213 protein-coding genes, 2 rRNA genes, 2 pseudogenes, 2 riboswitches and 1 other annotated feature (1 of these 220 cut by a window edge) are annotated in these 230,686 nt (G+C 47.1%); of the genes and pseudogenes, 54 read left to right on the top strand and 163 right to left on the bottom strand.

Going from position 1 to position 230,686, the window contains the following annotated elements:
• On the top strand, nt 1–1,170 hold the 3' portion of the coding sequence (locus BHE18_RS15995; RefSeq protein WP_071619516.1) for a hypothetical protein. It extends 96 nt beyond the left edge of the window; 1,170 of the gene's 1,266 nt are visible here — the last part of the coding sequence; its start codon lies off the left edge, out of view; it ends in the stop codon at nt 1,168–1,170.
• A gap of 12 nt (nt 1,171–1,182) precedes the next feature.
• Here the strand turns inward: BHE18_RS15995 and nhaC are convergent, their stop codons facing one another.
• From nhaC to BHE18_RS15980, 3 genes are all read right to left on the bottom strand, one after another.
• Nucleotides 1,183–2,604: a Na+/H+ antiporter NhaC gene (gene nhaC, locus BHE18_RS15990; protein WP_071619515.1), complete on the bottom strand. Its 1,422-nt coding sequence runs from the start codon at nt 2,602–2,604 to the stop codon at nt 1,183–1,185.
• 131 nt (nt 2,605–2,735) lie between these two features.
• On the bottom strand, nt 2,736–3,830 hold the full coding sequence (locus BHE18_RS15985; protein WP_071619514.1) for an amidohydrolase: 1,095 nt from the start codon (nt 3,828–3,830) through the stop codon (nt 2,736–2,738).
• A gap of 81 nt (nt 3,831–3,911) precedes the next feature.
• On the bottom strand, nt 3,912–4,661 hold the full coding sequence (locus BHE18_RS15980; protein WP_235860355.1) for a divergent polysaccharide deacetylase family protein: 750 nt from the start codon (nt 4,659–4,661) through the stop codon (nt 3,912–3,914).
• Nucleotides 4,662–4,854: 193 nt separating this feature from the next.
• On the opposite strand from BHE18_RS15980, the gene BHE18_RS15975 reads away from it, so the two are divergent.
• Complete coding sequence (locus BHE18_RS15975) at nt 4,855–5,097, top strand: hypothetical protein (protein WP_071619512.1); 243 nt, start codon at nt 4,855–4,857, stop codon at nt 5,095–5,097.
• A gap of 290 nt (nt 5,098–5,387) precedes the next feature.
• Here BHE18_RS15975 and BHE18_RS15970 read toward each other — a convergent pair whose 3' ends face one another.
• From BHE18_RS15970 to BHE18_RS15955, 5 genes are all read right to left on the bottom strand, one after another.
• The gene (locus BHE18_RS15970; protein WP_171910727.1) at nt 5,388–5,912 is read right to left on the bottom strand and encodes a GNAT family N-acetyltransferase; all 525 of its coding nucleotides are present in this window, start codon (nt 5,910–5,912) and stop codon (nt 5,388–5,390) included.
• Nucleotides 5,913–6,001: 89 nt separating this feature from the next.
• Nucleotides 6,002–6,835, bottom strand: a complete 834-nt coding sequence (locus tag BHE18_RS15965) for a VanW family protein (RefSeq protein ID WP_071619653.1) — start codon at nt 6,833–6,835, stop codon at nt 6,002–6,004.
• 296 nt (nt 6,836–7,131) lie between these two features.
• The gene (gene abc-f / locus BHE18_RS15960) at nt 7,132–9,018 is read right to left on the bottom strand and encodes a ribosomal protection-like ABC-F family protein (RefSeq protein WP_071619511.1); all 1,887 of its coding nucleotides are present in this window, start codon (nt 9,016–9,018) and stop codon (nt 7,132–7,134) included.
• Nucleotides 9,019–9,300: 282 nt separating this feature from the next.
• Complete coding sequence (locus tag BHE18_RS23865; RefSeq protein WP_328585894.1) at nt 9,301–9,414, bottom strand: RAxF-45 family protein; 114 nt, start codon at nt 9,412–9,414, stop codon at nt 9,301–9,303.
• A gap of 80 nt (nt 9,415–9,494) precedes the next feature.
• A complete protein-coding gene (locus tag BHE18_RS15955; protein WP_071619510.1) occupies nt 9,495–11,255 on the bottom strand; it encodes a DUF2339 domain-containing protein in 1,761 nt (586 codons plus the stop codon).
• 111 nt (nt 11,256–11,366) lie between these two features.
• Here BHE18_RS15955 and BHE18_RS15950 point away from each other — a divergent pair, with 111 nt between their 5' ends.
• Nucleotides 11,367–11,795: a hypothetical protein gene (locus tag BHE18_RS15950; protein ID WP_071619509.1), complete on the top strand. Its 429-nt coding sequence runs from the start codon at nt 11,367–11,369 to the stop codon at nt 11,793–11,795.
• 108 nt (nt 11,796–11,903) lie between these two features.
• On the opposite strand, the gene BHE18_RS15945 is transcribed toward BHE18_RS15950, so the two are convergent.
• The 3 genes from BHE18_RS15945 to queF all read right to left on the bottom strand — a co-directional run bounded on the left by BHE18_RS15945 (nt 11,904) and on the right by queF (nt 14,539).
• Nucleotides 11,904–12,752: a YitT family protein gene (locus BHE18_RS15945; protein ID WP_032085603.1), complete on the bottom strand. Its 849-nt coding sequence runs from the start codon at nt 12,750–12,752 to the stop codon at nt 11,904–11,906.
• Nucleotides 12,753–13,006: 254 nt separating this feature from the next.
• A complete protein-coding gene (locus tag BHE18_RS15940; protein ID WP_071619508.1) occupies nt 13,007–13,906 on the bottom strand; it encodes an EamA family transporter in 900 nt (299 codons plus the stop codon).
• Between the two features lie 135 nt (nt 13,907–14,041).
• Nucleotides 14,042–14,539 carry a preQ(1) synthase gene (gene queF / locus BHE18_RS15935; RefSeq protein WP_071619507.1) on the bottom strand — a complete coding sequence of 166 codons (498 nt, stop codon included), beginning with the start codon at nt 14,537–14,539 and terminating at the stop codon, nt 14,042–14,044.
• Between the two features lie 445 nt (nt 14,540–14,984).
• Between queF and BHE18_RS15930 the strand changes: the two genes are divergently transcribed.
• The 3 genes from BHE18_RS15930 (at nt 14,985) to BHE18_RS15920 (ending at nt 16,824) form a co-directional block, all read left to right on the top strand.
• Nucleotides 14,985–15,650, top strand: coding sequence for a cobalamin B12-binding domain-containing protein (locus BHE18_RS15930; RefSeq protein WP_071619506.1), 666 nt, complete (start codon nt 14,985–14,987; stop codon nt 15,648–15,650).
• A gap of 83 nt (nt 15,651–15,733) precedes the next feature.
• On the top strand, nt 15,734–16,231 hold the full coding sequence (locus BHE18_RS15925) for a hypothetical protein (protein ID WP_071619505.1): 498 nt from the start codon (nt 15,734–15,736) through the stop codon (nt 16,229–16,231).
• A 35-nt stretch (nt 16,232–16,266) separates the two neighbouring features.
• Nucleotides 16,267–16,824: a beta-class carbonic anhydrase gene (locus BHE18_RS15920; protein WP_071619504.1), complete on the top strand. Its 558-nt coding sequence runs from the start codon at nt 16,267–16,269 to the stop codon at nt 16,822–16,824.
• Nucleotides 16,825–17,099: 275 nt separating this feature from the next.
• Here BHE18_RS15920 and BHE18_RS15915 read toward each other — a convergent pair whose 3' ends face one another.
• Entirely contained in the window at nt 17,100–17,813 is a 714-nt protein-coding gene (locus tag BHE18_RS15915; protein ID WP_071619503.1) for a 5-formyltetrahydrofolate cyclo-ligase, read from the bottom strand.
• Between the two features lie 108 nt (nt 17,814–17,921).
• Here BHE18_RS15915 and BHE18_RS15910 point away from each other — a divergent pair, with 108 nt between their 5' ends.
• On the top strand, nt 17,922–18,374 hold the full coding sequence (locus BHE18_RS15910) for a DUF2269 family protein (RefSeq protein ID WP_071619502.1): 453 nt from the start codon (nt 17,922–17,924) through the stop codon (nt 18,372–18,374).
• A 445-nt stretch (nt 18,375–18,819) separates the two neighbouring features.
• Here the strand turns inward: BHE18_RS15910 and BHE18_RS15905 are convergent, their stop codons facing one another.
• Together BHE18_RS15905 and BHE18_RS15900 are read right to left on the bottom strand one after the other, a co-directional pair.
• Nucleotides 18,820–19,092, bottom strand: a complete 273-nt coding sequence (locus tag BHE18_RS15905; protein ID WP_071619501.1) for a DUF1450 domain-containing protein — start codon at nt 19,090–19,092, stop codon at nt 18,820–18,822.
• Between the two features lie 32 nt (nt 19,093–19,124).
• Entirely contained in the window at nt 19,125–19,424 is a 300-nt protein-coding gene (locus BHE18_RS15900; protein ID WP_071619500.1) for a DUF3817 domain-containing protein, read from the bottom strand.
• A 185-nt stretch (nt 19,425–19,609) separates the two neighbouring features.
• Between BHE18_RS15900 and BHE18_RS15895 the strand changes: the two genes are divergently transcribed.
• Complete coding sequence (locus tag BHE18_RS15895; RefSeq protein WP_071619499.1) at nt 19,610–20,050, top strand: GNAT family N-acetyltransferase; 441 nt, start codon at nt 19,610–19,612, stop codon at nt 20,048–20,050.
• A gap of 585 nt (nt 20,051–20,635) precedes the next feature.
• On the opposite strand, the gene BHE18_RS23650 is transcribed toward BHE18_RS15895, so the two are convergent.
• The gene (locus BHE18_RS23650) at nt 20,636–20,944 is read right to left on the bottom strand and encodes a hypothetical protein (RefSeq protein WP_071619498.1); all 309 of its coding nucleotides are present in this window, start codon (nt 20,942–20,944) and stop codon (nt 20,636–20,638) included.
• A gap of 140 nt (nt 20,945–21,084) precedes the next feature.
• Here BHE18_RS23650 and BHE18_RS15885 point away from each other — a divergent pair, with 140 nt between their 5' ends.
• The 3 genes from BHE18_RS15885 to aldA all read left to right on the top strand — a co-directional run bounded on the left by BHE18_RS15885 (nt 21,085) and on the right by aldA (nt 24,312).
• Nucleotides 21,085–21,588 (top strand): peroxiredoxin family protein, encoded by a 504-nt coding sequence (locus BHE18_RS15885; RefSeq protein WP_032085592.1) that lies wholly within the window; start codon nt 21,085–21,087, stop codon nt 21,586–21,588.
• A 134-nt stretch (nt 21,589–21,722) separates the two neighbouring features.
• Nucleotides 21,723–22,745, top strand: coding sequence for an NADP-dependent oxidoreductase (locus BHE18_RS15880; RefSeq protein ID WP_071619497.1), 1,023 nt, complete (start codon nt 21,723–21,725; stop codon nt 22,743–22,745).
• A 121-nt stretch (nt 22,746–22,866) separates the two neighbouring features.
• Nucleotides 22,867–24,312, top strand: a complete 1,446-nt coding sequence (gene aldA / locus BHE18_RS15875) for an aldehyde dehydrogenase (protein ID WP_071619496.1) — start codon at nt 22,867–22,869, stop codon at nt 24,310–24,312.
• A 118-nt stretch (nt 24,313–24,430) separates the two neighbouring features.
• Here the strand turns inward: aldA and BHE18_RS23790 are convergent, their stop codons facing one another.
• The gene (locus tag BHE18_RS23790; RefSeq protein ID WP_268876364.1) at nt 24,431–24,553 is read right to left on the bottom strand and encodes a hypothetical protein; all 123 of its coding nucleotides are present in this window, start codon (nt 24,551–24,553) and stop codon (nt 24,431–24,433) included.
• Nucleotides 24,547–24,774 (bottom strand): hypothetical protein, encoded by a 228-nt coding sequence (locus tag BHE18_RS15870; RefSeq protein ID WP_071619495.1) that lies wholly within the window; start codon nt 24,772–24,774, stop codon nt 24,547–24,549. The genes BHE18_RS23790 and BHE18_RS15870 overlap by 7 nt, the downstream gene beginning before the upstream one ends.
• Nucleotides 24,775–24,977: 203 nt before the next feature.
• Here BHE18_RS15870 and BHE18_RS15865 point away from each other — a divergent pair, with 203 nt between their 5' ends.
• Nucleotides 24,978–25,391 carry an RDD family protein gene (locus tag BHE18_RS15865; RefSeq protein ID WP_071619494.1) on the top strand — a complete coding sequence of 138 codons (414 nt, stop codon included), beginning with the start codon at nt 24,978–24,980 and terminating at the stop codon, nt 25,389–25,391.
• 47 nt (nt 25,392–25,438) lie between these two features.
• Here BHE18_RS15865 and BHE18_RS15860 read toward each other — a convergent pair whose 3' ends face one another.
• Nucleotides 25,439–25,855, bottom strand: coding sequence for a GNAT family N-acetyltransferase (locus BHE18_RS15860; RefSeq protein WP_071619493.1), 417 nt, complete (start codon nt 25,853–25,855; stop codon nt 25,439–25,441).
• A gap of 283 nt (nt 25,856–26,138) precedes the next feature.
• Here BHE18_RS15860 and BHE18_RS15855 point away from each other — a divergent pair, with 283 nt between their 5' ends.
• Both BHE18_RS15855 and BHE18_RS15850 read left to right on the top strand, forming a co-directional pair.
• Nucleotides 26,139–27,020, top strand: coding sequence for a DMT family transporter (locus BHE18_RS15855; RefSeq protein WP_071619492.1), 882 nt, complete (start codon nt 26,139–26,141; stop codon nt 27,018–27,020).
• A gap of 148 nt (nt 27,021–27,168) precedes the next feature.
• On the top strand, nt 27,169–27,456 hold the full coding sequence (locus BHE18_RS15850; RefSeq protein ID WP_032085585.1) for a hypothetical protein: 288 nt from the start codon (nt 27,169–27,171) through the stop codon (nt 27,454–27,456).
• Between the two features lie 52 nt (nt 27,457–27,508).
• On the opposite strand, the gene BHE18_RS15845 is transcribed toward BHE18_RS15850, so the two are convergent.
• The 9 genes from BHE18_RS15845 to BHE18_RS15805 all read right to left on the bottom strand — a co-directional run bounded on the left by BHE18_RS15845 (nt 27,509) and on the right by BHE18_RS15805 (nt 37,265).
• Nucleotides 27,509–28,405 carry a GNAT family N-acetyltransferase gene (locus tag BHE18_RS15845; protein WP_071619491.1) on the bottom strand — a complete coding sequence of 299 codons (897 nt, stop codon included), beginning with the start codon at nt 28,403–28,405 and terminating at the stop codon, nt 27,509–27,511.
• 26 nt (nt 28,406–28,431) lie between these two features.
• Complete coding sequence (locus tag BHE18_RS15840) at nt 28,432–28,662, bottom strand: hypothetical protein (RefSeq protein WP_071619490.1); 231 nt, start codon at nt 28,660–28,662, stop codon at nt 28,432–28,434.
• 137 nt (nt 28,663–28,799) lie between these two features.
• Complete coding sequence (locus BHE18_RS15835) at nt 28,800–30,767, bottom strand: phospholipase D-like domain-containing protein (protein ID WP_071619489.1); 1,968 nt, start codon at nt 30,765–30,767, stop codon at nt 28,800–28,802.
• Nucleotides 30,768–31,315: 548 nt separating this feature from the next.
• Nucleotides 31,316–31,948 (bottom strand): response regulator transcription factor, encoded by a 633-nt coding sequence (locus BHE18_RS15830; protein WP_071619488.1) that lies wholly within the window; start codon nt 31,946–31,948, stop codon nt 31,316–31,318.
• Entirely contained in the window at nt 31,941–32,990 is a 1,050-nt protein-coding gene (locus BHE18_RS15825) for a sensor histidine kinase (protein WP_071619487.1), read from the bottom strand. Before BHE18_RS15825 ends, BHE18_RS15830 begins: the two co-directional genes overlap by 8 nt.
• Nucleotides 32,987–33,718: a cell wall-active antibiotics response protein LiaF gene (gene liaF / locus BHE18_RS15820; RefSeq protein WP_071619486.1), complete on the bottom strand. Its 732-nt coding sequence runs from the start codon at nt 33,716–33,718 to the stop codon at nt 32,987–32,989. Before liaF ends, BHE18_RS15825 begins: the two co-directional genes overlap by 4 nt.
• A 115-nt stretch (nt 33,719–33,833) precedes the next feature.
• The gene (locus BHE18_RS15815; protein ID WP_071619485.1) at nt 33,834–34,487 is read right to left on the bottom strand and encodes a PspA/IM30 family protein; all 654 of its coding nucleotides are present in this window, start codon (nt 34,485–34,487) and stop codon (nt 33,834–33,836) included.
• A gap of 249 nt (nt 34,488–34,736) precedes the next feature.
• On the bottom strand, nt 34,737–35,081 hold the full coding sequence (locus BHE18_RS15810; RefSeq protein WP_071619484.1) for a lmo0954 family membrane protein: 345 nt from the start codon (nt 35,079–35,081) through the stop codon (nt 34,737–34,739).
• Nucleotides 35,082–35,483: 402 nt separating this feature from the next.
• Nucleotides 35,484–37,265, bottom strand: a complete 1,782-nt coding sequence (locus BHE18_RS15805) for a M3 family oligoendopeptidase (protein ID WP_141771901.1) — start codon at nt 37,263–37,265, stop codon at nt 35,484–35,486.
• A gap of 183 nt (nt 37,266–37,448) precedes the next feature.
• Between BHE18_RS15805 and BHE18_RS15800 the strand changes: the two genes are divergently transcribed.
• Nucleotides 37,449–38,198, top strand: coding sequence for a TspO/MBR family protein (locus BHE18_RS15800; protein WP_071619482.1), 750 nt, complete (start codon nt 37,449–37,451; stop codon nt 38,196–38,198).
• Nucleotides 38,199–38,250: 52 nt separating this feature from the next.
• Nucleotides 38,251–38,388, top strand: a complete 138-nt coding sequence (locus BHE18_RS23290; protein ID WP_171910725.1) for a hypothetical protein — start codon at nt 38,251–38,253, stop codon at nt 38,386–38,388.
• Nucleotides 38,389–38,425: 37 nt separating this feature from the next.
• On the opposite strand, the gene BHE18_RS15795 is transcribed toward BHE18_RS23290, so the two are convergent.
• The 3 genes from BHE18_RS15795 to BHE18_RS15785 form a co-directional block, all read right to left on the bottom strand.
• Nucleotides 38,426–40,288: a cation:proton antiporter gene (locus tag BHE18_RS15795; RefSeq protein ID WP_071619481.1), complete on the bottom strand. Its 1,863-nt coding sequence runs from the start codon at nt 40,286–40,288 to the stop codon at nt 38,426–38,428.
• Between the two features lie 123 nt (nt 40,289–40,411).
• Nucleotides 40,412–41,740, bottom strand: a complete 1,329-nt coding sequence (locus BHE18_RS15790; protein ID WP_071619480.1) for an oligosaccharide flippase family protein — start codon at nt 41,738–41,740, stop codon at nt 40,412–40,414.
• Nucleotides 41,741–42,289: 549 nt separating this feature from the next.
• Entirely contained in the window at nt 42,290–45,436 is a 3,147-nt protein-coding gene (locus tag BHE18_RS15785; RefSeq protein ID WP_071619479.1) for an efflux RND transporter permease subunit, read from the bottom strand.
• A gap of 159 nt (nt 45,437–45,595) precedes the next feature.
• On the opposite strand from BHE18_RS15785, the gene BHE18_RS15780 reads away from it, so the two are divergent.
• Entirely contained in the window at nt 45,596–46,447 is an 852-nt protein-coding gene (locus BHE18_RS15780; protein ID WP_071619478.1) for a TetR/AcrR family transcriptional regulator, read from the top strand.
• Between the two features lie 297 nt (nt 46,448–46,744).
• On the opposite strand, the gene BHE18_RS15775 is transcribed toward BHE18_RS15780, so the two are convergent.
• Nucleotides 46,745–47,170 carry a DUF1284 domain-containing protein gene (locus tag BHE18_RS15775; protein WP_071619477.1) on the bottom strand — a complete coding sequence of 142 codons (426 nt, stop codon included), beginning with the start codon at nt 47,168–47,170 and terminating at the stop codon, nt 46,745–46,747.
• Nucleotides 47,171–47,309: 139 nt separating this feature from the next.
• On the opposite strand from BHE18_RS15775, the gene BHE18_RS15770 reads away from it, so the two are divergent.
• The 3 genes from BHE18_RS15770 (at nt 47,310) to BHE18_RS15760 (ending at nt 48,845) form a co-directional block, all read left to right on the top strand.
• Entirely contained in the window at nt 47,310–47,636 is a 327-nt protein-coding gene (locus tag BHE18_RS15770; RefSeq protein WP_071619476.1) for a hypothetical protein, read from the top strand.
• Nucleotides 47,637–47,742: 106 nt separating this feature from the next.
• Complete coding sequence (locus tag BHE18_RS15765) at nt 47,743–47,934, top strand: hypothetical protein (RefSeq protein ID WP_071619475.1); 192 nt, start codon at nt 47,743–47,745, stop codon at nt 47,932–47,934.
• A gap of 74 nt (nt 47,935–48,008) precedes the next feature.
• A complete protein-coding gene (locus BHE18_RS15760; protein WP_071619474.1) occupies nt 48,009–48,845 on the top strand; it encodes an undecaprenyl-diphosphate phosphatase in 837 nt (278 codons plus the stop codon).
• 47 nt (nt 48,846–48,892) lie between these two features.
• Here BHE18_RS15760 and putP read toward each other — a convergent pair whose 3' ends face one another.
• The 8 genes from putP to BHE18_RS15725 form a co-directional block, all read right to left on the bottom strand.
• Complete coding sequence (gene putP, locus BHE18_RS15755; protein WP_071619473.1) at nt 48,893–50,362, bottom strand: sodium/proline symporter PutP; 1,470 nt, start codon at nt 50,360–50,362, stop codon at nt 48,893–48,895.
• Nucleotides 50,363–50,744: 382 nt separating this feature from the next.
• Nucleotides 50,745–51,308 (bottom strand): NAD(P)H oxidoreductase, encoded by a 564-nt coding sequence (locus BHE18_RS15750; protein ID WP_071619472.1) that lies wholly within the window; start codon nt 51,306–51,308, stop codon nt 50,745–50,747.
• A gap of 132 nt (nt 51,309–51,440) precedes the next feature.
• A complete protein-coding gene (locus BHE18_RS15745) occupies nt 51,441–51,641 on the bottom strand; it encodes a hypothetical protein (protein WP_141771900.1) in 201 nt (66 codons plus the stop codon).
• Between the two features lie 16 nt (nt 51,642–51,657).
• On the bottom strand, nt 51,658–51,798 hold the full coding sequence (locus BHE18_RS23285) for a hypothetical protein (protein ID WP_171910724.1): 141 nt from the start codon (nt 51,796–51,798) through the stop codon (nt 51,658–51,660).
• Nucleotides 51,799–51,810: 12 nt separating this feature from the next.
• The gene (locus BHE18_RS15740; RefSeq protein ID WP_071619470.1) at nt 51,811–52,023 is read right to left on the bottom strand and encodes a hypothetical protein; all 213 of its coding nucleotides are present in this window, start codon (nt 52,021–52,023) and stop codon (nt 51,811–51,813) included.
• A 118-nt stretch (nt 52,024–52,141) separates the two neighbouring features.
• The gene (locus BHE18_RS15735; RefSeq protein ID WP_071619469.1) at nt 52,142–52,861 is read right to left on the bottom strand and encodes a YebC/PmpR family DNA-binding transcriptional regulator; all 720 of its coding nucleotides are present in this window, start codon (nt 52,859–52,861) and stop codon (nt 52,142–52,144) included.
• Nucleotides 52,862–53,317: 456 nt separating this feature from the next.
• Nucleotides 53,318–54,835 carry a gluconokinase gene (gene gntK / locus BHE18_RS15730; protein ID WP_071619652.1) on the bottom strand — a complete coding sequence of 506 codons (1,518 nt, stop codon included), beginning with the start codon at nt 54,833–54,835 and terminating at the stop codon, nt 53,318–53,320.
• A gap of 147 nt (nt 54,836–54,982) precedes the next feature.
• Entirely contained in the window at nt 54,983–56,326 is a 1,344-nt protein-coding gene (locus tag BHE18_RS15725; RefSeq protein WP_071619468.1) for a GntP family permease, read from the bottom strand.
• A gap of 275 nt (nt 56,327–56,601) precedes the next feature.
• On the opposite strand from BHE18_RS15725, the gene BHE18_RS15720 reads away from it, so the two are divergent.
• The 4 genes from BHE18_RS15720 (at nt 56,602) to BHE18_RS23280 (ending at nt 60,140) form a co-directional block, all read left to right on the top strand.
• Nucleotides 56,602–57,456, top strand: a complete 855-nt coding sequence (locus tag BHE18_RS15720; protein WP_071619467.1) for a MurR/RpiR family transcriptional regulator — start codon at nt 56,602–56,604, stop codon at nt 57,454–57,456.
• Between the two features lie 132 nt (nt 57,457–57,588).
• Nucleotides 57,589–58,866 carry a kynureninase gene (gene kynU / locus BHE18_RS15715; protein WP_071619466.1) on the top strand — a complete coding sequence of 426 codons (1,278 nt, stop codon included), beginning with the start codon at nt 57,589–57,591 and terminating at the stop codon, nt 58,864–58,866.
• 10 nt (nt 58,867–58,876) lie between these two features.
• On the top strand, nt 58,877–59,506 hold the full coding sequence (gene kynB, locus BHE18_RS15710) for an arylformamidase (RefSeq protein WP_071619465.1): 630 nt from the start codon (nt 58,877–58,879) through the stop codon (nt 59,504–59,506).
• A gap of 490 nt (nt 59,507–59,996) precedes the next feature.
• Nucleotides 59,997–60,140 carry a hypothetical protein gene (locus tag BHE18_RS23280; protein ID WP_171910723.1) on the top strand — a complete coding sequence of 48 codons (144 nt, stop codon included), beginning with the start codon at nt 59,997–59,999 and terminating at the stop codon, nt 60,138–60,140.
• A 178-nt stretch (nt 60,141–60,318) separates the two neighbouring features.
• Here BHE18_RS23280 and BHE18_RS15705 read toward each other — a convergent pair whose 3' ends face one another.
• The gene (locus tag BHE18_RS15705) at nt 60,319–62,571 is read right to left on the bottom strand and encodes a UvrD-helicase domain-containing protein (protein ID WP_071619464.1); all 2,253 of its coding nucleotides are present in this window, start codon (nt 62,569–62,571) and stop codon (nt 60,319–60,321) included.
• A 499-nt stretch (nt 62,572–63,070) separates the two neighbouring features.
• On the opposite strand from BHE18_RS15705, the gene BHE18_RS15700 reads away from it, so the two are divergent.
• The gene (locus BHE18_RS15700; protein ID WP_071619463.1) at nt 63,071–63,304 is read left to right on the top strand and encodes a hypothetical protein; all 234 of its coding nucleotides are present in this window, start codon (nt 63,071–63,073) and stop codon (nt 63,302–63,304) included.
• Between the two features lie 551 nt (nt 63,305–63,855).
• On the opposite strand, the gene BHE18_RS15695 is transcribed toward BHE18_RS15700, so the two are convergent.
• Nucleotides 63,856–64,407: a GNAT family N-acetyltransferase gene (locus BHE18_RS15695; RefSeq protein ID WP_071619462.1), complete on the bottom strand. Its 552-nt coding sequence runs from the start codon at nt 64,405–64,407 to the stop codon at nt 63,856–63,858.
• Nucleotides 64,408–64,549: 142 nt separating this feature from the next.
• Here BHE18_RS15695 and BHE18_RS15690 point away from each other — a divergent pair, with 142 nt between their 5' ends.
• Entirely contained in the window at nt 64,550–66,157 is a 1,608-nt protein-coding gene (locus tag BHE18_RS15690) for an amidohydrolase (protein WP_235860345.1), read from the top strand.
• Between the two features lie 63 nt (nt 66,158–66,220).
• Here the strand turns inward: BHE18_RS15690 and BHE18_RS15685 are convergent, their stop codons facing one another.
• From BHE18_RS15685 to BHE18_RS15675, 3 genes are all read right to left on the bottom strand, one after another.
• Nucleotides 66,221–67,351, bottom strand: coding sequence for a DEAD/DEAH box helicase (locus BHE18_RS15685; RefSeq protein WP_071619461.1), 1,131 nt, complete (start codon nt 67,349–67,351; stop codon nt 66,221–66,223).
• Between the two features lie 2 nt (nt 67,352–67,353).
• Nucleotides 67,354–68,691: an ATP-binding protein gene (locus BHE18_RS15680; protein WP_071619460.1), complete on the bottom strand. Its 1,338-nt coding sequence runs from the start codon at nt 68,689–68,691 to the stop codon at nt 67,354–67,356.
• Between the two features lie 77 nt (nt 68,692–68,768).
• Nucleotides 68,769–69,965, bottom strand: a complete 1,197-nt coding sequence (locus BHE18_RS15675) for a cation:proton antiporter (RefSeq protein ID WP_235860344.1) — start codon at nt 69,963–69,965, stop codon at nt 68,769–68,771.
• A gap of 174 nt (nt 69,966–70,139) precedes the next feature.
• Here BHE18_RS15675 and BHE18_RS15670 point away from each other — a divergent pair, with 174 nt between their 5' ends.
• Nucleotides 70,140–70,439, top strand: a complete 300-nt coding sequence (locus BHE18_RS15670; RefSeq protein WP_083573830.1) for an AbrB/MazE/SpoVT family DNA-binding domain-containing protein — start codon at nt 70,140–70,142, stop codon at nt 70,437–70,439.
• Between the two features lie 254 nt (nt 70,440–70,693).
• Here the strand turns inward: BHE18_RS15670 and thrB are convergent, their stop codons facing one another.
• From thrB to paaX, 29 genes are all read right to left on the bottom strand, one after another.
• On the bottom strand, nt 70,694–71,635 hold the full coding sequence (gene thrB / locus BHE18_RS15665; RefSeq protein WP_071619458.1) for a homoserine kinase: 942 nt from the start codon (nt 71,633–71,635) through the stop codon (nt 70,694–70,696).
• Nucleotides 71,632–72,693 carry a threonine synthase gene (thrC, locus tag BHE18_RS15660; protein ID WP_071619457.1) on the bottom strand — a complete coding sequence of 354 codons (1,062 nt, stop codon included), beginning with the start codon at nt 72,691–72,693 and terminating at the stop codon, nt 71,632–71,634. The genes thrB and thrC overlap by 4 nt, the downstream gene beginning before the upstream one ends.
• Nucleotides 72,690–73,988 (bottom strand): homoserine dehydrogenase, encoded by a 1,299-nt coding sequence (locus tag BHE18_RS15655; protein WP_071619456.1) that lies wholly within the window; start codon nt 73,986–73,988, stop codon nt 72,690–72,692. Before BHE18_RS15655 ends, thrC begins: the two co-directional genes overlap by 4 nt.
• Nucleotides 73,989–74,235: 247 nt before the next feature.
• Entirely contained in the window at nt 74,236–75,219 is a 984-nt protein-coding gene (ilvA, locus tag BHE18_RS15650) for a threonine ammonia-lyase (protein ID WP_235860343.1), read from the bottom strand.
• Nucleotides 75,219–75,824, bottom strand: coding sequence for a 3-isopropylmalate dehydratase small subunit (leuD, locus tag BHE18_RS15645; RefSeq protein WP_071619455.1), 606 nt, complete (start codon nt 75,822–75,824; stop codon nt 75,219–75,221). The genes ilvA and leuD overlap by 1 nt, the downstream gene beginning before the upstream one ends.
• A 12-nt stretch (nt 75,825–75,836) precedes the next feature.
• Nucleotides 75,837–77,252, bottom strand: a complete 1,416-nt coding sequence (gene leuC / locus BHE18_RS15640) for a 3-isopropylmalate dehydratase large subunit (RefSeq protein ID WP_071619454.1) — start codon at nt 77,250–77,252, stop codon at nt 75,837–75,839.
• Nucleotides 77,253–77,451: 199 nt separating this feature from the next.
• A complete protein-coding gene (gene leuB, locus BHE18_RS15635) occupies nt 77,452–78,564 on the bottom strand; it encodes a 3-isopropylmalate dehydrogenase (RefSeq protein ID WP_071619453.1) in 1,113 nt (370 codons plus the stop codon).
• Nucleotides 78,565–78,632: 68 nt separating this feature from the next.
• Complete coding sequence (locus BHE18_RS15630; RefSeq protein ID WP_071619452.1) at nt 78,633–80,186, bottom strand: 2-isopropylmalate synthase; 1,554 nt, start codon at nt 80,184–80,186, stop codon at nt 78,633–78,635.
• Nucleotides 80,173–81,207, bottom strand: a complete 1,035-nt coding sequence (ilvC, locus tag BHE18_RS15625; protein ID WP_032085550.1) for a ketol-acid reductoisomerase — start codon at nt 81,205–81,207, stop codon at nt 80,173–80,175. The genes BHE18_RS15630 and ilvC overlap by 14 nt, the downstream gene beginning before the upstream one ends.
• A 56-nt stretch (nt 81,208–81,263) precedes the next feature.
• A complete protein-coding gene (gene ilvN, locus BHE18_RS15620) occupies nt 81,264–81,785 on the bottom strand; it encodes an acetolactate synthase small subunit (RefSeq protein ID WP_032085549.1) in 522 nt (173 codons plus the stop codon).
• Nucleotides 81,782–83,503, bottom strand: a complete 1,722-nt coding sequence (gene ilvB / locus BHE18_RS15615; protein ID WP_071619451.1) for an acetolactate synthase large subunit — start codon at nt 83,501–83,503, stop codon at nt 81,782–81,784. The genes ilvN and ilvB overlap by 4 nt, the downstream gene beginning before the upstream one ends.
• Nucleotides 83,504–83,868: 365 nt before the next feature.
• Nucleotides 83,869–85,536 (bottom strand): dihydroxy-acid dehydratase, encoded by a 1,668-nt coding sequence (gene ilvD / locus BHE18_RS15610; RefSeq protein ID WP_071619450.1) that lies wholly within the window; start codon nt 85,534–85,536, stop codon nt 83,869–83,871.
• A 15-nt stretch (nt 85,537–85,551) separates the two neighbouring features.
• Nucleotides 85,552–86,451, bottom strand: a complete 900-nt coding sequence (ilvE, locus tag BHE18_RS15605; protein ID WP_071619449.1) for a branched-chain-amino-acid transaminase — start codon at nt 86,449–86,451, stop codon at nt 85,552–85,554.
• 745 nt (nt 86,452–87,196) lie between these two features.
• Entirely contained in the window at nt 87,197–88,342 is a 1,146-nt protein-coding gene (locus BHE18_RS15600) for a homogentisate 1,2-dioxygenase (RefSeq protein WP_071619448.1), read from the bottom strand.
• Nucleotides 88,290–89,273: a fumarylacetoacetate hydrolase family protein gene (locus BHE18_RS15595; RefSeq protein ID WP_071619447.1), complete on the bottom strand. Its 984-nt coding sequence runs from the start codon at nt 89,271–89,273 to the stop codon at nt 88,290–88,292. The genes BHE18_RS15600 and BHE18_RS15595 overlap by 53 nt, the downstream gene beginning before the upstream one ends.
• Before the next feature lie 6 nt (nt 89,274–89,279).
• Nucleotides 89,280–89,891, bottom strand: a complete 612-nt coding sequence (locus BHE18_RS15590; protein ID WP_071619446.1) for a flavin reductase family protein — start codon at nt 89,889–89,891, stop codon at nt 89,280–89,282.
• Entirely contained in the window at nt 89,892–91,001 is a 1,110-nt protein-coding gene (gene hisC, locus BHE18_RS15585) for a histidinol-phosphate transaminase (RefSeq protein WP_071619445.1), read from the bottom strand.
• Nucleotides 91,002–91,190: 189 nt separating this feature from the next.
• Nucleotides 91,191–92,309 (bottom strand): 4-hydroxyphenylpyruvate dioxygenase, encoded by a 1,119-nt coding sequence (gene hppD, locus BHE18_RS15580; protein WP_071619444.1) that lies wholly within the window; start codon nt 92,307–92,309, stop codon nt 91,191–91,193.
• A gap of 109 nt (nt 92,310–92,418) precedes the next feature.
• Nucleotides 92,419–93,849, bottom strand: coding sequence for a dihydrolipoyl dehydrogenase family protein (locus BHE18_RS15575; protein WP_071619443.1), 1,431 nt, complete (start codon nt 93,847–93,849; stop codon nt 92,419–92,421).
• The gene (locus tag BHE18_RS15570) at nt 93,850–95,043 is read right to left on the bottom strand and encodes a dihydrolipoamide acetyltransferase family protein (RefSeq protein WP_071619442.1); all 1,194 of its coding nucleotides are present in this window, start codon (nt 95,041–95,043) and stop codon (nt 93,850–93,852) included.
• A 21-nt stretch (nt 95,044–95,064) separates the two neighbouring features.
• Nucleotides 95,065–96,060, bottom strand: a complete 996-nt coding sequence (locus BHE18_RS15565; protein ID WP_071619441.1) for an alpha-ketoacid dehydrogenase subunit beta — start codon at nt 96,058–96,060, stop codon at nt 95,065–95,067.
• Complete coding sequence (pdhA, locus tag BHE18_RS15560; protein WP_071619440.1) at nt 96,057–97,127, bottom strand: pyruvate dehydrogenase (acetyl-transferring) E1 component subunit alpha; 1,071 nt, start codon at nt 97,125–97,127, stop codon at nt 96,057–96,059. Before pdhA ends, BHE18_RS15565 begins: the two co-directional genes overlap by 4 nt.
• Nucleotides 97,128–97,899: 772 nt before the next feature.
• Nucleotides 97,900–99,006, bottom strand: coding sequence for a Leu/Phe/Val dehydrogenase (locus tag BHE18_RS15555; protein WP_071619439.1), 1,107 nt, complete (start codon nt 99,004–99,006; stop codon nt 97,900–97,902).
• A 51-nt stretch (nt 99,007–99,057) separates the two neighbouring features.
• Nucleotides 99,058–99,453, bottom strand: a complete 396-nt coding sequence (locus tag BHE18_RS15550; protein ID WP_071619438.1) for a thioesterase family protein — start codon at nt 99,451–99,453, stop codon at nt 99,058–99,060.
• 186 nt (nt 99,454–99,639) lie between these two features.
• Nucleotides 99,640–100,434 carry an ABC transporter ATP-binding protein gene (locus BHE18_RS15545; protein WP_071619648.1) on the bottom strand — a complete coding sequence of 265 codons (795 nt, stop codon included), beginning with the start codon at nt 100,432–100,434 and terminating at the stop codon, nt 99,640–99,642.
• Nucleotides 100,409–101,437 carry an ABC transporter permease gene (locus tag BHE18_RS15540; protein WP_071619437.1) on the bottom strand — a complete coding sequence of 343 codons (1,029 nt, stop codon included), beginning with the start codon at nt 101,435–101,437 and terminating at the stop codon, nt 100,409–100,411. Before BHE18_RS15540 ends, BHE18_RS15545 begins: the two co-directional genes overlap by 26 nt.
• 16 nt (nt 101,438–101,453) lie before the next feature.
• Complete coding sequence (locus BHE18_RS15535; RefSeq protein WP_071619436.1) at nt 101,454–102,458, bottom strand: ABC transporter substrate-binding protein; 1,005 nt, start codon at nt 102,456–102,458, stop codon at nt 101,454–101,456.
• Nucleotides 102,459–102,936: 478 nt separating this feature from the next.
• Nucleotides 102,937–103,890 (bottom strand): NAD(P)H-dependent flavin oxidoreductase, encoded by a 954-nt coding sequence (locus tag BHE18_RS15530; protein ID WP_071619435.1) that lies wholly within the window; start codon nt 103,888–103,890, stop codon nt 102,937–102,939.
• A gap of 432 nt (nt 103,891–104,322) precedes the next feature.
• A complete protein-coding gene (paaX, locus tag BHE18_RS15525) occupies nt 104,323–105,198 on the bottom strand; it encodes a phenylacetic acid degradation operon negative regulatory protein PaaX (RefSeq protein WP_071619434.1) in 876 nt (291 codons plus the stop codon).
• Between the two features lie 198 nt (nt 105,199–105,396).
• On the opposite strand from paaX, the gene BHE18_RS15520 reads away from it, so the two are divergent.
• Complete coding sequence (locus tag BHE18_RS15520) at nt 105,397–106,314, top strand: hypothetical protein (RefSeq protein WP_071619433.1); 918 nt, start codon at nt 105,397–105,399, stop codon at nt 106,312–106,314.
• 39 nt (nt 106,315–106,353) lie between these two features.
• Here the strand turns inward: BHE18_RS15520 and BHE18_RS15515 are convergent, their stop codons facing one another.
• The 14 genes from BHE18_RS15515 to BHE18_RS15450 form a co-directional block, all read right to left on the bottom strand.
• The gene (locus BHE18_RS15515; RefSeq protein ID WP_071619432.1) at nt 106,354–107,556 is read right to left on the bottom strand and encodes a thiolase family protein; all 1,203 of its coding nucleotides are present in this window, start codon (nt 107,554–107,556) and stop codon (nt 106,354–106,356) included.
• A complete protein-coding gene (locus BHE18_RS15510; RefSeq protein ID WP_071619431.1) occupies nt 107,553–108,428 on the bottom strand; it encodes a 3-hydroxyacyl-CoA dehydrogenase in 876 nt (291 codons plus the stop codon). Before BHE18_RS15510 ends, BHE18_RS15515 begins: the two co-directional genes overlap by 4 nt.
• A 69-nt stretch (nt 108,429–108,497) precedes the next feature.
• Nucleotides 108,498–110,015 (bottom strand): aldehyde dehydrogenase family protein, encoded by a 1,518-nt coding sequence (locus BHE18_RS15505; RefSeq protein WP_071619430.1) that lies wholly within the window; start codon nt 110,013–110,015, stop codon nt 108,498–108,500.
• Nucleotides 109,987–110,175, bottom strand: a complete 189-nt coding sequence (locus BHE18_RS23645; RefSeq protein ID WP_071619429.1) for a hypothetical protein — start codon at nt 110,173–110,175, stop codon at nt 109,987–109,989. The genes BHE18_RS15505 and BHE18_RS23645 overlap by 29 nt, the downstream gene beginning before the upstream one ends.
• Before the next feature lie 30 nt (nt 110,176–110,205).
• On the bottom strand, nt 110,206–110,979 hold the full coding sequence (locus tag BHE18_RS15495) for an enoyl-CoA hydratase-related protein (protein WP_071619428.1): 774 nt from the start codon (nt 110,977–110,979) through the stop codon (nt 110,206–110,208).
• Between the two features lie 12 nt (nt 110,980–110,991).
• A complete protein-coding gene (locus tag BHE18_RS15490) occupies nt 110,992–111,768 on the bottom strand; it encodes an enoyl-CoA hydratase/isomerase family protein (protein WP_071619427.1) in 777 nt (258 codons plus the stop codon).
• Nucleotides 111,761–112,069, bottom strand: coding sequence for an EthD family reductase (locus BHE18_RS15485; protein WP_032085525.1), 309 nt, complete (start codon nt 112,067–112,069; stop codon nt 111,761–111,763). The genes BHE18_RS15490 and BHE18_RS15485 overlap by 8 nt, the downstream gene beginning before the upstream one ends.
• 371 nt (nt 112,070–112,440) lie before the next feature.
• Nucleotides 112,441–112,920 carry a 1,2-phenylacetyl-CoA epoxidase subunit PaaD gene (paaD, locus tag BHE18_RS15480; RefSeq protein WP_071619426.1) on the bottom strand — a complete coding sequence of 160 codons (480 nt, stop codon included), beginning with the start codon at nt 112,918–112,920 and terminating at the stop codon, nt 112,441–112,443.
• Between the two features lie 13 nt (nt 112,921–112,933).
• Complete coding sequence (paaC, locus tag BHE18_RS15475; protein ID WP_071619425.1) at nt 112,934–113,752, bottom strand: 1,2-phenylacetyl-CoA epoxidase subunit PaaC; 819 nt, start codon at nt 113,750–113,752, stop codon at nt 112,934–112,936.
• Nucleotides 113,749–114,105, bottom strand: coding sequence for a 1,2-phenylacetyl-CoA epoxidase subunit PaaB (gene paaB / locus BHE18_RS15470; RefSeq protein ID WP_032085522.1), 357 nt, complete (start codon nt 114,103–114,105; stop codon nt 113,749–113,751). The genes paaC and paaB overlap by 4 nt, the downstream gene beginning before the upstream one ends.
• 15 nt (nt 114,106–114,120) lie before the next feature.
• Nucleotides 114,121–115,074 carry a 1,2-phenylacetyl-CoA epoxidase subunit PaaA gene (gene paaA / locus BHE18_RS15465; RefSeq protein WP_058299059.1) on the bottom strand — a complete coding sequence of 318 codons (954 nt, stop codon included), beginning with the start codon at nt 115,072–115,074 and terminating at the stop codon, nt 114,121–114,123.
• A 73-nt stretch (nt 115,075–115,147) separates the two neighbouring features.
• Nucleotides 115,148–116,473, bottom strand: coding sequence for a phenylacetate--CoA ligase family protein (locus tag BHE18_RS15460; protein WP_071619424.1), 1,326 nt, complete (start codon nt 116,471–116,473; stop codon nt 115,148–115,150).
• 362 nt (nt 116,474–116,835) lie between these two features.
• Nucleotides 116,836–118,392, bottom strand: a complete 1,557-nt coding sequence (locus BHE18_RS15455) for an ABC-F family ATP-binding cassette domain-containing protein (protein ID WP_064562519.1) — start codon at nt 118,390–118,392, stop codon at nt 116,836–116,838.
• Nucleotides 118,393–118,511: 119 nt separating this feature from the next.
• Nucleotides 118,512–119,627 (bottom strand): NAD(P)/FAD-dependent oxidoreductase, encoded by a 1,116-nt coding sequence (locus BHE18_RS15450; RefSeq protein ID WP_071619423.1) that lies wholly within the window; start codon nt 119,625–119,627, stop codon nt 118,512–118,514.
• 190 nt (nt 119,628–119,817) lie between these two features.
• Nucleotides 119,818–120,026, top strand: a binding site (T-box leader).
• Nucleotides 120,027–120,243: 217 nt separating this feature from the next.
• Here BHE18_RS15450 and BHE18_RS15445 point away from each other — a divergent pair.
• Nucleotides 120,244–121,587: a sodium-dependent transporter gene (locus BHE18_RS15445; RefSeq protein ID WP_071619422.1), complete on the top strand. Its 1,344-nt coding sequence runs from the start codon at nt 120,244–120,246 to the stop codon at nt 121,585–121,587.
• 7 nt (nt 121,588–121,594) lie between these two features.
• Here the strand turns inward: BHE18_RS15445 and BHE18_RS24000 are convergent.
• The 3 genes and pseudogenes from BHE18_RS24000 to BHE18_RS15435 all read right to left on the bottom strand — a co-directional run bounded on the left by BHE18_RS24000 (nt 121,595) and on the right by BHE18_RS15435 (nt 123,085).
• Nucleotides 121,595–121,820: pseudogene (locus BHE18_RS24000) on the bottom strand (hypothetical protein).
• 198 nt (nt 121,821–122,018) lie between these two features.
• A complete protein-coding gene (locus tag BHE18_RS15440) occupies nt 122,019–122,366 on the bottom strand; it encodes a DUF4260 domain-containing protein (RefSeq protein ID WP_071619421.1) in 348 nt (115 codons plus the stop codon).
• 194 nt (nt 122,367–122,560) lie between these two features.
• Nucleotides 122,561–123,085 (bottom strand): superoxide dismutase family protein, encoded by a 525-nt coding sequence (locus BHE18_RS15435; protein ID WP_071619420.1) that lies wholly within the window; start codon nt 123,083–123,085, stop codon nt 122,561–122,563.
• 300 nt (nt 123,086–123,385) lie between these two features.
• On the opposite strand from BHE18_RS15435, the gene BHE18_RS15430 reads away from it, so the two are divergent.
• Nucleotides 123,386–124,348: a S8 family peptidase gene (locus BHE18_RS15430; protein WP_071619419.1), complete on the top strand. Its 963-nt coding sequence runs from the start codon at nt 123,386–123,388 to the stop codon at nt 124,346–124,348.
• Nucleotides 124,349–124,404: 56 nt separating this feature from the next.
• Here BHE18_RS15430 and BHE18_RS15425 read toward each other — a convergent pair whose 3' ends face one another.
• The gene (locus tag BHE18_RS15425; protein ID WP_071619418.1) at nt 124,405–124,650 is read right to left on the bottom strand and encodes a YkuS family protein; all 246 of its coding nucleotides are present in this window, start codon (nt 124,648–124,650) and stop codon (nt 124,405–124,407) included.
• Nucleotides 124,651–124,716: 66 nt separating this feature from the next.
• Nucleotides 124,717–124,981, bottom strand: a pseudogene (locus BHE18_RS23995) (hypothetical protein).
• A 717-nt stretch (nt 124,982–125,698) separates the two neighbouring features.
• On the opposite strand from BHE18_RS23995, the gene BHE18_RS15420 reads away from it, so the two are divergent.
• Nucleotides 125,699–126,133 carry a ferritin-like domain-containing protein gene (locus BHE18_RS15420; RefSeq protein WP_071619417.1) on the top strand — a complete coding sequence of 145 codons (435 nt, stop codon included), beginning with the start codon at nt 125,699–125,701 and terminating at the stop codon, nt 126,131–126,133.
• 41 nt (nt 126,134–126,174) lie between these two features.
• Here BHE18_RS15420 and BHE18_RS15415 read toward each other — a convergent pair whose 3' ends face one another.
• On the bottom strand, nt 126,175–128,454 hold the full coding sequence (locus BHE18_RS15415; RefSeq protein WP_071619416.1) for an ATP-dependent DNA helicase: 2,280 nt from the start codon (nt 128,452–128,454) through the stop codon (nt 126,175–126,177).
• 101 nt (nt 128,455–128,555) lie between these two features.
• On the opposite strand from BHE18_RS15415, the gene BHE18_RS15410 reads away from it, so the two are divergent.
• Nucleotides 128,556–129,158, top strand: coding sequence for a YczE/YyaS/YitT family protein (locus BHE18_RS15410; protein ID WP_071619415.1), 603 nt, complete (start codon nt 128,556–128,558; stop codon nt 129,156–129,158).
• A 37-nt stretch (nt 129,159–129,195) separates the two neighbouring features.
• On the opposite strand, the gene BHE18_RS15405 is transcribed toward BHE18_RS15410, so the two are convergent.
• A complete protein-coding gene (locus BHE18_RS15405; protein ID WP_071619414.1) occupies nt 129,196–130,245 on the bottom strand; it encodes an ATP synthase beta subunit C-terminal domain-containing protein in 1,050 nt (349 codons plus the stop codon).
• A 281-nt stretch (nt 130,246–130,526) separates the two neighbouring features.
• Between BHE18_RS15405 and BHE18_RS15400 the strand changes: the two genes are divergently transcribed.
• The 3 genes from BHE18_RS15400 to BHE18_RS15390 all read left to right on the top strand — a co-directional run bounded on the left by BHE18_RS15400 (nt 130,527) and on the right by BHE18_RS15390 (nt 133,346).
• Nucleotides 130,527–131,462 carry a glycerophosphodiester phosphodiesterase gene (locus tag BHE18_RS15400; RefSeq protein WP_071619413.1) on the top strand — a complete coding sequence of 312 codons (936 nt, stop codon included), beginning with the start codon at nt 130,527–130,529 and terminating at the stop codon, nt 131,460–131,462.
• 189 nt (nt 131,463–131,651) lie between these two features.
• Nucleotides 131,652–131,978 (top strand): cyclic-phosphate processing receiver domain-containing protein, encoded by a 327-nt coding sequence (locus BHE18_RS15395; protein WP_071619412.1) that lies wholly within the window; start codon nt 131,652–131,654, stop codon nt 131,976–131,978.
• A gap of 294 nt (nt 131,979–132,272) precedes the next feature.
• Nucleotides 132,273–133,346, top strand: coding sequence for an aromatic acid exporter family protein (locus BHE18_RS15390; protein WP_071619411.1), 1,074 nt, complete (start codon nt 132,273–132,275; stop codon nt 133,344–133,346).
• Between the two features lie 47 nt (nt 133,347–133,393).
• Here BHE18_RS15390 and BHE18_RS15385 read toward each other — a convergent pair whose 3' ends face one another.
• The gene (locus tag BHE18_RS15385; protein ID WP_071619410.1) at nt 133,394–134,563 is read right to left on the bottom strand and encodes an acyl-CoA dehydrogenase family protein; all 1,170 of its coding nucleotides are present in this window, start codon (nt 134,561–134,563) and stop codon (nt 133,394–133,396) included.
• Nucleotides 134,564–134,745: 182 nt separating this feature from the next.
• A complete protein-coding gene (locus tag BHE18_RS15380) occupies nt 134,746–136,155 on the bottom strand; it encodes an alanine/glycine:cation symporter family protein (protein ID WP_440480396.1) in 1,410 nt (469 codons plus the stop codon).
• A gap of 230 nt (nt 136,156–136,385) precedes the next feature.
• Here BHE18_RS15380 and BHE18_RS15375 point away from each other — a divergent pair, with 230 nt between their 5' ends.
• Complete coding sequence (locus BHE18_RS15375; RefSeq protein WP_071619408.1) at nt 136,386–136,634, top strand: alpha/beta-type small acid-soluble spore protein; 249 nt, start codon at nt 136,386–136,388, stop codon at nt 136,632–136,634.
• Between the two features lie 36 nt (nt 136,635–136,670).
• Here BHE18_RS15375 and BHE18_RS15370 read toward each other — a convergent pair whose 3' ends face one another.
• Entirely contained in the window at nt 136,671–137,327 is a 657-nt protein-coding gene (locus BHE18_RS15370) for a uracil-DNA glycosylase (protein ID WP_071619647.1), read from the bottom strand.
• 166 nt (nt 137,328–137,493) lie between these two features.
• Between BHE18_RS15370 and BHE18_RS15365 the strand changes: the two genes are divergently transcribed.
• The gene (locus tag BHE18_RS15365) at nt 137,494–137,916 is read left to right on the top strand and encodes a pyridoxamine 5'-phosphate oxidase family protein (protein WP_071619407.1); all 423 of its coding nucleotides are present in this window, start codon (nt 137,494–137,496) and stop codon (nt 137,914–137,916) included.
• Between the two features lie 999 nt (nt 137,917–138,915).
• On the opposite strand, the gene BHE18_RS15360 is transcribed toward BHE18_RS15365, so the two are convergent.
• The 8 genes from BHE18_RS15360 to BHE18_RS15325 all read right to left on the bottom strand — a co-directional run bounded on the left by BHE18_RS15360 (nt 138,916) and on the right by BHE18_RS15325 (nt 148,451).
• Nucleotides 138,916–140,697: an ABC transporter ATP-binding protein gene (locus BHE18_RS15360; RefSeq protein ID WP_071619406.1), complete on the bottom strand. Its 1,782-nt coding sequence runs from the start codon at nt 140,695–140,697 to the stop codon at nt 138,916–138,918.
• Complete coding sequence (locus BHE18_RS15355) at nt 140,660–142,414, bottom strand: ABC transporter ATP-binding protein (RefSeq protein ID WP_071619646.1); 1,755 nt, start codon at nt 142,412–142,414, stop codon at nt 140,660–140,662. The genes BHE18_RS15360 and BHE18_RS15355 overlap by 38 nt, the downstream gene beginning before the upstream one ends.
• Nucleotides 142,415–143,053: 639 nt before the next feature.
• Nucleotides 143,054–145,222 (bottom strand): beta-propeller domain-containing protein, encoded by a 2,169-nt coding sequence (locus BHE18_RS15350; protein WP_071619405.1) that lies wholly within the window; start codon nt 145,220–145,222, stop codon nt 143,054–143,056.
• Between the two features lie 127 nt (nt 145,223–145,349).
• A complete protein-coding gene (locus tag BHE18_RS15345; RefSeq protein ID WP_032085500.1) occupies nt 145,350–145,805 on the bottom strand; it encodes a threonine/serine exporter family protein in 456 nt (151 codons plus the stop codon).
• 33 nt (nt 145,806–145,838) lie between these two features.
• The gene (locus BHE18_RS15340; RefSeq protein WP_071619404.1) at nt 145,839–146,600 is read right to left on the bottom strand and encodes a threonine/serine exporter family protein; all 762 of its coding nucleotides are present in this window, start codon (nt 146,598–146,600) and stop codon (nt 145,839–145,841) included.
• A gap of 120 nt (nt 146,601–146,720) precedes the next feature.
• Nucleotides 146,721–147,317 carry an energy-coupled thiamine transporter ThiT gene (thiT, locus tag BHE18_RS15335; RefSeq protein WP_071619403.1) on the bottom strand — a complete coding sequence of 199 codons (597 nt, stop codon included), beginning with the start codon at nt 147,315–147,317 and terminating at the stop codon, nt 146,721–146,723.
• A gap of 70 nt (nt 147,318–147,387) precedes the next feature.
• Nucleotides 147,388–147,492: riboswitch (TPP riboswitch) on the bottom strand.
• A gap of 85 nt (nt 147,493–147,577) precedes the next feature.
• Entirely contained in the window at nt 147,578–147,877 is a 300-nt protein-coding gene (locus BHE18_RS15330; protein WP_032085497.1) for a hypothetical protein, read from the bottom strand.
• A 247-nt stretch (nt 147,878–148,124) separates the two neighbouring features.
• Nucleotides 148,125–148,451: a thioredoxin family protein gene (locus BHE18_RS15325; RefSeq protein ID WP_071619402.1), complete on the bottom strand. Its 327-nt coding sequence runs from the start codon at nt 148,449–148,451 to the stop codon at nt 148,125–148,127.
• A 153-nt stretch (nt 148,452–148,604) separates the two neighbouring features.
• On the opposite strand from BHE18_RS15325, the gene BHE18_RS15320 reads away from it, so the two are divergent.
• Nucleotides 148,605–148,928: a general stress protein gene (locus BHE18_RS15320; protein ID WP_071619401.1), complete on the top strand. Its 324-nt coding sequence runs from the start codon at nt 148,605–148,607 to the stop codon at nt 148,926–148,928.
• A gap of 174 nt (nt 148,929–149,102) precedes the next feature.
• On the opposite strand, the gene BHE18_RS15315 is transcribed toward BHE18_RS15320, so the two are convergent.
• The gene (locus BHE18_RS15315; RefSeq protein ID WP_071619400.1) at nt 149,103–149,651 is read right to left on the bottom strand and encodes a histidine phosphatase family protein; all 549 of its coding nucleotides are present in this window, start codon (nt 149,649–149,651) and stop codon (nt 149,103–149,105) included.
• Nucleotides 149,652–150,005: 354 nt separating this feature from the next.
• On the opposite strand from BHE18_RS15315, the gene BHE18_RS15310 reads away from it, so the two are divergent.
• The gene (locus BHE18_RS15310) at nt 150,006–150,971 is read left to right on the top strand and encodes a nuclease-related domain-containing protein (protein ID WP_071619399.1); all 966 of its coding nucleotides are present in this window, start codon (nt 150,006–150,008) and stop codon (nt 150,969–150,971) included.
• Between the two features lie 170 nt (nt 150,972–151,141).
• On the opposite strand, the gene BHE18_RS15305 is transcribed toward BHE18_RS15310, so the two are convergent.
• The 3 genes from BHE18_RS15305 to BHE18_RS15295 all read right to left on the bottom strand — a co-directional run bounded on the left by BHE18_RS15305 (nt 151,142) and on the right by BHE18_RS15295 (nt 154,584).
• Nucleotides 151,142–151,954 carry a ZIP family metal transporter gene (locus BHE18_RS15305; RefSeq protein ID WP_071619398.1) on the bottom strand — a complete coding sequence of 271 codons (813 nt, stop codon included), beginning with the start codon at nt 151,952–151,954 and terminating at the stop codon, nt 151,142–151,144.
• A gap of 215 nt (nt 151,955–152,169) precedes the next feature.
• A complete protein-coding gene (locus BHE18_RS15300; RefSeq protein ID WP_071619397.1) occupies nt 152,170–153,792 on the bottom strand; it encodes a hypothetical protein in 1,623 nt (540 codons plus the stop codon).
• Nucleotides 153,793–153,795: 3 nt separating this feature from the next.
• Nucleotides 153,796–154,584 carry an ABC transporter ATP-binding protein gene (locus BHE18_RS15295; protein ID WP_071619396.1) on the bottom strand — a complete coding sequence of 263 codons (789 nt, stop codon included), beginning with the start codon at nt 154,582–154,584 and terminating at the stop codon, nt 153,796–153,798.
• A gap of 525 nt (nt 154,585–155,109) precedes the next feature.
• Here BHE18_RS15295 and BHE18_RS15290 point away from each other — a divergent pair.
• Genes BHE18_RS15290 through BHE18_RS15275 form a run of 4 tightly spaced genes read left to right on the top strand, consistent with a single transcriptional unit; the run spans nt 155,110 to nt 158,933 of the window.
• A complete protein-coding gene (locus tag BHE18_RS15290) occupies nt 155,110–155,499 on the top strand; it encodes a GntR family transcriptional regulator (protein WP_071619395.1) in 390 nt (129 codons plus the stop codon).
• Entirely contained in the window at nt 155,492–156,391 is a 900-nt protein-coding gene (locus BHE18_RS15285) for an ABC transporter ATP-binding protein (RefSeq protein WP_071619394.1), read from the top strand. The genes BHE18_RS15290 and BHE18_RS15285 overlap by 8 nt, the downstream gene beginning before the upstream one ends.
• Entirely contained in the window at nt 156,366–158,366 is a 2,001-nt protein-coding gene (locus tag BHE18_RS15280; RefSeq protein WP_071619393.1) for a DUF6449 domain-containing protein, read from the top strand. Before BHE18_RS15285 ends, BHE18_RS15280 begins: the two co-directional genes overlap by 26 nt.
• Before the next feature lie 30 nt (nt 158,367–158,396).
• Nucleotides 158,397–158,933 (top strand): RNA polymerase sigma factor, encoded by a 537-nt coding sequence (locus BHE18_RS15275; RefSeq protein ID WP_268876363.1) that lies wholly within the window; start codon nt 158,397–158,399, stop codon nt 158,931–158,933.
• A 735-nt stretch (nt 158,934–159,668) separates the two neighbouring features.
• On the opposite strand, the gene BHE18_RS15270 is transcribed toward BHE18_RS15275, so the two are convergent.
• Entirely contained in the window at nt 159,669–162,413 is a 2,745-nt protein-coding gene (locus tag BHE18_RS15270) for a hypothetical protein (RefSeq protein WP_071619391.1), read from the bottom strand.
• Nucleotides 162,414–162,917: 504 nt separating this feature from the next.
• Complete coding sequence (locus BHE18_RS15265) at nt 162,918–164,078, bottom strand: MFS transporter (protein ID WP_071619645.1); 1,161 nt, start codon at nt 164,076–164,078, stop codon at nt 162,918–162,920.
• A gap of 324 nt (nt 164,079–164,402) precedes the next feature.
• Between BHE18_RS15265 and pxpB the strand changes: the two genes are divergently transcribed.
• From pxpB to BHE18_RS15250, 3 genes are read left to right on the top strand one after another with little or no spacing between them, the layout of a single operon-like run.
• Entirely contained in the window at nt 164,403–165,110 is a 708-nt protein-coding gene (gene pxpB, locus BHE18_RS15260) for a 5-oxoprolinase subunit PxpB (protein ID WP_071619390.1), read from the top strand.
• Nucleotides 165,107–166,108, top strand: a complete 1,002-nt coding sequence (locus tag BHE18_RS15255; protein WP_071619389.1) for a biotin-dependent carboxyltransferase family protein — start codon at nt 165,107–165,109, stop codon at nt 166,106–166,108. Before pxpB ends, BHE18_RS15255 begins: the two co-directional genes overlap by 4 nt.
• 35 nt (nt 166,109–166,143) lie before the next feature.
• On the top strand, nt 166,144–167,328 hold the full coding sequence (locus BHE18_RS15250) for an NRAMP family divalent metal transporter (protein WP_071619388.1): 1,185 nt from the start codon (nt 166,144–166,146) through the stop codon (nt 167,326–167,328).
• A gap of 105 nt (nt 167,329–167,433) precedes the next feature.
• Here BHE18_RS15250 and BHE18_RS15245 read toward each other — a convergent pair whose 3' ends face one another.
• From BHE18_RS15245 to BHE18_RS15235, 3 genes are all read right to left on the bottom strand, one after another.
• Nucleotides 167,434–167,628: a YwbE family protein gene (locus BHE18_RS15245; RefSeq protein ID WP_071619387.1), complete on the bottom strand. Its 195-nt coding sequence runs from the start codon at nt 167,626–167,628 to the stop codon at nt 167,434–167,436.
• Nucleotides 167,629–167,871: 243 nt separating this feature from the next.
• Nucleotides 167,872–168,102, bottom strand: a complete 231-nt coding sequence (locus BHE18_RS15240; protein WP_071619386.1) for a helix-turn-helix domain-containing protein — start codon at nt 168,100–168,102, stop codon at nt 167,872–167,874.
• 72 nt (nt 168,103–168,174) lie between these two features.
• Entirely contained in the window at nt 168,175–169,095 is a 921-nt protein-coding gene (locus BHE18_RS15235) for a hypothetical protein (protein WP_071619385.1), read from the bottom strand.
• A 250-nt stretch (nt 169,096–169,345) separates the two neighbouring features.
• On the opposite strand from BHE18_RS15235, the gene BHE18_RS15230 reads away from it, so the two are divergent.
• Nucleotides 169,346–169,552 carry an S-adenosylmethionine decarboxylase gene (locus BHE18_RS15230; protein WP_071619384.1) on the top strand — a complete coding sequence of 69 codons (207 nt, stop codon included), beginning with the start codon at nt 169,346–169,348 and terminating at the stop codon, nt 169,550–169,552.
• Between the two features lie 93 nt (nt 169,553–169,645).
• Here the strand turns inward: BHE18_RS15230 and rlmD are convergent, their stop codons facing one another.
• The 3 genes from rlmD to BHE18_RS15215 form a co-directional block, all read right to left on the bottom strand.
• A complete protein-coding gene (rlmD, locus tag BHE18_RS15225; protein ID WP_071619383.1) occupies nt 169,646–171,019 on the bottom strand; it encodes a 23S rRNA (uracil(1939)-C(5))-methyltransferase RlmD in 1,374 nt (457 codons plus the stop codon).
• 553 nt (nt 171,020–171,572) lie between these two features.
• Nucleotides 171,573–171,953, bottom strand: a complete 381-nt coding sequence (locus BHE18_RS15220) for a hypothetical protein (RefSeq protein WP_071619382.1) — start codon at nt 171,951–171,953, stop codon at nt 171,573–171,575.
• A complete protein-coding gene (locus BHE18_RS15215; protein WP_071619381.1) occupies nt 171,953–172,258 on the bottom strand; it encodes an antibiotic biosynthesis monooxygenase family protein in 306 nt (101 codons plus the stop codon). The genes BHE18_RS15220 and BHE18_RS15215 overlap by 1 nt, the downstream gene beginning before the upstream one ends.
• Nucleotides 172,259–172,554: 296 nt before the next feature.
• Here BHE18_RS15215 and BHE18_RS15210 point away from each other — a divergent pair, with 296 nt between their 5' ends.
• Entirely contained in the window at nt 172,555–172,905 is a 351-nt protein-coding gene (locus BHE18_RS15210) for a hypothetical protein (protein ID WP_071619380.1), read from the top strand.
• 313 nt (nt 172,906–173,218) lie between these two features.
• Here the strand turns inward: BHE18_RS15210 and BHE18_RS15205 are convergent, their stop codons facing one another.
• The gene (locus BHE18_RS15205; RefSeq protein WP_071619379.1) at nt 173,219–174,133 is read right to left on the bottom strand and encodes a diacylglycerol kinase; all 915 of its coding nucleotides are present in this window, start codon (nt 174,131–174,133) and stop codon (nt 173,219–173,221) included.
• Nucleotides 174,134–174,467: 334 nt separating this feature from the next.
• Between BHE18_RS15205 and BHE18_RS15200 the strand changes: the two genes are divergently transcribed.
• Nucleotides 174,468–174,923 (top strand): DUF2269 family protein, encoded by a 456-nt coding sequence (locus BHE18_RS15200; protein WP_071619378.1) that lies wholly within the window; start codon nt 174,468–174,470, stop codon nt 174,921–174,923.
• Between the two features lie 68 nt (nt 174,924–174,991).
• Here BHE18_RS15200 and BHE18_RS15195 read toward each other — a convergent pair whose 3' ends face one another.
• The 5 genes from BHE18_RS15195 to BHE18_RS15175 all read right to left on the bottom strand — a co-directional run bounded on the left by BHE18_RS15195 (nt 174,992) and on the right by BHE18_RS15175 (nt 178,190).
• Complete coding sequence (locus tag BHE18_RS15195; RefSeq protein ID WP_071619377.1) at nt 174,992–175,789, bottom strand: arylamine N-acetyltransferase; 798 nt, start codon at nt 175,787–175,789, stop codon at nt 174,992–174,994.
• 270 nt (nt 175,790–176,059) lie between these two features.
• The gene (locus BHE18_RS15190) at nt 176,060–176,440 is read right to left on the bottom strand and encodes a helix-turn-helix domain-containing protein (RefSeq protein WP_032085473.1); all 381 of its coding nucleotides are present in this window, start codon (nt 176,438–176,440) and stop codon (nt 176,060–176,062) included.
• 233 nt (nt 176,441–176,673) lie between these two features.
• On the bottom strand, nt 176,674–177,240 hold the full coding sequence (locus tag BHE18_RS15185; RefSeq protein WP_071619376.1) for a thioredoxin family protein: 567 nt from the start codon (nt 177,238–177,240) through the stop codon (nt 176,674–176,676).
• Between the two features lie 370 nt (nt 177,241–177,610).
• Nucleotides 177,611–177,796 carry a hypothetical protein gene (locus tag BHE18_RS15180; protein ID WP_032085471.1) on the bottom strand — a complete coding sequence of 62 codons (186 nt, stop codon included), beginning with the start codon at nt 177,794–177,796 and terminating at the stop codon, nt 177,611–177,613.
• A complete protein-coding gene (locus BHE18_RS15175) occupies nt 177,762–178,190 on the bottom strand; it encodes a DUF4257 domain-containing protein (RefSeq protein WP_058299101.1) in 429 nt (142 codons plus the stop codon). Before BHE18_RS15175 ends, BHE18_RS15180 begins: the two co-directional genes overlap by 35 nt.
• A gap of 101 nt (nt 178,191–178,291) precedes the next feature.
• Between BHE18_RS15175 and BHE18_RS23275 the strand changes: the two genes are divergently transcribed.
• Nucleotides 178,292–178,444: a hypothetical protein gene (locus BHE18_RS23275; protein WP_171910722.1), complete on the top strand. Its 153-nt coding sequence runs from the start codon at nt 178,292–178,294 to the stop codon at nt 178,442–178,444.
• Nucleotides 178,445–178,990: 546 nt separating this feature from the next.
• Here the strand turns inward: BHE18_RS23275 and BHE18_RS15170 are convergent.
• The 4 genes from BHE18_RS15170 to gatC all read right to left on the bottom strand — a co-directional run bounded on the left by BHE18_RS15170 (nt 178,991) and on the right by gatC (nt 184,139).
• Nucleotides 178,991–180,604 (bottom strand): M4 family metallopeptidase, encoded by a 1,614-nt coding sequence (locus BHE18_RS15170; protein ID WP_071619644.1) that lies wholly within the window; start codon nt 180,602–180,604, stop codon nt 178,991–178,993.
• Nucleotides 180,605–180,932: 328 nt separating this feature from the next.
• Nucleotides 180,933–182,363, bottom strand: coding sequence for an Asp-tRNA(Asn)/Glu-tRNA(Gln) amidotransferase subunit GatB (gatB, locus tag BHE18_RS15165; RefSeq protein ID WP_071619375.1), 1,431 nt, complete (start codon nt 182,361–182,363; stop codon nt 180,933–180,935).
• A gap of 12 nt (nt 182,364–182,375) precedes the next feature.
• Nucleotides 182,376–183,836, bottom strand: a complete 1,461-nt coding sequence (gatA, locus tag BHE18_RS15160; RefSeq protein ID WP_071619374.1) for an Asp-tRNA(Asn)/Glu-tRNA(Gln) amidotransferase subunit GatA — start codon at nt 183,834–183,836, stop codon at nt 182,376–182,378.
• 12 nt (nt 183,837–183,848) lie between these two features.
• Entirely contained in the window at nt 183,849–184,139 is a 291-nt protein-coding gene (gene gatC / locus BHE18_RS15155) for an Asp-tRNA(Asn)/Glu-tRNA(Gln) amidotransferase subunit GatC (RefSeq protein WP_071619373.1), read from the bottom strand.
• A 251-nt stretch (nt 184,140–184,390) separates the two neighbouring features.
• On the opposite strand from gatC, the gene BHE18_RS15150 reads away from it, so the two are divergent.
• Nucleotides 184,391–185,446, top strand: a complete 1,056-nt coding sequence (locus tag BHE18_RS15150) for an AbrB family transcriptional regulator (protein ID WP_071619372.1) — start codon at nt 184,391–184,393, stop codon at nt 185,444–185,446.
• Here BHE18_RS15150 and BHE18_RS15145 read toward each other — a convergent pair.
• The 19 genes from BHE18_RS15145 to BHE18_RS15055 all read right to left on the bottom strand — a co-directional run bounded on the left by BHE18_RS15145 (nt 185,443) and on the right by BHE18_RS15055 (nt 211,663).
• Nucleotides 185,443–185,886 carry a YueI family protein gene (locus tag BHE18_RS15145; RefSeq protein ID WP_071619371.1) on the bottom strand — a complete coding sequence of 148 codons (444 nt, stop codon included), beginning with the start codon at nt 185,884–185,886 and terminating at the stop codon, nt 185,443–185,445. The genes BHE18_RS15150 and BHE18_RS15145 overlap by 4 nt on opposite strands.
• 739 nt (nt 185,887–186,625) lie before the next feature.
• Nucleotides 186,626–187,828, bottom strand: coding sequence for a hypothetical protein (locus tag BHE18_RS15140; protein ID WP_071619370.1), 1,203 nt, complete (start codon nt 187,826–187,828; stop codon nt 186,626–186,628).
• Between the two features lie 222 nt (nt 187,829–188,050).
• Nucleotides 188,051–189,424, bottom strand: a complete 1,374-nt coding sequence (locus BHE18_RS15135) for a vWA domain-containing protein (protein WP_071619369.1) — start codon at nt 189,422–189,424, stop codon at nt 188,051–188,053.
• Between the two features lie 213 nt (nt 189,425–189,637).
• Nucleotides 189,638–190,594, bottom strand: a complete 957-nt coding sequence (argF, locus tag BHE18_RS15130; protein WP_235860339.1) for an ornithine carbamoyltransferase — start codon at nt 190,592–190,594, stop codon at nt 189,638–189,640.
• Nucleotides 190,595–190,596: 2 nt separating this feature from the next.
• The gene (locus tag BHE18_RS15125) at nt 190,597–193,680 is read right to left on the bottom strand and encodes a carbamoyl phosphate synthase large subunit (protein WP_071619368.1); all 3,084 of its coding nucleotides are present in this window, start codon (nt 193,678–193,680) and stop codon (nt 190,597–190,599) included.
• On the bottom strand, nt 193,673–194,737 hold the full coding sequence (locus tag BHE18_RS15120; RefSeq protein ID WP_071619367.1) for a carbamoyl phosphate synthase small subunit: 1,065 nt from the start codon (nt 194,735–194,737) through the stop codon (nt 193,673–193,675). The genes BHE18_RS15125 and BHE18_RS15120 overlap by 8 nt, the downstream gene beginning before the upstream one ends.
• 70 nt (nt 194,738–194,807) lie before the next feature.
• Nucleotides 194,808–195,968 carry an acetylornithine transaminase gene (locus BHE18_RS15115; RefSeq protein WP_071619366.1) on the bottom strand — a complete coding sequence of 387 codons (1,161 nt, stop codon included), beginning with the start codon at nt 195,966–195,968 and terminating at the stop codon, nt 194,808–194,810.
• The gene (gene argB, locus BHE18_RS15110) at nt 195,965–196,771 is read right to left on the bottom strand and encodes an acetylglutamate kinase (protein ID WP_141771896.1); all 807 of its coding nucleotides are present in this window, start codon (nt 196,769–196,771) and stop codon (nt 195,965–195,967) included. Before argB ends, BHE18_RS15115 begins: the two co-directional genes overlap by 4 nt.
• Complete coding sequence (gene argJ / locus BHE18_RS15105) at nt 196,734–197,966, bottom strand: bifunctional ornithine acetyltransferase/N-acetylglutamate synthase (protein ID WP_071619364.1); 1,233 nt, start codon at nt 197,964–197,966, stop codon at nt 196,734–196,736. Before argJ ends, argB begins: the two co-directional genes overlap by 38 nt.
• 197 nt (nt 197,967–198,163) lie before the next feature.
• Nucleotides 198,164–199,198 carry an N-acetyl-gamma-glutamyl-phosphate reductase gene (gene argC, locus BHE18_RS15100; RefSeq protein WP_071619363.1) on the bottom strand — a complete coding sequence of 345 codons (1,035 nt, stop codon included), beginning with the start codon at nt 199,196–199,198 and terminating at the stop codon, nt 198,164–198,166.
• A 172-nt stretch (nt 199,199–199,370) separates the two neighbouring features.
• Entirely contained in the window at nt 199,371–200,654 is a 1,284-nt protein-coding gene (aceA, locus tag BHE18_RS15095) for an isocitrate lyase (protein ID WP_235860337.1), read from the bottom strand.
• Nucleotides 200,655–200,964: 310 nt separating this feature from the next.
• Nucleotides 200,965–201,222: a DUF3949 domain-containing protein gene (locus BHE18_RS15090; RefSeq protein WP_171910721.1), complete on the bottom strand. Its 258-nt coding sequence runs from the start codon at nt 201,220–201,222 to the stop codon at nt 200,965–200,967.
• A gap of 105 nt (nt 201,223–201,327) precedes the next feature.
• The gene (locus BHE18_RS15085; protein WP_071619362.1) at nt 201,328–202,482 is read right to left on the bottom strand and encodes a CamS family sex pheromone protein; all 1,155 of its coding nucleotides are present in this window, start codon (nt 202,480–202,482) and stop codon (nt 201,328–201,330) included.
• A 15-nt stretch (nt 202,483–202,497) separates the two neighbouring features.
• Nucleotides 202,498–204,504 (bottom strand): NAD-dependent DNA ligase LigA, encoded by a 2,007-nt coding sequence (gene ligA / locus BHE18_RS15080; RefSeq protein WP_071619361.1) that lies wholly within the window; start codon nt 204,502–204,504, stop codon nt 202,498–202,500.
• A gap of 472 nt (nt 204,505–204,976) precedes the next feature.
• Nucleotides 204,977–207,214, bottom strand: a complete 2,238-nt coding sequence (pcrA, locus tag BHE18_RS15075; protein ID WP_071619360.1) for a DNA helicase PcrA — start codon at nt 207,212–207,214, stop codon at nt 204,977–204,979.
• A gap of 83 nt (nt 207,215–207,297) precedes the next feature.
• On the bottom strand, nt 207,298–207,984 hold the full coding sequence (locus BHE18_RS15070) for a heptaprenylglyceryl phosphate synthase (protein WP_071619359.1): 687 nt from the start codon (nt 207,982–207,984) through the stop codon (nt 207,298–207,300).
• 538 nt (nt 207,985–208,522) lie between these two features.
• The gene (locus BHE18_RS15065) at nt 208,523–208,825 is read right to left on the bottom strand and encodes a YerC/YecD family TrpR-related protein (RefSeq protein WP_071619358.1); all 303 of its coding nucleotides are present in this window, start codon (nt 208,823–208,825) and stop codon (nt 208,523–208,525) included.
• Between the two features lie 21 nt (nt 208,826–208,846).
• Nucleotides 208,847–209,881, bottom strand: coding sequence for a DUF3048 domain-containing protein (locus BHE18_RS15060; protein WP_071619357.1), 1,035 nt, complete (start codon nt 209,879–209,881; stop codon nt 208,847–208,849).
• Between the two features lie 42 nt (nt 209,882–209,923).
• Complete coding sequence (locus BHE18_RS15055) at nt 209,924–211,663, bottom strand: adenine deaminase C-terminal domain-containing protein (RefSeq protein WP_071619356.1); 1,740 nt, start codon at nt 211,661–211,663, stop codon at nt 209,924–209,926.
• A gap of 214 nt (nt 211,664–211,877) precedes the next feature.
• On the opposite strand from BHE18_RS15055, the gene BHE18_RS22735 reads away from it, so the two are divergent.
• Nucleotides 211,878–212,360 carry a YgaP family membrane protein gene (locus BHE18_RS22735; RefSeq protein WP_083573825.1) on the top strand — a complete coding sequence of 161 codons (483 nt, stop codon included), beginning with the start codon at nt 211,878–211,880 and terminating at the stop codon, nt 212,358–212,360.
• A 77-nt stretch (nt 212,361–212,437) separates the two neighbouring features.
• Nucleotides 212,438–212,560: an EYxxD motif small membrane protein gene (locus BHE18_RS23860; RefSeq protein WP_328585892.1), complete on the top strand. Its 123-nt coding sequence runs from the start codon at nt 212,438–212,440 to the stop codon at nt 212,558–212,560.
• Here the strand turns inward: BHE18_RS23860 and purD are convergent.
• The 15 genes from purD to BHE18_RS14975 all read right to left on the bottom strand — a co-directional run bounded on the left by purD (nt 212,538) and on the right by BHE18_RS14975 (nt 228,933).
• Entirely contained in the window at nt 212,538–213,809 is a 1,272-nt protein-coding gene (gene purD, locus BHE18_RS15045) for a phosphoribosylamine--glycine ligase (protein ID WP_071619355.1), read from the bottom strand. The genes BHE18_RS23860 and purD overlap by 23 nt on opposite strands.
• A gap of 377 nt (nt 213,810–214,186) precedes the next feature.
• Nucleotides 214,187–215,722 (bottom strand): bifunctional phosphoribosylaminoimidazolecarboxamide formyltransferase/IMP cyclohydrolase, encoded by a 1,536-nt coding sequence (gene purH / locus BHE18_RS15040; RefSeq protein ID WP_071619354.1) that lies wholly within the window; start codon nt 215,720–215,722, stop codon nt 214,187–214,189.
• Nucleotides 215,723–215,826: 104 nt separating this feature from the next.
• On the bottom strand, nt 215,827–216,402 hold the full coding sequence (purN, locus tag BHE18_RS15035) for a phosphoribosylglycinamide formyltransferase (protein WP_071619353.1): 576 nt from the start codon (nt 216,400–216,402) through the stop codon (nt 215,827–215,829).
• A 13-nt stretch (nt 216,403–216,415) separates the two neighbouring features.
• Nucleotides 216,416–217,456 (bottom strand): phosphoribosylformylglycinamidine cyclo-ligase, encoded by a 1,041-nt coding sequence (gene purM / locus BHE18_RS15030; protein ID WP_071619352.1) that lies wholly within the window; start codon nt 217,454–217,456, stop codon nt 216,416–216,418.
• Nucleotides 217,457–217,468: 12 nt separating this feature from the next.
• Nucleotides 217,469–218,890 (bottom strand): amidophosphoribosyltransferase, encoded by a 1,422-nt coding sequence (gene purF / locus BHE18_RS15025; protein WP_071619640.1) that lies wholly within the window; start codon nt 218,888–218,890, stop codon nt 217,469–217,471.
• The gene (gene purL / locus BHE18_RS15020) at nt 218,866–221,100 is read right to left on the bottom strand and encodes a phosphoribosylformylglycinamidine synthase subunit PurL (protein WP_071619351.1); all 2,235 of its coding nucleotides are present in this window, start codon (nt 221,098–221,100) and stop codon (nt 218,866–218,868) included. Before purL ends, purF begins: the two co-directional genes overlap by 25 nt.
• Nucleotides 221,084–221,770, bottom strand: a complete 687-nt coding sequence (purQ, locus tag BHE18_RS15015; protein WP_071619350.1) for a phosphoribosylformylglycinamidine synthase subunit PurQ — start codon at nt 221,768–221,770, stop codon at nt 221,084–221,086. The genes purL and purQ overlap by 17 nt, the downstream gene beginning before the upstream one ends.
• Nucleotides 221,767–222,021 (bottom strand): phosphoribosylformylglycinamidine synthase subunit PurS, encoded by a 255-nt coding sequence (gene purS, locus BHE18_RS15010; protein WP_071619349.1) that lies wholly within the window; start codon nt 222,019–222,021, stop codon nt 221,767–221,769. Before purS ends, purQ begins: the two co-directional genes overlap by 4 nt.
• Nucleotides 222,009–222,734, bottom strand: a complete 726-nt coding sequence (gene purC, locus BHE18_RS15005; RefSeq protein WP_071619348.1) for a phosphoribosylaminoimidazolesuccinocarboxamide synthase — start codon at nt 222,732–222,734, stop codon at nt 222,009–222,011. The genes purS and purC overlap by 13 nt, the downstream gene beginning before the upstream one ends.
• Before the next feature lie 108 nt (nt 222,735–222,842).
• On the bottom strand, nt 222,843–224,141 hold the full coding sequence (purB, locus tag BHE18_RS15000) for an adenylosuccinate lyase (RefSeq protein WP_071619347.1): 1,299 nt from the start codon (nt 224,139–224,141) through the stop codon (nt 222,843–222,845).
• Nucleotides 224,138–225,298 (bottom strand): 5-(carboxyamino)imidazole ribonucleotide synthase, encoded by a 1,161-nt coding sequence (gene purK / locus BHE18_RS14995; RefSeq protein ID WP_071619346.1) that lies wholly within the window; start codon nt 225,296–225,298, stop codon nt 224,138–224,140. Before purK ends, purB begins: the two co-directional genes overlap by 4 nt.
• Nucleotides 225,285–225,764, bottom strand: coding sequence for a 5-(carboxyamino)imidazole ribonucleotide mutase (gene purE / locus BHE18_RS14990; RefSeq protein ID WP_071619345.1), 480 nt, complete (start codon nt 225,762–225,764; stop codon nt 225,285–225,287). Before purE ends, purK begins: the two co-directional genes overlap by 14 nt.
• 147 nt (nt 225,765–225,911) lie before the next feature.
• A riboswitch (purine riboswitch) is annotated at nt 225,912–226,013 on the bottom strand.
• A gap of 87 nt (nt 226,014–226,100) precedes the next feature.
• Nucleotides 226,101–226,301 (bottom strand): NETI motif-containing protein, encoded by a 201-nt coding sequence (locus tag BHE18_RS14985; protein ID WP_071619344.1) that lies wholly within the window; start codon nt 226,299–226,301, stop codon nt 226,101–226,103.
• Nucleotides 226,298–226,828 carry a DUF2179 domain-containing protein gene (locus BHE18_RS14980; protein ID WP_162266036.1) on the bottom strand — a complete coding sequence of 177 codons (531 nt, stop codon included), beginning with the start codon at nt 226,826–226,828 and terminating at the stop codon, nt 226,298–226,300. Before BHE18_RS14980 ends, BHE18_RS14985 begins: the two co-directional genes overlap by 4 nt.
• A 599-nt stretch (nt 226,829–227,427) precedes the next feature.
• The gene (locus BHE18_RS14975; RefSeq protein ID WP_071619342.1) at nt 227,428–228,933 is read right to left on the bottom strand and encodes a DHA2 family efflux MFS transporter permease subunit; all 1,506 of its coding nucleotides are present in this window, start codon (nt 228,931–228,933) and stop codon (nt 227,428–227,430) included.
• A gap of 160 nt (nt 228,934–229,093) precedes the next feature.
• On the opposite strand from BHE18_RS14975, the gene BHE18_RS14970 reads away from it, so the two are divergent.
• On the top strand, nt 229,094–229,966 hold the full coding sequence (locus tag BHE18_RS14970) for a TetR/AcrR family transcriptional regulator (RefSeq protein WP_071619341.1): 873 nt from the start codon (nt 229,094–229,096) through the stop codon (nt 229,964–229,966).
• Between the two features lie 377 nt (nt 229,967–230,343).
• On the opposite strand, the gene rrf is transcribed toward BHE18_RS14970, so the two are convergent.
• Both rrf and BHE18_RS14960 read right to left on the bottom strand, forming a co-directional pair.
• Nucleotides 230,344–230,460, bottom strand: a 5S ribosomal RNA gene (gene rrf / locus BHE18_RS14965).
• Nucleotides 230,461–230,558: 98 nt separating this feature from the next.
• A 23S ribosomal RNA gene (locus tag BHE18_RS14960) occupies nt 230,559–230,686 on the bottom strand; the annotation flags it as partial.

The raw sequence follows: 230,686 nt of genomic DNA, 5'->3' as shown, positions 1-230,686 counted from the left end.
TACATATACTCTGATCCTGGAGAAGCAGATAAGCTTATCCCAACTATCACACCATGTGATGCCGTTTTATTCTCAGGGGGGCTGCCTTACTTTTTTTCAAAAGAAGCATGCACAGCGTTAACGGTCCCAGTCCTGTATCTTGAACAGGATGAGACGGCTCTCATCACATCGTTGTTCCATATCCTTCATCATCATGAAATCAAACCTGAACACGTATCCATCGATTTGATGGACACAGCCTTTGTAGATCACATCATGACAGACCTGCACCTTAAGAACCCTCCCCAATACGTCATGGATTATAAAAGCAGCCTTCCGCACGAATTCAGCATCAGTGAGTATGCAACCTTTCACCAGCGTTTATTCCAAGATGGAAAAACCAGATTTGCCTTAACGAGCATCCACAGTGTTTATGACAGACTCGACCAACTGAATATCCCATGCATGAGGATGATCGATCCTGCTAAAACGCTGATGCGGACAATCAATGAAGCCCGGTCTCAGGCTCTCCTTTCTAAAAGAAAAGCCGCCGCGATTGCCGCAGTGCGCATTGTTGTACAGGAAAAGCACACGGAGAACAGCAGCCTTCAAAAACTCGTTCATCTGATGGAAGGCATCCTTCAAAAAAAGGATGAGAAATCCGCCTATACCATCTACAGCAACAGGGGAAGCATTGAAAATCTCCTGGGGACCGCCGAATTCCATTCCTTCTTCCAGCTTGATCAGCCCGTCCTGGCCGGCTTCGGGTATGGACACACGGCCGCACAGGCTGAGGAGAATGCAGAGACCGCCCTTTCATTTGCATCGAAGTATGATGCTGAGAGCTGTGCTTTTATAGTGAATGAGGACAAAGAACTTTCAGGTCCTTATCCTGATAAAAATAAGAAACAGCAGCTGAAATATAATCATCCAGACATGCTGTCCCTGGCCAAGCAATTAAAATTGAGTCCTGCAAACCTCTCTAAGATCATGCAATTCTATAAGAATCGTTCATTCCGGGATTTCACCGCCGCTGAGCTCTCCGATTATATGCAAATCTCCAGGCGGTCTGCGGAACGGATCTTAAAGAAGCTGGTCGACAACGGTTCTGCCAGGATCACAGGAGAGGAAATGACCTATTCGCAAGGGCGCCCCCGTGCCGTATACGAGCTGTCCTTCCCCATGTATTGAGTACTGAGTGGATCAGGAGGACAGCGTGGTCTCCTCCTGTTCCGCTTCTGCTTTCATCTCCGCTTCACTCAGCTTTTCAATCGTGAAGCCGGTGAGCGCATAAATGATGGAAATGACCGGAACGATGAAATTCAATACGGCATACGGGGCATAATCGAACGCATGGACCCCGAGTGTCCCCAGGATGAAGACCCCGCAAGTATTCCATGGAATGAAGACGGACGTCAGCGTCCCCCCGTCTTCAAGCGCGCGGGACAGATTCTTTGAATGCAGCCCCTTTTCCTTATACGCATTCGCATACATCCGGGAAGGTACCACCACCGAGATATACTGTTCCGAGCAGGAAGCATTTGTGGCAAAGCATGAAACAACTGTCGAAGCCACCATTCCTCTGGCCGTCTTTGTCACTTTCAGGATCTGATTGACGATGGCCTGCAGCATTCCGGTATGTTCCAGGATCCCTCCGAATGTCATCGCCACGATCGTCATCGATACCGTATACATCATCGAATCAAGACCGCCGCGGGAAAACAAGTCATCTACCATGGTATTACCCGTTTCGATCACATACCCGCTTTGCAGGGCGGATACAGCGTCGGCAAACGAATCATGCTGAATGAATACCTGTGCGCAGAATCCAAGAACGATGCCCACAATCAACGCCGGAATGGCAGGTACCTTCTTGGCAACAAGTACGATGACGAGAAGCGGGACAATCAGCAGAAACGGTGACACGACGAAGCTGTCCTGCAGGACGCCGATCGTTTTTTCAATATCGGCCGTGTCGACCCCGTTCTTCCCGAAGTTCCTTCCCAGATATGCATAGACACCGAGGGCAATCGCAAAGCCCGGTATCGTCGTGTAAAGCATATGTCTGATATGTACAAAAAGGTCTGTATTGGTGAGTCCCGAAGCCAGGTTGGTCGTATCAGACAGCGGTGACATTTTATCCCCGAAATAAGCACCTGAGATAATCGCTCCGGCAATCATCGGTGCCGGGATCCCCATACTCATCCCGATTCCCATTCCCGCAACACCGATTGTCCCCATCGTAGACCAGGAACTTCCGATCGCAAGGGATACGACAGCACAAATCACTGCAATCGACAGAAGAAAAAGAGACGGAGTAATCATTTTCAGGCCGTAGTATATCATCGTTGCGACAATTCCTCCGCCGATCCATGCCCCTATGGTGAGACCCACCAGCATGATGATGACGACCGCCGGAAGCGCAAGGCGGATCCCCTTATACATCGATTCCTCGATGTCCTTCCATTTGAAGCCTGCAAACCAGGCCGTGAGCGCAGCCGTTGTCGTCCCGATGATCAGCGGGATATGAGGCCCTTGTTCCAGCACGACGATCGTGATGGCCATCACCGTAATCATCACAAGCAGCGGTATGACGGCGAGCCAGAATGGCATTTCCTTTTTCATAAAAATTCCCCCTTGAAACCCTTTGTTGTTTTTAGACTATTTTAAATTGTCGTTAAATAGTCGCTATATGAGTATGATAAGGGCACTTGGAGAATCAGTCAATCAGATATTGGTACCGTTTACATGTGGATTCAGGCTTTTTTCAGTGCTTCCGCTACTATTTTTGCTGCCCGGTCAAGGACAGAGACATTGAACGTCATATCCGGGTGATGCAGTCCAGGCTTCAAATCCGCCCCTACCCCGATCATCGCTGCCTTCACTTCCGGGTGCCTGATCGTGTAAAAATGAAAATCATCACTGCCGGAAGTGATGACCCCCGGAGCCAACGCTTCTTCCCCTGCAATCGCTGTGATCGCTTCCTTCGCTATCGTTTCTGCTTCCTCAGACACCTCTGCCCCCGGCGTATAATCCGTCCATTCATACTGGATGCGAACTCCATGAAGCTGTTCCAGCCCTTTCATCCCTTCCTCCATCCGCCGCTGGATTTCTTCGAGTACTTCATTTTTCCCTGCACGTACATCGATGGCAAACCCGGCACTCCCAGGGATGATATTCAAATTCTCCCCTCCCGCTTCAATCTTCGTCAGTTTTGCTGAATAGGCTTCAATCGGAGACAGATAGATTGTTTTTAAAAACGAATGAATCCCCATCACGACGTCGATTGCGTTTTTCCCCTGGTGAGGCCTCGCACCATGCGCATCCACACCTCTGACCTTCCCTTCCATGAAAATGCCGGCACCATGATGGATAGAAGGGCTGAAATACCCGTGGCGCAATTCTTCCTGAGGCCGTAAATGAACACCGAACAAATAATCAACATCTTCAAGGGCTCCCTTTTCAATCATGGTCAGCGACCCATTTCCCTTTTCCTCTGCCGGCTGAAAAATGAACCGGATCCGCTTATCTTTCGGCTGATCTTCAAGGGTATAGAGCAGCGCACCGAGCACCATCGAAATATTCGCGTCATGGCCGCAGGAATGATTTGCCTGCATCTTACCGTTCACTTCCTGCCAGAGCGCATCAATATCCGCCCTTACAGCAGTCACTTTCTCTCCTTCGCCAATCTCGGCGATCAGCCCGGTCACATCGGAGAACCTCCTGTATTTCACATTCAGGCCATCGAGAATCTCTGCAATCTTATCCGTCGTCTCAAATTCCTTCCAGCTCACTTCCGGATGAGTGTGAAAATGGTTGAACCATTCCAGGATTTGTTTTTCAATTTTCATATACACATTCTCCTTCTTCCCTTTTTCACTATGTATTCTAAAAAGTGACATGAAAATCCTGCTTACAAAAAAAGCACACCCTCAAGGCATGCTTTCATCGATCAGATGATATTCGGGTATCAGGTCAGACAGCGGTACAATCGACGCTTTCTTTTCATAAAGCGGTATGAATTCCTTCAGCATCACAGCAACCTTCATCCCGGTCACCCCGACATGGCCGATCGCAATCGTGCTCTCACCTTCATCCAGCTCATGGGATAGGTGTTTCGCCTGCTTCCCGATATGCTGAAGTGTATAGACATCATCGAAGAACAGCTTGTTCTCAAGATAAGGTACTTCCAGTTCACGGGCAAGCTTCGGAATGACGCTCTTTCCCGTCGTTTTACTGTCAAGATAGAAGAGCCCCCTCTCCTTGCATACCTCGAGCACGATCCGCATCACTCGCTCATCGGCTGTTGCCTTGGATCCCATATGATGATTGACGCCGACCGCATATGGTACATCTTCTATCGCTTTTTCCACTCTGTTCCTGATCTCTTCATTTGATAACGAGGTCAGGATGGCTCCCGGGCCAAGCCAGCTTGCTTTTCCGGATACCGGCTCCATCGGGAGGTGAACGATCACCTCATGCCCCAGCCTGTGCGCATTCTCCGCATCCGCTTTCGTTGACGGCAAAAACGGCATGATTGCAAGCGTCAGCGTCACAGGCAGATGGAGGATTTCCTCCGTCCCTTTCATATCGTTCCCCAAATCGTCGATCACAATGGCCAGCTCCTTTTGATGGGCCGGCAGCGGCAGGATATTTCTCGCACCCGCTGCACCCTGGATCATCAGCATCGCTGTCAAAAAGACGAACAAGCTTCGCATCCTTCATCACTCCTTTCCCATTAAGGTGTCCAATAAGAATGAAGTTTAAGAAGACATTTTTTGAGAGTATCTGCATCCCAGATTCGTTGATTGCCTCCCCGCACACGGATAAATCTCCAGAAACTGACCAATCATAGAAAAAAGGAGTGTTGAAATCATGACCGAACAGCAAATGGAAGATTTATTTCACTTTTACGGCCACGAGGATTTATATAAGCGTTTCAAGACGCCCCTTTATGTGACAGGTCTGCTCGATGACAGTGAAGCCGGGCACCTGGAGGATTTCTTTGACCACTTCACACTCGACCGTTCCACCCTGTTTGATGAATTCCGCTTTTGGTTCCGTTACTTTGAGGTGTCGAGGAAAGGGATGGATGGAACGTCACCCTATTGTCTGTAAGGGGGAGACCTCATGGGGAATGCCTGTGTTTTGACCTATCCATTTTAAAGTTTACCTTCCTTCAGCCGGGACACCGAACCTGTCCCCCCGTCCCGCAATAAATCCTGTCTCTTACTCCGACGTGGACGTCCAGCCTGTGTCGTAAAAAAGAAAAAGCTGTTCCCTGAAGTGTCACGTTCAGAAAACAGCTTTTCATCAATACGGCTTGACCCCGGACATATGAACAAAAATTGAACAGCAGCACATTCGGGGCTGGCTCAGCATCCTGCTCTGCAGGGGAATATTTCACGTTATTTCAGTGCTTTTTCATAACAGCGGTATTTCTGATGCCCCTCTGGCTTCGATGAAAAATAAACAGTCCCCCTGAACGTATAGCCCATTTTTTCATAAAGGGAATTGGCCCCTTCGTTTCTGGCATAAGCATCGAGGCGGATGCTCCGGTACCCATTCCCGGCTGCAAATTCCTCGCACTTCTCCAGGAAACGGCTGCCGAGTCCCCGGCCTTGTTTGGCTGGATCAAGGAACAAAGCATGGACGGCCAGCTCCCCGTCATACTCCCAAGGGATCTCTCCCCATTCCGGTGACTGCCAAGTATTCAACGTCACGGCACCCGAAAGCCCGCCATTCGAATACAGGCAATAAAGGTCCCCGTATCCGATCTGCTCTTCAAAATACTCCCTGCCAGGATAGTTGTCATCCCACTGAAGCAGTCCACTGTCATCAAGATCCTTCTTACTTCTCAAGTACACTTCGGTGATCTCATCCAGTTGTTCAATGGATGCTTTCTTCAACTCTAACGTCATGTCTTTTACCATGTTCATTCCTCATATTCACTAAATTTTTCTTATCGTTTATTGTTTGATGAAAAGGGTGGAGTTATTCTGAAAACAGGAGCTCGCAGCCGTCAGGAATTGCTGCCGGTTTTCTGCTCAAGCAGCGGTTCATACATCATCAGCGCATGATTTTCCGTTATGAATTCATCATCGATCTGGGCGCCAGCCCTATTGAACACTTTCCGGAATATCTGATTATGCCTGAGGTATCCGCCCCAGTATTCATGGGAAATACGATGTTCCTTTTCATACACTTCATATCGGGTGAGAGACGGTGAAGCCGCCCGCCATTCCCCCACCAGTGTCTCATCCGTAAGGTAAACATGAAGCTGGAACGTCTCGGTTGTGGTGTTCTTTATTTTCAAATCTAAATAATTGTAAGCACAGGTGGCCCCGCTCCCGAATGGAAGTCTGCGGTTGCTGTCAGGAAACACGTCATAGCTGTGGCGGTGCCGCTCCGTGACAGACAGCGGCGTATGCAGCGTCATCCAATAAATCAGGTTCGACAACTGACACAGCCCGCCTCCAAGACCTGGCTTGAAAGAACCATAATAGAGGACCATACCGTCCACATACCCTTTGCGTTTCGTCGTATTCCCGAGCAGCTTCCAGTACGAAAATGTCTCCCCTGGCTTAAGAATGATCTTATCGAGTTCCCGGACGGCAATGCGTAAATTTTTCACTTTATTTTCCTGGTACCACATGTCCACATCCTTCAGCTTCCTGTAGAGCGGCGTGCGGTGTGAATGGATGACATGCTGCTTTAATTCCACTTCTTTTGTTTTAGCGAACGCCTCATCGGTTGTCAGCCACTCCAAATATCTCTTTGCACGATAGAAACACGTTCCAAGAAACACCCGGAATGCGGACCTTTTCTTAGGCTGAAATCCCAGAGAATTATACATTGAATCACCCTTTTTATCCATTTATTACCTTCATTATATAATAGACATAAAATTCCCACTATTTATTTTTACACAGAGGCTCTTTTCGCATTGCATGCTTTGTTTCTTTGCACACAAGAAAATACCGGAATTTGGGTATTTTCGGTTTGTACGTCCGTCTGTTGTTTAAGCTCGAGTTTGAAAAGAGCACGTCCACAAGCTATATACAAGTCTATTTACTGAAAGCAGCAACCTTTTAGAAAACAGCCTGCACAAAAAAAGACAGCCCTCCCTCTTTGGGAGCAGCTGTCAAAAAGCTACAAACATTCTTCCAGAAGATCATACTTTTCGTCTCTCTGCTTTTCCAGACTCTCTTTCTCGCTGTACAGCTCCTGAAGGGCATCCAGTTCCGTCAAAGACAGTAGCTTTTTTTCAATCAACCCGATTTTCCCTTCCAATTCTTCAAGGTCTTTCTCTACCTCTTCAATGGATATTGCGGGCTTTTGACTCACTTCCTTTTCGCGCACCGGTGCCGGCTTCTTTTTCGAAGCAGTCGTTTCTGCACTTTCAGGTGGCGCCAGTTCCGCGAGCTTTTCCTTCGCCCAGCTGTACGGTCCTTCAAATGAGTAGAGTTTACTGTCATGGATCCAATACGTCTTGTGGAACAACTTATTCAGAAAATAGCGGTCATGCGATACGGCAAGAATGGTGCCCTTGAAGTCTTCCAGTGCTTCTTCAAGCACTTCCCTCGAGTCGATATCCAGATGGTTCGTCGGTTCATCCAGCACCAGGAAGTTGATATCCTGATGCATCAGCTGGGCAAGCCGGAGCCGCATCTTCTCCCCTCCGCTAAGCTGTCCCACCTTTCTGAACACATTAGGCCCATAAAATAAGAACTTCGCAAGGATATGGCGGGCATCCCCCTCGGTCACCGCCACTTCATCCCGGAATGCATCGATCAATCGGGCATCGGGGTCAGCGATCGTAAAATGCTGGGACAGGTAGCCGAGCTTCACGTTGCTGCCGACTTTTATCTCACCCGAGTCATATTTTTCGCTGCCGAGGAGCATTTTGATGATCGTCGACTTACCCGTACCATTCTGACCGACAATCGCTGCCCGATCTTTAAAATGGACAAGCATATCCGCTTCTTTGAACAATGCTCTACCATCAAACGACTTCGTAACATCCTTCATGGAAAACACCACTTTGCCGCTTCTGTCCGTCTCTTCAAACTCGAGTCCCATCTTCTTGCGCTCGAGGATCGGACGCTTTATCTTCTCCATCCGTTCGAGGGCCCTTTCCATGTTCCTGGCCCGCTTATGAAGCGCCTCATTCGGAGGATTTGCCTGGTTGGCCCATTCCTTCAGCCTTTTGATTGCTTCCTTCATCTTCTTTATTTTCTTCTGCTGCTCCTGAAAGGCCTGGAACTCAAGCAGCAGTCGTTCTTCCTTCTCTTTTACAAATCCTGAATAGTTCTTATGATAAATCGTCAGTTCCCCATCTTCGAGATCGAACACACTGTTAATGGCATGATCGAGGAAGTACCGGTCATGCGATATGCAAAGTACGGTTCCTTCATACTCTTTCAAAAAGTCTTCAAGCCATTCGACGGCTCCAATATCAAGATGATTCGTCGGTTCATCAAGAAGCAGCAGATCCGGTTTCTGAAGCAGGATCAGCCCCAGGCACAATTTCGTCTGCTCGCCTCCGCTGCATTGATTGAATTCTTTCTCGAGCAGTTCATTGATCTCCAGCCCATTCGAGATTTTCGCGATGTTCGCATCGATCTCATAGCCGCCCGACAGCGTGAATTCGTCCTGAAGCTTCCCGTACTCCTCCAATAAACGATTCAGTTTATCAGGGTCACCCTCATTCCCCATTCTGCTCTCGAGCTCTTTCAACCGTTCACCCGTCCCCAGCAGGTCAGAGAACGCCGACTTTAATACATCCAACCCCTTCGTCCCTTCCTGAAACTGGGGAATCTGTGCAAGATAGCCGACCTTCGCGCCTTTTTTCAAATGAACCATTCCTGTATCAGGTGTCTCAACACCGGACAGCAGCTTAAAAATTGTCGTCTTCCCCGTTCCGTTCCTTCCGACCAGGCCGATTCGGGCTCCTTCCGGGATTTCGAACGATAAATTTTCAAATATCAAATTTCCGCCAAACATTTTACTTAATTCCTGTGCACTGCAAATAATCATTTTTCCTCTTCCTTTCAATCCTTTATGTTACCGGTAAGAGGCTCTTGCATTTATATCCCGCGGACGATTTCCCTATTATGCCTTATTCCAATAGAATGATCAGCTGGACGTACAGCTCCCCATTCGTGAATTAAAACAAAAAAGCCCCGAGTAAGATTAAGAATCTCTCGCGGCTTTTTAAAAAAGGGCATGAAAAAAGAGAGCTGGACGCCCTCCGTTTCCGATCCTTACTAAAAAAGTGGCTGGAACCTGAGACCTCTTACCGTTCAGTGGTTTTCATATTCATTTGCTAAAAAAGGGCATACGTATCCCCTTGAACGCAAATGCATGAAAAATTGCACGGCAGATATAAATAAAATCCAGGTACTTGCCACGCAAACCAACAGAACGATTCATCTCAGATTCCACCTCCTTTTCCAATGACGATAGTTTATACAGTCATTATATAATTATTCAGAAAGCTTTTGCAACTTGTTTTACCGTTTTTTGTACAAAATCCGCGACAGCACAAGCCCGATGACGCCGATTGGTATGAGGATCATCGCACGGATCGTGAAATCGAGGAACACAAGGTCTGCAAAAAAGAACTTCACAAGCGCAATCGCGAGGAATCCGATCCCGCACCACCGGTAAAAGGCATCTTTCCTGCTTTCCCCGACTACCAGATAAATGATCGACAGTACGGCAATCGCTACCGTAAACGCAGTCGTCCTCGGCGTGTAATCCCAGCCTATCACGATAAAGTCCGTCGCCCTCATCACAAAGAAGAAGGCAATGAAAGTGAGCACCGATTTTAACAGAATGAGCGGGACCTTTGTAAAAGCTGTACCTGTCTTCCGGAAATGATCCAGCAGAAACAAGTACCCGAACACAATGAGGAAGATCGGAAGCTCTACCCTGATGAAATCATTTACCGGTCCGATCATGACCCCGAGTAAAGAATACAGAATAAGAATGCCCGACCCAGCAAGGCCGACATAGCTCTTCCTTTTCCCGGCGAGCCACAGCAATGCAGCAGCCTCGATGGCAACCCCTATAAATGTCCATTCATAATCAATCCAACCGAATATGAAAAGCATGAGATGAAGGAATCCCAGAACCAGCAGGACATCCTTCGTCTGCTTCTTCTCGGCAGGCTCCATGAATGAAATCCCGATGTACACGACTGTGAAGATCGCGTAATAATAAAGCGGGACACCTGTAAAAGCATAAATACTGTTCAATAATCCCAGCAGGATGAACGTACCTGAAACGACTGCAGGGATCATCTCTGCACTGACCCGCTCATCCCGGTTCAGGACGATGAGCAGCAGGATATACGCATGCTGGATTGCAAACGGGATCAGGATCGTAAAGGTGATTTCCCCCACTCCAAAAGCCGCGAAGAAAAACAGTGTGAAATACAGCAGATAGTAATGGATATTCCAGGCGATCCGGTATCGCTTCCATGTACTGAATGTGACCAGGACAAAGAACATCAGAAGCTGATATCCGTAAAACAGCCACTCATTCCTCGCATCACCCGCAAAGATGAACGGGAATAAATAGGCCCCGAACCCGATCAGACACAGCACCAGTTGTGAAGCATGCTTATGCGATACCCACAGACCTGTCAAAATGAGCAGCAGCAGCAAAAGGTTGGTCACGATTCCCGGGATGAACCCGTATAAAATATTTGCAGAGAATAACGTAATGATAGCAAGGACAATGCTTCCCGATAACAGGGTGATGCCCAGTCTGCGCTGATCTTTGATGTAACGCTCACCAAGAATGAACATCACGATACTGACGACAGCGCCGGTCAGGACCCTGAATCCGGGAGAAAGCCAGCCGTTTTGGGATGCCGCCATGAATCCCCACACGCTTCCAATTAAAAGTACAAATAAAAACACTTTCGGGAGCCAGCGTTCAACGGAGAAATCGAAGGCTGGTTTTGATTTTTCAAGCTGTGGTTTAACAGGTGCACCTTTATGTGCTGCAGGCGCGTGTTGAAGCTGGGGGTTTTCATTTTGTTGATTGTTGTGCTGCGGTTGTTGACTGACAGGCAGCTTTTGTTGACTGGCTTGCGGCGTTACCGGAGCTTGCTGTGTATCCGCTGCATCCGGTGCTTTCGGTGCTTCGGGTGTATCAGGCGATGTTGCGTGCTTCGCCTTCATGAGCTGAATCTTGACGAGATTCAATTCCTTCTCAAGCGAGTCGACCCGCTTTTCCAGACGTTCTAACTCTTCCCTTTCCATACTCCCACCTCCTTACTGTTATTTATACAGTACCGGCTGAGATATTTCCTTTCTTTTTTACGATATTTTTCGCGTTCGTTTTTGGTGTGGGATGTCAATGGGGGTGCCGGGTTGGATGAAAATGGGGATGGGGCTGCGCCAATGGGGATGGAGGTAGAGATTCATGGCAGGGGCATATACCCGATAGGCGGGCGAGCAAGTTTTATGGGTGATATTTTTGAAGTTAAGGGCGATATCGATGAGATAAGGGCGGGATTTTTGTTTTATGGGCGGAATCCGGAATATAAGGGCGAACTGTCGATTATTCGACAAATCCTGGTTCGAGTAAGCCGAAATATACCCAAACAGGTATTCAACTCGTTTTATGAGCGATATCTCTTGATTTATGCGCGAGATTCACGATATATGCGCGAAAAATTCATTTTATGCGCGAAATCTGAAATTCATGTGCGCACTGTCGATTATCTGACTAAATTAGACACGGCAACCTCTCGAATACCCTCCCTGCAGCCATCGCACCCTCATATACCCACCCTGTAAATACCGTTGCAAGATTCTACGCTTCCACCATCCCACCGTGATCCGCTCAACCAGCACAAACAAAAAACCCCGCCCCATAAATCCGGGGCGGGGTTCCACAACAACATCTTAAGCCAACCGCTTAAAATTTTGTCCCAATATTTCGTTCATCGTGTGCACAGTGATGAAGGCTCGGTTGTCGATCTGGGTGATGAAGCCTCTCAGCTTGGAGAAATCTTTGCGGCCGAGAATCGTGGTGATCACTTCTTTTTCATCAGAAGTGAAGGCTCCTTTTGCCGTATGGATCGTAGCGCCTTTACCAAGCTCATGGACGATGAATGATTTGATTTCATCACTGTATTTGCTGATGATGACAATTTCCTTGTTTGAATTGAACTGCTGCAGGGTATAGTCGATAACGAGTCCGTTCAGGATGACACCAAAGAACGCGTACATACCAACCTGCGGTCCAAACAGTACGGCAGAGGAAAGTGCGATAAACAGGTCAGCCAGCAGGACTCCCCTGCCTACTTCTATATTGAAAAATTTATTAAAGATCAATGCAAGGATATCGGTTCCGCCCGTTGATGCCTGCTGGTGGAACACGATCGCCATGCCGGTTGCGGCGATGCATTGACCAATGATCAATTGAATCAGGATATCATCGCTTAACGGCTGACTCATCGGTGCAACGATTTCGAGCAGCCATACATAGAACGAAAGCGCAAAGCTTGCATAAATTGTTTTTGCGCCAAAGCTGAATCCAAGAAAAATGACTCCGACAATAAACAACAGAATATTAATGATAATCATGAACAGCCCGAGTGACAGACCTGGGAACAAGTCGTTCATGATAATCGACAACCCGCTGACTCCCCCTGTCGCTAAATTATTGGGCGATAAGAAAAAGTGAACATTGATGGACACAAGGAACGCACCAAGGTTCATCATAATGAAGGAAAATAATCTTTGTCGCATCACCGCAACCTCCTTTATTGTTTAGTATTTTAGGTTTTTCCGTAAATGATTGAACAACGGGATTATAAAGCCCGCAAACACCCTTTGTAAAGGGAATGCGGTCAAAAAAATAAGGTTTAATAATTGCGACAATTGCAAGGGTTTGCAAATGCCTCTCTGCCAGGGCGGAGGAGATTTTTTATGGCGGGATTTTTCACAGCGAAAAACTGCAATATGGAACAAAAAAGCCCCCTCCAAAAGAAGTGAGCCCCTGTCTAACCGTATTGTTTGCCTGAATGAATGGTTCTGAAATGCATTTGCGGAATCGCGATTCCGATCAGGATGAGGACCATCCCTGTCATTTGCATCGCTGTGACATGTTCATGCAGGATCAGCATGGCGGATATGATCGCAGCCGGCAGTTCCGCTGCGCCGAGAATCGTCGTGATGCTCGAGTCGAGGTGCGGCGAACCGATCGCAAGGAATACAACCGGAAAGATCGTTCCGACGATGGCCACCACCAACCCGAATCCACCCATCTCGATCACCCTGGAAGGCTCTCTTATAAAAGAAGGCTGGAATGCCAAAAATACAACCAGTAAGCCTCCAAATGTAATCAGAAGACTTTTCTGGATGGTCGGCACCCCTTTTGCCACCTTTCCGCTAAGAAAAAGGAAGAGCGCAAATGTGCAAGCTGCCGCAAATCCGAATAGGACCCCAAGGATATTCCCCGACCAGTCAAAGCCTCCTGCAGAAGCCAATCCTCCCGCGAGCAGCGTGCCCGTCCAAAGGAAACCAACCGAAATCAGTTTCTTGCTGGATGGCCATTTTTTTAAGTAAAGTGCCTCGATCAACAGTCCGATCCAGGTAAATTGAAACAGCATGACGACGGCGACGGTCGCTGTTACCTTGCTCAGACTCAGACCATAAAAGATACCGGTCAGCGAAAGCAGCGTCCCAAGACCAAATAACGAGAATACCTGATGCGATGATACTTTCACTTTTTTAGTAAAAAGAAAAGCTGCCAACAGCATCAACAGCCCGAATAAATATTGAATCCCGGTTACCTCCGTGACGGTGTAACCTTCAGCAAACCCGAGCTTCACCACAGAAGCATGGATTCCGTAGCTGCTTGCACCGACAAGCACACATAGAGATGCGTTGATTGGTTTCATCCTGCTCCCTCCTCTTCAATTATGTCTCAAGCAAGTATAATACCGTGGAGATTATTTCGGCAATAGAAATATCGGCCCAATAAAAAGAGGCCCGTCCCCCCACTGCTTTAAGCAGCAAAGGACGAGCCTCGGCCATTAACGGTTATCGATTTTCTCCGGATACAGATCATGGTTCATCAAGCGGTGATCCGCCATCGTTTCATATTTTGTACCGGGTTTTCCGTAGTTGCAGTACGGATCGATGGAGATTCCTCCGCGCGGGGTGAATTTGCCCCATACTTCGATGTAGCGCGGGTCCATCAGTTCGATGAGATCGTTCATGATGATATTCATACAGTCTTCGTGGAAGTCACCATGATTCCTGAAACTGAACAGATAAAGCTTCAGTGATTTGCTCTCGACCATTTTTTGATCGGGGATGTAGCTGATATAAATGGTTGCGAAATCAGGCTGGCCGGTCTTAGGGCAAAGACTTGTGAACTCCGGACAGTTGAACTTCACGAAGTAATCACGGTTCGGGTGCTTATTATCGAATGATTCAAGAATATCCGGGGAATATTCGAACAAGTAGTTCGTCCCTTGATTCCCCAGCAAGGTAATATCTGTTAATTCTTCATCTTTTCTGCCTGACATATTAAAATCCTCCCATTCATTGTACACAGAAATAAAGGAGGACATAGCATTAGCCTGTTTAGAAACAGCAGCAATCCGCACTTTTGCAATTCCCTCGGCAGACTGTTACGCTTAGTAGAATAGTTTTCTAGATTTTAGAAAAAACATTCGTTTCATAGAAACATAGTTTTTTATAGAGGGTTAATGCTATGAACCTCTCTCAAGTTATGTGAGCGTCATATAGTTGTACAGAGGTTATCATAAATAAGATTGCTAAGAAAGTCAACATGCTGATGCTGGTGATTCCTGGACCCGTATCCCTTGAATAAAGCAAGGCTGGTCCACACTTTTATATTCATTATACGGATGGTTTTTCTAAGTCATTTTCTTAGAGGGATTTCACAATATATGTGGAATATAATTACGTAGTTGTCTTTCCTCACCTTTAGAAGGGGGTAAATAATGCATGAAACAGCTTGTCCCCACCTTTACCAAGACCATACTGAAGGGTGATGTTCAGGCATTGTCTGAACTTTATACTTCTTCGATACAGGGCAGTACAGATTCCCTTACTTTCTATGAATCTGTTGTAAGACCTTCCATGTATCGCATTGGTGATCTTTGGGAGAAAAATCAAATCACTGTGGCCGAAGAACATTTAGCTACGGCCACCTTAAAATATTTACTTGCAAGCGTCTATACTCCATACGAAGTGTCCGAACGCCGCCCAAAAGGCCTCTTATTCTGCATAGAAGGCGAGCAGCACAGCCTGGGACTTGAACTTGCAAATGAGGTATTCAAAGAGCAGCATTGGAATACACGCTATCTGGGAGCAAATGTGCCGATCCGGGATGCAGTCACATTCGTCAAAGCCTGGAGACCTCAAGCAGTTGCAATATCCATCGGCATGACAACGACGATACAGCAGCTGAAAGAGTGCCTTGAGGAGATAGAGAAAGTGCAGCCGGATATAAAGATCCTGGTTGGCGGAAGGCTTATCTCCCACTACAAACTTGAATTCTTGAAAAAAGATTCGATCAAAACCTTTTATGATTTAAGGGAATTGAACGAGTACTTAGAGGAGCATGCCGATCAGTTCCTTGCACTAATAGAAGAAAAAATATCAAACTGAAGGTTTCTCTCACAATTAGCCGGCACTTCATCTCGGAGATGCCGGAACAATGGTGTCCGTAACCTTTCACAGGGAGGGATACTGTGGAAAATCTTGATTTCTGTCCGATCCCCTATCTGATATTGGATAGGGGATTAAACGTACTTGATGCCTCTGACTCAGGGTATGGCCTTTTAAAGAGGGGAGAAAGTTTTCTCACGATTCTTGAAGAGGAAAGCTCCCCTAAATTTGCCCGGATCATCCATAAAGATCTATCTGGAAAAATGGAAGTAAATCTGAAAAAGGATTCTTCCTTTGAACTTGTTGATCTATTCTACAGGTTTTCAGATGTACAGCAGCGGTTTCATATGGCGGTCATCACAAAAGACAACGAATATGAGAAAGTCTCGCAGCAGATGAACGGCCTGTTCGACCGCCTTGGGGAATCGAATATTGTCAGGAAAGATACAAATCATAGAGAAGTATTGGCAAGCGTCTCTTCTCTCTACTTGAAATTGACCAATACGAGTGATTGGAACAGGGAAGAAGTCATGGATCGGGTAAAAGAAATTGAAATCCTCCTAATGAAAAATGTACAATAAAGATGTACATCATTTCAAAGTTGGGAGAATCGAATATGACTTTACTTGGAAATCTGCTTGAGTACAATCAGAAATTTGTAGAAGAAAAATCATATGAAGAGTATAGGACGACTAAGTTTCCAGACAAACGACTCGTTATTTTGACGTGTATGGATACGCGCCTTGTCGAGCTTCTTCCTAAATCAATGAATATGAAAAACGGCGATGTGAAAATCGTCAAGAATGCCGGAGCGGTTGTTGCCCATCCATACGGAAGTATCATGCGAAGCCTATTGATTGCAGTGTATGAACTTCAAGCAGACGAAGTCCTCGTCATCGGCCATCATGAATGCGGAATGAGCGCCCTCAACAGTGAACACATCATCGGTAAGATGAAAGAGCGCGGCATCGACGAAGACACGTTTAACACCCTGGATTACTCAGGGATCGACCTTCACGACTGGCTGAAAGGCTTCAGCTCCGTTGAAGAAAGTGTTTCCCACAGTGTCGACATGATCAAGAACCATCCGCTGATGGATAAAAACATCCCTGTCCACGGACTTGTCATCTCTCCCGAAACCGGGAAGCTTGATTTGGTAGTGGAAGGATATTAAGTTTATGAAAGAAGGACAGCCCCTTAAACGCTTGAGGAGCTGTCCTTTTTTTGATTTCATGCTGGACTTTTTAATAAAAGAAAAGCCGTTTTGATCATAAATCCATTCTTCCACTATTACAGGTCAATTTATAAAAATACAATTATTAAATTCGATAATAAACTTATCATCTGTTTCGCTTAGCAACATAGTATCGGGATAAATCCCGACATCATTGCCGGCTGCATGCATATGTAAATACGACTCTTTCTCCAATAAATATCTCCTGATTCGTTCTATTTATTCGAGAAATCCTTCAATTCCCTCAAAATCGGCATCTTCTCCATATCATCTTCGCTGACGTGCTCCCACTCGATCCCTTCAGGCTTCTCGTACGGCGTATGGGTCTCCGCTCCGCCCTTTTCTGTAAAAATCCAATCCACCGCCAGATCAAATGAGTCCCGCGGAATATCATCAACGACAAGTTGTTCACTATTGATGGTGGTGATGACCGGGACGGGTTTGTTGCCGATTTCACGGAGGATCGCATATTCGCGGTCTGCATACCCTTCCCCTTTTCCAAGTCTTCTGCCGTCCTTGTGAATTGCGACAGAACCCACGACAATCAAGTCGATTTCCGGAATGTCAGTAAGGGGCACCACTTTCCCATAGGAATTCATGTGCTTGATACTCGCGGCTTTCCTCTCTTCCCCACGCGGCACCCACTCAGGCTTGATCATGACAAATCCATCCTTCAGCCTCGGCGTGGGGATTAGAAGAGTCTTTTTATCTTTTAAGACAGAAGTCCTGAGAGGCAGCTGCGGTGCATCGGGGTTCACTTTTACTACATTAGCATTTTTATAAAAATCCATTTCCTGCATATGTTTCGCTGCCGCTTCCGCCCCTTTGAAGTTAGGGATGCGATTGACCAGCGGGAACGGGAAGCGTCCCAGTTTTTTCTCGGTCAGGCTGTTCCACACTTTGTGACGGATTTCATCTTTCGTCCTCATCCGATCTTCCTCCTTTATCTATACTAATTTAAAAAAACCATAGAAAACGTGACAATTTTACTATACAATAAGACCTGCACAAAATTTCCTGTATTGGAGGTGAATCACATGTCAATTTACAGTATCCTTGTATTGATCCATGTCGTGGCTGCAGTTGCAGGACTTGGTGCAAGCTTTGCTATGCCGGTCGTAATGAAGACACCAGAAACAGCTCATCAGGCAAAATTCTCACTTGACCTCAGCAAGAACATTGAAAACTTCGCTAAAGTCGGGAGCATTGTCCTTCTCATCACAGGTTTGGTGATGGGTTTCATGAATCCTTATCTCTTTAAGACTGGCTGGTATATCGGTTCGATTGCAATCTATATCGGTGTCCAATTCATCGTAGCAGGCATCATGCCGAAAAAAGTAAAACAAATGGCCGAAATCATCCATGCCCACAAAGGGGAAGACGTCCCTGCCGCCTATGGCAAAATCAATGCCGAGTTAAAACCATACAATATCATTATACATAGTGCTGCTATCATTCTTATCATATTAATGTCCATTAAACCGTTTTAATTTGGCTAAGCAAAGAAGTTGGGAAAACTTAAAATCCCATGTCTATAGTCGAACTTTTTAGAGTGGACTCTAAACAACGCTAATGATTTCCGTGCAAGACTTCGCTTTCCGCGGGTAGCCCGTGAGCCTCCTCGGCAAGCCTGCGGGAAGAAAAGCGGAAGGGCTTTGCTCAGAGGCCTGTGGCATAAGACGAACCGGACGGGAAGGCGGTCTTTGCCTTCATGTTCGGTTTGGCTTATGACATGTGCCTCTAAGCCCAGGAGCTGGACAGGTCTCACATAAGCTACTTTTCCCGCAGGAGTCTACGTCTTGCACTCCAATCAACCGCTAAATGAGCTTAACCCTAAATGTACAATGAACAAATTAATAACCCGAACTAATTTGCATAACCTAATGCAAATTAGTTCGGGTTTTACTTAGACTTAATTCTTTTGTCCTAGCCTCTTTATTTCTCTTCAGTATACTTTTTCATTTTTTCCAACAAAGCACGGGAATCGTCAGCGGGAGTGAACTCCCCATCCACCAGGGCATAAGGCGATTTCTTGCATTCCTTGCACCTGCTCTGGCATTCGTACTCCTTATATGTGACGTTCTTTCTATTCAAGAACTCACTATACTCAGGCATCGTCTCTTCTGTTAAGAACCGATCCAGGTTCTTCTCGCAAAATTCGACTGTGACATTCTTCCGCTTTGAAAATAGTTGATTGATAAACTTCACTGGTAAGTCATCCTTTATATAAAGTTCAAGTTCTATTGAGCTGGAAATGAACGCTTGATATAACGATCCAGAACCAGGTTGCCAAAAGGGATGAACGCTGCTGCAAGAGCACCTGCGGCCCATTTGAAATGCCACCTGATTTTAAGGGTCGTGTAACCGATGACAAGCACATACACCACAAAAAAGAATCCATGCAATGAGCCCACAACCGTGACAGCTTCCGGCACACCAGCCATGTACTTGAGAGGCATGGCAATGAATAATAAGATCAATAATGAAGCGCCCTCGATGAAACCGCTCAGTCTGAAACGGCCTATCGCTGAATTAAGCATACAAAAACCTCTTTCTGCTAATCTGTCTGGACATGCCTATTATACCATTGTTGGCGTGAGACATATATCGGTAAGCATTGGATTTACTTGACCACTGTTCCGGTCCCCGTTTCAAAGGAATGTTCAGCTCGTTTCACCATAAACATAGGGAATGTAAATACTTTTTCAAAAGGAGGCTGAGAAGCTTGAAAATCCTTCGGGCGAGTATTCAGGACCTGGACCGGGTGGCTGTCCTGTTTAACCAATACCGCATGTTTTATAAAAAGCCTTCTGACCTGGAAGAAGCGCGCCATTACCTCGAAGAACGTCTGGCAAACGATGAATCAATCATATTCATTGCTGTCGATAACGATGCATGCCTCGGTTTCACACAGCTCTATCCTTCTTTTTCTTCCGTTTATCTCAAACCGATCTGGAAGCTGAATGATTTATTTATCGCAGAACATGCGAGAAACAGAGGCATCGGCCGGCAGCTTCTTGCAGCTGCTAGGGAGCACGCCGTACTGACCGGATCAAAAGCAGTCATACTCGAAACCGATCATGATAATTTTCACGCGCAGCATTTGTATGAGAAAAATGGCTATGTAAGGGACGATGAGGTTTATTATTATACGCTGACTTTATGAGTGAATTCCCGTTATTTAGAAGATAAAATGAGGGTGAGACAAAACTTTAAGGCAAGGGTCTAAAGGCGAACATTTTAGAGTGGACTTTAAACAACGCTAATGATTTCCGTGCAAGACTTCGCTTTCCGCGGGTAGCCCGTGAGCCTCCTCATCGCATACGCTCTTGCGGGGTCTCACATGTCTAGCTGCAGGGCTTAGAGGCACAGGTCATAAGCCAAACCGACCAAGAAGGCAAAGAGCGCCTTCCAGGCCGCTTCGGCTTATGCCCACGCCTCTGAACAAAGCCCTTCCGCTTTTCTTATCAGTCACTCTTCCCGCAGGAGTCTTCGTCTTGCACTCCAATCACCGCTGGAACAAACTAATATCTAAATTAAACGATGCTAATAAAAATCCGAACTCATTAGAAACCAAGTTCCTAAAAAAGTTCGGGTTTCACTTATTAACGATAATATGCTTTACCAGAGCAATTCATAAATCCTACTCCATCTTTCAGTAATCTCTAACACATGGAGTGTGGGGTCACCGCATCGGAAATAGATTTCAGCATCGATCAGTTTAGATATAGACCTCAATAGATAAACCGCATTAAATCCACCGCATCCCGCGATTGCAGCCCCTGCGCTCTTGTCCGCATTTTACCCTGGTCTGGAATTTCATATAGTGATAAAAGATGAGAGCATCCCTTCCTTCCCGGGAATCCATATTGATGTGCGGTTTTAGCCTTGAAAGGAATTCGCTGTCGCAGTGACAAGCTGATCCGTATTTTTCATAGCATAGATCATGTTCCATGCAGACTTCATCAACTTCATTGACTGGCTGTCCAGGTCCGCTGCACCCCGGTCCGCACCATTTATAACCCGGAACACAATAGCCTCTTCTTCCCCTTCGTCCCATCCTGCACCTCCTTCCACATACATGACGTTTCATTTCTTACACACAGGGAAAACACCCAATGTAAGAGAGATCAGTTAAGACTATATTGTATGCATGTCCACTCAATAAGGTTTATCCATTCACTTAAGGAGGAATGAAATATGGCAAATTTTCAATTAAAAGATACGGTACCTGATTTCACACTCCCATCAGTCGCAGGTGAGAAATTTTCGTTCAAGGAGCATCAAAAGGAACATGACAGCTGGCATCTGATCGTTTTCTTCAGGGGAGCATGGTGCCCGGTCTGTCAAGAAGAGCTTCGTGAGTTCCAGGCGAATAAAGAGAAATTCGAGGAACAGGGTGTCCATATCCTGGCGGTTGCGAACGATGATTTAGAAGACCTGCAGGAATATGCAAACAAAGAAAACATCACATTCCCGATCATGGCAGACAAGGAACTCGAAGCCATTAAAGCGTACGACGTTTACTACCATGGCGAGGACGCCCCGTATGAAGATCACGGTGAGCACGGCGAGCCTGCTTATTTCCTTGTAAATGAAAAAGGCGAATTGATGTATCAGCAGCAGCAGACCGGCCCATTCGGACGGCCGCATCCCGATGAACTTTTAAGAACCGTGAAATATATTAAAAAGAATGTGAAATAATCTTAAGGGAAAACCGCTTTGACTTAAAAATCAAAGCGGTTTTTTACATATTGAAAAAGCCGAATCTTTGTATCCCATGTTCTGTTTGTGATAAGTTTCAATAAATACAACCTTTTCAAAGGAGGAACCAATTTATGCTCCCTAAAACCCAGCAGCAGATCCAACTCGTATCCCGTCCAGAGGGAATGCCCGAAGAAAGTGATTTTCTTTACAAAGAGGTCGATGTTCCTCATCCGTCCCAGGGCGAGGTTCTCATCAAAACATTGTACCTTTCAGTCGACCCCTACATGCGCGGCAGAATGTCCGATGCTAAATCCTATGTAGAGCCTTTCGCATTGAATGAAGCACTCTCCGGCGGTGTCGTAGGAGAAGTCATGGAATCAAAATCGGAGCAATTCAAGCAAGGCGATTTCGTCGTAGGCATGCTTCCATGGCAGGAATATTCACTGGCGGGCGAAAAAGAAGTGCGCTCCATCGCTCCGGATGCAGCCCCGCTATCCACTCACCTGAGTGTACTCGGATTAACAGGCCTGACAGCCTACTTCGGTCTCCTTGACATCGGCCAGCCTAAGGCAGGAGAAACGGTTGTGGTCTCAGGTGCAGCCGGAGCGGTTGGTTCTGTTGTCGGCCAGATCGCGAAAATCAAAGGTGCACGCGTGGTAGGCATCGCAGGATCTGAGGAAAAAGTGAATTACTTGAAAGAAACACTCGGATTTGACGAGGCCATCAACTATAAAGAAACAGACGATATCTACAGCACATTGAAAGAAGCATGCCCGGATGGAGTCGACGTCTACTTTGAAAACGTCGGCGGCGAAATCGGTGATGCAGCCATCAGCCTGCTGAATAAGCACGGACGCGTACCGGTATGCGGAGCTATATCTTCCTATAATAAAACCGACAGGGACCTTGGGCCGCGAGTACAATCGAAACTGATTAAATCAAGCGCCCTCATGAAAGGATTTGTCGTCAACGACTACAGCGACCGATTCAAAGAAGGAGCGACAGAGCTTGGCCAATGGCTCTCAGAAGGCAAACTTCAGTATGAAGAGACAATCACAGAAGGCTTTGACAATGTAACGGATGCTTTTCTCGGCTTGTTCCAAGGGAAAAACCTAGGCAAGCAGCTTGTGAAAGTGGCAGAGCCTGAAAAATAATATTCACAAAAGACAGTCCTTAGGGGGCTGTCTTTTTTTACGAGCCCATCCCCATGTTTCTTCCTTATTCACAAAGGGAAAGAAATAAACAAGAAAGAAAGTACACCAAGGAGGAAGATTCATGAAATCCTATCAATTATATATCAACGGGGAATTCACAGACGGATCAAAAGGTGAAACCCTGGATGTGCTCAACCCCGCAACAGAAGAAGTCATTTCGAAAATCCAGAATGGTTCGGAGGAAGATGTAAACCGGGCAATCGAAGCCGCCCACTCCGCCTTTCTTACTTGGGAGAAGGTCCCTTCCAAGGAGAGGGCTTCGTATCTTCATAAGATCGCGGATAAGCTCGAGGAGCGAAGGGATGAGTTTGTTCAGTTGCTGACAATGGAAAACGGGAAGACAATCGAAGCATCCGAGGGAGAAATCGACATAGCCATCGAATATTTCCGCTACATGGCAGGCTGGGCACTCCGATATGAAGGAGAAATCCTTGAAAGTGAACGTTCCAATGAAAACATCCTGGTTTATAAAAAGCCGATTGGTGTAGTAGCAGGGATCGTGCCCTGGAATTTTCCTATGTTCATTTTGGCAAGGAAACTTGCCCCTGCTATCGTAACAGGATGCACAATCGTGTTGAAACCGAGTCAGTACACACCGAATACAACATGCGAGTTCGCAAAAATCATTGATGAAGTCGAGCTTCCGAAAGGGGTCTTTAACCTGGTGACAGGAAAAGGTTCCGACATCGGTAATCCTTTGTCAGGTCATCCGAAGGTCCGCATGGTCTCCATGACGGGAAGCTATCCTGCCGGTTCAAAAGTAATGGAAGCTGCTTCAAAATCCATCACGAAGGTGAACCTGGAGCTTGGAGGAAAAGCCCCGGCCATCGTGACAAAGCATGCGGATATAGACCTTGCTGTTGAAAAAATCAAAACCTCCAGGATCACGAACTCAGGTCAGGCCTGTACGAACGCTGAAAGGGTCTATGTCCATGAGAGTGTGGCCGATGAATTCATCGAAAAAATCACGGACGCTTTCAAACAGACATCTGTCGGAGATCCTACTGACAGAAACAATGAGATCGGCCCGCTTGTGAACCAGGACCGATTGGATACCGTAACCGAAATGGTCAATAACGCTGTAGAGAACGGAGCCAGAATCCTTACAGGCGGAAAACAGCTTGACGCTAAAGGATATTACTACGAACCTACCATCCTTACAGACGTCAAACAGGACATGGAGATCATCCAGGAGGAAATCTTCGGGCCCGTGCTGCCGATCATGACATATAAGGACTTTGATGAAGTGATCGAGCTGGCAAATGACACGGAGTACGGCCTTTCTTCATCGATCTTCAGTGAAAATCTACATGAGATCATGAGGGCGGCAAATGAACTCCGTTACGGGGAAACCTTCGTCAACCGCGAAAACTTCGAAGCGATCAACGGCTTTCATGCCGGCCGCGCCCAATCAGGAATCGGCGGGGCCGACGGCAAACACGGCCTGAACGAGTACTTGGAAACTCACGTCGTGTACCTTGAATATGATGAAAACTATAAAGGATAATCAAACGAAAGGCCCGTCCCTCTTTGTTGTGTGAGGGACGGGCTTTTTACAAATGGCCGTGATTCATATAAAAAAGCCCCATCATCAGACGGGACTCATAAAGCCGATCAAATACTTATTAAGATACGATGAAGAAATTTGCCATAGCAATCAGGAGAAGGATGATGACGATACCGGAACTCATCCAAAGAATATCGCTGAAATCCATTTTCAAATCTGCCAGTTTATCTTTATTCAGCATGCCATTTCACTCCCTTGATGATTTTCAATAAATCCAATGACCCTGAAGTCCGGATGATCAAATTTAGCTGATGCCGAGCAGTGGGAACATTCAATCTTCTGTACATTCATCGGAGTCCGGAACTCATTCTCACAGTGACTGCATTCCACGATATGTAGATCTTGTTCGCTTCCTTGTCGATCAAATTGAATACGTTCTCTTCCGCGATTAATGTAGCTCACTTTATACTCTCTCCCGTCAGGTTTGATTTAGTAAATATATACCCGGTGAGATATTTGTAAAACATTTTTAATCTATTTTTCTATAAAATCCCAGACTTTAAGCACATTTTTTTAGGGAGTTCGTCTTATTTCAGGAAACTTTTTCATATAGTAGTAGTCATTATGTTACAATTTTTACAAATCAGAGAGAAGGGGTAAAGTTCATGACGCAGCCAGCGGGGTTCGGGGTCAGATTCGTAGCCAATATTGTGGATTGGTTGATCATCAATCTTCCACTCATTATCATCACAGGACTCGTTACAGGGGAATTTTCAGAGGAAAATACCTTTGTTTCATCAATCACATTTCTATATGTCCTGATTACTCCTGTTCTTTGGAAAGGGTATGTAGTCGGAAAGCGGATCGCGGGTATTCGAATCGTTAAAAAGGATGGAAGCAATGTCCATATAGGAAATATGCTGATGCGGACAATCGTTTCCGGGATTGTTTACGGCCTTACATTGGGGATCGGGATCATCGTCAGTGCCTTTATGGTCGGCATCCGTGAAGACAAACGGGCGATTCATGATTTTATCGCCGGGACCTATGTGACCCATGCCAAACCGGAAGAAGGGTGATCTCGTTAAAAACAACCAGCTTCACCGCGAGCTGGTTGTTTTTTTTGTTATAATCGCTTCTCCATGAAATGCTGCCGTCCTCCCTTTGGAAAATCCTCCAGCACACCGAACTCTTTGTAACCGAGTTTTTTATAAAAGCCGGGTGCCTGAAAACTGAAGGTATCAAGTACCGACAAGCAGCATCCAAGTCCCCTTGCGTATTCCTCTATTTTTTCAATGAGCTGCATACCCAGTCCTTCCTTGCGGTGTTCCTCGGCCACCCAAAGGAAATCGATGTGAAGATGATGCCAGAATGTCTCACCTGTCACCCCTCCTGCAATTTCATCTTTTTCATCTCTTACAGCGAAACTCACTTTCTCAAGCGGAGTCTTCACATCTTCATTAATGGACTTCATGTTATACTCAATCAACTTTTTTCTTATGTAGTCGCTGTCTTCCTGAATCCATTTTTGTGTAATTTTCAACGTCTTCTCCCCCTTTTCTTATTTTTACGGTTTATCATTTTATCTGCTCTAATTGGGAATGGGACGCATCTGGCAGTACTATTCATGTTGTTATGTAAAGATTGCTATTGCTATTTAGGTTTAGGTAAGAAAAATTAAAGGAATTACCATTAACACCTTACATAATCAACAGTGTTTGATTAGCAGCATAAATAGGCTTGTTTGGTCATTATGTTTACATAAATAAGATCAATCTTGGTTTCCTCAAAAAATGCGTCCCATTCTTATCTTCAGGAGGTATACGATGAAATATGCAGGAATAGGTTTGGTTGTACTAGCAGCTATATGCTGGGGCATCAGCGGCGGGATTGCCGATGTTTTAATGAACAAAGGCTGGGATCCGATCGTGATTTCACTTTACCGGGGGGCCGTTGGCTTTATTTGTTTTTTTGTGTGGTTTCTCTTTCGATTTAGACAAAATCGGGGCATCTCTCCACGTTTATACATATGGGCACTGATAGCGGGTGTGGGTGTTGCCGGGAATTTCACTTTTTACTTTCTAAGTATCCAGGCCTCAAGCGTAGCTGTAGCCGCTACGTTAATGTACACTGCACCTGTATTCGTTCTATTAATCTCCTTTTTAATGCGGATAGAAGATTCTACTTGGTTTAAGTGGGGCTGCATTGCCGGGGTTCTACTGGGGATTCTCCTGCTTACAGGTGCCTACAACACTGAATCGATTTCAGTGAGTTTTATCGGGATGGCTGCGGGGCTTGCTGCCGGTCTTTCCTATGCTTTGTTTATTTTCGGATTTAAAAATGCGTCTTCTATCGGGAATCCGCCCGCCACGTTAACCATTGCTTTTTTTTCATTCTGTCTCATCCTCCTTCTCTTTGGGGATAAGGGTGAAGCCGCCGATGTATTGGCATCGAGTGATCTAGGATTGTTTTTACTCCTGGGGATCCTGGGGGCCGGCCTGTCATTTACGTTGTATGTGATAGGAATAAAATGGACTACTCCGTCCAATGCTTCTATGGTCGCTATGGTAGAGCCGGTAACAGCTTCATTGTTTGGCGTCCTGGTTCTCGGGGATCACTTGACCGTCATTCAAACCCTGGGAATGGCAGTCATCCTGATAACGATCACCGTTCTTAGTGTGAAGCAGTCCGATAAAAAAGTGATCTGATTCAAGTTTTTTCAAACGGCATTTTCCCATTAGAAGAATCAGTCATCAAAGGAAATAAGGAAACCCTGATCAGTTTTTTCCGTTGCTCTCATTCTTACAAGCACCACCAGCCTCTAGTTGCATACTTTGTAAACAGGAGGTGTGTGCCGTGCTTTCACGTATAAAATGGTTGTCCTTTTCGATTGAATTATTTCTCGCGGTCCCGGTCTTTGGAAATATTGCTGGTGACGCAATTCCGTTTCTTCTATGTCTAGTGGCGGTCTGGCATGCTTGTGTGTTATACGTTTCAAAATCAGAAGATCAGCCTATTCTCGGAAGTGCGCTTGGAATCATTGCCTCGTTCCTCAATTTCTTCCCGATTATCCGGCTGATTGCTCACGCTATTACTGCAATTGTACTTATTTTTGAAATTCAGAAAGCACCGGGGATGGAATGACCAGTTCTTCCACAGTAAAAGGATGCTCCTTTCCCCGGAGCATCCTTTTTCTTTATTTCATATCGTATTTATAACAAACCATGACAACCTTCTTCTCGAATCCTTCCCGGGTGTAGAGCTTCACTGCTTTATCATTTTCTCCATTCACAGAGATCATGGCTTTTTCCATGCCCGCTTTCTTCCCGAAACGCAGCCCTTCCCTTAACAGCAGCCTTCCGATCCCTTTCCCCTGCTGATCCGGTTTGACTGCCAATAGACCGATGAAGGTCTTCCATTCTCCTTCATCCCACTCCTTCTCAACATTCAATATCGCTGAGGGAACATCATTACGGAAGAGAATTTTCATTCCGCCGTCGAGATGTCCTTCATGATTCTTCATCTCCTTTACCCGCCCTGCAGTAATCGGTGTTTCGGCACCTGCTAAATGAGAGAAGGCAGCATTCCTCACTTCACACCATATTTCTTCATCCCGGTCGAAAACAATGTCTTCCAGCCTGTATCCTGACGGAATATCCATTTGAGGAACATCCTTTGCCTGCCGTTCAAGCAAATAAGATATTCTCTCAATATCAAAACCTAATCCCTCCATGATCTTTCTTACAGACGTGTTCTTTTCGTCGATAAATGTAAAGACTTTATCTAAATCCTCCCCATGACCTTTTATCTTTTCCCACAGAAGTTTATAAGCCTTCAGCGTAGGGATTGTACTGTGGAACATCCTGAAGCGCGCCCTGTTTCCTTTGAGTAAATATTCACTTCGATAAAGGGAAACAGCACCGGCAATCCTGTCTTCTTCGATCAGAAGATAAGTTGGATTCTCTTCTTCATCGACCTTCAAATCCTTTAACTGGTCCTCATATAGATAAGAATCATCCACTTCGTGCCGGTGTTTGCGGCAATACTCCAGGAAGTCCTCCCTCGTCTCCTCTGTTAAGCGCACTACTCTCATCGTTCCCCCCCGTAATCAACCTCATTTTAAAGGCGTTCATTGCCTCTTTTAAAATTGCCTGTAATCTTCGCCATCACTAATTGCCGTTCTTTTTCGCTTCCCGCCGTCTTCAATTTCTCCAAGAATCGGTCAGCGTCCTTCCCCTTAAGGATTTTCACTTGTCTGCCCTCATAATCTATAAACACAACACCGCTTTTTGTGACCCGATACTGAAACGGAGATTCCTCCAGACGGTTTTTTTTATCGATATCCCCCATATTCACACTCCTTCCGCCGAAACACAGTCTATGAATATAATTCAACAAACTGAATCGTTTACCTTTTCGATCCAGACAAAAAGCAGTCCGCCACGGGGACTCATGCCCTAAGTCGAACTGCTTCTATCGTTTATTCCCTACTGAACGACCCCGCCGGCATTTATATATCTGGCATTGAATTCCTGCAGAAACTGATTTGTTACCGCAGCGTCATGGATGATCAGCATATTTTCATCATTTACATTGTTCCCGTTTTCACTCCAGTTCGTAGAACCGACGATAACGGTCGGGTCACTGGTCGTGTCCGCATCGATGATCATCGTTTTGGCATGAAGCTTTCTGCTTTCATTGGCCTGATAGACCGGAGCCGGGTTCGCCCAGCGGATATTCGGGTTGTTTTCGCTCGTTTGAGATGCCGTCCTGCCAGTCATTTCGATACTTGCAGACCACCATTGATTCCAGAAGCTTGCATCAAAAAGTCCTTTGACATCAAAGCCTGTCAGCGTACCCTGATTATCGGCATAGCTTCCTTCCCATTTGTTCTTCAGTTCATCGACCAAAGCCTGGTCACTCCAGGCAAAAATGGTGAAATAAGCATTCTCATCCGCTTCTGTTCTCACAAGTTCCCTCATGCGTCCGACTGCATCATCACCTGAAGAAAAGTAGACCTCGACTTTTTTCCCGCCAATCGTCACTGAGTGAGTTGTGTTATCGATTTTGCGCGTACTGAAGTTTGAAACTGTCTTATCAGGCGTCGTCGTCCCACTTCCCCACATTTCCTCGAACTCTGTTTCATATATGGCTGCAAGCTCAGGTGAATGAACTTCGACGACATGCTGCTGATTCCCGTCAAGAACTCTCTGATTCATATTCTCCTCTGAGCCGTAAAGTCCTGTCACCGTAAAGTTCCAGCTGCCTGTGAACACCCATGTATCATCCACCACTGCAAATTTGTTATGCATCTGATTTCCCGGTGAGTAATAACTGTCCGCTGCCTTCTCTTCACCTTCAACAAATAGATGACCCGTCCTCTCCGTGCTTCCCACCATTACCGTCCGCTGCGGGAAATCGGTGAAGCCTGCAGGCAGATTGTGCGCTGAACGCTTCGCTGCGTCTTCTACTGCAAACATCGGGGAATCCGATAGAATACGAGCATCGTCCGCCGTTCCTGCGATATTATCTTTTCCTCGGACAAGCTTCTCTAAATATAGTCTCATCGTTTCATATCGTTCAGCATAATGAGGATCGGCTCCGTCCTTCGCATCGGCAAGGATCCTCACATCCACCCCTTGAGCCGCTTTTTCCATGAGCGTATCAACCACACGCGGCAGATTGATTTCATATGTAGCAAAATCGATCGACGTCGTCGCTTCGTTCAGCCTTTCAATCAATTGATCTTCCAGATTCACGTTGTAGTTTGCCTCGTTACCGGAAGAAGCATATTGAGTTTCTGCACTTTTGTTGAAGAAGACATTGATTGCACCAAGTTCCTCGCTGACATTCGTCAGGGATTCACTTCCGCCGCCTGAAGGAGGTGCAGACTGGGAGTTAGGAGCTTTCGGTGTCCCGTAGCCGCCTTCATAGGCAGCAGTCGACGTACCCCAGCTTGCTGCATCAGTACCGGCAGCAGCACTGTCACTTCTCTCCATCGCCGCCTTCGTCGCATTGTCTCCTGCATACCAGCTGTCGACTTCATCAACGATTGTGCCGGAAGCATCCTTCAAATAGAGTACTTCATTTGAATTACCAAGACCTCCTGTATAAATCTGGTCCGCTGTCACTCCCGAAATCGTGCTGTCACTTGTTCTTTCTAAAAGAAAATAATCATCTGCCGCCACCGACCCGCTTAACTGGATGGACGGTGAACCGTCCTGGGCCTCAAGCAACCATCCATCAAGGGACAAGCTGGATGAAGATGCGTTATACAATTCAATCCACTCATCATTATAAGAAGCCGTCGTCCCCATCCAGGCGACTTCATTGATAACGGCTGTATTGGAGGCTGCCGCCGCTTCCTTAGTATCCGTGAACCCTTGTGGAACGAGGCTCCCCGTAAGCAATAACGCTGTACTCATTACTGACAAAGAAATTTTTTTCATGCCCATACCCTTTCCCCTTTCAATAATAAATGACAAATATAAAAAATAGATTACAGTACAAGTATATTTTGTCTTATTTTGCAGAGTAATAGGCTGAACGGTGTTATTATTCTTATTATTTTGTAAATACTGTTTTGATTTTGTAAATTGATACTACTATACACCCAGGGTATTCCCTTATATTTCATTAAGAGAATTACTCAATCGCATGAAGTCACCAGTTGAGGTGTGCAGTACAAAAGTCTCTTAATCTGTTCCTTTTAAGGAATAAAAATTGGGTAAGGGGAAATCGATGTAGATTCTAACGAAGAGTTCTTTCTGTTGAAGTTGGATATGGGCGATAATCTTGATTTATGGGCGTTATCTCGTGGATAAGGGCTATATTTCTAATATAAGGGCGAAATCTCAATTTTATGGGCGAACTGCAGATTCTTCGACAAAAACACCTACCTTATTCAAGTCAAAAGTAACAACTTCTACTCGTTGTCCACTCTCTTGCAGCCTTGCTTAAATTTCCTCTAATAAAAAACCCAAAAGCCTCAGCTTCCGGGTCCCTATTTCGCCAAATCATGTTTAAATGCATAAATCACTGCCTGTGTGCGGTCCTGCACGCCAAGCTTCGAGAGGATATTGCTAACGTGGGTCTTCACGGTCTTCAAGGCGATGAACAATTCATCGGCTATTTCCTGATTTGTCTTTCCCTGGGTCATCAGCATAAGAATTTCGAGTTCCCGGTTCGTGAGCTCCTCGTGGGGTTCGGAAACGGTGCGCTGCCTCATCCTTGTCATCATCTTTCCTGTCACCTCAGGCTCGAGGATCGATTGACCATGATACGTTTTACGGACCGCGTCCGCGATTTCACTTGCCTTGGATGTTTTCAGCATATAGCTGACAGCACCCGCTTCGAGAGCCGGGTATACTTTATCGTCATCCAGGAAGCTTGTGACGATGATGATTTTCGCTTCTGGCCACCTGCTGATGATTTCCTTTGTCGCCTGAATGCCGTCCATTTCTTTCATGACAAGGTCCATCAGGATGATATCCGGGCGCAGTTCAAGCGCAAGTTTCACCCCTTCACTCCCGTCTGAGGCTTCACCGACGACTTCGATATCAGACTGTGCAGAAAGATAGGAGGATACACCGATCCGCACCATTTCGTGGTCATCTACAAATACGACTTTAATCATTTTCTTCACCTACATTCTCTACAACCGGCACCTTCACCTCAAGGCGTGTGCCTTTATTTGGGATACTGATGATCTTGCATGTACCGCCGATCTCGATGGCTCTTTCCTTCATATTCTGAAGCCCGTATGAACTCGTGGCTTTCGATTCGTTGACATCAAAGCCCTGACCGTCGTCCACGATACGCATAATGATGATGGACTCCCTTTTAATCAACAGCACCTCAAGGGACGCAGCCTTGGCATGTCTCAGCGTATTTGAAACCGATTCCTGCAGGATCCTGAACAGATGGTCTTCGATCCCTTTGTCGAGTTTCATATCTTCGATTTTCCACTGAATATCGAGAGGCACCTTTTGTGATAATTCGACCAGCAGCTCCTTCATTCCTTCCTGAAGGTTCTTACCCTTAAGCGCAACAGGACGCAAGTGGAGAAGGAGCGCCCTCATTTCAAGCTGTGACTGATGGATCATCTGCTCGACCATCTTAAGCTGTTTTTCTTCCTGTGCCGTCCTTGTCGATGACGGCGTCTCGGTTATGGCCGACATGAGCATCGAAGCGGCAAAGAGCTGCTGACTGACTGAATCATGAAGCTCCCGGGCCAGCCGGTTGCGCTCCTGTGAGACGATTTCCTGGATCCGCTTCTCCTGCTCCTCCGCTTTTTCATTGGCAAGCTTCTGTGAATACCTTGCCTGGTCGGCAAGATGCTTCCCTAAAGAGTCGACCTTTTTCCAAATATGCTGAAGTTCTGCAGCCGATGACTCTGCAGGGGTGAAGGTCCTCCCCTGTTCGATATGGAGGAGTGCATCTTCAATTTCATGCAGCTGTTTTTTATGAAGCCATCCAGAGCGCAGACCGAATATGAGCCCGAGCAGGGTAGTGACCAGTACAATGAAACCAGCCGCCGGTATATCCATCACTTCGACTTCCCATAAGAGGGACCAGTCTTCCAGCGGGTACAAATAGAAGAATGAAAGGGCGACGACGATCAATACACAAAGCGAAAAGAAGAATCCGGCTGCCAGTTGCTTTCCGACTGTACTCATATTCTCTTCACCTCTAAGTCTCCGATCCAGAGGGAGGTCACAATCTTCACCCGCTGGCCTGCCGTTTCGTAGCCTGGCGTTTGATAGTAGAGGGATTGGTTGATCGCCTTCGGTTCCACACTTTCGAAAATTTCAATCGAACCCGCGAGCACAGAGTGATGAATGCTTACTTCCACCTCATACGGGACGAGGATTTCCACATTCCCAAGGATATTGCGGACCGATACGACCGAGGTCCCTTTCGGAAGAACAGTATTGCCCATGTCGATGACCGAATCACCGATGATACCCTGGATGTTGATGTCATTCCACTCAAACACATCCTCAGGGGTGCGCTTCGTTCCGAACCATTCATTCTGCATGGCCGCTTTCTTCATGATCAGCGGTTCCTGGGATTGCGTGAACGTTTCTTTGATGTCCGGAGCTATATATTTAGGATGTTTCTTTGAATCGGCAAAGCGCATAATAATGAAAATTAAAATGGCAAAAAGCAAAAATTTAAAAGCGACGGTATTGAATATATTGATCCCCAGGCTGATGACCCCGAACCAGAACAGGATCTTGCCTGATTTTTTATGAAGATTCTTGCGGCCGAAATAAATGGCAAATGCCGCTATGAAAAGAAAGACCAGAACCCCCCCGTCATAAAAAGAGACTTCCAACAGGATGAGTACCGTACCGATCAAAATGATCCAGCTGATGCCGTCTGAACGCAGTCTATTGAACAAAGGGGGTTCCTCCTTTCATGAGTGTATGTATAGTATTTGTTTTTCCCCTGATAGTATGAAAGAGGGTGAACCCTGGACGGGCTCCCCCTTTTTACTGTTAATAGAATACCATGTTTTACAATGAAATGGCTTCAGTTTCCTCTTTTTTCATTTCTTTTTCCAATTTGGCGATTTTCGCATCAATTGTGTTGCGGTAATAAGAGGAGTTCACACCGTGCTCGAGCTGATCCAGGTAAGTCTCGATCTCATCGAACTTCGAGAACGATGCGTTATTGTAGCCTGATGATGATTCCAGCACGCTGTTCATCTTATTATGGGCACGTGCGATATTCTCCCTGCCCATAAGTTCCATCCTTTTGATGTACATATCTTTAAGCTTATGCTTCATTTCTTCGTATTTTCTTTCAAGCTCATCCAGCTCTTTCACGGCTTTCAGCTTAAGATCCGCGATGCGTTCTGCACGCTCATCATAGTATTTTTGTTCCTGAAGGGCAAATTCGTAAAGCTCGGTTTCGCTTGCCTTTGAAGCCACTTCAGCCTGATGTTTTCTTTTTTCCGCGAGTTTCACTGCCTGCTGGTATTCTTTTGTGAATTCTTCCTTGAGAAGATATTGGCGTTCGACCAGTTTCCTTACTTTCTCTACTTCGTTTTCGCATTGTCTGAGGTAGTGGTTGAGTACTGCGATCGGGTTTTTCTTCTCTTTTTTATCTAATGCTTCGTGAAGGTCGGACATGACTGTATTTTTGATTCTTTGGAATAAGTTTGGCATGGTTGTTTCTCTCCTTTTGATTGTTTATTTTGTAAAGTACTTCTTAATACCGCTTTTGATTTCCGTGCAATACTTCGCTTTCCTCGGGTAGCTCGTGAGCCTCCTCGTCGCTGCGCTCCTGCGGGGTCTCACATTAGCTACTTTTCCCGCAGGAGTCTTCGTCTTGCACTCCAATCAACGCTGGATGGAACTTTAACTACAAAGACATTCACATCTCATTTTCCTAAGATCAAGAGCTTCTTATAAACCCTAGTTCTTTAATTGCGACCATTCTTTTTCGAAGTTTGTGAATGGGTCGTTGGATGTTTCTTCGATGATGACGTCTTGCTTTTTCCAGTTTTTGTAGATTACGTAGAGGACGTAAAGGGCGACGAGTCCGATGATGGCCGGGAAGTTGGACACTGTGGCGCTGAATGCCGCCAGTCCGATCAGGGCCCAGAGGACCTTTTTGAACGTTGAATCTGTTTTCAGGAACGCCTTGACGCTGTAATACATGATCACCAGGGAAAGCGCGAGCCCCACAATCGGTCCTAAATTGGCAAGCAGCACGATCGCTGCGATCCCTCCCGCTAAGAGCAATCCGAATTTTTTCATTTGATGTTGCCTCCTTTCTTCTTCATGTCTTTATCCTACCTGGTTTCCTGATTTCCCATAACGAGCTCTGGCTTTATTTTCAGCTAAGACTTGAGGCTTACCATGAATAGGACCAGTGAATTTGCCCCGGGATTCAGCTGCTGAATGTCATGCATGGTTCACCGGCTGATTATCATTCGTTATTCACCAGATGAATGGCTTTAGAATTTCACCAACTGATTATCATTCGTTATTCACCAGATGAATCTTAAAAGAAATTCACCAAAAGAAAATCAGCTGGTGAATAATGCTCATCATTCTCCAGCTGAACAGAATACAATTTGTTGATCATCATATATTTTATGCACGCAAAAAAACCCGCCCATGACCGCATAAAGCAGTGAATGACGGGTAATTAGGATTTTAGTTTGTCAGTTCAAGGAATTCATCGACATCGGCAATGCAGAGCTTTATGCCTTTTTCCCAGAATGCTTCCTGGGTGATGTCTTCCCCGAGGTGTTTCATGGCGAGTTCTTCGACGTTCATGATGGCTGTGTCGCGGAGCAGCGCCATATATTTCTCTTCATAATTCTCACCGGATTCGAGCGCTTTGGCGTAAATACTCAGCGAGAACAGATAGCCGAAGGTGTACGGGAAGTTATAGAACGGTACACCCGTGATATAGAAATGAAGCTTGGATGCCCAGAAGCGCGGATGCACTTCCCCCAGTGAACCTGCGAAAGCCTCTTTCTGAGCTGCCGCCATCAATTCATTCAGCTTATCTGCAGAAACGATTCCTTTTTTACGCTCCTCATAGAAGCGGGTTTCAAACAGGTAGCGGGCATGGATGTTCATGAAGAATGCGACGCTGCGCTGCAGTTTATCTTCCACAAGGGCGATTTTTTCTTCCTTCGTCTCTGCTTCCTTTACGGCCGCATCCGCGACGATCATTTCCGCGAAGGTTGAAGCTGTTTCAGCGACGTTCATCGCATAGTTGCGATTTAGCGTATGCACCGGACGCAGGGCGTAGGAGTGGAAAGCATGCCCGAGTTCGTGAGCGAGCGTCGATACATTGGACATGCTCCCTGAATACGTCATGAAGATTCGTGACTGGTCACTTATAGGAAATGACGTACAGAAGCCGCCAGGACGCTTGCCGGCACGGTCTTCGGCTTCGATCCAGTTGTCCTCGAACGCTTTTTCTGCAAAACCGGCCATTTCCTCCCCGAAACGGGCGAATTGCTTCAGGATGAAGCGCGCTCCTTCATCATAGCTCATCGTGCTCGTCGATTCGGCAACCGGTGCATCCTGATCGAACCAGTCGAGCTTCTCTTTGCCCAATAACTTGGCTTTCCGATTAAGATAGTTAACAAACGGAGCTTTATTTTTTGAAATCGCCCCCCACATCGCATCGAGTGTTTCCTGCTTCATGCGGTTATATTCAAGCGGCTCTTTCATGATATCTTCCCAGCCGCGCTTCTTATAAACAGTCAACCGGAAACCGCCCAGGTGATTAAGCGTCTTTGCAAATAATTCTTCATTCTGCTTCCACGCCTCTTCCAGTTTTAAGAAAATCTCTTTCCTTGTTTGCTTATCAGGACTAGACAGCAGGTTATTCGCCTGTCCGACCGAGAGCTGCCTGCCTTCATGCGTTATCTCCATGGAGCCGACGATCGTGTCATACATCTGGCCCCAGCCGTGGTATCCGTCCACCGAAAGTGCGCCGATCAGCGCTTCCTCCGTGCTGGACAGTTTGTCTTTCGCCTTTTGTCTCCATTCATTCAGGACAAAGGTGATTTCTTTTAACCTGTCATGCTGAAGGAGCTCCTCCCAAACTTCTTCGGAGCTGTCTGAGAGCTGCTGCTGGAATTTGGTGAAAACAGAAGAAAAATCCGCGCTTATGCTCGTGATCTCCCCCCTCAGCTCATCCGCTTTCCGGTCATGCATGTTCTGGGCTTCCAGGCAGCTGACGAAGGCCCCTGCCTGTCGCAGATACAGCATCACTTCTTTGGCTTCCTCGATCAAATTCCACACGAGACCTGCATCGCTGCCTGACTGCGGCGGATGAAAAGCGATTGCATTTTCCTCGAAATTCGTTTTCATTTTTTTAAGCGTTTCAAGATGTCCCCTGAATTCTTTTGATTCACTTCCGCCTTGAAAAAATACATCTAAATCCCAAACATCAGAATATGTAGTGTTCATAATTGCCCCCTATTTTCATCTAATACTTGTCTTTGTATAATTCTCGATACATGGACTGAATCCTTCAAAAATACCCAAGATATTTCGACTCTCTAAAAAAAGATTAGCCCGGACAGAACAGTGGAATAGTATGTAAAAGTATTGCTGCGCATAGATTTAGTGTAGACAAAGATGGGAGGACTACTTTTGACAAAGTTGATATTGAACATCCTGGCCTTTGCACTTGTCATCATCATGAACACGCTTGCTGTCACACTGCCCCTGAATAATCAATCGACCTCTGAAATCAGCAACCGATTGGATATCCTGCTGACACCGGCAGGATATGTATTCTCGATATGGAGCTTGATTTATCTGCTCTTGGCAGTATGGATACTTAGGATGATCCCGAAAAGCAGGAGAGAACTGCCCCTTTATCAGAATACGAGCGCTCTCTTCATACTGAGCTGCCTGCTTAATTCCGGCTGGATCCTTGTCTGGCATTATAACTATTTTCTCGTTTCTGTATTTGTGATGATCGGATTGTTCCTGACCCTCGCTGTGCTTTACAGGACGGTGAAACAGACGGATCCTTCTCTCTTGGATATGGCCCCATTTTCAATTTATATGGGGTGGATCTCGATTGCGATGATCGTTAACATCCTCTACTACCTTACCGATATCGGCCTGATTGGAGAAGGAAGTGCCGGCAGATACTGGTCATACGCAGGCCTGCTGATTGCAGCGGTGCTGGCGGTTGTTGTCAGGATTTCTCAGAAGGATTGGCTGTATCCGCTCGTCTTCGTTTGGGCTTTTGTCGGAATCGGCATGAAAAACTTAGATGAATATGGCGCATTTGCATATACCGCATACACCCTGGCAATTGTCATACTGCTCATCACCCTGTTCTACCGAAAGACCAGCGTCCCCGGACATTCAACGAAATCAGGTAACTAAGGTATAGAAACACCGCTTCTGACTGACATTAAGTTGGAGGGGGTGTTTTTGTATGGAGAATGGTCACGGCAAGAAGACGACGGTTTCCGGAACGGACATCGAAGAAGTAAAGAAGCTGAACAGCGAATCGGGGTTGACGTACAATCAGGTGAAACAGCTGCTTGGCGGGCAGTATCCCCAAAAAAAATAAACGAAAGCGCGGGCTGATGCCGGCGCTTTCGTTGTTGTTATTTTTCTTTTCCGTTATGATTGTTCTCCCGCTGTTCTGCAAGCTTCTCGTTGATTTTTTTCATTTCCTTGCAGCGCTGGGTAAGACTTACCACGGTATCTCCCTGTTCGATCTTCGGAGAAGCACCCTCTGTAAAGAATTCGATTCTTCCTGAAGGCTTGAGGGCGAATAGCAGCAGCGTGTTTTCATCACGTTCTTCAAGATAAGATTCGAAGCTGTATTTTTCCGTGATGCTCGTCTTCCTGAACACATCTCCTCTTTCAATTCGCTTATTCAACTCTTCCCACGTCACATTTTCCTGGAAGAGGATCCTTCCGCCGAGGGTGTGGACCATGTCTTCCAGATCCACTTCACCCTGATTGCGCAGGCTCAGCTGGAATAAATTATTCCTACCGATTTCAGGGACAAAGGTGGTGCAGACAAGCGCATTATAAGAGTCCAGTTCAGTTGCGGCAATCATATATTCATACGGGGTCAGATCCAGATAGTACTCTGTCTGCTCCGAAAGGATTTCTCCTTTATAAAAAGGAATCCCCGCTTTCCTAACCGTTAGCAGACGCTGCCAGGATGAATCGGCAATCAGGACCGGGACCTTCAATTCCTGGAATGTCTTTGCGAGTTCAGTACTGAAGCTGTTGCCCCCCACGATGACAACACCCGGCTGATCGTCGATTGCAAGATCCAGTTTCTTGGCAAGCCATTTGATCGAGAACCCGTGTGCCACAACAGTCGAGAACACCAGGGCGAACGTCAGCGACGTCAGGATCGAGGCATCCTCGAATCCTTTTTCCAGCAGGACGGAAGCAAAGTAACTTGAAACCGTCAGAGCTACGATCCCCCTCGGGGCGATCCAGCCGACGAGAAGCTTTTCTTTATTCGAAAGATCAGTCCCGATGGTCGACAGCCATATTGACAATGGCCTTACGACGAAAAGCATCAGCAGAACGAATGCAACGATATTCCAATTGAAAATCCGCAGCAGCGTATCAACTGATAACGAAGCCGTCAGCATGACGAAAATGGTCGATATCAGCAGCACCGAGATGTTCTCCTTGAAATGACGCATATCATCGATTGAAGAGATATGCATATTCGCCAGAGTCATCCCCATCACCGTTACTGCAAGCAAGCCGGTTTCATGCATGATTTGATCGGATATCGCAAAACTTGCAAGCACGAGCACGAATACGACCGGAGACTTTAAATATTCAGGGACATGTCCTTTTTCAAAAATGAAGGCAGTGAATTTCCCCACGAGCCAGCCGAAAACTCCCGCAAAAATGGAAGCTGCAAAAAAGAGAAGCAGTGAAGTCACAGTGACATGTTCGCTTATCAGAAAGTTGATGATTTCAAAAGCAAAGACAGCCAGCAATGCACCAAACGGGTCTACCACGATCCCTTCCCATTTCAAGATCGCTGCAGGCCGCGGCTTCAGCTTTGCCTGCCTGAGAAGGGGCAGGATTACAGTAGGACCCGTCACAATGAACAAGCCTCCGATGACAAATGCCACTGCCCATGACAATCCGGCTACATAGTGCGCGCCGAGAGAACCAAAAATCCATGCCAGAAAAGCACCAAATGTAACGATGCGGAAGACAGGCTTTCCAAGTCCCCTTACTTCACGGAAATCGAGATTCAAACTTCCTTCAAATAATATGATGGCCACGGCCAGCGACACAATCGGTTTGAACATATCACCGAAATCAGCTTTGGGATCGATCAAACCGAATATCGGCCCTACAAGAAGGCCTGCTATCGACATCAATACAATGGCTGGCATCCTGAATCGCCATGCGAGCCATTGTGAAGCAATGCCGAGAAAACCGATTAGCATTAAATTAAACAATATAGAATCAATCATCGCGTTCTCCTTTGATGTATAAATTAGTAATTCGCTGCTGTAATGATGGCATTATGCTTATGGAACATGATAATCGGTAAGTGCCGGTCGATGCAAAAGATAAGAATCCTGCTATGTGTTAGTTTACATTTTCACTAATGATTTTAACCAAATAGTCGTTTCCAATTCCCTGCATATCGTCACATAATGAAGCAGCGCACTCAACACTGCACCTGCATTCATGCCGATGATGACCCCTGTCATGCCGAAATCGGGATGCGACCCGAGTATGTAGATCAGGCTGAAAGAAAAAATGCTTGCCCACACTGTATGGATCAGCGCATCCTTTACCAGTCCTAGGCCGATGAGAAATGCCTGGAGAGGAAGTATGAGAAAATGAAAGAAGAAATACGGCCACAGCAGCTTGAGGTAAAACGCAGAGGTGATCGAGTTGAAAAACGCCCCGGTGATATAGTCACCAAGCAAATAATAAATCGCAACTGCCGGCACCCCGTACCCCAGCGTGATCCACATTACCTGTTTCAAATGCTGCAGGATTCCCGCCGCGTCATTCGCAGAAGCCTTCTCGGAAATCGTCGGTATCAGGACGATCAACAGCGAAAAGGCGATAAATGAAGGGAAGAAACCGATGGTGAGCGCAATCCCCGCCATCATGCCGAAATGTTCATTCGCTTCTCCAGCCCCCATCCCTGCATGGACGAGCGCCAATTTTATAAGAAAAGGCTGGACCGCATGGGTGAAAGCATGAAAGATCCTCAGGACGGTGGTCGGGACAGAAACAGATAATATCGACCTCCTCATCTCACCCTTCGATAAACGAACATGCAGGATGCTTTCCTTCCCTTTACCCCTCCGGTTAAGAATGTAAGCCTGAATCAAATAAATAAATACGACTGCTTCACTGGCGACCAGCGTACATAATGCAATAAAGATGGATGTATCGCTCGTGAAGGATAAAAATTGATAAATGGAAACAAGGAGGATCAGCTGTATCCCTTTACGCAGAAAATTAGCAACCGCGATTTTCCGCATCTGCTGGACCCCCATAAAATAACCCCTTGTGATCGAGGTGAACGCCACAATCGGAATGACTGCCAGGATCAGCCAGCGGATACCTGCATGAATCCCTTCGAACAGCGGTGTCCACATATAGACAAGGACCATCCCTATCAAAAGGAAAGTTGTCGTCAGCACCGCAAACCTGAACACATACTGAAGCATGCCGCGATGATACTTCTCATCTTTTTCCGCAATGAACTTCGACAAGCTGATCGGCAGCTCCATACTCGAAAGAATCACCACCAAAAAAACCGTCGGTAAAATCGACATATATGTACCAAGCCCCGCCTCCCCGAGCTCCCGGGCCAAAATCATATTGATCATGAACTCGACCAATTCACCAAAAAAAGCCGTTATCACAAGCACCAATGTGCCCTTTAAAAACAAACTCATAGATCCGGACCACCTTCGAGTGAGATGTTTCATTGTATGATGGTTGTCCGGTGATTATGTGTTTGGAGCGGGTTAGCGAGATATTGATATGATCCGGTAGTGATGCCAGGCTCGAATAGGGTAGATTGAGCCTGGCTCAGAATGGGGGGTGAGCCAGGTTTAGGACGCCTTTTTTGATTCAGGCTCGATTGAGGTGATTTGAGCCAGGCTCAGAATGCCTGGATTGAGCCTGGCTCAACTTCGTAGCCTCAACCTTGTGAGTTCGGATTCGAACGCTCGGCTTAGAAGCAGTTGCGGGGCGGTTCGTTGGGATTCTGGCGAAATTTGTAGATTTTTGAAGAATCGTCGGTATCACCGGAAAATTGTCGATAAACTGGATTTTTCGTCGATAAAAATGAATTTTGGTCGATAAACCCTCATTTTCGTCGATAACCACTCATAAAACGTTGATAACTCATATTCCGCCATCCATATATAAAAACCCAGCCCCTCCCCCGTAAAAAAACAGCCCCCGCACCAAGCGGGAGCTGTCAATCTTACCTTCTTACCTTATACTTCTTCTGTCACGTTCTTTTTACGGGACATTTTTCGTTTCAACTTCATTAAAATCTCATACACAATCGGTACGACGATAAGTGTCAGCAGCGTCGAACTTGTCAGTCCGCCGATGACCGTCACACCAAGGCCTTTCGAGATAAGTCCGCCGCCTTCAAGACCAAGTGCAAGCGGGAACAGTGCACCTATTGTAGCGATCGCCGTCATCAGGATCGGACGCAGACGGGTCGCGCCTGCTTCAAGGAGGGCTTCGCGTGTTGATAACCCTTCGTTTTCTTTATGGATGACGCGGTCGATCAATACAATCGCATTCGTCACGACGATACCGATCAGCATCAGGGCTCCGATCATGGAAGAGATACTGATGGTTTCCCCGGAGATCAGCAGGGCGACAAGGGCCCCTGTGATTGCGAACGGAAGCGAGAACAGGATGGCAAATGGCGCAAGGCCGCCGCCGAATGTAATGACCAGGATCAGGTAAACAATCGCAATCGCTGCAAGCATCGCAAGACCCAGTTGCGTGAATGATTCCTGGATATCCTCTGTCACCCCGCCCATGTTCACATCGATGCCGGATGGCAGGTCGAGTTCCTCAATGTCTTTCTGGATGGCAGCGGATGCCTTGGAAACATCGCTTGAGCTCAGTTCACCGCTGACTTTCGCGTACACCTTGCCGTCCCGTCTTGAGACGGTATCAGATGTTTCGCCTTCTTCGACCTTCACGACATCTTCAATCGGCACTTCCATGCCCAGCGGAGATTGAATCGTTTTGCCAGTCAGATCTTCAATGTTTTCATATTCTTCTTTTTCAACATCAAGATAGACATTTACGTCTTCCCCGTCTTTCTCGATCGTTGTCAGGACAGGACGTTCGCGGGTCTGTCCGAGTTCCATGGCAATCTGACCCGCAGTCAAGCCGTACTGGCTCAGTTTTTCCTGGTCCGCAACAAGCGAGTATTCATCATATGACTCGGAGATGCTTGAATCCACTTTTTTAACATCCTTGATGTCTTTCATCTTACCCTGTACTTCATTTACGACAGGTTTGATTTCCTCAAGTGTGTCACCGTATACAAATACGACGATTTCATTGCTTCCGGCACTCGCGGAGAAATCCTGCTGTGCCCACTCGCCTTTACCTGTCTGTTTCTGAAGGTCCTGGATGACTTTTTCTTTTTCATCCGCAAAATTTTCTGTGTCGTCATTGTATTCCACAAAGAAGATGGCATCGCTTGTGCTGCCGGGATTCATCGGGTTTTCCCCTCCGACTGAATACTGGATCGTTTCTGCATCTTTACGGCCCTGCAGGTATTCTTCCGCTTCACCTGCGATTTCCATTACATCTTCTTTCGTCTGACCAGGCTCCGGCTTATACGTAGCCATCATCATTTTTTCTTCATCGGAAGGGATGAAACTGACACCGATGCGGGGAACAAGGAACAAGCTTCCCACAAGCATCGCCACTGCAAGGATTGAAGTGATGATTTTATGATTCAGTGTCCAATTTAGTACTCCTCTGTACCAGTTCGCCAGGCGGCTCGTCTTCTCTTTATGCTTCTTGCCTGCACTTTTTTTGAACATGGAATGCGCAAGCATCGGCACGATGGTCACGGCAACGAGAAGTGATGCCAGCAGGGCAAACACAATCGTCAATGCAAATGGAAGGAAAAGCTCTCCTACCATGCCGGAAACAAGCGCCAGCGGAAGGAATACCGCAATCGTGACAATCGTTGAAGACATGATCGGCACGAACATTTCTTTCGTTGCTTCACGGATCAGTTCTTTCCCTTTCAGCATTTCACCCTTCAGGGACATTCTTCGGTAGATGTTCTCCACTACGACGATGGAGTCATCGATGACGCGTCCGATGGCTACCGTCATCGCACCAAGTGTCATGATATTCAACGTGATATCCATTTGATTCAACAATAAGATCGCAATTAAAAGCGATAATGGAATCGAGATGACCGAAATGATCGTCGATTTGATGTCACGAAGGAAAAGAAGGATGATGATGACCGCGAATACTGCCCCGAACAATGCCTTATTCAGCATCGTGCTGACGGATTGTTCAATCGGTTCACCCTGATCAAAGGTAGAGATGATCTCGATATTGTCGATATCTCTCTCGAATTTCTTCACTTCATCTTTTACCGCATTAACAACATCGACCGTATTGGCATCGGCCGCTTTTACGATTTGAACGCCGATGGACTCTTTACCATTGGTTCTTGAAACCGATTCGGCTTTACCGGTCACCTCGATGTTTGCGATATCTCCCAGTTCAACCGTAGGGATCTTCACATCGGCTGGCATGTTCTGCTGAGGTGTTGCCTGTTGAGATGGTGCCTGTTGGCCCTGTGCACCCTGGGACGGGGCCATGCCCTCTCCGCCGGACGGTGTCACAGGAATTTTAATTTCTTTCAAATCTTCCAGAGTGAAAATATTCCCGTCAACGAGAACCGATTTCTGGGTGTCACCAAACGTATAAAGACCGAGCGGCGCCGTCACATCGGAGCCCTTGATCATATTCTTGACCGTTTCTTCATCAAGGCCGTATTGCGCGAGCTTTTCCTGGTCAAAAACAAGATTGGCTTCTTGTATTTCCTGACCGGATACCTGGACAGAAGCGACCCCGTCAAGACCTTCGAGGCCCGGGATGATGGTCTCTTCGACTGTAGAAGTTAACTGGGCAAGTGATTGATCCTCATTTGCCACACTTAACGCGATGACCGGGAATGCGTTCATGCTGATCCTTGTCACATCAGGCTCTTGAACGCCATCCGGGAACGAAACTTCAGATAAAGCTTCCTCCACTTCGGTTTTCGCTTCATCCATATCCTTTGAAAATTTGTATTCAATTTGGACGGAAGATGCGTTTTGGAAAGATGAGGAACTCACTACATTTACACCGTCCAAGTTTTCCAGACGTTTTTCAATCGGTTCAGAGACTTTTTCTGCCACATCTTCAGGCGCTGCGCCTGGGTAGACAGTCGTCACACTGACAACCGGAACATTGATATTCGGAAGTGTTTCAAGCTTCATATTAAAGCCTGAATATAAGCCTGCCACGATGACGATGATAGTCATCAGCCAAACAGCAAACTTATTCTTAAGCACAAAATTGATTATACTGTTCACTCTCTATTCATCCCTTCTCTTTCTGACTGACTAGTCATAACATAGACTAATATAACTGACCATACAGTCAACAGTCAATACTTGTTAGAAAATAAAGGTTTATTTTTACTGACCAATCGGTCATAATGTAAATAAGGAGTTTACCGGGGAGCGAAAAGCATGAAGGAAAAAGAAAAGTTAATCATCGAAACATCCATAAAGTTATTTGCCAGCAAAGGATTCAATGCCGCCTCAGTCCAGGAAATCGTGAATGAGTGCGACATTTCCAAGGGGGCATTTTACCTGTATTTCAAATCGAAGGAAGCCCTTCTGCTGGCCATCATGAAATATTATTTCGAAATGATCAGGGACCAGGTGGATCTTATTGAACACGAAGACCTGGTCCCATATGAAAAATTCCGCAAGCAGCTTGAGTTCCAGCTCGTGGAAGTCTGGAAACATAAAGAATTCATCATCATGCAGATCAGGGAAAACGCGATGCCGTTCAACGAAGACATACATGCCCTGCTTCATCAAATGAAAGTACACACTTATGAATTTTATAAACGCCGGCTGACCGCCATCTACGGAAATGAAATCGAACCATATTTCTGGGACCTGTCACTGATCATCCAGGGCATTCTTAAATCTTACCTGGAAGTCGTTATACTCGATAAAATTGAAATGGATTTCCGCTACTTGTCGGAATTCATTCTGAAACGTGTGGACGACCTGGTTCACGGTCTCCTAGGAAGTGGGGAAGAACCTGTCCTGTCCACAGAAAAACTGACTCCCCTGTTGCAGTCGGCGGAAGCCGGGCCGTTAAATGAAGGAATGCTTATCAGGATGATTGACGAACACCTGGAGAGTGTCGAGGACGAAACCGGACTGGTCTCACTTGAAGTGATTAAAGAAGAGATATTGAAGGAAGAAACACGGCCGATCGTCATCAAAGGAATGATTGTCAACATAGAAGGCTACCCTTCGCTGCGCAGATTGGTGGAGAAAATCAGGGAGTATTACGAGCTTTAGGAGCATTTTGCATGGGCCGGGTAGGGATACCCGGTTTTTGATTGTTCGGGGCACTGCGGTTGGATTGGTAACCGCTAAGTTAGAATCATTTTTATAGGAGCATTAGGAGCATAAAAACAGAATCAGGAGCATAAATCCCGAGATAGACAGCATATCTCCCTTCTGCTATAAAAACACAACCTCTCATACAGGTAAATCCTTCAATAAATCATTCGAATTGTGAAATTCCACCAGTATCTAAGCTGAAATCAGCTGAAAAACCGGCCTAATCCATCACAAATCCAACTCACTTCCCCACTAACCGCCATACTTCTCTTTCAATCCCCTGATTCCTTCCTTACAAACTCCATATTCCAGCCATGAACATCCTTCACATAAGTAATCGAGATCATCCGGGTTCACTTTTTCAGCCGTCAGCCGGACAAGATTTGATTTCATATAGCTCTCCCCGGCTGTTAATCCTAAGTGGCTGATTACTTTCCAATCCATCGACAGGACGTGTCCGTTTGAGTCCTCACTCTTCACGCATGCTGTCCGTCCCCTGTGCGGACAAGCCTGACAGGCATCATCGAATCCCTGCAGCACCTGCACCTGAAAATCCGAATCTTCATCACGGAAATCATCAGTGATTTCTGTCATGACTTTAACGAAGCCCTCGCTGTACCCCATCCCCCTGAATCCGTAGGTACATAAGAGATGGTGGCCCCTCAGCTTTCTTTTCATCCATGAAGCGCCTCCTTTTAATTTCCTATATTAATAGAATCTTCATCCTAATACTAAAAGAAATCTCCATCATTTTCTAGACACTCCGGAAAAAGCAGTTATAATAGATTTAGTCTTGTTTGAGAAGGAGGTTTTGAAGGTGAAGAAGTTTGCTCTATTATTTCTGTTAAGCACAATCGTGTTTTTCGTCCCTATGCAGGATGCAGACCGCTATGTATTGATTACGGACGATGAGCAGAGCATAACAGATAACTCCTATATTACAGGAGTCGATGTGATTCTTTCATCGGTGTCATCTTTGCCGCAGCTTCCTGACAGTTTGCTTCCCCAGAAGCCTTCTATACCTTTCAAACAAGCCATCCTCACTTCACTTACCAATGTGAACTTCTTTGCCATGGTCATTTCGCCTGATTCCGGCGGATTCCTCCATATGGTCATGCACTGTTCGAATTACCTCTCTATCTAAATCTCATACTCAAATGAATAGATGATTTATTTTCAACTTCAGTCATTTCTGAGGTCTGTTTGCATTGCCTCAGAAAATCAAATTCTGAGTATAGGAGAGAGTTTCATTGAGAGAAAACAATTATAGTAAAGAGACGATTATTTGCATCATCACCTGCCTTGCAGGTCTGACTGCTTTCTTAGGGGCAATTTATTTATCTTCCATCTTAATGGGAAAAAGCCTTGATTCCATTTTCCCCGATATCCCTGCGTCGCAGTTGATGAACTGGGATAAGATTGCAAAAATATTCGGCCTCTGATTGCCGCGGGCATCATGTTTTTTATAAACCACTTCAGTTTATGGCAGAAGACTTTTACAGAATGGAGAGCAACAATGGATCTATACACATTAGTTAAAGCAATCATTTTAGGACTGGTAGAAGGTCTGACAGAATTTGCGCCAATCTCATCGACAGGACATATGATCATTGTGGATGACCTGTGGCTGCAGTCAAAGGAATTTCTGGGTAAGTACCCGGCGAATACATTCAAGGTAGTCATCCAGCTCGGCTCAATATTGGCAGTGGTCGTCATCTTCAGGGAACGGTTCATAGATATGCTGGACTTCACGTCCCGGAGAACAGCAGTTAAATCTTCCGGTCACAAATTAAAGCTGTCACACGTCATTGTCGGGCTGCTTCCGGCAGGTGTGCTGGGTGTCCTGTTTGAAGACGCGATCGATGAGTATTTATTTTCAATCGAGACGGTCCTGGTCGGTTTATTCGTCGGCGCGATTTTCATGATCATTGCCGATGTGATCAGTTCGAAATACAACTCTGTGAAGGTTGAATCGGTGGACAGGATCACTCACAAGCAGGCGTTGATCGTCGGACTCATCCAATGTCTCGCACTTTGGCCGGGCTTTTCACGGTCGGGTTCTTCGATATCGGGCGGGGTCCTGCTTGGCATGAATCACAGAACGGCAGCAGATTTCACCTTCATTATGGCTGTGCCGATCATGCTAGGCGCAAGCGTTTTGTCTCTCGCAAAGAACTGGCAGTTCTTTACGATCGATGCCCTTCCGTTCATGGCTGCAGGATTCATCTCAGCATTTATTTTCGCGCTTGTTTCGATAAAATTCTTTTTGAAGCTGATCAACAAAGTGAAATTGATCCCGTTTGCGATCTACCGCATTTTGCTGGTATTGGTCATTTATGTACTATATTTCTAAAATAAAAAGGCCCGATACCAGAGTATCGGGCCTTTCTTTCATACTGATTAATCTCTTAAACGAGCTTTCACGGTATCGAATTCTTCCTGTACTTCTTTTGTTGGACCATTGCCGACAAAGCTGAAGATCACAATTGCAATCGATGCAAAGATGAAACCTGGAAGTAATTCATAGATATCGAACAGTCCGCCTGTTAATTGTGCCCAGACAATGACTGTTACAGCACCTGTAAGCATACCTGCAAGTGCACCATTTCGGGTCATGCGTTTCCAGAACAAGCTGAAAATGACTACCGGACCGAATGCGGCACCGAATCCGGCCCAAGCATAACTTACAAGCTCCAATACTTTACTGTCACGATCGTATCCAAGGAAAATGGCGATGATCGCGATGACAACCACTGAAATACGGCCGACAAGAACTTCTTCTTTTTGGCTGGCATCTTTGCGGAAGATGGCCTTATAGAAGTCCTGAGCGAGCGCGCTTGATGAAACAAGCAGCTGTGAATCGACTGTGCTCATGATGGCAGAAAGGATTGCCGCCAGTAAGAATCCGGCTACCCAAGGGTTGAACAGAACTTGGGAGAACATGATAAACACTGTTTCTGAATTCTCTAGCGGTGAATCAGCAAAATATGCGATACCTGAGAATCCGACAAAGATTGCCCCGAAAAGGGAAACAATCATCCATACCATACCGATCAGGCGTGCTTTTGGAATTTCTCTCGTTGATTTGATACCCATAAAGCGCACGATGATATGAGGCTGTCCAAAGTATCCCAGTCCCCATGCCAACAGTGAAACGACACCTACAAATGTTGCGCCTGTGTAAATGTCAAGGTAAGATGTATCAATTGCCCCGACAGCACTTACTGTTTCATTCCAGCCGCCGAGCTCATTGATTGCAACAACCGGGATGATGATCAATGCAAGGAACATCAGGATCCCCTGGATGAAATCCGTCCAGCTCGCTGCCAGGAACCCGCCGAAGAATGTGTAAGACAGGATGACTGCAGCACCTACCCAAAGCGCCAAACGGTAATCCATGTTAAATGATTCTTCTAATAAGATTGCTCCACCGACTAAACTAGATGAAGTGTAAAAGGTGAAGAAAATGAGAATGATTATTGCAGAAAACACTCGAAGTATTTTGCTTTTATCGTGGAAACGATTTTCAAAGAAATCAGGAACGGTAATCGAATCGTTCGCTACTTCCGTATAAACCCTGAATGGTTTCGCAACGAATTGCCAGTTCAGGTATGCCCCTACAGCCAGTCCGATTGCCAGCCAGATGGAACCCATTCCGCTTGCATATACTGCACCCGGAAGACCCAGCATCAACCAGCCGCTCATGTCTGAGGATCCCGCACTCAGCGCTGCAACTCCCGCGCCCAGACGTCTTCCTCCCAACACATAGTCAGATAAGTTACTTGTTAATTTAGCAGCTAAGTAACCAATGATTAACATACCCACTAAATAAATAATAATCGACGTTAACGTTTCTATATTGATATCCATAGTCTGTTATCTACTCCTTTGTTTTTTCTGTAAAGAATGTAATGATCGATAAAAGAATCAATAGCGGCATCGGTATGGTCAGCCATAGCCAGGTTGCCAAAGTTAATTGTTCTCCCACGCAGCAACAACCTCCTTATACATATTTTTGTATTTTTTATACACCATAAATCTCTTCTGCAATAACCTTCTCCGATGTAGACACAAGAATTATCATAACATAACACAGAAAAAATAAAAGTCCGGCGTTCTAAAAACGAGGATACCAGTGAATAAATATACATTAATTATCCATTTTAAACACAAATATATAGTATTACTCAATATTTATTCATCAAAAATTATTTAAATTTATTTTAAAGAGACCGTGACATTTATCCTGTTTTTAAAAAGAAAGACCGAGCTGATAGGCTTCTTCCATAGTTTTTTCATAATCGAATTTTTTATCCTCGTCCATCGTGTCAAAAAAGAATTTTGTTTCTGAACTCATTATGCCCATTTTTTTAGAAATACCATGAATTAATTGGTGTTTTAGAGCGGTATCATGTCCGCCTGAAGTAAATTCCTGCTCGGTATCGCCGGCCAGTCCCAGCCAGATCACTTTGTCAGCACGGAATTTAGAAGGAGAAGGGTAGAAGAAGACTCTATCTATATACCCTTTTAAAATGGCCGGTAAACCACCCCACCATATCGGAAATATAAATACATAGGCATCATAACGTTTCAGTCTCTTCCTCTCGCTTTCTACCACGTGTGTCGCCCGCGTCTTAACAGGATTCCCCCATCCGGGCTCATCTTTTTCCTTGAGTACCGGATCGAATTCTTCCCGGTAGAGATCCAATACTGTCGCTTTATGCCCCTGTTCCTGTAAACCTTCCTGAAAATGCTTGGCAATCGAGAACGTCAATGAATTTGTTCTGGGATGTGAAATAATGATCAATACTTTCAAAATATCACCTCTTAGTTATCAATTGTAACAATAAGGACGGCTTTTGAAAAAAATTGTCCCATTGACGTCTGCAAGTAAAGGATTGAGAAGGCATATAAAAAAGACCTGATCCCGATAAGACCAGGCCTGTCATCAGTAAACATCATCATCGAAAAACCGTTTGATCTTCTCGATTTCTTCATTGCTTGTTTCTGATGAGATGTATGGATTGTCTTCGGTGACCGGCGTATCAAGATTCGTCTTGATTTCAAAAAAAGGGCCCTGTGAAGGCTCCGCAATCAGCCGATCATCAAGCTCCTTGAAGTCAGGCAGTTCTTTTTTTCCTTTATCCACTTCCACTGCCTCCTTTCTAATGGGCTTCCTTCTCTTTTGTATAGGCAATCAGCACAATATCCTCATCGGTCTGGCTGCGCAATTCACTTTCGATTTGCTGCAGTTTGTTCAGAGTTTCATGTGAAAGATTTGCCACCGGATAATTTTCTGTGTTCATCACCATTCCCCCTTAACCATTTTCGTTTTGCTGGCCGATCTCTTTACCGGCAAAATAGATATTCCCTTCCTCGATCGACCGAAGTTCATCGACTGATTCACCATGGAAGGCTTCCTTGAATTCTACCGAAGTATAGCGCCCATCCTTCTCAGGCATAAAGCTTTGATAATCCGGGTTGATGGGTGTGTCAAAATTCAATTCGGTATTTTTCTTTTCTTTATCCACCTGTACCACCTCCATGGTTTAGTATGAGTCCTGCGGCTCCAATTCATGCAGGGTTGTTTCCAGGGGAGGTCGGTCCAAAAGAAAAAGCGTACTCCATTTAGGAATACGCTCCAGGTTGTTACTCTCCCAGATCGACATTATGATAGACCTGCTGAACATCTTCCAGGTCTTCAATGGCATCGATCATTTTCTCGAATTGTGCCTGAGCATCTTCAGGAAGCTCGACATCATTTTGTGCCAGCATCGTCAGTTCGGCAACCGTGAACTCGTCCACGCCTGCACTCTTGAACGCTTCCTGCACGGCATGGAATTGATCCGGCTCAGCATAGACGATGACTGCATCGTCTTCTTCGATGATGTCGCGGGCATCAACGTCCGCCTCCATCAGAATTTCAAGAACCTCTTCTTCAGATTTCCCTTCAACACCGATGACAGCAGTTGCATCGAACATATACGCAACTGAGCCGCTCACACCCATGTTACCGCCATTTTTACCGAACGCCGCTCTTACTTCCGAAGCTGTGCGGTTCACGTTGTTTGTCAGTGCATCAACGATGACCATTGATCCATTCGGCCCGAAGCCTTCGTAGCGCAGTTCATCATAGTTCTCCTCAGAACCGCCCTTTGCCTTTTCTATGGCACGGTCGATGATATGTTTCGGAACGTTGTACGTTTTAGCACGCTCAAGCACGAATTTCAAATTCTGATTCAGGTCTGGATCCGGCTCGCCGGATTTAGCCGCTACATAGATTTCACGTCCGAACTTCGCATAAATGCGGCTTGTGTTTGCATCCTTTGACGCTTTCTTTTCTTTAATATTATTCCACTTACGTCCCATTCTGTTTCACTCTCTTTCAGTCTATAAAATTAATCGCTAATGAATGTTTGTTTGTCTATTTTATTATACATGAAATGGGCGAAAATTGGCTAATGTGTTGGAGTGGGCTGAGTCTGGTTCTTTTTATTTAAAATTGTCTCCGGTTAGTAAAGAAAATGGATGATTTGTTCAAATAGGATCCTCAATCGACTTTATGAGTTTGTTGAACGGCGGTAATTTGGTGGTTGGGGCGGGGTTATGATCCATTTTGGAGATTTATGATCCATTCTAGAAAAATATGATCCATTTTGGAGATTTATGATCCATTCTGAGGATTTATGATCCATTTTAGAAAAATATGATCTTTTAAGAATCATTCTAATAACTGATCTGCTTCTAAAAAAGTTTCATGATAATATATTCTGGCAGCCACAAAATTAAATTGACCATAAAATAGTTCAAAAAGAAAAACCGGCTCTACAGCCGGCTTTGTTCCTGGTATGCACTGATTTCTTCGTATTCACTTTCCAAGAGACGCGGCAGCCGGATGAAGATCGGCATCAGTCTCCGGTAGGCTTCTGTTGCTTTTTCGTCAGGCTGATGGGAATGGACGGAGCCGACCATCGACTCGACTTCTTCCAGCGAGCCCAGGGTCCCTTGCCCGTACATGCCGAGGACGACCGCTCCAAGACAGGAGCTTTCAAAGCTTTCCGGCACTTCGACTTCCTGATCGAAGATATCCGCTAGCATCTGGCGCCACAGCTCTGAACGTGCGAATCCACCCGTTGCCTGTACACGGGTCGGGGAACCGATCAGTTCCTCGAGGGCGAGCAGCACGCTGTACAGATTCATGACGATCCCTTCAAGCACCGCCCGGATCATATGCTCTTTTTTGTGATGCATGCCGAGTCCGAAGAATGATCCGCGGGCTTTTGCATTCCATAACGGAGCCCTTTCCCCTGCCATATACGGGTGGAAGAGCAGCCCTTCCGATCCCGGTTCAACTTTTTCTGCGATGTCGGTCAGTACTTCATAAGGATCTTTCCCTATTCTCTTGGCAACTTCCACTTCGGCTGAAGCGAGTTCGTCGCGCACCCATCTGAAGATCATACCGCCGTTATTCACCGGTCCTCCGATGACCCAGTGCTTATCCGTCAATGCATAGCAGAAAATCCGTCCTTTTGGATCGGTCACAGGCCGGTCGGTAACGGCCCGGATGGCTCCGCTCGTACCGATGGTCACTGCCACGACACCCGGTTCGATGGCGTTCACCCCGAGATTCGACAGGACGCCGTCGCTTGCGCCGACTACAAAAGATGTGTCCGCCGGCAGTCCGAGCATTTCTGTATATTCCTCTTTCAAGCCTGTCAGACTTTCGGTTGTAGGAACAGGTTTTGATAATTGGACGCTCGTTACACCTGCTGTGTTTAACGCTTCTTCATCCCATGCGAGATTTTCCAGGTTGAACATCCCCGTTGCAGACGCGATGGAATAATCGACAACATATTCACCGAAGAAACGGTGAAATACAAATTCTTTTATGGAAATGAATTTCGCTGCTTTTGAAAATAAATCATTATGCTCCGCATTGAGCCAGGCCAGTTTCACAAGAGGCGACATTGGATGGATCGGCGTGCCCGTCCTGCGGTAAATGTCCATCCCATTGTATTCCTTCTTGATTTTCTCAGCCCACCCGGCGCTGCGGTTATCTGCCCACGTAATCGATCCCGTGAGCGGCTGCCCGTTTTCATCTACCAGGATCAAGCTGTGCATCGCCGAACTGAACGAAACAAACGAAATCTTTTCTTCCGCCTGAACAGTCACTTCCCTGATCGCTTTAATGACTGCACGGAAAATTTCTTCAGGGTCCTGCTCAGCCGTTCCCGGGGCAGGTGTATGTAATGGATATTCCACTCCGTGACGGCAGAGTGCTTCTCCTTTTTCATTAAAAAGTACCGCTTTCGTACTTGTGGTTCCGATATCTACACCAATCATCTGTGCCATGTTCATTCCTCCTGTAACCATTGCTGTGACAAGTATAAAACGGGGTCAGCTAAAAGTCACCCGCTATGATAGAAAACAGAGAAAAGGAAGAAGCCTGAAAGCCCTTCCTTTTCCTTCATTACCATTAGTATAAAACCTTTATGCGATAAACATACCCAATATGAACACAACCGCGAATCCAACGAAACCAATGAGTGTTTCCATGACGGTCCATGATTTCAATGTATCTTTAACGTCCAGTCCGAAGTAACGATTGACCAGCCAGAATCCGCTGTCATTGACGTGGGAGAATACTGTCGCACCGGATGCGATGGCGATAACCATCAATCCAAGAACGGGACCTTCCATGCCCAATGTGGAAATCAGCGGGCTCATCAGACCTGCAGCTGTAACCATCGACACGGTCGCAGAACCTTGAGCCACACGCACAACCATCGCAATCAGGAAGGCCAGGGCTATCGGCGGAAGGCTTGATCCCGCCATCATTTCACCAAGGACCTCACCAACTCCTGAGTCGATCAAGACTTGCTTGAAGACTCCGCCGGCACCTGTAACAAGGATGATGATCCCCGCAGGCTCAAGGGCTTTTGTGGCAATTTCCTGCACTTCATCCCTTGTGTAGCCGCGCTTCGTCCCAAGAAGGATAAATGTAAGGATCGTCGCGATAGTCAGAGCAACGAACGGATGACCAAGGAATGTCAAGATCGAACGCAGAGTATTCCCTTCATCCAACAATACTCCTGACAGCGTATTCAAAAGAATCAATACAAGTGGAATCGAAATCAATGATGCAATCAGACCGAAGCTTGGAAGATCCTTATCATCTTCCATTTCTTCTGCCTGCATATAATCAGGCACAACGGCATGAATTTTTTTCGAGATGAATTTTGCAAAAAGCGGTCCGGCAATGATCATGGACGGAATTCCTGCAATCACCCCGAAAAGAATGACCCAGCCAAGATCTGCACCAATCAAGTCGGCAACCGCTATCGGTCCAGGTGTCGGCGGAATGAAACTGTGTGTTACGGCTAGACCCGCAAGCAAAGGAATACCATAGTACAATAATGATTTTCCTGTTTTCCTTGCCAGTCCGTATACAATCGGCACAAGGATGATGAAACCGACATCGAAGAATACGGGAATCGCTACAAGGAACCCTGTAATTCCAAGTGACCACTGTGCTTTATCTTCCCCGAATTTATTGATCAAAGTCTGGGCAAGACGTTCTGCCCCTCCTGAAACTTCAAGCATGCGGCCGAACATAGCACCTAAACCAACGACTACAGCGACGAATCCGAGTGTCCCTCCCATCCCGTTCTGGATCGAGGTGACAACCTCACCAAGAGGCATACCCGCTGCAATCCCGACGATTAAACTTACCAGAAGCAGCGAAACAAAAGCATGAAGCTTTGTTTTAATAACTAAAAATAATAGAAGAAAAATTCCTGCTAACGCAACCAGTATCAGCATTTGATCTGACATCTTGAACCCCTGCCCTTCTTTTTTAAATATACTTATTTCTGATTCCAACCAATACATTTAAGCGTTTACAAAACACATTATGTAAGTGATCCTCTCAAACTGTTCATCTAGGAAAATATTTTCTTGAGAAGCGTGTAAGTCGGAAAAATTATTTTTTCTTGATATCTCTATTATAAAAAATATTTTTCTAATTGCAACCGTTTACAAAAAATATTTTTCTTTTTCTTTTATTCTAGTATAATAAAACCATGAAAACCCTTACAGGAGTGTTGCTCATGATGAAAGAACATCAGCATTGTCTGGCTAGCATCCGTTCTCATTACCCGCAGTTCAGTGAGACGGAAAAGAAGATTGCCGATTATATATTGGAAAATCCCACCCACATCATTCATTCCACCATCAACAGTCTGGCTGAAGATCTTGGCGTGGCCGACTCCACCGTCTTCCGATTCTGCAAACGAATCGGTTTCAAAGGCTACCAGGCTATGAAAATAGCACTCGCATCTGAAATCGTGACGGGGCTTAAAGACATCCATGAACGGGTCGATGAGGGAGACACTCCTCAAACGATTGCTTCAAAAGTATTCCGCTCAAACATCAAAACGATTGAAGACACTTTGATGGTGGTTGATGAAAGCCGGCTTCAGGAAGCAGTGGACGCGTTAACCGGAGCTGAATCAATCGAGTTTTTCGGAAGCGGGGGCTCGGGCGTCATTGCCCTGGATGCCTATCACAAGCTGATCCGGACAGGGCTTCGCGTGCGGGCAACTTCGGACAGTCACATCCAGCTGATGACCGCTTCGCAGATGACCGAAAAAGATTGTGCAGTCTTCATTTCTCACAGCGGGTCGACGAAAGATATACTTCAAACGTTGGAAGTCGTGAAGGAAACTGGAGCGAAGACCATTTGCATCACAAACTTCGCAAAATCCCCGTTGAGCCAAGGGGCCGACATTCCCCTGTATACCGTATCTGAAGAAACGGATTACCGGTCGGAAGCCCTTTCCTCCCGGATCGCACAGCTGACGCTCATTGATACGTTGTATGTGAACATCATGATGCATCGTGAAGCGACTGGACAGGAAGCGCTGAAGAAGATGAGGAAGGCCATATCGTTGAAGAGGATATAAGTTATGACTGCGCGTACCATTTTTGGTCCGCGCTGTTTTTTTGTTTTGGAGGGCTCTTTTGAAATGTTTTACTATTCAGACCATTTGGATTATCATTCTATATAGAAGAAATCTATAAAAGGCGGGATCAAGATGTCAAAGGAGCTTACACTCGACCATGCAAAGGAACTTGATAAGAGCGACTCTCTCGCTCGTTTCAAAGACGAATTTTACATAAAAGAAGGCCATTACTATATGGACGGCAACTCCCTCGGCCTATTATCGAAACGTGCGGAGAAAGCGCTTCACACATCCCTACAGGATTGGAAGGATCATGGGATCGACGGCTGGATGAACGGTGAGGAGCCCTGGTACTATTATTCTGAAAAACTCGGTGCGAAAACGGCTCCCCTGGTCGGGGCCAAACCGGAAGAAGTCATCGTGACGGGATCGATTACGACAAATCTTCATCAGCTGATTGCGACTTTTTATGAGCCAGAGGGAAACCGGACAAAGATCCTGGCGGATGAATTGACTTTCCCTTCAGACATTTACGCGATTCAAAGTCAGCTGGAATTAAAGGGATACACCCACGAGGAACATCTGGTGCAGGTGAACAGCCGGGACGGATATACGCTGAAGGAAGAAGATATCATCGAGGCCATGACAGACGATATCGCCCTGATCGTCCTCCCTTCTGTCTTATACCGGAGCGGTCAGCTTCTGGATATGAAATGGTTGACGGCTGAAGCCCATAAGCGCGGAATCGTCATCGGATTCGACCTGGCTCATTCGGTCGGCGCCCTTCCCCATCAGCTTCATGAAGACGGAGTGGATTTTGCGGTCTGGTGCAATTATAAATACCTGAACAGCGGTCCAGGCGGAGTCGGCGGATTATATGTCCATGAGCGGCATTTTGGGAAGAAGCCGGGACTTGCAGGATGGTTCGGTTCCAAGAAAGACAAGCAGTTCGATATGGAGCATGTGCTCACCCCTGCGGAGTCCGCCGGGGCATTCCAGATCGGGACACCTCATATTTTGAGCAGTGCGCCTTTACTCGGTTCACTTCAACTTTTTGAGGAAGCAGGAATCGGCGAGCTGCGGAAAAAATCCCTTTCCCTGACGAGGTTCATGATGGAGCTGGTGAATCAGGAACTTACCGGATACGGGTTCACCATCTGCAATCCGCAGGAAGACGAAAGGCGCGGGGGCCACATAAGCCTTCAGCACGACGAAGCCGCCAGGATCTGCAAGGCACTGAAAGCTAATAAAGTGACGCCTGACTTCCGTGCGCCCAATAATATCCGCCTCGCTCCGGTGGCTCTGTATTCGTCTTATGAAGACGTTTGGAACACCGTCCAGATTTTGAAGAAAATCATGGAGTACGAAGAATATAAACAATTTGAAAACGTCCGTGACGTTGTAGCCTGAGGAGGTCATTATGAAAATCATCGATATTACACAGCCATTGCACAATGATATACCAGTATGGCCGGGTGATACCCCCTTTTCCTTTTCTCTCAATTGGGCAATGGAAGATACGGGATCGGTCAATGTCGGACAGCTCACCATGAGCGCCCATACCGGAACCCACGTGGATGCCCCGTTTCATTTTGAAAATGACGGCAAGCGAATATTGGACCTGCCGCTTGACCGCTATATCGGACCGGCCGTCGTCGTAACTGCTGAAAATGCCGGAAGTATCGGGCCCGAACACCTTTCAGGGATTGACCTAAACGGTGTGAAAAAAGTACTTTTCAAGACAGGGGCATGGAAGGATCTCAATGCTTTCCCTGAATCCATACCTCCGATCCAGCCGGAACTGGCACCTTTTTTAAAAGAGAAAGGCATTCACCTCATAGGGGTCGATCTCCCTTCAGTGGATGAGCTGGACAGCAAGGAGATGGAAGCCCACCATGCACTGAACGAGAATGATATTTTGATCCTGGAAGGCATCGTGCTGAACGATGTAGAACCCGGTTATTATGATCTGTATGCCATGCCGCTCGCCCTTAGGGACGGGGATGGATCCCCGGTCCGTGCCGTTTTGATTGACCGGGAAGGAAAATAATTTTGTTTGATGGAAGCAGCTTTATGGCTGCTTCTTTTTTTGTGGGGGGGTTGTGGTGGGTGGGATTGTATACTGATTGTGCCAGGAACAATCAGCGGGTTTTGTGCCTGGCACAATTTGGCCTTTCTGTGCCAGGCACCTTTGATTTTAGGACGGTCCCTGGTTGGGGTGCCTGGCTCAAATCGATGGTTTTGAGCCAGGCTCGATTTACCCCTCTACCAGGTACAACCGCCCTTCTTTGTACCTGGTACAATCAATGGATTCTGTACCTGGTACAATCCGGAATCCGTGTACCTGGTACAACCCGCCCCAACTGTACCTGGTACACCCCAGCCTCCCGCACCCGGCCCCCATTCCCCTAAAAAACCTTCACCTCACTTAATTCCTCCCAACAGATATAAATTCCACACAATCTTCATAGACTTAACGTATAAAGGTTTAAAATCCTGGAAAGTTTGTCATAACTGATAAGGCGGAAGGAGGAAGATGAATGGGAATATTGACGACAGTGGGATTCATTGTGTTCCTTGGCATGATTTTAGGCGTCCTCATCTATTTCTTAAGACAAGCCCTGGACTCCAATGATTCGAAGCGGATTGACGAGCATAAGGATCATGACAACTTTTCGCAATAAAAACGGCGTTTTCATTGGAAGGGGATTTCTTCCGGTGGAGACGTTTTTTTATGTTAAAGTACTGCTTTTGGGGATGCCCCCGGAGACTTTTTTTCAACTTTGGTCGTTTTATTTTCATGCTGGCGCCGTTTATTTTCAACTCATAAAAAGCCCCTGCATCCATGGCAGGGGCTCATTTCTAACCGTATACTTCTTTCTCCCCAAGCTCCATCGGGCTCGAGCACATCGGGCACTTCTTTTCATCTGCTTCCGTTTCACCGGCCTCACGCCTTTGCCAGGCGATACAGTTTCCTTTCGTACAGAGCCAGGCTTTGACGCGGTGCAGACTGCCGGTCCGTTTTTCACGGGATCCGCCGCTTTTCACCTCGTCCTTGTGGGGTTCTTTGCTGAAGATGTCACTGATGAAACGTGAACACTTCCGGGTCTCCCCCTGATAGTAGGCCGGGGATGAGATAAGGAGCTTCTCTTTGGCACGGGTGATCGCCACATAGGCGAGCCTTCTTTCTTCTTCAAGCGCCCCTTTTTCTTTGTGGGCAGATTCCTTATAAATCTTGTCTTCCAGTTTCCCGGCATTCAAAGCGGAGCTGTGCGGGAGATTGCCTTCGATCGCTCCAATCAGAAAGACAACCGGGAACTCGAGACCTTTCGAACGGTGAATCGTCATGAGGGACACGCTGTCTGTCTCGCGGTTTTTATTCTGATACACGTCTTCGTACTTCGCTTTCATTTCATCTATGAAGGTAATGAAGCTCGATATCGTTTCAAATCTCTTTGCCGAGCCTTCGAGTTCCGTCAGCATTTCCTTGATTAGTTCCTTCTGCTCCGTCACGACATGTGATTCCTGAGCATCAAGGTATTGATGATAGAATTCTTTGCGGATTTTCTTTATGGCCGTTTCGGGTGAATCCTCCTGAAGGGATTTGATGAACTTCATCCGCGATTTAATATTTTTCACCTGAAAAGGCTTCAATCCATTCATGGTGGTCAGGTGGATGAGCGGATATTTTTTTCTTGCCTTACTGTCTTCCTGTAAAATATGGGCCATCCCCTGTTCCCTTCTGATGAACATGGTCGGGAGGATGTTTCCGATCGCGTCAAAATTGCGCGGCACGATGCATAATCTCAAGTAGTCGACGACAGGTTTGACCGTCCAGTTTTCATAAAATAGAGAGTCTTTCTGATTGTATGGCTGAAAAGGGATTTCCTTCATCAACAGATGCTCAAAGACCGCCCGTCCGCTGCTCATCGTCCTGTGCAGGATGGTGATGTCACGGTATGAATAGCCGCCTTCTACCAGTCTTTCAATCTCTTCTGTGACCCAGACCGCTTCTTCATCGGCAGTCGCCGGCCTTGCGTAAAGAGGCTTCTCTTTTTCTTCTTTCGTGGCTATCAATCTCTTATTCCGCCTGTGGACATTGCGGTCGATGACCTCATTCCCCAGCCCGATGATACAGGCGTCGGAACGGTAATTTTCTTTCAACGTGACGATCCGTGCTTCCGGGAACTCATCGTCAAAGTCGAGGATGAACTCGTTTCGTGCCCCGTTGAAGGAATAGATCGTCTGGTCGTCATCACCGACCACGAACAGGTTTCCATGGGCCGCGATCATCTTGATCAATTCATATTGTATGAGATTCGTATCCTGGAACTCATCGACCATGACATACTGAAAGCGGTGCTGCAGGCTTTGGAGGAGATTTGGGTTCATGTCGAGCAAATCGTATGCTTCGGTCAGGATATCATCGAAGTCCATCTTGTGATTCCTGCGCTTCCATTCTTCGTAACGAATCAGGATGTCGCGGATTTCCTTGTCTGACTTTGAAGAGTGCGGCATTTCTTTTATGTTTATTTTATTTAATTTATAGTGCGAAAGCTTCGCAAGCAGTGTCTCGGCATCATATGGGTCGTAGATATTCATTTCACGCTGGAGTTGTTTCAGGATGATTTGCTTGTAGCGGTCATTCCCGATAATTTCCTGGGTGTAATGCCTCGAACGCAGCAAATAGAGAAACAGTGCATGAAAGGTGCTCGCCTGGATGCTGCGTCCCCTTCCTTCTATGCCTGGAAGAGAGTTGATGCGCTGCTTCATTTCCTCGGCTGCTTTTTTCGTGAATGTGACGAGCAGGATGTTCTGCGGCATGATGTCCTTCACATTCATCAGATATCCTGCGCGGCATACAAGGACCGTCGTCTTCCCTGTCCCGGCACCGGCAAGTGTCAGGCACGGACCGCTCCCATGACGCATGGCTGCTATCTGCGCCTCATTCAGAAGGATGCCCGCCTCTTCTATTTTCCTGAAAAAGAATGCATCCTCCTCATCTGAAGCAATCAATTCCCTTGACGTTTGTCCTTTATGTAAGGAGGCTGAGGGGATGTCCGTCTTCTCTGCCTCAAATGGATAAATCGAGTAGTTCGTCTGTACTTTATTCAACGCACATTCTCCTTGCTCTATAGCAAAAGTTCATTTCCGAAATAGGTAACCTTTCTATCATAACAAGCGCCACCGGCATCCCGCAATCGATTCTGATGAAAATCAATTTCTGCCAATTCTCTTAAACAACTGTTTAAATCCTCCACATGCCGTTATCATTAGGTTTCTGGAAGTTAATCAAACGTTTGTTTAACTTTTTCAATCAAAACGTTGATTTCATGGGATTGGAGTTAAACAACTGTTTAAATCGTTTAAGCCTGCTGCTGCAAGGTTTGCGGATGTTAATCAAACGTTTGTTTAAATCCTACTAGCACATGAACATTGAATACCGCTGATGATTTCCGTGGAAGACTTCGCTTTCCGCAGACGGACGGCGGCCCTCCTTTCTTGTGCCTGGAGCGAAAAGGAACAGACTCAAATTAAAAAATAAAGATCTACAACTCTCCTTCCCAGGATTAAAACAAGCCAAAAAAAGGTAAGTAACAAATAGGTGATGAACGTGAAAATAACAAAATGGGGTTTTACCCGGCGCAATTCGATAAAGGCGGAGTTTGATCTGTTCCCTCATTCTTTGGTAATACTCAGGAAAATCAGGTCGTTTTATTTTGTCTATCAGGTGCACTGGTCCTCCCGTGATCCGGTGGTCGAAACACATCACCTGGAGGAAATGGAGCTGCTCGTCAATCGGGAAATGGGGTTTGAACACTATTACCTTACGCGCAGGCAAGTGTAATTTCAAATAGTGAGATAGAATGCGATAAAGAAAGATAAATGCCTATTACGATTTGAAATCCGGTCAAAATCGGAAAATATGGACTTTTCTGAACATTTAAATAATCGATAGGATTTGCTACTATGTATTTAACAAAAGATTACACAATCTTTAAGGAAGGCGTGATTCCAATGACGCACTGAAAGCAAAGCATGTCAACATCACATCTTGCAACTGAAATCGGCCCGTGAAAACTGATTTCAAGATGTGTGGATATGCGGGGACGCGCAAATCTTAATTCTGGGGTGATTCCAATGAAGAGTGTAAGCGAAGCATGCTAGGATCATGTTGCAAATAGAAGGTAGCCCGTGAAAACTATCTTCGCACCATGTGGGCATGTGGGGATGCGAAAGAAAAAAAATAAACTAAATAACATGCAACACCATTAATTTAAATTAATTGAATGTTTGGTATGTGTATTAGTAAGAAAGGATAGAACTTGTAATTGAAAAAGGTTTACTTACATTAAGGCGCTGTTTATGTGAAAGATACATAGACAGCGTCTTAATTGTTTATACATACTCCTCTTTCAAAATAGAGCAGACTGCCGCATCACAGAATACCCCTTTTTCAAATGCTGATTTCCTTAAAATCCCTTCAAAGATGAAGCCCGCTTTAAAAAGACATTCCTTCGAAGCTGTATTTTCCGGATCATAGAAAGCTTCGATCCGGTTAAGCGACATCGTTTCAAATCCATATTGTATAATCGGCTTCAATACTTCCGACATGACTCCCTTTCTCCAGTAATCCGGGTGAATTTCGAAACCGATTTCTGCCTTAAAATGTTCCTTCTCCCAGCAATGGTATCCGCAGCTTCCGATGATTCTGCCGGATTCTTTATCCTCAATTCCCCATCTGATCCCTTCACCCTTTTGGAATCTCATATTCCACCGGTCAATAATCTCAACCGCCTGGCCTCTTTCAGTAAATGTTTCAAGATCATAATACTTTGTCACTTCATCTTTAGAAAAATAAGCATATACGTCCGGTGCATCCCCTTCTTCCATCTGCCTCAGCATATATCTTCCCGTTTTCAGAACCGGGAATTTCTGTGTGTGATCCATCTTATTAACTCCTTAGTCACTTATTTGTTAACCTTATTCAATCCCCCGCCTTCAATCACCTCTTTTTTGAAAACAATTGTGTTTTTCCTTGTTCAGCATTCTGTATAATGAAAAGAAACGATCATTGCAAAGGATGAACAGAATGAAAGCACAGAAAATCATTAAAAGTGCGGCTGTTTTTAACGGTACCTCCCCCTTTCCTGCACCGGGGTTCGTGGCACTCAAAGAAGACAGGATCATTGGTACGGGGACTCATTCCGAACTGGAAAGCTATCTTGATGCTTCGACGAAAGTATACGACATGGGAAACCGGCTGGTCATGCCGGGTTTCCATGACTTTCATGTTCACTTTTTTCTCGGGGCGATGTTTGAAAGCTTCTGTCAGTTGACATTTGGAGGAACGGAAGATGAGACGGCAAGGATGGCAGCGGACTATGCCCTGGCCCATCCCGATGATGAATGGGTTCTCGGCTTCGGCTGGCATCATGTCCGCTGGCCCGGACAGAAGCTGCCGACCCGCCACTCACTGGATCGCTTCCTCCCCGACCGCCCCGTCATCCTGCTGAACGAGGAAGCACACAGCGCGTGGCTGAATACAGCCGCACTAAAAAAGCTCGGAATCGGCCGGGACACACCGGAGCCTCCTTTCGGCCGGATCGAAAAGGATGAAAATGGCGATCCGACCGGGTTCTTATATGAAACAGCAGTAAAATATGTCACGAAGGCCTTTCAGTTTAATGAGTCCGTGAAGGCAAAGTTAATGGAGAATATGCTGAAAAAAAACGCTTCATTCGGCATCACTTCAGTAGGGGATATGCTTCCTCTTCCAGGGTATACGCTCGGTGACCCTGCTTTCTACCGGAAGTATGAAGAACGCGGAAAGCTGACGACGCGCATCCATTTTCTTGATGTGATGGACGGAAATCTTGCCAGAAGCCGCGCCTTGAAAGAACAGTATCAGTCGGACCGCCTCCAGTTCTCCGGTTTGAAGCAATTCCTGGACGGCGTCCCTCTTACGTACACCGGCTATCTGCTCGATCCTTACGCGGACCGGCCGAATGAAAGAGGCGGAACGATCTATGATGTGGAGCAGTACAAAAAATGGATCGAGGATGCAGACCGGGAAGGCTTCAGGGTCAGGCTGCATGCATGCGGGGACGGGGCTGTCCGCATGGGGCTCGATTTATTCCAACATGCAGAAAACGTGAACGGGAAGCGCGATTCGCGCCATACGATCGAACACATCGAAGTATGCCATCCAAGCGACTTCCATCGCTTCAAACAGCTTGGTGTAATCGCATCGATTCAGCCTGAACATATGACATCGGGTTCGATGGACACCCATGCTTACGTGGACCGCCTAGGTGAAGAGCGTTCCAGATACACTTGGCCGATCGATTCCCTGCAGCAGCACCGTGCCCCGATAGCATTCGGGACGGATTTTCCGATCGTGGACCTTAACCCGATGCTCGGCATATACAGGGCTGTCACAAGAAAACATGAGGATGGCACCCCGGAGGGCGGCTGGAACCCTGAGGAAAAAATAAAGCTTGGGGAGGCGCTCATCCATTATACGAAAAGCGCGGCGTATGGGAATTTCCGCGAGAAGGAGCTGGGTACGATCGAAACCGGCAAGAAAGCAGACCTTGTCGTACTCGAACGTAATTTATTCGAGGTGGAACCAGATGAAATCCTTGATGTAAAAACCGTTATGACGATTATGGACGGGGAGGTTATTTTCGAAGCCTGAATAAAGTTCATAAATAAAGCCCGTCCCCCGACGCTTTAAAGCATCATGGGACGGGCTTTCAACTTATTTGCGGTGAGCTTTCAATCCTCCGCCGTGAATGGTTTTTTCCTGGAATGGAAGGTCCAGTTCCCTGCTCAATTTCTCAACGAAGCTTTGCTCGCGTTTAGAAACGAGGGAGATGACGGTTCCTTCGGCTCCCATACGGCCTGTCCTTCCAGAACGGTGGATGTACTGCTTGGTGTCCGTCGGAAAGTCAAAATGAATGACGTGGGTTACGTCGGTGATGTCGAGACCCCGTGCCGCTACATCAGTCGTAAGAAGAAGGGGCACTTTCCCTGCCCGGAAGCGGTCAAGGGATTGTTTCCGTTCCATTTTCTTCGATTCACCCGCGAGAACTTCGAGCTCAACGCCTTTATACTTCAACTTTTCTTCGGCTTCGGACAGTTTCTCCAGCTGATTGAAGAACACTAGCGCCTTGATGTCTTTGAAATAGCCAAGGCTCCTGAGCGCTTCGATTTTATCCCGCAGCTCAGTATATACGTAGATATGGTCGACTTTCGGGTTGTCGAGATTGGCATCCATCTTGACGATTTCATGATTTTGGAGGAGTTCTTCCGCCACTTCCTCCGTCCGATCGGAAAGAGTCGCCGAGAAGAATAGGACCTGCCTCTCTTTAAGCGTCGATTTGATGATATCTTCCACTTCGCGCTTATGCTCATGACCTACCATTAAATCAAACTCATCGACGACGATCGTTTTGACTTCATGCATTTTCAATTTTTTCAGTTTCATCAGTTCCAGCAGACGGCCTGTTGTCCCTACAACGATATGAGGCTTCTTCTTTAATTTTTCCAATTGCTTCTTGATATTGGCGCCTCCGATGAAAGCCGCACTTGTTACATCGCTTCCCTTGGCCCATTTTTGGATTTCCTGCTGGATCTGCATCACGAGTTCCCGGGAAGGAGCAATAATGACGGCCTGTGCCTGTTTGCGTGCCGGGTCGATCCCTTGAATGATCGGCAGTAAATATGCCAGGGTCTTACCCGTTCCGGTCGGCGATTCGCACACCACGTCTTTGCCGTCAAGAATGAGCGGAAGTACACGCTCCTGTACGGGGGTTAAAGCGGAGAAACCCGATTCCTCCCAATTGTTCTTTAAAAAAGGTGCTTGGATCATGTCAGATATTGTATTCATTTTTACGATTTCCTTTCCCTCCCGGCCGTTTCACGCAAACTGTTCCCCTTGATCAATGGCAAACATATTTCCACGACCGTGCCTTTTTGTTTTTCACTGTGAAAGACAATTTTCCCTTTATGTTTTTCGATGATTTTCTTACAGATTGCGAGTCCCAGTCCGGTCCCTTTTTCTTTTGTAGAGTAAAAAGGTTCCCCTACCTTCTCGATTCGTTCGGGATCCATCCCTGTACCGTTGTCCGAAACGATGATAATCGCATCGCCGTCTTTCCTGTTAAGAGAAATGGACACCCTTCCTCTTCGATCAGCGGGAATCGCTTCCACCGCATTTTTGATGATATTAATAAAGACTTGTTTCAATTGATTCGCTTCCGCTTCGACACGCAGCGGTTCAATTAAATAAGGTTTATAATCTATCGATACATTGTCAATATTCGCCTGTGCTTTCATCAGTACAATCACTTGCTGCAGGATGGAGTCTACATTTACAATTTGATAGTGCAGATCCTGCTGTTTCCCTAAAATCAGCATTTCACCTGATATCAAATCGATACGATCGACCTCTGAGAGCATGATATCCAGGTGATCACGATTGACGCTGCCTGTTGTCTGCATCAGCTGGATGAATCCTTTAAGGGATGTGAGCGGATTCCTGATTTCATGGGCCACCGCTGCAGCCAGCTGCCCGATGACGGACATCTTTTCAGAAACGATCATCATTTCCTCGTTTTTCCTGAATTGAGTGATGTCCCTGGCAATCGCGAATACGCCCGTCACTTCACCGCTTACAATAATCGGAATGAAGGAACAGCGCAGGATCTTTGCTTTTTCTTCTGCAAGATGGATATTCGTTTCAAACATCGATCCTTTTCCGGAAAGCGTATCAATGAAATGGCCCGTCACTACTTTTATGTCCTCTTCCTTCAGAAAATTTCTCAGTTGAATATCTTCCAATTCTTTCTGGGAAGATTCCAGAAGTGCTTCAGCCTCAGGATTGAGAGCCATGATTTTCCCCTTCAAATCCAGTTCCAATACACCGTCAGGGTTATGTTTGAACAGCGAATGATATTGTTCATTCTGAATATATAATTCCCGTTCTTTCTTTTTCAGCTGATCATTTGAATGAAGTACGTCCCTGGTCCTCCGGTATACCAGAAGATACAGGATGACTCCTGTCACAAATATAAAAAACCAGCCCTTGAAGCGCTGAAAGTAGATATACAGACTAAGCTTTTCGTGCGCAAGGATCACAGAAAAATAGTCTGACAGAATAACCCACAGTATGCCGAGCAGCACATAAGCAAGAGCAACTTTAAGGGCAATCTCTTTGGCTTTTCTCATATTGAGCGATTCACCTAAATTCACTATAGTCTTACCTCTATACTTTCACAAATGCAGGGATTTTATCAGTTTCCTGCTTAACTCCTTTTAGAAAAAAGCATTTTAGAAAATGGATAGATCGCCATGCTCTGAATAATAAGGGAAAACATGATAACGGCAAATGAAATGGATTGGATCGATTCCGCTCCTTTCCCTTCCATCCCAAGAAGCAGGGCGACCGACATCGTTCCCTTGATTCCTGACAATGTCAGGATAAAGACTTCCTTCCAGCCGTAAGTCCTTCTCCATGTTTTTCTTATCTTTACAACTCCAATAATAATAACATAGCGGACCACTAAGGTAATGATAAATAAGAAGAAAAACCATCCGAGCAGTGAAAAAGAGATATACTCGACCGCTTTAATCCCGATTAATAAGAACAAGAAGGTGAGGATGGTGGGCTCGATGACTTCCCAGAATCCATCCAGCTGTTTCCTGAAATGCTCTTCTTTAATGGTCCGTTCATATTCAAAGGAAAGCATTATGCCGCTTGCCACGGTTGCAAGAACTCCCGAAACCCCGATTTCTTCCCCGATATAGAAGCTTCCATAAGCTAAAATCACTGAAAGCATAATCTGATAGCGGGAATCGTAAGTGAAATGGATGGCTTTGCTCACCAGCCAGCCGAATACGATCCCGATCACCGCTCCCCCAAAGGATACCCATAGAAACTCCATTGAAAAGGAAGTAATTGAAAAAGATTCATTTCCGAAATAAATTCCTGCTGCGAGGGTGAATAAAACAATGCTGGTGCCGTCATTAATCATCGATTCACCTTCGACCACGCTCGCGAGCGCTTGTTTATTAGATGATTGCTTTAATATAGAAACAACCGAGACAGGGTCCGTAGGGGTCAAGATAGTGGATATCAGTAAGGCTTCAATATAGGAAACCGGCAAAACGGGCTGAAGAATATAATAAATCAGTATACTCATGAGAAGTGCGGTGACTATTATCCCCACTGTACTTAATAGGAAAATCTCCCCGCCGTGCTTTCTTAGTTCCCTGACCTGAAACTGATAGGCCGAGATGAATAATAACGCAGGAAGAAACAAATAAAAAATGGTGTCCTTCGTTAGTTCAAGTCCTTCAAATCCGGGAAAGAATCCAATCAGCGCCCCGATTATCAGCAGCACCACCGGCACAGGGATATTCTTTTTCTTTTTATCAATCGTATACACCAAATAACCAATAATAAGCAGGATCAACATGCTTAAGGGTTCAATGATGATCACCTCCTAACGCAGCTCTTTTCACTATTCCCTTCGTAATTCCAGACCTAAACGTCCATCCTCAGTCATATGTACCATTTTCCCGGGAATGTGTTTATCCTTTCCATATTTAGGGTTAAACGATATATATATAGAAAAAACTTACAGGTCAAAAAGGAAAGCAGGTGTTTCGATATTTTGAGCCAGGTTTACGAAAACAAAACCTTCAGCAACAGCGGTATGATCACATTACCCAAACAGTGGAGGCAGCGGTTCGGACTCATCCCGGGGAGAATGGCAGAGCTCATCTATCAAAACGATTCCATTTATATCAAGCCCGCACGAAAGCTTACTACCAATAACAAACGATATGTATCTGAAAAAGGAACCGTCCATATCCCAAAGGAACTCCGCGATGAAATGGGCATCACACCCCAAGACTCCTACACCCTTCACATCAATGAAGAACAACACTGTTTCATACTTATACGTGAATAGAAAAGCGGAGGCGGCTCGGTCAGAGGCGACAAGCATAAGATGAATGAGCCTTGAAGGCGCTTTTTGCCTTCATGGACCATTTAGCTTATGACCTCGAGCCTCTAGCCGCCGGAGCTGGACAATAGAAAAGCGGAGGCGGCTCGGTCAGAGGCGACAAGCATAAGATGAATGGTCCTTGAAGGCGCTCTTTGCCTTCATGGACCATTTAGCTTATGACCTCGAGCCTCTAGCCGCCGGAGCCCGTCTCCCCCACGTTAAAGCGTGGAGGGACGGGCCTTCTGTGCTGCTTCCTTACATTCAACTATACTTCCTTTAGTATCGATGGAGAGTTTAAGAACGTCCATGGAAGGAAATGATTGGCGGAGATGCTTCAGCAGCCACTGACCTGCTCCCTTCTCGGCAAAGCAGGCAATGGTTGGACCCGCTCCGCTAATCGCTGTGCCGAATGCACCGAACTTCCTAGCCGTTTCCTCGACTGCTTCGTAGTGCGGAAGCAGCTTTTTGCGGTACGGCTGATGATAGCGGTCCTCTTTCATCATCTTCCCCGCCAGCTCCCAATCTCCGTTCAGAAATGCAGCCACAAGTACATTTGAAACCGCACCGCCTTGGACAGACTCCTGAAAGCTCATCTCTCCCGGCAGGACATCCCGCGATTCGGACGTCTTCAACTCAGTCTTAGGAATCACCGCCACCACTTCAATCGCCAGCTGAGATACACACATCAGCTGAACCCCTGCATCCGTCCGGCAGCTTACGACGAACCCGCCGTAAAGAGAAGCCCCGACATTATCCGGGTGGCCTTCATATTTCGCTGCGATTTCGAGCTTCTCCTGTGCGGAGAGGTTCAATCCGCCTGAAACATCAGCAAGTTCAATCCCTGCCACGACGGCAGCCGCACTGGATCCCAGCCCCCTTGTAAGCGGGATATCACTTGAAACGTATAACTCGCAAGGCTTGAGATTCTTTCCGTAAGCTACTCCAGTTTCCTTAGCAATCTCGACAATAAAATGAGATTCATCAGAAGGGAATACCTCAAGCTCCGGGGAGAGTGCCGTCACTTTCCATGTTTCGGACTCAACTGCTTCCACTGTCAAATACAGATCCAGCGCCAGGCCGAGTGAATCAAACCCTGCCCCCAAATTGGCCGTACTCGCGGGGACGGTTATTTTCCAGGAACGAGTCTCCCGCTTCTTCATACCCCTATTGTTCCTTTAATATAATCCTTTACTTTTTCCTTGTCATTCGGCAGTTTCACCGGCTGAACGGGACTGTATTCCATGGCTGTGACGGGATCCTTCAATCCGTTTCCTGTAAGCACCGCCACCACCTTGCTTCCTTTCTTCAGCAAGCCCTTATCCAGGCTTTTCTTTACTCCTGCTATTGATGCACAGGAAGCAGGTTCTGCAAAGATTCCTTCCTTCTTTGCAATCAGTCTGTATGCGTCAAGGATTTCTTCATCTGTCACTTCGTCGATATGACCATTCGACTCTTTCAACGCATCCACTGCAAAGTCCCAGCTTGCCGGGTTTCCGATCCGGATAGCCGTCGCGATCGTCTCAGGCTCGGGAAATACCCTATTGTGAACAAGTGCCGCAGCTCCCGACGCTTCAAACCCGAACATTCGCGGCAGGCTCGATTCTTCGCGCCGGCTGTATTCCTTGAACCCTTTCCAGTAAGCTGAAATATTCCCTGCGTTGCCGACTGGGATGGCCAGCACATCGGGCGCTTGGCCCAGGCCTTCAATGACTTCAAACGCAGCAGTCTTCTGCCCTTCAAGACGGTATGGATTCACTGAGTTAACAAGAGTCATAGATTCCGTATGGCTCAATTCCCTCACGATTTCCAGTGCATCGTCGAAGTTCCCTTCAATTGATACGATTTCGGCTCCGTACATGACAGCCTGTGCAAGCTTGCCCTGAGCAATCTTCCCTTCAGGAATGACAACGATGCATTTGATGCCTGCCCGCGCTGCATAGGCTGCAGCCGAGGCTGATGTATTTCCTGTTGACGCGCAAATCACCGTCGAGCTTCCGTCTTCAACCGCTTTGGCTACTGCAAGGACCATCCCGCGATCCTTGAAAGAACCGGTCGGATTGGCGCCTTCGACTTTTGCATAAAGCTCGATTCCCCATTCCTCGGACAGCGTCTTCAATTCAATCAACGGTGTATTCCCTTCATTCAGGCTTAAAAGCGGAGTTTCATCCGTGAGGGGAAGATGCTCACCGTATTGTTCCAGCAGGCCTTTCCATCTCATTCCTTCTCTCCCCCTTCCACCCGGTATGAGCTTTCGATCGAATGAATCGCATGATAGTCTTTCAGCTCCATCAGGATATCCTCATAATGATCGAGTGATGCTTTATGCGTAACGAGGACGATTTCGGAATAACCCGCTCCATTCAATGGATTTTGAAGGATCTTCTCGAAACTGACACCATGATTTGAAAAAATGGACGTCAGCTTTGCCAGCACACCGATTTCATCCTGTACATGAAGGCGCAAAAAGTATTGAGAGGAGATTTCTTCGCGTTCCTTCAATTTTTTCTCGAATTGAGGGTTCACAGCGCTTTTCCCTGTCACTCCCAGCCTCATATTCTTCATCGTGCAGACCATATCGGAAACAACCGCCGTCGCCGTCGGCAGGCTTCCTGCCCCCGGTCCGTAAAACATCGTTTCACCTACAGCCTCTCCGTAGACATATACGGCATTGTATTCATCATTCACCGATGACAGCGGGTGTTCATTCGGCAGCAATGCCGGCTCTACGCTCACTTCCACCTTTTCCCCGTCGCGGTGTGCGTATCCGATCAGCTTCATCGTATACCCGAACTGTCCGGCATATTCGATGTCTTCTGCCGTCACATCGGTGATACCCTTCACCTTTACATCTGAGAGATCGACATTCATCGAAAAGCCAAGCGTCGACATGATCGCCATCTTCCTCGCTGCATCAAGACCGCCTACATCCGCAGTCGGATCCGCTTCGGCAAACCCGAGGTCCTGTGCTTCTTTCAATACATCATCGAAGGTCCTGCCCTCTTTTGTCATTTTCGTCAGGATGAAATTAGTCGTCCCGTTGACGATCCCCATCATTTTCGTGATGCGGTCGGATGCAAGCCCGTCTACCAGACTTCTTAAGATCGGGATACCGCCTGCCACGCTTGCTTCGTAAAACAAATCACATTCATTGGCGGAAGCGGCTTTCAGGAGTTCCGGGCCATGTACGGCCATCAGATCCTTGTTTGCCGTCACGACATGTTTTTTATTTTTCAAAGCCTCGAGGAGGTGTTCCTTTGTCGCTTCGATTCCTCCCATTACTTCGACCACAATATCAATTTCAGGGTCGGCCAGGACGTCCTCGGGATTCAAGGTCAATATCCCATCCTCGATTTCCAGTCCCCTGTCCTTTTCCAAGTCCTGGACAAGGGCTTTTTTCACTTTCACAGGACAGCCGATTTGATGCGACAGTTTATCCTGATGATTCTCGATGATCTTTACAACTCCGGCTCCCACTGTTCCGAGTCCCAAAAGTCCGATTGAAATTGATTCCATAAGTCGAAAACCTCCAATTGTTTATTTCTGGTGTACATTTGTATTTGTATAGAGGACATTATAGTAGAAATAATTTCCTATTACAATACCTTTTTTCGCATTTCTGAATGTAAGAGCTTTCTTTGTTGATAGATTGAGAGAAAATTTTTCTCGATTTTTGATTTTCGTAGAAGACCCGCGATTCACTTCTCCATTTAAAAACAGAGGACCGCCCCTGATCTCGGTTCAGATCGGGAGCCGTCCTGCTTTATCCGATATAGTGAAGCTGGCGGACCATTTTTGATAGTTCCCGGTAGACTGGGATTTTGCTCGGATCCGCGTTGCCCCCGGAGATGACACATCCGACCTTTTTCCCGTGTACTTTGACTTTATGGCACATGGCGGCAGCTAAGGATGCGGCGCCTGCACCTTCGACGAGTGTTTTTTCGCGCTGCAACATGAACATCATCGCATAAGCGATTTCTTCGTCCGTCACAGTGACCATGTCATCCACGTATTTGCGGATGATCGGGAAGGTCAGCTCACCCGGTTTCTTCACCAGGATTCCGTCGGCGATTGTGTGCACGTGATTCAGGGAGCCTTTATTTTTCCCTGTGAAAAAATTATAGGTTGCAGGGGCCCCTAGTGCCTGCACGCCAATAATGTTTACCCGGGGGTTGAACGATTTCACTGCCAGCGCCATGCCGGCAAGCAATCCCCCGCCGCCGACCGGAACAAGGATCGTGTCCAGATCGCTGAGCTGCTGAAGCATTTCAAGTGCGACGGTTCCCTGCCCCGCCATCACTTTTGGATCATCAAATGCATGAACGAATGTCGAGCCCTTTGTCTTCATTTCATCGACAGCCGCACGATAGGCTTCATGATAGGTCTCGCCTTCCAACACGATGTTCGCCCCGTAATGCTTTGTCGCCTCCACTTTCGAAGAAGGAGTCCTCTTCGGCATGAATATCTTTGAATCCGCGTTGCGCTGGGTGGCGGCAAGTGCGACTCCCTGCGCATGATTCCCTGCAGAAGCGCAGATGATTCCTCTCGCGGCTTCTTCCTCTGATAAGGACATCACTTTATTCATTGCCCCTCTTACTTTAAAAGACCCGGTCCGCTGCAAGTTTTCCATTTTCATAAAAATGTTCCCGCCGGTGAAGGCATTCAGTGTTGAAGACTGCTTCAACGGCGTTCGATGCACTTGACCGCATATTCTTTCCATCGCTTCTACAACATCAGCACTTTTCATTAAATTCCCAAGACACTCACCTCATTTTGTTTTTCGTAATGCTCGATTTTCCCGCCGTATTGCAAAGTAAGATCAATTTCATCGAGGCCTTTCATCAGCATCGTCTTCCAATAGGGGTCGACCTCGAACGATGCAATCAGCCCTTCGGAATCACACAGCATCTGTGATTCCAGTGAAACTTCAATTTTATAAAGATCGGATTTCTTTTCGTTTTTGAACAAAGCATCCACTGTATCCTCCGGGAGCCGTATCGGCAGGATACCGTTTTTCAGACAGTTATTATAGAAAATATCTGCAAAGCTCTTGGCGATGATCACTTTGAATCCGAAATCCTGAAGTGACCACGGCGCATGCTCCCTCGATGATCCGCAGCCGAAATTTTTCCCGCCGAGAAGGAGTTCCGAATCGCTGTACTTCCCGGTATCAAGCTTAAAGTCTTGTTTCAGCGTCTTCCCGTCATCCTCGAAGCGCCAGTGGTAAAACAGGAACTGGCCGAACCCTTTGCGCTCGATTCTTTTTAAAAACTGCTTCGGTATGATTTGATCGGTATCTACATTGTCGCGATTGAGAGGGAATACCTTCCCCTCCAAATGATTGAATGCCATCAGTCCGCCTCCTCAGGATACTGTCGCTGCTTTTAGTTTTCTAACGTCCGTCAGCTTACCGGTAACCGCTGCTGCAGCGGCCATTGCAGGACTGAGGAGATGGGTGCGTGACCCGTTCCCCTGACGCCCTTCAAAGTTCCGGTTGGAAGTCGATGCACATCGTTTCCCCGGAGGAACGATATCATCATTCATCGCAAGGCACATGCTGCATCCGGCTTCTCTCCATTCAAACCCTGCTTCTTTAAAAATGTCATGAAGCCCTTCTGCTTCAGCGGCCTGCTTTACCTTGAATGAACCAGGTACGACAAGTGCGGTCACGCCCTCTTTGACCTTGTGGCCTTTCACCACTTCCGCCGCCGCTCTCAAATCGCTCAATCTTGAGTTCGTACATGAGCCGATGAATACATAGTCGATTTCAATGTCTTCGATCCTCATGCCGGCTTCAAGCCCCATATAGTGCAGCGCCCTCTCCGCGCCTTCCTGGTCGGAGGGATCCTGAAAATCTCCCGGATGGGGGACATTGCTTGAGATGCCGGCACCCATGCCGGGGTTCGTACCCCATGTCACATGCGGCTCGATGTCCTCCCCCTTGATTGAGATGTGATCGTCGTATTCGGCATCGCTGTCACTTTGAAGAGAACGCCACTCCGCTTTCAGTTCGTCATATGATTTGTGATTAGGCAGGTGTTCCCTGCCTTCGAGATATTCAAAAGTCACCTCATCCGGTGAGATCAGTCCTGCCTTTGCACCTGCTTCGATGCTCATATTGCAGACCGTCATCCGCTCTTCCATCGTGAGGTTCCGGATGACATCACCCGTGAATTCAATGACATATCCTGTTCCGAATCCGACTCCGTATGCGGAGATGATGTGAAGGATCACATCTTTTGCCGACACCCCGAAGCCAAGTTCGCCGGTCACTTCCACCTGCAGCGTTTTCGGTTTTGCCTGCCAGAGGGTCTGGGTTGCGAGTACGTGCTCCACTTCACTCGTCCCGATCCCGAATGCGAGAGCCCCGAACGCTCCGTGAGTCGAAGTATGGCTGTCGCCGCAGACAATCGTTTTACCCGGCTGGGTGAGTCCGAGCTCAGGACCGATGACATGGACGATGCCCTGATCCGGATGATTGATATCCGAGAGTTCCACGTTGAACTCCTCACAATTTTTCTTCAGCGTATCCATCTGCAGCCTGGCGATTTCATCCCGGACGATATGGCGCTCGCGGGTAGGGACATTGTGGTCCATAGTCGCGTAGGTCAAATCCGGCCGCCTCACCTTTCTGCCCTTGAGGCGGAGTCCTTCAAAAGCCTGGGGAGATGTCACCTCATGAACAAGGTGCAGATCGATATACAGCAAATCCGGCTTCCCTTTCTCTTCGTGCACGATATGTTTTTCCCATATCTTTTCAATGATATTTTTCCCTGCCATGATCTCCCTCCTGGTTTGTTATTAGTCTTTAAAACTTCTATTCTGTTCATAACTCTATGAAGAACATACTTTATGCGCGGAATTTTGGATTTATGCTCGAAATTCAATAATTATGCTCGCTATCACCATGGTTCTGCTCGAAATCTATCATTTATGCTCTATATGTCGAATTTCCACTAAATCGAATCATTTATCTACCTTACAAGTAAGCCGCCAAGATCGAACTCAACGCATGATCCGCTTCCAGACGTTCCACGACGAGCTGGCTCATCGCCCCGGTTCCTACAACAGTGCCGCGGCCCATAGTCCAAAGGTCACCGGTACGGTAGCCGGCATTCAATACTTCCTGAACGGCAAGCTCGATCATTTCCGCTTCTTCTTTCAGTCCGAATGAGTGACGGAGCATCATCGCAACCGACAGAATCATCGCAAGCGGATTGGCTTTTCCTTTTCCTGCGATGTCCGGCGCGGAGCCATGTACCGGTTCATAGAGTCCGAATGAATCCTCTCTTAAGCTTGCAGAAGGCAGCATCCCAAGAGATCCCGTGATCATGGACGCCTCATCGCTGAGGATGTCACCGAACATATTCTCCGTTACCAGTACATCGAATTGCTTCGGCTGGTACATCAGCTTCATGGCGGCCACGTCGACGAGCATGTGCTCTACTTCCACTTCAGGATATTCCACCGCTACTTCATTCACGACTTCGCGCCACATTCGGCTCGTTTCCAAGACGTTCGCCTTATCGACGGACGTTAACTTTTTCTTCCGTTTCTTGGCCAGTTCAAACCCTTTGCGGACAATCCGTTCGATTTCGCTTCGTTCGTAAACCAGTGTATCGACGGCCACTTCATCATGTTTTCCCTGGCGTCCGGACGGCTGGCCGAAATACAGGCCGCCCGTCAATTCACGTACGATGACAAGATCGACGTCTTCGACCATTTCTTTTTTCAACGGAGACGCATTCAGCAGGCTTTCGAATGCTTTCACCGGTCTCAGATTTGCAAATAGATTGAATTCTTTACGGATGGCGAGAAGTCCTTTTTCGGGACGCTGTTCTTTGGGCAGGTGCTCCCACTTCGGACCGCCGACTGCTCCTAAGAGCACGGCGTCACTTTCCCTGCACAGCTTTACTGTTTCAGGAGGTAACGGGGTACCGAAACGGTCGACCGCTGCTCCGCCGATGTAGCCTTTTTCGACTTCGAAATCATGGCCGAACCAGTCACCCACCGCTTTCAGTACTTCTAATGCACCATCCATGATCTCTTGACCGATACCGTCTCCAGGCAACACTGCGATTTTTTTCTTCATTAGAACTACCTCCTGTTTTAGTGGAAGCACCTGCTTGGTAACAGGTGCCTCCCATATTTTTAAAAAATCTACACTCCGGCCTTCACTGCCACTTTCTCCTTCATCGCCGCCTTCTGCTGCAGCATCCGGTTCACTGCGTTCAGGTAAGCACGGGCTGATGCTTCAAGGACATCTTGTGCGGTGCCGCGGCCGCTTGTGCTATCTCCGTCATATTCAAGGCGGACATATACTTCTGCCAGGGCATCCCTGCCTCCGCCGACTGAGTTGATTTTGTAGTCTAGGAGCCTGGATGGCGATGGAAGCATCGATTCGATTGTGTTGTAGATGGCTTCCACGCTTCCCGATCCGGTCGAGGCGAGCTGCTTCAGGTCGCCGTTTTCATCACGCAGCTCAATGGTTGCGGTCGGGATATTATCCATTCCGTACTGTACCTGCATCCTTTCAAGCTTGAAGCCTGCACCTTCGCCGATTTCAGTTTGTTTGTTCGTCAGGATGCTGAACAGGTCGTCGTCGACGATTTCTTTTTTCTTATCTGCTAAATCTTTAAAGGTATCAAATGCTTCTTTCAACTTCTCTTCCGTCAGGTCGAAGCCAAGTTCAAGTGCCTTATTTTTAAAAGCATGACGCCCTGAATGCTTGCCGAGGACGAGTCTTGTGGAATTGACCCCGATCAGCTCAGGCGTAATGATTTCATACGTTGTTTTCTCCTTCAGCATGCCGTCCTGGTGGATCCCGGATTCATGGGCGAATGCGTTGTTGCCGACGACCGCCTTGTTGGCCGGCACCCTCATTCCGGTCAGCTTGCTGACGAGTGCGCTCGTTTTCTTGATTTCATCGAGCTTCAAACGGGTAGATGCGCCGTAAAAGTCTTCGCGGATCCGGAGGGCGACTGCCACCTCTTCAAGGGCTGCATTCCCGGCCCGTTCACCGATTCCGTTGATCGTTCCTTCAATCTGATCGGCTCCATTTTCAATGGCTGCGAGCGAGTTCGCCGTTGCCATTCCAAGATCGTCATGGCAGTGGGCAGATAATTTCACTCCGTCGATATTCGGGACATTCTCGCGTACGAACCGGAACATATCCCCGTATTTCTGCGGTGTCATATATCCGACCGTGTCGGGAAGGTTGATGACCGATGCACCCGCACCGATCACCTCTTCCATGATTTTGACCAGAAAATTCAAGTCCGACCTGCCGGCATCTTCTGCCGACCACTGGACGACCGGGAAGAACTTCTTCGCGTATTTGACCGTTTCGACCGCTTTTTCAATGACTTGATCAGGCGTCATCTTCAGCTTATGGGTCATATGGATTGGGGAGGTCGCGATAAAGACATGGAGCCTCGGCTCGGCAGTCGTTTTCAGCGATTCCCAAACGGCATCGATATCACGTATACTTGCTCTTGCCAGTCCAGTGACGGAGCTGTTTTTGATTGTTTCACCGATTTTCTTCACGGCGTCGAAATCGCCTTTTGAAGCTGCAGGAAACCCGGCTTCAATGACGTCGACCCCGAGGCGTTCGAGCTGCTTTGCCACTTCTATTTTTTCGACTGTGTTCAGATTTACACCGGCCGATTGTTCTCCGTCTCTAAGCGTTGTGTCAAAAATATCAATGGTTCGCACTCGCTACCACTTCCTTCTCTTTTTTAGAGGATTTCGGTTGTACAAATGGCATCATTTTGCGAAGTTCTTTTCCAACCACTTCGAGCTCATGTTTGCTTTCACGCTGGTTGATGGCGTTGAATTCCGGACGGTTCGCCTGGTTCTCGAGGATCCAGCCTTTTGCAAATTTTCCTGTTTGAATGTCAGATAGAACTTCCTTCATGCGGGCTTTTGTTTCTTCGTTCACGACGCGCGGTCCTGAAACGAAATCTCCCCATTGGGCTGTATCCGAGATGGAGTAGCGCATGCCTTCGAGTCCTTGTTCGTACATTAAATCGACGATCAGCTTCAGTTCATGCAGACATTCAAAGTATGCAACTTCTTTTTGGTAGCCGGCTTCCACGAGCGTTTCAAATCCTGCTTTCACTAAGGATGTCAGTCCCCCGCATAATACCGCCTGCTCACCGAATAAATCTGTTTCTGTTTCTTCCTGGAATGAAGTCTCGAGGATCCCCGCACGGCCTGCCCCGACTCCTTTTGCGTAGGCAAGTGCCACTTCACGCGCCTGACCTGATACGTCCTGGTAAACACCGAATAATGCAGGTACACCCGCTCCTTCTTCAAATGTCCTGCGTACAAGATGCCCAGGACCCTTTGGGGCAACCAGGAATACATCGACGTCTTCCGGAGGAACAACCTGGCTAAAGTGGATGTTGAATCCGTGAGCGAATGCTAAAGCTTTTCCTGCTGTAAGGGCAGGCTTGATTTCTGCTTCATACACCTTAGGCTGATGTTCATCCGGGAGAAGGACCATGATCACATCTGCCTGTTCACATGCCTCGCGTACAGAATAGACGTCCAATCCGTCTTCCACCGCTTGATCCCATGACTTTCCTTTACGAAGCCCGACGACTACATCAAATCCGCTTTCCTTTAAATTCTGTGCATGGGCATGACCTTGGGAACCGTATCCTACGACCGCAACCTTCTTCCCTTTTAAAACCTCTTCATTCACATCTCCGTTATAATAAACCTTTACCATTTCGCTCATCCTCTCCAATTTTTTTATAAAATTCACGCCGTTTAGCGGTGTTTCCGTCAGTTTACGATTGAATATTGCTTGAGCTCCGTCACTGGTTTTCCATTTCCCCTGGCAAAAGCCGTGATGCCGGTCCTGGCGATTTCTTTTATGCCATATGGCCTCAATAGATCAATGATGGCTTCGATCTTTGAAGTTTCACCGGTAACCTGGACGGTTACGCTGTCCCTGGCCACATCGATGATCGATGCCCTGAATGGTTCGACGATACCGTTGATCTCGGACCTTGTCTGGCCGGTGCTCAGCACTTTGATGAGTGCAAGTTCGCGGGCCACCACTCCCTGGTCGGTGATGTCTGTCACCTTCAATACGTCGATTTGTTTGTGCAGCTGTTTCATCAGTTGTTCGATTTTACGGTCGTCTTCCACGTTGACGACGAATGTCATCCGGGAAATGCCTTCCACTTCGGTGTAGCCGACCGAAATGCTTTCGATGTTGAATTGGCGCTTCGTAAATAATCCAGTCACCCGGTTCAGTACGCCGCTGCGGTTATGAACGAGAGCCGTTACAATCCGTTTCATGGTTTCACCCCTAACATTTCGTGGATTCCTTTACCTGGGGCGACCATCGGATAGACGTTTTCCTTAGGATTCACCAGGCAGTCGATTAGGACCGGTTCGTCACTGGTCAATGCCTCTTTTAGAACCGTTTCGGCTTCTTCCTGTGTTTTCACGCGGTAACCTTTGATCCCGTATGATTCAGCCAGTTTAACAAAATCGGGCTGCAGGGAGAACAGTGATTGCGAGTACCTCTCTTCATAGAAGGTTTCCTGCCACTGCCTCACCATTCCAAGCGTGCTGTTGTTCAGCAAGACGACTTTAACAGGAAGATTGAGTTCTTTTAAGAGGACCAGTTCCTGCAGTGTCATCTGGAAGCCGCCGTCCCCGACGAACGCTACAACCTTGCTTGAAGGATTCGCAAGCTGGGCGCCGATTGCCGCCGGGAATCCGAATCCCATCGTGCCGAGGCCTCCGGAAGTGACCCAGTTATTCGGTTTTTTGAATGAGTAGTACTGGGCTGCCCACATTTGATGCTGACCGACATCTGTGGTTACGATCGCTTCGCCGTTCGTCATTTCGTATACCTGCTCGATCAGAAGCTGCGGGGACAGGACATCATTCGTCTTCGTATACCAGAAAGGATTCTCAAGTTTGTATGCCTGAAGATGGCGGTGCCAGCCTTCTGTATCTCCCCTTGCCGGCTGATGTTCAAGTATTTTCAAGAGTGCCTGCTTGGAATCGGCCACGATCGGGATATGCGTTGTAACGTTCTTGCCGATTTCAGCCGGATCGATATCGATATGGACCACTTTCGCTTTCGGTGCAAAGGTGGCTAGGTTCCCGGTTAGCCTGTCATCGAATCTGGCGCCGATATTAATTAAGAGGTCGCATTCATAAAGGGCCATATTACTTGTGTAACAGCCGTGCATCCCTGCCATCCCTAAAAATAAAGAATGATCGGCCGGAAAGCCGCCTAACCCTAGAAGGGTATGGATAACCGGAAGGTCGTAACTTTCAGCGAAGTTTTTTAATTCTTCTGACGCTTTTCCGTGCAGGACGCCTGCCCCCGCCAGGATCACAGGTCTTTTCGATACTTTGATTGCATCCACAAGCTTCCTGAGCTGCAGCGGGTTCGGATAAAAATTCGGCTGATAACCGGGCAGATCCATTTCCACGTCTTTCACCTGCGGGGCTTCCTGAACAGTCAGATCCTTTGGAATATCGACGAGGACCGGACCCGGCCGCCCTGTCGAGGCAATATGGAAAGCCTCCTTCACGACCCTCGGTAAATCCTTGATGTCCCGGACCTGGTAATTATGTTTCGTAATCGGCATCGTGATCCCGACAACATCCGCTTCCTGGAAGGCATCGGTCCCGATCACCCCCGAAGCAACCTGGCCGGTGAAGATGACGAGCGGAAGGGAATCCATCATTGCATCTGCAATCCCTGTTACAAGATTCGTTGCGCCCGGACCGGATGTTGCAATGACGACCCCTGGTTTTCCCGATACCCTCGCATACCCTTCTGCAGCATGGATGGCTCCCTGTTCGTGTCTCGCGAGAACGTGTTTGATCGGGGCTTTGTATAGAGCATCATAGATTGGCAGGACCGCTCCACCCGGGTACCCAAACAGAATTTCCACTTGTTCCTCTTTTAACGCCTTCATGAGCATGTCAGCACCGTTGGCCTTTTCTGTCTCTGTCTGCGAAACCGGTTCTGCCTCTAGCTTAGCTCTCATCTTTTCATCTCCTCCTTTAAAATTAATTTCTATCAGCCGATAGTTTATTGATTTTCCATATAAAAAAGCCTTTCCACCCACTACGTCAGAATTTGATCTTTCGCAGGGGTGAAAAGGCTTTAATCCTTTCCACGGTACCACCCTAGTTCAGAGACGGCACGGGGCCGCCTCCCTCAGCAGGCTGATCTTCATTCGCATCAGCCTTTGTTTTTGTAACGAGTAACAGCTACTCGACCGTTCCTACTCCTATGTTTCAGAACGATACTCAGAGGGGATGTCGGTATCGGATGTATTACTGGTTTGCAGCACCACCAGCTCTCTGGAAATACAAGTCCCAATCCTTTAACCTCTTCAACGCTTTCAATCTATTCGGTTTTCAAGATGCCGCCTGTGCTTGCGGATGTGACCAGCTTTGCGTATCTTGCGAGATAACCTTTTCTGATTTTCGGAGGCGGCTGGACCCATTCCTGCTGCCTGAATTTCAGTTCTTCTTCGGAGACCATGAGTGAGATGGTCCGGTTCGTTAAGTCGATAAGGATGGCGTCGCCGTTTTCAATGACGCCGATCGGGCCGCCTTCAGCCGCTTCCGGGGAAACATGGCCGATGGAAATGCCGCGGGATGCACCGGAAAACCTTCCGTCTGTCATGAGCGCCACTTTCTTCTCTAGCCCCCTGCCGGCAATCGCTGCTGTAGGAGCGAGCATCTCAGGCATGCCCGGACCACCTTTTGGTCCTTCGTACCGGATGACGACGACATGGCCTTCCTTCACTTCCCCGCTTTCGATTCCTGCGAGTGCTTCATCCTGGGATTCATAAACGATTGCTTCTCCCATGAATGTCTTGATCGAAGGATCGACCGCTCCCACTTTGATGACCCCTCCATCAGGGGCGATGTTTCCGAAGAGGACCGATAATCCCCCGACCGGGCTGTGGGCGTTTTCCTTGCTCCTGATCACATCGTCGTTTTGAATGTGGGCTTCTTTTACATTTTCATAAAGAGATTTTCCTGTGACCGTGATCCTCTCTTTATGTACAGCACCCATTTCGCATAGTTCCTTGATGATGGCGCTGACTCCGCCGGCATTGTGGACATCCTGCATGGAGTAGTCGGATGCCGGGCTTATTTTAGATAAATAAGGGACACGTTCTGCCACCTTATTGATACGGTTGATGTCGTAGTCAATTTCCGCTTCGTTTGCGATCGCCAGCGTGTGAAGGACGGTATTGGTTGAGCCGCCCATCGCCATATCGAGTGCGAATGCATCGTCGATCGTTTCTTCCGTGATGATGTCACGCGGCTTGATGTCTTTCTTGACCATTTCCACCAGATGTTTGGCTGCATCCTTGATCAGCCTGTGACGGTCGGCGGAAGTGGCTACGATCGTCCCGTTCCCGGGAGGCGCCATGCCGAGCATTTCCATCAGGGAGTTCATTGAATTCGCCGTAAACATCCCTGAGCAGGAACCGCATGTCGGACAGGCATTCTGTTCGATATCGAGGAGCTGTTCAGCTGTCATCCTGCCTGACTGGTGTGCACCGACTCCTTCAAATACGGAAACGAGCGATAACGGGCTTCCGTCACTCGATACCCCCGCTTCCATCGGACCGCCTGATACAAAGACGGAAGGTACATTCGTCCTGACTGAGGCCATCAGCATTCCCGGAGTGATCTTGTCACAGTTCGGGATGTAGAAGACTCCGTCGAACCAGTGGGCGTTGATGACGGTCTCCGCTGAATCCGCGATGAGTTCACGGCTTGGAAGTGAATACCTCATCCCGATATGTCCCATCGCGATTCCGTCGTCTACTCCGATGGTATTGAATTCGAATGGAATTCCGCCTGCTTCGCGAATGGCTTCTTTCACCACCTGGGCAAAACCGTTCAGGTGCATATGCCCCGGAATGATATCGATGTAGGAGTTGCACACCCCGATGAATGGCTTTTCCATATCTTCTAGTTTGACCCCTGTTGCATAAAGCAAACTGCGGTGAGGGGCACGGTCGATTCCTTTCTTGATCATGTCACTTCGCACGTCATCACCTCCAACTTATCCGACTTGGGCATTTTGTTTGTAAACTTTTCTTCCATCCTGCGTGACAGTATTTCTGAATTCCTGCAATAATTGATTTGTGTAAGAACCCGGTTTTCCATCCCCGATGACGCGGCCATCGACCTTCACGACTGCGATGACTTCCGCTGCAGTACCGGTCAAGAATACTTCATCCGCCGTATACACATCATGACGGGTAAATACATCTTCCTTGATATCGAAACCTGATTTTTCAGCGAGTTCGATGATCGCGTTCCGTGTGATCCCTTCCAGTGCGCCAACGTATCCCGGCGGCGTAAGGATCTTTCCCTTTTTCACGATGAAGATGTTGTCGGCAGATCCCTCTGCTACGTACCCCTGGTCGTTCATCATGAGCGCTTCGCTCACACCTGCAAGGTTTGCTTCGATCTTAACCAGGATATTATTTAAGTAGTTCAGTGATTTCACTTTCGGTGAAAGGACATCTGCACGATTCCGGCGGCTTGCGACGGATACGATTTCGATGCCTGATTCATATAATTCTTTCGGGAAAAGGGCCAGCTGCTCTGCGATGACGATCAGCTGCGGCCGCTTGCAGGAAAATGGATCAAGACCAAGATTTCCTACTCCGCGGGAAATGACTACTCTGATGTATGCATTCTCCAGTTGGTTTTTCTTCAATGTATCTACAATGATGTCGCACATCTCTTCTTTCGACACTTCAATGTCGAGCATGATGGCTTTTGCTGAGTCGTAGAGGCGGTCAACATGTTCTTCAAGGCGGAATACGTTACCATCGTACATCCGAATCCCTTCGAACACTCCATCTCCATAAAGAAAACCATGGTCGTAAACTGATACGACTGCGTCTTCTTTTTTCACGTATTGACCGTCTAAGTAGATCCATTGTTCGTTCATGTTCATCATTCCTTTCGCGGGAGTATTTGTTTTTATAGGTTGATCGATTTGTTTATGTTTTGCAGCTTAAATCTGGTACTGCTTATGAGCCATTTTCCAGTGGCCTCGGCTGCGTTCATGGAGCGGCCGATGACCGGTTTGCTGCGGCTCGAATTTTTATATTGAGGACAATATTACGCCCGTTTCCCGGGAAGGTCAACAGTATTTTCATAAATTTTTTGACTATTTAGATTTATCTGATTTATAGTAAACGCTTTCATCTTTGTCCTAATCATGTTTGTTTGGTTTAAATTTTTTTGGGATTTTTTTAATGAGTGGTGATTCATTTGTTTGGCTGGGGGTTTGGGGGATTCGACAGGGTTTGATGATGGATTTTTTGTAGAAGGAGAATGTGCCTATGAAGAAGGATTTAGGTGATTCTCATTTTAATTGGTTAATTGATAATGACCTTTGAATACCGCAGATGATTTCCGTGCAGGACTTCGCTTTCCGCGGGTGACCCGTGAGCCTCCTCGGCTTCGCCTGCGGGGTCTCACATTGGCCACTTCTCCCGCAGGAGTCTTCGTCCTGCACTCCAATCATCTGCTGGAACGGTCCACATCAAGATCTAATCAAAATAAAATTAATAATAATTATCTTCTCTCACTTAATCAGCATCCTAACATTCACACTCTTTGAAATTAAAATCCCTCTAAATAAAAAACCAATTTAAAGTGCGTAAGGCACACTTTAAATTGGTTTTTGGTTATGTCCAGGTGAACATATATTTTTCATCTTCGACATTTTTTGCCTGTTTGACTATTTTTAGAGGTTTGAAGGTGTCGATCATGACGGCGAGTTCTAGTGTTTCTTTTTTGCCAATGCTTGCTTCGGTTGTTCCGGGGTGCGGGCCGTGCGGGATTCCGCTTGGGTGCAGGGTGATCGACCCTTTCTTGATTCCTTTCCGGCTCATGAAGTTCCCTTCAACATAGTACAGCAGTTCATCGCTGTTTACGTTGCTGTGGTTGTACGGCGCAGGGATCGCTTCCGGATGATAGTCATATAATCTCGGCACAAAGGAGCACACAACGAAATTATGGCCTTCGAATGTCTGGTGGACCGGAGGCGGCTGATGGACGCGCCCGGTGATCGGTTCGAAGTCCTCGATGTTGAAGACCCACGGATATAAGTAGCCGTCCCAGCCGACCACATCGAACGGATGGTGATCCAGACCATGTGAATGAAGGGCACCCCGTGATTTCAGGACGACTTCGAATTCGCCTTTTTCATCAAAGGTTTCAAGTTTCTCAGGTCCGCGCATATCCCTTTCGCAGAACGGGCTGTGTTCGAGGAGCTGGCCGTATTCATTCCGGTAGCGCCGCGGTGTGGTGATTTGGCTGAAGGATTCGACAATCAACATTTTTGTGTCTTCTTCAGGGACCACGCGGTAAATCGTGCCGATCGGAATCACCACATAATCTCCTTCTCCGTACGTGATCGTCCCGAACATCGTTTCGACTTTCCCTGTTCCGAAATGAATATACAATATCTCATCGCCGTCTCCATTACGGTAAAAGTTCTTCATTCCTTCTGTGACATACGCCGTCCCGATCAGGAGATCAGAATTTCCAAGCAGGTATTCCCTGCTCCCCAGTGCATCGCCTTTTTTCTCCACCCCGTCCGTCATGAAATGGCGGTGGCGCACTGCACCTTCTTCTTCAAACTCGGGCAAATAGCTGCCCAAATACTCGGTCTTTGTGACGGAAGTCGGCAGGTGATGATGATACAGAATCGATTGAGTACCGGAGAATCCTTTTGTCCCCATGACCTGCTCCCTGAAAAGCGTGCCGTCGTCCTTTTTAAACATGGTGTGACGTTTGTGTGGTATTTCCCCCATTTTGCGGTAATACATCGTTTTCCTCCTCCCTCGTGCCTGCGACAGTGTTTTGCAGCACACCGAGTCCTTCTATTTCCAATTCAACTTCATCCCCCGCCCTCAGCCAGCGGTGGGTGTCCGTCCCGACTTCGAGGATGCAGCCGGTCCCGACCGTCCCCGACCCGATGACTTCACCTGGATAAAGCGTGACATCTTTTGACGCCCTTTCGATCATGTCGGCAAACGTGTAGTGAATATCTTTGAAATTCCCCTCGGAAAGGAGCTTCCCGTTAACTTTCGCCGTCATTTTCATATCAAACCGGTCCCCGGACCTGCGGGTTTCCAATTCATCTTTTGTCACGAGATAAGGACCGAAGGATGTTGCGAAATCCTTCCCTTTGGCCGGCCCGAGTCCCACTTTCATTTCATGCTTCTGGATGTCCCTGGCACTCCAGTCGTTCATGATGAAGTAGCCGAATATATGGTCTTCGGCATCTTCCTTTGCAATATTCCTGCCTTCCTTCCCGATGACGCAGGCAATCTCCAGTTCATAATCGAGCCATTCACACTCTGCCGGCCCCACGACCGCTTCGTGCGGCCCTTTCACTGCCAAATGATTGGTGAAGTAGAAGACAGGAACGTCATACCATTCAGGCACGACATCGAGACCCCTTTTTCTGCGGGCCGTTCTGACATGCTCCTCGAATGCATAAAAATCGCGGATGCTGACCGGCCTTGGGATCGGAGCTTTCAGCGTGGCATCCTCCAATAAAATAACCCCTTTGTCTCCTTTGGAAAAAGGGCCGAGGTCAGCGATTGTTTTCAGAGCCTCTCCCCCGCGTCCGATCAAGGCAAGGATGTCCTTCGGCAGCTTCCCGTCAGTTGCTTCGTACAAATCTATCACAAGGTCATGTTGAATAAGGCCGGTCCTGACTTCTTTTTCCTTTTGAAGGCTTACTAGTTTCATTGAGGATCACCTTTTCCTGATCATTTCAAACGAATCCGCCAGCGGTTTCGTATACGATTGGCCGGCAAGCCTGCCGACAGGCTTTAATTTCTGTGAATCGATCTTCCCGTCATAATAAAGGTCGTCGTCGATCCTAACGCATTCCACCTTGCCGATCACAAGGCTTCCTGCACCTGGCTGATCCCCGAAGTGAAGGACCTGATGCAGGGTGCATTCAAGCTGCACTTTGCTCTCTGCAACCCCTGGAGGCCTGACGGTGACCGATTCCTTCTTTGTTAAGCCTGTTTGTTCAAACTCGTCGATTCCGCGGTCGAATTCGATCGCACAGTTATTCATTTCCTCGACGAATTCCTCACTTACGATATTTATGACAAATTCATTCGTCTCTTCGATATTCCAGAGAGTATCTTTTTTGCCCCCGTCTTTCCCCTTTCTCATCGGGGAGAAGCAGACGAGCATCGGCTCCGCGGAAATGGCTGTGAAGAAACTGAAAGGAGCAAGATTCGCCCTCCCGTCAGCGTCAAGGGTGGAGACGAAAGCAATCGGCCGCGGCAGAATACTGCCGACCATTAATTTATACGCGTCCTGCCAGGGAAGGGTGTGTGGTTTGAGATCCATTCACTCTCCTCCTTTCGCATTTAAAATTTGTTCAAGTGAAGAAACAAACAGTCTATTGTCTTCCTCCGTGCCGATTGTGACCCGCACGGTCGCCGGATATCCGAGCAGGGTCCCTGAGCGGACGACGATCCCTCTTTTCACAAGTTCGGAGGAAACATGATCACCGTTCAGTCCGATGTCCACCATGATGAAGTTTGCCTGGGAGGGAAAATAGCTTACTCCCAAACGATGAAACTCTTTTTCTAAGTATTCCCGTCCAATTTGATTTTTGTGGGTGCATTCGCGTATGAAAGATTGATCCCCGAGCGCGATGACCGCAGATCTCTGGGCGATCATGTTCACATTGAAGACATCCTTTACTTTTCTCAGCTGTTCAGCGATTTCCTCGTTCATCACACCGAACCCGACCCGCAGCCCGGCAAGGCCGTAAATTTTTGAAAAGGTCCTCAGGACAATCAAATTCTCGAACTGAGACAGTAACGGCAGGGTTTCGAGATAATCATCAGTTGTTACATATTCCATATAGGCTTCATCCACGACCACCAATATATGTGAAGGGATGCTTTCAATGAATTCCAAGAGCTCTTTCTTTCCGACGATGGTTCCTGTGGGATTGTTCGGATTGCAGACAAAGATGAGCTTTGTCTTAGGAGTGACCGCCCGGGCCATGGCTTTCAGGTCATGCGTTCCGTCAACCAAGGGGACGATGACAGGAGAGCCTCCTTCAAGGAATACATTCGTCTGGTATCTCGGAAACGTCACATCGGCCATGATGGCTTCGTCCCCGCAGGTCATATATGCCCTTGTCAGCAGCCGGATTACTTCATCCGACCCGTTCCCGAACACCAGCTTTTCTTTCTCCACACCAAGGAATGCTGCAACTTTATTTGATAGTTCGATAGCTGCCCCGTCCGGGTAGAGAAAAAGATCCCCGTCCTGTTCCTTGAACCATTTCTTCACATTCGGTGAGCAGCCATAAATATTCTCATTTTCCGAGAGCTTCCTGATTTTGCTCAATCCATGCTCTTTCTGCAGATCTGCCAATGTCTTTCCCAGCACATAGGGAGCGATATGCGTTACCGCTTCTCTTGTTTTAAATTTAAGTGCCATGCATGTCCCCCGCTTTCCTCATGGATGAAGGGGGCTGACCCGTTTCGAGTAAAAAGATTCCCCCGCACTGAATAAGCATCTATTCAGCCGGAATCAGCTCCCCTCTTTACGGGTTAACCCCCTTGACCGTTCCCTTTGACCCCGATATCTCTCTATCTGTCTTTATTTATCTGTATCTACTAATATGGTTTATAAATTTCCGCGGCGTTCCTGCTCGCGTTCAATGGATTCGAAAAGTGCCTTGAAGTTTCCTTCCCCGAAGCCTCTTGCCCCTTTACGCTGGATAACTTCGATGAACAGTGTCGGACGGTCGACGATCGGCTTGGTGAAAATCTGAAGGAGATACCCCTCATCATCACGGTCAACCAAAATATTTAGTTCTTTAATCTTTGAAATTTCTTCATCTATTTCTCCTACGCGTTCAGAGAGCATGTCATAGTAAGAGTCCGGAGTATTCAGGAATTCGACCCCGTTTACTTTTAATTTGCCGACTGTTTTCACGATATCTTCTGTCAGGATCGCAATGTGCTGGACACCGGGCCCCCCGTAGAACTCAAGGTATTCCTCAATCTGGGATTTGCGTTTCCCCTCTGCCGGCTCGTTGATCGGGAACTTGATTCTTCCGCCGTTATGCATGACTTTGGACATCAGCGCGGAATACTCGGTCGTGATATCTTCATTCGTGAAGTGACGCATTTCCTTGAAGCCCATCACTTTCTCATAATACTCAACCCATTCTTCCATTCTTTCGACGTTGCCGACGACGTGGTCGACCGCGATGATGCCGGTATCTTCATTATTCAGTGCCGAATCATATTTTTCAAAGCCCGGCATGAAGATCCCTTTGTAATCCTTGCGCTCGATCAGTGTGTGGACCGTGTCACCATATGTACCAATCACGGCTTTTTTCAATGTACCTTCATCATCTTCAAGTGTGGCCGGCGGCATGATTTCGATAGCCCCGCGTTCAACAGCCCCTTTGTAAGCCTTTTCAACATCATCCACCATAAGAGCGATATCTTTGATCCCGTCGCCATGCTTATGGATGAACTGTGCGACACGGCTTCCTTCGTGCAGGCTGCCTGTGATCACCAGGCGTACTTTATTCTGTTGCAGTACATAGGACACCGTGTCCCGGTTGCCTGTTTCAAGACCCGAGTAAGCCACTGTTTTAAATCCGTATGCCGTACAGAAGAAGTGGGCGGTCTGCTTTGCATTCCCCGCATAATACTCCAGGTAGTCAACGTCCCTTACCGGAAATAGTTCTTCTGCTTTTTCTTTTTTCTTCGCCATATTCTCTTGCATCATGATCCCTCCATATAACTTTTTTATATTTTCTGAATATATCGTAAATAATTACACGCATCTTCTCAAGAGCGGCCGGTAAAGCTTGAACGCTTTTCTGCGATGAAGTGCGCTATCTTCCAGCCGGCTGTTTTTTGCGCGGAGGCAGATGGACCGCCTCTCCCTTTATTGCTTCCACTGCTTCCAAAAGACTTTCGCCGAACCCCGGATGTGCATACAGGGGAAAACGGAAATCTTCATCCCTGGCTGCCATTTCAAGTCCTAGGACCCCGGTTTGGATCAACTCGACGGCGCCTGCCCCGATCATATGGATTCCGAGTATAAGATCGGTTTCTTTATCAGAGACAATCTTCACCAGGCCGTCTGATGCACCGGTCACACCCGCATAGCCATTCGCCCTCACAGGAAATTCGCTCACGGAAACTGCATACCCTTCCTCTTCCGCCCGCCTTTCACTCAACCCCGTAAAAGCCACTGGCGGAGTAAGCTGGATGACTGTCGGTATATATCGGAGGTCGACTTCAGGGTGACCGCCCGCGATGGCCTCTGCCGCCGCCTTGCCCTGTCTGATCGCTTTTACTGCAAGGGGCGGGCCATCCGTTACATCGCCGATCGCCCATAGGTTATCAATCGAAGTCCTTCCCAGGTTGTCGGTTTTAATGAACCCGTCTTCGGTCAATTCGATTCCAAGTCGGTCAAGACCAAGATTCTTCACATTCGGCCTTACACTTCCGCTTACAGCGAAATGACTGCTTTCAATAGAAATGGTTTCGCCATTTCCTTTCTTCAGGACCGTGCGAACCCCTGATCCGTTTCTCGATACCTCTTCAAGTACACAGTCTTTCAGTACGGTTATCTTCTGCTTTTTAAAAAGTCTCAGGATTTCTTTCGTAATACTGGAATCGAACGGCATTCCCTCCGGCAGAATCAATGTGATCCTGCTCCCGAGCACGGCAAAGGACGAAGCCATTTCAAGTGAAATATAATCCGATCCGCAGACGACCAGCTCATTCGGGATTTCTTCCAGCGTAAAGATTTCGCGCTCTTTAAGAACCCTTTCTGAGTCAAATTGAATGCCCTCTTCATAATGGAATTCTCCGCCGGCCGCAATGATCGCCTGTTTAAAATTAAACAGTGAGAATTCATGACCGTTTTCCACACCGATCCTCGAATCCGATAGAAAAGAAGCTGTCCCTTTCACGATTTCAATTTCATTCGCCTTACAGAGCGCTTCAACCCCTTTGCGGAGCTGGGTGATCTTTTTCTCCCTATACTGTTGAAGAACGGTCAAGTTCAACTCTGTCTTCATGAACTCCATTCCCATTTCTGAAAGATGACCGAGCTTCTTATATTCCTGGGCAAAATGGGTGAAGATCTTCGACGGTATGCACCCTTTATTGAGGCAGGTGCCCCCCAGTTCTTCCTTTTCGATGAGGGTCACCCTCCGGCCAAGGCCTGCAGCCCTGATGGCGGCATGATATCCGCCTGGTCCGCCGCCGATGACGACAACATCTTTATCTTCCGTGATTTCTCCCACTACCATTTATATCAACTCCAGAAGCAAGGTTTGGGGTTCCTCGATCAGATCACGCAAACGGTTGGTGAATCGTACCGCCGTACCGCCGTCTGCTACCCGGTGATCGAAAGACATCGAGACATTCATCATCGAACGGATGACGATTTCATCTTTTTCATTCACCACCGGCCGCTTCTTCGTTTTATGGAAGGCAAGCAGGCCGGTTTCAGGTTCATTGATGATCGGCGTGGCTCCGATCGATCCATTCAGCGGACCAACATTGCTGACCGTGAATGTCCCGCCTGTCATCTCTTTGACCGTCAATCTATTTTCTTGCGCCTTGCGCGTCAGTTCTTTCATTTCCTGATGGATGATTTTTATCGATTTCGCTTCCACATTGCGGATGACTGGAACAATCAGCCCCTCTTCTGAGTCTGTTGCAAAACCAATATGATGCTCCCGTTTAAGATGGACACACTCATTTTTTTCATCAAGTTCCGCATTGAATAGAGGGAATTCTTTTAAACAGATCGATATGACCTTGATAAAATAAGCTCCCATTGAAATGGACTGTCCCTGACTCTTCATCGTTTCTTTCCATTCCAGCAGATTGGTGACGTCGATTTCTTCAAAGTGGGTGCAGTGCGCGATTGTTCGAAGGGAATGTGTCATCTTTGAAGCGATTTGTTTCCTTCTTCCCCTGAACGGGATCGTGCTTGTATCCTTGGCGGCAGCGTCCGGCTGGAATTCCTGTACTTCCGGTGCCGCTTCAGCGCGTATAGGCTCTTCAGGCGGTGAGCCGGTGTCTTTTTGAAGAAAACTGTACACGTCTTCATCAAGGATCCGTCCGCCTGACCCGCTTCCGGTGACCTCATCCAGGTCCACACCGTTTTCCCTGGCGATTTTCCTTGTGTAAGGTGAAGCCAGCACTCTCCTCGCCCTGATCCCCTGGGGCTTTTTCGGCTGTGCGGCTGCTTCCGGGACCCCTTCTTCCTTTTCCATCAGCAGAACAGTCGTACCGACCGGGATCGTTTCCCCTTCCCCGACTTTCAATTCTTTGATCCTGCCTGAAAAAGGCGCAGGTATTTCTGCGGTCATCTTGTCCGTCTGTACTTCCACCAGCGGCTGATCCGCTTTGACGGTGTCCCCCGCCTTTACAAGAAAATGATTCACGTTTGCTTCCGTCATGCCTTCCCCTATATCGTGAAGTTTGACCTCCATACTCTCCCCCCTCCTATCAATCTAGTATTCTGCCACTTTCTTGACTGCCTCCAGCACGCGTTTCTTATCAGGCAGATAAAAATCCTCAAAACCGAAATACGGAACGGGTGTGTCAAAGCCCGTCACTCGCTCAACTGGTGCTTTTTGATATAAGAAGGAAGTATCATTGATGATGGCGAGAACGTCATTTCCCACTCCGCCTGTCGCATGTGCCTCATGCACCACGACCGTTCTTCCCGTTTTCTGGACGGAGTCAGATATCAGGTCTTTATCCAGGGGATAAAGGGTGCGCAGATCCAGTACTTCACATGAAATCCCCTTCTTCGCAGCTTCTTCCGCGGCTTCTTCCGCCACTTTCACCATCGCCCCCCAGGCGATGACCGTGACGTCCTCCCCTTCTCTCACTACCTTCCCCTTCCCGATTTCAACCGTGTATTTCTCTTCCGGCACTTCTTCGCGTGAGGAACGGTAACACCTCATCGGTTCGAGGAAAAGGACCGGATCGGGATCTTCGATAGCCGCAATCATGAGCCCTTTCGCATCATAAGGGCTTGAAGGGCAGACCACCTTGATGCCCGGCATATGAGTAAAGATCGCTTCAGTACTGTCAGAATGGATTTCAGGCGCCCTGACCCCCGCCCCGTAAGGAGCTCTGATCACGAGCGGGCATGTGAAATGCCCAAGGGTCCTTGAGCGCAGACGGGAAGCATGTGTCATGATCTGCTCATAGGCAGGATAGATGAATCCCATGAACTGGACTTCCGCCACCGGCCTGAAGCCGTTCACGGCCATACCAATCGCAGCACCGATGAACCCTGCTTCACTGAGCGGGGTATCCATGACCCTGTCTTCACCGAACTCTGCCTGCAGTCCGTCGGTCGCCCTGAATACGCCTCCGTTGGTGCCGATATCTTCCCCCATCAGCATCACGTCATCGTGTTCAGACAGCATCACTCTCATTCCATCCGTGACTGCTCCGACCATCGTCAGCATCTTTGTCTTGGTTAATGTGCTCATCGGCTCACCCCTCCCATACTTTTCAGGAGCTTTTCTTTTTGTTCCTGGATCGTCCATGTCGGTTTTTCAAAAACATAATCGAATATGACACTCGGATCTGCAGCAGGATAGGCTTCCAATTCATCAACTGCGAGGTCCACTTCCTTCGCACATTCATTACCGACTGATTCCATCCAGTCCTCATCGATCCAGCCCTTTTTCTCCATGAACTTCACGAGCCTGTCTACCGGGTCGTTGTCACGCCGTCTCTCATCGCTCTCCTGCTGGTCGCGGTATTTTGTCGGGTCATCGGCCGTCGTATGCGCACCGTATCTCCAGGTAACCGATTCGATCAGGGTCGGTCCCTCTCCGCTTCGTGCACGTTCCAGGGCTTTTTTCGTTTCAAAATACACAGCAAAAATATCATTGCCGTCTATCCTGACTCCCGGGATATCATAAGCCAGTGCTTTCTGGGCAATGGTTTTCGTTTTCATTTGTTTATGCATCGGGACCGATATCGCATAATGGTTGTTCTGGTTGAAAAAGACAACCGGAGCCTCCCATACGCTTGCGATATTCAAGCCTTCATGAAAATCTCCTTCAGACGTCGCACCGTCGCCGAAGTATGCAATCGCAGCATTCCTCGTCCCTTTCCTTTTCTCGGCATAAGCCGCACCCACCGCATGCGGGAGCTGTGTGGCAATCGGGATGCCCGGTGTGAAGATGTTCTTCCCTTCCGGAGGGACACACCCTTCATTCCTCCCTTTCCAGAACAGGAGGATGTTCAACAGGGAATGGCCGAACGTCATCGCGGCCCCGTGATCGCGGTATGTCGGGAAGAGCCAGTCTTTCTCATCCAGGGCGAGGGCCGTCCCGACCTGCGAGGCTTCCTGTCCCTCAAAAGGAGCATATGTCCCGATCCTGCCCTGCCGCTGAAGGCTGACTGCTTTACGGTCAAAGGTGCGGATCCTGATCAAATGTCGATAAAATTGCCGGGCCATGTCTTCTGAAATCTCGTTTTCATATTCGGTTTGAATAAGTTCTCCTTGATTGTCCATCACTTGGACGATTGGAAAATCCTCGTTCATTTCATCACCTCGTGTGGTGCTTATTTTTAAAAAGAATGTAGTTTAATTGCATTTCCTTTAAAATATAGAACGTTCCTTTCCGCTGCAGGCACAAGATTCCTCGGGGAGGAAGTCGAGCCTCCTCGGCGTTCCGCCTGCGGGGTCTTGACTTTCCTCTATATCCCGTCGGAGTCAAGTGCCTTCCGCTTCAATCCACTCTGTATTTTAATCATTTCTTAAGGAAAAGTAAGCAGAGAATATCTTCATTTTTAAAATGACAGAACTTCTTGTTCTGGCCAACTCCGGTGTCTGGCCCCTCATGGTCATAAGCTAAATGATCCATGAAGGCAAAGTGCGCCTTCCCGGCCCATTCATCTTATGCTTGTCGCCTCTGGACGAGCCGCCTCCGCTTTTCTTATTGTCCAGCTCCGGCGGCTAGAGGCTCGAGGTCATAAGCTAAATGATCCATGAAGGCAAAAGACGCCTTCAAGGCCCATTCATCTTATGCTTGTCGCCTCTGGACGAGCCGCCTCCGCTTTTCTTATTGTCCAGCTCCGGCGGCTAGAGGCTCGAGGTCATAAGCTAAATGGTCCATGAAGGCAAAAGACGCCTTCAAGGCCCATTCATCTTATGCTTGTCGCCTCTGGACGAGCCGCCTCCGCTTTTCTTATTGTCCAGCTCCGGCGGCTAGAGGCTCGAGGTCATAAGCTAAATGGTCCATGAAGGCAAAAGACGCCTTCAAGGCCCATTCATCTTATGCTTGTCGCCTCTGGACGAGCCGCCTCCGCTTTTCTTATTGCCTTACTGCCCACTTCGGGCGTTTCATGTGTGAGAAGAAGCTGTTTCTTCTTGAGCGGGAGTGGATGCGGTCTTCGCAGAAGCGGTCCGCTGCTTCCATTGTGGTCATCTGCTGGTTCTCTGCTTGAAGGTAAATATTCTGAAGGGTGTTATAGATGGCACTTGTCTTTTGCAGGACGCGCTCTTTATTCGGTTCGTATAGTTCATCCGCCACCTGGATCAATCCGCCGGCATTGACGATGTAATCCGGGGCGTAAAGGATTCCTTTTTCATGAAGCTTCAAACCATGGTACAGGTCGAGAAGCTGGTTGTTGGCAGACCCTGCGACTGCCTTCACTTTCAGCTGATCGATCGTGTCGTCATTGATGATCCCGCCGATAGCACACGGCACAAAGACATCGGCATCGACTGAATAAATTTCATCGCCAGATACGATTTTGATGGCCGCTCCCATGCTTTTCGCCTTTGATACCAGCTGATCGATCGAACCTTGATTGATATCGGTCACATAGAGATCAGCCCCTTCATCCAGGAGGCGCTCCGCCACTTTATAACCGACTTTCCCAAGGCCCTGGATCGCATAGCTCTTCCCGTGCAGATCCCTTGATCCCCAGATGGTCTGGTTCGTTGCCTGCAGTCCGTAAATGACCCCCATAGCAGTCGGGATCGACGAATCTCCGCTTCCTCCGTATACTTCATCGACACCTACTATGCAATTCGTTTCTTTCAGGGCGTAGACAAAATCTTCAGGTTCAGTCCCCATGTCTGTTCCGGTGTAGAAGCGGCCATTCAGTGATTCCACAAACTGACCGAAGGCACGGAACAATTCGGGATGCTTATCCTTCGCAGGGTCACCGATGATGACTGCCTTTCCTCCGCCGAAATCGACGTCTGCTGCAGCGCATTTGTACGTCATTCCTTTTGACAGGCGAAGCACATCGTTCAACGCTTCATCCACTGATCCGTATGGCCTCATGCGGCAGCCGCCGAGTGCGGGGCCGAGTGTCGTGTTATGTATTGCGATTATGGCTTTAAGTCCTGTATCTTCATCATTGCAAAAAACAACTTGTTCATGGTTCTTGATTTGTTCAAACATATCCATTCCGATTCCCCCAGACCTTTTTGTAAACGCTTACAGATTAGAGCTCAAAAATTATATACGTTCGATTCTTTCTCTTATTTTTTCTTTGGGCAGGACAACCTGTTTGACCTCTCCCCTGCCGATGATCCTGTCATTCTTGAAATCTCTCACAATCACTTCCGTCACGATGATATTTTTCTCGTATTTAATGACCGCGGCTTTAATTTCAAGACTGGCACCGGTGCCTGCTGGAGCCATGTGCTCTACAGACACTTTCGCCCCCATGCCTTCCTCATCTTCCTCAAGAAAAGGAAGAATGATTTTCCTGGACGCCCATTCCATGTGATAGACCATCGAAACGGTTGAGTAAACCGGATGCACCACACTTCCTTCGAACTGGGCATGCATGGAAGGGGACACTTCTGTCATGATCGTCGCAGTATGTCCTTCAACTAAACCGGACTTCATCGCTTTCCCCCTTTAAACCAACGCATTATGCATTTTCATATAACGTTAATTTAACGATATAATAACATTCAGTATTATAAATAGTCAATATATTGTTAAAATTTAAACATCTTTACAACCATGGTCAAAGCCCGTCCCATGGCGATTTAACGCAAAAAAGCAACGGGATGGAGTCCCGTTGCTTTTTTAGGATAGAAGCGCGCGGTCGCTTGCGAGTTTGCTGCCGCGGATCCGCTGAAATTCGTTCAGAAGTCCTTCGACGGTGAGATGTTTCTTCTCATCTTCATTGACTTCAAGGATGATCTGGCCTTTGTCCATCATGATCAGGCGGTTGCCGAGATCAAGTGCCTGCTGCATATTATGGGTGACCATCAGGGTTGTCAGATGATATTTCTCCACAATTTCTTTCGTAAGGTTCGTGATCAGATCTGCTCGGGCCGGATCAAGTGCTGCGGTATGTTCATCAAGCAGCAGGATCGACGGCTCGGTGAAAGTCGCCATCAGCAGTGACAGCGCCTGCCTCTCCCCGCCCGACAGCATTCCCACTTTTGCGTTCAGCCGGTTTTCGAGACCAAGATGCAGGGTTTCGAGTACTTCTTTGAAAAATTCTTTCCTCTTCTTCGTCACACCGATTCGGAAGGTCCTTGTCCTATTCCTGGAATAGGCCATCGCCAGGTTTTCCTCGATCGTCATGGAAGGGGCCGTCCCTGCCATCGGATCCTGGAAGACACGTCCGATCAGCTTTGAACGCTTGTACTCCGATACCCTGGAAACATCTTGGTCATCGATGAGAACGTTACCAACATCCGGGAGCAGGACCCCTGACACGATGTTCATGAGAGTCGATTTCCCTGCTCCGTTACTTCCGATGACCGTGACGAAGTCCCCCGGTTTCATGGTCAGCTGGATATCATCGAGGGCGATTTTCTCATCCGGTGTGCCTTCATTGAAGACTTTATGAATTCGATTTAATTGCAGCACCGTCATCACCCTTCCTTTCTGCAAGAGGAACCGTATTCATTCTTTCCTCCATACGCTGTGCTTTTCGTTTTTTATCCTTGTACCTGTCCATCACTTTCGGCATGATCAGTGCGAGGATGACGATGAACGCCGTGATCAGCTTCATGTCCCCGGTTTCAAGGAACTCCACCCTGAGCGCCATACTGACGACAAGACGGTAGATGATCGCACCGCCTATGACTGCCAGAGTCGTGCGGGCGATTGTCTTTGTCCCGAATAACGCTTCCCCGATGATGACCGAAGCGAGACCGATGATGATCATCCCGATCCCCATGCCGACATCGGCAAAACGGCTGTACTGGGCAATCAGCGCACCCGACAGGGCCACCATGCCGTTAGAAATCCCAAGCCCCAAAATGATCATGAGATTTGTGTTGGCGGAGAAGCTGCGGATCATACGCTGATTGTCGCCTGTTGCACGGAGCGCCAGACCGACCTCGGTTTTCAAGAAAGCATCCGTCAGGAACTTGATGGCGAGCGTGATGATGACCATGATGAACAGAATGCTCCACGTCCCAGGAAGAGGTTCCCCGAGTCCAACTGCCATCCAGAGATTGTTGAGTGCTGTATCGATGCCGAGTGGTGCCCACACACTTTCAACACCTGTAAAAGCTGTATCCTGGTTCAATAAAGGGACATTCGATCGTCCCATGATCCTGAGATTGATCGAGTAGAGGGCGATCATCATCAGGATCCCTGATAATAATGCATTGATTTTTCCAAATGTATGAAGCAGACCTGTTATACATCCCGCTGCAAATCCAATTATGATCGCTGTCAGCGTTGCAGCCACGGGATTGTAGCCGCTGACAATCATGGTGGCGGCGACAGCCGCCCCGGTTACGAAGCTGCCATCCACCGTTAAATCAGGAAAATCCAATATCCGAAAGGACAGGTAGACTCCAAGGGCCATAATTGCGTATATGATTCCAGATTCAAAGGATGCGAATATTGCTGTTGGCACGAATCTTCATCCTCCCTTATTCTTCAAGAAATTTTCCTAAATCAGACCATGAATCCTTCACTTCCACACCTTGCTCTTCCGCTGCTTTTTTGTTAAACATCAAATCGAAGTTCTGCGGAGCCTGAACAGGAATTTCAGACGGTTTTTTCTCACCTTTCAAAATTTTGACGGCCATCATTCCCGTTTCATAACCAAGATCTTCGTAATTAAAGCCGCTTGCTGCGATCGCACCTTTTTTCAATGAATCAAGTTCACCCACGAATAGAGGAATATCCTTTTCGTTCGCAACACCGATGACCGACTCAAGTGCTGATACCACTGTGTTGTCCTTAGGGATATAAATGGCATCCACACGCCCTGTCAAGGATTCAGCTGCCTGTTTGACGTCCGCTGACGTGGAAACGGAAGCTTCTACGACTTTGACTCCTTTGTCTTTGGCAAACTTATTGATTTCCTCTGCCTGAACGACAGCATTTTGTTCACCGGAGTTATAAATGATACCGATTTTTTCCGCTTCCATTTCGTCTGTTACGAAAGAAAGAGTCTTAGAAATCGCTTCGGGGTGCGTATCGGTCGTACCTGTAATATTTTCGCCAGGCTCATCAAACGATTTCACCAATTCAGCCCCAACAGGGTCCGTCACCGAAGTGAAAACGATCGGAATTTCTTTTGTGGCATTGAGCGCATGCTGCGCGCTTGGGGTAGAGTTCGCGAAGATAAGGTCTACGCCGTCACCCACGAGGTTCTTTGCCGCCGTTTGTGAATTACTTTGATCTCCCTGGGCTATCTGAACATTGTATTCAACATTTTCGCCTTCTTTAAACCCGTTTTCCTCCAATGCCTTTTTGAAGCCTTCAAATGCAGCATCCAGGGAAGGATGTTCTACGATTTGGGTGACACCGATGACATATTTCTTGTCACCATCATCTGCCGAACTCTTTTCACTGCTGCCGCATCCGGATAATACCGTCATACCCAGAAGCATTGTCATGGCACCGAACAACAAACTCTTCTTCTTCATTGATATCCCCCTTTTTCTCTTGAAAAATTTTATGATTAATAGTCTAGTAGACTATTAGATCCCCTTGTAATAAAAAATGATACCTTCGTTAATACAACGTTATATTATCATCACCGTCACAAAATAGTCAATAATATTCCGAAAATTTAAAAATTAATACTAGTATAGACGGTTTGGGTCTGAATATCTAGATGTATTTTTGATTTGTTAATAGGGTGACGGGAAGGATGAGGGTGGTGCTTTCGTGGTAAGTGCAAATAGTGTCGTATTTTGTAGAGTGGTCGATATATTAAAATTCCGGACGATAAATTAATATTATGATCGATAAAAAAAGTTTTTAGGTGATATATCGAAAAAACGGACGATAAAATCGATAAACGGTCGATAACCCGGTGTCAGGCCAGTGCCCATCTGTTGTATTGAAGATTGCTTTCAACAAAAAAGCATGCCCCCATAAAAGGAACATGCCTGTTCTCCATCATTTAACTTTGTGGTTCACCAACCGCGTAAAGATGCCCTCTGCATCTCTCATCATTTTCTCTATCAACTCTTTCACTGCCGGGATATCCGATACCAGTCCGGAGATCTGTCCCCCATTGATGAAACCCCGGTCCAGCTTCCCTTCCAGTGCACCGATTCTATGAAAATCTTCCGAAGTAAGCCTGCCGAACTCCTCAGCAGGAACTCCTTCTTTCTCTTTTTGGAGCAATTCCGCCGAGTAAGGTGCCTTCAGGACCCTTCTTACTTTTCCAACTGAACGCCCGACAATCACCGTACTGTCATCCTTTGCGTTCAAAAGAGCCGTTTTATAGTTTTCATGAAACGGTGCTTCCTTTGTCGCGATCAGGCGCGTCCCCATCTGAACCCCGCTTGCTCCGAGCGCGAGCATGGACGCAAGCCCTCTTCCATCCCCGATGCCTCCTGCAGCGGCCACGGGGATACTGACGGCATCAACGAGCTGAGGTATGAGCGCGAGGGTCGTCGTTTCCAGGTTGGAATTGATCCCAGCCGCTTCATATCCTTCCCCCACGATAATATCTGCCCCGGCTTGTTCTGCTTTCACCGCCTGTTTCTTTGAAGCGACCACACAGATGACCTTCACTCCATGTTCATGAAAATATGGGATGAGCGGCGTCGGGTTTCCTGCCGATAAGGATACGACTGGAACCTTGTGTTTAACCACCAGGCGGACCATCTCCTGTAAATGAGGGGTGATGGCAATTGGAATATTTAACGCAAATGGTTTTGTTGTTAGATTTTTTGTCTCTATGATTATACTTTCTACTTCATCGGCGCCCATTGTACCAACGCCGATCGTACCCAGCGCTCCTGCTTCTGAAACGGCTGCCGTCAGAGGAGCATTGCTGATATTCCCCATTCCCCCCTGAAGAATGGGAACGTCAATATTGAGAATCTCCGTTAAGTTATTCATTAAAATCCCCCTTCGTTAAATTCATGTTATACGTTTACAAAAATTTAGACAAGAGGTAACTTTCGTTATTCTAGTAAAATGATAATCGGTACTTAATACCGCTAATGATTTCCGTGCAAGACTTCGCTTTCCGCAGGTAGCCCGTGAGCCTCCTCTCCTTATTCAGGATAGGAACTGTCCAGCTTCAGGGCTTAGAGGCACATGTCATAAGCCAAACCGTCCATTAAGGCAAAGTGCGCCTTCCAGGCCGATTCGTCTTATGCCACACGCCTCTGAGCAAAGCCCTTCCGCATTTCGGTTAGGAGTCTTCGTCTTGCACTCCAATCAACCGCTGTGAAGACACTAACAAGCATAAATTAAAACTAAAACCCGAACTAATTTGGCTGTAAAAAAGCCATTTAGTTCGGGTTTAACATATGCTAAAACACTTTTTTAATCCAGCAATAAAGGATGGGTCATGATATCGTAGCTGAGGTCTTTATTTTTCAGTTCATTGCCGTCTTCGAAAACACTTTCGAAGAAGCGGGAGGCCGGTTCCGCGAGTTCTTTGTAGTACTCGGCGAATAAGGAAGCGGCATGGGACCCAAGCCACTTCTCAGGAAGAAGCTCCTCAGGCAGTCCAGGATCGACAAATAGGAATTTACGATACTCATGCACGAGCTTTGTGCGTTCCACAAAGCATTCTGCATCGCTCATATCGCCTTTTTTAATTTTGTTTTTATCAATCATATACTGCTGGCTGTAGTGAGCAATGAAATCCTGGTAACGTTCATTGATCTCTTTTAAATCCCAGCTCTTTTCTACGAGCCGCTGATTTTCATTGGGACCTTGATATTCTGCTATAAAGAAATCGACGTATTCTTTAATGTCATATTTCTTGATCAGCGATTGAACCTGTTTTTCCAAATTGTTCGGTGAAATCCATGTCGAAGTCGAAAGCGTACCAAACCCGCTCCACACAAGTTCCTTTCGAAGTTCATCGCGTATACTGCGGATTTCTTCAGGGATGCTGTACATGAAGATTCTCCATTTCCCGTCCCAGTCCTGCGGCTTCAGCTTGAAGATCCTGTTTGCGGCTTCTTCCATGCGGTCCACCCCGGGTTCAGTCAAGGAATAATAGCTTTTGTTCCCCTGTTTCTCCGCCTGTACCCAGCCTTGTTTATTCATCCTCGAAATCGCCGCCCGGACGGCCTGATCATTATGGCCGAATTCATTCAGCAGCCGGATGAGGCTGCCGATCCAAATTTTATTTCCATAGTGGCGTATGTAATCCCCGTATAGGGTAAAAATCATTGATCTGGTATTCATTGATGCCTCTCCTTTTTACTATCTTTCCAAAATATATTATGCCGTTCATTTTACGTTTAAATAGTATCATATCATAATTTTATTAATAGTAGAAAAATTTTCAGGCTGATCCACTCTCTAAAAATGGTAGAGTATTTATGAAACTTTTATATGGCAGGTTCGTAAAATATATAAAGAATTTTTTATGAAGGAGAGCATATGGATTTACAAAAATATCATCCAGTTGAAGGAAAGACCGCTCATAAATCATGGTGGAATGAAAAAGGGTACGTCCAAAGATTATTCAATAAAGAAACAAAGAAAATAGAAGAAAAGACTGTATCATATCAAAATATGACCGAAGCATTAATCGGCTATGCATATCTGCCTTGGACTTCCTCCAGGAGTACAGACCGCACGATTCGATTCCGGATCGCAGCAAACATAGTCATTCAGTATGAGGATAAACAAACCGGCCAGTATTTACTATTCCTAGCCGAAACTCAGGAAGACCTGGCCAAATGGCTGCAGCTGTTTAACGAGCATACTATCCCTGTATTCACCACTGATCTGGATTTAAAGGATGTACCACATACAGATTATAAATTATTTTACAAGGATATTAAGAAAAAACAGTTTAAATCCAATTCCCAGCTGCCTGATGTAATGGCAGTGACTAAAGAGCATAGCACTCATCCTCAATGGCGCCCTGAATCTTACAAGAAAAGAGAAGAAACAGGTAACTCAAAATGGGTATATAAAAAGAAGAAACTCACAGCATTCTTGGCCGTTTGTTCCTTTTTAACCGCACTGTTTTGGATTCCTATTTGGGAGGTAGGTCGTGATCAGTCGTTTGACACTGTACATAGCCTCTTATTCACAGCGATAACACTTATTCTTTTAGGAACATACTTAAAAGATCTGTGGTCCCCCTATCAGTCCTTGAGGGACACGGCTGTATTGGGAATATCCCTGTACACGGGACTCGCCGCAGCAAACTTATTCATGCCAATCTCCACTGAAACATACCTGGCTTTATGGTATGAATTCTTGGTCCTCGCCGTCTATATCAACGCAGGCTATTTCATCATGAGGAAGGTCAATAAAAAGTTAACACGAAAGACAAACAGACAATAAAGGAAGGACACATCCTTCCTTTTTAACTCTTTAACAAAATTATTCCACCTGCTCCACCAGCGTCGCAATCCCCTGCCCCACACCGATGCACATCGTCGAGAGTCCGTAGCGGGTTCCGCGCTTTTTCATTTCATGCACAAGGGTAGTCAGAATCCTCGCACCGCTTGCCCCAAGCGGATGACCGAACGCAATCGCCCCGCCGTTGACGTTGACGATTTCCGCGTTAAGTCCGAGATCCCTCATGCAGGCAATCGACTGTGCAGCAAATGCTTCGTTCAACTCCACCAGCCCGATTTCATCAAGCGAAAGGCCTGCACGCTTCAGTGCCTTGCGCGTTGCGTAAATTGGCCCGAGTCCCATGACGGAAGGCTCCAGTCCTGCAGTCGCAGAGGTGATATACCGTGCCAGCGGTTTCAGGCCTAGTTCCTCCGCTTTCTCCCTGCTCATCAATAACAGCGCAGATGCTCCGTCATTCACTCCTGACGCATTTCCTGCAGTGACTGTTCCTTCATTAAATAACGGGGAGAGCTTTCCGAGCTTTTCCATACTTGTCTGGGGACGGGGGTGCTCGTCGACTGTTACTGTGGTGCCATCCCCTTTTCGGTCGGTGATTTCCACAGGAACGATTTCGTCGCTGAATCGTCCCTCTTCCATTGCATGCTTCGCCTTCATCTGGCTCTCAAAGGAAAAACGGTCCTGTTCCTCCCTGGTGATTTCATATTGCTTTGCTACATTTTCAGCTGTTTCAGGCATGGAATCCGTCCCGTATCTCTGCTTCAGGCGTGAGTTGACGAATCGCCACCCGATGGTCGTGTCGAACATTTCCATATTGCCTCTCGGAAATTCTTTGGAAGGCTTCGCCATTACAAAGGGTGCCCTTGTCATGCTTTCCGTCCCGCCGGCAATGAATATATCCCCTTCCCCGGCACGGATCGCACGTGCGGCATAATTCACCGCATCCAGCCCGGAGCCGCACAGCCGGTTGATCGTCGTCGCCCCGACTTCCACAGGAAGACCTGCCAGCAGGGCCGACATTCGCGCTACGTTCCGGTTGTCTTCACCTGCCCCGTTGGCATTGCCGAGCACAACCTCCTCAACCTCATCCACCGGCATCCTGTTATTCCGTTCAACCAGTGCTTTGATCACAATCGCCCCAAGATCATCCGGACGGACATCTTTTAAGGCTCCTTTGTACTTTCCGATCGGGGTGCGCACTGCATCTACAATGACGACTTCCTTCATGGCCGGCTCTCCTTTTCTTTCGTTTCGGAGTAATCATAAACGCCCATGCCGGATTTCCTGCCGAGTCTCCCAGCCTTGACGTACTTTTCCAAAAGCGGTGCAGGACGGTATTTCTCCCCAAGCTTTTCATGAAGATATTTCAGGTTGTTCAAACGCGTATCCAACCCCACAAGGTCCCCGAGTTCAAACGGACCCATCGGATAATTCAGACCCAGCTTGATGGCCTTATCGATCTCTTCCGGCGAACCGAGGCCTTCTTGCAGCATATAAAAGGCTTCGTTTCCGACCAGGGCGCTGATCCTGCTTGTGACGAAACCAGGAAACTCATTGATGACGACTGTTTCCTTCCCCATCAGGCGCGCCACCTGTTCAATCACTTCGGCCGTCTCATCACTTGTCTCCAGGCCACGTACGATTTCCACAAGCGGCATTTTATGTACAGGATTGAAGAAATGCATGGCAATGACTTTATCCGGACGCTTCGTGAAAGAACCGATTTCTGTCGGGCTCATCGTTGAAGTGTTTGTTGCAAGATAGCAGTAGTCTGGAGCATGCGCATCCAGCACTTCAAAAACCCCGCGCTTTATATCTGCCATCTCCGGCACCGCTTCGATGACGACATCTGCATCACGGACTGTAATCGAAAGATTGGTGGAATACGAAAGCTGCTCGCGTGCCTCCATATACTCCTGACTGGTGATCTTCCCTCTTTCCACACCTTTTTCAAAAATGCCCTGAATTTCCGATTTGGCATGATCCAGCTGTTCTTGCTTTATATCAACCAGGGTGGTTCTGAAGCCCCCGACGGCACTTACGTAGGCAATGCCTCTTCCCATAACCCCTGAACCTACAACCACGATATGCTGTGTCATTGTAACTCCTCCTTTAGTGCAATAAGGGGTTGACCCGGAAAGGACAACCCCTGTATCAAGCTGTTATTTTTATACGCCGAATGGATTCAGCGGACGGTTTCCGAAGTAAGAGATGATGCTCTTTGTTTCTGTATATAAGTCGAGCGTTTCCACACAAAGTTCGCGTCCGAATCCAGATTGCTTGTAGCCTCCGAACGGTGTGCCCGGGAAGGCAGAGAATGGGCAGTTGACCATGACAATACCTGCCTGGATGGCTTTGGACACACGTGTCGCACGGCCATGATTCTGTGTCCATACAGCTGAGCCAAGTCCGTATTCACTGTCGTTGGCCATCTTGATGGCTTCTTTTTCATCTTTGAATTTCATGACCACCACAACCGGTCCGAAGATTTCTTCCTTTACAGCCTTCATGTCATGAGTGACATCCGTGATGATTGTCGGCTCATACCAGTAACCTTTTTCGAAACCTTCTACAGTTGCCGGTTTCCCTCCGGACACGATCGTGGCGCCATCCTCTTTGGCAGACTCCACATAGCTGTGTATCGTATCCACCTGACCCTGATTGATGATCGCACCGATATGAGTCCCTTTATCGTGCGGATCTCCAAGCGTAAGCTTTTTTGTCTTCTCAACGAATTTTTCCATGAATTCATCATAAATGTCTTCATGCACATAAAGTCTTGAGCGTGCTTCACAGGACTGACCTGTATTATAGAAGATTCCGAACAGCGATCCGTCCACCGCGGCGTCTACATCTGCATCATCAAAGACGATGTTCGGGGACTTGCCTCCAAGCTCCAATGTCACGCGCTTCAGCGTTTGGGATGCCTTCTCCATGATATTTTTTCCGATCGGTGTTGAACCCGTGAAGGCCACTTTGTCTACTTTTTTATGCTCAACAAGGTAGTTTCCGACTGAGGATCCGGCCCCCGGCACGATATTCACAACTCCTTCAGGAACTCCTGCTTCGATACAGATTTCACCGAGGACAATCGCAGTCAATGGAGTAAGTGTCGCAGGTTTTACGACCACCGAGCATCCGGACGCAATTGCGGGTGCGATCTTCCAGGCCGCCATCATGAGCGGATAGTTCCAAGGGATGATCTGCGCACAGACACCCACAGGCTCTTTCTCTGCTGTGTTTGTGAATTGACCAGGTACATTGTTCACTGTTCCGCGGTGTCCCACAATCGCTCCAGCGTAGAATTCGAAGTCTTCGATTGCCTGCATGACCTGGCCTTGAGCCGCAGATAGCGATTTTCCGCTGTCCATGATCTCAAGTGAAACCAGTTCATTGAAGCGGGAACGCATGATACCGGCAATCTTATTCAGTACTCGGGAACGTTTGTTGATCGGGAACTTCTTCCACTTACCGTGATCAAATGCATTTCTGGCAGCCTGGACGGCTTTTTCTGCATCTTCCACGGAAGCAAGTGATACCGTTGCGATCGGTTCGCCGGTTGCAGGATTATACGTCGTAAACGTTTCTCCTGATTCACTTTCCATACGCTGACCGTTGATCACCAATGAATAGTGCTCTCTTTTCATTTCAAGTACTTCAAAGCTTTGTTCTTTTACTGTAGACATCGTCCCATCTCCTTTTTCGATTTACTGTGTTAAACGCCGCTGTTGATTTCCGTGCAAGACTTCGCTTTCCGCGGGCGGTTGGTGAGCCTCCTCGGCAAGCCTGCGGGGTCTCACCTAACTCGCTTTTCCCGCAGGAGTCTGCGTCTTGCACTCCAATCAACCGCTGTATACAGCCTAAAATCCAAGAAAACTATTTACCGTAAAATGCAGGTCTTCTTTTCTCCAAAAATGCGGTGACGCCTTCGCGGTGGTCTTCGGTCTGGCCGGCGATCCGCTGGGCGCAGGCTTCTTTTTCTAAGTATTCATTGAAGGATATGTCATGGCTTCCTTTTAGGAGCCTCTTCATGAGTCCGATTGCCTTCGTTGGCATGGAGGCAATCCGTTCTGCAAAGGCCGTTGTTTCTTCCTGCCATCCTTCAACCGGGATAAGCTTCGTCACCAATCCGAGCTTTTCAGCTTGGTCTGCGGTGATTTTTTCACCAAAAACAGCAAGTTCCAGCGCTTTTGCATAACCTACCAGATTCGTTAAGTAGTAGAGGTTTCCTGAATCCGGGACCAGTCCGACATGGACGAATGCCTGAACGAAGCTTGCTTTCTCTGATACAATCCTGAAATCGCATGCCAGCGCCAGTGAAAAACCGGCTCCTGCCGCAACACCATTTACCGCTGCGATGACAGGTTTCTCACAGGCTTCGATTTCCTTCACCATAGGTCCGTAGTTATGTCGCAGCACTTCACCGTGATCCATCTCTTCGTCCACTTCACTCAAATCCTGCCCAGAACAAAATGCACGCCCTTCTCCGGTGATGACGATGGCCCTTATTTCCTTGTCACGGGATGATTCTTTAACTGCATTCGCGACTTCAAGATTGAGCTGACGTATGAACGCATTCAATTTATCCGGCCGGTTCAGGGTGATCCAAGCTACATGATTTTTCACTTCATATTTAATGGTTTCGTACACGATGCAGCCTCCTTACTTTCCTTTGAAATGGGGTTTGCGTTTTTCCACGAACGCTTTCATGCCTTCTTTCTGATCCTCGGAGGCAAATAGAAGATAGAAATTCTTCCGTTCATACTGCATTCCTTCGTAAAGGGAATAATCAACCGCTTTATGTACGGATTCTTTTATCAACCGTATGGAAAGCGGCGGCTTGGAGGCCAGTTTCTTTGCAAACTTCTCTGTTTCTTCCATTAATAGTTCCGGCGCGATTGCACGGTTGATGACACCCCATTGGAGTGCCTGCGCAGCCGTGAACCGGTCGCCTGAGAGGAGCCATTCCATTGCCCTTGATTTACCGATGAGCTTTGTCAGACGCTGGGTCCCTCCTGCGCCCGGCATCACACCGAGATTCACTTCAGGGAAACCGAAGCTTGCGTCTTCAGCTGCAAACAACATGTCACAGCAAAGCGCGAGTTCAAATCCGCCTCCAAGCGCGAAGCCCTGGACAGCGCCGATGATCGGCTTTTTGATCCACGCGAGGCGGTCCCATTCCGTAAACTGGTTAAGAAGTTCAAGGTCGATAGCGCCGTCTTCCGACATTTCATCAATGTCGGCTCCTGCGGCGAAGGCCCTTCCCTTCCCGGAAAGGATGATCACTTTAACATTGTCATTGCGGTCAAACTCCTCAAAAGCTTCTACGATTTCCGAAACCATGGGGCGATTGATGGCGTTCAGCACCTTGGGGCGGTTAAGCTCGATGAATCCTAGCCCGTCCCTTTCGCTGACTGCAATGTATTCGTGCTTATTCATCCACTTCTTCACCGATCATGAGCGTGACCAATTCGGCAGCGAAGCCCATCAAGTCTTTTCCTGACGCTTTTCCTTCGTCTGATTTGAGTCCTGCTTTCAGTGCTTCATGGCTTTCATAATACATCTCGCACATGAGGTAGTATTTTCCTTCCCCGCCCATCGGTGATCCTGTGATTCTCGTAACCTTCATTTCTTTAAGGCCAGGGATTTTTGATGTAATTGGGGCATGGGTATTGAAGTAGTGCTCGTCGAATTGTTCCTTGTTTTCAGGGTGTTTATATAATGCGATTAGTTTTACCACTTAAAACCTCTCCTTTGATTTTGATTTTTTGGCTTTTAATACCGCAGTTGATTTCCGTGGGAGACTTCGCTTTCCGCGGGCGGCCGGTGAGCCTCCTCGGCTTCGCCTGCGGGGTCTCACATTGGCCACTTTTCCCGCAGGAGTCTTCGTCTCCCACTCCAATCAACTGCTGGATCCGGTTAAATATTATGGTTAACCATCCTTTTTACCTGGTGAAACTTAACAAGCCGCCTCCGCTTTTCTTCGTGTTCAGCTCCAGCGGCTAGCCCCTCGAGGTCATAAGTTAAATGTTCCAAGAAGGCAAACTACGCCTTCCAGGCCCATTCCTCTTATGCTTGTCGGGGCTGAGCAAGCCGCCTCCGCTTTTCTGATCACATCATGGTCGAAATAGGCTTCATTGCTTCGAACGGGTTTTTGCATTGTTTGCAGTAAAGGATGCTTCTGCAGGCAGTTGGCCCGAAGAGATTTTCCATGGAGGTGTAGGGAGAATCACAGTACGGGCAGTGGATCTGCCAGTCTTCTTCTCCCGTGAAGTCCTTCGGCGGCGGTGCAATACCGAATTCCTTCAGGCTTTCGCGTCCTTTTTCGGTCAGCCGGCTCGAGGTCCAGGGCGGGGAATAGACGAACTTCACTTCGACTCCCCTATTCCCCAACTGGTCCCTGAAGGCTTCCTCCACATTGGATTTAATGATGTCGAGTGCCGGGCAGCCCATGAATGTAGGGAGCAGTTCGATGGTGACCGGCCCATCGCCCTCTATGATTCTATTCACCATTCCCAAATCTACGATACTTATTGAATCGATTTCCGGATCCTTCACCGTGTGAAGGACATTCCAAATCGTTTCTGTCATTTCCCATCATCCTTTACCAGATTGCTGCCGGATCTGAGTTATACACTTCACTGAGAGTGGATAATGCTTGATCCAGGTCTGATGTATGCACTCCTTGACGGCCGTCTCCTTTTTTCATGCCGATTTTTGGCGGAAATGCGAGATTCGCAGATTGGAAGACGGGCTGAAGGGCGAGCTCCCAGCGCTTTTTGAGATTTTCTTCTCCTTCGATCAATCCCATGACGGACATTTCTTTGCCTTGTGGTCCAAGCGTGAGGACTCCCTGAAATTCATCAAGCACCTTTTCCATTGCTTCCTTCATCCTCACCCCTGCTTCCCCGCCGGCGTTCACCAGCTGCAGGAACCACGTTTTCCAGTGAAGGAGATGGTAGTATAATTCCGTATTGATCTTGATGGCGAGGTTTGCCAATGGCTCATATGAAGAGTTTTTCAATGCATCGATCCGAACCTTTTTAGCCACACTGTAAAAATAGTGTCTGACCACGGTAAATGCCCAGTCGTAGCGGGGTTCCATCAAGTAGTCACCAGGTCCGTTCACTTCCTCTAAAAGTACCGCGTTCCTTCTTTCTCCGGAAGGTCGGGCATGGGCCAGTGAATCCTGGCTCCCTTCACCAAGCTCTTCAAGCAGCTGATAATACATCGTCGCGTGGCCCATCGTATCCTGATTGATGGAAGAGAATGCGACATCCTCCTCGATATGGGGGGCGAGCCCCAGCCATTCAGATCCGCGGTACGCAAGGATGAAATCATCATCCGCAAGTTGATAGAGGAGGCTCAGCAGCGCTTCTTTGTATTCTTTATTCGGGATGGCATCCGGACTTTTCACGATCATTTTTTCTTCACCAACTCTCCCCAGGACATGATCTCTTTCTCATCAAGCATCTCCTGTTCATATTGCCGCCACTTCTTCTTCAGGTAGCCGTATCCTTTTGCATTGCGGTAATCCTTGTTATCCAGGCGCTTGACACTTTCCCTTTCTTCAGGCGTCATCTTTCTGAGGTCCGAGCGTTTGACGACCCAGATGTCCGCCACCGGTTCCCTTCTCATGAAATTCTCCTGCGCCATGACCATCGCCAGTTCATGATTGGGGGCAAGCAGACTGAATTGATGCTGCATCTGCGCCCCGTCTGTACGTTTGCTGAACACTTCAAACTCCTGATAAAAATTCTGCCCCTTGTCAGACATCTGCCTCATTCCTTTCTAACCGACTCTCCCGCTTGGACTCAATGCTTCCCTCACCCAGGCGTTGTTGTCATAGGATAACTCCCGCAGGCGAAGACGTTCCTTCGATTTCGGCCCATTATTGCGGATGATTTCTTTAAAACGGCTCCAGTCAGGCTGCTTATAAATCCACAGCTCCTGCTCTTCGTCGTAATACATCGTTTCGTCAGGAAGCGTAAGGCCCAACGAGAGCATCCTCGGTACATATTTCGTGAAGAAATCCTGGCGGAGCTGTTCGTTTGTTTTCGTCCTGATCTTATATTTAATGGTGATATCCTGTTTGGACGATCCGGTCGTTTTTGCATCGGCAGGTCCGAAGAACATCAGCAGTGCCTCCCACCAGCGGTCGACCGCATCCTGCACGAGGGCTTTCTGTTCATCCGTCCCTTCTGCAAGCGCCATGATGATCGCTTCGCCATGCTGCGCGTGAAACACTTCTTCCGCGCAGATACGCTTCAATGCACGGGCATAGGGACCGTAAGATGCGCCGAGCATATTTGTCTGCGAGATGATTGCGGCGCCGTCGACGAGCCATCCGATCAGTCCGGCATCGCCCCACGTCGGTGCTTCCATATGGAATACGTTATGAAACTTCAAATCTCCTGAAAATAAATCCCTCATGATGTGCTCCCTGGTTTTTCCGTAAGGTTTCATCAGGTCCTCAGCCACACGGAGGAGAAGCTGGCCGTGCCCCATCTCATCCTGGACCTTGGCCATGATGCCGAGCTTCCTGCGGAGGGACGGTGCTTTCGGCACCCACTCCTTCTCGGGGAGGGCCCCCATGATCTCACTGATCCCGTGCATCGAAATCAACTTGATCAGCGCATTGCGGTATTCATCCGGCATCCAGTCATCCGCCTCGATTTTTTCATCATTTTCGATTTTTTTCATAAAGCGTGCCATGTGTTCTTCTTCAGTCATCTGCAGACTCATTGCACTGCCTCCTTCATCACACTGTTTTCACGATTATCTTTAAGAATGTAATAGATTTATAGAGCAAATTTTTTTACGGAAGAACCGCTTCTTCCCGGAGATCCACAATCCGGATTGCCTTCCCTTCCGACCTCGGTATTTCCTTTGGCGCCCTCACTCTTATATCCATGGAGACAAGGCATCCGTTTTTCATCGCCCGTTTTACTTTTGTAATCAGTTCACCGACTTTTTCATGTCCGAAATTTCCTGAAACCATCTCATAATATTCCGGGCTGACTTCCACATGAAGCTCTACTGTATCTAGAGCTCCCTTTTTCTTCAGGTGAAGCTGATAATGGGGAGCAAGTTCCTTCAACCCAAAAAGGTGATGCTCCATTTCAGAAGGAAAGACATTCACGCCCCTGATGATGAGCATGTCATCGACGCGTCCCTTCACCCTGGACATCTTGACAGTCGTCCTTCCGCATGCGCATGTCCCGCGCTGGATGGACGCGATGTCCCCTGTCCGGTAGCGGATGATGGGGAATGCTTCCTTCGTCAGGCTTGTGAATACAAGTTCCCCTGCTTCTCCGTCAGCAACAGGTTCAAGTGTATCCGGGTTGATGACTTCGACCAGGAAATGATCCTCTGCAATATGAAGGCCGTCCTGCGCTTCGGGACACTCCATGGCGACCCCGGGGCCGATGACCTCGCTCAGTCCGTAAATATCACAGGCTTTTATGTGAAGGATCTCTTCGAGTGTCTCCCTCATCTTTTCGGACCAGGGCTCAGCTCCGAAGATCCCGACTTGGAGTGAAAGCCCTGCCGGATTTTTCCCCTGCGATTCAATCGTCTCCGCCAGGTTCAATACATAAGAAGGGGTGCCGCATATGACGGTAGGCTTGAAATCCTCGATCAAGGTGATCTGCCTATCCATATTCCCTCCCGAAACCGGCACGGTGATCATCCCGAGTTTCTCACTACCGTAATGAAGGCCGAGGCCTCCTGTAAACAATCCATATCCATAAGCATTATGGAGTACGCTGCCGGGTCTGCCCCCGGCCATCGCGATCGCCCGTGCGACGATATCACCCCACATGTCGATATCCTTCTGCGTATAACCGACCACTGTCGGCTTCCCGCTCGTCCCCGAAGAAGCGTGAACTCTCACCAACTCTTTCTGTCCCACCGCGAACATCCCGAAAGGATAGTGATCACGCAGATCCTTCTTCGTTGTAAGCGGTAACATTTTTAAGTCCTCTAAAGACCGGATATCTTCCGGGTGGATGTCCTTTGCTTCGAAGTGGTCCCTGTAAAAAGGTACGGAATGATAAACCAGGCTGGCAGTCTTGCGGAGACGCTCCAGCTGCAGGCTTTCCATCTGATCTCGACCGGCCGTTTCAATCTCATGCAGAATCAATATCCAAGCCTCCCCTTATGTAAAACTATAATCATATAACGTTATTAATTCGTTTATAAAAATAAGTGTTATATTCAACTACTCAAAAGATAACGTCTTTACTGGAAAATGTCAATATATTTTCAGAAAATTAAAACACACCTATCTTAGGAGGCCTTCCTCCAATTTATGGGCGGTATTTTAATCTTATGGGCGATATTTTTGATATAAGGGCGAAATATTAATTTTATGGGCGGGATTCCTGATATAAGGGCGGAATCTGAAATATATGGGCAAAGTCCCTATTCCCACGTCAAAACCAGACACACTCTCGAAGCACAAAAAAATGCCCCCTGCCAAAAGGGAGCATTCTTCATCTCTTATTAAAACAATTTCGTCGTCCAGGATTCGCAATTCCATACTTCAGTCGCGACATCGTTATAAAATTCGGGTTCGTGGCTGATCAATAGGACGCTGCCTTTGTATTCCTTCAACGCGCGCTTCAGCTCTTCTTTCGCTTCGACATCAAGGTGGTTTGTAGGTTCGTCAAAAACAAGGACGTTGCTTTCTTTATTCATCAGTTTGCAGAGGCGCACCTTCGCTTTTTCCCCTCCGCTCAGCACTTCGACCTTGCTTTCGATATGCTTGGTGGTCAGGCCGCATTTTGCAAGGGCCGCACGGACTTCAGCCTGATTGAAGGACGGGAACTCATTCCACACTTCTTCAATGCAGGTGTTGTAGTTCTGGGTCTTGATTTCCTGCTCGAAGTAGCCGATATGCAGGTAGTCCCCAAGTTCGACTGAACCAGAGATCGGACGGATTTCCCCCAAAATGCTTCTTAACAGCGTCGTCTTACCGATTCCGTTTGCACCGGACAGTGCAATCTTCTGTCCGCGCTCCATTTTCAAATTGAGCGGCTTGGAAAGCGGCGTATCGTACCCGATGACCAAATCTTTCGTTTCGAAAATGACGCGGCCGGCCGTTCTCGCCATCTTGAAATTGAACTCAGGCTTCGGCTTTTCGGCCGCAAGTTCAATGACGTCCATCTTATCAAGCTTTTTCTGACGGGACATTGCCATATTCCGGGTTGATACACGGGCTTTATTGCGTGCCACGAAATCCTTCAGATCCTTCATTTCCTGCTGCTGCTTTTTATAAGCGGCTTCCAGCTGCTGTTTCTTCATTTCATGAACTTTCTTGAATTCATGATAATCGCCGGCATAGCGGTTCAACTCCTGATTTTCCATATGGTAGATCAGATTGATGACGCTGTTCAGAAACGGGATATCATGCGAGATCAGGATAAAAGCATTTTCATATTCCTGGAGATATCTCTTCAGCCATTCGATATGCTGCTCATCAAGATAGTTTGTCGGCTCATCCAGAAGCAGGATATCAGGCTTTTCGAGTAAAAGCTTGGCCAACAGGACCTTTGTTCTCTGCCCGCCGCTCAGATCATGGACATCCTTGTCTAAACCGATATCATCAAGACCGAGCCCGCGTCCGATTTCTTCCACCTTCGCGTCGATGATGTAGAAATCATTATTCGTCAATGCGTCCTGAAGCGTGCCGGTCTCTTCAAGCAGTTCTTCCAACTCTTCCGGGGAGGCATCCCCCATCTTCCCGAATAATTCATTCATTTCAGCTTCCATATCAAACAGATACTGAAATGCCGTTTTCAATACATCGCGGATCGTCATCCCCTGTTTGAGCTGGGCATGCTGATCGAGATAGCCAATGCGGATACGCTTTGCCCATTCGACTTTTCCTTCGTCCGGCTCAAGCTTGCCCGTGATGATATTCATGAAGGTCGATTTACCTTCGCCGTTCGCACCGATCAATCCAATGTGCTCCCCTTTTAACAGGCGGAACGATACATCATTGAAAATCGCACGGTCACCGAAACCGTGGGTTAAATTCTTTACAGATAATAAACTCATATATGACTACACCTTTTCTATATAAACTAATATTTTTTAAAATAGACACTTCCTCTATTATAAAGGTCCGGCCGTTTAGAAGATAGAGGAAAATCGTGACTCAGGAGGGATTTATGCCGCTATCCGATGGCACCCTCCACCGGATAATCGGCTGGATCGAGTTCCGTTTCCTCCCCCATGACAAGTTTGGCGAGCTCCGAGCCCAGGAATGGTCCGGAAGTCAGCCCGGATGCACCCAGTCCGTTCGCTGTAAATACTCCTTCGAGACCTGGTACGGCGCCGAATACCGGCAGGAAGCCCGGAGTGAACGGACGGAATCCGACCCTTGTTTCCACAACCGCACAATCGGCTGTACGAGGGGCGGTTTCAATCGCTTTATGAAGGACTTCATGCACCCCTCCCGCTGTCACGCTGAAGTCAAAACCCGCTTCATCTTCGTGGGTCGCACCCGCCACCACTTTGCCTTCAGGGAACCCGAGGAGATATTGGCTGCCCGGCGGCATGACGACCGGCCAAGAGCCGCTTTCTTCGTCTCTGGCTTTCAAATGGAGGATCTGTGCTTTTTGCGCGGAAACGAGGAAATCAATTCCCGCTTCTGCGAACAGCTGCTTTGCCCATACACCTGCAGTCACGATGATTTTATCGGCTTTTATTGTTTCTTCACCGATCTTCACACCGACAGCCCGGTTTTGTTCTGTTAAAAGAGACGCATTTCCATTATGGACGGTCACACTGCTTTTTTCTGCAGCACGGATCAGCGCATGACAAATCGCCCTCCCGTCCACTCTAGCAGCACCGCTGACAAAAACGGAGGAGAATTTCCCCGACAACAATGGGAAGCGTTTTTGTGTTTCGGAAGGGTTCAGCTTGATAATATCGCCAATTTCAGGCGCGTCCTCCCTGCGTTTCAACGCACGTTCGATCATCTTGTCAATCTTACCCTCGTCTGTGTGAAGACTGAGCGCCCCCACCCGTTTGTAACCTGTTTCCGTTTCGCCCATTTCCTCAAGCTCCCGAATCAGCCCTGGATAGTATCCCGCCCCGGAACTTGCAAGCCGGTACCATATTTTATTCCGCCTCTGCGACAGCCACGGGCAGACTATTCCCGCGGCTGCATCCGTAGCCTGTCCCTTTTCATTCCTGTCCACGAGCGTGACCCGTGCCCCTCTTTTACCAAGATGATAGGCTGTGGAAGCGCCGAGGATGCCTGCGCCGATGACAATGATTTTTTCCATTTAAAACACCTTTTCCGATCATATTTTTCATTTAGATTCTGTTAGCTATTGTACAAGAGAAAGAAGCCCGATACAATTACACGCAGGTGAGGGATGTAATCCTTTACACGAAGTACATACAAAATTTGTATTTTCGAAATTTATTGACAAGTTGTTTCGTTTCATGATAAAACTTGAATAACCTAATATTGAACAAGCTTTGAAGGAAACTAGTAGCGATCATTTCCCTGTGACAGAGAGCCGGTGGTTGGTGGAAACCGGTACAAAGATGGGTAGCGAATTTCGATTCTGGAGCTTCTTTTGACGAGATCAAAAGACGGCACAGCCGTTATTTTACTGAAGTGATGAGAATATTTTCTCATAACTAGGGTGGTACCGCGATATTCAATCGTCCCTACGATACGTAGGGGCGATTTTTTTATGTCTTTATGCGGAACACTACTAAAAGCGGAAGCGCCTTGTTCAGCCCCGACAAGCGTTGGAGGGCCGAACATTGAAGTCGTTCTTTGACTTCAGTGGGCGGACCGAAACGTCTCGAGGGGCTAGGCGCTGGAGCTGGCCAATTCTCAAATGTAAGGATTAATTTAATCAAATCAGAACAGAAAGGAGATTGTATATGAGTCAACGTGAACAATGGTCATCAAAATTTGGATTCATCCTTGCCGCGGCAGGGTCGGCAATCGGCCTCGGGGCCATCTGGAAATTCCCTTACACAGCAGGTCAAAATGGAGGCGGAGCTTTTTTCCTGATCTTTATACTTTTTACCTTACTTCTCGGCCTTCCACTACTGCTCGCGGAGTTCTCCATCGGACGGACTGCCCAGAGCAATGCGGTTGATTCTTATAAAAAAATAGCCCCGGGTACGAAGTGGCACTGGGTAGGGATCCTCGGGATGGTTACATCTTTCATCCTTTTATCTTTCTACAGTGTCATCGGGGGATGGATCGTTGCCTATTTATTCAAAGCCGTTACTGGAGAGATGAACGGCCTTAGTTCAGAACAGTATGGCGAGCTTTTCGGCGCCACGATCTCTAATCCGGGATTGAGCATATTGGTTCAATTCATCTTTATCATTATGACGATTTTAGTCGTTGCAAAAGGCGTTCAGGAAGGAATCGAACGAGCCAGCAAGATCATGATGCCGGCACTTTTCGTCCTGTTCATCATCCTGGTGATCCGTGCCGTCACGCTTGATGGCGCGATGGAAGGGATTTCGTTCCTTCTCCAGCCCGACTTTTCCAAAGTGACGTCGCAAACGATCCTGGAAGCAATGGGCCAGTCATTCTTTACACTGAGCGTCGGGGTTTCGGTGATGGTCACCTACAGTTCTTACCTGCCGAAAGATCAAAGTCTGCCGCGTTCAGCGGGTTCGATTGTGGCGATGAACATCTTCATCGTCCTGCTTGCCGGCCTGGCCGTTTTCCCGGCTGTGTTCGCATTCGGGCTTGAACCGGGGGCAGGACCTGTCCTGTTATTCAACGTACTGCCGACCATCTTTAATCAACTGCCGTTCGGGATGCTTTTCTTTATCTCTTTTCTCGTGCTCTTTTTGTTTGCAGCCCTGACATCTGCCTTCTCGATGCTTGAAATCATCGTTTCGGCCATTTCCAAAGGGGAACCGGCACTGAGGAAAAAATGGTCATGGATCATCGGATTGGCGATTTTCGTATTCGGTATTCCTTCTGCCTTATCATACGGTGTACTTGGGGATGTCATCATTTTCGGGAAGACGATTTTCGATTTGGCTGATTTTACAGTGAGCAACGTACTCCTGCCGATCGGTTCCCTGCTCATCGCCATCTTCATCCCCCTTAAGATGAAAAAGACCGCGCTGTATGAAGAACTGAAGCGAGGCAGCTCGTTGAAGAGAGGGTTGTTCGAGACGTGGTATTTCCTGATCCGTTTCGTCGCCCCGATCTTGATCATTGCCGTCATGCTTGATGTACTTGGGGTTTTATAGAGTAGACTTATTCTGAATAACGTTTGAATCCACCCACGACAAAAAGAGGTTGGGACAAAACTTAAAATCCAATGTCTATAGACGAACATTGTAGAGTAGACTCTAAACAACGCTAATGATTTCCGTGCAAGACTACGCTTTCCGCGGGTAGCCCGTGAGCCTCCTCGGCAAGCCTGCGGGGTCTCACATAAGCTACTCTTCCCGCAGGAGTCTTCGTCTTGCACTCCAATCAACCGCTGAATGAGCTAAAACCTAAATGAATAATTAAGAAATTAAAAACCCGAACAAATTTGCCTTAGACAAATTAGTTCGGGTTTTACTTATACTAAATAACTTTTGTCCCAGCATCTTCTTTTTCAGGAGAATTCATTTCATAAATACTCTACAGGGGGACGCTTTTATGTTCATTATTGGACCGTATTGAATATACGTTAAACACGATTCAAATGAGTGTCTTTAAAGTTTGTTGGATATTTTAACCCATACCCAATCATCCTATCCATTCCTATATGGGATGACCATATCAAACCAATTGCTAATACTGCTGGGCTTGATAGCAGCAGTCCAATGAAAATAACTCCTATAGATAGAATGTATGTATGAAATAAGTTATAGAGTATGGACCCAGCTTTATTATTTAGTAAATAACCAAGCATTGAAATGTCTGGTGCAAACAACAAAATTATAAATAATCCCCAACTGAATTGACTATTCCAATAAAAATAAAGACTTAATAGTAAAACCACAAACCCTTCTAAATGCAAAAGAATTTTATTCAATCCACTACCCCCGATAATCTCTTTATATTATTATAAATTCACCATGGAAATTCAGCAACGAAGTTGGGAATAACCTTTACATATCAATAAAAAAATCAAGTATAAATAACAAAAATTTTATACTCGATTTCTTAAGCTGATTCTACTGCTGTTTCTTCATGTTTCTGAACTGCTTACTTTAAGGTCAGCCTCATTCACATCCCATATTTCATGATCACGCCGCACGCCAGCCTCTTACCTGCATCGCCTGACGGCTGTGACTGATAATCATCCGGATGCTGGTGGATGATGACGCCTTTCCCTATGACATCTTCCACTCTGAACCTGTTGGTGAAGAAGGACATTTTGCTGTACCCGTCGTTGGAGAACAGGACCGGGAAATCACCAGCGTGGTTTCCATGCGGCTGGTTATCAGGATTCCAATGCCCGCCTGCAGATTGAAATGGATCTTCCTTGTCTCCGATTTCACAGACCCCTTTTTCATGGAGGTGAAAGCCATGCGGCCCTACAGGTTTTTTATCCCCGCTGCCTTGTTGATAATGAGGCAGCCCGTGCACCTCTATGTAAACTTCCACTCCATTCGGTACTTCCCTGAAGAAGACATAACCGTTTATCTTCGGAGCAAGAGGGCCTCCCTGAATCATGGCGTATGCCATCGCGGGAATATTCCTGTAAGGATAATATGAATAGGCAGGATAGCCGTATTGATAATAATTCATTGATACCGCCTCCTTCTCTGTGCTTCATAACCACTTTATGAAGAGAAAAGGACGTTCATGACAAATTCATTCAAACGTTTGTTTAAACTTGAATAGCCCTTATTCATCAACACTTACGGGGTTTAATCAAACGTTTGTTTAAAGTCTGCCATCATATTTAGAGCCTGTCTGTAATTCCAGCAAATGGTTTTATTTTCCTATTACCAATTACACTGGAAAACTCGTCCGAAAAATGTTATATTTTCAGAAACTTCAGATTCTTTAACTCCATGTATACTACCATTTTCGGGAGGGATTGATATGCAAGGTGAAATCAGGTTAATTCCATATTTCATGGAAGAAAAATTGGCTGATGCGAATGAGATTCCCAAAGGCATTGATTTAATCCAAGCTCCAACCTTATGGAAAAATGGTTATAAAGGAAAAGGCATTACGGTTGCGGTCCTCGATACGGGTTGTGACGTTGACCATCCCGATCTCAAAGGAAAAGTAATAGGCGTCAGGAATTTCACCGATGATGATGACGGAGATGAGGACAATGTGACGGATTACAGCGGTCATGGTACCCATGTTTCCGGAACCATCGCAGCGAATGAAGATGGAAACGGGGTCATCGGGGTCGCTCCGCTTGCAGAACTGCTTGTCATAAAAGTACTGGCAGGAAGCCGCGGGAGCGGGGAATACGATTGGATCGTGAATGGCATCCAATATGCGATCGATCAAGGTGCAAATATCATCTCCATGTCCCTCGGCGGTCCGTCAGATTACAAACCTCTGCATGAAGTGATACAAAAAGCTGTTGCGTCCGGCATATCAGTCGTTTGTGCAGCTGGAAATGAAGGCGATTCAAACAGTTCGACTGACGAATTCTCCTATCCGGCTTCCTATAATGAAGTCATTGCAGTCGGAGCAATCGACCTGCAGCGGAACTCTTCCTACTTCACCAATTCTAATAACGAAGTGGACCTGGTTGCCCCCGGCGAGAAAATATTATCCACGATACCTGGTGACAAATACGCCAAGCTGAGCGGAACTTCCATGTCTGCTCCCCATGTTTCCGGTGCTCTTGCCCTTATTAAACAATATGAACAGGCAGCTTTTGAGAGACCGCTGACTGAACCGGAGCTTTATGCACAGCTCATAAAACGGACAGTGCCGCTGAACTTCCCAAAGACACTCGAAGGAAACGGGCTGCTGTATTTGACTGCTCCGGATCTCTTAAAGGAACATATACGGAATCAGCCTTTGGCACAGATCGGATAATGTCCGGAAAAAAACAAAACAGGACCGCACGCTGCGGCCCTGTTTTTTAATATGAACTATTGAAGTCTGCTTTCAACTTGCTGACAAACTTCATCAGCACTCATCCCGCTTGCTTCAATGACTGATCCTTGAGTGACTGCGTTCTGGATGCCCATCACGTTGGAGTCAATTCCAGTCACAACACAACAGTCACACCCCTGTACATCTGATTCCTGTTTCAGTTCAACAACGTCATGTCCTTTTGCACGCAAAGCTTCCACAACATTTGTTAAAGATTCTTCAACACCAATTCTTCTTGCCATCTCAAACTACCTCCATTTTTTATCAAGCTCCGGCGGCACCCCGCCTCCGCTTTCATATTTCTAACATTAGGATTTTCCTTCCGCCAAAAAGATATTCATCAAACTTCCGAAGATTTTGCGGGTTACTATCACCGCTGTTGATTTCCGTACAAGACTTCGCTTTCCTCGGGCAGCCAGTGAGCCTTTAATTTTTAGTCCTTGCTTTACCGCGATTGATTTCCGTGCAAAACTTCGCTTTCCGCGGGCGGTTGGTGAGCCTCCTCGGCTTCGCCTGCGGGGTCTCACCTAACACGCTTCTCCCGCAGGAGTCTTCATTTTGCACTCCAATCAATCGCTGGAACCGGTTTTCAGTTGGATAATTCAATCCTAAGATGATGAATTATTACGTATTTCCAATTCTTCTACATAGGTCTCAATAGCAGCTGGGGAGCCCAGTTTATTTTTTCCAGAGAATTATAAGTAATAACCACCAGTTACTTAATAGTAAAAAAGTTGATTGTAGTTATCCACTTTTTAAAAAACCGGAGTGGATTGGAGCGGAAGGCACTTGACTCCGACGGGAAATAGAGGAAATGTTGAGACTTGTCCTGCTACAGGGCTTAGAGGCACATGTCATAAGTCAAACCGGCCAAGAAGGCAAAGAACGCCTTCGTGACCGATTCGCCTTATGCCACAAGCCTCTGACCAAAGCCCTTCCGCTTTTCGAATTGTCCAGCTCCGGCGGCTAGCCCCTCGAGGTCATAAGTTAAATGGCCCAAGAAGGCAAAGAACGCCTTCCCGGTCCATTCATCTTATGCTTGTCGGGCCTGAACGAGCCGCCTGCGCATTTCGTCCCGCAGACGGAACGTCGAGGAGGCTCAACTTCCTCCCCGCGGAAAGCAAGTGCCTGCAGCGGAAAGAAACGGACTATGCCAATCTAAAAACATGTTTAGAAACACTAATCAAAGACAAAATAACAACGAGTGTTCAAATCCAATTGGATATGTTTACTTGCCGGCTCTCCGGGTAAATACTCTATATAAACAATTAACAAAAGGGTGGTAACATAATGGATGCAAAGAAAAAAGAATTAATCGATGGATTAAACGAAGACTTGGCTAACGAATATGCAGCAGTCATTCTCTACACCAACTATGCTGCAGTCGTCAGCGGACTTTATCGTCAGATATTGAAACCTTTCTTCGAAGAGGAAATCCCTGATGAACAAGGTCACGCTTTATACTTAGCAGAAAAAATCAAAACATTAGGCGGAGATCCGACAACGACTCCCGCTCCTGTCAAACAGACAGATGACGTGAAAGAAATGCTTGTGGAAGGCCGCAAAGCGGAAGCTGACACAATTGAACGCTACAAAATACGCAAAGAGCAGGCTGAGGAGCTAGGCTTGACGGAGCTTGTCATCAAGCTTGAGGATATGATCGCGGATGAAACGCATCACCTTGAAGAATTTGACCGTCTGCTGAAAGATCCTTCTTTCAGTTAAATTATAAAAATAAGGAAAGACCGTATTTGACCGGTCTTTCCTTATTTTTTTATGACTTCGAATGGTGTCCACTCGTCAGGCAGGAGGGCTTTATACTTCGGTGTCAAATAACGGTCATCGATCAGCCTCAGAACCCCATGGTCTTTTTCAGAGCGAATCAGCCTCCCACCTGACTGGAACACCTTGTTTAATCCAGGATAAATGTACGTATAATCAAACCCGTTCTTTCCTTCTTCCTCGTAAAATTCTTTCATCATATCCTGTTCCAATCCGGGCTGAGGCAGCCCCACACCCACAACAATCACTCCATTCAATCGATCACCTTTCAAGTCGATGCCTTCAGAAAAAATCCCTCCCAGTACACCGAGTCCGATCACTCTCTTCTCCCGGTCTGCCTGATAACACTGCAGGAATTCTTCCCTCTCTTCTTCACTCATATTGGATTCCTGAATGCGAATTTCTGCATGAAGCGAAAGCTCCTTTAACTCCTCATATACTTCCCTCATATAGGCATACGAGGAAAAGAACACAAGGAAATTCCCTTTGTTATGCAGGATACAATCGGCTATCGATTGGACGATTCTCGGCAATGTGCGCTCTCTGTCCCTGTAACGTGTCGATATCGGATCGATTTCCACTTTCCATTGGTCCTTTTCAAAAGGCGAAGGAATGAGGAAGCGGTAATCTTCCTCACTTCCCCCCAGCTGCTGAAAGTAATAAGAAAACGGATGAAGGGTGGCTGAAAAGAAGACGGAGGAGTGATAGGGCTTTTTTACATCGGATATCAACCTGGAAGGATTGATGCAGGAGAGCTTCACAGTCAGATCCTTCCCTTGCGAATCAAGGACAAATCGGTGTTCTCCGCCGTACATCCTGGATATCCTCACATAGTGAAGGGAATCAAAGTATAACTGCAGAAAACTCTGGGACCACTCTTTTCCTGTCTCTCCCAAACACTTTTCTGCCGTTTCCACAAAAGCTTCTACTTCCTCCAGAAGCTCCTGATTCATGTCTTTTTTCCATTCGCCTTTTCCTTGCATTTCTTTTCTTAGTGAAAGGAACTGTTTATTAACATCCTGAATACTTTTCTTTAGAGCCCCGTGTTCCGGGTGCAGATTTTTCACTTCAAGGAATGTGGCCTTACTCAACGCTGCCGAAAACATCTCCCTCCCCCTGTTTAAGAGATTATGCGATTCATCAATTAAAAGAACAGTCCTCTTCCTGCTTTCATCGCTTAATCTTTTCAACGATACTTTCGGGTCGAACACATAGTTGTAATCACAGATTACCCCGTCGGCTAAATAAGAAAGGTCGATTGAAAATTCAAAAGGACATACCTTATGTTTACGTGCATACTGCTCAATGATCTCGCGGGTCATGACCGTTTCTTGATTCAGAATATCCAGGAGAGCGCCATTAATTCGATCATAATAGCCATTCGCAAACTCACAATACTTCTTTTGACAATTGGTTTCTTCCTTGAAACAGATTTTATCTTTAGCGGTAATCGTGACGGAAGTTTGCCGGAGTCCTTTATCCTCAAGAAGGGATAGCGCTTCCTCTGCCACCGTCCGGGTAATCGTTTTTGCCGTCAGATAGAACCATTTTTCCGGTCCGTCGCCTTTCATCCCTTTGATTGTTGGAAAAAGGGTGGATATCGTCTTTCCGGTGCCGGTCGGTGCGTTTGCATAAAGTGTTTTCTCATCACCGATTGTTTTATAGACGGCACCGGCGAGCTGCTTCTGCCCTTTTCTGAAATAGGGGAAAGGAAAGGAAACATTAGAGACGCTTTCCCTGAATCTTATTCTGTTCTGCATCATCACTTTTGCGAATGGGGTAAATGCATTGAGCGTATTTCGGACGATATCTTCAAGATCGATGAAGCTATACGTCCTTTCAAGGATTTTTACTTGCTCTGTATCGACTTGTATATATGTGAGTTGAACATCGACGGAGTTGAGGTTTCTGTCCCTGGCCAGCAAATAGGCATAGCACTCTGCCTGGGCCCAATGGACACGAGCCCCCCCCTCGATATCCGAAAGGTCTTTTGCGGTAGATTTTATTTCATCAATCTTCACTTTTTCTTCCTTATATAAAATCCCGTCACACCGGCCTTCCAGGATGAAAGTAAGCTCATCTGACATGATTTCACCCTTTAGGAATACTTCCTTCTCATCGCCGTCTTTGTACCCTTTCTGCAGAAGCTGATGAAGTCTCGTGCCAATCGTCATTGAAGAACGGGCCTGGAATTTCAAATCGATGCTTCCTTCTCTATAGACGAACTCCACCAGTTCCCTGACGGACACCTTCACTTTTTCCACAACGTCTCACCACGGCCTTCATTAAATTATGCTTCTAACTTATTAGGACAACTCATATCGTTGATAATAGATACATTTTCGATCGAACGGAGGAAAATAGAATGAAAGTAAGATTCACCTTTTACTGCATCGGACTCCTATGCCTTTCCTTTGGGGTCTCACTCATCATAAAAGGAAACCTTGGAGCAGCTCCATGGGATGCACTGGCCGTAGGGGAGTCTTACTTGTTTCATCTCAGTATCGGGACATGCATCTTTATGAATGGCTGCATTCTGATTGTCATCAATGCGCTGTTGTTAAAGAAAAGAATTGAATGGCCCGCTGCCCTGTCCATATTTCTTATAGGTATGATGGTGGACTTTTGGATTAAAACCGGTCTATCACAAGTTGAGCCTGCAGGCTTTACTCAGCAGCTGTCATTCGTTCTCGCCGGCATATTGATCCTCGGCTTCGGCATTTCCATCTACCTGCAGGCAAAGCTCCCTTCCAGTCCGATGGATACGTTTATGATTGCTATCCACCGCCGCTTCGGCCTCAATCTCCGTAATGCACGCCTGCTGAACGAAGCCATTGCCATCACGCTCGCCATGGTCTTTCACGGAGCAGTCGGACCCGGTACGGTCATCGTTGCCTGTACGCTCGGATTCATCATTCATTTCTTCTATCCTATCATGGAACATATGTACGGTAAATACACTGCGTAAAAAGGACGATTCTTCTATAAAAGAATCGTCCCTTTTTTCAGCTTACTTTCCCTTTATATTTCAATTCTGCCGGTTTAAGGTCATTGTAATACCCGGCCAGGATTTTTTCGATATCTTTAATGCTGTCCTGAACGGAGACCCGTTCTCCTTTCACCTTCGTGAATTCTTCTGCGACATAAAACGGCTGACTGAGATATGCTTCGAGTCTTTCCCCGATCGTGTACAGTTCAAGGTCCGCTTCCGGCAGCTTTTCTTTGCCAAGGGAATTTAACAGGACCCGGATTTCCTTATAGCGCCTGAGCAGTTTTTTTGCTTTGCGATTCACTGTACTGTGGCGGTCCTCCAATGAGTCCTCTTCCACCAATAAAGATGTCGACTGTACAGGATGGATAGCTGGATAGATGCCCCTGCTCGCCAGGTCGATATCGAAATAACACATCGTATCAAGCGGGCCGTATGGGTCCTCTTCATCCACTGCAGTTCCGCTTGGGTCGAACAGGATTGTCGTGATATCAGGATGGCCCTCCGCTTCAAACCGTTCCCTCAACTGATATAGGTCTCCGGAAACCACAAATGAGCGGTCCACCTGCAGGATGATCTTTTCCTTCTCATCCCTCAATGAAACCTCGGCAAATGCATCCTCGATGGAATGCACTTTTGCATCAATAAACCCTTCAAGATCGCTCAACCCTGTGAATTCTTTATCTGGTGCCCACAGGATGGTCTCAAAACCTTTTTCTTTTAAGTTTTGAGTGATTTCTGCCAATACAACAAGCTGCCCCACCTGTGCCCTCGCAACAAAACCGTTGATCCCTCCTTTTACGATTGGAGCAAATAAATCCACTGACTTGATTCCCGTTTCAATCATACTTAATTTCCCTCCTTGAATAATCAATTCATCCAGAGAACAATTTGCAAGATTGGCCAGCGTCACCAGCGTTCTCACTTCTGCACGGCCGACGGATATTTTGCCCGTGCAAAGATTTGATACTGTCGCGGGTCTAAGACCCACCGCTTTCGCAGCTGTAGTCAAATTCGGGACTCTGCGGCGAAGCAATGAAACATTCAATGATAATTGATTTTGCATATGAAAGCGCCTCCTTACTTTATAGAGTAATGTATATTACGCTTTAATACAATATAAATTTCCTTTTAAAGTAAATTTTTTACGTTCAAAAGAATTTAAGTTCACATAATTGCTACAAATATCCTTTTTCATCTTCTCCAGCTCCCTCTTGACTCCTCTTCCCTGATTCGGAAGTCCCTTTAGAAAATTAAAAGAAAAACCATTCATGTCCAGGCCCCTTCCTTAATAGATATTAAGGAAGAAGAATTCACACGAACTACTACAATAAAGGATGACTGTCTATGAATAACCTTAAACCGAGCCCATCGCACCTTATACGCACCAAACCTTTTTTCTGGATTTTGCTTATCATATTTATCGGGATATTCTTCTGCATCGCTTATTTCCTGCCGGCAGATAAAGGACAAACCCTTCCTTTCTTTCAAAATGAGCATACAAAACCGATTGTGATCGCACATCAGGGCGGCAAGCTGCTTGCACCCGGAAATACAATAGAAGCATTCCGGAACGCGGAAAAGCTTGGCGTTGATGTGATTGAAATGGATATACATATTACCAGGGACGGGCATCTTGTGACCATTCATGATCCAACAGTAGATGCCACCACCGACGGCCGGGGGCAGGTTGCTGACTACACCTTGGAAGAACTTCAGCGCCTGGACGCAGGATATACGTTTAAAAATGCCGAAAGAGAATATTCTTTTCGTGGTAAAGGCGTCTATATCCCCACCCTTGAAGAAGTATTCCAGCGTTTCCCCCATATGAAGATGAATATCGAGATCAAAGATGACAATCCTCCAGAAAGACTGGATGAAATCATCCGGAATCTGCTGGGGCTGATCAAAGAATATGATATGGAAAATAACGTTCTGATCGCTTCATTCGATCAAAGCATCATCGACCGGTTCACTCTTGCTTCCGGAGGCAGGATTGCCGTCCAGGCAGGCACTCAGGAAGTGAAAAAATTTGTTATCCTGCACAAGCTTTTATTGAGGAATCTTTACAAACCAAAAGTACACGGGTTCCAGCTGCCGCTGCAAAAAGGGAAAATCGATTTTACAGATCCGGTTCTCATCAGCGGAGCTCAACGATTAAACCTGCCTGTCCATTATTGGACCGTGAATGACCGTCAGACGATGCAGCGCCTGATTGACGCCGGCGCTGATGGAATCATAACCGACAGGCCGGACCTGCTGTTGAAACTGCTGGATAACTAGTTCATTTTAAATAGGTAAAAAAGATTCATTTTTCCTTCGACATTTCACAACATTTTTTGAGTGTCGTGCTAAATTAATTATTATACTTGTACAATAACTTTAAAATTTATTAGTTCTTTATACCTATATAAGTATCACCCTTAGTCTGTTAGGGTGAAGGTAAGTCAAATCAACGAAAGTAGAATAAAGATGACAGTAAATGTGTTTCTAGATGACTATCGACACTGTCCACAAGGTTACATTCTCGCAAAAGACATCGATGAATGTATAGACCTTCTCAAGAGATTTCCCATCTCTCATCTTTCATTGGATCATGACTTGGAGAGCAAGACGAGAAATGGTCTCATGCTCGTGCACTACATGGTTAAGTATCAATTGTTCGCTGAATCCATCACGATTCACTCGGCAAACTCTGTAGCCGGAAAACAAATGTTCACGTATTTGAAAGAGGCTCAGAGTGAAAACCTGATGCCCCGGTCGATCCATGTCAGATTACGGCCGTTACCTCTTAGATAATTTCATATAAAGGAACTGTTCATTACGGGCAGTTCTTTTTTGTTTTAGCTCTTTTTGCATACTTTGCAGCTATTCAGACAAGAAAATACCGGCACTTGGGTATTTTCGGGTTGTCCGTCTGTCTCTAGTATAATCTTGAGTTCGAAAAGAGCCCATCTCCACGCTGCATTCAGGTTACAAGCCTATTACGGAAAGCAACAATCTTTAGAAAACAGCCTTGCTTTTAGCTTTTTTCATTTCGTCACTATTTTCTTTATAATGTAGATAGGATTGTTTTCTGAAAGGGTAGTCATTATGAATTTTCTTAAACGTTTCAGGTTTGCGGGGGGACGGATTGCGAAGACCGGAATTGCGGTTTTTCTGACGGCCTTTGTCTGCGAACTGTTAAACTGGCCTGCAATGTTCGCCGTCATTACGGCCATTGTGACAATCGAGCCGACGGCAGCCGATTCCATAAAAAAAGCATTTGTCCGATTTCCTGCATCCGCATTGGGTGCCTTATTTGCGGTGATCATTTCCCCGCTTCTCGGAGATCACGCAATCACGTATGCACTGGTTGCCATCCTGACGATCATAACCTGCCACAAGCTTCGTCTTGATGCCGGGATACTTGTGGCTACTTTGACCGGGATAGCCATGATCCCCACGATCCATGATCATTATGTTGCAACTTTCTTTATCAGGCTGGGGACAACCAGTTTGGGGCTCATCGTTTCCACCCTGGTCAATCTGTGGATCCTGCCGCCGAAGTATTCACCGATCATCAGCAGGAATATCCATTACTTATATGTAAAAACGGGGAACATATTAGAAAAAAGAGTGAACGAAGTCCTTAAGGGGAACCACCTGCACCTGGAAACGAAGATGATCTTCACTGACATTACGCGTGAGATCGATAAAACAAATCTTCTGTGTGAATATGAAAAAGAAGAAATGAAGCTCCACCGTTCCAGCCGAAAAGCCCTCCGGAACCACCATTTTCATCTCAAGAAGCTCAACCTGTTAAGGCAGATTCATTTTCATATCGGCAATCTCATCTATCTCCCTGTGCATGATAAGTCTTTTACTCCTACGGAGAAGGATAAGATTCTCCAAGCTGTTCATTCACTCAAGAATATCTTTAATCACCCTACTTATGACATGCAGGATGGACATTTCATCTTGATGAAAGAGTTGCTTCAGGAACTCTGGGAAGACCATGAAGAGCTTCACAGCCGTACCATGGAATCGATCAGGCATTATTTTTCCTGCGAGACAATCTTACTGTATGAACTGCTGTCAATCCATGATTTATTGGAGGAGCTGAATGAACTGCATGTCTTGGAAAAACAGCATGAAAACGTCTTGGTGAAAACACTGCAAGTATAAAAGGATCGCGTGGAACCATTGTTCCGGCGATCCTTTTATACTGGCTGCTATTCTTTTAGTGCTTTGCCAGCGAGCATGGAAATGACCATGTCATCCATCGGCGGATTGTGGAGTCCTGCTCTTACGTCCCTGTAGTACCTTTGCATTGGATTTGATTTGAACAGGCTTCTGGCCCCTACGATCCGCATGGCGGTGTCGACAATCCGGAAAGCGCTGTTTGTCACGATATGTTTTACAGAGGCAAGCTCTGATGCCATCCCATGCCTCTTATCCGGTTCTTTATCCCACTTATCGGCGATTGAGTAAAGAATCTGCCTTACATTGAAGAGATCAAGTTCAATTTCGCCGATTTTCCTTCTGACCTCCGGAACGTCTTTGATTGGACCCGGCAGGCTGTTGGGAGAGTACTCTTTGGCAAAATGGACGGCTTCATTCCTGGCTGCAATCGCCACCCCTATATAACAGGCAGGAATATGAAGGAGCCAGGCTTTCGGCAGCTCCTCCCGGGAATCATGTGCATCACTGTCCCGTTCTACCAGGGCACTCCCTGCAACAGTTACATCCTGAAGGACGAGGTCATCACTGCCGGTACCTTTCATGGAGATGGTATCCCAGGTCTCTTCAATCGATACCCCTTCCTGAGTATGATCAATGAGAAAGAATCCTTTCTCGCCGGATTCACCGATTCGGGCCGACACTAAAGAATAATCCAGCACCCTGGCCATCGAGGTGAATGTTTTTCGACCGTTCAAAATCCATCCATCTCCGGTTTGGACCGCCTTTGTTTCAGGGAGCCCTCCCCTGGTCGGACTGCCGGTTGCAGGCTCCGTTGCCGCCCTGTTTATAAGCGCCTTGTCTTTGACTACTTTTGCACATAGGCTCTTAAACGTTTCTTCCTTCCAGGGACGGTTTTCAGAGAGTTCCATCAAACCTCCGAGATGCCAGCCGATTGACAGCGATGTGGCGGCATCTCCTGTGGCCAGCCTTTCCTGGAGCATCACAAGCTCATACAAGCTGATCTCTTCCCCGCCATATTCCCTTGGTACGCTCAAGGATCCATAACCTGATTTCTTTATATCAGAGAAATTTTCAAATGGGAAAGCCTCTTCCCTGTCAAACCTTTCAGCGCGTGCTGAAAATGTATCTGCGAGCTTCCCTGCCATTTCCAGCAGTTTTCGCTGGCGATCATTTTGAAGATATGAATCATATAAATCCACTTAAAATCCTCCTCTTCCGACATTGACTTACATCTATGATAATCAATCTATTTTCAGTACACAAAGATTTTGTCCTATTAAACTAATCAGATTAATTGAGTTTCGCAGGACACCGGCGAGATCCAAGAGCACACAAAAAAAACCTGCTGCATGTACGAACATACAACAGGTTCTAAAACTTATTAAGAAGCGTTCTCTTCTTTATCCACTTTGTATTCCTGTTCCCAAAACTCGGCGTTTTTGATACCAAGCTTTTTCGAGTTGAAGACAGGATCAAGCCCCTGCTTCTTCTGTGCTTCATAATCCTTGAGGGTACGAAGAGCAGGTTTTGCAAGGATCAGGATGGCGATAAGGTTGAGCCATACCATGATTCCAAGCCCGATATCCCCTAGAGCCCATGCAAGCGCCGCTTCTTTAACGGCTCCATAGAATGTGGCTCCAAGCAGGACAAGTTTTAGAATAAAAATGGCCGGTTTGGCGTTTCTGCCTTTCAATAAATACGCCACATTCGTTTCAGCCATATAGTAGTAAGCCATGATGGTTGTAAAGGCAAAGAAGAATAGTGCGACCGCAACGAACCCTGCACCGAAGCCCGGAATGACCGATTCAATCGCTGCCTGCGTATAAGCAGGACCCGCTTCGACGCCTTCCAGGTTCGTGACGATCGCAGTGCCATCAGTTTTTTCTACGTTATAGGCGCCTGTGAAAAGAATCATGAACGCCGTTGCCGAACAAACCAAAAGCGTATCGATGTAAACGGATGAAGCCTGTACCAAACCTTGCTTGGCGGGGTGGGAAACTTCAGCCGCAGCCGCATGGTGAGGTCCCGTACCCTGACCTGCTTCGTTGGAATAAACTCCGCGTTTTACTCCCCATGCAATTGCACTTCCGATGATTCCGCCGAATGCTGCGTCGGCACCGAATGCACTGCTGAAAATAAGCTTCAGTACTCCAGGAATCTCACCGATATTCATTCCAACGATCACTAGAGCCATAATGATGTATGCTATCGCCATGAAAGGTACGACATAAGAAGCCACACCGGCAATTCGCTTGACTCCCCCAAAGATGATCACGGCAAGAAGGATGACCAGCCCAATACCTGTTACGGATGTATTCACATTAAATGCATTATCGAGTCCCAGTGCGATGGAATTCGATTGAATCCCCGGCATCAATACCCCGATCGCAAGAAGTGTTGCCAATGAGAATAATACCGCATACCACTTCCAGCCGATCCCTTTCTCAATATAATACGCGGGCCCTCCTCGGTATTCCCCATCCTGTTTCACTTTATAAATTTGTGCCAGTGTCGATTCTATGAATGCGCTGCTCGCCCCTATGAAGGCGATGGCCCACATCCAGAATACCGCACCCGGTCCGCCGAACGCGATGGCGGTTGCAGTACCTGCGATATTCCCCGTTCCAACACGTCCCGACAAGGATAATGCCAGCGACTGGAATGAAGAGACCCCCGATGTCGAGCTGCCCCCTTTAAACATTTGAACCACCATGTCCTTAATCAGACGCACCTGCAAAAATCTTGTTAAGATAGAAAATAAAAGTCCTACACCTAAACAAAAGTAAATCATTACGGGTGACCATAGAATACCCACCAATTTGCCTACAATTTCTTCCACAGTGTTTCCCCCTTTTCCCCCTAAAATTATCTAACTATTAAGAATTATATTTTATTTGACACAAGTTAGACAATCTTTTTTTCTCCGTAAAAAAGCCGTTATACTCCAAAACCCTTACATAGCAGTACCCGGCCTGTATAAAAAATTTTTTGGGCAACCTAATGTCAAAAGGAGGTTAGATAATGTCGAGAAGAAAACTTTTAGTGCCGGAAGCCCGGCAGGCAATGGATCAGCTGAAAGCAAAGGTTGCGGGTGTAAGCGACCCGAAAGAAGCCAAGTTTGAAGCGGCCAGGGAGCAGGGAATCCCCCTGGATAAAGGCTACAACGGAAAACTGACTTCCGAACAGGCCGGGAAGATCGGCGGCCGGATGGGCGGGAATATGGTTAAGGAATTAGTGAGGATGGCGCAGGAAAATCTAAGTAAGAAGTGAAAAAAGGAAAATGAAAAGGGCTTCACCTTTATAAGGTTAAAGCCCTTTCTTATCTTTCAATATTTTCTTCAGCTCATCCAGGTCTTCATATACTTTTTCAAGCAGGGACCGGTTATAAAAGATGGACGCCGGATGAAAGGTCGGAAATATTGAATATTCCTCGTCACTGAGCGTCCACTCGTTTGTATCCATATCTTTCAGCCGGCGGACCGGCGCCTGGATCAGTCTCCCATGGACTTCAGAAATTTTATAGTTCTTACCAAGCAGCCTCTGTAGGCCGATGTTGCCGAGGGTTACGATCTGCTTAGGCTTTATATGGCGGATTTCATAATCGACAATCGGCGCATGGGCAAGCTGTTCCTTCATATTCGGGGCACGGTTGTATTTCTTTTCAATGATTTCTCCATCCGGTCCTTCTTTGTGTACGATTTTAAAAGGTCTGCTCCTCACGGTAGAAGTAAAATAAATATCCTCCCTTGAAACACCGAGGTATTCAAAAAACTCGTTCAGGACCTTTCCCGCCCTGCCGCTGAAAGGAATCCCATTATGAATTTCCGTTTCACCGGGCGCTTCCCCCACGATCATGATTTCTGGATCCTCAGGACCGCGGCCATAAACAAACCCTTCACAATTGTATGGATCCATTCTTTTTTTGCATTGTTCAACCAGATCTTTCGGCAGCACTTCCATCATCCTTTTCATCGGCCGCCCCTCAGCCAGCGGAACGCTCGGGTGGAAACGGCCACATCTTTGTTAGTTTCTTTATACCCAACCCGCCTCCCGCTTTACACATCCATATGTTTATTTCTTCTTTTGTTAAGGAATAGTATGGATATACCAGAACAAGGAGATGGCATTGATGAATCAAACTGAACTTAAACAGCAGATAATGAAAGTTCTTGAAGACAGCAAAGTGGGGACGCTGGCAACGGTGAAAGGCAGTAAGCCCCATTCCCGCTATATGACTTTTTTCAATGATGATCTTACTCTTTATACGCCTACAAGCAAAGAGACCCATAAAACGGAAGAAATCGAAGAGAACCCGAATGTCCATATCCTACTCGGGTATGAAGGCGAAGGATACGGGGATATTTTTGTTGAAATCCAGGGAAAGGCATCGATCGAAGAGTCCCAGGATTATAAAGATAAACTGTGGAATAGTCATATGGAAAAATGGTTCGACGGGAAAGACGACCCCAATTATATCGTGTTGAAAATCACTCCCGATGCCATTCGATTGATGAATGATGATGAAGGGTCGCCGCACACACTTGAATTGTAATGTTGACAAGTAATCTTATACATGATATATTTAGTTATTGTTAACTTGTGACATAATTAAAACGACTAGAGCAGATAATCTGTAATTCTATTCTGTTTTGATATGTACTTATTCACACTGGATCGGCTTCGGAGCCGTAAGGATGTAAGAGAGGTAGGGCTTACGTCGTTTAGGTTCATCAAACGACTCAAGGAATTGCCCGCGGCTGTTTATTATCTGAATACGTTTAAAGAAAATAAATATATTACTTGTGATGTTGCAAGTTACAGAACATGCCTTTCCGATTAAGGCATGATAGAGGGAGCACTGACAGGAAGTTCAGTCCCTCATCAATTTTAAAAGCCCTCAGGAAGCGCCGACGCTTCCTGGGGGCTTTGTCCATTTTATGGGAAGGCACATACAAAACTATGGTTACACTTCTAAGTATAGCCCCAAATTACCGCTAATGATTTCCGTGCAAGACTACGCTTTCCGCGGGTAGCCCGTGAGCCTCCTCGGCAAGCCTGCGGGAAGAAAAGCGGAAGGGCTTTGCTCAGAGGCGTGTGGCATAAGACGAATCGACCACGAAGGCGTTCTTTGCCTTCTTGGTCGGTTTGACTTATGACATGTGCCTCTAAGCCCTGCAGCTGGACAGGTCTCACATAAGCTACTCTTCCCGCAGGAGTCTTCGTCTTGCACTCCAATCAATCGCTAGAAAGGGCTAAACTCTGAATGTACTTCGAACAAATTAAAAACCCGAACTAATTTGCCCTATCTTTTGCAAATTAGTTCGGGTTTTACTTAGACTAAAACACTTTTGTCTTAGTATGTTTATTTAGACTAAGATATTTTTGTCCCCGCATCTTTCTTTACTAACAGGAAAGTATAACTTTAAATTTCAGGATTGGCCATCTCCTAACCTATCAAGACGTTTCGGGCATCCACTGAGGTCAAAGAACATTCACCTGTCAAATTAAGAGCGTTCTCGAAACTAACAAGACTCTTCATTTCCTTTTCTTATTAACTCGTCTCTTTCAACTGACTGTGATAGAGTCCGTGGTAAAAGCCTTTTTGTTTAAGAAGCTCTTCATGGGTTCCTTTTTCAATGATGCGCCCCTGGTCGAGGACGAGTATCTGGTCTGCCTGGCGGATCGTGTTCAACCTGTGAGCGACCACTACCGATGTACGGTCCTTCATCAAGTTTTTAAGCGCATCCTGGATCTTCATCTCCGTGATGGTATCGATGCTTGAGGTGGCTTCATCGAGTATGAGGATCGATGGATCTGACAGGATGGCCCGCGCGATCGACAGCAGCTGCTTCTGTCCCTGGCTTATTCCGCTGCCGTCATTCCTGAGGACTGAGTTATATCCTTTCGGCATCTTCTCGATGAAGGAATGAGCATTCGCCAATTTTGCGGCCTCCACCACTTCCGTATCAGAAGCATGAAGCCTTCCGTAGCGGATATTTTCCATGATCGTTCCCTGAAAAAGGAAGCTGTCCTGAAGCACAAACCCAAGCTGCCTTCGAAGACTTTTACGGGTGATCGTCTCGATATCCCGGCCGTCGATCAATATCCTGCCTTGATTATGATCATAAAAGCGCGATAACAAGTTCGTGATCGTCGTCTTCCCAGCACCTGTCGGACCGACGAGAGCCACCGTTTCACCCGGGCTGATGCAAAAAGAAACATCCTGAAGGGTCGAATCATCCTGTCCATAAGAAAAATGAACGTTCTGGAATTCAATCTTCCCGCGGAGGGAATGTATTTCTTCCGCGTTCTCTTCGTCCCTTGCTTCTTCCTCTTCATCAATGACCTGAAACACACGCTCCGCCCCTGCAATGGCTGATAACAATGTATTATATTGATTGGCGAGTTCATTGAGCGGTCGGGTGAACTGCCTTGCATATTCAGCGAAAATGACAATCACACCGATCGTAACCATACCATTCAGCGCTAAGATCCCCCCGACGCCTGCGATGACGGCAAAGCTCAGGTTGTTCAGCATATTCATCAATTTAGGGATGAAACCTGAATAGGTATCTGCCCAATATGCCGCCGCCCGGAGTTTTTTATTTTTCCCTTGGAATTCATCAATCGCAGTCTCTTCCCGCGAAAACGTCTTAATGATGCTGTGTCCGGAAATCGTTTCTTCAATATACCCATTCAATTCACCTATATTGTGCTGATATTGCCTGAACAACGGACCTGTCCGCTTGGTGATCCATTTCATCCCCAGTACCATTAGCGGGACGATCGTGAGCGTGATCAGTGTCAAGAGAGGACTGAGCCACAGCATGACCACTGCGGTTCCACCCAGTGTCAGCACACTTGAAATGATCTGGATGAAAGAACTGTTCAATGTATTACTGACATTATCAATATCATTCGTGACCCTGCTCATGAGCTCCCCGTGCTTTCTTTTATCAAAAAAAGGGATCGACAGCAGATGCAGCCGGTGGAACAAATCCTTCCTCAACCGGTAGACGGTGTCCTGGGCCACACCGATCATCCAGTAGTTCTGGAACCAGACAGATGCCGAGTGAAGGATGTAGACGATCACCAGGCCTGCAAGAAGGACGATGATCCCTGAGGCATCTTTCGTGACGATGAAATCATCAATGGCCCTGCCCACCATAAACGGGCCCAGAAGGGAGGCTGCAGAACTTACGATCACCATCAGGATTACCAGATAAAGCAGGCCTTTCATTTTTGACAGATAGATCCATAATCTTCGCAGTGTCCCTTTTGTATCCCTCGCTTTGTCATCCTTGCCGAGCTTTTTCCTCATATGCCTGGACATGGTGCACCTCCCCGAACTGAGATTGATAAATCCGTTGATAGAGTCCCGATTCTTTCAGAAGAGTGTCATGGGATCCGTTCCCGATGACCACTCCGTCTTCGAGAAGAAGGATGGCATCCGACTCCATCGCCGTGCTGATTTTTTGTGTGATGATGATGGTGGTGCAATCATATTTCTTGATCGCTTCCAGCAGTTTCGCTTCCGTCTTCAGATCAAGTGCACTCGTGCTGTCATCCAGCAGGAGAATTTTCGGTCGCCTGATCAGTGCCCTTGCAATCGACAGCCTCTGCTTCTGGCCTCCCGAAAGGTTCACTCCCTTCTGCCCCAGTTCCGTATCATATCCATCCTTCAGGTTCTCTATCGTATCGTGGATCTGGGCATCCTTGGCAGCCTGGATCATTTCTTCATCAGAAGCATGCTCTTTTCCCCATAAAAGATTTTCCCTCACCGAACCGGAAAAGAGGACCGCTTCCTGAGGAACATACCCGATACTCTTTCTCAGATTTTCCAAAGTAAACGATTGCAGCGGATGGCCGTCTATCTTAATTTCACCTTCCGTCGTGTCATACATTCTCGGAATCAGTTGAAACAGCGTTGACTTCCCTGAACCGGTCGCCCCTAGCACAGATACGGTCTCACCTGCTTCGGCATGAAAAGAGACACCCTGAAGGACAAGGCCCCTCGTTTCAGGATATTGAAAGGAAACTCTATCGAACATAACTTCCCCGCCGGTGACTTTATTTTCAATGCATGCTTCTTGTCCGTCCCTTAAATCAACTTCCGTATTCAGCACCTCTTCCACCCGGTCCGCAGATGCACGCGCCCGCGAGAAACTCGTGATGATAAATGAAAAGATGGAAAATACGGAAGAAATCCTCGTCGCATATGTAACGATCGCCACGACCTCGCCCACCTGCGCGCCGCCGGTATTTACCGCAGCACTCCCTGACCAGAGGATGATCAATATGGCGCCGTTCATCACCAGCATCAAAAGGGGCATGATGATTTCCATGAACCTCAGGGCGCTCACGGTTCTGTCCTTTAAATCTTCATTGGCGCCGTGGAATCGTTTTTCCTCATGCTCTCCCCTTGTATAGGCTTTAATGAGCCTGATGCCGGACAGGTTTTCCTTCATCACTTCATTTACCCGGTCAAGCCGCTTCTGCACCTTTTCAAATAAACTCCATCCTCTCTTGAGGACCCACAATAAGAACAGCCACAGGACAGGGATCACGATAAGCAGGATGATGGCCAGCTTCACGTTTACGATCAAAGCCATGATTGCCGAGCCGACGACAAGCAGCGGTGCCCTGAGCATGATTCGTAAACTCATGAAAATCGTGTTCTGGAGCTGCCTCACGTCATTTGTCAGCCGCGTGATGAGCGATGATGCAGGCAGCCGGTTGAAACTCGCAAACGAAAACGATTGTATTTTTTTATATAAACTTTCACGCACATCATACCCGAATCCCTGGCTCGTATGGGCAGCAAAGAACGAATTCGTCACACCGGAAAGAAATGAAAGAAACGACATTCCGACCATGATCCCGCCCCATAACAGGACCACATCCATATCTTCTTTCAAGATTCCCTGATCAATGATCTTCGCCATGAATAATGGATTCAATAGCTCAACTGCGAGCTCTATAAGCATCAATGTCCATGCAATACCCATCGCCCATCTATAAGGCTTCAAAAAACCGATTATCCTCAATATCCACACCCCTTACACTCTCGTTCTTATCATATGTATATATGTACCATGATATCGCTTTTTAATGTTGGTGGGTAGTTTGGTGACTTCAATATAATAAGGTCACAAGTCCCCTCTCTTCCCGCAGTACACGGAGGAAAGGTTCCACGTGAAACTTTTTCTGAACTTTCAAGTGTAGAACCCGCTGTATAAGGAAAGTGGCCGGGACCAAGGTATTTGAATCAAAGTAAAACCCGAACTAATTTGCACACGATGAGGCAAATCAGTTCGGGTTTATAATTGTTCACATTACATTTAGTTTTTCCAGCCTATCTAGCGGTTGATTGGAGTGCAAGGCGAAGACTCCTGCGGGAAGAGCAGCTTATTAGAAAAGCGGAAGAGCTTTGCTCAGAGGCGTGTGGCATAAGACGAATCGACCACGAAGGCGCTCTTTGCCTTCTTGGTCGGTTTGACTTATGCCATTTGCCTCTAAGCCCTGCAGCTGGACAAGGGAGACCCCGCAGGAGCGCAGCGACGAGGAGGCTCACGTGCTACCCGCGGAAAGCGAAGTCTTGCACGGAAATCATTAGCGGTATAAAAAACCTATACTGATATTGTTCGTCTTTATATTGTAGCTTTTTAGTTTAGTCCCTTCCCCCTGGCTTACTCGATCATCAGCGATCTTTCTTTTTTAAAATCATCCAGCGAGTACGCATCAATCTTTTGATTGGATAACGTATACACATGATCGTCGATATAGAGGAGGCGCTGGACATTATTCTCCCAGCTTTCATAGATATCCTTCTGCCTTCCTTCTTCAGCAGTCAGCTCCGCTTTTAATTCAATCCCGTTTTCGGGAGTGATTTCATATAGCAGCGCACCCTGGTAATCAAATATCTGCTCGTATTCGCTCCCTTCTTTGTCATGATAGACAGAGATGGGAAATCCATATAAATTCCTTGAAGGCTCATGAAAGAGAGCTTTATGATCCTCCATAAGGAGTGAATGGGTCCCTGCCCCGCCGATAATCTCCGCATCTGCTTCCTTAGGATTGTTGAAATCCGTGATGTCGAACAAAGAGATTTTCATACCGTTCCGTGAGATCCGGGGCTCACCGTTAAATGTTTTACCATCATCCATGATCTTGGTATCGAACCCGAAACCGATCAAATGATCTTCTCCGATTGGATGGAGATACGTACTGAAACCGGGAATCTTCAATTCCCCGAGGACCTTTGGCTGCTCCGGGTCGGCCGTGTCGATGACAAACAGCGGATCAACCTGCTTGAACGTGACGATATATGCCTTATCCCCCATGAATCTTACGGAATAAATCCGCTCACCCTTGGCCAGATCCGTGACTTCACCCGTTTTCTTCATGTTTTCGTCCAAAATATAAAGGGCATTCGAAGATGGCCGGTCCTCGTTCCATACCTCTCCATCCGTTGTGGCAATCCTGAAAAACCCTTCATGTTCATCCATAGAAAACTGATTCAGGATCCTTCCCGGCACATTTCCGGAAGCTTTATATGTCACATGTGAATCTTTCACCCCAAATTGATATACTTCTGTACTTGATACATCCCCTTTGTCCGGATCACCAGCCTTTTCAACGGCAATATAAAGATTTTCTCTCGACATATACATCCCGTTTCCGCTTCCAAGATATGTCTGAACATTGAATTCCCCTTTCGGATCAGCGATGTCGAGCGCTGCAATCATGGTATAGTTCGGCTGCATCGACTGCGGGAAGTACTTGATCCGGCTGAGCGGAATGGGTGTGAGTCTTTCTCCGGACTCACTATCCATCACCCGCGGTCTCAAATCGATATCGGAGTTCTTGTCGGCCATCCAGTAATCGGGATACAAATTGGCTATGAAATAAATTGTATCCCCTATTTTCCTGGACGTCATATAATGCCCTTCCACCTCAACCTTCCTTACAAACTCCGGTTTATCTTTATCAGCGACATCATAAATCATGGCAAAAGCGGTGCCTTGTACCGGGCGCCGGATCATGTCTTCCGCTGCTTTTGTGTCCCCGTAATGAGTCCAGCTGTCACCGATCACCACTACCTTGTTCCTATCCAGGAATAAATGCCGTGGATCGATGTTTTCTTTAAAAGGAATCCTCGAGACAACTTCCATGCTGCCGGCCGGAACTGCCTTTGAGATGACAAGTTCCCCGTTTTTCACCTGATAGATATATGTCCCATCTGTTTTGACGATATCCCCTTCATCCACACCCTGAACCTGGTTATTCGTTTCCGAGTGGGGGGATCCGGAACTTTCCCCGGATGCTGCCTTGTCTTCGGATGACTCGGTGCGGCTGTTTTGGAAAAGGCTGAACTCTGCTTTTTGCTGTGCTTTTTGTCTTTTTACGATGGTTTTAAAATAATTGGCCAATTCTTTCTTAGACTCGAACGCAGGGAGGCTCTCCGTAACGGCAAAGGTCAAATTTGTGTCTCCACCGTAGGAAAATCCCAAATCCGTCTTGAGGCCGGAGGTGACTGAAAGAGTGAAATGGCTGGGTTCATCCGGATAACCGCCGGCAGGGGGCTGGACATAAAGAGATTTACGATCATCGTCAAGCCTGAACGAAACGTCTACTTTGCGGCCATCAGAATCCTTGACTGAAATGTTTTTGGGATTGACAGTACTTTTCCTGACCGGGGTTGAAAATTGAAGGCTCCACGGATTTTCCTCCATCACCGTCAGCTTTCCGTCAATACTTCCCTCTGCCATGACCGATGGCTTTTGCAGATAAATATAAAATCCGGCAGCAGCACACAATACGATACCCGCAAGGATAAAGAGATAGGGCTTCTTCATTTGGTTGACCCACCTTTATGTTCTATTTTCATATTAGACGGATGGAGTGGAAGAAAGTTACAATGGATTCTCCCCGTAAAAATCCGGCATAAAAAAAAGACCCTGTACCAAGGTCTAATTGAGCTGCTTACCTCATTCTCCGTGCACTTGCATTGAACCTGGCATTGCGTATGATTTGGTTGATGACTTCCGAAAAGATGAGCCCGACCGCGATCGAACCCGAAATCATGAACGCCTTTGCAGCAAGGGTGATTGCCGCATTGTAGTCATTTTCCACGAAGTTTCTCATGGCATCATAAGCAAGGCCGCCCGGCACAAGCGGGATGATCCCCGCCACACTGAAAATGATGACAGGTGTTTTGTACATTTTTGCAAAGAACTGACTGATGACCGCTACAACAAATGATGCGAGCAGCGTAGCCAGGACCGCATCCGTTTCATTCAGAAACATCAGCATATAAATGACCCATCCGAGCATTCCGACGATCCCGCATTTGAACAGGGACTTTTTCGGCGCGTTAAAAATGATGCCGAATGCTGCAGCGGCAATGAAACTGGTGATCAGATGGTTAATGATGAACATTCCCTATTCACTCCTTAAAAATCATGTACGGTATTATATGATGGTGAATACTACCGCGATGCCGGTTCCGATCGCAAACGCGGTCAAAAACGCTTCCGCTCCTTTAGACAATCCCGACACCAGATGGCCTGCCATCAGGTCGCGGACGGCATTTGTGATCAGAAGCCCGGGTACAAGCGGCATGACCGAACCGATGATGATCTTATCCAGCTCCTGTCCCGCCCCGAAGTGGACAAAGATAAAGGAAAGAATCCCGATGATGAATGACGCAAGGAACTCTGCAAAGAATTTAATCGGAACGAGGCGGTGCAAATACACCACACTCATATAGCCGGCCCCTCCCGTAATAAATGCAGGGATAAAATCATCCCAGCTTCCAAGGAACATGATAAGGAAACATCCGCTCGCAATCGACGCGGCAAGCACCTGGATCAAAAAAGAATACGAATGATCCGCTTTTTCGAGTTCTTCAAGCTCACTGTATGCCTGTTCTATGCTGTATAAGCCCTCACTGATCTTCCTCGAAATTCCGTTCACAAGGGTGACCTTTTCAAGGTCGGTCGACCGCTCATTGATGCGGATCAGCTTTGTCTTAGTCGGTTCATCGGTCTCGATGGAAAAGATAATTCCGGTCGGCGTTACATAGCTGTGAGATTCTTTGATCCCATAGGAAGCCGCGATTCTCATCATCGTATCCTCCACGCGATACGTTTCCGCCCCGCTCTGCAGCATGATCTTTCCTGCCAGCAGGCAAACTTCCATTATGTCATATCTGCGTATCATTTTTGCTTCCATAAGAATCTCTCCATGCTCATTTTTTGAATAGGTCTAGTTTATAGGATAAGTGGGCCTCTAAGCAATGAAGAGCACGAAAAAAACCGACCCCGGGTTGGGATCGGCTGGCCTTACAGGTATTTATGAAGCTTTCCGCTGATCATGCTGCACCCTCACACCCTGACTGATCAAGCGCGGAGCAGTCGCAATTAAGAGGACAAGCACGATTGAGCACAGCAATGCGGAACCGAGCATCGTCACCCCGTTTGCAAATAGCGAGAAAAGGACCGGCGACATCCCTTCCGGAGCATACTCTTTAAAGAAAATGAAGCCTGCGATGAAATGCCAGAAATAACGGGCCGCACTGCCAAGGACGGTTGCTGCGATAATCCAGGCATAAACCTTGGACTTGCTGCCTGAGCGCAGTGACTGCTGGATGCGGTTTAAAAAGACACCCGCAAAGCCAATGAACGTAAAGGCAATGAAATACTCAATGATCATTTGAACAGGAGTGACAATCCATGCATTGCCGAGCGCCACCTGAAGGACACCCCACACAAATCCGGCCAGCAGGCTCGCTTTCACTCCTCTCCGAAATGCCAGTATGAAGATGGGCACCATCGAGAATGAAATGGAAATACTCGGCGAAAGATCAATCGACGGCAGCAGGTCCAGAATCAACGCAAATGCAGCCATCAATGCAGCTTCGATCATGACGACCAAACTTAAAGATTTCATAAAAAAAAATCTCCCCTTCTTTTAAAACGAAACCATAAGGGAGAGTCAGTCAATTCAAATAGGCATAGTGATCCTATATCATCCACATTCCTACGCTAGTACTAACTAACAGGTTCAAAGGGTCAGAACAGGCAGTGCCGTTCACTCTCAGCAAATCGCTCCCCTTGTGGTCACGTTTATTAAATTATAATTCAGTACGTATTATACACGAAAACATTAAATAGTAAAAGAAATTGCGGACATGAAATTGAAGGAAACGATCAAGGACTTTCATTAAGCGGATCGTGCAGGATGATGACCGGCATCGACTTAGGGGCAACCATGAAACCATATACTCTGCCTTCTTTATCTTTATAGGCAACAGAGTAATCACCGAATTGCGGAGAAAACTCCACGTCTTCGTATTCAAGGTCGAGATGGTTATACTTCCATCCCACATAAAGCTTGGTGGCCGCTCGGGCAGTAAAGTGTTGAACAAACGTAATCTGGTTGGCAGCGATAAATAGAATAATGGCAGCAACTGAAATGGTTACCTTACTTGCTCTGGACAACCTCAGCATCCATTCCCTCCTTTCTACGGAAACGATTCTGAATCTTCCGTGTATTATCTCTATTATATACCTATTCAGGAGGACATGACAAAAGAGCTACTTTTTGAACTCTTTTAAAATAAGCATAATGCTCCCGTATCACCATGCCTGGAAGGGCCTTCCATGAGACGACAGCCCTCCCGAATATCCCAAACAGTCGTTTAACTCTTCCAACCCTTGCAGCGCAAGGCTCAGGCTCTTTTAATCAAACGTTTGTTTAATCTTCAAAAGCGGAAAGCATCCTGGATAATCCGCTGTCCAGTTCATCGATCGGGACAAACCGTGCCTTTCTCATCATTTCTTTTCCTTCTATAAATACTATCAAAACGGGTACCGTAAAGATCGAGTATTCCCCTGCAATCCCGGGGATTTCTTCAGCATCCGCATGGATGGCCGTTATGCTTGGGTACTTTTTCAACACCACTTCCACCTGCGGCAGCAAAGCATGGCACACAGAGCAATTCGGCCGTGATATATATAAAAGCACCATTTTTTCTGAATGAACCGTATTCTTAATTTCTTCAAGGGTATGTTGCTCTTTCACCTTCCATCCCTTCCTTTCTGCATGAACTGTTATGGTTATCTATTCCCTATTCTGCCCCTCTGAAATCGCGGGGCTGGGCATGTTTATCTTTTTACAAAACGGGAAAAGTACGACTGTATTCAAAAACGATAAATGATAATGGAGGAGATCCACTTGAAACCAACTGTTAAGGAATTCTACAACGATAAGGAATTGATTTCTGAAGTTGAAAAACTATCTTCTCAAGGCATAAGCAAAAAGAATTTATATGTATTATCACATGACGATGACCGCACGGAGCGTGTGGCCGACAATGCGAATGCGAATGAAATCGGCGCAAGGGAAACAGGCATCGGTACAGCTGTCGGGAATATGATCGTAAGCAAAGGCGACGAACTGCGCAACCAGCTGCAGGAGATGGGCTTTTCAAAAGAAGAAGCCGATCAGTACGAAGAAAAGCTGGATGAAGGCAAGATTTTGCTGTTGGTTCAGGACTGATTTTGGGGAAATTCCAGGCGTCATGAACGGCCTAGCTGATCCGGCTTGATAAATCGATTCCTTGAACGGCCCGGCTGTCTTGATTTGAGAAGTCGATTCTTAGGCACTGTACCGTCTCATGGGGCCGAGTAATATAGTTAATAATGAACGAAAGGATGAGCCCGCAGGTTGGGTTCATCCTTTTTCATTTCCTATTTCAAAAATGTAGACCACACCATTTTGCGGCCGTCTGAATGCCGGACCCGAAAACCCGCGCCTGATCAGTTCCTTTCTCATGAACATCATTACCCCGCCGTGTCCGACAATCAATACATCCTGATTCTCTGAGATGACCCTGTCTAAGACTTTATTTATCTTTTCCAAAACCTCTTTCTTGCTTACAGCCTGTGATGGATGGTTGAACCACCATGCCAGGCGGATGCCAAGCAAATGAATGAACAGCGGCAGCTTCATCTTCGGCGGAAAGAGCGGTGATAATGGAACCTCCCTTAATTCATCCAAGAAGATGATGTCCCTGTCGTAGACGCTGCGTGCCGTGACCTCCGCCCTGCTCATGCTGCTCGAATAGCAGGACTTCCATTCGATCCCGTTCAGATCCACTTCATTCTCTTCTACTTCGGAAGCTTCATATTCTTCCACCCACTTCATCAATTCAGCCGAGGACACGATAGAATTCGGGTATCCTCTTTTTACTTTGAAGTGTCTGATTAGTCCGATTTTCATTTGAGGGCTCCTTTGGGGGTTTTGGTGATGGTTATGTATGTTCCTTTGTTTATCGTTATGGTTCGAGTCGTATAGGTGTTTTCCAGCTAATCATGATCCAGTCACATAGTTGAGGTCGCATGGCCGCCGTCTGTTAATTAGAATCATTCTTAAAGGATCATATATTTCGAAAATGGATCATATATTTCGAAAATGGATCATAAATTAACAGAATGGAACGTATTTCTCCAGAATGGATCATAAATCCTGAAACTGGATCATATCTACAATAATATTCCATTTATTCCAATTTTAATAGAGGAATTTTCCTCTCTATGGCGAATAATACTATATCAAAGTATAAGGAGTGATGTTTTGATATTAAAAGAACGAACAATCCCGTTGAAAATACTGGAAAACGAAGCTTTACTTACGCGGCTCGCCCCATTTCATGTTACAAAACCCCTGATTGAGCTCGATTTAAAGAAAAGAAAGGCTGGCTTCAACGGTGAAAAAGCAGTAGATTATCATCTGAGCTTTCTAACCGGGAAAAATTACTGGCTCTTCTTTGACATCCGCCTTCCGCTTGCCCCTCATTACTTTCAAATCGATACCATCCTGCTGACTCCTTACTATATCCTGGCCATTGAAGTGAAAAACGTCTCCGGGATCATCAGAATTGACCCTCATATCAAACAATGCACACGAATTTATAAAGAGGTAAAAGAAGGATTTATCGATCCAATCTCCCAAGTCAGACGACAAAAGCACTTCCTTCAAAAATGGTTAGCGCTACATAAAACACCTCCACTCCCCATCGAATATCTCGTCGTCATCAGCAACCCATCCACTACCATTGAGTATACCTCGCGTCCAGAATCCCAATCTCCATATCTTAACATCATTCATTCCCAAAATATCATCGACCGTATTATACAATTAAACCAATTATATAAAACCAACTCGCTGACAGATAAAACACTTAAAAAGACCAAGAAACTCATTCTTACTCATCATGAAGATGCCCCTTCGAATTGCCTTCAAACATATAATCTTAAGAAGGAGGAAATCCTCCCCGGAGTTCAGTGCGAACATTGCGGATATTTCCCAATTACTAGAATCAGTAAATCCTGGCACTGTCAACAATGTTCAAGGCAGTCCCCATCCGGCCACTTGAAAGCCATTGAAGATTATTTCCTTTTGGTTAACAATAAAATGACAAACAATGAATTAAGAAGCTTTCTTTGCCTCCCTTCACGTAAAGTGGCCTCTCATATTCTTCAGAATTCAGGCTTGATCTCCCATGGTAAAGGAAAAGGAACTTTTTACACAAAACCATAAAAATCGCCAACTTGATAACACCCCAACACCAAGCAACTTCGTCATGTTGTGATTGTTGAAGTCCGTTTTAGTAAATCCATTCACCAGAGTTAACCCTGATGACGGATCTTTCTCAAACCATAAAAAGGCGTGCAGCCACAACCCGCACACCTCTCTAAACTATAATAAAATCACCCCAACGAAACATCCAAAATCATCATTACCACAAATCCGGCCATCAGACCAAGCGTAGCAAGGTCGGTGCTTCCGGAGGACTGTGATTCAGGGATGAGCTCTTCGACGACGACGAAGATCATCGCTCCTGCGGCGAATGCCAGTGCATAGGGCAGGATGGGCTGGACGAGGATGACGGCGGCCGCCCCGATGACGGCTGCAATCGGCTCAACGATGGCAGAAAGCTGGCCGTAATTGAATGCACGTGCACGTGACATTCCTTCTCCCCGCAACGGGACTGAGAGCGCAGCCCCCTCGGGCATATTCTGGATTCCGATTCCGATTGCAAGACCGAGCGCTCCGATAACCGTTGCATCACCGATTCCAAGCGCCGCAGCCCCGAAGGCGACCCCGATGGCCAAGCCTTCGGGAATGTTGTGAAGGGTGATGGCCAGGAACAGCAGCGTCGATTTCTTGAACTTCGTCTGCGGTCCTTCCGCTTTATCCTGCGCATTGCCCAGATGAAGATGGGGAACCACGAAGTCAAGAAGCCTGATAAAGATTCCTCCGAGCAGGAAACCGATTGCCGGTGCCAGCCATGGAATCTGTCCGTTCTGTTCACTGAATTCTATGGAAGGCGCCAATAGCGACCAGAAGGACGCCGCAATCATGACCCCTGCCGCAAACCCGAGCATCATGTTCATCGTGTGTTTTTCGATTTTCGTGAAGAAAAATACGGTGGCCGCTCCGAGCGCTGTAAGTCCCCACGTCATCGTTCCGCCCAGCAGCGCCTGCATGGTCGGATTCAACGCTGAAAACCAATCCATCATATACCCGTTCCTCCCATCTTTTTTCTGATACGTCTATTTTGTATCAAGGAAACTTTCTTCGTCAAAGGAAATGTTTAAGCGTAAACTCAAATATCTGCATTTCTATATATATGACATCCGCTCCAATTTGTGTCTATCCTCTCCCTATACTTCCCTCAAAATAAAAGAGCTAAGCACCCACTCAGGGATGCTCAGCTCTTTATTGTTCACAGCTCTCAGTCCTTAAACGAAAATATCCATACAAAGAAATTCACGGTCAAGAGGATAAGCAGGTAAACATACACACCATAATCCATTTTCACTGCCAGAAAATGAATGCCGACAAATGCACCGATGATGATATAGAACGGCAGCACCTTCCAACCATCGCTTTGTTTTACACCATCGAAACTGTCCGAAAATGGAAGGCCGCTGCTCAACAGCTTGTAACAGACAACCGTGTAAATGAACGCACTGATCAGGACGATGATGAGCTCCGGAAGCAGCCTCAATCCGAACAGATAAAGGAAGCATACTGTCATCACCACGTACAAGGGGATGAAAAGTTTTGCCAGGAACGCTTTCAAGGTGCCCTTGTGGATCGGGGCATTCTTTTCGACAGGCGCCGCCTTATAGATCCACGCTCCTTTGTATTTGCCTGAATATCCAAGCTGCATCACGACCGTCGGGATGACGGTCAGGCTTGTATAGATGGAGAGGTACACCATGCTTTTAGAAAGATCGTCAAAGGAAGATGTCGTCAAAAAGTTGAAGATGAAAATAAACGGCAGGATGATTGCGAATCCGAGTCCGGGATATACCTTCAATTTAAACTCCCGCTCATTCTTCATCATATAATGTGCAAATTGGTAAAATGCACGCTCTTCCTTGCTGCACATAAGGTTCATCAGGCTTTTTCCAAACCAATAGGACTTCTTGGCCTTCTTCCCCCCATGCGAATTGAGTTTCTGCAGATTCCTCTCAAAGGAGGGAAGGATTTTGATATAGACAGCCAATGCAGCAAATGGGAACAAAATGGCCAGAACCGAGAACAGGATGATCAAAGGATTGTCCCCGCCGTTTAATACCCACTCAAATAAGGAGCCGAACCACATCGGCGGGAAAAAGATCTGCCACCATTCTGCGGTGAAGTCCACCTGCAGATCGACCAATTCAAAGGACCTGGCGACAACCTGATAACCGACAGCCAGCCCGATTGACAGTCCAATTTGTACATAGTTGATGATATCCTTCAATTTCTCCCCGTCAAAATACTTCAGGATAAGATAATAAAGGAGCGCGGTGAACACGACAATCAGGATATCGGTCAGGATGATGCCAGCCAGGAACAGCAGGAAAAACCAAACACCCTGATTGATCAACGCGACAATCAGCGGGATGACGGTCATAGCGCCGGTCAAAAAGAAAAGATACACACATACGTGGATGGACTTCGCCAGGCTGATCGTCTTTTTCTCCACCGGCTTTGTGAACAGAATATTATTATCCCTGATGTCCAAGATGACAACCGAGAAATCAGAAATCATCGACATCATGATGATAAACATGATCACGGCAAAACTGATGCTCATCTGAAAAATATAATTTTCCCCCATTAAAACAAACGGGATGAGGAACAATCCAAACAGTGCATAAATCCAAAGCGACTTAATGAATCGGTTTTCATCCTTGGATTCTTTCCCCTTACTTCCCTGCTGTTGAAATATCGTTGGGACCCTCCGCTGGTCCATCGTGAACTTCACCTGCAGGATCCTCCGTAAAGTGCGGTAATCGAAGCCCATTTTTTCAAAAATCACGCGGAACCAATCCAGAAACAGAAGTGTACGAAATTCCTTCATCCCCTAGACCCCTTGAACAACCGAAACAATCTTCTCTGCCGTTTCTTTATGTTCATCGAAACCGGTCAATTGGTTGAAGATTTCCTCCAGCGTCCCTTCACTGTTCGTATTCTTTAATTCTTCGAAACTGCCATCCGCCACAATCAAACCATTATGTAAAAGAATGATCCGGCTGCTGATCTTTTCGACGACATCCATGATGTGGGAAGAATAGAATATGGTTTTCCCCTGAGCCGCCAACTGGGCAAGAAGCTCCTTAAAGACCATGACGGAGTTGGCATCGAGTCCGTTAATCGGCTCATCAAAAAACAAAATGTCGGGATTATGCAGGAGACTGGATATAATCAGGATCTTTTGCTTCATCCCTTTCGAATAGGATGCAATCCGAGATTGATAGACTTCCTCCAGCCCGAATAAAGCAGTCAACTTTCCAGCCCGCTCCCCGGCCTCATCAGGCTCTAGCCCGTAAAGCTCACCGATGAACGTCAAATATTCCTCGGCTGTCAGGTTATCATACAGGTCGGCCACTTCCGGTACATATCCAATCCTCTTTTTATAAGCTGACGATTGTCCTGAAATATTCTTCCCAAACAGGCACACCTCTCCGGAATACCCCTCCTCGAGGCCGAGGATGATCTTGACCGTCGTACTTTTCCCTGCCCCGTTCGGCCCGATATATCCAATGATCTGACCCTTATGGACCTCCAGATCGATTCCTCTCAACACTTCCTTGCTCCCATATCTCTTCCCAAGTCCTCTAATCAACAAAATCGGCTCTTCTCTCTTTTCCATGATGTCCCCCTCTTCCCTTATGCAGTATTTCTCCATGCTAACATAAATTCCCTTATTTGGAATATTGACCTTCTTACAATATTGGACGTTTGCCATGCAGCAAAGGTTTAATAACGAGAGTTCGCTTTTCGGAAGAATTCCGATAAAGAGTTAATCTTGGTTGTAGGTGTTCCAGCTGTTGATTGGAGTGGAAGACGTAGACTCCTGCGGGAAAAGCAGCTAATCAGAAAAGCGGAAGGGCTTTGAAGAGATGCGTGTGGCATAAGACGAATCGGCCAAGAAGGCGTTCTTTGCCTTCCAGGCCGGTTTGGCTTATAACAGCTGGAAAGGTGAGACCCCGCAGGAACGCAGTGACGAGAAGGCTCACGCGCTACCCGCGGAAAGCGAAGTCTTCCACGGAAATCAACAGCGTTATTACGAACCGAAAAATTTTTTCCAAAAAACTCTTCTAAAATGGAAGAACATGTTATATACTTTAACTGTATTAAGACACATAGTACACTGTATACAGTTGGGAGGGTGGATATGTTTGAACTCGATTTAAGAAGCCGGAAGCCCATTTACGAACAGTTGGTGGAAAAGCTGAAAGAACTGATAATCAATGAGGTGCTGAAGCCGGATGAGCAGCTCCCGTCAGTACGTACCTTGGCTCAGCAGCTGACGATCAATCCAAACACAATCCAGAAAGCATATAGGGAACTTGAATTTCAAGGATATATTTATTCAGTGAAAGGGAGAGGTAGCTTTGTCAATCCTTCAAGTCACATCCAAAATGCGGAGAAAATCATGAAAGTGAAAGAAGAACTAACAAGACTCTTATCGGAAGCCCTGTACTTAGGGATCACCGTTGAAGATTTAAAAGAATTGATCGCCGATATCGAGGCATCAGTCGGGGGGAATCAAGCTGATGATTGAGATTAAAGGTGTGAGTAAAGCATTTGACAGAACCGAAATCATTCATAATATTTCATTTTCCATTGAAAAGGGATCCATCTACGGACTGCTCGGTTCCAATGGTGCAGGCAAGACCACTTTGCTGCGCACGATTGCAGGGATTTTAAAGGCTGATCAGGGAGAGATCACGGTGGATGGCCAGACGGTATTCGAAATGACCCCAATCAAGGAAAAAGTCGTCTTCCTACCGGATCAGCCGTTCTTTTTTACCCACTATACACTGAAGCAGATGGCTCAATTTTATAAGAATACTTACAGCCGCTGGGATGAGGAATATTATCATAGGCTGACGGCATTGTTTGAAATCGACATCCATAAGAAACTGCACAAATACTCTAAAGGGGTACAGCGCCAGGCTTCCTTTATCCTCGCCCTGTCTGCCAAGCCCGATGTACTGGTGCTGGACGAACCGATTGACGGACTTGACCCTGTTGTCAGGAAGAAATTAAAAAATGTACTGATCACAGAAGTGGCTGAGAGGGAAATGACGATCCTGATTTCCTCCCACAACCTGAGAGAGGTCGAGGATATCTGCGATCATATCGCTATCCTTCATCAAGGCAGGTTCCTGCTTGAAAAAGAACTCGATGACCTTAAATCAGGCATCCATAAAATCCAGCTCGCCTTTAAAGGGGATGTCCCCGACGGACTGTTCAACAAGTTGGACGTCCTTCATAAAGAAACGAGGGGCAGTGTATTATTATGCATCGTGCGCGGTGAACATGAAGATGTCGAGAGGCTGATCCGTTCCTATCATCCTGTCATTTTCGACTTACTGCCGCTGACGCTGGAAGAAATCTTTATATATGAAATGGGGGATGTTGGATATGCCATCCAGAACATCTTGGATTAATAAGGAACTGATTATGCAGAGCCTGCGGAGTGTAGGCTGGCTGGGAATCGTTTATTTTATCGGGCTGCTGTTTGCACTTCCGATCGACATCCTGGGTAAACTGACGAATCCCAATCTCACTTATTACAACAATATCTATGAAAATCTTTTCAAAATGCAATATCCGATTCAAATGGGGCTTTTATTCCTTATCCCGGTATTGCTGGCAGTGTTTCTGTTCCGATACTTGCACGTAAAACATCCGGCGGATTTCATTCATAGTCTGCCAATCAAACGGGACAAGATTTTCCATCATGCTTTGCTCACTGGCCTGGGCATCCTGCTGATCCCGATACTGCTGAATACACTATTCCTTCTAGTACTCTATTGGATTACTGAACTTAATCTTTACATTGATGCAGCAGACATCTTCGCCTGGTCCGGAATCACACTGCTGATGTCCTTCCTTTTCTTCTTGACGGGAACTTTCATCGCCATGGTTACAGGCCTTTCGGCTGTGCAAGGCGCGTTGACCTACATCATCCTGTTATTGCCGGCAGGAATGTTCTTATTGGTTACCTTCAGCCTGAAGCAGCTCTTGTTCGGCTATCCGACCGAATACTATTACAACATCAAGATTGAAGAATATTCACCGATCGTCAAGGCGGCCATGCTCGAAAACAAAATGATCTCAGGATGGGACGCACTGATTTATGCAGGATTGACGATTTTATTCTATGTACTGGCTCTTCTACTCTATAAAAATAGAAAAATCGAAACAGCATCACAGCCGATCACATTCAAACTCCTTCAGCCGATTTTTAAATACAGTGTGACTTTCTGCGCGATGCTTGTCGGCGGTATGTACTTCACCGAAGTACAGGGACAGGGATATTGGATGTGGTTCGGATACGTCGTTGGTGCCCTGATCGGCTATTATGTTGCCGAAATGATTTTACAAAAACACTGGAGAGTCTTTCACCACTGGAAAGGGTACGTTGTTTACCTGCTTGTGATCGGTGCCGCTTCATTCCTGTTCCAATTCGACCTTTTTCAATACGAAAAGAAAGTGCCTGAAGCAGGCAGCATCAAGAAAGCGTATGTCGGCTACAGCTATTATGACTTATTTAACAATGACAGTGAAATCATGGTGAGCAGCGAGGACGGTTTCGTACCCGATATCAAACGCGATCCAATGCTGAAAAAAGCCGATTCGATCAAAGCTGTAAGGAATCTCCACAAAGCGGTCATTGAAAAAGGAGAAACGCCTGCGGGTTACTACGACCGGATGCCTGCATTCTTTTACTATGAATTAGAAGACGGAAGCACGATGGTCCGAAGCTACGAAATCGAGCAAGGTGATCTGGAAGAGTACTACTCGGCTTTATACGAAACCCGGGAATACAAAGAAGCGACGAACGACATCTTCCAGATCGATGAAGAGAAAATCGATAAATTGACGCTTCACCAGGAGTACACCGCTGGAAAGACCGTCACGATTGTCGACCCTGAAGAAATCAAAGAAGCAATCGATATCTTAAAGAAAGAAATTTACAAAGAGAGCTTCGACGATCAAAACAGACTGAGTACATTCTCCGTTGAAGTTCTGTTATCCAATAACCAGCGAACAGGCATAAGCGTACGCAATACGTATGATGACTTTGAACAATGGCTTCGCGATAAAGGATATCTGGAGAAAATTAAAGTGACAGCGGATGACATCGATTGGATCTATGTCATCGATAAAAAAGAACATACCCGTGAATTGATGAAAGCAGATTACCCCGGCGACATCTTCCCTTCACTGAAGGAACAGGGAACCGGGCTTGAGATTAATGATAAAGAAAAGCTGAATGAAATACTGGGGAAACTCAGTTATGACCGACAGAAAGATCCATATCTCGTCGGCATCAAATACAAAGGACAGCCGCATGTTGAAGTGATGGGTCTGACCGAAGCAGACACCCCTTCCTTTGTAAAACAAGCTTTTGAATAATGTAATGAGAAAGAATCGAGGTGATATCCATTGAGTGCCAAACTCATACACATTGAATCTCCGTCATTCGAGGAGGTATATATGCAATTTCACAGATTGATTTACCATATCGCCTATAAATTGACCAAGGACGTCCATGTATCAGAAGACATCGTACAGGAAACGTTCATGAAAGCATACCGGAAATGGGACACCCTGATTGACTTCAGAAAAATCCAAGGATGGCTTTCATCGATCGCCAGCCGAACAGCCATCGACTTCATCCGGAAGGAATCAAGGCGCCGGGAGGAACTGGTTGACGATCAGGAAACCTATGATTCTCCGTTTATCGAAAGTTCATCGGGATTGGTAGAATCCGAAGTGGACTTTCACCTGCTGGAAGAAGAGATTGAAACGGGGATTGGGATGCTTCCTGCTGCGCAGCAGGAAGTCCTCCGATTAAAAGCAATCCACGGGCTGAGCGATAAAGAGATCGCCCGCAGGCTCGACCTTAACCCTGCTACGGTCAAAACCCGGTACCACCGGGCCAGGAAGCAGTTGAATGTATTATTGAATAAGACCGCTTGATTTGTTGGATTATTGGGTGGACCCCCGGAGCGAGCGGCGCTCCGGGGGTTTTTATTTTTGATTAAGGTTGTATGGGTGTAATTGGCGTTGTCGGGGTGGAGCGAGCTGCGTTTGTAATCGGTGCTTTGGGGCTTAATTGGCGTTTGGTTGATGTTTATTGAGGTTTTATGGACGATATCGGCATTTTTGACGCAGTGTGCGTAATGATTGCACTTCCGAATGGCTTATAATCAACGATTTGACTCAATGAGCGCTATCATGGAGCCGCCGGAATGGACAGAATCGGTGGAATCTTTTAATTTTTGGGTGTAATCTTTTGAAAACTGCACTTTTTCTTTGAATTCCAGGCAATAATCTTCGAATTCTGATGGATAATCTTCGAATTTCAGGATTAATTCCGTCACTTACCAAAAATGACCAATACCCAACCACTCTAACGACCTAACCGGTGTCACCTTTGCTACGGGTATAAAGGAGTAGCCGCGAAATCTTTTAATTTCAGCCGGTAATCTTTCAAAAGCCATCCTTTTTCTCTGAATTTCAGGCTATAATCTTCGAATTCCACGGAATAACCTTCGAATATCAGGATTAATTCCATCACTCACCAAAAATACCCTAAACCTACCCGCCTGAAAACATCTCACTCACCACCTCCACCCCGATCAACTTCTTTCCCTAAAAAAACAACAAAAAGCCGATTCACCAAAAGCGAATCGGCTCTTCCCACTATTCACATCAATAAGACGGACGCGTACTTCCGGCTCCGGCCTTCATCCTGTACTCATCATGAAGCAATTTCACTTCAAACAAAGTAATTGGATCGAAATAGCGTTCCGGATGTTCTTTCATTTTTTTCAATGTTTCTTCTTCTGCCGCCACCTCTGCTTCTGTCTCTTTAATCGTAAGATCAAGCTGATTGAACGGCTCCGCAAAAAAGGATTGAACGTCCTGATCCAGTGATTTTTCAAACAAATCGAATTGGACGAAAAACTTGTTCGCGACCGATTCGGCTGTTTCGGAATAATCTTCGTTTTCCAAGTAGCGTTTGTACTGAGTATGAAGCAGGTTCTTGTTCTGAGGGATTCCTCCGAACAGTTTGCCGGCACTCTTCAGCAGGAACTGGCCGGGCTTGAACTTGAGAAGTATATTCTCCTGATCGATCTGCGCCCTTGTCCCCATCCGGCTTACATCCCTTTTCCAATCGTCGACGACTTGGAAATCGCACTGCAGAACAACGCGGTCTTTACCAAATAACTCATTGAAAGTGGTACTCATTTCGTGTAAATAATCCTGGCCGTCCTGCAATTCCTGTCTTGAGGACTGGAGCCAGTTTTCCAGTAAAATCATGTAGCGCGGCATGAGGTCTTCCTGAATATATGTTTGAATCCTGGCATTCATCGCTTCATTCAATTCGGTGTGAATCTGTCTGAAGTCACTTTCTTCCGTGATCAGGTCCGAACAGCCACTAAGGATCTCAGGGACTTTCCTCGAGATTTCTCTTTTCATCTCTTCTTTCTTTTTACGGAAAGAGTCTTTTATATCCTTTGTTTTATCATTTTGCATGTCTTCCAGGTAGGTATGGAAGCCGTTCAGGCGGACAAGGATATCTTTGTTTTTCTCGATCGCATCCTGTAATCCAAGTTCCTGATTCTTTCGCTGGGAGTACAGATCTTTCAGCGTTTTCCTTACCATATAGAAAAGCTTTACTCTCCGCTCACGCTTAAGCTCGCCTGGATTATGGAAATATTGATTTTTCAAGAAGGCTTCCACGTCCCGCTGCTGAAGGTGAACCGCTTCAAGCGATGAATACGGGAGCACTTCAGCCGACGGGAACCATTCCCTGGCTTTCGTACGGGCCGATTCGATGATTTCTTCAGAATGGCCGGCGTGGTCGATTTTATCCATTTTATTCAAAAGGAAATGCACATTTACGTGCTGGCCAATCTCCTTCAATGTCCTCAGTGTCTTGCGGTCTTCAGCGTTGAATGGCGCATCTGCATTAAGTACATAAAGAAGGCCGTCCGCAGCGGGATAGAAAGAAGTCAGGTCTTTCATTCCCCTGCCGTTTGCCTGGACGTCGATCAGCGCACTCCCATTCTTTTGAAGGAAATCTGAAGGCAGCCGGTACTCGACGAAGGATTCCCGCTCCATCAACTCTTCGAAGTCGGCGATGCTTTCCACTTTCTCCGCTCCGCGTTCATGGACCTCTGTCACTTCGACCTGGTCGCGGTGATATCTGTATACGACAGTCGAATGCTCTGCCTCCCCCACGCTTTCTCCCAGCACGGATTGGACAAAGGAAGATTTGCCGCTGTATTCGCTGCCCGCAACAACAAGGTATTGCTGGCTTGTGTCGAGGAGCTGCTCGGCGATCCACTGCGTTTTATAGGAGACAGGCGCCCCGTTCCCTTCGGACCAGCTGATGATCTTATTCAACAGGAGCAGGGTCTCTTCCAATTTGAAAGCGGGATATTCCCCTTGCAGCAGAAGTCGCTCAGCTTCTTCGACAACCTCGGGATCCATGGAATAAGCGAAGACGTCACTCCAGGCCATCACTGCGGCCGATGCAAAGAGCGGCTGGTCATGCTTGCTGATTTTCAGCCAGTTGGTCAATAGATCCGGCATGAAGCCTTCGATTTCTTTTACTAGATAACCTTCTTCCAGGAAGTGAAGATAAGCATTCTGGAACTCGGCTGAGATCTCGCCCCAGCGTTCGCCGGCCTCCGGTTCCACATATTCAAAGATCGTGTTGACGGTCGACATCCATTCGATATGGGTCTCCGGAACTTCCCTGAAGGATGCCCATAAGCTCTGGACAAGATCCCTGAATAACGGACGGTCTTTTTCATAGACCGCGATCAGCACATCGTAATAATAATTCGGTGTGTATACTGACGTATAACCCATTTCTGCATACTCCAGCAGGGATCGGAACCAGATTTCACTGCCTGTCCGGATCGACTCGCCCACAGCAAGGCCGACTGCATTTTTCCAATCCTGCTGTTCTTCATAAAATGTTTTCGCTAGCTGGGATACATGCGGATAGTCAGGATCGATGCCCAGCGCTTTCTCAATGATGCGGTACGCCGACTTCAGCTTGCTTCTTTCGATGTACAGATGGAAGAGCTGAAGGGAGATCTCCATCGTCAGCACCGGGTTCTCAGTCGAGATCCCCGTGTACACATCCTCCGCTGAAGAAAGCATGCCGAGTGCATAATACGAATCGGCGATGTTCTTCTTGGCCCATGGCTCGAGCTCGTTCAGGATGCTTTCCCATTTAAAGATGGCCGCTTCATAATCTTTGCTGTGAAAATACACCTCACCTTGCGCATAGCGGATGTAGGTCAGGTCGTAGGGCTCGTTCTGCTGCTCCTCCACAAACGCGGCCCCCAGCACCTCAATAGGATGAAGGGTTGATTCGCTGTCTATTAAAAAAGTTTCATAAAACGACTTCTCCATCAATAACTTTTCTTCTGTCATAATGTCCTCCGTTATATGTGAATCCTCTTGGAAAAAGGACTCACAGACTAGTCTATGGCTATCATTCTATCAGAATTTCTCCCTTATAAAATTTCATTTCGTTTTCATTTACTAATTGATTCTTTATTCCGTGATTCGTTCGGCTCACATTCATTACACAAGAAAGGACTATCCATTACAAAAAGGCTACACCCTTTCAGAAACTAGATAGTCCTAAATATTTACCACCTTTTATGAAGGTGTAAACTCTGTTTTTATTCCTGCCGGGCCTGACCAAGCCGCCTCCGCTTTTGTTTCATCCAGCTCCGGCGGCTAGTCCCTCGAGGTCATAAGTCAAGACGGCATAAAAGGAAAATGGCGCCTTTTTTGCCGACTCGCCTTATGCTTGTCGGGCCTGACCGAGCCGCCTCCGCTTTTGTTTCATCCAGCTCCGGCGGCTAGTCCCTCGAGGTCATAAGTCAAGACGGCATAAAAGGCAAATGGCGCCTTTTTTGCCGACTCGCCTTATGCTTGTCGGGCCTGACCGAGCCGCCTCCGCTTTTGGTGCTTACGGCCTTGCATGACTGCCACGATGAATGCAAGCACGAGGAAGAAGCTTGAGATCTGGAACAGGACGCCGATTTCGACGAATTGGGCAAGGACGCCGAATACGAGTCCGCTAAGGCCGATGCCGAGGTCGATGGAAGAGAAGAACATTCCGTTCGCCACTCCCCTGCGGTTATCCGGGGTCATCGAGAGTGTCCATGATTGGAGTGTCGGGATCAGCGAGCCGAAGCCCACTCCGAACAGGATGCCCGATACGATGATCAGTGCGTCCGAATGGGCGAATGATAATGCCCACATCCCTGCAAATGTGATCGCTATACAGAAAAGGATAAGTCCCTTCGGACCGTGGTCGTCAAACCACTTCCCTGCAACCGGCCTTGAAAGGGAAGCCATGATTGCATTGAACAGATAAAACAGGAAGATATGCTGTATGCCGCGCTCTTCCCCGAAAATGACGATGAAGGTGACGATCGAGCCGTAGCCGAATGTGACCATGATTGTGATGAATGCTGGGAACCAGCTTGATTTTTCAATCAGCGAACCCATATATGAGAATTTAAGCTCTTCCTTCTTTGTTTCTTTCACGATTGCCGGAGTCTGATAACGGACCAGTGCCAGCAGGATGATGGCAATAACGCCAAGAACGCTGGACGTGATGATCAGATTCGTGAAGGTCGTCACTTGAAACAGATAGATTCCGAGACTCGGTGCGATGATCATCCCGATGGTAATCGACAATCCGTAATAGCCCATCCCTTCACCAAGGCGGGATTTCGGCACGACATCGACGGCAGCCGTTCCGTTGACGGTCGTCGACCAGCCCCAGGCAAGTCCGTGTACAAATCGGAACACCAAAAAGATCACGACGATCGAAGACAACGGATAGATCACCGTAATGAGCAGCAATGAAACCACCCCGATGATGACCAATGGCTTCCGATCCTTATATTCAAGCATAAAGCCGATGAACGGCCTGCTCAAAACCGCCCCGATTGAAAATAAAGTCGTCACCAGACCGATTTCCAGACCTGACGCGCCAAGTGACTTGATATATGGCGGCAAAGTCGGGATCAGCATTTGAAACGACATGAACACAAAAAGATTTCCTACCATTAACATAATAAAAGACCTTGTCCATAGAGGTTCTTTTGTTTTAGTCACAGGAAATCCCCCTTTCTATTATTCATTTATTCACGTGAATAACCTATTCTAAGAATTTATTTCGAATTACTAAATAATAGCACATTCCGGAAAAAAGAGATATCATTTCACCCCAAAGATTCCTGCTATTTTCTTACAATGATTTCCCTCATTGAAAAATTATCGGTTTATACTATAATAGACAACATGACCAAAAGTTCTGAAAAATTAATTTGACTATCTATTTTTGAATATTTATTTATATTTTTGTATAAATATAACTTTATAAAAGGAGGAAACAGCTTGAACTATTCTTTACGGCCTTTAGGAGACAGTGCCGTCGTCATTCAATTGGGGAATGCAATTGAATCCGGCACGCATGAAAAGGTAAAGTTAGTCACATCCATATTAGAAAAAACTCCTCAAGATTGGCTGGTCGATATCATTCCCGCTTTTACCACTGTCACCCTTTATTACGATCCGATGCTGGTTTTACAGGAGAAAGAAGGACAACTTCCTTATGAAGGAGTCTGCTCAATATTGGCTGAATTGCTTACCGGTGATGCATCACACACTTCTGCTTCCGGCAGAGTCGTAGAAATCCCTGTATGCTACGGCGGGGAATACGGGCCTGACCTGGAAGAGGTGGCAGCCCACCACGGAATAACGACGCAAGAGGTCATATCGAAGCACGCGAACGGTGACTACCTTGTATACATGATCGGATTCGCACCGGGCTTCCCCTATGTCGGAGGTCTAGACCCGGAACTTGCCACACCGAGAAAAAAATCACCCCGCATGAAAATCCCGGCAGGCTCCGTGGGGATCGCCGGCGACCAGACAGGCGTCTACCCGATTGAAACGCCAGGCGGCTGGCAGCTGATCGGCCGGACTCCTCTGTCATTGTTCCAGCCGGATGAAGAGACCCCTAGTCTCCTTCAGGCGGGAGACCTCATTAAATTCGTTTCGATCTCTGAAGATGAATTTAAAGAAATGGAGGGAAAAGCATGATTCAAGTAGTAAAGCCGGGCCTCCTCTCCACCGTACAGGACCTCGGAAGATACGGGTATCAAAAATACGGCGTCATCGTCAGCGGAAGCATGGACCCGATCGCCCATCGAATTTCGAACTGGCTTGTGGGGAATGATGAAAACGAAGCAGTAATTGAAATGACCCTTACCGGTCCCGTACTTGAATTCCAGGAGACCTCCCTCATCTCCATCTGCGGAGGCGACTTATCCCCTTCCATTGATGGACAGCCTGTCCCATTATGGAAGTCCGTTCTAGTCAAGGAAGGCTCCACCTTGAAATTCGGCGGGTGCAAAAGCGGTGCCCGGTCATATCTCGCCCTTGCCGGCGGTATAGACGCGCCTTCTGTCATGAACAGCCGTTCCACCTATTTGCGGGCGGGAATCGGCGGCTATGACGGCCGCAGTTTAAAAGAAGGAGACCTCATTCATTCCGGTGAAGTGCTTGATGATTCACAGGAAATCATCGAGTATCTGACCCCTTACTTGGAGGAAGGCCATTTTACGGAAATCGACTGGTCGATCTCATCCGAATTCATCTCCATCCACCGGTCACAAGAGGCAATCAGGGTGATGGAAGGTCCGGAATCAGGTCTTTTCACAGAAGACAGCAGGCAGGCTTTCTTTGAAAAGCCATTCAAAGTGTCACCGCAGTCCGACCGTATGGGCTACCGGCTGGAGGGGACAAAACTAGATCTGGAAAAAGATAGGAATATGATTTCCGAAGCCGTTTCATTCGGGACCATCCAGGTTCCTTCCGACGGAAATCCGATCATCCTGCTGGCAGACCGGCAAACGACGGGAGGCTACCCCCGCATTGGCCAGATTGCTTCTGTCGACCTCCCGCTGATCGCCCAGATGAAACCGGGAGAAGAGCTGTCCTTTACAGTCATCACCCATGAGGAAGCCCAGAAGCTTCTCATAGACAGGGAAAAGCAGCTTCGCCACCTGAAACAGGGGATTGCACTGAAGCTTAAGTAAATCACCACAGAATCAGCAGAAAAGGAGAGAACTGAATGAAAACTTCAAATATCAGCGTATTGCTCGGGGCTGCCTTCTTGATGGCCACGTCGGCCATCGGCCCGGGGTTCCTGACACAGACGACTGTGTTCACGGAACAATTGGCAGCAAGCTTCGGCTTTGTCATCCTCATTTCCATCATCATTGACATCGGGGCTCAGTTGAACATCTGGCGGATCATTGCCATCTCAGAAAAAAGAGCCCAGGACATCGCCAACGATATCCTCCCAGGATTGGGATATTTCCTGGCATTCCTGATCGTCACGGGCGGTCTTGCATTCAATATCGGGAACATCGCCGGAGCAGGTCTTGGAACGAATGTCTTATTCGGGATTTCCCCCAAGATGGGAGCTTTATTCAGCGGCCTAATCGCCATCGGGATCTTCCTTTTCAAAGAAGCAGGCCGATTGATGGACAAATTTGCACAGATTCTCGGATTTTTAATGATTCTTCTTACACTTTATGTCATGTTCACATCGAGCCCTCCGGTCGGAGAAGCGGTCACAAAGACATTTATGCCGGATACGATCGACTTCATGGCCATCATCACGCTGGTAGGCGGTACGGTCGGCGGCTACATCACATTCGCGGGCGGACACCGTCTGCTTGAAGCAGGCATTACCGGCAGGGACGCTCTTCCTGAAATTACGAAAAGCTCTGTTTCTGCCATCGGGATCGCTTCCCTCATGCGCATCTTTTTATTCCTGGCTTCGCTTGGAATCGTTGCGCAGGGTCTGCAGATCGATCCTTCCAATCCGCCGGCATCCGTCTTCAACCTTGCTGCCGGTAACGTCGGATATAAAATGTTCGGGATCGTCATGTGGTCAGCTGCCGTCACATCCGTGGTCGGAGCAGCCTATACGTCCGTATCATTCATCCGAACCTTCAGCCCTCTTTTGGAAAAATACCATAAATGGCTGATCATCGGTTTTATCGTCATCTCGACGCTCGTGTTTGTGTCGATCGGTAAACCTGTTGCCGTCATGATCCTCGTCGGTGCACTGAACGGATTGATCCTGCCGATCGCCCTTGGGGTCATGCTGCTTGCCGCACATAAGAAAAAAATCGTCGGCGATTACAAACACCCGGTCTGGCTGACGGTATTCGGCCTCATCATCGTCGTAGCTATGTCGTATATGGGTGTATATACGATGATCAATGAAATTCCGAAGTTGTTTTAGCCGGCCACCATTGAAGCCCCAAACCCTTTAGGGGGGTTGGGGCTTTTTTATGATAAAAAGAAGGACAGCCCTTTCATGATCGAGGGCTGTCCTTCTTTTAAAGTTTTAAGATAAAATGTTTTTTACTCTTCCCACCTGGCCGTCCTCAAGCCTGACCTTGATTCCGTGAGGATGATTGGCAGAGTTTGTCAGGATATCCTTTACGACTCCCTGAGTCAGCTTCCCGGTTCGCTGGTCTTTTTTGAGTACGATTTCAACTTGAAGTCCTGGTTTGATATTTGCTCGCTGTTGTCCGTTCATGGGATTCTCCTGTTCTGGTTTTAGTCTGGCCGGGTCAGGTACCCCCACTGAATCACTCAATGGGATTCGACTAACCGGCTCAATTATTTTAATACTGGCACAATAAATGGAAAAGAGGCACTATTAACGTGATTCCGGCACAATAATTTTAAAACCGGCACGATTATCCTTATACCGGCACAATTAACAGATAATCCGTCTATATTCACGTCCCTTACCCATGAAAATAATAACCAGCCCCCGTCAATCCTCGTCCTTCACATCCGGATCTTCCGGAATCGGCTCACTGAGGTATTCGGCAAGCTGTTTTTTCGCTTTTTCCATCTGTTCGAGGTGCTGGTTGAATTGTTCACGGTTGATCAAGTATTGCTCTCCGTCATGAACCGCTCTTATTTTATTATCATGCACCAAAGCTTCTATATACGATTCGGGCAGGGACAGGTATTCTGCTGTTTCTGCGATTGTTAGATACATATGGTTCGCCTCAATAATGAATATTTTTCACTATTATAGCATAACCAACAATCTATTCAGCTGATGCCTCTCTTAAATGTTTTCCATCCTAAAAATTTCATGGAGCTTCAGGTTAGATTCGGAATTGATGATGGCCCTGTTTTTATAGTTTTCGTAGGCTGGGGGAAATGCGAATAGTGTGGTCAGTTCTCTGGGCAGGGTGCGGTGGGGAACCTCTATCTTCTGAAACTTTAAAATGATTTCCTTCTTTGCAGCCAGCTGGAAGCCCCAATCCCCGAAAGAAGGAATGATTGTGTGATACTGTTTTGTGTGAAACCCTGCTTGTTCAAGGGTCAAACCGATACTCCAAAATACTGTGGGGGTGGCGTCAAGGGCATTGGATTGACATACGAGCAGCCCATCCTCATCCAGCAACTGATAGAACTCTTCAAATAGTTCCCTGCTGTACAGGCTTGCCAGGAGTTCATTCGTTGGATCGGGAAAGTCAATGACCAACAAATCATATTTCTTCTTATTTTCCTTAATGAAGACTTTGGCATCCTCGATATGTGCTTTTACCCTTTTATCAAAAAAAGACCGTTCGTTTAATTCTGCAAGGGCAGGAATATTTCTAGCAATCTCTACTACCTTTCCGTCGATATCCACTAAATCCACATCTTTAATGCCCGGATACTTCAGGATTTCTCGCAGGGCAAGTCCATCCCCTCCACCGAGTACCAGCACCGATTCTATCGATTTCCCAAGTGCGAAAGGTACATGGACGAACGCTTCGTGGTAAATCCTTTCATCCAGGGAACTGAACTGCAGTTGTTCATTCAAATATAACCTGATATCCACGGCACTTATGACCTGAATATCCTGAAACTTGCTCCTGCCTTTATAAAGGCGTTCATGCCCGCCGGCGTTCAATTCCTTCAGCCCCACACGGTCCCAATCGTCCCCGTACGTGTCCTGGACTCTTTTCTCTTGAGAATCATTCGCTTTATGTCCCACTATTTATCACTTCCCTATTATTGATTTCTTTCTATTCTATTTTATTTTGAAATCAACTCATACGTTCTCCCGTTTCTATTAAACGGGAGAAAATAGATTGTAAGCCTATCAAATTGGCGGGACAAACACCCTCGCAGATAACTGTCATATAGATTAAAAGATGGATTTTAAGAGAGCAGCATCCATTTTCAAGTCAAAAGAAAGGGCACGTACATATTCTAAAAATAAATCGCAAGAAAGGAGCAGTCACATGGAATACAAAACATTCGGGAGACATATCATTGCCGATCTGTGGGGCGTGGATTTCGATAAGCTCAATGATATCGCTTTTCTAAAGGAGCAGATGCACGAAGCAGCCCTGGCTAGCGGCGCCACGGTCCTGTCGATTGACTATCATACGTTCGATCCGCACGGAGCCACTCTATTTGTAGTCCTCTCAGACCAGAGGTCAGGGTGATTTAACGATCAGGAGACTGTCCCTCGGCACGGATTGAATATTCGGTTCGATTTATAACCTAAAAAAGAGAAGCCCCCCGGCCTCTCTGCTCGATTAAACTAATTCTATTTTCGCGACTGCCTCACAGTGCATCGTTTGCGGGAACATGTCGACCGGCTGGATTTCCGTTGTTTTGTAACCGCCGTCTTCCAGGATGCGCAGATCGCGTGCCAATGTGGCAGGGTTACAGGAAACATATACGACTTTTTTAGGTTTCATGGCGAGGATGGTGTCGAGAAGTGCTTCATCGCATCCTTTTCTCGGCGGATCGACGACGAGTACATCGGCGCTGATCCCGTCCTCATACCATGCAGGGATGACTTCTTCTGCCGGGCCAGCCTTGAATTCAACGTTCATCATATTATTCAGGACCGCATTCTGTTTTGCGTCGGCAATCGCCTGCGGGACGATTTCCACTCCGTACACTTTCTTTGCTTTCTGGGCAAGGAAAAGCGAGATGGTCCCGATTCCGCAGTACGCATCGATGACCGTTTCTTCACCTTTAAGATCTGCGTATTCAAGTGCTTTGTCATACAGCACCTTCGTCTGTTCAGGGTTGACCTGATAGAAGGACCGGGCAGAAATCGCAAACTTCACATCACCGATCATATCGTGGATGACTTCTTCGCCCCATAGGACACGTGTCGTATCCCCCATGATCACGTTCGTCTTTTTCCCGTTCACATTGTGGACGATGGACTTTAATCCTTCAATATTCCGGACGAGCTCTTCTACAATTTCATTCTTATGGGGAAGCTCATTCGTTCTCGTAACGAGGACAACCATGACCTCACCTGTCGTGTATGCCGTGCGGGTCATGATGTGGCGGAGCGTCCCCTTATGTTTCTTTTCGTCATATGGACGGATGCCGAGGTTTTGGCAGATATCCTTAACGTGCTGGATCACTTCATCGTTTTTTTCATACTGGATGATACATTTGTCCATATCGATGATTTCATGGCTTCGCTTCTGGTAAAAGCCTGCCACAAAGCGTCCGTCTTTTTCACCTACCGGTACCTGTGCTTTATTCCGATATCTCCAGGGTTCTTTCATCCCGAGCACTTCATGGATCTTGACGTCATGAAGCTTTCCGATCCGCTGCATCACATCGCGTACATTCTTTTCTTTCGCTTTGAGCTGGCCTTCGTAGGTCATATGCTGGATCTGGCAGCCGCCGCACTCCCGGTAGATCGGACACGGGGGTTCCTGGCGGTAAGGACTTTCCTTTGTCCGTTCCACCAGCCGCCCGAACCCGTATCCTTTACTTGGTTTTACGACCTTCACCCTGCCTTCTTCCCCGGGCAGCGCATTGGGAACGAATAAAGGGTAGCCGTCCACCTTCGTCACGCCGTTCCCGTCATGCGTCAAATCCTCGAAATAGGCGCCATCTATATAATCATTTTTTTGAACAGGTGCTTTTTTACTCATTATGATCTTCCTTTTCTGCTTCCTAATTAGACTCTACTGATTGTACCATATCGGGTTAGCCAAATTGAAATACACTTCGAAGTGCCACCCTCCGGAGCTGGACTCACGAAATGCGGAGGCGGCTTGCCCAGAGGCGACAAGCATAAGGCGAGCAAGCCGGAAAGGCGCTCTTTGCCTTTTTGGCTTGCTTGACTTATGACCTCGAGCCTTTAGCCGCCGGAGCTGGACTCACGAAATGCGGAAGGGCTTTGCCCAGAGGCGTGTGGCATAAGACGAACCGGACGGGAAGGCGTTCTTTGCCTTCATGACCGGTTTGGCTTATGACATGTGCCTCTAAGCCCTGCAGCTGGACAAACCGAAATGCGGAGGCGGCTCGCCCAGAGGCGACAAGCATAAGATGAATGGGCCTAGAAGGCGTTCTTTGCCTTCTAGGTCCATTTAGCTTATGACCTCGAGCTTCTAGCCGCCGGAGCTGGACAACCCTCAAGTTGAAATGACAAACTTATTTTTTCAAAAAAGAAAACACCGGACACATTCCGTCTCCGATGTCCTTTCATATATTCTCCGATCTTAGCTGTGATGCCAGATCATTTTCGCGGATGGCCGTGATGCCGGCATTCAGATACACCTGAAAACGGCCGGCTTCCTCGATATCGCTCTCTTCCAGCGCTTCAACTATACACTGGAAATTATCGATTAAATGATCGGATTTCATGCCCCTGCTGATCAGTACATTATTAAGCCACAATGCATAGTCGACGAAGATCTTTTCATCCCCTGCAGCCGCTGTCGTGTTAAGGTAATTGAAATGGTGGACGTTATCTTCGTAACACTTCTGCATGCCGATTTCCCCGAATCTCTCAAGCAGCTCGGGATAACGTTCATAGAGTTTCTTTACCGCACTGTCTATCACGGGTTTGTACATATTTTCCATCAGTAAGCCACCACCTTATACTTATCAATCGACGGGATGATGGATGCAAGATCTTTGTCAGGATACTTTTTTTCAAGCTCATGAATCCGTTTGTAATCTTCGCTTTGGACCCATGTCATGAAATGTTCCTTCGTATCCCACTCCATATGCACGGTGATTTCCCCGGGCTTCTTTTCATTCTGTAGAAGCAGGAACCGCTGAAATCCATCTGCTTCATCCACGAGCCCCGAACGTGAATGATAAATGGATATAACCTCTTCCGCCTTATCATCCGGTACAGCGAACGTTGAATGTACGATATACATGAAATCCACTCCTCTCCTGGCTTTTTGCTGCCGACAAGCTTTTTTCCCACTGTAACACAACGGGGTTCACATGAAAACTATTCTTCATGACGATTTCTGGAAGATTCATGTTATCGCTTGAAAAGAATCGGAGATAGTTGCTAGTATAGAAAGATATTTTAAGAAAGACCTGCTTTGCACCTTGTCAAAACTTACCTCGTTTCAAGATCCATTCAGAAGGAAATAGGGAAAGCTGTATATCATTCTTTCTTAAAATAATGACTTTTAAAAAGAACATGTAAAAGAAGGTAGATCATATGAATCCAGACATCTTAGTAAACCTGATCCTGGTGGGGAATGTGTTCCTCGGTGTGCTTTTCACATTAAAATCACGCCGCTGGTGGCTCCCTTATATCCTGATGGGGCTCACCTTTTTAACCTTGACCATCGGATTCGCGCTGTCACTTGTACTTGGCAGTCAAACCATCCTGTCTTATTTATTCGTTTTCGTGGTCGGTCAGCTGATATGGGCATTCGTATTCGTGATGGTTGCCCATGTGCTTTCGTTCATCGTGAGGAAAGTGCCTTTCCGGCATAAGCAGCAGATCGGATGGGGCTTTTTAGTCGGGTTTCCGCTTGTGTTTTTGGTGTTTTTATTGGTTCAATAGAGATTTTGTGTTGAAAATGGAAAGCGGCCGCCCTGGGTTTGTACCGGGGGGCCGTTTTTGGTTGTTTTGACGGTGCCGGGACGCGGCTTTCATCGTTTTTGATTGTTTTGACGAGGTTTGGACGCGGCTTTCATCGTGATTCTTTCGATTTTTGGTGATAATCTTCGAATCCACCTCAATAATCTTCGAATTTTTAAAATAATCCCGTCACTCACCAAACATTCCCACCCCCGCCCCCCGGCACCTATCACCGTTCAACCCTCTAACTCCATAAAAAAAAGAACGCCACAATAACGGGCATTCCTTTTCACATTCAAATCGCCTTATCCTCAGGACGGATTTTATCAAGCGGGACAAATACATCCAGGTGGCGGTATAAGTTTTCGAATTCTGCCGGCAGTACGCCCCCGAGTTCTCCATCCACGTTGAGCTGCACTTTTTCCTTCGCATGGATTTTGATACGGTTCGCCTGCGTGTAAATGACGTTCGGGTCTTTCACGTGCTCGCCGCGGACGGCAAGTGTGGCGATGCGTATGAATTCCGCCAGGTTTGTCTTTTTCAAAATCAAAAGCGAGAACAAGCCGTCGTTGATCGAAGCGTCAGGAGCGAGCTTCTCAAATCCGCCAACTGAATTGGTCAATCCGATCAAAAACAGCATCGCTTCGCCTTCAAAAAGCTTGCCGTCATACTCAATCGTTACATCAGTCGGTTTGATCGACGGCAGCATTTCAATGCCCTTCAGATAATAGGCAAGCTGCCCCATCATCGTTTTGAGCTTGCTCGGGACCTCATAAGTCAATTCTGTGATGCGTCCCCCGCCGGCAATATTGATGAAATAACGTTCGTTCATCCGCCCGATATCCACAGGGATGGATTCACCCTTCGTAATGACATCAATGGCCTGTCCGATGTCCCTCGGAATATGGAGGGCCCTCGCGAAGTCATTGGTCGTCCCCATCGGCACGATTCCAAGCTTCGGACGATAGTCCTGTTCCGCCAGTCCGTTCACCACTTCGTTCAGCGTTCCGTCCCCTCCGGCAGCGACGACGATATCGTATTTACGTTCAACGGCAATTTGGGCCGCTTTTGTTGCATCGCCTTCACAGATCGTGGCGTGCACGGAAGTTTCATATCCTGCCTGTTCCAATCTAATCAACACTTCGGCAAGATGCTTTTTGAATAGCTCCCGTCCTGAAGTAGGATTGTATATAATTCTTGCGCGTTTCATACCCCATCATCCTAATCTTTAGTTTGAATTACCCGATCTCGGAGATTATGTTAGAATTCCATCTTTTAACATCATATTAAAATAAGTGTTTACATGCAATATGGCTTTGATTCATGCTGTGTTTTAAAAATGGCAAAATAGATGCCTTTCTTCAAACAAGCATCTACCGCTCCATATCATAACTCTTTTCCAAAAAAAAATCTAATAAAATCCGAGGAAATAAAAGAAGGTTTTATGACTTTTATGCTACACCTGCACAAAGTGACTTTCATAAAACCACTCCACCCATCGTACTATTAAGAGATTATATACTACGCAGTGATGGAGGTTCGTTATGAAGGTGTTGATATTGGTTCATGTGCTTTCTGCTGTGATCGGGGTGGGCCCGACGTTTTTTGCCCACCTGTTGACGAGACCGGATAAGGATGTGGATGAATTGCGCATCGCCATGAAATACAGCAGGTCTTTAGAATTCTTCCCAAAAATAGGCGGAAGTATTGCTGTTTTGACAGGAATTGCACTTTTCCTCCTGGGGAATTATGGTCCCTTCACACAAATTTGGCTGCTGGGCTCTTTGATTCTCTATATTCTCATTCAAATCATCGTCATCGGCTTAATCACTCCTCCAACGAGAAAAGTGAATGAATGGCTGGGACGCCCTGAAAACCTCGATCTCACAGGAGCTCCGCCGAAAGTGATACAGAATGCACTGATAACCATAGATCGATGGTTCTATCTTGCCTCGGCCCTGGGAGTACTTCTCTTTATTTTTATGATCCTGAAACCGTGATTATGGTAGTCCATTGGACGCGATCTGGAATACAAAAAAGCCGCCCTGAACGAATCACCGCAGGCGGCTTATGAAAACAGTTTGATATTGCGGTGTTCAAGGAATTGCAGGGAATCCTGAAGGGAACCGTCATCGAATTGATAGACCTCCCGGATCATTTCCCTCCATTTATCGAAGTCCCTCATTTGGTACTCCCGGATATTGCGGTATGTCATGACCTTGAGCGTCCGGTTGCGGAGAAAATAGCATTGATTCCCCTGAAAACGGACGGCTGTGATGCGCCTCATCGTGATATTGTCGTCTGTGTCCTGATAGGATGCTTCAATATCCTGTATGAGATCATCTTCCTCAAGCGGGACCCATTCGATCACCTTCTTTACGAAGGACTTTCCGTTTGAACGGCGGTCGACTTCGAACTCATATTGATCTCTGTGGGTAAAAATGATTTCTTCACCGAAGCCGTGCAGCAGGTGCCGATGCCTTGCTTCAAGTTCGACCGGCTTCATGATGGGCGAGCCGTACCCGACGTCCACATACAGCTTTTTGCCGTTGATCGTGATCATCAGGCCGAGATGTCCCGGCTTTACCCGTACAAACCGGCAATCAAAGCCCAATTCTTTCAGAAGCCTCCCAAAATTGATATTCAGGGTGAAGCAGGTGCCTCCCCAGCCCTTTGAATACAAATGCTCCGTAAAATCTTCAAGCGACGGGACATACGTGCCCCCTTTTGAAAAATAATAAAATTTACTGAAGGTTTCATATGGAATCCGAATAAGATGCTGCTGGATCAGTCGTTGCAGATAATTGATCGCCGGCTCCTCGATCTCCATATTCAGGTAATTCACGTATTTTTCTACAGCGTTCATCCTATCACTCTTTCTACACCATGCTATGTATATAATGTTAATTCCCTAAAAGTTCAGATTCAACCAATTTACGCCCTGAAGGCCCGAAATCGTCTTTACTACTTCTTCTCCTATCATAGAACAAATCCCTTCCAAATCACGTTACGTTTTCATGTCATCTTCACATCTCTCCCGGAAAGAGGGATTGTGCTTTATCACACTGAAAGACCGGGCATTCAAAAGGCAAGAAAAAAAGGCCGATCAGAGATGGCCTTGATACATACGGGCGATTTAGTTTTTGACTCCAGCCGCGATACGCTTTACGTTTGTTTCTGCTGTTTTTGTAAGGTCTGGAGTGAACCCGTTCTTCATTCGCTCGTTCTCTTCGTTGAAGTAGGCTTGTACCTCTTCATCGAATTCTATTTCGATAAGATCACGGATATCCGTGATTCTTAGAGCGATCATGATTGAAACAAGATGGGCAACCGTCAGTGATTTTTTCTTGAAATTCACTAATTCATTGATGGTCGCTACACGCAAACCGGTCAAACGGTGCAGGTCCCCTTGTGTCAACCCTCGTTCACGAAGGATTTCTCCCAATTTAATGTGAATTTTATGGGGAAATCTATCCAATGTCTCAATGACAATTGTATTTGTTTTTTGGTGAATCATGATGCTTCAACTCCTCATCCTATACAATAGTACCGTGAATTACGTCATTCGTGAACCGGCAAAAAGTTCCAATCACGAGGGCACTTTTTACCACACCCAAAAATGTGGCAATGCCTTCCTTTCACAAAAAACTGCATAATTCTTCCTGTTTTTTTATTAAAGGGTGAAGTCATCAATCGGCGTAAAAGAAAAAGCCGGGAGAACGAAGTCTCCTCGGGCTGCAGCGATGCGGATTACATCAGTATTTTCTGGACCAGGGTTGTTTTGAGGCTTTCATATACTTCATTCCAGATGATTTCATCACTGGTATATCGCGATGTCAGGCGTTCAATCATTTCTTTTTGCTTCTCCGGGAACTCTTCATGATCCTTCGGTGGCATTTTCGCCCTTTCATCGTCGACGATTTTTTTCACCATTGGCGCCCGCGGACCCCAAACGGTCTTTTCTTCACCATCCTCATCTATGAAAATAAAGATCGGGATCGCCCTTGAAGTGCCATTTGTGAGATATTGATCCATGAGCTCCAGGTTCTCATCCCGGAGGATCATCTTCACTTCCATCTCCGCTTCCTCTGCCACCTTCAAGAGTATCGGGATATTCAGCATTGCATCCCCGCACCAGTCTTCAGTCAGCACGATGACACGTAAAGAATGACCGGCAAGCGCCTTCAGGACTTCTTTGTCTTCTTCAGGGATCGTAAATTTATTTAAGATAGACAATGTATTTTCTTTGTGGGATTTCATATATTCTAAATATTGACTTGATGATATTCCTTTATTGAACCAATCTTGCAAGGTCATATTTACTCCTCCTAAGCGTGAATAGCTCATACACACACTTTCTCGATTTCTCTCTATATCTTATTCATGTTCACCTGATTCCACAAGTAATATCTATTCTGGCTGTTTCATAAATTTCAATTGTGCGATTATGCCTGCAGGAATATAATATAAGAAAGCAGATTCATCTGAGGTTGTCAGCTATAGAAAAAAATGAATAGCCAACGGGCTATTCAAAGGAAGATCCAGCGGGGAATAGGGTGATTTTTTATTCAGTCCTCATTGAAATCCGAATGTATACAGAATACCGAAAAACGGACTCTCACAAAAAAAGCTGACTCAATAGTCAGTTTAATCCTCTTCAATTTGGTTAATGTATATGATTATAGGATTACTTTTCAATTGAACCATCTTCAAAATGTCTGGAGTTCTCTATTATCTGTGCGACTTTTTTATAGTAGTAGTTCAGCTCGATCACACTGTCTGCCTCCTTCAGTCTTTTCATGTAAAGATTCGCTTTCTCATAATCTTCAGGCGGCAGTTCAACCTTGATTCTTCTTTTCTTCCACTTTGCCAACAGGTTTCACCTCATTGTGATTTGAAGATCCTCCCTTAGAGGTCAATTCGAGCTGATATTGTGATAGCTCTTGGATATAGGATTCTTTCGTCGTAGCCAAACTTTGCTCCATTTTCCTGGTAATGACGGAACTTCCCCCGATTCCGGATAATAAACTGATGTAGATGGCATACCACATCGGGATCGTATCGATGACTGGAAGTACAGAGAGGTAACCTGCCAGAACACCTATGATAATATCCTTCGTTGAGCCAAAAAGGTAATGCTTCTCCCCCTGATCGTCGATAAATTTCCGTGGAAAGGTGAAATGACCATTTTTGAAAATCAAAATATGTCCTAAGCCCCCGATACCGCCCATCAACATTGGCAACAAGATCACTTCAATTAAGGACATTCTATCCACCCTCTGGAATCATTTACTATTATTATATATTATTTACAGAATATTCAGAATAGATATTTGGACACATATTTGTCCACCAAAGGAGAGCAAAAATGAGGAAAATCGTGATGAAAGTCTCGTCTGTCGACAAACTTCGATTTCAGAACTATATGATGCAGTTAAAAAGCTCTGAATCCAAAGCGGAAGCAGATATGTATTACCGAATGGCAAAAAAGATCCTGGAAAAAGGCAGGAAGCAGGCATAGAGGTTTTTTCCGGTATACGATTTTGGCAGCTGATTTTATGGATATGTGAGTTTTGAGTAAGCCTGAAATGATTTTTTTGGACTTTCAGTTGAATCGGGTTCTATGTGCCAAGTATTGTGTACTTGGTTTTTATATGGAGCGGGGTGGTACGTTGTCAGGGTGAGCGGCACTGGATTCAGGTTGATTGGATTTCGCGGTGGATTGTTATTCACCGGACTGGATTTCGATTATTGGTATTCGGCGGACTGGATTCGGTGATTTTATTTAGAATGATTCTCTTAAGAGTATATTTTTGGGATTAGGAGCATAAATTTGTTATTTGGAGTATATATCCTCAATTAGGAGCATATATTTCCAATTGGAGCATAACCTTCCCGGCAGCCCCATTCCTATCCCTAAAACTGAGCTGAAACAAAGCAGCAACAAGGAATTGTCCCCTGCCATCATTAAATGAACTCCTCTTTTGGACAGGAACCGCATCTTTCAACCTCACTATTCACATAAAAAAGGAAGAGCCTCAGCCCTCCCTTTTTCCTCTGACTTAACTTAATTTACCCCGACTGCGTTAAATGCAGCATTGACACTTGCCACTTCAGAGCTTCCGGCACCGTAAAGGTCAGAGGCCGACTGGACCACAGCTGAACGAAGCTGGCTGTAGTTTGAAGAAGGAGTCAGGTACTGCGTGAGTGCGCGGTAGTAGATGTCGCCTACTTTATCCGGCCCGATTCCCGTTACTTTCACTCCGTAATGTGTGCCGCCCTGGCTCAATAGATAAGCCGCTTTGTTACCGATTCCGCTGTTGATGTGGACACCGCCGTTGTCGCCTGTGCCTGTATATCTGACAGAATAGTGATCAGGATCATTATACTTCGCCGGATCCGACATTGAGCGAAGTGCGTCCCCGCTCACTCCCGGCGTATAGATGTCTTCGCCGATTTCCCAATCAGGATTGTTCCCTGTATGGTATTCAAGCAGCGTTCCGAATATGTCGGACATGGATTCATTGATGGCACCTGACTCGTTCTGATAGATGAGGTCAGCCGTTGTATCCGTCACGGCGTGGGTCAGCTCATGCGCCACGACGTCAAGTCCGCCTGATAGTGGAACGAATGTTGATCCATCCCCATCACCGTAAACCATTTGCTGGCCATTCCAGAATGCATTGTTATAGTTTCGTGAATAGTGGACAGTTGATTTCAGCGCTGCCCCGTTGCCGTCATAGCTGTTGCGATTATGGACGGCTTTATAATAATCGTATGTTTCTCCTGCATAATAATGGGCATCGACCGCAGCTCCATCATATGAGGCATTGAATTTATTATCCGCATCTGCCCAGAGTGATCCCGGCAGACGCTGACGGTTGCTGGCGTCATATGTGAAGACACCTCCGCCTCTTGTATTATCCTGCAGGTAATAAGTAGAGGAAGACAGGGTTGTATTCAAAGACTTCGAATCGCCAAGCACCCCTGTACCAGTACCTACCGCATCCGTGCCCGTGATACCATTGCCGCCAGGCTTGCCGCCCGCTTCATGGATCTCATTCACCTTATCTAAGATATCCCCGCTTGCCGCATCGATGAAATAGTTCCAGTTACCCGGCTTCGGATCCAGGAAATTGTAGTTTACCAGATACGCTTGATGGGCCTGTCCATCTTTCACATAAATCACTAATTTTGATTCAGGAGCGTATTCATAAGTCGGCTCACTGCCGATTTCAGTGACTAAATCCTTTTCGCCTGCTGCCAAGGCGTCTTTTTTCGATAGGCTCTTAGCCGCTTTAAGTGACTGCTTGTCTGCAAGATTCGGAACCGGTGCCCCGGATACTGCCGTCAATACGCCGTCTTTATTGACATGCGCAGTCAGTTCGGCTGCATATACCGGTGTCCCTTTGTACATTTGCTGAACGCGGAGATATGTAAATCCGAGTTTATCTTTCTTCTTTTCTACTACTTTAAAAGAAAGGCTTGCATCGCCCTTGAACTTAAAAACATCCTGTTTTTGATTGAAATAATCCATTACGATTTTTTCAGGAGCATTGGAAGAAGGCTGGGTCAGCTTCCCGGAAATGAATTGCGGAGCTCCGATCTTTTCATTGAAATTCACTTTCTGGCTCAAATCGGGTGCACCCAATGCATCCGCGGATAATACGGGGCTCATCATCAGACCTGCAGTCAATCCTAATGCCACGACTTTTTTCTTCAATTACAACACCTCTTTTTAGAATTTTCTAACTTTTCAAACTGTAGATAAAACTATAGTACAAGTCAGACAACCCGCGAATGAGCCTAAATACCCAATAATAAACTTTCTCAAACCTGTATCTCAATACCTATGAAAAAGACTATAAAATCGCCTATTCTATGAAAACTTGAACAAAATAATCCCTATTTTGATTTTTCATTTTCATTTTCCATCAAATTCCACACAAAAAAGGCCCGTTCCTCTACCGCTTTAAAGCGGCGAGGGACGGGCCTTCACCTGATAGAATTTAGCGTTTTTGGATTTCCTGCTGAAGCAATTTGTTAACCATCGGCGGGTTCGCCTGGCCTTTTGTTGCTTTCATGATTTGTCCGACAAGGAATCCGATTGCACGGTCTTTACCATTTTTGAAGTCTTCGATCGACTGTGGATTGTTATCGAGTGTCTCGGTGACGATCTTCAGAAGGGCTCCTTCGTCAGATATTTGAACAAGACCTTTATCTTTCACGATCTGTTCAGGATCTCCGCCGTTTTCTACAAGCTCCTTGAAGACTTTCTTCGCGATTTTGGAAGAAATCGTTCCTTTTTCGATCAGCTGAATCATGCCGGCAAGACCTGAAGGAGTCAATTTCAGCTCGTGAAGTTCTTTCTGCTGGGCGTTCATGTATGCCGATACCTCACCCATCAGCCAGTTGGATGCCTGCTTCGCGTCTGATCCTTCACCGACCGTCTCTTCGAAGAAATCGGACATTTCTTTCGTCAATGTCAGAACCATCGCATCATATGCAGGCAGTCCCATTTCTTCCACATAGCGCTGTTTACGCGCATCCGGAAGCTCAGGTATCTCCGCACGTACTCGGTCCATCCACTCTTGGTCGATGTGGAGGTTCAATAGATCCGGTTCAGGGAAGTAACGGTAATCGTCCGATCCTTCCTTTACACGCATGAGGATCGTTTTACCCGTTGATTCATCGAAACGGAGTGTTTCCTGCTGGATCAGGCCGCCTGAAAGAAGGACTTTCTCCTGACGGACGATTTCATACTCCAGACCTTTTTTAACAAAGTTGAAGGAGTTCAGGTTCTTAAGCTCCGCTTTCGTACCGAACTTCTCCTGTCCGATCGGCCGGAGTGAAATGTTCGCATCACAGCGAAGGGAACCTTCTTCCATCTTACAGTCAGAAACGCCTGTATATTGAATGATCGATTTCAGCTTTTCAAGATACGCATAAGCTTCCTCCGGAGTACGGATGTCCGGCTCTGATACGATCTCGATGAGCGGTGTACCCTGGCGGTTGTAGTCGACAAGGGAATATCCGTCGCCTGAGTGAGTCAGCTTACCTGCATCCTCCTCCAGGTGAAGACGGGTGATACCGATGCGTTTCTTTTCACCGTTGACTTCGATCTCAATCCAGCCGTTTTCACCGATCGGCTTGTCGAATTGAGAAATCTGGTACGCTTTCGGGTTATCCGGATAGAAATAGTTTTTACGGTCAAACTTGGTATCCTGTGCGATTTCGCAGTTCAAGGCCATTGCCGCTTTCATCCCGAACTCAATGGCACGCTTATTCACCACCGGAAGTACGCCCGGGTATCCAAGGTCGATGACGTTCGTATTCGTGTTAGGCTCTGCCCCGAAATGATTCGGCGCCGGCGAGAACATTTTACTGTCGGTCTTTAATTCTACGTGGACTTCTAGTCCGATTACTGGTTCAAAGTTCATTGATTTCACCCCTTACAGTTGTGGTTTTTTTGTATGGAAATCTGTAGCCTGTTCGAATGCATGAGCTACACGGTAAATTGTGCTTTCATCAAAGTGCTTCCCGATGATTTGCAGTCCAAGCGGCAGTCCGTTTGAAGAGAAACCGTTCGGAACGGAAATTCCCGGCACACCCGCAAGGTTGACAGGGATCGTCAGGATATCATTTGCGTACATTGTAAGCGGATCATCGATCTTTTCACCGATTTTAAATGCAGGAGTCGGCGTTGTCGGCCCTACAATGACGTCATACTTTTCAAATACATCTTCAAAATCTTTCTTGATCAGCGTACGGGCCTGCTGTGCCTTTTTATAATAAGCATCATAGTAGCCGGAGCTGAGTGCGAACGTACCAAGCATGATACGGCGTTTCACTTCGTCCCCGAACCCTTCTGCACGCGTCTTCTTGTAAAGATCAAGAAGGTTGTCGGCGTTCGGCGTGCGGTAGCCGTAGCGGACACCGTCAAAACGGGCAAGGTTGGCTGATGCTTCAGATGAAGCCAGCAAGTAATATGTTGCTACGCCGTATTTGGAGTGCGGAAGTGAAACCTCTTCCCAAGTCGCTCCAAGGCTCTCCAAAACTTTAAGCGAAGCAAGCACGGATTGGCGCGCTTCTTCCCCGACACCTTCTCCAAGATACTCTTTCGGCACGGCTATTTTCAGACCTTTGATATCGCCTGTCAATGCTTCGGCATAGTTAGGAACCTCAACATTCGCGGAAGTGGAATCGTTCGGGTCGAGCCCCGCGATTGCCTGTAATAAGTAAGCATTGTCTTCAACATTACGCGTGATCGGTCCGATCTGATCAAGCGAAGATGCGAATGCGACAAGTCCGAAACGTGATACACGTCCGTATGTCGGTTTTAAACCGACAGTACCCGTGAAGGATGCAGGCTGACGGATCGATCCGCCTGTATCTGAGCCCAGTGAGAATGGAACTTCCCCGGCCGCAACCGCAGCTGCAGAACCGCCTGAAGATCCGCCAGGAACCGTTTCAAGATTCCATGGGTTGCTTGTCTTTTGGAAACCTGAGTTTTCTGTCGATGAACCCATTGCGAACTCATCCATATTCAGTTTCCCGATTGTGATTGTATCCGCATTATGTAATTTATTGATGACCGTTGCATCATAAATCGGCTTGAAGTTCTCAAGAATCTTACTTGCACATGTTGTACGAAGACCTTTTGTGACGATATTGTCCTTGATTCCGATCGGCATTCCGAAAAGGAGGCCTTTCGATTCATCCGTTCCAAGCTTCGCATCCATTTCCTTCGCTTTTGCACGTGCATTTTCTTCATCCAGTGTAAGGAATGCTTTCACTTTATCTTCGACGGCATCGATACGTTTGTATGATTCGTCGACCAGGTCTGTAACAGAAACTTCTTTTTTATGTAAAAGCTCATGAAGTTCTGATAATTTATGATCAAATAATGACATGAGTTTCCCTCCTTAGTCCAAAATCGATGGAACTCGTACTTGTCCATCCTGTTTATCCGGTGCATTCTTTAACACTTCTTCACGCGGAAGCCCTTCTGTCGGCTCATCTTCACGCATAACATTCTTCATATCAAGCACGTGGCTTGTCGCTTCGACATTCTCTGTATCTAATTCATTGAGCTGCTCGGCAAACCCGATGATCGCATCTAATTGATTGGTAAACTTTTTTGCTTCGTCTTCCGTGATGGCTAGTCGTGCAAGGTGTGCAACGTGCTTCACCTGATCTTCTGAAATTCTAGACATCCTCTTCACCTCCATAAAGTTTCGAACACTTGCAATACTATTGATAATACCAAAAATCGCGGTGTTAAAGCAATAGGTGAGGACTGGATGAAATGACTTCCAATTGGTCAAATCCGGCATGCCTGCCTGTATGGAAGGAGCAGTGTTCCGCGGCATACGATTTTATTTTTCGGGTTGCGGAACAAAGAAGTTGTCACCTTCCTCTATTTTCTATACCTTTAAAATAGATAATAAAAGAAAGGATTTTCCATATGCGTGCGATTGTCACAACGTTCCTGATCGGACTCGCAGGCGGCGGACTCTTCACCCTTCTTCATGTCCCATTGTCCTGGATGCTCGGGTCGATGGTGTCCGTCTTCGCTTTTCAAAAATGGACCGCCATCCATCTTAAGTGGCCGCCTGTGTTAAGGGATTTCGGCCTGGTGATTGTCGGCTATGCGATCGGCCGATCTTTCAGCATGAAAACACTCATTGAAATTGGCACACAGCTGCCTTCCATGCTAACCATGACCCTGGCTGTCATCCTTATTTCAATGATACTTGCCTATTTCACAACCAAATTAACCGGGATCAACCTGCCGTCGACCATTACCGGAAGCATTCCGGGTGGACTTTCCCAAATGGTGGTGCTTGGTGAAGAATTAAAGAACATCGACCTCACCGTGGTGACCATCCTTCAGGTCGTCCGGCTGCTGTCCGTCATATTTGTCGTGCCGTTTTTGGTATTCAGTCCCCTGCTTGCAGGGCATGCGCCGTCTCCCGCAGGGGGAGCCGGCAGCGCTGCAGCCCTTGACTGGGGTATTGTATTATTTTTAGTGATTGCCGGTTTATCAGCATTTGCTGCAAAAAAAATACACCTCCCCACCGCTGCCATGCTCGGACCGATCATGGCAGTCGGCGGGTTGGTGATTGCCGGTCTTGATGTTCCGGCCATGCCTGGCGTGCTAATCATCCTGGCTCAGTTATGCCTCGGGATTTATTTCAGCTTCATGCTCGATTTTTCATCGGCAAAAGGATTATCGAAATTCGTTCCGTTGTCCGTCATCACTTCCCTTTGCCTGCTGGTGAGCTGTGTCGGGTTGAGCTTTATTTTAAGCAAATGGCACGACATTTCGTTCCTGACGGCCTTCATCAGTCTGGCACCCGGCGGCATGGCAGAAATGGCGATTGTCGGCCAGTCGGTGAATGCCGATCTTTCAATCATCACCGGCTACCACCTGTTCAGAATCCTTTTTATCTTATTCATCATCCCGTTTTTCCTTAAATGGCTGTTCAACTCACAGTTGTTTGAGGCAAAGCAGCATTAGAAAAGCTTGTTTTTTATTTTGGAAAACACGCTTTTCTTTTTGGGCTTTGTGCTCACAGCAGGTTTGTCTGCCTGCTTTGTCACATAAATCTCTTCCTTGTTGATGGCATGATCATAGGCAAGCAGCAGACCGATATCGGTTTGGGACTCCTTATTCGTCACCATTGAAAATTTCACGCCATACTGATTGGCGAGTTTTATATATTTTGTAAGGTAGTTATAGTTCATGTTTCCATTCAGCAGGAGTTTTGCCCCCCGGTGTTCCTTAATACATTCAGCGACTTCCTGATACACTTTCTTTTCCCTTACCTGGCTTTGTGTCAGGGCAATGATGATCCGTTCCCGCAAGCTTCCGAGGAACTTTCGCCTTTCGTCAGGCTTCGTCTGTTTTTGTCCGTACATCCCATTCTCTAGATAGTCATCGATAGTTGGCTTACTCACTTCCGGCACCTCCGCGGATATTGGTGATTTTCATTACACTATATGACTGAAGCTGTTTGTTTGCTTATTCTCTCCCATTTTCTCTTATGCAAACACTTTCAGACAAGGGATAGGGGTTATGGTGCTTCTAATGCCGCTTTTGATTTCCGTACAGGACTTCGCTTTCCGCGGGTAGCCCGTGAGCCTCCTGATATTAACGAAAACGTGAAGTTATTGCCCTACACAGATTTTGGTTATGTTTTTAGGCAACCATAGTAAGTGAAGCAGTAAGTGAAGCGATTTTGACTTCTCAATTTATTTGAAACCATACATTACCGCTAATGATTTCCGTGCAAAACTCCGCTTTCCGCGGGCGGTTGGTGAGCCTCCTCGTCGCGATGCTCCTGCGGGGTCTCACCTAACTCGCTTTCCCCGCAGGAGTCTACGTTTTGCACTCCAATCAATCGCTGGAACCGGTTTTTAATATGGATAAGTTTACACCATTCCATCCTGAATAAAGGGACGGTAACTTATTTTAGTTCGTCTTGACCCTCCATTTTCTTAGATGGAACAGAAGATAAGATCCAGACCGATTCGTCTTATGCCTCCCGTCTCTGAGCATAACCTTTCCTCTCTTCTTATCTCATCAACCGCTGGTCAGGTTAACCATCGTTAGAAACCTTATCATTGCATAAAAGAAAAAAACCAAAAAACTCCCCGGTTAGAACTTTTCTAAAGGCATATAACCACAAATGAGTTTCTACCTGAAATGAAGGTCCACCACTTCTGGCCCTTCCCTGGTTAATTCAAATTCCATTGTGTGGGGTGGATTTCCGTATGGGTTTTCGACTTTGACTTTCCAGTTGTCCTGGCCTTGTTCAATGACTTCGACATAAGGGGTTTCTTTCAATGCCTTTATATACTCTTGTTCGGATACCCGCTTCTCCTTGCCGTCTATCTTTAAGATGAATTCTCCATTTTTTTCGCTTCCAATATTGTCTCCTATGTGTTCGGATAACCACCCGGCCACCTGAGGGGAAATGCTTTCTGCTGTTTCCAGTACGCTGCTTGTATTCAATTCAGGTTTATTTTTCAACACATCAAACAAATAATGCTCAAAATTGTCGCACTCCAAAATCATCCCGTGTTCATCGATCCCGCCTTCGGTTCCGCATACACCGACTGCGATGCCGTCGACGGGGAGTTCGCTGTCCTTGAGTTCTTTTTTGCCGGCGGTGTCGACGCGGTAGTTCTTCTGGTCTTTCACTGCATAGCCCATCCGCTGGCCATCGGAGTTGAGTTCGTAGTAATTTACGCTATCATGGTTCAGCATCGGCTTGGTGATGAGGTCCAGCTGTGAAAAGACAAAGTCGGCTTCAGAATAAGGAGTCTGCCCCCAATCTTCTGCATCTCTCTTGGTTCTCTTAACATCTACTGTTTCTCCATCTTCCGAAAGCCTTATCCGGTAGTAGACGGTCTCTGGCGGACCATCCTCAACGATCGATAAATCGAGACTTTCGTAATTCCCTGCTTTATCGATGACCATCCTAATATCAGTCAGTTTCACCCCGTAGTCACTTTCCACGTCAAGTTTCTCCTTAATATTGTTCCATTCCTCCAACAGGCTTCCATCGTAAAAGTTGGTCTCCTTCAACGCCACCTTCCTTGGCCATTCATACCATTCCTTCACAGAGAACGACAAGATGACCGACAACAGAAACACTGCGAAACCTGTATAAGCCGCACGACGCTTGCTCCAGGCATTGACCGGTATTTTACGGAAGAACAACAAAAAGATTATGAATCCAGCAGGGATCCTAATCCCGTTCAGATTAAACATCGCCGTCCCGAGGATAGTATATCCTATCAGCTTCGCCAGCAAGTACGGCACTTCTTCATCTGATTTACGATATAAGATAAACACTGCGGCGATCGATAGTGCCAGCAGCATGAGTTCGATCATTCGAAACTCCCCCTTTTACCATTGCCTCTGTATGAGTTCAAACAGTAACCCATTATCACAGGAAAATATTTCATATTAATAGTATAGCAGTGAATAATGGATCCAGGTCTGATGACAGGAAAAAAACTCTGGAATTCATCCATTGAACTCAGTAGAGATTATCTGTCGCGCATAAAAAAGACACCTTCCTTCATTGGAAAGTGTCTTAAAGGTATTAGAACATCAGGAAGAATATTTATCCGTGTTCTTTTCTTTCAGTTCTTTTACTTTTTTCTCGAGTTTTTCTTTCATATCTTCCCGGATTTTATTCTTCCTTTCTTCTTCCTGATCGAAATATTCATCCACTGTTTCATGTCTGATGTTGATCAGTTCCGTGTATTTGTCTTCCTCTTCTTCATCTTTGAACTTATTCATCTCTTTCAAGTCATAACGCAGGCTGCTCATGGCATTTTTGGCCGCAAGTGATTTGAAGTAGATGTCGTTGCCATAGCCGAGCATGTCAAAATAGATATCATTGCTCTGACCGAGAATATCGAAATATCGGTCGTTCCCCCATGACAGCCATTCCCAGTACAAGCGGCTGTATTCTTCTTTCAGGTAATCATTCAATTCACTTTCGGAGTATACGGATTTGTATTGTCCTCCGCCTGCTTCCGCGACTTCTTTCAGTTTGACCTGCCCCTCGTTGTCGACGTCAAAACCGATGATATTCACTTCTGCCTGGATATCGGATCCATTCAGGGATTTTGCTGCAGAAACTGGATCGCCGTCGCATGTTTCCACACCGTCACTTACTACATACACGACATTTTTAATGTTTTCCCCTTTTTGATCCTCCAGATCTTTTTGAGCTGCTTCAATCGCGCCAGCCAATGGTGTCCAGCCTGAAGGATCGAATTGTTCAAGAGATTCACTGAATCGTTTTTCATCGTATGCGTCCAAGTCATAGACAACCTCATTGCTTTTGCAGGACATTTCTTTATCAGCATCCGACCCGGTTCCTTTATGTCCATAAACACGGAGCATGATATCCGAACCCTCCGGCAGATCCTGTGCGTATTTCTGGATCGCCTGCTTGGCGAGTTTCATTTTCTGGCCCCCGCTGACTTCAGCTGCCATACTCCCGCTCGAATCGAGCAGGATGGCCACGTTTACTTTTTCCTGCTCAGGAATGTCGATTTCATCTTCAGGGGTAGAAGAATCGATTGTAATGACGGGGTCCACCTTTTCAAACCCTTCCGCTTCTTTTTCAATATCTGCAGCAACAAGGGAGACTGCAAGCGAATATGCCTCTTCCCCGCTCAGATTATCAGGGGCCTCTTCGATTTCCTTCAGGAGCTTTTTCTTGTATTGTTCATCCTTGCCTAATTTATCAGGATCGTACTTTCCTTTTTCTTTTACGATTTCTTCTACGTTATATAAGGCTGCTTGCGGTATGTTCTTTTTTTCTTCTTCGGCGTTCTCTTTTTTCGTTTCCTTCGATTGCTCCGAGCCCGACTCTTTAGGCCCGGATGCCTTCTGATCTTGTGAACATCCTGCTGCGGCTGCTGCAAGAAGGACCACCAATAATATGACGGCCCAGTTTATTCGTTTCATCCTCTATTCCTCCCTGCTTATCTGCCGTATATTTGTTCCCCTATTAAGTAGCCCAAACCAGACAGAACCAAACCATTTATTTACAATATTTTGAGATTCCTTCATTACTTTAGCATCTTATCACCTTGTTTTTCATGTGAATTAAGTAACGTACCTTATTTCACACATAAAAAACCCCGCTCCATCTAAGAACGGGGTTCATCCATCTATATATCAACCAATTACAGACAACAGAATCGCCTTTTGCACATGCAAACGGTTCTCCGCCTGCTGAAATACAGCCGACTTCACTCCGTCGATGACTTCGCCAGTCACTTCTTCCCCGCGGTGGGCAGGGAGGCAGTGCAGGAATTTCACGTCTGAGGAGGAGTGGGCAAGCAGTTCGTCATTTACCTGGTAAGGCTCGAAGATCTGAAGTCGCTCTGCAGTCTCCTCTTCCTGTCCCATGCTGGCCCAGACATCTGTATAGACGATATCGGCGCCGGCAGCGGCCTCCACCGGGTCATGGGTGAGCGTAAAGCTCCCTCCGCTGTGCCCGGTAAGCTCAACAGTGGCATCGATGACTTCCTGAGCAGGCTCATACCCTTCGGGACAGGCCACCGCCACATCCATCCCAAGCTTGGCACAGAGGATCATGAAGGAGTGTGCAACATTATTCCCGTCCCCAATATAGACTACCTTCAGTCCGGCGAGCTGACCTTTCAGCTCATAGATAGTCAATACATCCGCGAGCGCCTGACAGGGGTGATACGTATCGCATAAGCCATTGATGACGGGAACACTTGCATGCTCGGCAAGTGCTGCAACCTTTTCATGTTCAAAGGTGCGGATCATGATGGCATCGACATAAGAGGAAAGCACTTTCGCTGTATCTGCAATCGATTCGCCCCTTCCAAGCTGGATGTCGCGTGAATTCATGTAGATCGCGTGCCCGCCCAGCTGCAGCATGCCGGCCTCAAAGGATACACGGGTCCTGGTCGATGATTTCTCGAAGATCATCCCGAGTGTTTTCCCTTCGAGGCTCTTGGAAACCGGGTCCTTCTTAAGCTGCTCCGCCAGTGACAGGAGTTCATGTACCTCTTCTGTTGTATAGTCCAGCCACGTCAACACGTCCCTCCCTTTAAGGGGTAGTGTCTTAAACGGCGACAGGACTGCATTTGATTTCATCATGTTCACTTCACTCCTTGCATCAATTTAGGTTTTGCCAGTGGAATCGGAGCGGCTTCACCCGCCTCCATACTCTTGATAAAAGCAAGCAGGGTTTCTTTTTCCGTGATGACGGTAATTCCCGCTTCAAGAGCCTGAATGCGTTTCTTCTTCATTTCTCCGTTATCCTGGTTATTGAAATAGACCGCTGCTTCGGCGGAGTCCACCCACTCATGGAATCCTGCTTCTCCGGAAGTACGATAGACTTGAAGATCGTCGATATCTCCATCGACGAAAATTGTGCCTCCGTTCTGCACGTGATCATGCAGCGGTTCAAATACCTTGAACATTGCTTCTTCCACCGTATGTCCAAGGCACATCCCTTCTCCGGTCGATTTCATATTCGCTCCCAGGATGTGGTCAAGTTCAGGAAGGGCGTGGGAAGAAAAGACCGGATATTTTACCGCCACGGTTTCAAGATCGGCGCCCGCCGGTGCAGGGAACGAATCGATCTTCAGATGCCCGTCACATAAAAGGTCGGCTGCCATTTCAATTAATGAAAAGCCGATGACCTTGCTGATGATCGGCACTGTCCGGCTTGCCCGCGGATTGACTTCCAATATGAATACCTCTTCCCCCTGAAGGAGGAACTGGATATTCATGATTCCTTTATAATTCAGGGCAGAGACGACTTTCCCGGCATAGTCCGCGATTTCACTTATGACTTTGGCGGACAGTGATTGAGCAGGAAAAATGGCCATGCTGTCTCCCGAATGAACGCCGGCCCGTTCAATATGCTCCATGATGCCCGGTATATAGGCATTCTCTCCGTCTGCCACCAAATCGATTTCGGCTTCTGCACCCGTTTTGAATTCATCGACAAGGACCGGGAAATAGTCTTCGTCAGCTTCCTGGAGCCACTTATGGAGTTCATCCTTCGATTCCAATTTGACCATGCCCTTACCGCCGATGACATAAGACGGACGGCACAAAATCGGGAATTGCAGATCCTTTGCTGCCTTCAGTGCCTGGGATTTGCTGTGACAGATATCTCCTTTTACGCGGGGAATCTTCAGCCCATCAAGCAATTGATAGAATCTGTCACGGTCTTCGACGGCATCAATGGTGTCAGAAGTGATACCAAGCAGATGAACCCCTCTTTTTTCTAAAAGAGGCGCAAGATTCAAGGCGGTCTGTCCCCCGAATTGAACGAGGACGGTATCGATACCCTCATGTTCAATGATTGCCATGACGCTCTCTTCTGTGACCGGCTCGAAATACAGTCGGTCTGCCGTTTCATAATCGGTGCTCACCGTTTCAGGATTATTATTCACGATGATCGTTTTGTAGCCGTGATCCTGGAGGCGCTGATTCGCTTTGACTGCACTGTAGTCGAACTCCACTCCCTGTCCGATCCGGATCGGACCGGACCCGATGATAAGCGCCTTCTTTTCGCCGGAAAGCGGCTCTATTTCATTTTCACCCCAGTAGGTGGAGTACGCATAGTTGGTGATCGCTTCGAATTCGCCTGCGCATGTGTCGACCATTTTGAAGCCCGGTCTGATCCCGAGAGCCTGGCGCAGAGACGTTACATCGCTTTCCCCGGTGCCTGAAAGTCTTGCAATATCACGGTCTTCGAATCTATATTTTTTGGACAGCTCCAGGAGTTCAGGACTTAAAGGTTCCAGCTGCAGCTTACTCTCTACCTTCAACAGATTTTCAAGGACGGACAGAAACAGTTGATCGATTCCTGTTTTGTCAAGAAGCTCATCCATGCCTACGCCTCTTCTCATCAGCTCCACCAGCTGAAAGAAGCGGATGTCCGTCGGGGATTCGATTGCGTCGAGGAGCTCCCCGTCCGGCAATGACACAAGTCCTTCCTTAAGGGATAGACCCACCGCACCGATGTCCAGGGATTGGACCGCCTTTTGAAAGGCTGCTTCCATCGTCCGTTCAATCGCCATCACTTCCCCGGTCGCTTTCATTTTCGTACCGAGACGGCGGTTTCCTTCAGGGAACTTATCGAACGGCCAGCGAGGGAACTTTACGACCACATAATCAAGCGCAGGTTCAAAGCTTGCATACGTCGTCCTTGTCAGAGGATTGATGATTTCATCCAATGAATAGCCGACGGCCAGCTTGACGGCGATTTTCGCAATCGGGTAGCCGGTCGCTTTCGAGGCCAGTGCCGATGAACGGCTGACCCGCGGATTGACTTCAATGACGTAGTATTGATTGCTGTCAGGGTCTAAAGCAAACTGTATATTGCAGCCTCCCACGACTTCGAGGGCATTGATGATATCAAAAGCAGCCGTACGGAGCATATGGAACTCCTGATCCCTCAAGGTCTGGGAAGGGGCAACGACGATCGAATCACCGGTGTGGACCCCTACCGGATCAAAATTTTCCATGTTGCATACCGATATACAATTTCCTTTCGAATCTCTCATCACTTCATACTCGATTTCCTTGAAGCCTGCAATGCTCTTTTCCACAAGGATCTGATTGATCGGGCTTGCTTTCAACCCGGTCTGGACAAGCTTGACGTACTCTTCTTCCGTGGATGCGATCCCGCCTCCTCTTCCTCCCAGTGTATAAGCCGGGCGGACAATGATCGGCAGCGAAATCCTTTCGGCAAAAGCAAGCGCAGCTTTGACGTCCTCCACGATTTCACTTTCAGCGACCGGATGGCCGAGCTCGTTCATGAGGGTACGGAATTTTTCACGGTCTTCCCCCTTCTGGATCGACTCCACCGAGGTACCGAGCAGCTTCACGTCGTATTTATCGAGTACCCCTTTTTCATGGAGCTCCACGGCAAGATTGAGCGCCGTCTGCCCGCCAAGATTCGCCACCAGGCCGTCTGGCTTCTCCTTTTCAATGATGCCTGTGACCGTTTTTACCGTCAGAGGCTCACAGTAGACGGTGTCGGCATTTTCGGTGTCTGTCATGATCGTCGCCGGATTATGGTTCACGAGGACGACTTCATATCCGTCTTCCTTCAGGGCAAGGCAGCCCTGGGTGCCTGAATAATCGAACTCTGCTGCCTGACCGATGATGATCGGTCCGGATCCGATGACGAGGATCTTCTGAATACTTGAATCTTTAGGCATAAATCTTCTCTCTCCCTGGTTGTTTGATGGATTGATAGAATTCTTCAAAGATGTACGATGCATCTTCGGGACCGGGACGCGCCTCCGGATGGAATTGCACGGATAGAATCGGTTTCGTCTCATGCTGCAGTCCTTCTACAGAACCATCGTTCACATTGAGAAAACGAGGCTTGAGATTCGTCCCTTTTAAACTCTCATCCTCGACGACATAGTTGTGATTCTGGGACGTCAGGTAAACCCGGCCTGTTCCGTAATCGATGACCGGATGATTTGCACCCCTGTGGCCGAACAGCAGCTTTCGGGTATTGCCCCCCAGTGCCAGGGCGATCAGTTGATGACCCAGGCAAATTCCGAGCGTCGGGAGTGTCAGGATATATTCTTTCAGTTGCGGCAGTATGCCCCCCATTTCTTTCGGGTCGCCGGGTCCGTTGGATATGACGATTGCATCCGGCTCCAGCTTCTGAAGTAATTCCAGACGGTCATATGGCATGACGGTGACCGAACAATCCATATCCACAAGGCTCGTGATGATTGACTTCTTCACCCCGAAATCAATCAGGACGACTTGTATACTCCCGCTTCCATACCTGCTTACTTCTGCCGATGCCACTTGTTCAATCTGGCCCTTCAGCGTATGGGAAGGGGGAATTCGTGCTGATGAACTCATACATGCATTCTGGCTCCCCAGCTCCCTGATCGTTTTCACCACCTGGCGGGTGTCCACTCCCGTCATATAAGGAATATTCCATTTTCGTAGATACTCTTTAAGGGAAGACGTCGCCTGATAATGCGAATAAACGTCCGGACAATGAAGCATTACTACCCCTTTGACCTGAGGTTCTGCACTTTCGGAATCACTTTCATTAATTCCATACTGGCCGATCAGCGGATAGGTGAAGACCACGATTTGATCTTTATAGGAAGGATCCGTGAGCACCTCCTGATAACCCGTCATACCTGTAAAAAACACGATCTCGCCGACAACGGTCCCGTTGCAGCCGGGGGACAATTCTCCCTTGAAGACGGTCCCGTTTTCCAAACTTAAGCAGCCGGTCATGATGTATCCCTCCAATAAGTGAATTTTTATTATAAAATAAGTATTTTTATACATTTCTGATTAAAAAAATTTATCTGGCCGCTTCCGCCGTTTGTTGACTGAGGCAGTGTTCCAGTATCGAGAGTGCTTCCTGAAGTTCCTCTTCGGTGACGTTCAAAGGCGGGAGCAGACGGATGACATCCGGCCCTGCAGGAAGTGTCAGCAGCCCGTTTTCCCGCAGGCGCCCGATCGGCCCCTTCGCTTCTTCCGTCAATTGGATGCCGATCATGAAGCCTTCCCCCCTTATCTCTTTCACAAGAGGCAATGACTCAAGTTTATGTTTAAGGGACTGGATAAATGCTTCAGACTTTTCTTTCACTTCTTTTAAAAATGACTCGTCGATGATAGTCTCCAAAGTCGCCTTCACTGCGGCCATCGCCAGGGGATTCCCTCCAAAGGTGGATCCGTGGGTGCCGGGTGAAAATGTGTCAACGAGCTCTTTCTTTCCGATCATCGCCCCGACCGGGAATCCGCTTCCGAGACCCTTCGCAGCTGTCACAATATCAGGCTGCAGAGGGTAATGCTGAAAAGCAAATGGCTCTCCGGTGCGCCCGATCCCTGTCTGCACTTCATCTATGATCAGAAGGGCACCGAGTTCCCTGCACTTATTCTCTACTTCTTTTAGAAACTTTTCCGTTCCCGGATGGACTCCGCCTTCCCCCTGGATCACTTCGACCATGATTCCCGCAATATCGTCACCATCAACGTCACCCAGCGCTTTCACGTCGTTAAAAGGCAGGTATTCAAAAGCCGGCAGCAGCGGACCGAATCCGCTGTGGATCTTCTCCTGGCCTGTTGCGCTCATCGTCGCGAATGTGCGGCCATGGAAGGATTGTTTAAAGGTCAGAATTTTTGTTTTACCCGTATGTTTTTTGGCCAGTTTGATTGCCGCTTCGTTCGCTTCCGCCCCGCTGTTGCAGAAGAATACCGCATCCAGCCCGCTTGCATCAGCCAGAAGACCGGCAGCCTCTTCCTGTACGGATAGCTGGAACAGATTCGACACATGCCAAAGTTTATCAAGCTGTTCTTGCACCGCTTGCTTGACCGCTTCCGGGGTGTGGCCGAGATTGCAGACCGCGATGCCCGCTATAAAGTCCAGATATGTCTTTCCCCCGGCGTCTTTCACCTTTGTTCCTTCACCTTCAACCAGTTCGACATCCAATCGATTGTACACAGGGAATAAGTGACTCATGAGGCCGCAACCCCTCCTTTATCTTTGATTTTTGTACCAAGTATGCTGCCGTCTTTAAAAATCGCCTGCTGTCCGCCTGTGATCATCACTTCTTTCAGATGGGGCGACAATGCGGAAAGCGCCGAGTTCACCTTCGGGATCATCCCTCCCGAAATCACACCGTCCGCAATCATCCCCTCGATCTCTCCAGCGGTTGTGTCAGGAATCAATTTTCCGTCATGAAGGATACCGGGTACATCGGTAACGTATAAAAGCTTTTCCGCTGCTGCTGCTTTCGCAATCGCAGCAGCAGCGAGGTCGGCATTGACATTCACCTTAGTCCCTTCTTTCGTAAGGGCAAGAGGCGCAATCACAGGGAGATATCCTTCTGAAATCAATACTCTCAGCAACCCGGTGTTCACTTCTTCAATTTCACCGACCAATCCAAGTGACTCCCTGTCAATCAAGGAAGCAGTCAATAAATTGGCGTCATAGCCGCAGATTCCGACTGCGTTCAATCCGTGGCCGTTCAGTTTACCGGTAAGGTGGCCGTTCACTTTTCCTTTCAGCATCATTTCAGCGACTTCCAGAACGGCGGCCGTAGTTTTGCGCTGTCCGTTTATGAACGCCGTTTCGATATTGAGCCTGTTGAGCATAGTGGTGATTTCCGGGCCTCCGCCGTGGACAATCACCGCGTTGTACTCTTTCACCAAGTCGGCAAGGCTCATGAAAAATTGCGGGGAAAGTCTGTACAGGATGCTCCCTCCGAGTTTGATGACAAGCGTCTCACGTCCGGTAGCTGGCATTGATTTTGACATAGTCATACGTTAAATCACACCCCCAGGCTTTTCCTTCTCCTGCGCCGTCCTTTAAAAAGACGCTGATTTCTACACATTCTTCGTTTTTCATATAGTCACTGACACTCTGTTCATTGAAGGCTTGCGGGGTGCCTTCAGAGAAAACAAGTTCCCTGCCAATGTATATATCACATAAGTCAGGCTGCAGGACTGCAGGGCTGTGCCCCATTGCCCCGACGATCCTTCCCCAGTTTGGGTCTGCCCCGTAAATGGCTGTCTTGACGAGATTCGAGCCCACTATTTTCTTCGCGATGGTCTTGGCATCCCCGTCCGAGTGTGCCCCTTTCACCGACACTTCCACCAGTTTGGTTGCACCTTCCCCGTCACGGGCGATCTGTTTTGCCAGGTCTTCACATAAAAGAGTCAGTCCTTCCTGGAAGTTCCCCCAGTCAGGATGATTTTCATTTAACGGCTTATGACCTGCCGTTCCATTCGCCATCACGATGACCATATCGTTCGTAGACGTCTCACCGTCGACGGTGATCTGGTTGAATGTGGTATTGACTGCTTTCTTCAAGGCGCTTTGAAGGACCGGGGCTGAGATATTCGCATCCGTTGTGATGAATCCGAGCATCGTCCCCATGTTGGGATGGATCATTCCCGAACCCTTGGCAGCACCCCCGATCGTGATGGTTTTTCCGTCTGCCGTCACTTCAACACAAGCCGCCTTTTCAACTATATCTGTCGTCAGGATCGCCTGCTGAAATGATTTGGCACTGTTGTAATCCTTATGGACCGCAATATTGCTGCAGCCCTGTTCGATCTTTTTCATCGGGAGGCACTCACCGATCACTCCGGTTGAGGCAACGGCAACATACTCCTCAGGCAGTCTAAAGCGTTTTGCGATCAATTCCCGCATTTTATAGGCATCCTTCAGTCCCTGTTCACCCGTGCACGCATTGGCGATTGCACTGTTGCACACAATTGCCTGAAGTAGGCCAGCGGAGGCGATGCTCTGCTGCGTCACTTTTAACGGGGCCGCCTGAAAATGACTTTCGGTATAAACCGCTGCGCTCTGTGCAGGTCTTTCACTATAAATGACGCCAAAATCCTTTTTCTCATAACGAAGTCCGATATGGATGCCTCCTGCCTTAAAGCCCGCCGGGGATAATATGCCTCCCCCTTCAACCTTCTGCACTGCTTTTTTCTCAATGACACTCACAACTCTCTCCTCCTTTTATGGATAGGCTGTTTTCTATAAGGTTGCTGCCTTTCGTAAATAGACTTATAGCCTGAATATAGCTTGTGGACGTGCTCTTTTCGATCTAAAGCTTACGCACCAGATGGACGGACAAGCGAAAAATACCCAAGTTCCGGTATTTTCTTGTGTTCAACTCAGGCAAAGTATGCGAAAAGAGCCTATGGATAAATAGGATAATAGTGAAGGCCTGCCGTTTCTTCGAGACCAAATAAGAGATTCATATTCTGTACTGCCTGGCCTGCCGCGCCTTTTATCAGATTGTCGATGACGGACACGATGGTGACTCTGCCTGTCCTTGAATCTGTTTTTATCGCAATATCACAGAAATTGGTCCCGAATACTTCTTTCGTGCCGGGGTATTGGCCGATCGGCCGTATGCGTACAAACGGGCTGCCGCTGTAAAAACGGCGGTATTCTTCATGGAGTTCACCGGTTGTTTTTTCCTTTTGAAGATCGCAATAGACTGTCGCCATGATGCCCCTGGTCATTGGAATGAGATGCGTCGAAAAGGTGATCGGTCCTGTCTCGGCGTCCCACTTCTTCAACTGCTGTTCGATTTCCGGGGTGTGCTGGTGTTCATGCACCTTGTATATCCGCAAATTTTCCTGAGTTTCTGAAAAGTGGCCAGATAACGAGGGTTTCCTTCCCGCCCCTGAAAGACCGGTTTTGGCATCGATGATGATTGAATCCGGCTTTATCAGCTTGTTCTGTATCAGCGGAGCAAGAGCCAAAAGGGAAGCTGTCGGGAAACAGCCCGGGTTTGCAATCAGATCAGCTTCTTTAATGGCCCCTTGATTGCATTCTGTCAGTCCGTATACCGCTTCTTTCAAGACCGAGGGATCTGCAGCCCCGCCTTTGTACCAGTCCTCATATTCCTTTGGATCCTGCAGCCGCAGGTCTCCGGAAAGATCAATGACTTTCGCTTTCCCATCCAGAAGCTGAGGTGTCATCTCTTTTGAAATTCCCGCGGGAACCGCCAGGAACACTGCATCGAGCTCTTTCATTTCATCAATCTGAATCTCCCGGACCCGATCATTTGTCAATCCGGTCAGATGGGGATACTGCTCGGCATAGGATTCTCCCTTTAAGCTTGATGAATATAAAATACACCCATCAATCGCAGGATGATTCGACAGCAGGCGATGAAGCTCCACCCCTCCATATCCGGTAGATCCAACAATTCCAACATTCATCAATCAGTCACCACACTCAGTAGATTTAAATTAGGTCTAATTATATGACTGCATAAAAATAAAATCAATAGTATATTTATTAAAATTTAAACATCATTCTTTCTCCCTAAATAAAAAGCCCGTGCCTCAGCGCTTTAAAGCACCGGGGGACGGGCGTTCATTTTTTTAACAGTTAAAATTGTTCGGCTTCGGTCGATCCTTTCAGGGCCGTCGTGGATGAAGTACCGCCTGAGATCACCATGGATACCTCATCAAAGTAGCCGGTTCCCACTTCACGCTGATGCCTTGTGGCAGAATAGCCGTGCACCTCACTTGCGAATTCCGCTTGCTGCAGCTCGGAGTATGCGGCCATTCCACGATCCTTATAGCCTCTTGCCAGTTCGAACATACTGTGATTCAATGCATGGAAGCCTGCAAGCGTAACAAATTGGAACTTATAACCCATCTTGCCCAGCTCAACCTGGAATTTCGCGATCGTTTCATCATCAAGCTTCTTCTTCCAGTTGAAAGATGGCGAGCAGTTATAGGCAAGCAGCTTACCAGGATGCTCTTTATGAATCGCTTCCGCAAACTGACGGGCTTCCTCAAGGTTCGGCTCGGATGTTTCACACCACACAAGGTCAGCGTACGGTGCATAAGCAAGGCCCCTCGCGATTGCCTGATCGAGTCCCGCCTTCGTGCGGAAGAACCCTTCCGGTGTACGCTCTCCGGTGATAAAAGGCGCATCATATGAATCGACGTCACTCGTGATCAAGTCCGCTGCGTTAGCATCCGTACGGGCAACGATCAATGTCGGCGTTCCCATGACATCCGCCGCCAGACGGGCTGAGATCAAGTTCTTTACAGCCGTTTGAGTAGGAAGAAGTACTTTCCCGCCTAGGTGTCCGCATTTCTTCTCTGAGGAAAGCTGATCTTCAAAGTGAACAGCCGATGCACCGGACTCGATCATGCCTTTCATCAATTCAAACACATTCAGCTGCCCGCCGAATCCTGCTTCTGCGTCGGCAACAATCGGGACAAACCAGTCAATCGATTCATCGCCTTCCACATAATGAACCTGGTCCGCACGCTGAAGGGCCTGGTTGATGCGCTTAACGACTGATGGTACAGAGTTCGCTGGATATAAGCTTTGATCAGGGTACATATGGCCTGACAGATTGGCGTCCGCCGCTACCTGCCAGCCGCTTAAGTAGATTGCCTTCAGCCCTGCCCTTACCTGCTGGACGGCCTGATTTCCGGTTAAGGCACCGAGCGCATTGATATAGTCTTCTTCGTGAAGCAAATCCCAAAGCTTCTCCGATCCCCGCTTTGCCAATGTATGCTCAATATCGATGGATCCCCTCAAACGGATGACGTCCTCCGCTGAAAACGGTCTGGATACACCGCGCCATCTTTCATCCATTTCCCAGCTTTCCTGTAAAACCATTGCACGTTCATTCATACTGTTCTTTGTCATTGATCTCTCTCCCTTTTCATTGTTTTAAACATAGTGGGTAATACTTAAGTATTTGTCAGCGGATGGATACAGATAATTTGCAGGTATTGCGCATCTGTGTTGTGAGGAATGTCATGGAGTGATGTCTGTGATGAATGTAGGAACACGCTCTGTATTCATTGTTATAATACAGATTAATTATCATATTTGTATTATATAACAGTAAGTTTGCAGATGGAACCTTTTTTTAAGTATTTTTATTCGACAAATTTCGCACACAAAAAAAAGACCACGGAAGCGGCCTTGATTTTTCAAGGAGATTGTAATCCCTCTATTTCTTATGTTTCAGCCTGTAAATGATATAGGCAATCAGGTTTGCCGGAAGGAATAAAGGATTGATTTGGGTATTCTGATGAAGGAACGCTTCACCGAAAGGCATCTCATCAAATACCTCTCCCGCTTTACGTTTATGCTTTTCCTTCTCTTCCTCCATCGCTTTAATGTAGCGGTATTGAACCGGAATCATGACTAGCGTAATGACAAACAGGACCGAAGCAATCAATAATCCAACGGAGTAAAATTCATTCAAATAAATCCCTCCTTTATGTAACATACGTATGACTGATAAGCAGGTTTCATTTTTATCGAAAAAGTAAAAAAACCGGCCATGCCAATGACAGGACCGGTCCTTCAATTACTCGTAAATGTGCAGATAGGTTTCCTTGCTTCCTTTTTTCTTCACGACCAGCGCCTCGGGGCCGTATGAAGAGTTAATAAGCAGTTCCACGTTCCAGCTTTCTGGAGTGTTCTTTCCGATCAAGCTGGACAGTTGGCGTGCAAACCCGATTGTTTCCGCTTTGCCATTATAGGTCAGCGCCACTTCCATATTCATGTCTGTGAGCTTCCCGCCTTGATACAGCGCTTCTCCCGTTACGCCGGTGAACACCGGGAAGTAGCCTTCGATTTCTTTCTTCAGATCTTGGAAAATCTTATTGTCTTCCGGGTGGTCTTCAGCTGCATCCGGTGACGGGAAAATATAGTAATCTTCATTGATCCCTTCCCAATTCTGAATGTTATCGGTCCCGGGCTCCACAGTTGCATAGGCAAAGAATTGACCTGGAACAACCTGCTGCTTAGGAGCTTGTTTATACAGAGCAATCATGATGGGCACGTTTTTAAGTTCTTCTTTCTGCCTCAGTCTTTTCATTACCTCGCCGGCCATCTTCGCCCCTTCTTCCTTCAGAACGTCATTGCTGATGTTCTTGACCATCCTCGTTCCGTTTGAGAGATTGGTTTCATAATTGACCGAATTCAATGAAAGTGCGATGACCACACCGCCGAGCCTTACTTTGTTATCATCTTTCTTTTTCACCAAATAATTATGCTCCACGATATGTGCGAGATAGATCGGTGCATCTTCACCTTTTGGCTGCACCGGATTCAACCCCAGATTCTCGCTTTCCTTCAACCCTTTGTCGTCAAGCTGTTCACTCGTGAACTTACGCTGAAGCCAGCTGTCGACCATTTTCTTCGTCAGGAACTGCCCCTCTTTAAAGAAATACTGATCGGTTGAAAAACGGTTCTGGGCGACGCGCAGCAATCCATTTTCAATCTCATTGATATCATACCGGGAACCCAGATCATTGACGACTACCCCGCGCGCTTTACTGGTATCGTAAGGGAGCATCGTCTTATAGTAATCGTTTGAAATTTGAAAGTTAGGAATGATCGCCTTTTTCGATTCACTGTCCTGGTTCTCCTGAACGACTTGATCCTGCTTTTCAAACGTCGGCGCACAGCCGCCGAGTATCAACAGGGCGGCTAATACGGCCGAGAGCCTTTTTTTCATTACGTCCTACACCTCTTATCGGTTAAGTTCTTCCATCAGCTTGTCCTCATCCCAAACTTCTATATCAAGTTCATTCGCTTTTGTCAGTTTTGATCCTGCGTCTTCACCGGCAATGACAAGGTCCGTTTTCTTGCTCACGCTACCCGTCACTTTACCTCCGAGCATTTCGATTTTCTCTTTTGCTTCATTCCGGCTCAGTTGTTCTATTTTCCCCGTCAACACAATGGTTTTCCCTGCAAAGTAAGAATCAGCTTCACTGGCCGCCACTGGCTTTGGACCTTTATATACCATGTTGACCCCGGCTTCCTTCAGCTCTTCGATCAGCTCTTTCACTTCGTCATTTTCAAAATAAGCGACGACCGCATCGGCCATTTTCTCACCGATTTCGTTGATATTTGTCAGCTCTTCCTTAGAAACTGACATCAGCTTGTCCATTGAATCGAATTCCTGGGCAAGGGTCTTGGCCGCTTTGGCACCTACATGACGGATGCCGAGTCCGAACAGCAGCTTCTCCAGGGAATTCGATTTCGAAGCTTCGATCGCCTGCAGGAGGTTATCGACGGACTTCTCACCCATCCGCTCAAGCTGAAGGAGCTGATCGCGTTCCAATTTATACAGATCGGCCACATCTTCGATTAACTGCTCACGGAACAGCTGACTGATGACCTTCTCACCAAGCCCGTCGATATTCATCGCATTTCTGGAGACAAAATGGATCAATCCCTCACGGATCTGGGCAGGACACTTCGGATTGATGCAGCGAAGCGCCACTTCTCCTTCCAGCCTGACAAGCTCGCTTTCACATTCCGGACAATGCGTCGGCATGCTGAATTCCTTCTCTTCACCTGTTCTCTGTTCCTCCAGCACGTTCACAACCTCAGGGATGATGTCCCCTGCTTTCTTAATGACAACATGATCTCCGATTTTGATATCCTTTTCCCTGATGAGATCTTCGTTGTGCAGGGAGGCCCGCTGAACGGTCGTACCTGCAACCCTCACCGGCTCAAGGATGGCAGTCGGTGTAACCACGCCGGTCCGTCCGACACTCAATTCGATCTCTTTTAAAATCGTGACCACTTCTTCAGCCGGAAATTTGAACGCGATTGCCCAGCGCGGACTTTTCGCCGTCGTGCCGAGGGCTTTCTGCTGGTCCAATGAATCTACCTTGATGACGATGCCGTCGATGTCATATGAAAGATCCGGGCGTCTTTCCGTCCAGCTCTCCACATACTGAAGGACTTCCTCTATATCTGCACAGCGCTTTCGTTCAGGATTTGTTTTGAACCCGAGGTGGTCCAGCCGGTTGAGACCTTCACTGTGAGAGTCTATACCTGTATCCCCGATGTCTGCCAGGGCATACAGGAAAATATCCAGATTTCGGGATGCAGCAATTTTGGGGTCGAGCTGACGCAGTGATCCCGCGGCTGCATTCCTCGGATTCGCAAACGGTTCTTCTCCCTTTTCCTCTTTCACTTTATTCAACGCTTCAAAAGACCGCTTCGGCATGAAGGCTTCACCGCGTACTTCAAACGAAAGGGGTTCCTTGATCTTCAATGGAATGGAACGGATCGTCTTAAGGTTGGCTGTGATATCCTCCCCTATCGACCCGTCCCCGCGTGTCGCACCTTGCACGAATGCCCCGTTTTCATAGCGGAGGGACACGGCCAGGCCGTCGATCTTGAGTTCACATACATACGAGAAATCATCCCCGACAGCCTGGCGTACGCGTCGGTCGAAATCACGGAGATCCTGTTCATTGAAGGCATTCCCTAGACTGAGCATTTGACTGCGGTGTTCCACTTTCTCAAATGCATCGAGAACCGTCCCCCCGACCCTTTGGGAAGGAGAATCTGCCGTTCTCAGTTCAGGGTGCTGATCCTCGAGTTCGATCAGTTCCCTCAGCAGCTGGTCATATTCGGAATCGGGAACTGAAGGTTTATCGAGGACATGATATTCGTAATTGTATTGATTTAAAAGTTCGTGCAGGTCGTGCACGCGTTTTTCAGCCGATTGTCGGTCCATTCTAACAACCCTTTCATGCTAATCTTTCACGCTTATTGAACAAGTGTTTAACTTTATGAACGTTGATTTAACGATGTTTTTGGATGTTGATCAAACGTTTGTTTAATTGGTTTAGGAACTTTGAATGCCGCTGTTGATTTCCGTGGAAGACTTCGCTTTCCGCGGGTAGCCCGTGAGCCTCCTCGGTCGTCTCCGAGGGGTTAATTGTCTACCTACAGGGCTTAGAGGCACATGTCATAAGCCAAACCGACCAAGAAGGCAAAAAACGCCTTCGTGGCCGATTCGTCTTATGCCACACGCCTCTCTTCAAAGCCCTTCCGCTTTTCTGATAGGAGTCTTCGTCTTCCACTCCAATCAACAGCTGGAACTGCCTTAAACTTTGTTGTTGATTCCCATCAACACTTGCAATTTTCTGGCTTCCGCTAAAATCACCAGGTACACCAAAATTATTTAAACCTCAACGACTTACCAATCATGCTTTTTCGATCGGGGCAAATTTGGCCAGAAGGCGTTTGATGCCTGTCGGGCTTGGAAAGGCGATGTCGAGTTCGACGCTGTCGCCTGAGCCTTTTACGCTTACGACGGTGCCTGTGCCCCATTTTTTGTGGGACGCCTTGTCGCCTACCTGCCAGGAGACTGCTTCTCCGCCGGTTGTCTTCTGTACAACCGGTCGTGTGACTGGCTTCCTCGGTGCAGGACGGGACGGAGATCCTCCTGCCGTTCTGCCAAACGGTGACGAGAACGGGCCTTTACTCTTGCTTTCGGCCATGACGTCATCCAGCAGGTCTGCCGGGATTTCACTGATGAACCTCGATACAGGATTCATTTTCGTCTGCCCGAACAAGGTCCTCATCTGTGCATTTGTCATATAAAGCTCTTCTTCTGCACGAGTGATCCCAACATAGGCAAGCCTCCGCTCCTCCTCCATTTCGTCTTCTTCCATGAGGGAACGGCTGTGAGGGAATACACCTTCCTCCATCCCCATGAGGAATACGACCGGGAATTCAAGCCCTTTCGCAGCATGAAGGGTCATCAGGATGACTGAATCCTTAGGCTGATCATCTTCATCCAGCTTATCGATGTCGGCAACGAGGGCAAGGTCTGTCAAGAACGCCACAAGGCTCTTATCGTCGTTAGACTGTTCGAAGCTTTTTGTAACGGACAGGAACTCGTCCAGGTTTTCCAGTCTGCTCTGGGATTCGATTGATTTTTCCGCTTTCAGCATATCGGTGTAGCCTGATTTCTCAAGGATTTCTTCTACAAGCTCAGTTACCGATAAGTACTCCTGCATTCCAGTATAGCCTTTGACCATTTCTTTAAATTCAATAACAGCTTTTGTGATCTTCGGGCTTAACCCGATAAAATCGGCTTCCTCGAGCGCAGAAAACATCGAAATGTCATGATCCGCTGCGTATCGTGCGATTTTATCGACCGAGGTCGCCCCGACTCCGCGTTTCGGTACATTGATCACACGCTGAAGGCTGATATCATCATCGGGATTGGCAATCAAACGAAGATAGGCAAGGATATCCTTGATCTCTTTTCTGTCGTAGAACTTGATGCCGCCGACGATGCTGTACTCAATATTCGACTTGAGCAGGACTTCCTCCATTACACGCGACTGGGCATTTGTACGATACAGGATGGCAAAGTCAGAGTATTTACGTTTTCCGCTATCCACCATCTCCTTGATCTTTCCTGTAACGAACTGCGCTTCTGTCTGCTCGGAATCCGCCCTATAATAAGAAATCTTTTCTCCGTCGTGATTCTCCGTCCAGAGATTCTTCGGCTTACGGTTCGAATTCTTCTGGATCACTTCGTTCGCCGCCTGCAGGATTCGCTTGGTCGACCGATAATTCTGTTCAAGCAAAATGACGTTCGCTCGCGGATAATCCTTTTCAAACGAAAGGATATTGGCAATATCCGCTCCGCGCCAGCGGTAGATCGATTGATCCGAATCCCCTACGACGCACAGATTCTGAAAGCGTGAAGCCATTAATTTCACGAGCATATATTGCGCCTTGTTCGTATCCTGATACTCGTCCACGTGGATGTATTGGAATTTACGCTGATAGAATTCCAGCACTTCCGGAACCCTTTGGAACAAGTGGATCGTCGTCATGATCAGGTCATCGAAGTCCAGTGCCTGATTCTTGCGGAGACGCTTTTGATATTCCGTGTAAACATCCGATACCACCTGGTCATAGTAGCCTCCCGCTGTTTTGGAGAACTCTTCCGTAGTGATTAGTTCATTCTTCGCGGAACTGATGGACCCGAGGATGGAACGGGCATCGAATTTCTTCGGATCGATATTTTTATCTTTCAGGATGGATTTGATCACGGACTGCTGATCCGTCGAATCCAGTATCGTGAAATTCCTATTCATCCCGATGCGGTCGATGTCCCGGCGCAAAATCCGCACACACATACTGTGGAATGTTGAAATCCAGATGTCCTCGGATGCTCCGCCCAGGATATTATTGATACGATCCTTCATCTCCCTGGCTGCCTTATTCGTAAACGTGATCGCCAGTATGTTGTAAGGATTCACTCCTTTTTCCACCATTAGATACGCAATCCGGTGCGTCAGCACTCTTGTCTTACCTGACCCCGCACCTGCCATGATCAATAAAGGACCCTCTGTCGCCTTCACCGCCTCCGCCTGCTGCGGATTCATTCCGTTCAATAACCGATCAGTCAAAAATTGCATAACATTCTCACCACCATAACGAACATTTGTTCTGTATTTGTCTTCCATTATATCTTAAAGAGGACTGAACCTCCAGTACGAATCTATCCCTTTACGGCCTTAACTGTTTTTAAAGCCGCTTTTAAATCTTCATATACTATATTTCCAACGACGACCACGTCTGATACTCCGGCCATTTCCCGGGCCTGATCTGGGGTTTTGATGCCGCCGCCATAGAAAAGGGTCGTATTTTCAAGTGAATCTTTTACTTCTCTCACTGTATCAATATCACCGTATGTACCGCTGTACTCCAGATAGAAAATCGGCAGGTTGAACATCTTCTCCGCCATCATCGCATACGCAGCGGCATCCTCGCCTGAGAGTTCCGTATTGGCTTCCGTCACCTTTGCTGCTTTGCAGTCACTGTTCAAGATACAATACCCTTCAACAAGGATTTCATCCCAGTTCATGATCTCCCCGTATTCCTTCACCGCCTGATGATGAAGGCCGGTCACCCAGTCAACGTTCGGGCTGTTCATCACCATCGGGATAAAGTACAAATCAAATCCCGGGGTGATCGACTCCAAATTGGAAACCTCCAGTATACACGGTACTGTATAGCGGCGCACCCGCGCCATCAAATCGAGGACATTCTCGAGAGTTACACCGTCCGTTCCCCCTACAATGATGGCATCCGTTCCAGACTCGCATACAGCCTCCAGCTCATCATCATCTATATGTTTATCGGGATCCAGCTTAAACGCATGTCTCCACTTTTGAACATCATACATCGATTGTTCCTCCATTCATACATCCATCTAACGTATTATATCATGTGCAGAAGGGAGTCGCATTACCTCGTCTTTTGTTAAAAAATGAAATTGAGATGGGGCTGGGCCTGGCGGAGTTTGAATGTTTGCCGGGTTGTTGTAATGTAGGCAGTTGGTGCGGGCGTGGGGTTGTGCGGCTTACCCAGGGGGTGAAGCTTAATTAGAATAAATCTTATAAGATCATAAAATTGGAAAATGGATCATAAATCTCTGGAATGGATCATATTTTCTCAGAATGGATCATAAATTTCCGGAATGGATCATAAATCCTGAAAATGGATCATAAACACACTCGAGCAGCAGGATTATTACTGAGTTGAAGTCCTGTTCTTATAAAACAACCCAATTCCATATCCATTTCAAACAAAAATCTATAAAAGGGCCTATATAAGATGTCACCCGCACTTTATAAAATGCCATCTCTACAGCTAGCTTCTTAAAATCCCAAACAAGCACACAAACAAAAAACCGCTATCCAATTAAGATAACGGTTCCTCGACTATTCTTCCGCTTTTTCATGCACGCGGTCGAGCACAAGCTGATACGCGTCGTTGCCGTAGTTCAGGCAGCGCTTCACCCGGGAGATGGTGGCTGTGCTTGCTCCCGTTTCAGTTTCAATTTTATGGTACGTTTTGCCTTCTTGAAGCATGCGGGCCACTTCAAGTCTTTGCGCAAGGGACTGAATTTCGTTGATCGTGCACAAATCATCAAAGAATCGATAGCATTCTTCCATATCCTGCAGGGAAAGAACCGCGTTAAAAAGCTGGTCCAGTTCTTTCCCTCTAAGTTTGTTTATTTGCATATATAATCTCCTTTTCCTTCTCTATTGTTGATACGATACAGATCCTGACAAGCCTGGAGAGTCCGGGATGATATTGATCCAGGTTGCACCTTTTCTCAGGGGTACCTGCTTCCCGTCTTCATATGGAAGGATCCTGCCATCCGTGTTCTCCCATTTGACCTCACGGAGTTTTCCATCCTGCAAGAGGTAGGCGTTTCCGCCGGATTCCAGGTCGATATCCCTTCTGCCTGCACTGTCAATGATCTTATGCGGGGCTTCGGCAATGAGGATATTTTCAAGCAGGACCGGATCTTCGGTTTCGTAATCAACCGTCTGCTCCCCGTTCGAATAGCGTTCATATTTGCCTTCGTCCTCTTTGTATTCATAGACGACATCAAACAGCGGATTATTAAAATAGGAAATCATGATGGATTCCGCATCTTCTCCATCCACTGATGCATCTTTTGAAGCAAATCGCAGCGGCTCAGGAGGAGTCTTCATTGAAAAACCGTTCTCTTTTGCCCCTTTTTTAATATTTTCAAAAGAAATATAAGAATTATGAGGCGCCTTCCGGAATTCTGCCCGCTTGAATAGCGTCCCATCATATCTGATCCCGTTCAAATGATCGATTTCCCCGCTTACAAGCATCGCTTTTGCATCGGGGCTGTAACCATGGGCAAGATACAGGCTGTCGTAGCCTTTTGCAAGGTCGATATAATAATCCCTTGCGCTCCGCACCGGCCCGATTCTATCGGGCTGCCTGCTTTGAAAGATGGCAAGGAATCTTGTCACATCCCCTTCTGCCAGTAGTTCATACACTATATCAGCTTTGGAAAGACCGGATTGAGGCCTTGCCTTCGGATGATTATTTACCATGACAGCGACCGCGCGATCAGTCGATTCTTCCTTCATTTCTTCACCGGTAAGCGGTGACTGGAACTTCATCACGTTCTCGACATTTTCATTCGCCACGGGCGCAGTTTCTTCTTTCGCAGGTTTCTTTCCTGCTTCTTTATCTGAACTGCATGCTGCAAGGGTCAGAGCACTTAACAAGATAATAAGTGGCTTTTTCAGCATAAAATTGTAACACCCCTAATGTTGTCTCTATACTTTCATATTTTAACGCATTATCGTTGGAAAGAGTACCGTTTTCTTCATTACATCATAGATTCCTTTTTGCGTCACCCGTATATATGGTAAATGGGTCGACTGCAAAAAGAGCAGAGTGTAAATCGGATCGGAAAATTTATAGCCCCGTTCTGAAAGCAGTACCTTCATGATTTTCTCTTCTTCAATCAGCTCCGGCATCTCTTTTTTCGAAAGAAGGCCGCTGAGCGGAAGCGGGATCTCGTGCAGCACTTCTCCATTTTCCGTCAGTACGATTCCGCCTCCTATTTCTTTCATTCTGTTGAAAGCAGCGATCATATCCGGTTTACTTTTCCCGATCAGTATGATATCCCCCGTATTGGAGTAGGAAGACGCAAATCCCTTCACCCCGTTAGAGAATCCTTTCAGCATGGTGCTGATCCTCCATTTCCCTTTTCGGTCGAGGAGCATCAGGAAAGACTGGTCATGATCCGAAGCCAGTTCGTCTGTCGACGGATTAATATTGATCGAATAAGGCTTGGTGATCACATCGTTAACCATTTCAATGCCAAATGGCATGGAGAACTGAAGATCATCATAGGTTACATCCCAGTCCAATGCGAGAGGGGTGAAGCCATGTTCCTCCCATGGAATCTCCTGATCATGTTCGACCTGCATCTTATCTCTCAGCACCCATTTCCCTTTTGACAGGACAGAAACAGGTGAAGGATCCTCTTTACTGCTGAGGAAGTTGATATTGGCAACCCTGCCTGTTGCAATCATTCCATGCAGGTGGGTCAGATTATAGTAGTTGGCCGCGTTATAGCTTGCCATGTTGTAAGCTTCGATCGGGGAAATACCCTTATCGATGATCATTTTAAGCAATACGTTCAAGACTCCCTCTTCATGAAAAGCAGGTGTCGACCCGTCTGTTGTAAGAAGGATGGAATCGAAATTTTCGATTCCCTTTTCCTTGAGTCCGTCGAGCAGAACCGGCAGATCCGGGCGTATAGATGAGTGACGGAGCGTCACCGTCAAACCTTGGATCAGTCTTTTGTAGACGTCTTCCCCTGTCATTGCTTCGTGGTCGCCGTCGATTCCGAGAAGCTTGAGCTTGGCGATCGTTTTATCTGAAGAACCGGGAAGATGGCCCTCGACGATTTTCCCCATTCTCTTGGCTTCCTGCATCCAGTGAAGAAGCAGATCGTCCCCTTCCAAAAGCCGCGGCCACGCAGTCAGCTCCCCGCCCTGGACGACCGAATCATGCTCAAGCCACGATTTTACCTCTCCGTTTGAAAAGGTTGTGGCTTCGTCGGCCATTTCGGTTTGTGAATCAAAGCGTGTCCACCAGTACATCGAGTACGGCAGCTTGTTGAATTCTTTCAATAAAGAAAACGCTTTCTTTTTTTCCAACTGTAAAAACATCATGAGGTTATCATTTACAAATGCAGTTGTACCTGTTTGGGATGCATACTTGGAAAAAGATTGGGGATTATAAAGCTGAAACGGATGTACGTGAGGTTCTATATATCCGGGCACCAGGTATTGTGAAGCACAATCCACGACTTCACATTCCCCCAGCTGTTCCGGGAGCTTGTCACCGGTATAGACGATTCGGTCTTCGTACACCCAGATATGTCCCTGTATCCATTGCTTCAATGTGGAGTGCAGGTATGTTGCATTTTTCAAAAGGATAGTCGGAGATCGCTCCCCGTCGAGAACCTGTATGTGTTCCCGCAGTTGTTTATTCTTCCATCTGTAGCGTTGTTCCAAGGCGAACACTCCTCTGGTGGAATGGTATTGAATGTCTGTTTTCTCTATCTCATTTCTTTAACATGTATGGTGGCTGCAAGGTTGATAAAACCTTCACATAGCCCCTTTCACTCAAAAAGAAAGGGCTTTCATTCATGTTAACATATTTTGTATTTTAACGCATTAAAGGTTTACAACAATTATGTGAATTTTCAAATCAAGGAGGAGTTTACAAATGAAAGTATCATCAAACATCGGGATCATCAATGCATTGATCCGCATCACGGTTGGATTAACGATTCTGACATGGACAACGGCCAAGCTCGTCAAGCGCCCCTGGAGAGATTCCTATCTCGTTCTGGCCATGGTCGGAGCCATGAAAGTCGGCGAAGGAATCCTGCGCTACTGCCCTGTCACCGACCTTTTTGAAAAGAGGGGCGAAGGCGGCAGTGAGAACAAGTTCAAAGGAATGGGAAGTAAAGCGATGGACATGTTCAATGTTAAAGATATGATGAAATCTGATAAAAAGAATACCGGGAATCAGAACTTCGGCGGAAGTGAGTTTCAAAAACAAGAGCCGAATATGTCAGAGAAAGATGCCGATTTCAATCCCGAGAACCTGACCAATAAAGAAGTCCAGGACGCACTGAACGGCGGACTCGGTAAATCATCCGACAAAAAGGACAACTTCGATAACCACGGATTCACTCAAATCTAATCAAAGAGGGGCGGGCCTTTATCCCGATAAAGGCCCGTCCCTCTTCACATTAACATGTGGAATTTTCATTAAAGGAGATGCTTGTAATGTTCTGGGAGTATTTGACTGATATGTCTTATGTGCTTTTTTCACTGATCGGCGGGATTATCGCGATTGCTTACGTGTATATCCGCAGAACTAGGAAGAGACGTGTCCGATAGCCTTCTTTCCGATGTCTTTTCTGAAAAATAGACCTCTCCACCGGAGTGTGTCCAATTTTTCATATACTGAATCATAAGCCGCTTCCACACTGCCGGCTTCTGCAGCGATCAACAGTACCCGGCCTCCGTCCGTCATCAGTTCCCCTTCTTCATTGCGGGCTGTTCCGGCATGGAAGACGAGTGTATCTTTTTTAAGACCCTGCAGCTCAGGCAGGCTGACGCCCTTTTGATATCCCTCCGGATAACCGTCTGAAGCCAGCACCACACCAAGCACCGCTTCTTCCTTCCACTCGAGGCTGATTTCTTTTCCATCAAGCAGATCTCTGATGACCAGCCCAAGATCCGATTTCATGCGCGGCAGGACGACCTGTGTTTCCGGATCCCCAAAGCGCGCATTGAATTCAATCACTTTCGGACCTTCTGCTGTCAGCATGAGCCCAGCATATAGAATACCCGTAAACGGGCGGCCTTCCTTCACCATCGCTTCCGCTGTCGGTATCAGGACCGTCGACACGGCTTCTTTCACAATCTCTTCAGGAATATGCGGCACAGGTGAGTAAGCACCCATCCCGCCAGTGTTAGGACCCTGATCGCCGTCAAACGCACGCTTATGATCCTGCGCGATCACCATCGGATACACGTTCTTGTCCTGTACGAATGCCATCAAAGAAAACTCTTCTCCCACCAGACATTCTTCAATCACCACTTTCACCGATGCATCCCCGAATTTTTTATCAAGGAGCATTTCCTCCAGCGCCTGCAGGGCCTCTTCCTCCGTCTGGGCCACAACCACGCCTTTACCGGCTGCAAGCCCGTCTGCCTTGATCACAATCGGTGCCCCGGCTTTTTTGATATGTGCCGACGCAGCTTGAATGTCTGTGAATACTTCATATGAGGCAGTCGGTATATTGTACTTCTTCATCAGTTCCTTCGAGAAGGACTTGCTTCCCTCTATGATTGCCGCGCTTTTGGAAGGACCGAATATCTTCAGCCCCTCTGCCTGGAACTCATCGACAATCCCATCCAGCAAAGGATTCTCAGGCCCGACGAACGTGAAGTCTATATCCTTCTCTTTCGCCAGGGAAATAAGGGCTTCAAAATCGGTTTCCTGGACAGGGATGCATTCAGCAACTTCCGCCATGCCCGGATTACCCGGTGCACAAAAAACATGTGAAACACTTTCGCTCTCAGCCAGCTTCCGGGCAATCGCATGCTCACGTCCGCCGCGTCCAATGACAAGTATCCTCATAGAAAAGCCTCCTTATAATGAGTGAACCCCTCCTTCTTTTTGAATGAGAGAGGGGGTGGAATGGTTGTCTTTTTTTGTTGTGTGTATGCTGCGTTTTGTACTTGGGGCATATTTGGGGCTGTGTACCTGGTACACCACCTCTGATCAGCTGGGTCCGTTCAGTGGGGTGCCTGGCTCAAATCGGCCAAATTGAGCCTGGCTCAAACTACACCTTTTGAACCTGGCTCAAACTACACCTTTTGAACCTGGCTCAAACTACACCTTTTGAACCTGGCTCAAACTACATCTTTTGTGCCTGGCTCAAAACAGTCAAATCGTGCCTGGCTCAAAAACCCCAATCTGTGCCTGGCACCAACTAACCGACCAACCTCAAAACCCTAATGTTTAAAATGACGAACCCCGGTAAACACCATCGTAATCCCGTATTCATCTGCTTTCTTGATCGAATCTTCATCACGGATCGATCCGCCCGGCTGGATGATGGCCGTGACGCCGGCTTTAGCTGCGGCTTCGACGGTGTCATCCATCGGGAAGAATGCGTCTGATGCCATGCTGGATCCTGCTGCACGTCCTCCCGCCTGCTCGATGGCAATCTTGGCTGCACCGACGCGGTTCATCTGTCCCGCTCCGACACCGATGGTCATCTGCGAATCAGTCAGGACGATCGCATTTGATTTCACGTGTTTGACAACTTTCCAGCCGAGCTTCATGGCTGCCCATTCTTCTTCTGTCGGCTCACGCTTAGTGACGACCCTTACATCGGCATCTTCCAAAGTGAAGGTGTCATCCGACTGAACGAGAAGGCCGCCTTCGACTGTGGTAATCTTTTCTTCTAACTTGTTCAGTGATTCAAACGGCACCGTCAACAGACGGATATTCTTTTTACCGGAAAGGATCTCGAATGCTTCATCGCTGAACGATGGAGCAATGACGATCTCCAGGAAAATTTCATGGAGCTGTTTTGCCGTATCTTCGTCAACCACACGGTTCAATGCAACGATGCCGCCGAAGATGGAAGTAGAATCGGCTTCATAAGCCTTTGTGAACGCTTCGCTGATCGTTTCACCCACTCCGACTCCGCAAGGGTTCATGTGCTTGACTGCGACTGCAGCCGGCTCCGTGAATTCTTTTACAATCTGCAGGGCTGCATTTGCATCGTTGATATTATTGTAGGAAAGCTCTTTCCCATGCATCTGCCTCGCCATCGCAACGGAAAATTCAGAACCAAGCGGTGCCCGGTAAAAGGATGCCTTCTGATGAGGGTTCTCGCCGTAGCGCAAGTTTTGTTTAAGTTCATAGGTCATGGTCAGGCGCTCCGGATTTTCTTCTCCGGATACTTCTGTCATATATCCCGCGATATGGGCGTCATACGCTGCCGTGTGGCGGAATACTTTCGCAGCAAGCTTCCGGCGGTTCTCATGGGAAACCTCCCCGTTCAGCTTCAATTCTGCAATCACCTGATCGTAGTCGAGTGCATCCACGACAACAGTCACATAAGCGTGGTTCTTGGCTGCTGCACGAAGCATCGTCGGTCCGCCGATATCGATATTTTCAATCGCGTCGTCAACACTTACATTCGGCTTGGCGATTGTCTGCTGAAATGGATAAAGATTTACACAGACAAGGTCGATGCCTTCGATTCCCTGCTCTTCAAGCTGCACACGGTGCGACTCTTCGCCGCGTTTGGCCAGAAGGCCTCCGTGGATTGAGGGGTGAAGTGTTTTCACGCGGCCTTCAAGGATTTCAGGGAAGCCTGTGACTTCCTCAACGCCTTTCACTTCCAGGCCGTTATCAGAAAGCAGTTTCTTCGTCCCGCCTGTTGAAAGGATTTCATATCCCAACTGGATTAATTCCTGGGTGAATTCCACGATTCCGCTTTTATCTGAAACACTGATCAACGCTCTTTTTTTCATATGGCTCCTCCTCTGACTGATCACTATTTAATTGCCTTGTTAAAAGGCCCGTCCCTCAAAACTTTACCACACTACCACAATAAAGCAACATGCTCTTATTTCGTTCAATAGCCTGTTGTGAGGAAGAGGTGGTTGAGGGTCACCGGGTATAAGTGGTGTTCGACATGCTGGATTTTTTCCTGAAGGGAATCCCGCGTTTCCCCTGTGGAGATGCGGACGATTTCCTGTTCGATTATTTCACCTGTATCCATCCCGGCATCCACATAATGAACCGTTACCCCGGTGATCTTCACTCCGGCTTCGAGTGCCTGGCCGACGGCGTCTTTCCCCGGAAACGCAGGCAGGAGCGACGGATGGATATTGACGATCCTGCCTCCGTAGCTTTCAAGCAGGGTCGGGCCGATCAGCCTCATATAGCCTGCCAGCACAATGAAATCCACTCCGGCAGCTTCGAGATGCCGCTGGATTTCCCTTTCGAATGCTTGCTTGTTTTCATAGTCTTTTGCACGGAATACGAAAGCAGGGATCCCGGCCGACTGTGCCCTGTGGATGACAAAGGCACCCGGCTGGTCACAAACCAGCAGACCGATGTTCGCCTTCAGCGTACCGGCTTGAACGGCATTTACGATGGCTTGAAAATTACTTCCGCTTCCTGAAGCAAAAATGGCAATCTGTCTCATGACTAAGCCTCCATTACTGACTCGGTTTTTGTACGAATTGTACTCCTTCTTTGGTTGAAACCTTACCGATGATGCGGGCTGCTTCTCCCTGTCCGTTCAGGAAATTAACAATCTTTGCGGCGTCATCCTCTTCAACTGCAAGCACAAATCCGATCCCCATATTGAAAATGTTGTACATCTCTTCATGAGGGATCCCTCCGTACTTTTTAAGCGCCGTGAAGATGTCTGGTACTTCCCAGCTGCCTTCCGTGATCTCGGCACCGAGACCTCCAGGCATCATCCGCGGGATGTTCTCGATGAATCCGCCACCGGTGATATGGGACATCCCGTTGATGCGGTATCGTTTCAAAGCGGCCAGCACCGGTTTTACATAAATCCTGGTCGGTGCAAGCAAAGCTTCCTTTAGTGTGGTGTTTATTTCCGGCAATGATTCTTCCAAAGAGAAAGAATGATCTTCAAAAAAGACCTTTCGTACTAAAGAGTATCCATTACTGTGTATACCACTTGAACCCAGTCCGATTAACACATTTCCTTCAGAAATGTTCTCTCCTGTCACGATTTCTTTCTTTTCACAGGCGCCAACGGCAAATCCGGCGATGTCGTATTCTTCATCTGTATACATCCCCGGCATCTCGGCCGTTTCGCCGCCGATCAGCGCGCAGCCTGCCATTTCACATCCGTCCGCAATTCCTTTTACAATACCTTCTATCTTTGCAGGATGAGCCTTTCCGGTCGCTATATAATCCAAGAAATAAAGCGGCTCAGCTCCCTGGACGACGATATCATTCACGCACATCGCCACACAGTCGATGCCGATCGTGTCATGTTTGTCAGCCATGAACGCAAGCTTCAGCTTCGTCCCGACTCCGTCCGTCCCTGACACGAGGACCGGTTCTTTTAAACCAAGCTGCGACAGGTCAAACATACCGCCGAAACTCCCGAGCTGACCGAGTACGCCTTCGCGTGCGGTACGTTTCACATGCTTTTTGATCCGTTCGATCGATTCATATCCTGCTTCTATATCTACGCCTGCCTGGCGATACGCATTTGCCATCTCGATCTCCCCCTATTTCACAAGCTCTTTTTCATGCGGATGCAGCGTATCCGGATAGATTTCCGTCGGATACTTCCCGGTGAAGCAGGCAAGGCACTGCCCTCGGTTAGGTGAAGAATCATCGCGCCCGATTGCTTTCAATACGCCTTCCGTACTGAGGAATGTCAGCGAATCCGCCCCGATGATCTCACGCATTTCTTCCACTGAATTAGAAGATGCAATCAGTTCTTCGTGAGTCGATGTATCAATCCCGTAGTAACACGGATTTTTAATGGGAGGGGAACTGATGCAGACATGCACTTCCTTTGCGCCCGCTTCCTTCAGCATGCTGACGATCCTTCTGCTCGTCGTGCCGCGGACGATGGAATCATCCACCATGACGACGCGCTTGCCTTCCACGACCCCTCTCACCGGTGAAAGCTTCATCTTCACACCCTGTTCACGGAGGGACTGGGACGGCTGGATGAACGTACGCCCGACATAGCGGTTCTTGATAAGCCCCATTTCATACGGGATACCCGATGCTTCCGCGTAGCCGATTGCACTTGAAATGCTTGAGTCCGGCACCCCGGTCACGACATCCGCTTCGATCGGTGCTTCATGGGCAAGCTCCATCCCCATCCGTTTGCGGGCTGAGTGGACGTTGATGCCCTGGATATTGCTGTCCGGTCTTGAAAAATAAACATATTCCATCGTGCACATCGCATTTCCATTCGAAAAACTGAACCGTTCCGAGGTGATTCCTTCATCATTGATGATCAGGAGCTCGCCAGGCTCAATGTCCCTTACGAATTCTGCTCCGACGATATCGAAGGCACATGTTTCAGAAGCCACACAATATGCGTCGCCAATCTTTGCAAGGGAGAGCGGGCGGAGTCCATGCGGATCAAGCGCCACCATCATCTCCGTCTCTGTCATGACCAGAAATGCATAGGCACCCTTCAGCATCGTCAGCGCATTCTTCACCCGGTCCTTCAACTGTGCATATCCGCTTCTTTTGATCAGATGGGCAAGCACTTCCGTATCCGAAGTGGTTTGGAAAATACTGCCCTGCCCCTCAAGCTGGTGCTTCAGGGCATTCGCATTGATCAGGTTCCCATTATGGGCTAGCGCAAGTCCGCCGCTCTGCGAGTTGAAAAGGAGCGGCTGGACATTTTCATAGCCTCCGCCCCCTGCGGTCGTATAGCGGACGTGACCGATCGCTCCGTCACCCGTTAGTTTCTCGATCGAACCTTCCTGGAACACTTCGGTTACAAGGCCTTCCCCTTTATGACCGCGAAGCGTCTCGCCATCCGATACGATGATCCCGGTTCCTTCCTGTCCGCGGTGCTGCAGGCTGTGAAGCCCGTAGTACGTAATTTGGGCAGCATTCGGATGTCCCCATATCCCGAATACCCCGCATTCTTCGTTTAAACCTTTGATTTCAGCAGGCATGGAATCGCTCCTCTCCAGGCTGACTCAAGTTCCCCGACAGCCGCTTGTACAAGGATTTCTCCTTTGCGTGATGCAATTGTGACTTCCCCGTCTTTCTTGACGGCACCGACTGCTTTTGCTTCCCCTACAAGTTTTTCAAACTCATCGCGATTCTCAGGCTTTACCGTCACCAGGAAGCGGGATTGCGTTTCGCTGAATAAATCCGTTACATGACAGTCTCCGTCAACAAAGATTTCTGCTCCAAGTCCTTCTGTGCCGAACGTCGATTCTGCAAGCGCCACTGAGAGTCCGCCTTCCGCGAGATCATGGGCCGATGCGACCAATCCTTTTTGGATGGCTTCGAGCAGCTGCATCTGACGGCGGAGTTCAACTTTCAAATCAATGGCAGGCGCCTGTCCGAAAATCTTTCCTTCCGTCAGCTTCTGCAGTTCGCTTCCTCCGAATTCCGCTTCTGTTTCCCCGATGACATAGATCAAGTCGCCCGCTTCCTTGAAGCTTTGGGTCGTAACATGATCAAGGTCTTCCACCAGTCCGACCATCCCCACAACAGGCGTCGGATAAACGGCTGTGCCCATCGATTCGTTATAGAGGGACACGTTGCCGCCGATGACCGGTGTGGACAGCTCGCGGCAAGCTTCGCTCATCCCGTCCACGGACTTCTCGATCTGCCAGAAGATTTCAGGTTTTTCAGGATTCCCGAAATTCAGGCAGTCCGTGATTGCAAGCGGGATACCGCCAGAGCACACAATGTTACGTGCTGCTTCCGCCACTGCGATCTTCCCGCCGACTTCAGGATCCAAGTACAGATAGCGCGAATTACAATCCGTCGTCATCGCCAGCGCCTTTCTCGTCCCTCTCACACGGACAACTGCAGCATCCGATCCTGGAGTGACGACCGTACTTGTTCTGACCTGATGGTCGTATTGATCATAGACCCATTCCTTGCTTGCGACCGTCGGCTGCTTTAATAATGAAATCAGCGTTTCTTTATAATCATCCACTTGAGGTACCTTTGTTTCCATCGTCTGGAACTCTTTATAGTAAGCCGCTTCCTCGGAAGGCTTATGGTAAACAGGCGCTTCTTCGGCAAGGGCATCAACCGGTACATCGGCAACCACTTTATCCTTATGAAGAAGGCGGAGACGCTTGTCGTCCGTCACTTTCCCGATTGAAACGGCTTCAAGGTCATATTTTGAAAACAGATCGATAATCTCCTGCTCGCGGCCTTTTTCCACGACGATCAACATGCGCTCCTGTGATTCGGAAAGCATCATTTCATAAGCCGTCATCCCTCTTTCACGCTGAGGGACAAGATCCAGATTCATCTCGATCCCCGATCCGGCTTTGGACGCCATCTCCGCGGACGAGCTGGTCAACCCGGCTGCCCCCATATCCTGAATCCCGACGAGCGCATCGTTTTGAACCAATTCAAGACACGCCTCCAACAGGAGTTTCTCCATAAAAGGATCTCCAACCTGGACGGCAGGTCGTTTCTCTTCAGAGCCTTCGTTCAATTCTTCTGAAGCAAATGTCGCGCCATGGATCCCGTCGCGGCCTGTTTTCGCCCCGACATACATGACCGTGTTGCCGACACCGTGGGCCTGGCCTTTTTTGATATCTTTATGATCGATCAGTCCGACGCACATCGCGTTGACAAGCGGGTTGCCTTCATAGGATGAGTCGAATTGGACTTCGCCTCCGACCGTCGGGATGCCGATGCAGTTGCCGTAGCCCGCAATCCCTGCGACTACTTCTTTAAATAGATACTGAACACGAGGAGAATCCAGCTCTCCAAAGCGTAAAGAGTTGAGGAGGGCAATGGGTCTCGCTCCCATCGAGAATACATCCCGTATAATGCCGCCGACACCCGTCGCCGCCCCTTGATAAGGTTCAATCGCTGAAGGGTGGTTATGACTTTCGATTTTGAACACCACTGCCTGATCATCGCCGATATCAACGATCCCAGCTCCTTCCCCCGGTCCCTGCAGAACCCGCTCGCCAGTCACCGGGAACTTCTTCAGGACAGGCTTGGAATTTTTATAGCTGCAATGTTCCGACCACATGACCGAGAATAGACCGGTCTCCGTGTAGTTCGGTGTTCTTCCCAGGATGTTTTCCACCATTGAAAATTCTTCGTCCGTTAAGCCCATTTCACGATAAAGCTGTTCTTCTTTCACCTTTGATGGGGTTGGTTCAAGCATTAACGACATGTTTTTCCCTCCAGTGTTTGACAATCGATTGAAAGAGTTTCTTCCCGTCTTCACTACCTAATAAAGTGTCCATCGCCCGTTCTGGGTGAGGCATCATGCCAAGGACATTCCCGTTCTCATTCGTGATCCCTGCGATATCCGCTACGCTCCCGTTCGGATTCCCGCCGCTGTAGGTGAACACAATCTGGTTGTTCTCCTGCAGCCTCTGTAGCGTCTCTTCGTCACAGAAGTAATTGCCTTCTCCGTGAGCGATTGGAATGTGAATCTCCGTCCCATTTTCATAGCTGTTCGTAAACATCGTTTCATTGTTTTCAACCGTTAACGGAACCGTCTTGCAGATGAACTTCAGGCTGTCATTCCGGCGCATCGCCCCCGGAAGCAGGCCCGTTTCCAGAAGGATCTGGAATCCGTTGCACACACCCAGTACCGGTTTCCCCTGCTCAGCAGCCTTCACGACTTCCTTCATCACATTTGAAAAGCGCGCGATCGCCCCTGAGCGCAGGTAATCCCCGTATGAGAATCCGCCCGGCAAAAGAATGACATCATAGTTTTCAAGAGAAAGATCATCATGCCAGACGTAATCGGCTTCTTCCCCGATCTCATCCTTGATTGCATGGTACATATCAATGTCACAGTTGGATCCCGGAAATACAATCACCGCAAATTTCATTGAGCCACACTCTCCTCGATTTCGTATCGATAATCCTCGATTACAGGGTTTGCCAATAAACGGTGGCACATTTCTTCAACAGCCGCTTCGACATTCTCCACCGTCGACGGAAGGGTAAGCTCCATATACTTTCCGACGCGTACATATTCAACTGCCTTGAACTCCATTGAATGAAGCGCCTGTTTAACCGCGCTCCCCTGCGGATCCAATACACTTTCCCTTAACGTGATATAAACTTTTACTTTGTACATAGACCTTTTCCCCCTAAACGTTCTAGTATGATTGAATAGACTTCTGTTAAACTGCCTAACTCTCTTCTGAATACATCTTTATCAAGCTTTTGCTTCGTCTCCCGATCCCACAGCCGGCATGTATCCGGCGAGATTTCATCCCCGAGCAGGATTTTCCCGCTGCGGTCTTTCCCGAACTCAAGCTTGAAATCCACTAAAAGCACACCAGCTTCTTTAAAAACCCCTTGAAGGACTCCATTGACATTGAGGGCCATTTCCCTTAACTGCATCCGTTCTTCTTTTGTAGCGATCTCTAGATAGTCAATGTGATCATCCGTGATCAGCGGGTCCCCGAGGTCATCATTTTTATAATAAAATTCGATGATCGGCTTCGGGATTTCAATCCCCTCTTCAATGCCAAGGCGCTTGGAAAGACTCCCGGCGATTACATTCCTGACGACCACTTCGAGCGGGATGATGTCCACCCGTTTCACGAGCTGTTCATGATCCGACAGCTGCTTGATGAAATGACTCCCGATCCCTTTTTCCGCAAGCTTTGAAAATAGCAGACTCGAAATCTTATTATTTAAAACCCCTTTGCCGTCGATGTCCGCTTTTTTCTCCCCGTTAAAAGCAGTGGCTGAATCCTTGTATCGGATCCAGACGACCTCTTCATCATTTGTGGAAAAAATCTGTTTTGCTTTCCCTTCATATAAAAGCGTCCCTTTTTCCATCTGAAATCCCCCCTGTCGTTTCAATATTGACAATCTTCAGTCTATATTTGGATAAAAAAAGGGAGGGATCCTTTTAAAAACCCCTGCCCTATGTACTTGTTGAAATTCTTACTCAACCAATCCGCAGCGTTCAAAAATCGTATCGACATGCTTCAGATGGTAATTATAATCGAAGCAGTCATCGATTTCCGCTGGAGAAAGCTTGGATGTGATCGTGCCTTCTTCCTCGATCAGCGAACGGAACGGCACCTGCTTCTCCCAGGCTTCCATCGCCTTCGGCTGCACCGTGTCATATGCTTCCTCACGCGCCATGCCTTTATCGATCAAGGCAAGAAGGACACGCTGTGAGTAGATCAGCCCGAGAGTACGATCCATGTTGCGCTTCATATTTTCAGGGAATACCGTCAAGTTCTTCACGATATTGCCGAATCGGTTCAGCATGTAATTGAGTGCGATCGTCGCATCCGGTAAAATCACCCGTTCAGCTGAAGAGTGAGAGATATCACGCTCATGCCATAACGGCACATTCTCATAGGCGGTCATCATATAACCTCTGATCACACGCGCCATCCCCGTCATGTTCTCGGAACCGATCGGGTTGCGCTTATGAGGCATAGCCGATGAACCTTTTTGACCTTTCGCGAAGAATTCCTCCACTTCGCGCGTTTCACTCTTCTGAAGTCCGCGTACTTCAACGGCGAACTTTTCAATTGACGTCGCAATCAAAGCAATTGTGCTCATATAGTGAGCATGTCGGTCACGCTGCAGCGTTTGAGTGGAAACCGGTGCAGGCTTGATGCCAAGCTTTTCACACACATATGATTCAACGAATGGATCGATATTTGCATATGTCCCGACAGCACCGGAAATCTTGCCGAATTCCACACCGTCCGCAGCAGCTTTAAACCGCTCCACGTTACGCTTCATCTCTTCATACCAGAGAGCAAGCTTCAGTCCGAAAGTCGTCGGTTCAGCGTGGACACCATGCGTCCGTCCCATCATCACCGTATGTTTATGCTCGATCGCTTTGTTTTTCAAAATCTCGACAAATCGCTCTAGATCCTTCAAGATGATTTCATTCGCCTGCTTCAGCTGATAAGAAAGTGCGGTATCGACTACATCCGTAGAAGTGAGACCGTAGTGTACCCATTTTCTTTCCTCTCCAAGCGTTTCAGAAACGGCACGCGTGAAAGCCACGACGTCATGGCGCGTTTCCGCTTCGATTTCTTTGATGCGGTCCACATTGAAGCCTGCGTTTTCGCGAATCTTTGCCACATCTTCTTTCGGGATATCTCCAAGCTCAGACCAGGCTTCACAAGCAAGGATCTCCACTTCAAGCCATGCCTGAAATCTGTTTTCCTCTGTCCAAATCGCTCCCATTTCTGGGCGTGTATAACGTTCAATCATTTCATTCGTCCTCCGATCTTTTCCTGCACCTTCCAAACCCCGGCATCATTAACGGACTTAAGCGTCTGCTCAATGTCATCCGTCAGAATCGTGACATGCCCCATCTTCCGTTTCGGCTTCGGCACATCTTTCCCGTACAGATGCACAAACCAGGAAGGCTGATTTGGAATAGCTTTCATGACAGGTTCTATATGTTCCCCTAATAGATTAACCATCACAGCGCTCTTTAATAATGAAGGCTTTTCAAGCGGCCAATTGCAAACCGCTTTAATATGCTGGGCAAACTGGGATGAGTCACATGCTTCGATTGAATAATGACCTGAATTATGCGGCCTCGGAGCCAGTTCATTGATATAAATGGAGCCGTCTTCCGTCAGGAACATTTCAATCGCAAGCGTCCCGACCAGATCGAGGGTCTCGCTGATCCTCTCGGCCATTTCAACCGCTTTGCGCGAAATTCCTTCAGAGACACGGGCCGGCGCAACCGTTTCATGAAGGATATTGTCCACATGAATATTTTCCACCACCGGAAAATGGGTCTGCTGTCCGTCCGGATTCCTTGTGACGATCACCGACAGTTCCCGGTCAAACGGAATCCACTTTTCAAGTACACACGGTCCGTTTTCCAAAAGCACCGCCGCTTCGCCCACTTCTTCCACCTTGCGGATCACGAATTGCCCTTTGCCGTCATATCCGCCCCTTGAAGTCTTCAGAACTGCTGGATAGCCAAGCTTTTCTATATTATCATAGATGTCCTCTTCCTGTAGAATCACAGCATAAGGAGCCACTTCAACCCCCGCGAGCGTCAGTGCTGCCTTCTCCTGGATGCGGTCCTGTGTGATGCGGATAAGTTCAGCACCCTGCGGCACGTATGCCCTGCCCGCCAGCCATTTCAACGCGTCATAGTCTATGTTCTCAAACTCATACGTAATCACATCAGATGCTTCTGCCAGGCGGTCGAGTGCTTCATATTGATCGAATGGAGCGGTAATCACCAGGTCTGCAACCTGTGCACAAGGCGAAGCAGGCGATGGATCCAATACCGCTATCTTAAATCCACTGTGCTTTGCCGCCAGGGCCATCATCCGTCCAAGCTGCCCTCCGCCGATGATTCCGATTGTCTGTCCAGGTAAGATTGTCTTTTTAAACAAGGTCATCACTGCTTTCCATCACTTTTTCGCGTAGTTCCTCACGTCTGGTTTCCAGCTTGTCTGCCAATGCCCCATCACCGATCGAGAGGATCTGTGCTGCAAGCAGTCCCGCATTGACCGCTCCCGCCTTACCGATGGCAACGGTCGCTACCGGCACCCCGCCGGGCATCTGTACAATGGACAGAAGGGAATCCATCCCGTTCAGCGCCTTCGACTGCACCGGCACCCCGATGACAGGAAGAGTCGTTTTGGCAGCCACCATGCCAGGAAGGTGAGCTGCACCCCCTGCACCCGCAATGATCGCCTTTATGCCTCTGTCCCTCGCAGTTTCGGCGTATTCGAACATATAATCAGGTGTGCGATGGGCCGAGACGACCCTCTTCTCATATGGAACCCCGAGCTCTTCCATAATGTCACACGCATGCTTCATCGTTTCCCAGTCAGATGTACTTCCCATAATGATCCCTATCATATCGTGACGGCACCTCCACTCGAATTCTTCACAAAAAATACCCAGATCAATTGATCTCTCCAATATGAGAGAAAGCAATTGATCTGGGTATTTTCACCGTACAGAAAGAGCCCTTCCAAAAAGGGACAGCAAAGACACTTCTGCATCCAGACAGTCACTTCCCCTCATAGTCCGGCCGTTTACGGCAGCCGGGTAGAAACTTACAGGCCCTATCCCCGTTATTATATGAGGGTATTCGATTTATTTGTCTTCATCATACCGTTATTCACCGGCACTGTCAACGAATAATCGAACGATTTTAAATGTCTGAAAATTAATGTTCGGTTTTAACCGATATTACTCTTCTGTTTTCTTCCCTTCGAACACAATTGTCTGCCTTACAGGGACAACATCTGTTTTCCCGCCGTCTTTCTTCTCTTCAAAAACAGGCTTTTCCATCCTTCTGACCGGCATATAACCCGCTTCCTTCATCCGGTCAAGGCAGTCGCCGATCGTTTCATGTTCCTGCACTTCAAATAAAAGTTTCTTTTTATTCATACTTTGATTTTTCCTTTGCGTATATTTCGGACGGTCTTCACCCAGAACCCGCCGTGGATCGTCTTCGGCTCGTATGCGATGATGAACGCTTTAGGATCCAGCTCCTTGATCGTTGCGTACAGCTTCATTTCATACTTGCGCGGCGTCAGGATCTGCAGGGCCATCCGATTTCCTTCAAGGCCATTCGCTTCCCAGTTGGTCACCCCGTACCCTTTCGAACGGAGTTGATCCGGAAGAGCTTTATCATATTCCTTGGTGATCACGTTAACCGTAATATACCCCAAAGCGAGCTTCTCTTCAATCTTCATACCGACCACAACCCCGATCCCGTAACCGACCGCATAGGCAATCAAGTTCTGGATTTCATTCAGGTTGTCCAATACCAGGCCGAGACCGACTACATAAATGACGACCTCGAACGTACTCACAAATGCCGCAAAATACCGGTATCCCTTCAGCGTCAGGATCATCCGTATCGTAAAAAATGACACGTACACAATATTTATCACTAAGATGATCAGCACCATCATTACACTATTCTCAAACAACTTTTCGTCCCTCCCAAGGATGTGTCAAATCATTTTCCTATTTTACTAGAAATATTGCGGAATATGAACCGTTGAAAGGAAAATAAACGCGCAGTTCCGTATGACAATATTTAGCAAAAATAATATAATCCTAAATAAATCAGTAAAAAGGGATTTCTCATCAAATTCTAATCTTTTTTTAATTGCTTTCACCTTTAGCCGCGTTAGTATAGGAATTGCTTAAGAATATTAGTGCTTAACATAGCTAATCACTTCCTTCTTGTGTAATCTTATTTTATAAGATTCATTCTAAATTTCTTCATTTGTTGACAAAAGCCATGCTGAGGCTTTTGTCTTTTTTTGTCTTTATATCGCTGTTGATTTCCGTGGAAAATTCCGCTTTCCGCGGGTGACCCGTGAGCCTCCTCGGCATTGCCTGCGGGGTCTCACATTGGCCACTTTTCCCGCAGGAGTCTCCATTTTCCACTCCAATCAACAGCTGGATCCGTTTAGGACAAAAGCATTTCCCCCAAAAATTTGAAATAAAAAAAGGTTCAACGACTATGCAGGTGTGCACGTCATTGAACCTTTTGGCTGTTTTAGATTGCTGCCGGTTTTGTCACTTTTTTGCCTTCGATTTTGCTTACTGCTTCTTCGCTTGTGTCCACACGTCTGACGAACAGGGCCAATACGAGGGCTACAAGGTTGATTCCAAGGGCAACGTAGAAGGAATATTGAATTCCTGCAAGCAGGGACTGCTGTGTCAACAGGGCAGTCGACTGCTCTGTCACAGTCGCCGGATCGACACCGCTCATCAAGCTCTCTGCCTCAGTCTTGGCAACGGTGTTCATAATAGTGATCAGAATCGCTGTACCGATTGAACCGGATACTTGCTGTGCCGTATTATTCACCGCTGTTCCGTGCGGATTCAAACGGTTAGGAAGCTGATTCAAACCATTTGTCATGATCGGCATCATCACCATGGACATCCCGAAGAGACGCAGTGTGTAAATCATGATGATGTGTGTATATGTCGTATCGATTTGCAAGTGTGCCAGCATATAAGTGGATACTGCAGTAATCGCAAGTCCGGTAAGGGACAACGCACGCGGACCAAATTTATCAAACAGCTTGCCGGTGATAGGAGACATGATCCCCATGATGATCGCACCCGGAAGCATCATCAGACCTGAATTCAGCGGGGAAATACCGCGGACACTCTGAACATATGCAGGTGTCAAGATCATTCCTGAGAACATGGCAACCGCATTGACGATCGCAATCACTGATGCAAGTGCAAACATCGGATACTTATAAACATGAAGATCCAATAACGGCTCATCGATTTTAAACTGACGGATGATGAAAGCAGCCAAGGCGATGCCACCGACAATAAGAGTCGTTAACACAATGCCGTCCGTCCAGCCGTCTGAACTCGCAGTGGAGCACCCGTATAACAATCCTCCAAATCCGATGACAGAAAGAATGAGCGACATCAAATCAAGTGAAGCTTCTTTATTTTGATCCATGATGTTTCTGAATTTCCATACGGCCAGTAACAAGCTCATGACCGCCAATGGCAGGATCATTTCAAACAGCAGACGCCAGTCGTGATGTTCCACGATATAACCGGACAGTGTCGGTCCGATCGCAGGTGCCGTTATCATGACCAGTCCGAAGACACCCATCGCTGCCCCGCGCTTTTCACGCGGAAAGCTGACGAGCATGACGTTCATAAGTAACGGCCCCATCACTGAGGAGCCTGCAGCCTGAACCATACGCCCTGTAAGAAGCAAGCCGAAGTTCGGTGCAAAAGCTGCCAGTGCAGTACCCAGAGTGAAGATGGCCAGGGACGTGATGACCAGGTTTCGATTCGAGAAACGAGTGATTAAAAATGCGGAAGCCGGGATCAACACCCCGCTCACAAGCATATACCCCGTAGCGAGCCACTGAACAGTTGAATAATCTGCTATTTTCAAGTCAACCATGATGGATGGCAGTGCTACATTTAATAATGAGTTATTTAAAAATGCGACGAAAGCTCCAATGAAAAGTATCGCCAACATTAAATACGGCGGTTTGTTATTTTGAATTGCTGAGTCCATACCCTCATCCTTTTTTCTTTTAGTATTTTATTTTGCTACTCGAACTATTTTATACCCATAGTTCAAATAAATCAACACTTTTATACCGTTAGTATAAAAATGTTGTCTTTCCAGTCTAACAAAACTATACTACTCTATAGAGGGAAGACTGGAGGCACGTATGAATAATCGAAAAAGAAAAGTCGCAGATATCGCATTAATATTATTTATAGAAAAAGGTTTCCAACAGACTTCAATTCAGGAAATCATTGATAAAGCCAATATTTCAAAAGGGACGTTCTATAATTACTTCACGTCCAAAAACGATTGTATCGCTGATATTTTGGAGTACCTGCGCTATGACGCCAGTCAGCAGCGGGTCGCCATGCAGATTGGAAAAGATGCAAAGGACCGGAACGTCCTGGCAGAGCAGATCACCATCCTGATCAGATTAAATAAAGAACGCAATTTAAATGTACTCTTCGAAGCTATCCTTTCCTCAAACGAAGCCGAACTGAAAAAACTGGTCATGCAGCACCGGATGATCGAGATGGAATGGCTGTCCAACCGCTTCATCGAGGTCATGGGTGACCAAATAAGGGAAGTTGCCTTTGAAGGGACCGTCCTGTTTTACGGAATGCTGCAATACGAATTGTTTACTATGAGGGTAACCAACAGCTCTTCGCCAGTGGAGAAACTGGTGGATGCAGTGCTCTCCTATATCGAACTGATCATTCCTTATATGTTGAAGCATGATACTGCCATGTTGAATCATTCAGCAATCGATCTTTTGCAATCCAATATCGATAAACGTACTGTTACGAAATCGGATATACTGGAGCATGGTGAACGCCTTCAGAAACATTGTCGTTTTAACAATGAGCAGCAGGACTTATTCGACGCCATCATAAATGAAGTGCAGCAGGACCGGATCCGAAAAGTCGTCCTTAAACCCCTGCTGAAACCATTCCAGCAATTATTCAATGACACGGATGAAGAGTCCCATGTGCATAAGTTTACGAATATGATTTGGTATTATCTGAAGTCGGTTTGATGATTTTACAGTGAGAGCTATTAAAGATTGATATAGCCTGTAGCCGCCGGGAAGGATTCTTTTCGGGGGCTTTTTTGTTTGTGTGAGGTCAGCATTCTGAATTCCGAGTTGAGGCAGGTTTGCGGCGGTTTAAAAATGGAACGATTTGGGTTTTAATAATATATTTTGATTTTTGATAATTAAAGGGCCGTTTTTGATAATATAATTGGATTTTTGATAATAAACCCGTCGTTTTTGATAATATATCGGCTTGGCCCCAGATATCAGGGCGATTTCAGCCCAAACCGAACTTCATCCATCCTTTTTCAACCAAAAACATATAAAAATTGATAAAACCACAAAAAAAACAGCCCATTTCTGAGCTGCTTTTCTTATTTGCCTGGCGATGTCCTACTCTCACAGGGGGAGAGCCCCCAACTACCATCGGCGCTGAAGAGCTTAACTTCCGTGTTCGGCATGGGAACGGGTGTGACCTCTTCGCCATAATCACCAGACGAATATTTAATTGAAGGGTTTGTTCCTTCAAAACTAGATAAAGGATTGATGTCAAGAATACCGGTATTGCCGTTGTGTTTATTTAAAAATGACTCTTTTGGTTAAGTCCTCGATCGATTAGTATCAGTCAGCTCCACATGTCGCCATGCTTCCACCTCTGACCTATCTACCTGGTCATCTTCCAGGGATCTTACTCACATAAAGTGATGGGAAATCTCATCTCGA

The organism is Rossellomorea aquimaris (genome assembly GCF_001877785.1).
In the GTDB taxonomy this organism is placed as follows: Bacteria; Bacillota; Bacilli; order Bacillales; family Bacillaceae_B; genus Rossellomorea; species Rossellomorea aquimaris_A.
Note: the sequence above shows the minus strand (reverse complement) of the source record. Positions and strands in the feature narration are given on the sequence as shown.

Excerpts from the sequence above, each read along its gene's own strand:
- nhaC (WP_071619515.1), bottom strand. The coding sequence starts at position 2,604 with ATGAAAAAGGAAATGCCATTCTGGCTCGCCGTCATACCGCTGCTTGTG.
- BHE18_RS15985 (WP_071619514.1), bottom strand. The coding sequence starts at position 3,830 with ATGAAAATTGAAAAACAAATCCTGGAATGGTTCAACCATTTTCACACT.
- BHE18_RS15980 (WP_235860355.1), bottom strand. The coding sequence starts at position 4,661 with ATGATCCAGGGTGCAGCGGGTGCGAGAAATATCCTGCCGCTGCCGGCC.
- BHE18_RS15975 (WP_071619512.1), top strand. The coding sequence starts at position 4,855 with ATGACCGAACAGCAAATGGAAGATTTATTTCACTTTTACGGCCACGAG.
- BHE18_RS15970 (WP_171910727.1), bottom strand. The coding sequence starts at position 5,912 with ATGGTAAAAGACATGACGTTAGAGTTGAAGAAAGCATCCATTGAACAA.
- BHE18_RS15965 (WP_071619653.1), bottom strand. The coding sequence starts at position 6,835 with ATGTATAATTCTCTGGGATTTCAGCCTAAGAAAAGGTCCGCATTCCGG.
- abc-f (WP_071619511.1), bottom strand. The coding sequence starts at position 9,018 with ATGATTATTTGCAGTGCACAGGAATTAAGTAAAATGTTTGGCGGAAAT.
- BHE18_RS23865 (WP_328585894.1), bottom strand. The coding sequence starts at position 9,414 with ATGAATCGTTCTGTTGGTTTGCGTGGCAAGTACCTGGATTTTATTTAT.
- BHE18_RS15955 (WP_071619510.1), bottom strand. The coding sequence starts at position 11,255 with ATGGAAAGGGAAGAGTTAGAACGTCTGGAAAAGCGGGTCGACTCGCTT.
- BHE18_RS15945 (WP_032085603.1), bottom strand. The coding sequence starts at position 12,752 with ATGCGACAAAGATTATTTTCCTTCATTATGATGAACCTTGGTGCGTTC.
- BHE18_RS15940 (WP_071619508.1), bottom strand. The coding sequence starts at position 13,906 with ATGAAACCAATCAACGCATCTCTATGTGTGCTTGTCGGTGCAAGCAGC.
- queF (WP_071619507.1), bottom strand. The coding sequence starts at position 14,539 with ATGTCAGGCAGAAAAGATGAAGAATTAACAGATATTACCTTGCTGGGG.
- BHE18_RS15930 (WP_071619506.1), top strand. The coding sequence starts at position 14,985 with ATGAAACAGCTTGTCCCCACCTTTACCAAGACCATACTGAAGGGTGAT.
- BHE18_RS15920 (WP_071619504.1), top strand. The coding sequence starts at position 16,267 with ATGACTTTACTTGGAAATCTGCTTGAGTACAATCAGAAATTTGTAGAA.
- BHE18_RS15915 (WP_071619503.1), bottom strand. The coding sequence starts at position 17,813 with ATGAGGACGAAAGATGAAATCCGTCACAAAGTGTGGAACAGCCTGACC.
- BHE18_RS15910 (WP_071619502.1), top strand. The coding sequence starts at position 17,922 with ATGTCAATTTACAGTATCCTTGTATTGATCCATGTCGTGGCTGCAGTT.
- BHE18_RS15900 (WP_071619500.1), bottom strand. The coding sequence starts at position 19,424 with ATGCTTAATTCAGCGATAGGCCGTTTCAGACTGAGCGGTTTCATCGAG.
- BHE18_RS23650 (WP_071619498.1), bottom strand. The coding sequence starts at position 20,944 with ATGGGACGAAGGGGAAGAAGAGGCTATTGTGTTCCGGGTTATAAATGG.
- BHE18_RS15885 (WP_032085592.1), top strand. The coding sequence starts at position 21,085 with ATGGCAAATTTTCAATTAAAAGATACGGTACCTGATTTCACACTCCCA.
- BHE18_RS15880 (WP_071619497.1), top strand. The coding sequence starts at position 21,723 with ATGCTCCCTAAAACCCAGCAGCAGATCCAACTCGTATCCCGTCCAGAG.
- aldA (WP_071619496.1), top strand. The coding sequence starts at position 22,867 with ATGAAATCCTATCAATTATATATCAACGGGGAATTCACAGACGGATCA.
- BHE18_RS23790 (WP_268876364.1), bottom strand. The coding sequence starts at position 24,553 with ATGCTGAATAAAGATAAACTGGCAGATTTGAAAATGGATTTCAGCGAT.
- BHE18_RS15865 (WP_071619494.1), top strand. The coding sequence starts at position 24,978 with ATGACGCAGCCAGCGGGGTTCGGGGTCAGATTCGTAGCCAATATTGTG.
- BHE18_RS15855 (WP_071619492.1), top strand. The coding sequence starts at position 26,139 with ATGAAATATGCAGGAATAGGTTTGGTTGTACTAGCAGCTATATGCTGG.
- BHE18_RS15845 (WP_071619491.1), bottom strand. The coding sequence starts at position 28,405 with ATGAGAGTAGTGCGCTTAACAGAGGAGACGAGGGAGGACTTCCTGGAG.
- BHE18_RS15840 (WP_071619490.1), bottom strand. The coding sequence starts at position 28,662 with ATGGGGGATATCGATAAAAAAAACCGTCTGGAGGAATCTCCGTTTCAG.
- BHE18_RS15835 (WP_071619489.1), bottom strand. The coding sequence starts at position 30,767 with ATGGGCATGAAAAAAATTTCTTTGTCAGTAATGAGTACAGCGTTATTG.
- BHE18_RS15830 (WP_071619488.1), bottom strand. The coding sequence starts at position 31,948 with ATGATTAAAGTCGTATTTGTAGATGACCACGAAATGGTGCGGATCGGT.
- BHE18_RS15825 (WP_071619487.1), bottom strand. The coding sequence starts at position 32,990 with ATGAGTACAGTCGGAAAGCAACTGGCAGCCGGATTCTTCTTTTCGCTT.
- BHE18_RS15815 (WP_071619485.1), bottom strand. The coding sequence starts at position 34,487 with ATGCCAAACTTATTCCAAAGAATCAAAAATACAGTCATGTCCGACCTT.
- BHE18_RS15810 (WP_071619484.1), bottom strand. The coding sequence starts at position 35,081 with ATGAAAAAATTCGGATTGCTCTTAGCGGGAGGGATCGCAGCGATCGTG.
- BHE18_RS23290 (WP_171910725.1), top strand. The coding sequence starts at position 38,251 with ATGGAGAATGGTCACGGCAAGAAGACGACGGTTTCCGGAACGGACATC.
- BHE18_RS15795 (WP_071619481.1), bottom strand. The coding sequence starts at position 40,288 with ATGATTGATTCTATATTGTTTAATTTAATGCTAATCGGTTTTCTCGGC.
- BHE18_RS15790 (WP_071619480.1), bottom strand. The coding sequence starts at position 41,740 with ATGAGTTTGTTTTTAAAGGGCACATTGGTGCTTGTGATAACGGCTTTT.
- BHE18_RS15780 (WP_071619478.1), top strand. The coding sequence starts at position 45,596 with ATGAAGGAAAAAGAAAAGTTAATCATCGAAACATCCATAAAGTTATTT.
- BHE18_RS15775 (WP_071619477.1), bottom strand. The coding sequence starts at position 47,170 with ATGAAAAGAAAGCTGAGGGGCCACCATCTCTTATGTACCTACGGATTC.
- BHE18_RS15760 (WP_071619474.1), top strand. The coding sequence starts at position 48,009 with ATGGATCTATACACATTAGTTAAAGCAATCATTTTAGGACTGGTAGAA.
- putP (WP_071619473.1), bottom strand. The coding sequence starts at position 50,362 with ATGGATATCAATATAGAAACGTTAACGTCGATTATTATTTATTTAGTG.
- BHE18_RS23285 (WP_171910724.1), bottom strand. The coding sequence starts at position 51,798 with ATGAACACAGAAAATTATCCGGTGGCAAATCTTTCACATGAAACTCTG.
- BHE18_RS15735 (WP_071619469.1), bottom strand. The coding sequence starts at position 52,861 with ATGGGACGTAAGTGGAATAATATTAAAGAAAAGAAAGCGTCAAAGGAT.
- gntK (WP_071619652.1), bottom strand. The coding sequence starts at position 54,835 with ATGATTGGTGTAGATATCGGAACCACAAGTACGAAAGCGGTACTTTTT.
- BHE18_RS15725 (WP_071619468.1), bottom strand. The coding sequence starts at position 56,326 with ATGTCAGATCAAATGCTGATACTGGTTGCGTTAGCAGGAATTTTTCTT.
- BHE18_RS15720 (WP_071619467.1), top strand. The coding sequence starts at position 56,602 with ATGATGAAAGAACATCAGCATTGTCTGGCTAGCATCCGTTCTCATTAC.
- kynU (WP_071619466.1), top strand. The coding sequence starts at position 57,589 with ATGTCAAAGGAGCTTACACTCGACCATGCAAAGGAACTTGATAAGAGC.
- kynB (WP_071619465.1), top strand. The coding sequence starts at position 58,877 with ATGAAAATCATCGATATTACACAGCCATTGCACAATGATATACCAGTA.
- BHE18_RS23280 (WP_171910723.1), top strand. The coding sequence starts at position 59,997 with ATGGGAATATTGACGACAGTGGGATTCATTGTGTTCCTTGGCATGATT.
- BHE18_RS15695 (WP_071619462.1), bottom strand. The coding sequence starts at position 64,407 with ATGGATCACACACAGAAATTCCCGGTTCTGAAAACGGGAAGATATATG.
- BHE18_RS15690 (WP_235860345.1), top strand. The coding sequence starts at position 64,550 with ATGAAAGCACAGAAAATCATTAAAAGTGCGGCTGTTTTTAACGGTACC.
- BHE18_RS15685 (WP_071619461.1), bottom strand. The coding sequence starts at position 67,351 with ATGAATACAATATCTGACATGATCCAAGCACCTTTTTTAAAGAACAAT.
- BHE18_RS15680 (WP_071619460.1), bottom strand. The coding sequence starts at position 68,691 with ATGAGAAAAGCCAAAGAGATTGCCCTTAAAGTTGCTCTTGCTTATGTG.
- thrB (WP_071619458.1), bottom strand. The coding sequence starts at position 71,635 with ATGAAGAAGCGGGAGACTCGTTCCTGGAAAATAACCGTCCCCGCGAGT.
- thrC (WP_071619457.1), bottom strand. The coding sequence starts at position 72,693 with ATGAGATGGAAAGGCCTGCTGGAACAATACGGTGAGCATCTTCCCCTC.
- BHE18_RS15655 (WP_071619456.1), bottom strand. The coding sequence starts at position 73,988 with ATGGAATCAATTTCAATCGGACTTTTGGGACTCGGAACAGTGGGAGCC.
- ilvA (WP_235860343.1), bottom strand. The coding sequence starts at position 75,219 with ATGAAAAGTGCTGATGTTGTAGAAGCGATGGAAAGAATATGCGGTCAA.
- leuD (WP_071619455.1), bottom strand. The coding sequence starts at position 75,824 with ATGGCATTCAATCATTTGGAGGGGAAGGTATTCCCTCTCAATCGCGAC.
- leuC (WP_071619454.1), bottom strand. The coding sequence starts at position 77,252 with ATGGCAGGGAAAAATATCATTGAAAAGATATGGGAAAAACATATCGTG.
- leuB (WP_071619453.1), bottom strand. The coding sequence starts at position 78,564 with ATGAAGAAAAAAATCGCAGTGTTGCCTGGAGACGGTATCGGTCAAGAG.
- ilvC (WP_032085550.1), bottom strand. The coding sequence starts at position 81,207 with ATGGTAAAGGTTTATTATAACGGAGATGTGAATGAAGAGGTTTTAAAA.
- ilvN (WP_032085549.1), bottom strand. The coding sequence starts at position 81,785 with ATGAAACGGATTGTAACGGCTCTCGTTCATAACCGCAGCGGCGTACTG.
- ilvB (WP_071619451.1), bottom strand. The coding sequence starts at position 83,503 with ATGAGAGCTAAGCTAGAGGCAGAACCGGTTTCGCAGACAGAGACAGAA.
- ilvE (WP_071619449.1), bottom strand. The coding sequence starts at position 86,451 with ATGAACGAACAATGGATCTACTTAGACGGTCAATACGTGAAAAAAGAA.
- BHE18_RS15600 (WP_071619448.1), bottom strand. The coding sequence starts at position 88,342 with ATGTATTACCGCAAAATGGGGGAAATACCACACAAACGTCACACCATG.
- BHE18_RS15595 (WP_071619447.1), bottom strand. The coding sequence starts at position 89,273 with ATGAAACTAGTAAGCCTTCAAAAGGAAAAAGAAGTCAGGACCGGCCTT.
- BHE18_RS15590 (WP_071619446.1), bottom strand. The coding sequence starts at position 89,891 with ATGGATCTCAAACCACACACCCTTCCCTGGCAGGACGCGTATAAATTA.
- hisC (WP_071619445.1), bottom strand. The coding sequence starts at position 91,001 with ATGGCACTTAAATTTAAAACAAGAGAAGCGGTAACGCATATCGCTCCC.
- hppD (WP_071619444.1), bottom strand. The coding sequence starts at position 92,309 with ATGATGCAAGAGAATATGGCGAAGAAAAAAGAAAAAGCAGAAGAACTA.
- BHE18_RS15575 (WP_071619443.1), bottom strand. The coding sequence starts at position 93,849 with ATGGTAGTGGGAGAAATCACGGAAGATAAAGATGTTGTCGTCATCGGC.
- BHE18_RS15570 (WP_071619442.1), bottom strand. The coding sequence starts at position 95,043 with ATGGAGGTCAAACTTCACGATATAGGGGAAGGCATGACGGAAGCAAAC.
- BHE18_RS15565 (WP_071619441.1), bottom strand. The coding sequence starts at position 96,060 with ATGAGCACATTAACCAAGACAAAGATGCTGACGATGGTCGGAGCAGTC.
- pdhA (WP_071619440.1), bottom strand. The coding sequence starts at position 97,127 with ATGAACGAGGATTTTCCAATCGTCCAAGTGATGGACAATCAAGGAGAA.
- BHE18_RS15555 (WP_071619439.1), bottom strand. The coding sequence starts at position 99,006 with ATGGATATGTTTGAACAAATCAAGAACCATGAACAAGTTGTTTTTTGC.
- BHE18_RS15550 (WP_071619438.1), bottom strand. The coding sequence starts at position 99,453 with ATGAAGTCCGGTTTAGTTGAAGGACATACTGCGACGATCATGACAGAA.
- BHE18_RS15535 (WP_071619436.1), bottom strand. The coding sequence starts at position 102,458 with ATGAAGAAGAAGAGTTTGTTGTTCGGTGCCATGACAATGCTTCTGGGT.
- BHE18_RS15530 (WP_071619435.1), bottom strand. The coding sequence starts at position 103,890 with ATGAATAACTTAACGGAGATTCTCAATATTGACGTTCCCATTCTTCAG.
- paaX (WP_071619434.1), bottom strand. The coding sequence starts at position 105,198 with ATGAATACCAGATCAATGATTTTTACCCTATACGGGGATTACATACGC.
- BHE18_RS15520 (WP_071619433.1), top strand. The coding sequence starts at position 105,397 with ATGGATTTACAAAAATATCATCCAGTTGAAGGAAAGACCGCTCATAAA.
- BHE18_RS15515 (WP_071619432.1), bottom strand. The coding sequence starts at position 107,556 with ATGAAGGAAGTCGTCATTGTAGATGCAGTGCGCACCCCGATCGGAAAG.
- BHE18_RS15510 (WP_071619431.1), bottom strand. The coding sequence starts at position 108,428 with ATGACACAGCATATCGTGGTTGTAGGTTCAGGGGTTATGGGAAGAGGC.
- BHE18_RS15505 (WP_071619430.1), bottom strand. The coding sequence starts at position 110,015 with ATGTCTACAGTAAAAGAACAAAGCTTTGAAGTACTTGAAATGAAAAGA.
- BHE18_RS15490 (WP_071619427.1), bottom strand. The coding sequence starts at position 111,768 with ATGAATAAGCACGAATACATTGCAGTCAGCGAAAGGGACGGGCTAGGA.
- paaD (WP_071619426.1), bottom strand. The coding sequence starts at position 112,920 with ATGACAGAAACGATTTGGAATGTCCTTCACACGGTGAAGGATCCGGAA.
- paaC (WP_071619425.1), bottom strand. The coding sequence starts at position 113,752 with ATGATCGTGAAAAGTCCGGATGCCATCCCGAATAAAGAATACAAAGAA.
- paaB (WP_032085522.1), bottom strand. The coding sequence starts at position 114,105 with ATGTCTGACAAGGGGCAGAATTTTTATCAGGAGTTTGAAGTGTTCAGC.
- paaA (WP_058299059.1), bottom strand. The coding sequence starts at position 115,074 with ATGAGTCTGCAGATGACTGAAGAAGAACACATGGCACGCTTTATGAAA.
- BHE18_RS15455 (WP_064562519.1), bottom strand. The coding sequence starts at position 118,392 with ATGAGTTTATTATCTGTAAAGAATTTAACCCACGGTTTCGGTGACCGT.
- BHE18_RS15450 (WP_071619423.1), bottom strand. The coding sequence starts at position 119,627 with ATGGAAAAAATCATTGTCATCGGCGCAGGCATCCTCGGCGCTTCCACA.
- BHE18_RS15445 (WP_071619422.1), top strand. The coding sequence starts at position 120,244 with ATGAGTCAACGTGAACAATGGTCATCAAAATTTGGATTCATCCTTGCC.
- BHE18_RS15435 (WP_071619420.1), bottom strand. The coding sequence starts at position 123,085 with ATGAATTATTATCAATACGGCTATCCTGCCTATTCATATTATCCTTAC.
- BHE18_RS15430 (WP_071619419.1), top strand. The coding sequence starts at position 123,386 with ATGCAAGGTGAAATCAGGTTAATTCCATATTTCATGGAAGAAAAATTG.
- BHE18_RS15425 (WP_071619418.1), bottom strand. The coding sequence starts at position 124,650 with ATGGCAAGAAGAATTGGTGTTGAAGAATCTTTAACAAATGTTGTGGAA.
- BHE18_RS15420 (WP_071619417.1), top strand. The coding sequence starts at position 125,699 with ATGGATGCAAAGAAAAAAGAATTAATCGATGGATTAAACGAAGACTTG.
- BHE18_RS15410 (WP_071619415.1), top strand. The coding sequence starts at position 128,556 with ATGAAAGTAAGATTCACCTTTTACTGCATCGGACTCCTATGCCTTTCC.
- BHE18_RS15405 (WP_071619414.1), bottom strand. The coding sequence starts at position 130,245 with ATGCAAAATCAATTATCATTGAATGTTTCATTGCTTCGCCGCAGAGTC.
- BHE18_RS15400 (WP_071619413.1), top strand. The coding sequence starts at position 130,527 with ATGAATAACCTTAAACCGAGCCCATCGCACCTTATACGCACCAAACCT.
- BHE18_RS15395 (WP_071619412.1), top strand. The coding sequence starts at position 131,652 with ATGACAGTAAATGTGTTTCTAGATGACTATCGACACTGTCCACAAGGT.
- BHE18_RS15390 (WP_071619411.1), top strand. The coding sequence starts at position 132,273 with ATGAATTTTCTTAAACGTTTCAGGTTTGCGGGGGGACGGATTGCGAAG.
- BHE18_RS15380 (WP_440480396.1), bottom strand. The coding sequence starts at position 136,155 with ATGATTTACTTTTGTTTAGGTGTAGGACTTTTATTTTCTATCTTAACA.
- BHE18_RS15375 (WP_071619408.1), top strand. The coding sequence starts at position 136,386 with ATGTCGAGAAGAAAACTTTTAGTGCCGGAAGCCCGGCAGGCAATGGAT.
- BHE18_RS15370 (WP_071619647.1), bottom strand. The coding sequence starts at position 137,327 with ATGATGGAAGTGCTGCCGAAAGATCTGGTTGAACAATGCAAAAAAAGA.
- BHE18_RS15365 (WP_071619407.1), top strand. The coding sequence starts at position 137,494 with ATGAATCAAACTGAACTTAAACAGCAGATAATGAAAGTTCTTGAAGAC.
- BHE18_RS15360 (WP_071619406.1), bottom strand. The coding sequence starts at position 140,697 with ATGTCCAGGCATATGAGGAAAAAGCTCGGCAAGGATGACAAAGCGAGG.
- BHE18_RS15350 (WP_071619405.1), bottom strand. The coding sequence starts at position 145,222 with ATGAAGAAGCCCTATCTCTTTATCCTTGCGGGTATCGTATTGTGTGCT.
- BHE18_RS15345 (WP_032085500.1), bottom strand. The coding sequence starts at position 145,805 with ATGTTCATCATTAACCATCTGATCACCAGTTTCATTGCCGCTGCAGCA.
- BHE18_RS15340 (WP_071619404.1), bottom strand. The coding sequence starts at position 146,600 with ATGGAAGCAAAAATGATACGCAGATATGACATAATGGAAGTTTGCCTG.
- thiT (WP_071619403.1), bottom strand. The coding sequence starts at position 147,317 with ATGAAATCTTTAAGTTTGGTCGTCATGATCGAAGCTGCATTGATGGCT.
- BHE18_RS15330 (WP_032085497.1), bottom strand. The coding sequence starts at position 147,877 with ATGCTGAGGTTGTCCAGAGCAAGTAAGGTAACCATTTCAGTTGCTGCC.
- BHE18_RS15315 (WP_071619400.1), bottom strand. The coding sequence starts at position 149,651 with ATGAAAATCGGACTAATCAGACACTTCAAAGTAAAAAGAGGATACCCG.
- BHE18_RS15305 (WP_071619398.1), bottom strand. The coding sequence starts at position 151,954 with ATGATGGATTGGTTTTCAGCGTTGAATCCGACCATGCAGGCGCTGCTG.
- BHE18_RS15300 (WP_071619397.1), bottom strand. The coding sequence starts at position 153,792 with ATGAAGGAATTTCGTACACTTCTGTTTCTGGATTGGTTCCGCGTGATT.
- BHE18_RS15295 (WP_071619396.1), bottom strand. The coding sequence starts at position 154,584 with ATGGAAAAGAGAGAAGAGCCGATTTTGTTGATTAGAGGACTTGGGAAG.
- BHE18_RS15290 (WP_071619395.1), top strand. The coding sequence starts at position 155,110 with ATGTTTGAACTCGATTTAAGAAGCCGGAAGCCCATTTACGAACAGTTG.
- BHE18_RS15285 (WP_071619394.1), top strand. The coding sequence starts at position 155,492 with ATGATTGAGATTAAAGGTGTGAGTAAAGCATTTGACAGAACCGAAATC.
- BHE18_RS15280 (WP_071619393.1), top strand. The coding sequence starts at position 156,366 with ATGCCATCCAGAACATCTTGGATTAATAAGGAACTGATTATGCAGAGC.
- BHE18_RS15270 (WP_071619391.1), bottom strand. The coding sequence starts at position 162,413 with ATGACAGAAGAAAAGTTATTGATGGAGAAGTCGTTTTATGAAACTTTT.
- BHE18_RS15265 (WP_071619645.1), bottom strand. The coding sequence starts at position 164,078 with ATGTTAATGGTAGGAAATCTTTTTGTGTTCATGTCGTTTCAAATGCTG.
- BHE18_RS15255 (WP_071619389.1), top strand. The coding sequence starts at position 165,107 with ATGATTCAAGTAGTAAAGCCGGGCCTCCTCTCCACCGTACAGGACCTC.
- BHE18_RS15250 (WP_071619388.1), top strand. The coding sequence starts at position 166,144 with ATGAAAACTTCAAATATCAGCGTATTGCTCGGGGCTGCCTTCTTGATG.
- BHE18_RS15245 (WP_071619387.1), bottom strand. The coding sequence starts at position 167,628 with ATGAACGGACAACAGCGAGCAAATATCAAACCAGGACTTCAAGTTGAA.
- BHE18_RS15240 (WP_071619386.1), bottom strand. The coding sequence starts at position 168,102 with ATGTATCTAACAATCGCAGAAACAGCAGAATACCTGTCCCTGCCCGAA.
- BHE18_RS15230 (WP_071619384.1), top strand. The coding sequence starts at position 169,346 with ATGGAATACAAAACATTCGGGAGACATATCATTGCCGATCTGTGGGGC.
- rlmD (WP_071619383.1), bottom strand. The coding sequence starts at position 171,019 with ATGAGTAAAAAAGCACCTGTTCAAAAAAATGATTATATAGATGGCGCC.
- BHE18_RS15220 (WP_071619382.1), bottom strand. The coding sequence starts at position 171,953 with ATGGAAAATATGTACAAACCCGTGATAGACAGTGCGGTAAAGAAACTC.
- BHE18_RS15215 (WP_071619381.1), bottom strand. The coding sequence starts at position 172,258 with ATGTATATCGTACATTCAACGTTCGCTGTACCGGATGATAAGGCGGAA.
- BHE18_RS15210 (WP_071619380.1), top strand. The coding sequence starts at position 172,555 with ATGAATCCAGACATCTTAGTAAACCTGATCCTGGTGGGGAATGTGTTC.
- BHE18_RS15205 (WP_071619379.1), bottom strand. The coding sequence starts at position 174,133 with ATGAAACGCGCAAGAATTATATACAATCCTACTTCAGGACGGGAGCTA.
- BHE18_RS15200 (WP_071619378.1), top strand. The coding sequence starts at position 174,468 with ATGAAGGTGTTGATATTGGTTCATGTGCTTTCTGCTGTGATCGGGGTG.
- BHE18_RS15195 (WP_071619377.1), bottom strand. The coding sequence starts at position 175,789 with ATGAACGCTGTAGAAAAATACGTGAATTACCTGAATATGGAGATCGAG.
- BHE18_RS15190 (WP_032085473.1), bottom strand. The coding sequence starts at position 176,440 with ATGATTCACCAAAAAACAAATACAATTGTCATTGAGACATTGGATAGA.
- BHE18_RS15185 (WP_071619376.1), bottom strand. The coding sequence starts at position 177,240 with ATGACCTTGCAAGATTGGTTCAATAAAGGAATATCATCAAGTCAATAT.
- BHE18_RS15175 (WP_058299101.1), bottom strand. The coding sequence starts at position 178,190 with ATGTCCTTAATTGAAGTGATCTTGTTGCCAATGTTGATGGGCGGTATC.
- BHE18_RS23275 (WP_171910722.1), top strand. The coding sequence starts at position 178,292 with ATGAGGAAAATCGTGATGAAAGTCTCGTCTGTCGACAAACTTCGATTT.
- BHE18_RS15170 (WP_071619644.1), bottom strand. The coding sequence starts at position 180,604 with ATGATGAGCCCCGTATTATCCGCGGATGCATTGGGTGCACCCGATTTG.
- gatB (WP_071619375.1), bottom strand. The coding sequence starts at position 182,363 with ATGAACTTTGAACCAGTAATCGGACTAGAAGTCCACGTAGAATTAAAG.
- gatA (WP_071619374.1), bottom strand. The coding sequence starts at position 183,836 with ATGTCATTATTTGATCATAAATTATCAGAACTTCATGAGCTTTTACAT.
- gatC (WP_071619373.1), bottom strand. The coding sequence starts at position 184,139 with ATGTCTAGAATTTCAGAAGATCAGGTGAAGCACGTTGCACACCTTGCA.
- BHE18_RS15150 (WP_071619372.1), top strand. The coding sequence starts at position 184,391 with ATGCGTGCGATTGTCACAACGTTCCTGATCGGACTCGCAGGCGGCGGA.
- BHE18_RS15140 (WP_071619370.1), bottom strand. The coding sequence starts at position 187,828 with ATGATCGAACTCATGCTGCTGGCACTATCGATCGCCGCAGTGTTTATC.
- BHE18_RS15135 (WP_071619369.1), bottom strand. The coding sequence starts at position 189,424 with ATGAAACGAATAAACTGGGCCGTCATATTATTGGTGGTCCTTCTTGCA.
- argF (WP_235860339.1), bottom strand. The coding sequence starts at position 190,594 with ATGATGAAATCAAATGCAGTCCTGTCGCCGTTTAAGACACTACCCCTT.
- BHE18_RS15125 (WP_071619368.1), bottom strand. The coding sequence starts at position 193,680 with ATGCCTAAAGATTCAAGTATTCAGAAGATCCTCGTCATCGGATCCGGA.
- BHE18_RS15120 (WP_071619367.1), bottom strand. The coding sequence starts at position 194,737 with ATGACCGGCTGCTTAAGTTTGGAAAACGGGACCGTCTTCAAGGGAGAA.
- BHE18_RS15115 (WP_071619366.1), bottom strand. The coding sequence starts at position 195,968 with ATGAGTCACTTATTCCCTGTGTACAATCGATTGGATGTCGAACTGGTT.
- argB (WP_141771896.1), bottom strand. The coding sequence starts at position 196,771 with ATGACTATGTCAAAATCAATGCCAGCTACCGGACGTGAGACGCTTGTC.
- argC (WP_071619363.1), bottom strand. The coding sequence starts at position 199,198 with ATGAATGTTGGAATTGTTGGATCTACCGGATATGGAGGGGTGGAGCTT.
- aceA (WP_235860337.1), bottom strand. The coding sequence starts at position 200,654 with ATGACAAAGAACAGTATGAATGAACGTGCAATGGTTTTACAGGAAAGC.
- BHE18_RS15085 (WP_071619362.1), bottom strand. The coding sequence starts at position 202,482 with ATGAAAAAAAGGCTCTCGGCCGTATTAGCCGCCCTGTTGATACTCGGC.
- ligA (WP_071619361.1), bottom strand. The coding sequence starts at position 204,504 with ATGGACCGACAATCGGCTGAAAAACGCGTGCACGACCTGCACGAACTT.
- pcrA (WP_071619360.1), bottom strand. The coding sequence starts at position 207,214 with ATGCAATTTTTGACTGATCGGTTATTGAACGGAATGAATCCGCAGCAG.
- BHE18_RS15070 (WP_071619359.1), bottom strand. The coding sequence starts at position 207,984 with ATGTATGATGTTCAAAAGTGGAGACATGCGTTTAAGCTGGATCCCGAT.
- BHE18_RS15065 (WP_071619358.1), bottom strand. The coding sequence starts at position 208,825 with ATGCAAATAAACAAACTTAGAGGGAAAGAACTGGACCAGCTTTTTAAC.
- BHE18_RS15060 (WP_071619357.1), bottom strand. The coding sequence starts at position 209,881 with ATGCTGAAAAAGCCACTTATTATCTTGTTAAGTGCTCTGACCCTTGCA.
- BHE18_RS22735 (WP_083573825.1), top strand. The coding sequence starts at position 211,878 with ATGAAAGTATCATCAAACATCGGGATCATCAATGCATTGATCCGCATC.
- BHE18_RS23860 (WP_328585892.1), top strand. The coding sequence starts at position 212,438 with ATGCTTGTAATGTTCTGGGAGTATTTGACTGATATGTCTTATGTGCTT.
- purD (WP_071619355.1), bottom strand. The coding sequence starts at position 213,809 with ATGAGGATACTTGTCATTGGACGCGGCGGACGTGAGCATGCGATTGCC.
- purH (WP_071619354.1), bottom strand. The coding sequence starts at position 215,722 with ATGAAAAAAAGAGCGTTGATCAGTGTTTCAGATAAAAGCGGAATCGTG.
- purN (WP_071619353.1), bottom strand. The coding sequence starts at position 216,402 with ATGAGACAGATTGCCATTTTTGCTTCAGGAAGCGGAAGTAATTTTCAA.
- purM (WP_071619352.1), bottom strand. The coding sequence starts at position 217,456 with ATGGCAAATGCGTATCGCCAGGCAGGCGTAGATATAGAAGCAGGATAT.
- purF (WP_071619640.1), bottom strand. The coding sequence starts at position 218,890 with ATGCCTGCTGAAATCAAAGGTTTAAACGAAGAATGCGGGGTATTCGGG.
- purL (WP_071619351.1), bottom strand. The coding sequence starts at position 221,100 with ATGTCGTTAATGCTTGAACCAACCCCATCAAAGGTGAAAGAAGAACAG.
- purQ (WP_071619350.1), bottom strand. The coding sequence starts at position 221,770 with ATGAAATTTGCGGTGATTGTATTTCCGGGATCCAACTGTGACATTGAT.
- purS (WP_071619349.1), bottom strand. The coding sequence starts at position 222,021 with ATGTACAAAGTAAAAGTTTATATCACGTTAAGGGAAAGTGTATTGGAT.
- purC (WP_071619348.1), bottom strand. The coding sequence starts at position 222,734 with ATGGAAAAAGGGACGCTTTTATATGAAGGGAAAGCAAAACAGATTTTT.
- purB (WP_071619347.1), bottom strand. The coding sequence starts at position 224,141 with ATGATTGAACGTTATACACGCCCAGAAATGGGAGCGATTTGGACAGAG.
- purK (WP_071619346.1), bottom strand. The coding sequence starts at position 225,298 with ATGACCTTGTTTAAAAAGACAATCTTACCTGGACAGACAATCGGAATC.
- purE (WP_071619345.1), bottom strand. The coding sequence starts at position 225,764 with ATGATAGGGATCATTATGGGAAGTACATCTGACTGGGAAACGATGAAG.
- BHE18_RS14985 (WP_071619344.1), bottom strand. The coding sequence starts at position 226,301 with ATGAATAAAAAGAAACTTTTATTTGAAGTGCAGGAACATGAAACGATC.
- BHE18_RS14980 (WP_162266036.1), bottom strand. The coding sequence starts at position 226,828 with ATGGTGCTGATCATCTTAGTGATAAATATTGTGTACGTGTCATTTTTT.
- BHE18_RS14975 (WP_071619342.1), bottom strand. The coding sequence starts at position 228,933 with ATGGACTCAGCAATTCAAAATAACAAACCGCCGTATTTAATGTTGGCG.
- BHE18_RS14970 (WP_071619341.1), top strand. The coding sequence starts at position 229,094 with ATGAATAATCGAAAAAGAAAAGTCGCAGATATCGCATTAATATTATTT.